The sequence below is a fragment of the Pseudosporangium ferrugineum genome (genome assembly GCF_003002065.1).
Classification (GTDB): Bacteria; Actinomycetota; Actinomycetes; order Mycobacteriales; family Micromonosporaceae; genus Actinoplanes; species Actinoplanes ferrugineus_A.
In genome coordinates this window covers 57,108-287,793 of record NZ_PVZG01000008.1, presented here as the reverse complement: position 1 = coordinate 287,793, position 230,686 = coordinate 57,108, and the positions used below count along the sequence as shown (strand labels likewise).

General features: G+C 72.1%; 203 protein-coding genes, 2 tRNA genes and 2 pseudogenes (2 of these 207 only partly in view). 129 read left to right on the top strand and 78 right to left on the bottom strand.

What is annotated here, in order from left to right; genetic code table 11:
• The 4 genes from CLV70_RS41740 to trxA form a co-directional block, all read right to left on the bottom strand.
• Positions 1–469 carry the 5' portion of a DUF4190 domain-containing protein gene (locus tag CLV70_RS41740; RefSeq protein WP_106127882.1) on the bottom strand. It extends 32 nt beyond the left edge of the window, so the window shows 469 of its 501 coding nt (coding positions 1–469); the start codon lies at positions 467–469; its stop codon lies off the left edge, out of view.
• 497 nt (positions 470–966) lie between these two features.
• A complete protein-coding gene (locus CLV70_RS19170) occupies positions 967–1,374 on the bottom strand; it encodes a CoA-binding protein (protein ID WP_106127881.1) in 408 nt (135 codons plus the stop codon).
• A gap of 193 nt (positions 1,375–1,567) precedes the next feature.
• A complete protein-coding gene (locus CLV70_RS19165) occupies positions 1,568–3,496 on the bottom strand; it encodes an intein-containing Rv2578c family radical SAM protein (protein ID WP_106127880.1) in 1,929 nt (642 codons plus the stop codon).
• Positions 3,497–3,622: 126 nt separating this feature from the next.
• The gene (gene trxA, locus CLV70_RS19160) at positions 3,623–3,985 is read right to left on the bottom strand and encodes a thioredoxin (RefSeq protein WP_106127965.1); all 363 of its coding nucleotides are present in this window, start codon (positions 3,983–3,985) and stop codon (positions 3,623–3,625) included.
• 526 nt (positions 3,986–4,511) lie between these two features.
• Between trxA and CLV70_RS19155 the strand changes: the two genes are divergently transcribed.
• The 7 genes from CLV70_RS19155 to CLV70_RS19130 all read left to right on the top strand — a co-directional run bounded on the left by CLV70_RS19155 (position 4,512) and on the right by CLV70_RS19130 (position 9,608).
• Positions 4,512–5,159, top strand: a complete 648-nt coding sequence (locus tag CLV70_RS19155) for a TrmH family RNA methyltransferase (RefSeq protein WP_425440185.1) — start codon at positions 4,512–4,514, stop codon at positions 5,157–5,159.
• A gap of 96 nt (positions 5,160–5,255) precedes the next feature.
• A complete protein-coding gene (locus CLV70_RS19150; protein WP_342750377.1) occupies positions 5,256–5,930 on the top strand; it encodes a DUF6758 family protein in 675 nt (224 codons plus the stop codon).
• A 130-nt stretch (positions 5,931–6,060) separates the two neighbouring features.
• Positions 6,061–6,219, top strand: coding sequence for a hypothetical protein (locus tag CLV70_RS40145; protein WP_023562582.1), 159 nt, complete (start codon positions 6,061–6,063; stop codon positions 6,217–6,219).
• Positions 6,220–6,228: 9 nt separating this feature from the next.
• A complete protein-coding gene (locus tag CLV70_RS19145; RefSeq protein ID WP_106127879.1) occupies positions 6,229–7,125 on the top strand; it encodes a PH domain-containing protein in 897 nt (298 codons plus the stop codon).
• Positions 7,126–7,168: 43 nt separating this feature from the next.
• On the top strand, positions 7,169–8,020 hold the full coding sequence (locus tag CLV70_RS19140) for a PHP domain-containing protein (protein WP_106127878.1): 852 nt from the start codon (positions 7,169–7,171) through the stop codon (positions 8,018–8,020).
• Positions 8,021–8,071: 51 nt separating this feature from the next.
• A complete protein-coding gene (locus CLV70_RS19135; RefSeq protein ID WP_106127877.1) occupies positions 8,072–8,689 on the top strand; it encodes a MarC family protein in 618 nt (205 codons plus the stop codon).
• Between the two features lie 100 nt (positions 8,690–8,789).
• The gene (locus tag CLV70_RS19130) at positions 8,790–9,608 is read left to right on the top strand and encodes a RecB family exonuclease (protein ID WP_106127962.1); all 819 of its coding nucleotides are present in this window, start codon (positions 8,790–8,792) and stop codon (positions 9,606–9,608) included.
• A 119-nt stretch (positions 9,609–9,727) separates the two neighbouring features.
• Here the strand turns inward: CLV70_RS19130 and CLV70_RS19125 are convergent, their stop codons facing one another.
• Both CLV70_RS19125 and CLV70_RS19120 read right to left on the bottom strand, forming a co-directional pair.
• Entirely contained in the window at positions 9,728–10,588 is an 861-nt protein-coding gene (locus CLV70_RS19125; RefSeq protein ID WP_106127876.1) for an oxygenase MpaB family protein, read from the bottom strand.
• Between the two features lie 81 nt (positions 10,589–10,669).
• Entirely contained in the window at positions 10,670–11,104 is a 435-nt protein-coding gene (locus CLV70_RS19120; protein ID WP_106127875.1) for a Fur family transcriptional regulator, read from the bottom strand.
• Between the two features lie 188 nt (positions 11,105–11,292).
• Here CLV70_RS19120 and CLV70_RS19115 point away from each other — a divergent pair, with 188 nt between their 5' ends.
• Positions 11,293–11,772: a DUF2231 domain-containing protein gene (locus tag CLV70_RS19115; protein ID WP_106127874.1), complete on the top strand. Its 480-nt coding sequence runs from the start codon at positions 11,293–11,295 to the stop codon at positions 11,770–11,772.
• Between the two features lie 287 nt (positions 11,773–12,059).
• On the opposite strand, the gene CLV70_RS19110 is transcribed toward CLV70_RS19115, so the two are convergent.
• A complete protein-coding gene (locus CLV70_RS19110) occupies positions 12,060–12,392 on the bottom strand; it encodes a translation initiation factor 2 (protein WP_106127873.1) in 333 nt (110 codons plus the stop codon).
• Between the two features lie 56 nt (positions 12,393–12,448).
• Between CLV70_RS19110 and CLV70_RS19105 the strand changes: the two genes are divergently transcribed.
• Positions 12,449–12,634 carry a hypothetical protein gene (locus CLV70_RS19105; protein WP_106127872.1) on the top strand — a complete coding sequence of 62 codons (186 nt, stop codon included), beginning with the start codon at positions 12,449–12,451 and terminating at the stop codon, positions 12,632–12,634.
• A 1,375-nt stretch (positions 12,635–14,009) separates the two neighbouring features.
• Here CLV70_RS19105 and CLV70_RS19095 read toward each other — a convergent pair.
• On the bottom strand, positions 14,010–14,351 hold the full coding sequence (locus tag CLV70_RS19095) for an FmdB family zinc ribbon protein (protein WP_106127870.1): 342 nt from the start codon (positions 14,349–14,351) through the stop codon (positions 14,010–14,012).
• A 71-nt stretch (positions 14,352–14,422) separates the two neighbouring features.
• Positions 14,423–15,046, bottom strand: a complete 624-nt coding sequence (locus CLV70_RS19090; protein ID WP_106127869.1) for a 5-formyltetrahydrofolate cyclo-ligase — start codon at positions 15,044–15,046, stop codon at positions 14,423–14,425.
• An 81-nt stretch (positions 15,047–15,127) separates the two neighbouring features.
• Here CLV70_RS19090 and CLV70_RS19085 point away from each other — a divergent pair, with 81 nt between their 5' ends.
• The 8 genes from CLV70_RS19085 (at position 15,128) to CLV70_RS19050 (ending at position 24,474) form a co-directional block, all read left to right on the top strand.
• Positions 15,128–17,350, top strand: coding sequence for a sensor domain-containing diguanylate cyclase (locus CLV70_RS19085; protein WP_211303811.1), 2,223 nt, complete (start codon positions 15,128–15,130; stop codon positions 17,348–17,350).
• A gap of 51 nt (positions 17,351–17,401) precedes the next feature.
• Positions 17,402–18,328: a UTP--glucose-1-phosphate uridylyltransferase gene (locus CLV70_RS19080; protein WP_106127867.1), complete on the top strand. Its 927-nt coding sequence runs from the start codon at positions 17,402–17,404 to the stop codon at positions 18,326–18,328.
• Positions 18,325–19,635, top strand: a complete 1,311-nt coding sequence (locus CLV70_RS19075) for a molybdopterin molybdotransferase MoeA (protein WP_106127866.1) — start codon at positions 18,325–18,327, stop codon at positions 19,633–19,635. Before CLV70_RS19080 ends, CLV70_RS19075 begins: the two co-directional genes overlap by 4 nt.
• Positions 19,632–20,276, top strand: a complete 645-nt coding sequence (locus CLV70_RS19070; protein ID WP_106127865.1) for a GNAT family N-acetyltransferase — start codon at positions 19,632–19,634, stop codon at positions 20,274–20,276. Before CLV70_RS19075 ends, CLV70_RS19070 begins: the two co-directional genes overlap by 4 nt.
• A 128-nt stretch (positions 20,277–20,404) precedes the next feature.
• Positions 20,405–21,235: a divisome protein SepX/GlpR gene (gene sepX, locus CLV70_RS19065; protein ID WP_211303810.1), complete on the top strand. Its 831-nt coding sequence runs from the start codon at positions 20,405–20,407 to the stop codon at positions 21,233–21,235.
• 73 nt (positions 21,236–21,308) lie between these two features.
• A tRNA-Ala gene (locus CLV70_RS19060) sits at positions 21,309–21,382 on the top strand.
• 477 nt (positions 21,383–21,859) lie between these two features.
• The gene (locus CLV70_RS19055) at positions 21,860–23,350 is read left to right on the top strand and encodes a methyl-accepting chemotaxis protein (protein WP_106127863.1); all 1,491 of its coding nucleotides are present in this window, start codon (positions 21,860–21,862) and stop codon (positions 23,348–23,350) included.
• A 50-nt stretch (positions 23,351–23,400) separates the two neighbouring features.
• Positions 23,401–24,474 (top strand): sugar ABC transporter substrate-binding protein, encoded by a 1,074-nt coding sequence (locus CLV70_RS19050; RefSeq protein WP_106127862.1) that lies wholly within the window; start codon positions 23,401–23,403, stop codon positions 24,472–24,474.
• A 28-nt stretch (positions 24,475–24,502) separates the two neighbouring features.
• Here the strand turns inward: CLV70_RS19050 and CLV70_RS19045 are convergent, their stop codons facing one another.
• Entirely contained in the window at positions 24,503–24,895 is a 393-nt protein-coding gene (locus tag CLV70_RS19045) for a response regulator transcription factor (RefSeq protein ID WP_106127861.1), read from the bottom strand.
• A gap of 148 nt (positions 24,896–25,043) precedes the next feature.
• Here CLV70_RS19045 and CLV70_RS19040 point away from each other — a divergent pair, with 148 nt between their 5' ends.
• The 4 genes from CLV70_RS19040 (at position 25,044) to CLV70_RS19025 (ending at position 28,497) form a co-directional block, all read left to right on the top strand.
• Positions 25,044–25,436: a VOC family protein gene (locus CLV70_RS19040; RefSeq protein ID WP_106127860.1), complete on the top strand. Its 393-nt coding sequence runs from the start codon at positions 25,044–25,046 to the stop codon at positions 25,434–25,436.
• A 66-nt stretch (positions 25,437–25,502) separates the two neighbouring features.
• On the top strand, positions 25,503–26,264 hold the full coding sequence (locus tag CLV70_RS19035) for a phosphodiesterase (protein WP_106127859.1): 762 nt from the start codon (positions 25,503–25,505) through the stop codon (positions 26,262–26,264).
• A gap of 77 nt (positions 26,265–26,341) precedes the next feature.
• On the top strand, positions 26,342–26,707 hold the full coding sequence (locus CLV70_RS19030; protein WP_106127858.1) for a VOC family protein: 366 nt from the start codon (positions 26,342–26,344) through the stop codon (positions 26,705–26,707).
• Positions 26,708–27,267: 560 nt separating this feature from the next.
• Positions 27,268–28,497, top strand: coding sequence for a GAF domain-containing sensor histidine kinase (locus CLV70_RS19025; RefSeq protein WP_106127961.1), 1,230 nt, complete (start codon positions 27,268–27,270; stop codon positions 28,495–28,497).
• Between the two features lie 88 nt (positions 28,498–28,585).
• Here the strand turns inward: CLV70_RS19025 and CLV70_RS19020 are convergent, their stop codons facing one another.
• The 3 genes from CLV70_RS19020 to CLV70_RS19010 form a co-directional block, all read right to left on the bottom strand.
• Positions 28,586–31,174, bottom strand: a complete 2,589-nt coding sequence (locus CLV70_RS19020) for a bifunctional polysaccharide deacetylase/glycosyltransferase family 2 protein (protein ID WP_245908317.1) — start codon at positions 31,172–31,174, stop codon at positions 28,586–28,588.
• Positions 31,171–32,169, bottom strand: a complete 999-nt coding sequence (locus tag CLV70_RS19015) for a hypothetical protein (RefSeq protein ID WP_146164096.1) — start codon at positions 32,167–32,169, stop codon at positions 31,171–31,173. The genes CLV70_RS19020 and CLV70_RS19015 overlap by 4 nt, the downstream gene beginning before the upstream one ends.
• Before the next feature lie 740 nt (positions 32,170–32,909).
• Positions 32,910–34,496: a dolichyl-phosphate-mannose--protein mannosyltransferase gene (locus tag CLV70_RS19010; RefSeq protein ID WP_106127856.1), complete on the bottom strand. Its 1,587-nt coding sequence runs from the start codon at positions 34,494–34,496 to the stop codon at positions 32,910–32,912.
• A gap of 346 nt (positions 34,497–34,842) precedes the next feature.
• On the opposite strand from CLV70_RS19010, the gene rsmI reads away from it, so the two are divergent.
• Positions 34,843–35,694: a 16S rRNA (cytidine(1402)-2'-O)-methyltransferase gene (gene rsmI / locus CLV70_RS19005; RefSeq protein WP_106127855.1), complete on the top strand. Its 852-nt coding sequence runs from the start codon at positions 34,843–34,845 to the stop codon at positions 35,692–35,694.
• A 54-nt stretch (positions 35,695–35,748) separates the two neighbouring features.
• Here the strand turns inward: rsmI and CLV70_RS39725 are convergent, their stop codons facing one another.
• On the bottom strand, positions 35,749–36,825 hold the full coding sequence (locus CLV70_RS39725; RefSeq protein ID WP_158277784.1) for a hypothetical protein: 1,077 nt from the start codon (positions 36,823–36,825) through the stop codon (positions 35,749–35,751).
• Positions 36,826–36,945: 120 nt separating this feature from the next.
• Between CLV70_RS39725 and metG the strand changes: the two genes are divergently transcribed.
• Positions 36,946–38,727, top strand: a complete 1,782-nt coding sequence (metG, locus tag CLV70_RS18990) for a methionine--tRNA ligase (protein ID WP_106127852.1) — start codon at positions 36,946–36,948, stop codon at positions 38,725–38,727.
• Between the two features lie 174 nt (positions 38,728–38,901).
• Entirely contained in the window at positions 38,902–40,218 is a 1,317-nt protein-coding gene (locus tag CLV70_RS18985; protein WP_106127851.1) for a PKD domain-containing protein, read from the top strand.
• A gap of 54 nt (positions 40,219–40,272) precedes the next feature.
• On the opposite strand, the gene CLV70_RS18980 is transcribed toward CLV70_RS18985, so the two are convergent.
• Complete coding sequence (locus CLV70_RS18980; protein ID WP_106127850.1) at positions 40,273–41,307, bottom strand: hypothetical protein; 1,035 nt, start codon at positions 41,305–41,307, stop codon at positions 40,273–40,275.
• 104 nt (positions 41,308–41,411) lie between these two features.
• Here CLV70_RS18980 and CLV70_RS18975 point away from each other — a divergent pair, with 104 nt between their 5' ends.
• A complete protein-coding gene (locus tag CLV70_RS18975; protein ID WP_106127849.1) occupies positions 41,412–42,302 on the top strand; it encodes a TatD family hydrolase in 891 nt (296 codons plus the stop codon).
• A 17-nt stretch (positions 42,303–42,319) separates the two neighbouring features.
• Here the strand turns inward: CLV70_RS18975 and CLV70_RS18970 are convergent, their stop codons facing one another.
• Positions 42,320–42,739 (bottom strand): hypothetical protein, encoded by a 420-nt coding sequence (locus CLV70_RS18970; RefSeq protein ID WP_106127848.1) that lies wholly within the window; start codon positions 42,737–42,739, stop codon positions 42,320–42,322.
• Positions 42,740–42,922: 183 nt separating this feature from the next.
• Here CLV70_RS18970 and rsmA point away from each other — a divergent pair, with 183 nt between their 5' ends.
• From rsmA to CLV70_RS18950, 4 genes are all read left to right on the top strand, one after another.
• On the top strand, positions 42,923–43,822 hold the full coding sequence (gene rsmA, locus CLV70_RS18965; RefSeq protein WP_106127847.1) for a 16S rRNA (adenine(1518)-N(6)/adenine(1519)-N(6))-dimethyltransferase RsmA: 900 nt from the start codon (positions 42,923–42,925) through the stop codon (positions 43,820–43,822).
• 16 nt (positions 43,823–43,838) lie between these two features.
• Positions 43,839–44,786 carry a 4-(cytidine 5'-diphospho)-2-C-methyl-D-erythritol kinase gene (locus CLV70_RS18960; RefSeq protein WP_106127846.1) on the top strand — a complete coding sequence of 316 codons (948 nt, stop codon included), beginning with the start codon at positions 43,839–43,841 and terminating at the stop codon, positions 44,784–44,786.
• Between the two features lie 55 nt (positions 44,787–44,841).
• Positions 44,842–46,659, top strand: coding sequence for an ABC-F family ATP-binding cassette domain-containing protein (locus CLV70_RS18955; protein ID WP_106127845.1), 1,818 nt, complete (start codon positions 44,842–44,844; stop codon positions 46,657–46,659).
• 77 nt (positions 46,660–46,736) lie between these two features.
• A complete protein-coding gene (locus CLV70_RS18950) occupies positions 46,737–47,198 on the top strand; it encodes a DUF4383 domain-containing protein (RefSeq protein WP_106127844.1) in 462 nt (153 codons plus the stop codon).
• A 16-nt stretch (positions 47,199–47,214) separates the two neighbouring features.
• Here the strand turns inward: CLV70_RS18950 and CLV70_RS18945 are convergent, their stop codons facing one another.
• Positions 47,215–47,817, bottom strand: a complete 603-nt coding sequence (locus CLV70_RS18945) for a TetR/AcrR family transcriptional regulator (RefSeq protein WP_106127843.1) — start codon at positions 47,815–47,817, stop codon at positions 47,215–47,217.
• Positions 47,818–48,288: 471 nt separating this feature from the next.
• On the opposite strand from CLV70_RS18945, the gene CLV70_RS18935 reads away from it, so the two are divergent.
• The 26 genes from CLV70_RS18935 to CLV70_RS18810 all read left to right on the top strand — a co-directional run bounded on the left by CLV70_RS18935 (position 48,289) and on the right by CLV70_RS18810 (position 87,735).
• On the top strand, positions 48,289–55,431 hold the full coding sequence (locus CLV70_RS18935; protein WP_106127842.1) for a type I polyketide synthase: 7,143 nt from the start codon (positions 48,289–48,291) through the stop codon (positions 55,429–55,431).
• Positions 55,432–55,436: 5 nt separating this feature from the next.
• Positions 55,437–60,014, top strand: coding sequence for a type I polyketide synthase (locus tag CLV70_RS18930; RefSeq protein WP_106127841.1), 4,578 nt, complete (start codon positions 55,437–55,439; stop codon positions 60,012–60,014).
• An 11-nt stretch (positions 60,015–60,025) separates the two neighbouring features.
• Positions 60,026–60,322, top strand: a complete 297-nt coding sequence (locus tag CLV70_RS18925) for an acyl carrier protein (protein ID WP_170148633.1) — start codon at positions 60,026–60,028, stop codon at positions 60,320–60,322.
• Positions 60,319–61,089, top strand: a complete 771-nt coding sequence (locus CLV70_RS18920; RefSeq protein WP_106127840.1) for an alpha/beta fold hydrolase — start codon at positions 60,319–60,321, stop codon at positions 61,087–61,089. Before CLV70_RS18925 ends, CLV70_RS18920 begins: the two co-directional genes overlap by 4 nt.
• Before the next feature lie 8 nt (positions 61,090–61,097).
• Positions 61,098–62,039: a sulfotransferase family protein gene (locus CLV70_RS18915; protein ID WP_106127839.1), complete on the top strand. Its 942-nt coding sequence runs from the start codon at positions 61,098–61,100 to the stop codon at positions 62,037–62,039.
• Positions 62,036–63,655, top strand: coding sequence for a hypothetical protein (locus CLV70_RS18910; RefSeq protein ID WP_146164095.1), 1,620 nt, complete (start codon positions 62,036–62,038; stop codon positions 63,653–63,655). The genes CLV70_RS18915 and CLV70_RS18910 overlap by 4 nt, the downstream gene beginning before the upstream one ends.
• Positions 63,656–63,669: 14 nt before the next feature.
• Positions 63,670–65,367 carry a hypothetical protein gene (locus CLV70_RS18905; protein ID WP_245908316.1) on the top strand — a complete coding sequence of 566 codons (1,698 nt, stop codon included), beginning with the start codon at positions 63,670–63,672 and terminating at the stop codon, positions 65,365–65,367.
• Between the two features lie 115 nt (positions 65,368–65,482).
• Positions 65,483–67,207, top strand: coding sequence for a hypothetical protein (locus CLV70_RS18900; protein WP_106127837.1), 1,725 nt, complete (start codon positions 65,483–65,485; stop codon positions 67,205–67,207).
• Positions 67,208–67,303: 96 nt separating this feature from the next.
• Positions 67,304–68,335 carry an extracellular catalytic domain type 1 short-chain-length polyhydroxyalkanoate depolymerase gene (locus CLV70_RS18895; protein ID WP_158277783.1) on the top strand — a complete coding sequence of 344 codons (1,032 nt, stop codon included), beginning with the start codon at positions 67,304–67,306 and terminating at the stop codon, positions 68,333–68,335.
• 33 nt (positions 68,336–68,368) lie between these two features.
• Entirely contained in the window at positions 68,369–69,244 is an 876-nt protein-coding gene (locus CLV70_RS18890; protein WP_245908315.1) for a helix-turn-helix domain-containing protein, read from the top strand.
• A gap of 37 nt (positions 69,245–69,281) precedes the next feature.
• A tRNA-Gln gene (locus CLV70_RS18885) sits at positions 69,282–69,352 on the top strand.
• A gap of 67 nt (positions 69,353–69,419) precedes the next feature.
• Positions 69,420–70,865 (top strand): bifunctional UDP-N-acetylglucosamine diphosphorylase/glucosamine-1-phosphate N-acetyltransferase GlmU, encoded by a 1,446-nt coding sequence (gene glmU, locus CLV70_RS18880; protein WP_106127957.1) that lies wholly within the window; start codon positions 69,420–69,422, stop codon positions 70,863–70,865.
• A 135-nt stretch (positions 70,866–71,000) separates the two neighbouring features.
• Positions 71,001–71,981 (top strand): ribose-phosphate diphosphokinase, encoded by a 981-nt coding sequence (locus CLV70_RS18875; protein WP_106127835.1) that lies wholly within the window; start codon positions 71,001–71,003, stop codon positions 71,979–71,981.
• A 492-nt stretch (positions 71,982–72,473) separates the two neighbouring features.
• Entirely contained in the window at positions 72,474–73,106 is a 633-nt protein-coding gene (locus CLV70_RS18870) for a 50S ribosomal protein L25/general stress protein Ctc (RefSeq protein ID WP_106127834.1), read from the top strand.
• Positions 73,107–73,171: 65 nt separating this feature from the next.
• Positions 73,172–73,759, top strand: a complete 588-nt coding sequence (gene pth, locus CLV70_RS18865) for an aminoacyl-tRNA hydrolase (RefSeq protein WP_106127833.1) — start codon at positions 73,172–73,174, stop codon at positions 73,757–73,759.
• A gap of 186 nt (positions 73,760–73,945) precedes the next feature.
• The gene (locus CLV70_RS18860) at positions 73,946–75,712 is read left to right on the top strand and encodes a sugar transferase (RefSeq protein WP_106127832.1); all 1,767 of its coding nucleotides are present in this window, start codon (positions 73,946–73,948) and stop codon (positions 75,710–75,712) included.
• A gap of 17 nt (positions 75,713–75,729) precedes the next feature.
• The gene (locus CLV70_RS18855) at positions 75,730–76,620 is read left to right on the top strand and encodes a 3'(2'),5'-bisphosphate nucleotidase CysQ (RefSeq protein ID WP_106127831.1); all 891 of its coding nucleotides are present in this window, start codon (positions 75,730–75,732) and stop codon (positions 76,618–76,620) included.
• Between the two features lie 39 nt (positions 76,621–76,659).
• Positions 76,660–77,571 (top strand): sulfate adenylyltransferase subunit CysD, encoded by a 912-nt coding sequence (cysD, locus tag CLV70_RS18850; protein ID WP_106127830.1) that lies wholly within the window; start codon positions 76,660–76,662, stop codon positions 77,569–77,571.
• Complete coding sequence (gene cysN, locus CLV70_RS18845) at positions 77,571–78,869, top strand: sulfate adenylyltransferase subunit CysN (protein WP_106127829.1); 1,299 nt, start codon at positions 77,571–77,573, stop codon at positions 78,867–78,869. The genes cysD and cysN overlap by 1 nt, the downstream gene beginning before the upstream one ends.
• Before the next feature lie 396 nt (positions 78,870–79,265).
• On the top strand, positions 79,266–80,291 hold the full coding sequence (locus tag CLV70_RS18840) for a LacI family DNA-binding transcriptional regulator (RefSeq protein WP_425440184.1): 1,026 nt from the start codon (positions 79,266–79,268) through the stop codon (positions 80,289–80,291).
• A gap of 265 nt (positions 80,292–80,556) precedes the next feature.
• A complete protein-coding gene (arfA, locus tag CLV70_RS18835; RefSeq protein WP_106127827.1) occupies positions 80,557–82,068 on the top strand; it encodes an arabinosylfuranosidase ArfA in 1,512 nt (503 codons plus the stop codon).
• Positions 82,065–83,396 carry an ABC transporter substrate-binding protein gene (locus CLV70_RS18830; RefSeq protein WP_106127826.1) on the top strand — a complete coding sequence of 444 codons (1,332 nt, stop codon included), beginning with the start codon at positions 82,065–82,067 and terminating at the stop codon, positions 83,394–83,396. The genes arfA and CLV70_RS18830 overlap by 4 nt, the downstream gene beginning before the upstream one ends.
• 4 nt (positions 83,397–83,400) lie before the next feature.
• Positions 83,401–84,303, top strand: a complete 903-nt coding sequence (locus CLV70_RS18825; RefSeq protein WP_106127825.1) for a carbohydrate ABC transporter permease — start codon at positions 83,401–83,403, stop codon at positions 84,301–84,303.
• 3 nt (positions 84,304–84,306) lie between these two features.
• Positions 84,307–85,134 (top strand): carbohydrate ABC transporter permease, encoded by an 828-nt coding sequence (locus CLV70_RS18820; RefSeq protein ID WP_106127824.1) that lies wholly within the window; start codon positions 84,307–84,309, stop codon positions 85,132–85,134.
• A 4-nt stretch (positions 85,135–85,138) separates the two neighbouring features.
• Positions 85,139–86,818, top strand: coding sequence for a glycoside hydrolase family 43 protein (locus tag CLV70_RS18815; protein WP_106127823.1), 1,680 nt, complete (start codon positions 85,139–85,141; stop codon positions 86,816–86,818).
• The gene (locus tag CLV70_RS18810) at positions 86,812–87,735 is read left to right on the top strand and encodes a glycoside hydrolase family 43 protein (RefSeq protein WP_211303808.1); all 924 of its coding nucleotides are present in this window, start codon (positions 86,812–86,814) and stop codon (positions 87,733–87,735) included. Before CLV70_RS18815 ends, CLV70_RS18810 begins: the two co-directional genes overlap by 7 nt.
• On the opposite strand, the gene CLV70_RS18805 is transcribed toward CLV70_RS18810, so the two are convergent.
• Genes CLV70_RS18805 through galE form a run of 3 tightly spaced genes read right to left on the bottom strand, consistent with a single transcriptional unit; the run spans position 87,686 to position 90,052 of the window.
• Positions 87,686–87,880, bottom strand: coding sequence for a hypothetical protein (locus CLV70_RS18805; RefSeq protein ID WP_106127822.1), 195 nt, complete (start codon positions 87,878–87,880; stop codon positions 87,686–87,688). The two genes, CLV70_RS18810 and CLV70_RS18805, sit on opposite strands and share 50 nt — an antisense overlap.
• Positions 87,881–87,918: 38 nt before the next feature.
• Positions 87,919–89,061, bottom strand: a complete 1,143-nt coding sequence (gene galK / locus CLV70_RS18800; protein WP_106127821.1) for a galactokinase — start codon at positions 89,059–89,061, stop codon at positions 87,919–87,921.
• A gap of 13 nt (positions 89,062–89,074) precedes the next feature.
• Entirely contained in the window at positions 89,075–90,052 is a 978-nt protein-coding gene (gene galE / locus CLV70_RS18795; protein WP_106127956.1) for a UDP-glucose 4-epimerase GalE, read from the bottom strand.
• A gap of 136 nt (positions 90,053–90,188) precedes the next feature.
• Between galE and trpS the strand changes: the two genes are divergently transcribed.
• The 12 genes from trpS (at position 90,189) to CLV70_RS18735 (ending at position 101,803) form a co-directional block, all read left to right on the top strand.
• Positions 90,189–91,214: a tryptophan--tRNA ligase gene (gene trpS, locus CLV70_RS18790; protein ID WP_106127955.1), complete on the top strand. Its 1,026-nt coding sequence runs from the start codon at positions 90,189–90,191 to the stop codon at positions 91,212–91,214.
• A gap of 5 nt (positions 91,215–91,219) precedes the next feature.
• Complete coding sequence (locus CLV70_RS18785; protein ID WP_425440183.1) at positions 91,220–91,774, top strand: 2'-5' RNA ligase family protein; 555 nt, start codon at positions 91,220–91,222, stop codon at positions 91,772–91,774.
• 30 nt (positions 91,775–91,804) lie between these two features.
• Complete coding sequence (locus CLV70_RS18780) at positions 91,805–92,725, top strand: YihY/virulence factor BrkB family protein (protein ID WP_211303807.1); 921 nt, start codon at positions 91,805–91,807, stop codon at positions 92,723–92,725.
• Positions 92,726–92,732: 7 nt separating this feature from the next.
• Positions 92,733–93,140, top strand: a complete 408-nt coding sequence (locus CLV70_RS18775) for a hypothetical protein (protein ID WP_106127819.1) — start codon at positions 92,733–92,735, stop codon at positions 93,138–93,140.
• 100 nt (positions 93,141–93,240) lie between these two features.
• The gene (locus CLV70_RS18770; RefSeq protein WP_106127818.1) at positions 93,241–93,522 is read left to right on the top strand and encodes an SCO4848 family membrane protein; all 282 of its coding nucleotides are present in this window, start codon (positions 93,241–93,243) and stop codon (positions 93,520–93,522) included.
• A gap of 194 nt (positions 93,523–93,716) precedes the next feature.
• On the top strand, positions 93,717–94,811 hold the full coding sequence (locus CLV70_RS18765) for a BMP family lipoprotein (protein ID WP_106127953.1): 1,095 nt from the start codon (positions 93,717–93,719) through the stop codon (positions 94,809–94,811).
• 181 nt (positions 94,812–94,992) lie between these two features.
• Entirely contained in the window at positions 94,993–96,495 is a 1,503-nt protein-coding gene (locus tag CLV70_RS18760; RefSeq protein ID WP_342750375.1) for an ABC transporter ATP-binding protein, read from the top strand.
• Positions 96,492–97,799, top strand: coding sequence for an ABC transporter permease (locus CLV70_RS18755; RefSeq protein WP_106127816.1), 1,308 nt, complete (start codon positions 96,492–96,494; stop codon positions 97,797–97,799). The genes CLV70_RS18760 and CLV70_RS18755 overlap by 4 nt, the downstream gene beginning before the upstream one ends.
• A 5-nt stretch (positions 97,800–97,804) precedes the next feature.
• The gene (locus CLV70_RS18750; RefSeq protein ID WP_106127952.1) at positions 97,805–99,073 is read left to right on the top strand and encodes an ABC transporter permease; all 1,269 of its coding nucleotides are present in this window, start codon (positions 97,805–97,807) and stop codon (positions 99,071–99,073) included.
• A 58-nt stretch (positions 99,074–99,131) separates the two neighbouring features.
• Positions 99,132–99,845, top strand: coding sequence for a cytidine deaminase (locus CLV70_RS18745; protein ID WP_106127815.1), 714 nt, complete (start codon positions 99,132–99,134; stop codon positions 99,843–99,845).
• A complete protein-coding gene (locus CLV70_RS18740; RefSeq protein WP_106127814.1) occupies positions 99,842–101,119 on the top strand; it encodes a thymidine phosphorylase in 1,278 nt (425 codons plus the stop codon). Before CLV70_RS18745 ends, CLV70_RS18740 begins: the two co-directional genes overlap by 4 nt.
• A 6-nt stretch (positions 101,120–101,125) precedes the next feature.
• Entirely contained in the window at positions 101,126–101,803 is a 678-nt protein-coding gene (locus CLV70_RS18735) for a DUF4272 domain-containing protein (RefSeq protein WP_106127813.1), read from the top strand.
• On the opposite strand, the gene CLV70_RS18730 is transcribed toward CLV70_RS18735, so the two are convergent.
• Positions 101,800–102,603, bottom strand: a complete 804-nt coding sequence (locus tag CLV70_RS18730) for a putative RNA methyltransferase (RefSeq protein WP_106127812.1) — start codon at positions 102,601–102,603, stop codon at positions 101,800–101,802. The two genes, CLV70_RS18735 and CLV70_RS18730, sit on opposite strands and share 4 nt — an antisense overlap.
• 26 nt (positions 102,604–102,629) lie before the next feature.
• Here CLV70_RS18730 and CLV70_RS18725 point away from each other — a divergent pair, with 26 nt between their 5' ends.
• From CLV70_RS18725 to CLV70_RS18705, 5 genes are all read left to right on the top strand, one after another.
• Positions 102,630–103,697, top strand: coding sequence for an adenosine deaminase (locus CLV70_RS18725; RefSeq protein WP_106127811.1), 1,068 nt, complete (start codon positions 102,630–102,632; stop codon positions 103,695–103,697).
• Positions 103,698–104,145: 448 nt separating this feature from the next.
• Positions 104,146–107,817: a sensor histidine kinase gene (locus CLV70_RS18720; RefSeq protein WP_106127810.1), complete on the top strand. Its 3,672-nt coding sequence runs from the start codon at positions 104,146–104,148 to the stop codon at positions 107,815–107,817.
• Complete coding sequence (locus CLV70_RS18715; RefSeq protein ID WP_014447580.1) at positions 107,814–108,218, top strand: roadblock/LC7 domain-containing protein; 405 nt, start codon at positions 107,814–107,816, stop codon at positions 108,216–108,218. Before CLV70_RS18720 ends, CLV70_RS18715 begins: the two co-directional genes overlap by 4 nt.
• 92 nt (positions 108,219–108,310) lie before the next feature.
• Entirely contained in the window at positions 108,311–108,685 is a 375-nt protein-coding gene (locus tag CLV70_RS18710) for a DUF742 domain-containing protein (protein ID WP_071807367.1), read from the top strand.
• Position 108,686: 1 nt separating this feature from the next.
• Positions 108,687–109,274 carry a GTP-binding protein gene (locus CLV70_RS18705; protein ID WP_071807363.1) on the top strand — a complete coding sequence of 196 codons (588 nt, stop codon included), beginning with the start codon at positions 108,687–108,689 and terminating at the stop codon, positions 109,272–109,274.
• A gap of 865 nt (positions 109,275–110,139) precedes the next feature.
• On the opposite strand, the gene CLV70_RS18700 is transcribed toward CLV70_RS18705, so the two are convergent.
• The 5 genes from CLV70_RS18700 to deoC all read right to left on the bottom strand — a co-directional run bounded on the left by CLV70_RS18700 (position 110,140) and on the right by deoC (position 116,862).
• A complete protein-coding gene (locus CLV70_RS18700; RefSeq protein ID WP_211303806.1) occupies positions 110,140–112,446 on the bottom strand; it encodes a transposase in 2,307 nt (768 codons plus the stop codon).
• Between the two features lie 76 nt (positions 112,447–112,522).
• Positions 112,523–113,428, bottom strand: a complete 906-nt coding sequence (locus tag CLV70_RS18695; protein ID WP_106127808.1) for a DNA primase — start codon at positions 113,426–113,428, stop codon at positions 112,523–112,525.
• 107 nt (positions 113,429–113,535) lie between these two features.
• Positions 113,536–114,309 (bottom strand): aldehyde dehydrogenase family protein, encoded by a 774-nt coding sequence (locus CLV70_RS18690; RefSeq protein ID WP_106127951.1) that lies wholly within the window; start codon positions 114,307–114,309, stop codon positions 113,536–113,538.
• Positions 114,310–114,478: 169 nt separating this feature from the next.
• The gene (locus CLV70_RS18685) at positions 114,479–115,906 is read right to left on the bottom strand and encodes an aldehyde dehydrogenase family protein (protein ID WP_106127807.1); all 1,428 of its coding nucleotides are present in this window, start codon (positions 115,904–115,906) and stop codon (positions 114,479–114,481) included.
• 5 nt (positions 115,907–115,911) lie between these two features.
• Positions 115,912–116,862: a deoxyribose-phosphate aldolase gene (deoC, locus tag CLV70_RS18680; protein ID WP_106127806.1), complete on the bottom strand. Its 951-nt coding sequence runs from the start codon at positions 116,860–116,862 to the stop codon at positions 115,912–115,914.
• Positions 116,863–116,924: 62 nt separating this feature from the next.
• On the opposite strand from deoC, the gene upp reads away from it, so the two are divergent.
• The gene (upp, locus tag CLV70_RS18675; RefSeq protein WP_106127950.1) at positions 116,925–117,557 is read left to right on the top strand and encodes a uracil phosphoribosyltransferase; all 633 of its coding nucleotides are present in this window, start codon (positions 116,925–116,927) and stop codon (positions 117,555–117,557) included.
• Positions 117,558–117,625: 68 nt separating this feature from the next.
• Here the strand turns inward: upp and CLV70_RS18670 are convergent, their stop codons facing one another.
• Entirely contained in the window at positions 117,626–118,114 is a 489-nt protein-coding gene (locus CLV70_RS18670) for an NUDIX hydrolase (protein WP_106127805.1), read from the bottom strand.
• 71 nt (positions 118,115–118,185) lie between these two features.
• Between CLV70_RS18670 and CLV70_RS18665 the strand changes: the two genes are divergently transcribed.
• From CLV70_RS18665 to CLV70_RS18655, 3 genes are read left to right on the top strand one after another with little or no spacing between them, the layout of a single operon-like run.
• Positions 118,186–121,683 carry a bifunctional glycosyltransferase/CDP-glycerol:glycerophosphate glycerophosphotransferase gene (locus CLV70_RS18665; protein ID WP_106127804.1) on the top strand — a complete coding sequence of 1,166 codons (3,498 nt, stop codon included), beginning with the start codon at positions 118,186–118,188 and terminating at the stop codon, positions 121,681–121,683.
• Positions 121,680–122,648, top strand: coding sequence for a GT-D fold domain-containing glycosyltransferase (locus CLV70_RS18660; RefSeq protein ID WP_106127803.1), 969 nt, complete (start codon positions 121,680–121,682; stop codon positions 122,646–122,648). The genes CLV70_RS18665 and CLV70_RS18660 overlap by 4 nt, the downstream gene beginning before the upstream one ends.
• A 58-nt stretch (positions 122,649–122,706) precedes the next feature.
• Positions 122,707–123,390, top strand: coding sequence for a GOLPH3/VPS74 family protein (locus CLV70_RS18655; protein WP_106127802.1), 684 nt, complete (start codon positions 122,707–122,709; stop codon positions 123,388–123,390).
• An 81-nt stretch (positions 123,391–123,471) separates the two neighbouring features.
• Here CLV70_RS18655 and CLV70_RS18650 read toward each other — a convergent pair whose 3' ends face one another.
• Both CLV70_RS18650 and CLV70_RS18645 read right to left on the bottom strand, forming a co-directional pair.
• Positions 123,472–125,118 carry a phospho-sugar mutase gene (locus CLV70_RS18650; RefSeq protein WP_106127801.1) on the bottom strand — a complete coding sequence of 549 codons (1,647 nt, stop codon included), beginning with the start codon at positions 125,116–125,118 and terminating at the stop codon, positions 123,472–123,474.
• Between the two features lie 27 nt (positions 125,119–125,145).
• Positions 125,146–127,131 carry a serine/threonine-protein kinase gene (locus tag CLV70_RS18645; RefSeq protein ID WP_106127800.1) on the bottom strand — a complete coding sequence of 662 codons (1,986 nt, stop codon included), beginning with the start codon at positions 127,129–127,131 and terminating at the stop codon, positions 125,146–125,148.
• 207 nt (positions 127,132–127,338) lie between these two features.
• Here CLV70_RS18645 and CLV70_RS18640 point away from each other — a divergent pair, with 207 nt between their 5' ends.
• Positions 127,339–128,910 (top strand): acyl-CoA mutase large subunit family protein, encoded by a 1,572-nt coding sequence (locus tag CLV70_RS18640; RefSeq protein WP_106127799.1) that lies wholly within the window; start codon positions 127,339–127,341, stop codon positions 128,908–128,910.
• Positions 128,911–129,128: 218 nt separating this feature from the next.
• The gene (locus tag CLV70_RS18635; protein WP_106127798.1) at positions 129,129–130,388 is read left to right on the top strand and encodes an amidohydrolase; all 1,260 of its coding nucleotides are present in this window, start codon (positions 129,129–129,131) and stop codon (positions 130,386–130,388) included.
• Here the strand turns inward: CLV70_RS18635 and CLV70_RS18630 are convergent.
• Positions 130,385–131,389 carry a DUF4349 domain-containing protein gene (locus CLV70_RS18630; protein WP_245908314.1) on the bottom strand — a complete coding sequence of 335 codons (1,005 nt, stop codon included), beginning with the start codon at positions 131,387–131,389 and terminating at the stop codon, positions 130,385–130,387. The two genes, CLV70_RS18635 and CLV70_RS18630, sit on opposite strands and share 4 nt — an antisense overlap.
• 162 nt (positions 131,390–131,551) lie before the next feature.
• Here CLV70_RS18630 and CLV70_RS18625 point away from each other — a divergent pair, with 162 nt between their 5' ends.
• The 4 genes from CLV70_RS18625 to CLV70_RS18610 are packed head-to-tail and all read left to right on the top strand — an operon-like array spanning position 131,552 to position 134,882.
• Positions 131,552–132,181 carry an MBL fold metallo-hydrolase gene (locus tag CLV70_RS18625; RefSeq protein WP_106127796.1) on the top strand — a complete coding sequence of 210 codons (630 nt, stop codon included), beginning with the start codon at positions 131,552–131,554 and terminating at the stop codon, positions 132,179–132,181.
• Between the two features lies 1 nt (position 132,182).
• A complete protein-coding gene (locus CLV70_RS18620; protein ID WP_106127795.1) occupies positions 132,183–133,136 on the top strand; it encodes a hypothetical protein in 954 nt (317 codons plus the stop codon).
• 40 nt (positions 133,137–133,176) lie between these two features.
• Entirely contained in the window at positions 133,177–133,914 is a 738-nt protein-coding gene (locus tag CLV70_RS18615; protein ID WP_106127949.1) for an SCO6745 family protein, read from the top strand.
• 14 nt (positions 133,915–133,928) lie between these two features.
• On the top strand, positions 133,929–134,882 hold the full coding sequence (locus CLV70_RS18610) for a GNAT family N-acetyltransferase (RefSeq protein WP_106127794.1): 954 nt from the start codon (positions 133,929–133,931) through the stop codon (positions 134,880–134,882).
• Here the strand turns inward: CLV70_RS18610 and CLV70_RS18605 are convergent.
• The gene (locus CLV70_RS18605) at positions 134,879–135,340 is read right to left on the bottom strand and encodes a gamma-glutamylcyclotransferase (protein ID WP_106127793.1); all 462 of its coding nucleotides are present in this window, start codon (positions 135,338–135,340) and stop codon (positions 134,879–134,881) included. The genes CLV70_RS18610 and CLV70_RS18605 overlap by 4 nt on opposite strands.
• A 105-nt stretch (positions 135,341–135,445) precedes the next feature.
• On the opposite strand from CLV70_RS18605, the gene CLV70_RS18600 reads away from it, so the two are divergent.
• Positions 135,446–136,846 carry an NAD(P)H-quinone dehydrogenase gene (locus CLV70_RS18600; RefSeq protein WP_106127792.1) on the top strand — a complete coding sequence of 467 codons (1,401 nt, stop codon included), beginning with the start codon at positions 135,446–135,448 and terminating at the stop codon, positions 136,844–136,846.
• A gap of 33 nt (positions 136,847–136,879) precedes the next feature.
• Here the strand turns inward: CLV70_RS18600 and CLV70_RS18595 are convergent, their stop codons facing one another.
• Positions 136,880–137,656, bottom strand: a complete 777-nt coding sequence (locus CLV70_RS18595; protein ID WP_106127948.1) for a DedA family protein — start codon at positions 137,654–137,656, stop codon at positions 136,880–136,882.
• Between the two features lie 456 nt (positions 137,657–138,112).
• Between CLV70_RS18595 and CLV70_RS18590 the strand changes: the two genes are divergently transcribed.
• Positions 138,113–139,057, top strand: coding sequence for an NADP-dependent oxidoreductase (locus CLV70_RS18590; protein ID WP_106127791.1), 945 nt, complete (start codon positions 138,113–138,115; stop codon positions 139,055–139,057).
• A gap of 18 nt (positions 139,058–139,075) precedes the next feature.
• Here CLV70_RS18590 and CLV70_RS18585 read toward each other — a convergent pair whose 3' ends face one another.
• Positions 139,076–140,833: an acetyl/propionyl/methylcrotonyl-CoA carboxylase subunit alpha gene (locus CLV70_RS18585; RefSeq protein WP_106127790.1), complete on the bottom strand. Its 1,758-nt coding sequence runs from the start codon at positions 140,831–140,833 to the stop codon at positions 139,076–139,078.
• A gap of 65 nt (positions 140,834–140,898) precedes the next feature.
• On the opposite strand from CLV70_RS18585, the gene CLV70_RS18580 reads away from it, so the two are divergent.
• The 3 genes from CLV70_RS18580 to CLV70_RS18570 all read left to right on the top strand — a co-directional run bounded on the left by CLV70_RS18580 (position 140,899) and on the right by CLV70_RS18570 (position 143,213).
• Positions 140,899–141,432, top strand: a complete 534-nt coding sequence (locus CLV70_RS18580; RefSeq protein WP_245908313.1) for a PadR family transcriptional regulator — start codon at positions 140,899–140,901, stop codon at positions 141,430–141,432.
• An 83-nt stretch (positions 141,433–141,515) separates the two neighbouring features.
• Entirely contained in the window at positions 141,516–142,454 is a 939-nt protein-coding gene (locus CLV70_RS18575) for an ATP-binding cassette domain-containing protein (protein WP_106127789.1), read from the top strand.
• A gap of 3 nt (positions 142,455–142,457) precedes the next feature.
• Positions 142,458–143,213, top strand: a complete 756-nt coding sequence (locus tag CLV70_RS18570) for an ABC transporter permease (protein ID WP_106127788.1) — start codon at positions 142,458–142,460, stop codon at positions 143,211–143,213.
• 9 nt (positions 143,214–143,222) lie between these two features.
• On the opposite strand, the gene CLV70_RS18565 is transcribed toward CLV70_RS18570, so the two are convergent.
• The 5 genes from CLV70_RS18565 to CLV70_RS18545 all read right to left on the bottom strand — a co-directional run bounded on the left by CLV70_RS18565 (position 143,223) and on the right by CLV70_RS18545 (position 147,346).
• Entirely contained in the window at positions 143,223–143,840 is a 618-nt protein-coding gene (locus CLV70_RS18565; protein WP_106127787.1) for a Maf family protein, read from the bottom strand.
• 268 nt (positions 143,841–144,108) lie between these two features.
• The gene (gene mycP / locus CLV70_RS18560; protein WP_106127786.1) at positions 144,109–145,209 is read right to left on the bottom strand and encodes a type VII secretion-associated serine protease mycosin; all 1,101 of its coding nucleotides are present in this window, start codon (positions 145,207–145,209) and stop codon (positions 144,109–144,111) included.
• Entirely contained in the window at positions 145,206–146,615 is a 1,410-nt protein-coding gene (locus tag CLV70_RS39160) for a hypothetical protein (protein ID WP_146164094.1), read from the bottom strand. Before CLV70_RS39160 ends, mycP begins: the two co-directional genes overlap by 4 nt.
• On the bottom strand, positions 146,615–147,019 hold the full coding sequence (locus CLV70_RS18550) for a hypothetical protein (RefSeq protein ID WP_106127784.1): 405 nt from the start codon (positions 147,017–147,019) through the stop codon (positions 146,615–146,617). Before CLV70_RS18550 ends, CLV70_RS39160 begins: the two co-directional genes overlap by 1 nt.
• Before the next feature lie 129 nt (positions 147,020–147,148).
• Entirely contained in the window at positions 147,149–147,346 is a 198-nt protein-coding gene (locus CLV70_RS18545) for an acyl-CoA carboxylase subunit epsilon (protein ID WP_106127783.1), read from the bottom strand.
• A 102-nt stretch (positions 147,347–147,448) separates the two neighbouring features.
• Between CLV70_RS18545 and CLV70_RS41090 the strand changes: the two are divergent.
• From CLV70_RS41090 to CLV70_RS18525, 4 genes and pseudogenes are all read left to right on the top strand, one after another.
• Positions 147,449–148,744: pseudogene (locus CLV70_RS41090) on the top strand (serine/threonine-protein kinase); the annotation flags it as partial.
• Between the two features lie 2,712 nt (positions 148,745–151,456).
• A complete protein-coding gene (locus CLV70_RS18535) occupies positions 151,457–151,717 on the top strand; it encodes a hypothetical protein (RefSeq protein ID WP_146164093.1) in 261 nt (86 codons plus the stop codon).
• A 221-nt stretch (positions 151,718–151,938) separates the two neighbouring features.
• Positions 151,939–152,679 (top strand): M50 family metallopeptidase, encoded by a 741-nt coding sequence (locus CLV70_RS18530; protein ID WP_106127781.1) that lies wholly within the window; start codon positions 151,939–151,941, stop codon positions 152,677–152,679.
• 75 nt (positions 152,680–152,754) lie between these two features.
• On the top strand, positions 152,755–153,393 hold the full coding sequence (locus tag CLV70_RS18525) for a M50 family metallopeptidase (RefSeq protein ID WP_106127780.1): 639 nt from the start codon (positions 152,755–152,757) through the stop codon (positions 153,391–153,393).
• A gap of 52 nt (positions 153,394–153,445) precedes the next feature.
• Here the strand turns inward: CLV70_RS18525 and CLV70_RS18520 are convergent, their stop codons facing one another.
• A complete protein-coding gene (locus CLV70_RS18520; protein ID WP_106127779.1) occupies positions 153,446–155,029 on the bottom strand; it encodes an acyl-CoA carboxylase subunit beta in 1,584 nt (527 codons plus the stop codon).
• 890 nt (positions 155,030–155,919) lie between these two features.
• Between CLV70_RS18520 and CLV70_RS18515 the strand changes: the two genes are divergently transcribed.
• From CLV70_RS18515 to CLV70_RS18505, 3 genes are all read left to right on the top strand, one after another.
• On the top strand, positions 155,920–157,683 hold the full coding sequence (locus tag CLV70_RS18515; RefSeq protein WP_146164091.1) for a hypothetical protein: 1,764 nt from the start codon (positions 155,920–155,922) through the stop codon (positions 157,681–157,683).
• Positions 157,684–157,854: 171 nt separating this feature from the next.
• Positions 157,855–158,724: a biotin--[acetyl-CoA-carboxylase] ligase gene (locus CLV70_RS18510; RefSeq protein WP_106127777.1), complete on the top strand. Its 870-nt coding sequence runs from the start codon at positions 157,855–157,857 to the stop codon at positions 158,722–158,724.
• 4 nt (positions 158,725–158,728) lie between these two features.
• A complete protein-coding gene (locus CLV70_RS18505; protein WP_106127776.1) occupies positions 158,729–159,340 on the top strand; it encodes a PH domain-containing protein in 612 nt (203 codons plus the stop codon).
• Here CLV70_RS18505 and CLV70_RS18500 read toward each other — a convergent pair.
• From CLV70_RS18500 to CLV70_RS18490, 3 genes are all read right to left on the bottom strand, one after another.
• Positions 159,267–159,830: a GtrA family protein gene (locus CLV70_RS18500; RefSeq protein WP_106127775.1), complete on the bottom strand. Its 564-nt coding sequence runs from the start codon at positions 159,828–159,830 to the stop codon at positions 159,267–159,269. The two genes, CLV70_RS18505 and CLV70_RS18500, sit on opposite strands and share 74 nt — an antisense overlap.
• Before the next feature lie 62 nt (positions 159,831–159,892).
• Positions 159,893–160,552 carry a GtrA family protein gene (locus tag CLV70_RS18495; protein ID WP_106127774.1) on the bottom strand — a complete coding sequence of 220 codons (660 nt, stop codon included), beginning with the start codon at positions 160,550–160,552 and terminating at the stop codon, positions 159,893–159,895.
• On the bottom strand, positions 160,533–161,297 hold the full coding sequence (locus CLV70_RS18490) for a sigma-70 family RNA polymerase sigma factor (RefSeq protein ID WP_106127773.1): 765 nt from the start codon (positions 161,295–161,297) through the stop codon (positions 160,533–160,535). Before CLV70_RS18490 ends, CLV70_RS18495 begins: the two co-directional genes overlap by 20 nt.
• A gap of 309 nt (positions 161,298–161,606) precedes the next feature.
• Here CLV70_RS18490 and CLV70_RS18485 point away from each other — a divergent pair, with 309 nt between their 5' ends.
• From CLV70_RS18485 to CLV70_RS18470, 4 genes are read left to right on the top strand one after another with little or no spacing between them, the layout of a single operon-like run.
• Positions 161,607–163,412 (top strand): phosphoenolpyruvate carboxykinase (GTP), encoded by a 1,806-nt coding sequence (locus CLV70_RS18485; protein ID WP_106127772.1) that lies wholly within the window; start codon positions 161,607–161,609, stop codon positions 163,410–163,412.
• Positions 163,413–163,467: 55 nt separating this feature from the next.
• Entirely contained in the window at positions 163,468–164,316 is an 849-nt protein-coding gene (locus tag CLV70_RS18480; RefSeq protein WP_106127771.1) for a hypothetical protein, read from the top strand.
• Positions 164,271–165,431, top strand: a complete 1,161-nt coding sequence (locus tag CLV70_RS18475; RefSeq protein ID WP_425440182.1) for an NAD(P)/FAD-dependent oxidoreductase — start codon at positions 164,271–164,273, stop codon at positions 165,429–165,431. Before CLV70_RS18480 ends, CLV70_RS18475 begins: the two co-directional genes overlap by 46 nt.
• Positions 165,432–165,463: 32 nt before the next feature.
• Positions 165,464–166,234 carry an isoprenyl transferase gene (locus CLV70_RS18470; RefSeq protein ID WP_106127770.1) on the top strand — a complete coding sequence of 257 codons (771 nt, stop codon included), beginning with the start codon at positions 165,464–165,466 and terminating at the stop codon, positions 166,232–166,234.
• Positions 166,235–166,259: 25 nt separating this feature from the next.
• Here CLV70_RS18470 and CLV70_RS41085 read toward each other — a convergent pair.
• Positions 166,260–166,817 (bottom strand): annotated as a pseudogene (locus CLV70_RS41085) (EamA family transporter); the annotation flags it as partial.
• A gap of 293 nt (positions 166,818–167,110) precedes the next feature.
• On the opposite strand from CLV70_RS41085, the gene CLV70_RS18460 reads away from it, so the two are divergent.
• Positions 167,111–168,016, top strand: coding sequence for a LysR family transcriptional regulator (locus CLV70_RS18460; RefSeq protein WP_106127769.1), 906 nt, complete (start codon positions 167,111–167,113; stop codon positions 168,014–168,016).
• Here CLV70_RS18460 and otsB read toward each other — a convergent pair.
• Positions 167,960–168,808, bottom strand: coding sequence for a trehalose-phosphatase (gene otsB, locus CLV70_RS18455; RefSeq protein ID WP_425440181.1), 849 nt, complete (start codon positions 168,806–168,808; stop codon positions 167,960–167,962). The genes CLV70_RS18460 and otsB overlap by 57 nt on opposite strands.
• Before the next feature lie 260 nt (positions 168,809–169,068).
• On the opposite strand from otsB, the gene phoH2 reads away from it, so the two are divergent.
• The 6 genes from phoH2 (at position 169,069) to CLV70_RS18425 (ending at position 174,927) form a co-directional block, all read left to right on the top strand.
• Positions 169,069–170,484 (top strand): RNA 5'-3' helicase PhoH2, encoded by a 1,416-nt coding sequence (phoH2, locus tag CLV70_RS18450; RefSeq protein WP_106127767.1) that lies wholly within the window; start codon positions 169,069–169,071, stop codon positions 170,482–170,484.
• 383 nt (positions 170,485–170,867) lie between these two features.
• Positions 170,868–171,587, top strand: coding sequence for an aggregation-promoting factor C-terminal-like domain-containing protein (locus CLV70_RS18445; protein ID WP_106127766.1), 720 nt, complete (start codon positions 170,868–170,870; stop codon positions 171,585–171,587).
• Positions 171,588–171,684: 97 nt separating this feature from the next.
• The gene (locus CLV70_RS18440) at positions 171,685–172,284 is read left to right on the top strand and encodes a helix-turn-helix transcriptional regulator (RefSeq protein WP_106127765.1); all 600 of its coding nucleotides are present in this window, start codon (positions 171,685–171,687) and stop codon (positions 172,282–172,284) included.
• A gap of 74 nt (positions 172,285–172,358) precedes the next feature.
• Positions 172,359–173,375: an NADP-dependent oxidoreductase gene (locus CLV70_RS18435; protein WP_106127945.1), complete on the top strand. Its 1,017-nt coding sequence runs from the start codon at positions 172,359–172,361 to the stop codon at positions 173,373–173,375.
• 32 nt (positions 173,376–173,407) lie between these two features.
• Positions 173,408–174,205, top strand: coding sequence for a S1 family peptidase (locus tag CLV70_RS18430; RefSeq protein ID WP_106127764.1), 798 nt, complete (start codon positions 173,408–173,410; stop codon positions 174,203–174,205).
• Between the two features lie 59 nt (positions 174,206–174,264).
• Positions 174,265–174,927 (top strand): rhomboid family intramembrane serine protease, encoded by a 663-nt coding sequence (locus CLV70_RS18425; protein ID WP_106127763.1) that lies wholly within the window; start codon positions 174,265–174,267, stop codon positions 174,925–174,927.
• A gap of 4 nt (positions 174,928–174,931) precedes the next feature.
• On the opposite strand, the gene CLV70_RS18420 is transcribed toward CLV70_RS18425, so the two are convergent.
• A complete protein-coding gene (locus tag CLV70_RS18420; RefSeq protein WP_106127762.1) occupies positions 174,932–175,900 on the bottom strand; it encodes a DMT family transporter in 969 nt (322 codons plus the stop codon).
• Positions 175,897–176,922 (bottom strand): class II fructose-bisphosphatase, encoded by a 1,026-nt coding sequence (gene glpX / locus CLV70_RS18415; protein WP_106127944.1) that lies wholly within the window; start codon positions 176,920–176,922, stop codon positions 175,897–175,899. Before glpX ends, CLV70_RS18420 begins: the two co-directional genes overlap by 4 nt.
• A 102-nt stretch (positions 176,923–177,024) precedes the next feature.
• Here glpX and CLV70_RS18410 point away from each other — a divergent pair, with 102 nt between their 5' ends.
• Both CLV70_RS18410 and CLV70_RS39720 read left to right on the top strand, forming a co-directional pair.
• A complete protein-coding gene (locus CLV70_RS18410; protein ID WP_245908312.1) occupies positions 177,025–177,564 on the top strand; it encodes a DUF4245 domain-containing protein in 540 nt (179 codons plus the stop codon).
• 74 nt (positions 177,565–177,638) lie between these two features.
• The gene (locus CLV70_RS39720; RefSeq protein ID WP_158277782.1) at positions 177,639–178,478 is read left to right on the top strand and encodes a hypothetical protein; all 840 of its coding nucleotides are present in this window, start codon (positions 177,639–177,641) and stop codon (positions 178,476–178,478) included.
• Positions 178,479–178,481: 3 nt separating this feature from the next.
• Here the strand turns inward: CLV70_RS39720 and CLV70_RS18400 are convergent, their stop codons facing one another.
• The 4 genes from CLV70_RS18400 to CLV70_RS18385 form a co-directional block, all read right to left on the bottom strand.
• Positions 178,482–178,682 (bottom strand): exodeoxyribonuclease VII small subunit, encoded by a 201-nt coding sequence (locus CLV70_RS18400; RefSeq protein WP_106127760.1) that lies wholly within the window; start codon positions 178,680–178,682, stop codon positions 178,482–178,484.
• On the bottom strand, positions 178,679–179,905 hold the full coding sequence (xseA, locus tag CLV70_RS18395; RefSeq protein WP_106127759.1) for an exodeoxyribonuclease VII large subunit: 1,227 nt from the start codon (positions 179,903–179,905) through the stop codon (positions 178,679–178,681). Before xseA ends, CLV70_RS18400 begins: the two co-directional genes overlap by 4 nt.
• Positions 179,906–179,914: 9 nt before the next feature.
• Positions 179,915–180,388, bottom strand: coding sequence for a hypothetical protein (locus CLV70_RS18390; RefSeq protein ID WP_106127758.1), 474 nt, complete (start codon positions 180,386–180,388; stop codon positions 179,915–179,917).
• A 141-nt stretch (positions 180,389–180,529) separates the two neighbouring features.
• On the bottom strand, positions 180,530–181,120 hold the full coding sequence (locus tag CLV70_RS18385; RefSeq protein ID WP_158277781.1) for a hypothetical protein: 591 nt from the start codon (positions 181,118–181,120) through the stop codon (positions 180,530–180,532).
• Positions 181,121–181,433: 313 nt separating this feature from the next.
• Here CLV70_RS18385 and CLV70_RS18370 point away from each other — a divergent pair, with 313 nt between their 5' ends.
• Complete coding sequence (locus CLV70_RS18370; RefSeq protein WP_245908325.1) at positions 181,434–182,447, top strand: 4-hydroxy-3-methylbut-2-enyl diphosphate reductase; 1,014 nt, start codon at positions 181,434–181,436, stop codon at positions 182,445–182,447.
• 132 nt (positions 182,448–182,579) lie between these two features.
• Here CLV70_RS18370 and CLV70_RS18365 read toward each other — a convergent pair whose 3' ends face one another.
• On the bottom strand, positions 182,580–183,341 hold the full coding sequence (locus CLV70_RS18365; protein WP_106127756.1) for a hypothetical protein: 762 nt from the start codon (positions 183,339–183,341) through the stop codon (positions 182,580–182,582).
• Positions 183,342–183,395: 54 nt separating this feature from the next.
• Here CLV70_RS18365 and CLV70_RS18360 point away from each other — a divergent pair, with 54 nt between their 5' ends.
• Positions 183,396–184,556 (top strand): DNA recombination protein RmuC, encoded by a 1,161-nt coding sequence (locus CLV70_RS18360; RefSeq protein ID WP_106127755.1) that lies wholly within the window; start codon positions 183,396–183,398, stop codon positions 184,554–184,556.
• A 137-nt stretch (positions 184,557–184,693) separates the two neighbouring features.
• Here the strand turns inward: CLV70_RS18360 and CLV70_RS18355 are convergent, their stop codons facing one another.
• The 7 genes from CLV70_RS18355 to CLV70_RS18325 form a co-directional block, all read right to left on the bottom strand.
• Positions 184,694–185,233: a hypothetical protein gene (locus CLV70_RS18355; RefSeq protein ID WP_106127754.1), complete on the bottom strand. Its 540-nt coding sequence runs from the start codon at positions 185,231–185,233 to the stop codon at positions 184,694–184,696.
• A 110-nt stretch (positions 185,234–185,343) separates the two neighbouring features.
• Complete coding sequence (gene valS, locus CLV70_RS18350; RefSeq protein ID WP_106127753.1) at positions 185,344–187,875, bottom strand: valine--tRNA ligase; 2,532 nt, start codon at positions 187,873–187,875, stop codon at positions 185,344–185,346.
• A gap of 21 nt (positions 187,876–187,896) precedes the next feature.
• Positions 187,897–190,791 carry a caspase, EACC1-associated type gene (locus CLV70_RS18345; protein WP_106127752.1) on the bottom strand — a complete coding sequence of 965 codons (2,895 nt, stop codon included), beginning with the start codon at positions 190,789–190,791 and terminating at the stop codon, positions 187,897–187,899.
• On the bottom strand, positions 190,781–191,122 hold the full coding sequence (locus CLV70_RS18340) for an effector-associated constant component EACC1 (protein ID WP_106127751.1): 342 nt from the start codon (positions 191,120–191,122) through the stop codon (positions 190,781–190,783). Before CLV70_RS18340 ends, CLV70_RS18345 begins: the two co-directional genes overlap by 11 nt.
• Positions 191,123–191,133: 11 nt before the next feature.
• Positions 191,134–192,753: an ABC transporter substrate-binding protein gene (locus CLV70_RS18335; protein ID WP_106127750.1), complete on the bottom strand. Its 1,620-nt coding sequence runs from the start codon at positions 192,751–192,753 to the stop codon at positions 191,134–191,136.
• A 113-nt stretch (positions 192,754–192,866) separates the two neighbouring features.
• On the bottom strand, positions 192,867–193,370 hold the full coding sequence (locus CLV70_RS18330) for a methylated-DNA--[protein]-cysteine S-methyltransferase (RefSeq protein ID WP_106127749.1): 504 nt from the start codon (positions 193,368–193,370) through the stop codon (positions 192,867–192,869).
• On the bottom strand, positions 193,367–194,803 hold the full coding sequence (locus tag CLV70_RS18325; protein ID WP_106127748.1) for an AlkA N-terminal domain-containing protein: 1,437 nt from the start codon (positions 194,801–194,803) through the stop codon (positions 193,367–193,369). Before CLV70_RS18325 ends, CLV70_RS18330 begins: the two co-directional genes overlap by 4 nt.
• A 78-nt stretch (positions 194,804–194,881) precedes the next feature.
• On the opposite strand from CLV70_RS18325, the gene CLV70_RS18320 reads away from it, so the two are divergent.
• The gene (locus CLV70_RS18320; protein WP_106127747.1) at positions 194,882–195,520 is read left to right on the top strand and encodes a hypothetical protein; all 639 of its coding nucleotides are present in this window, start codon (positions 194,882–194,884) and stop codon (positions 195,518–195,520) included.
• Here CLV70_RS18320 and CLV70_RS39715 read toward each other — a convergent pair.
• Positions 195,517–196,014, bottom strand: coding sequence for a GNAT family N-acetyltransferase (locus tag CLV70_RS39715; protein WP_158277780.1), 498 nt, complete (start codon positions 196,012–196,014; stop codon positions 195,517–195,519). The two genes, CLV70_RS18320 and CLV70_RS39715, sit on opposite strands and share 4 nt — an antisense overlap.
• An 86-nt stretch (positions 196,015–196,100) precedes the next feature.
• Entirely contained in the window at positions 196,101–196,337 is a 237-nt protein-coding gene (locus CLV70_RS39710) for a hypothetical protein (RefSeq protein ID WP_158277779.1), read from the bottom strand.
• 421 nt (positions 196,338–196,758) lie between these two features.
• On the opposite strand from CLV70_RS39710, the gene CLV70_RS18310 reads away from it, so the two are divergent.
• Genes CLV70_RS18310 through CLV70_RS18290 form a run of 5 tightly spaced genes read left to right on the top strand, consistent with a single transcriptional unit; the run spans position 196,759 to position 200,688 of the window.
• Positions 196,759–197,793, top strand: a complete 1,035-nt coding sequence (locus CLV70_RS18310) for a helix-turn-helix domain-containing protein (protein WP_158277778.1) — start codon at positions 196,759–196,761, stop codon at positions 197,791–197,793.
• Positions 197,790–198,920, top strand: a complete 1,131-nt coding sequence (locus tag CLV70_RS18305) for a hypothetical protein (RefSeq protein ID WP_106127744.1) — start codon at positions 197,790–197,792, stop codon at positions 198,918–198,920. Before CLV70_RS18310 ends, CLV70_RS18305 begins: the two co-directional genes overlap by 4 nt.
• A gap of 11 nt (positions 198,921–198,931) precedes the next feature.
• Positions 198,932–200,017, top strand: a complete 1,086-nt coding sequence (gene ychF, locus CLV70_RS18300; protein WP_106127743.1) for a redox-regulated ATPase YchF — start codon at positions 198,932–198,934, stop codon at positions 200,015–200,017.
• 39 nt (positions 200,018–200,056) lie between these two features.
• The gene (locus CLV70_RS18295) at positions 200,057–200,296 is read left to right on the top strand and encodes a hypothetical protein (protein ID WP_106127742.1); all 240 of its coding nucleotides are present in this window, start codon (positions 200,057–200,059) and stop codon (positions 200,294–200,296) included.
• Positions 200,293–200,688: a PIN domain-containing protein gene (locus CLV70_RS18290; RefSeq protein WP_106127741.1), complete on the top strand. Its 396-nt coding sequence runs from the start codon at positions 200,293–200,295 to the stop codon at positions 200,686–200,688. The genes CLV70_RS18295 and CLV70_RS18290 overlap by 4 nt, the downstream gene beginning before the upstream one ends.
• 28 nt (positions 200,689–200,716) lie before the next feature.
• Here the strand turns inward: CLV70_RS18290 and CLV70_RS18285 are convergent, their stop codons facing one another.
• A complete protein-coding gene (locus CLV70_RS18285) occupies positions 200,717–201,298 on the bottom strand; it encodes a Uma2 family endonuclease (RefSeq protein ID WP_106127740.1) in 582 nt (193 codons plus the stop codon).
• A gap of 92 nt (positions 201,299–201,390) precedes the next feature.
• Between CLV70_RS18285 and CLV70_RS18280 the strand changes: the two genes are divergently transcribed.
• Positions 201,391–201,945, top strand: coding sequence for a hypothetical protein (locus CLV70_RS18280; protein ID WP_106127739.1), 555 nt, complete (start codon positions 201,391–201,393; stop codon positions 201,943–201,945).
• A gap of 33 nt (positions 201,946–201,978) precedes the next feature.
• On the top strand, positions 201,979–203,337 hold the full coding sequence (locus CLV70_RS18275) for an MFS transporter (protein WP_106127738.1): 1,359 nt from the start codon (positions 201,979–201,981) through the stop codon (positions 203,335–203,337).
• Here the strand turns inward: CLV70_RS18275 and CLV70_RS18270 are convergent.
• Both CLV70_RS18270 and CLV70_RS18265 read right to left on the bottom strand, forming a co-directional pair.
• Positions 203,334–204,755 (bottom strand): aldehyde dehydrogenase family protein, encoded by a 1,422-nt coding sequence (locus CLV70_RS18270; protein ID WP_106127737.1) that lies wholly within the window; start codon positions 204,753–204,755, stop codon positions 203,334–203,336. The genes CLV70_RS18275 and CLV70_RS18270 overlap by 4 nt on opposite strands.
• A gap of 28 nt (positions 204,756–204,783) precedes the next feature.
• Positions 204,784–205,680, bottom strand: coding sequence for an SDR family oxidoreductase (locus CLV70_RS18265; protein WP_106127736.1), 897 nt, complete (start codon positions 205,678–205,680; stop codon positions 204,784–204,786).
• Positions 205,681–205,761: 81 nt separating this feature from the next.
• Between CLV70_RS18265 and CLV70_RS18260 the strand changes: the two genes are divergently transcribed.
• On the top strand, positions 205,762–206,343 hold the full coding sequence (locus tag CLV70_RS18260; protein ID WP_106127735.1) for a TetR/AcrR family transcriptional regulator: 582 nt from the start codon (positions 205,762–205,764) through the stop codon (positions 206,341–206,343).
• Here the strand turns inward: CLV70_RS18260 and CLV70_RS18255 are convergent.
• The 6 genes from CLV70_RS18255 to CLV70_RS18230 form a co-directional block, all read right to left on the bottom strand.
• Positions 206,338–206,910, bottom strand: a complete 573-nt coding sequence (locus tag CLV70_RS18255) for an NYN domain-containing protein (protein WP_106127734.1) — start codon at positions 206,908–206,910, stop codon at positions 206,338–206,340. The genes CLV70_RS18260 and CLV70_RS18255 overlap by 6 nt on opposite strands.
• Positions 206,911–206,974: 64 nt before the next feature.
• Positions 206,975–207,562: a phosphoesterase PA-phosphatase gene (locus tag CLV70_RS39705; protein WP_158277777.1), complete on the bottom strand. Its 588-nt coding sequence runs from the start codon at positions 207,560–207,562 to the stop codon at positions 206,975–206,977.
• 10 nt (positions 207,563–207,572) lie between these two features.
• Positions 207,573–208,064 carry an SRPBCC family protein gene (locus CLV70_RS18245; protein ID WP_106127733.1) on the bottom strand — a complete coding sequence of 164 codons (492 nt, stop codon included), beginning with the start codon at positions 208,062–208,064 and terminating at the stop codon, positions 207,573–207,575.
• The gene (locus tag CLV70_RS18240; RefSeq protein WP_106127732.1) at positions 208,051–208,416 is read right to left on the bottom strand and encodes an ArsR/SmtB family transcription factor; all 366 of its coding nucleotides are present in this window, start codon (positions 208,414–208,416) and stop codon (positions 208,051–208,053) included. Before CLV70_RS18240 ends, CLV70_RS18245 begins: the two co-directional genes overlap by 14 nt.
• A gap of 31 nt (positions 208,417–208,447) precedes the next feature.
• A complete protein-coding gene (locus tag CLV70_RS18235; RefSeq protein ID WP_106127731.1) occupies positions 208,448–209,071 on the bottom strand; it encodes a ribonuclease FAU-1 family protein in 624 nt (207 codons plus the stop codon).
• On the bottom strand, positions 209,061–209,552 hold the full coding sequence (locus CLV70_RS18230; RefSeq protein WP_106127730.1) for a MarR family winged helix-turn-helix transcriptional regulator: 492 nt from the start codon (positions 209,550–209,552) through the stop codon (positions 209,061–209,063). Before CLV70_RS18230 ends, CLV70_RS18235 begins: the two co-directional genes overlap by 11 nt.
• A 93-nt stretch (positions 209,553–209,645) precedes the next feature.
• Between CLV70_RS18230 and CLV70_RS18225 the strand changes: the two genes are divergently transcribed.
• Positions 209,646–210,215 carry an NADPH-dependent FMN reductase gene (locus CLV70_RS18225; RefSeq protein ID WP_106127729.1) on the top strand — a complete coding sequence of 190 codons (570 nt, stop codon included), beginning with the start codon at positions 209,646–209,648 and terminating at the stop codon, positions 210,213–210,215.
• 59 nt (positions 210,216–210,274) lie between these two features.
• Here CLV70_RS18225 and CLV70_RS18220 read toward each other — a convergent pair whose 3' ends face one another.
• Positions 210,275–210,733 (bottom strand): lamin tail domain-containing protein, encoded by a 459-nt coding sequence (locus CLV70_RS18220; protein ID WP_106127728.1) that lies wholly within the window; start codon positions 210,731–210,733, stop codon positions 210,275–210,277.
• Between the two features lie 272 nt (positions 210,734–211,005).
• Between CLV70_RS18220 and CLV70_RS18215 the strand changes: the two genes are divergently transcribed.
• Entirely contained in the window at positions 211,006–211,842 is an 837-nt protein-coding gene (locus CLV70_RS18215) for a G5 domain-containing protein (RefSeq protein WP_106127727.1), read from the top strand.
• Positions 211,843–211,905: 63 nt separating this feature from the next.
• Positions 211,906–212,643 carry a Type 1 glutamine amidotransferase-like domain-containing protein gene (locus tag CLV70_RS18210; RefSeq protein ID WP_106127726.1) on the top strand — a complete coding sequence of 246 codons (738 nt, stop codon included), beginning with the start codon at positions 211,906–211,908 and terminating at the stop codon, positions 212,641–212,643.
• Between the two features lie 3 nt (positions 212,644–212,646).
• Here CLV70_RS18210 and CLV70_RS18205 read toward each other — a convergent pair whose 3' ends face one another.
• The 4 genes from CLV70_RS18205 to CLV70_RS18190 form a co-directional block, all read right to left on the bottom strand.
• Positions 212,647–214,341: a ThuA domain-containing protein gene (locus CLV70_RS18205; protein ID WP_106127725.1), complete on the bottom strand. Its 1,695-nt coding sequence runs from the start codon at positions 214,339–214,341 to the stop codon at positions 212,647–212,649.
• On the bottom strand, positions 214,338–217,172 hold the full coding sequence (locus CLV70_RS18200; RefSeq protein WP_106127724.1) for a PQQ-dependent sugar dehydrogenase: 2,835 nt from the start codon (positions 217,170–217,172) through the stop codon (positions 214,338–214,340). Before CLV70_RS18200 ends, CLV70_RS18205 begins: the two co-directional genes overlap by 4 nt.
• A 217-nt stretch (positions 217,173–217,389) precedes the next feature.
• Positions 217,390–217,752, bottom strand: a complete 363-nt coding sequence (locus CLV70_RS18195; protein ID WP_106127723.1) for a PH domain-containing protein — start codon at positions 217,750–217,752, stop codon at positions 217,390–217,392.
• Positions 217,753–217,761: 9 nt separating this feature from the next.
• On the bottom strand, positions 217,762–218,073 hold the full coding sequence (locus CLV70_RS18190) for a 4a-hydroxytetrahydrobiopterin dehydratase (protein ID WP_106127722.1): 312 nt from the start codon (positions 218,071–218,073) through the stop codon (positions 217,762–217,764).
• Positions 218,074–218,297: 224 nt separating this feature from the next.
• On the opposite strand from CLV70_RS18190, the gene CLV70_RS18185 reads away from it, so the two are divergent.
• Positions 218,298–218,693 carry a (deoxy)nucleoside triphosphate pyrophosphohydrolase gene (locus CLV70_RS18185; protein WP_106127721.1) on the top strand — a complete coding sequence of 132 codons (396 nt, stop codon included), beginning with the start codon at positions 218,298–218,300 and terminating at the stop codon, positions 218,691–218,693.
• On the opposite strand, the gene CLV70_RS18180 is transcribed toward CLV70_RS18185, so the two are convergent.
• Both CLV70_RS18180 and CLV70_RS18175 read right to left on the bottom strand, forming a co-directional pair.
• On the bottom strand, positions 218,667–220,199 hold the full coding sequence (locus tag CLV70_RS18180; protein ID WP_245908324.1) for a long-chain-fatty-acid--CoA ligase: 1,533 nt from the start codon (positions 220,197–220,199) through the stop codon (positions 218,667–218,669). The genes CLV70_RS18185 and CLV70_RS18180 overlap by 27 nt on opposite strands.
• 2 nt (positions 220,200–220,201) lie before the next feature.
• Positions 220,202–221,374 carry an acyl-CoA dehydrogenase family protein gene (locus tag CLV70_RS18175; RefSeq protein ID WP_106127719.1) on the bottom strand — a complete coding sequence of 391 codons (1,173 nt, stop codon included), beginning with the start codon at positions 221,372–221,374 and terminating at the stop codon, positions 220,202–220,204.
• Positions 221,375–221,429: 55 nt separating this feature from the next.
• Between CLV70_RS18175 and CLV70_RS18170 the strand changes: the two genes are divergently transcribed.
• The 3 genes from CLV70_RS18170 to CLV70_RS18160 are packed head-to-tail and all read left to right on the top strand — an operon-like array spanning position 221,430 to position 224,532.
• Positions 221,430–222,059: a TetR/AcrR family transcriptional regulator gene (locus CLV70_RS18170; protein WP_106127718.1), complete on the top strand. Its 630-nt coding sequence runs from the start codon at positions 221,430–221,432 to the stop codon at positions 222,057–222,059.
• Complete coding sequence (locus CLV70_RS18165; protein ID WP_106127717.1) at positions 222,056–223,450, top strand: aldehyde dehydrogenase family protein; 1,395 nt, start codon at positions 222,056–222,058, stop codon at positions 223,448–223,450. Before CLV70_RS18170 ends, CLV70_RS18165 begins: the two co-directional genes overlap by 4 nt.
• Positions 223,447–224,532 carry an alcohol dehydrogenase catalytic domain-containing protein gene (locus CLV70_RS18160; protein WP_211303804.1) on the top strand — a complete coding sequence of 362 codons (1,086 nt, stop codon included), beginning with the start codon at positions 223,447–223,449 and terminating at the stop codon, positions 224,530–224,532. The genes CLV70_RS18165 and CLV70_RS18160 overlap by 4 nt, the downstream gene beginning before the upstream one ends.
• Positions 224,533–224,580: 48 nt before the next feature.
• On the opposite strand, the gene CLV70_RS39700 is transcribed toward CLV70_RS18160, so the two are convergent.
• Positions 224,581–225,363 (bottom strand): C40 family peptidase, encoded by a 783-nt coding sequence (locus CLV70_RS39700; RefSeq protein WP_158277776.1) that lies wholly within the window; start codon positions 225,361–225,363, stop codon positions 224,581–224,583.
• Positions 225,364–225,642: 279 nt separating this feature from the next.
• On the opposite strand from CLV70_RS39700, the gene CLV70_RS18145 reads away from it, so the two are divergent.
• Positions 225,643–226,647 carry a S1 family peptidase gene (locus CLV70_RS18145; protein WP_106127715.1) on the top strand — a complete coding sequence of 335 codons (1,005 nt, stop codon included), beginning with the start codon at positions 225,643–225,645 and terminating at the stop codon, positions 226,645–226,647.
• Positions 226,648–226,650: 3 nt separating this feature from the next.
• Here the strand turns inward: CLV70_RS18145 and CLV70_RS18140 are convergent, their stop codons facing one another.
• Entirely contained in the window at positions 226,651–227,814 is a 1,164-nt protein-coding gene (locus CLV70_RS18140) for an aminotransferase class V-fold PLP-dependent enzyme (RefSeq protein WP_245908310.1), read from the bottom strand.
• A gap of 122 nt (positions 227,815–227,936) precedes the next feature.
• Here CLV70_RS18140 and egtA point away from each other — a divergent pair, with 122 nt between their 5' ends.
• The 3 genes from egtA to egtC form a co-directional block, all read left to right on the top strand.
• Entirely contained in the window at positions 227,937–229,178 is a 1,242-nt protein-coding gene (egtA, locus tag CLV70_RS18135) for an ergothioneine biosynthesis glutamate--cysteine ligase EgtA (protein WP_245908309.1), read from the top strand.
• A gap of 67 nt (positions 229,179–229,245) precedes the next feature.
• Positions 229,246–230,550: an ergothioneine biosynthesis protein EgtB gene (gene egtB, locus CLV70_RS18130; RefSeq protein ID WP_106127713.1), complete on the top strand. Its 1,305-nt coding sequence runs from the start codon at positions 229,246–229,248 to the stop codon at positions 230,548–230,550.
• Positions 230,550–230,686, top strand: the beginning of a protein-coding gene (gene egtC / locus CLV70_RS18125) for an ergothioneine biosynthesis protein EgtC (protein WP_106127712.1). It continues 613 nt past the right edge of the window; only the first 137 of its 750 coding nucleotides appear in the window; the start codon lies at positions 230,550–230,552; its stop codon lies off the right edge, out of view. The genes egtB and egtC overlap by 1 nt, the downstream gene beginning before the upstream one ends.

Below are 230,686 nucleotides of genomic sequence, written 5' to 3'. Positions count from 1 at the left end.
TCGCGAAGATCACGACGACCACGTAGAACGCGCACAACACCAGTCCGATCGCCACGAAGATGTAGCTCAGCCAGAGGCCCGCGGTGGCCAGGCCCTCGCCGCTCTCGCCGGTGTTGCGGATCTGCTTCTTGGCGACGTGGCCCATGATCACGCCGGCCAGCGGGAACACGAAGGCGAACACGAGGCTGAGGATCGCCATCGTGTTGGTGGGTGCGGGCATCGGGGCATAGGGCTGCTGCGCGTACGGCTGACCGTAGCCGGGCTGCGCGTACTGCTGCTGACCGTAGGGCTGCCCGCTGGACGGAGCCCCGTACGGCGACTGCTGCCCGTACGGTTGCCCACTCGACGGCGCGCCGCTGGCCGGAGCCGCGTACGGGTCCTGCGAGTACGGGTCGTACGACGGCTGCTGTCCGTACGGCTGCTGCGGCTGATATGGGTCCGGCGTGCCACCGGGCGGTGGGTAAGTCATCAAGGTCCTCCTAGTTCACCCGGCACCGTACTAGTCGGCGAGAAGATCGGGGCACCCCGATACTGCGTGTTGAGCTGTCCCGCCGCATGTCACGGCTCGTACGCCACCCCCAGCATGCGCCACGGAGTAAAGCCCTGCGGCCCGGGTTCGGCTATTCGAGCGCCCCCGCGAGACCCGGGAGCGGCGCCACGACCGCGTCCAGCCGCCCGACCGCGGCGGGCGGCCCGATTGCGGCGGGCGGCCCGATTGCGGCGGGCGGCCCGATCGCGCCGGGCCGGGCCGATCGCGTCGGGCCGGGCGATCACGCGGATCCGGCCAATCACGCGGATCCGGCCAATCGGGTGGTCTTCCGGTGGTGCTGTCGGGTCTCTGAGGCTGATGGGCCACGTGACCCGATGCTGCTGACTGCTGACTGCTGACTGCTGACTGCTGACTGCTGACTGCTGACTGCCGGCGACCGCCGCCGGCCGCCGGGTGGTGGGGGCGGGCCCGGAGGGTCAGTGGAGCTTTGTCAGGTTTCCGACCGCGCGTTCGACGGCCAGGCAGCGGTCCTCGACGTAGTCCATGCCGGCCTCGGTGGCGATGCGGCGGGCCTCGGCTGAGATGATGCCGGTCTGGAGCCAGACGGCGGGGGCCTTGATCGCTGCGGCCTGGCGGACGATCTCGACGGCGTCGGCGGCCGGGCGGAAGATGTCGACCAGGTCGACGGGCTCGGGCAGGTCGGCCAGCGTCGGGACGGTCTTGACCCCGAACACCTCGTCGACGAACGGGTTGACCGGGATGATCTTCCAGCCGTGCCGCAGCATCTGGAGCGGTACGGAATGCGACGGCTTGCCGGGATCGCGGGACGCCCCGACGACCGCGATGACGTCGGCACTGGCCAGGATCTGCTGCGCACTTCTCATGCCTCGACTCTATCGACGCCGACCCGCACTGCCGGCAAAGAACTCCGGCCGGCGGGAGAGCGCACGGGCAAGCCGCGAACAGGGGCAGAAGCGGCAGGCGACAGGTCGCGGCCCGGCGGTGGAGACAGCAGTGTGAGAGATCGGAGTGGTGGGAGAGAGCGGAAGCGGCACGGGGAGTCGTGCTTGCGCGACGTCACAGAAGCGTGAGCTGTTGGGGCTCGGCGGCCGGCTCCTCCGCGCCCGTTTGCCGGGCTTCTCGGGGTTCGGCTCGGTGGAGGCCGTGACGGCGGGCTGCCAGGCGTACCCGGGCTCCGAGTTCGTTCTGGAAGGACTGGGGGAGGTAGGAGCCGCCGCCGAAGAGTTCTCTGTAGCGGGGGGCGAGTGACGGGTGTTCTCGGGTGAGCCAGGCTGCGTACCACTCGCGCGCGCCCGGGCGGAGGTGGAGGGCGAGGGGGGTCAGGCTGGTGGCGCCGGCGGCGGCGATGGCGGCGACCGTTTCGTCGATGGACTCGTCGGTGTCGGTGAGGCCGGGGAGGATCGGGGCCATCAGGACGCTCACGCGAAAGCCCGCGTTGGTCAGGCGGCGGATCGCGTCGAGGCGGCGGCGAGGGCTGGGGGTGCCGGGCTCCACCGAGCGCCAGGTCGTCTCGTCGAGGAAGCCGACCGAGTAGGACAGTCCCACCCGGGTCACCGCGGCGGCCTGCCGGAGCAGGTCGAGGTCGCGGAGGATCAGGGTGCCCTTGGTGAGGATGGAGAAGGGGTTGGCGAAGTCGCGCAGCGCCGCGAGGATCTGCGGCATCAACCGGTAGCGTCCCTCGGCGCGCTGGTAGACGTCCACGTTGGTGCCCATCGCGATGGGGGCGCCGGACCAGCGGGGGGAGGCCAGCTCGCGGCGGACCAGCTCGCCCGCGTTGACCTTGACGACCACCTTGGAGTCGAAGTCGTGGCCGGCGTCGAGGTCCAGGTAGGTGTGGGTGTTGCGGGCGAAGCAGTTGTGGCTGACCACACCGTCCGCGATGAAGTCGCCGGTGCCGGTGGTGATGTCGAACAGCGGGAGGGTGAGGCCGAGCTCCTCGATGTCGGCGACCGTCAGGTGGGCGTCGCTGCGCACGCCGACCCCGGAGGCGTCCAGGGGCGCGTCGCTGACGCCGGTGAGGTGCCGGAACCGGAGGGCGGCCCACAGGTCGCGGACCACCTCCACCGAGTGGACGCCGCCGAGCTGGGGATGGGGCGGGCGGCGGCTGGGCAGGCCGAGGTGCGTCAGGGCTTGCGTCACGCGGTCGAGGAAGCCCTGGTCGCGGCCGGAGAAGACGATGGCGAGCCGATCGGCGGAGCCGGTCGAGCCGAAGGCGCCGGCGAGGAAGCCGCGGCACCACGCGTCGGACGGCGTCTCCGGCCAGCGCAGCGCCTCGTGCATGGGGATGTCCTCGAGGTAGCCGTCCGCGCGGATCCAGGCGTCGCCCTCGCGCGGGTCGGCCGTGGGAGCGGCGCCCGCATCGCCGCGGATGAGCCCGCACAGGTAGCCGGTCTTGTAGTCGGGGGACTCCTTCGGCGGGTCGGCGAAGTGGCCCACGCCGGCCATGAGGTCGCCGACGGCGAGGGCGGGGAGGTGCGGCTCGGCGGGGCTCACGTGCCGCCAGCCGCGGTCGGTCAGGAAGCGGTGGTCCCCGCTCGACACCAGCCGGGTGCCGTCGGCGAGGGTGACGCGGTAGGCGGGTTTCGACGTCGACCAGTGGTTCAGGACCGTGGTCGGCACGTATCGCCGGTGCGGGCCGGCGCCCATGGTGCCGAGAATCGCGTCGCCGACCTTGAGCTGGGAGAGCGGCCGCGTCGACCCGTCGGCCAGCAGGATCGGGGTGTCGCCGCCGAGACAGTACGAGCAGGCGTGGGAACAGCCGCGGTAGGGGTTGATGGTCCACTGGAACGGCACGCGGGACGCCCCCGGCACCCGGTTGATGATCGACTTCGCCCGGATCTCGTAGAACGTCATGCCGGCGAAGCCCGGGGTGTCGAACGTGCGGACGGTCGCCCCGGGCAGCGCCAGCGGCAGGGGTGAGGCCGCCGGCGCTGCGTCCAGGAGCGCGTCGTCGCCGGCCGGGGCCGACAGGTGAGACCATCGCATGGCGAAGATTCGAACACATGTACGAGTCCGCTGTCCACCCGGTTCACCCGGAGGTCGATCTGCCGGGGCCCGGAACGCCGAAGCGCCGCGGATCGGGTGATCCGCGGCGCTTCGGGCGTCGGTCGGTCAATGGTTGTGGGCGGCGAGCTGCTTGCGCACGTCGTCCATGTCGAGCTTCTCGACCTGCTCGATCAGCGACTCGAGCGCCGACTCCGGCAGGGCGCCGGGCTGCGAGAAGACGATGACGCCGTCGCGGACGGCCATGATCGTCGGGATCGAGCGGATGTCGAACTTCGCGGCCAGCTCCTGCTGGGCCTCGGTGTCGACCTTGCCGAAGGTGATCTCGGTGTGCTTCTCCGAGGAGCGCTCGTACGTCGGGGCGAAGCGCACACACGGCCCGCACCAGCTTGCCCAGAAGTCGACCAGCACGATGCCGTCCTTGCCGGTCACCTCGTCGAAGTTCTCTGCGGTCAGCGTCACGGTCGCCATGATCTCTCCGTCCACGGGAATGGGGATACGTCGCTTGCAACCGATGGTCCACCTCGACAATTCCCCTGCCAAGGCTGCGTGACACGTGGCCTGCCCCACCATCCCGCACCCGGCCGGCGAACGCACGGCGCCTGATCGTAACCCATTGTAGGGAGAGCGCTCTCAGTTGTTACGAGAAGTCGTCGGTCCGCTTTGTGGCGAATCGGCCCTGGTCCTGGCCGCCTCGGCAGCTTGATAACGGTCAGGTAACCGGTTCCGGAAATAGGCAACAAAGTTAAATGTGACCTGGGTCACTTTAGCAATCCCTTCACATGGATACGGACGGTAAGGCAGACTCTTCCCCAACAGAGCGTGGGCGGCGGGTGCCGGGGAGGGCCCCGCCGCTCATTGCGTCTCCTGTCGGATGAGATCCGCGGGCCGTGACCGCAACCGGCCGAGATGCGCCGCGAGACACGCAAACGACGATCTCCGAAGAGGCGCTGCCCGGTCGGCAGCCGGCGAGGCCCGGCGGTTACCGTCCTGCACCATGGCGCCCGATGAACCGGTCACGGTGGATGAGCCGCAGGTCGAGGTGGGCGTGGGTCCCTGGCCCGGCCCGTGGCCCGACGACGAACGCTACGACCCCGAGCTTCTCGAGCGGGGCGACCGCCGCAACGTCGTCGACCGCTACCGCTACTGGCGTCGCGAGGCGGTCGTCGAGGACCTCGACCGGCGGCGGCACGGCTTTCACGTCGCGATCGAGAACTGGCAGCACGACTTCAACATCGGCACCGTCGTCCGCAACGCCAACGCCTTCCTCGCCGCCGAGGTGCACATCGTGGGGCTCCGCCGGTGGAACCGCCGGGGCGCCATGGTCACCGACCGGTACCAGCACGTGCGGCATCACCCGACGATCGAGGAGTTCGCCGGCTGGGCGCGGGGCGCGGGCCTGCCGATCATCGGCATCGACAACCTGCCGGGGTCGCGGCCGATGGAGACGGTCACCCTTCCGCGAGAATGCATTCTGATCTTCGGGCAGGAGGGTCCCGGGCTCTCCGACGCCGCCCGCGCTGCGTGCAGCGAGCTCTTCTCGATCGCCCAGTACGGGTCCACGCGCTCGATCAACGCGGGCGTGGCGAGCGGCATCGCCATGCATTCCTGGGTACGCGCACACGCCGGGCCGCCGCCGGACTGAGTGCAGACGTGCCGGCGCCGCCTCCCGGCGTGCTTCATCCGCGCGGGTTCCGCCGATCCGCTTGACGGGCGCCCCGCCGACCAGCACCTTAAGAGGGTGGGTGTCACGGTGAGTTGCCCCCGTTGTGCTGCGCAGGTCCGGCCGCCGGACCTGATGCACAGCGCATGGCGCTGCGACAACTGTGGCGACGTCCACCCGTTCCACGTGGCGGACCACATCGGGCCGGAGATCCTCGAGAGCGCCCTGCGCCAGCCCGCCCCCTCCGTCGAGCACATGCCCGTCTGGTGCCCCTGGCCGCTTCCGCCCGGGTGGATGGTGACCGGTGTCGGGTGGGCCGGCGACGACCGTTCCGGCGTACGGGCAACGGCTCTTTCGTGCAGTGGCCCGGACCCCCTCGGCGGTGGCCCGGCGGACCTGATTCTCATCGCTGAGCAGCCCGGGGTCGGCCTCGGTACGCGGTTCGCGGGCATCCCGGGCATCGATCCCGGTTACCTGATCGCGGAGGCGCTCGGCGACGGCAGCGGGCGGGCGGGGCCCCACGCGAAGGTCAAGGCGTGCGGGCATCCGACTCCACTGTGGTGCGTCAAGTCCCCGGAGGACCGAAGTGCCTATGTGAGTGAAGCCAAAGGAATGTGGCTCTATGCGGTAGCGTGGCCGGCAAGCGCGGGTTACTTCCTCGCCGAGCATGTCGTGCTGCACGACCTGTCCGACGGGATTCCGCCCGAGCTGATGTACGGAGCGCCGTCGCCCTACCTGCATGGCCGGGTCTGATCACAGCCGGTGGCATCACGCGGGAACGGTATCGGCTTTTCGGACACATTGTTCACACACAGCAGTCGAACTGATACCGTGAGTGTTGCTGCGGCGTCGACCGTACCCGCAACGGAGGAGCAGGCCCGCCATGATCAAGAAGGTACTCACCTGGCTTGGCATCGCATTCTTGATCTTCTTCATTGCGTTCAACCCGAACTCGGCCGCGGCCGTCTTCGAGTCGCTCGGTTCCACGATCGGCGACATTGCCCGCGGTTTCGGAACCTTCTTCACCAACCTCGTCGCTTAACATCGGCGCATGGGTCCTGGTGAGCCGCGGCAACCTGATGGTGAGGGTGCACGTCGCCCTCGGGACGACGACGACACCTTCGGGTACAACGATCCCGCGTTCCGCGACGACGGCCCGGCATATGCCCGCGGCAAGGCGTCGGCGAGCGGTCCCGGGTTCAATCCGGACGCCGGCTACTCGCCCGAGGCCGGCTACTCGGCCAGCGCGGGCTACGGCGACGACTACGACACCCGTGAACAGGAGCGCTACCGCGATCCCGGCGAGTATCAAGCTCCCGTCTTCACCGAGGAGGAGCTCCAGGGGCTCGGCGGCGACGGCGGCGGTGGTGTCCCGGGTGGACCGCGACGGGTGCTCCCGCTCGAGGACGAGCCGACCACACTGGTCTCCCGCTACCTGTTCCCGACCGAGCGCTACCGCGGCGAGTGGAAGCGGCACTGGATCCACCTCTCCACGCCCCTGCTGATCGGCATCGGCGCCACGCTGCTGCTCGGCTACCTCGCGGGCTTCCTCACCCGGCAGAACATCGACGGCCTGGTCACGGCCGCCGTCCTGATCTGGCTCGGCGTGATGGGATGGGTCGCCTGGAAGGTCGGCGACTGGTATTTCGACCGCTTCATCCTGACCAACAAGCGGGTGATGGTCGTCAACGGCATCATCACCCGCAAGGTCGCGATGATGCCCCTGCTCCGGGTCACCGACATGAAGTACGAGCAGACCGCGCTCGGCCGCATGCTGAGCTACGGCACGTTCGTCCTCGAGTCGGCCGGCCAGGACCAGGCGCTGCGCGAGGTCAAGCACCTGCCGAACCCGAACGAGCTCTACCTGCGGGTCGTGGAGGAGATGTACGAGCCGCAGGCGGTCGAGGCGCGGCTGGGCAAGGACGGCGACGCGGGCGACGACGCCTGACGTCCGGATCAACGTCCGGCGCCCACCCGGGTAGCGTCTCCGGGTGACCAGAATCGACCTGCACTGCCACTCGACCGCCAGCGACGGCACCCTGACCCCCGCCGAACTGGTCCGTGCCGGGGCGGCGGCGGGTCTTGACGTGATGGCGATCACAGACCACGACACCACCGGCGGATGGGACGCGGCCGCGGCGGCGCGGCCCGGCAACCTCACTCTGGTACGCGGCGCCGAGCTGTCCTGCCGCTGGTTCGGAGTGGACCCTCCGATCGCGTTGCACCTGCTCGCGTACCTGTTCGATCCGGCGGAGCCGCGTCTCGCCGCCGACCTCGCCCGGCTGCGCAGCGACCGCGAGCAGCGCGCCGAGCGGATCGTCGAGCTGCTGCGCGCGGACGGCGTGGACATCAGCTGGCCCGAGGTCAGCGGCTATGCGGCGGGCGGCTCGGTCGGGCGCCCGCACATCGCCCAGGCGCTGATCAGGGCGGGACTCGTGCGGACGACCGACGAGGCCTTCGCCTCCCGCTGGCTGGGCGCGCGCTACTTCGTACCCAAGGCCGATCTTGATGTTTTCGAAGCGGTGCGGGCGGTGCGCGAAGCCGGCGGCGTCACCGTCTTCGCCCACCCCAACGCCACCGTGCGGGGGCGGATCGTGCCGGACGAGCTGATCGTGGAGCTCGCCGAGGCGGGCCTCTTCGGACTCGAGGCCGACCACGAGGACCACACGCCGCGGCAGCGGGCCCACGTGCGCGCGCTCGCCGAGGAGCTCGGCCTCGTCGTCACGGGATCCTCCGACTTCCACGGCACCCACAAGACCGTCCGGCTCGGTGCTTTCACGACAGACCCTTCCGCGTACGGGAAAATCGTGTCCGCCGCCACCGGAGTGCCCGTCCTGGGGTGACGGTCCTCGCAGTTCAGAGCGCATCACCGGCGCGCGCCCTAAGTTGAGCGCGTGGATCTGAAGCTGTTCGGTGAGGTCTTCGTGACCCTCCTGGTGATCGTCGACCCCCCGGGCATGGTGCCCGTCTTCCTGGCCCTGACCGGCACGCTGCCGACCAGGGAACGGACCCGTGCGGGCACGCAGGCGGTGCTGCTCGCGCTCGGTGTGATCGTCGTGTTCGCGGTGGCCGGGCAGACCCTGCTCGACTATCTGCACGTCCAGCTGCCCGCGCTGCAGGGTGCGGGCGGCCTGCTCCTGGTGCTGGTGGCGTTGCAGCTGCTCACGGGCAAGACGGACGAGCCGTCGGAGCAGGGCGGAACGACCAATGTGGCGCTGGTCCCGATCGGCACCCCGCTGCTCGCCGGTCCCGGCGCGATCGTCGCGACGATGCTGTTCGTGCAGCGTGCCGACGGTGCCACCGATTACACGGTGATCGGCCTGGCGATTCTCGGGGTCATGGCCACGGTGTGGCTGGTGCTGCGGTTCTCCGGCGGGCTCGTCAAGTTGCTCCGGCCGGCCGGCATCGAGGTGCTGACCAGAATCGCCGGCCTGCTGCTCGCGGCCATCGCGGTGCAGCTCATCGCCGATGCGGTGGCCGCCTTCGTCGAGCTGTACGCGGCGGCCGGCTGAACCCGTGACCGATTTTGTCGGGGGGTCCTGGCAGGATTGAGCCGTGCCCAGGACCTCGCCGCGATCCGCCGCCGTACCCGAACAGTTGGGGTTCGCCGGCATGCCCGAGCGCCTCTTCGTCTGCACGCCGAGCAAGCTCGGCACCTACCTCGACTGCCCGCGGCGATATCGCTACAGCTACGTCGACCGGCCCAGCCCCCAGAAGGGCCCGCCCTGGGCGCACAACTCGCTCGGCGCGAGCGTGCACACCGCCCTGAAGAACTGGTACGCCCTGCCGGCCGCCCGCCGCGGCACGGAAGCCCTGCCCACGCTGCTCAAATCGACGTGGGTGCGGGAGGGCTACCGCGACGTCGACCAGGAGCGCGTCACCTACCGCAAGGCGCTCGGCTGGCTCGACACGTATGTGGCCGGCCTCGACCCCGAGCAGGAGCCCCTCGGCGTGGAGCGCGTGGTGGCGACCAAGACGGCCGTGCTCGCGTTCAACGGGCGCGCGGACCGCATCGACGCCCGCGACGGCGAGGCCGTGATCGTCGACTACAAGACCGGACGGACCGGGCTGGACGCGGACGACGCCCGCGGGTCGCAGGCCCTGGCTCTCTATGCGTACGCGGCGGCGCGGGTGTTCCGGCGCCCGTGCCGCCGGGTGGAGCTGCACCACCTGCCCAGCGGCACCGTGGCGGCGCACGAGCACACCGAGGAGTCGCTCGCCCGGCAGGTGACGCGGGCCGAGGACGCCGCCCGCGACATCATGGCGGCGGAGAAGGCGGTGGCCGCCGGAGCGGACGCGGACGAGGAGTTCCCGACCAACCCGGGGTCGCTGTGCGGGTGGTGCGACTTCCGGCGTTCGTGTCCCGCCGGGGCGGAGGTGCATGGTAAGGAGCCGTGGGCGGCGGTCGAGCACCTGGAGCGGGCTGAGTAGCGACCGGGTCTCCCTGCCGGCAGGCCGTCTTGGGTCGGCTGGCCGTCTTGGGTCGGCGGGTCGGCTTGGGCGGGTCGGCTTGTCGGGGCTGGCTTTTGCGTGGCCGGGGGCTTGGAGGGTTATGCGAGGCCGGCGCGTTCGAGGGCTTCGCGGCGCATCGGTGCCACTCGGTAGCGGGCGGGGACGGCGGCGAGGGCGGCCTTGATGAGCAGACGGATGCCGCGTACGGAAAGGTCGGCGGACTTGTCGGTGGTCTGCCAGCCGAGACCGCCGTACATCTTGCGGGCCCACGGCGGGAGCAGCGCGACGGCCGTGGTGGCGATGCCGAAATAGGCCCAGCGCGCCGGGCCGAGGGTCAGGCCGAGGCGCAGCGGGCGGCTGCCCCACGACTCCGGCACCGGCGGCACGGTCAGGAAGAAGGCCGTCTCCGCGCTGTCCCTGGTCAGGCCCAGCCGCGGCCGCATCGCCGCGAAGTAGTCCGCGACCTCGGCGGCCGACGCCGGGACCGTGGCGGGGGCGATCCCGACGAGTTCCGCGGCACGGACCTGCTCCGCGTAGTAGCGGTCGACCTCGTCGTCGGTGAGCTCCAGGCCCGCTCGGCGGGCCGTGGTCAGGAAGGACTCCACCTCCGCCACGTGCACCCAGAGCAGGAGCTCGGGCTCGTCGACGCGGAACGTCTCACCCGTACGCGGATCGGTTGCCGTCATCCGGGCGTGCAGCCGCCGGATCCGGCTCGCCGCCCGCTCGGCCTCGGCCGTGGTGCCGTAGAGGATCGTCCCCACATACTCGGAGGTGCGCTCGAGACGTCCCCACGGGTCGGTGCGGTATCCGGAATTCTGGGCGATCGCCGCGACGGCACGGGGATGCAGCGCCTGGAGGTAGAGCGAGCGCAGGCCGCCCAGCGTGACGATGGGCTCCTTGTGCACTTTCCAGGTGACCGAGTCGGGACCGAACAGGCCGAGGTCGACGGCGGAGGTCATGACCCCAGCCTGCCACGGCGGAGGCGAATTTGAACAGGTTCAGAGTTTGCGGCCGGACTCCGCGCGACCTCGGCGGGCCGATCAGGCGGCGCGGTCGACGCGGCGGGCCTGCTGGCAGGACGAGCACAGCCCCCAGAATGTGACTTCCGCCTCGTCCACCTCGAAGCCGTGGCCGATGCCGGAGTCGAGGCACGGGCGCTCGCCGACCACGCAGTCCACATCCTCGATCGAGCCGCAGCCGCGGCAGACGAGGTGATGATGGTTGTCGCCGACGCGCGCCTCGAAGCGCGCCGGGCTGCCCGCCGGCTCGATGCGCCGGGCCAGGCCCGCGCGGGACAGGGCGCCGAGCACGTCGTACACGGCCTGGGTGGAGACCGAGTCGAGCCGGTCGCGGACCTGCCGGGTGATCTCGTCCACCTCGAGGTGGCCGCCGCGGGTCAGCACGTCGAGCACCGCCAGCCGTGGACGGGTGACGCGCAGGCCCCGGCTGCGCAGCAGCTCCTCGGCGGTCGGCATCTCACCATGACAGCACGCCGGACCGCCCTGCTCAACCTGATGCTTCCCCGGCTGGGGCCCGGGGCCGGGGTGGGCGTAACGGTGAACCGGATCGGTCCGGTGGGCGTAAGCGCGGGCAGGGGATGTTCTTGGCGCGCCGGAGCCTTAGGCTTGCGCCCGAGATTGTTTAACGTTCAAGGAGGCCGACCGTGTTCGACCAGATAAACGGCATGCCCGTCCACGCGCTCGTGCTGCACGCGGCGGTCGTGTTCGTGCCGCTGCTGGCGCTGCTGGCCATCGTGTACGCGGTCGTGCCCCGCTGGCGGCCCAAGGTCGGCTGGGCGGCCGTCCTCATGGCGATCGCGGCCCCGGTCTCGGCGTTCGCGGCCATGGAGTCGGGCGAGAAGCTGCGCGACCGCCTCGTGGCGAGCGGCATGGCCGGCCCGCCGCTCGAGAAGATCAACGACCACCAGGGCTTCGGTACGTTCACCTTCTACTTCTCGCTGGCGCTGGGCATCGTGACCCTGATCGCGGTCTTCCTGACGCTCCGCTCCACGGCCCGCCCTCTGCCGCGGGCGGCCGGCGTGTTGCTCGCCGTACTGATGGTGGCGCTCGCGGCGGTTTCCGGCTATTACGTCTTCAGGACCGGTGACTCGGGCGCCCAGGCGGTGTGGGGCACCACGTCCTGACGAGCAGCCGTTCCGGCCGCCGTGTGGGGTGGCGGCCGGAACGGTGGGTTTTTGGTGCGCCCACCGACCGCAATGGGGGTGAGCTCCTTGCGCGTCGCCCTGGGAGCTTCTCGCGCGTTGCCTTGGGGGTGAGCTTCTTGCGTGCTTCGGCTCGGCTTGCGTCGGCGCCAGCAGGGCGCGGCGGTCTTCGGCTCGGCTCGGCTTGCGCCGGCGCCCCCGGGGCGCGGTGGTCGCCTGCATGGCCTGCGCCCACGCCGGGCACCGGCGAGGTGCCCGAAGGAAGCCGGTCAGAAGAGGGCGCGGGCGCAGAGCAGGCACATGAGGATCAGGGCGATCGCCCCGGCGACCAGGCCCACGCCGTAGGTCATCGTCCGGGCGGTGCCCTCCGACTCGTCCAGCGCGTCGAAGTCCTGGGGTGGCAGGGCGCGCGGTGGCGGTGGCTCCGACACGACCGGCGGACGCCAGAGCGGCGAGGCGGGAGCCATCGGCGGAGGCCCCTCGTATGCCGGCCGGGGGTCGGGGGCCGGCGCGGGACGATCCGCGCCGAACTGCTCGCCCCCCGAATCGGGGCGCTGCCAGTACGCGTCGTCGTCTGATCCGGTCGGGGCGCTCACGTTCATCGACGCTACATCTATCGGGTGCCGACAGCGCGCGCGACGCGGCCTACCCTCATAGCGTGGACATCCTTGACGAACCCGACCGCGACGCCGACGCCGAGCGCACCGTGGACTTCGAGTCCGAGGAGACGCCGCTCCTGCCGGAGCAGACGCGCGACGACACCGAGCGGGGCTGGGGCTACAGCGGACGCGAGGACTCGAACGACGATCGCCTCCTGGAGGACCGTCCGCCGCACTGGGGGTAGTGCGCGGAGCGCTGCCCTCGTTGGGAGGTGCTACCGGGTCTCGCTCGGGGCGTCTTTCGTCCTCAGCGTCAGCCGGCTCCCGGGCGTCTTCCGGGCTCAGCGCCCGCCGGTGCGCGGCGCGTTTCTTCCATCTCTCGGCGGAGCGGGATTGCTCGGTCATGCTCACGGCGGGGCTGGGCTGCTCGGCCATGCTCACGGCGGAGCTGAGCTGCCTGGCCATGCCCGCGGCGGAGCTAAGCTGCCTGGCCAATCTCACGGCGGAGCTGGGCTGCTCGGCCAATCCCACGGCGGGGCTAGGCTGCTTGGCCATGCTCGCGGCGGAGCTGGGCTGCTTGGCCGATCTCACGGCGGGGCTAGGCTCCCTGGCCATTCTCATGGCGGGGCTGGGCTGTCCGGGCGGATGACCACTACGTAGCCGTCCGCGGTGTGCCTGACCGTCTCCTGCGCTGCTGCCGGCGTGAGCGCCAGGAGGAGGCCGCCCGTGAGCGGATCCTCTATGCCTGTCACCTCCAGGACCAGTGCGTCCCGAGCTACCGGCGCTGAATCCGAGCCCGCGCGGAAGAGGTCGACCCGGTTTCCCGCGTGCACCAGGCGTAGGGCTGCGGGCTCGCTCAGTCGTACCGGAACCCCGACCGTGCCCGGCGGGCCGGCCGGCCGCAGAGAGGTGCCGGCAGACGGTTCGGGGTTCTGCGGCGTGGAGGACGACCCGGTGGTCCCGCCCTGGTCGGCGGGGACGCCCGCGGAAGGGCCGATGGCCGGATCTCGCCCGGGGGTGAGGGCGGGGGGCTCGCCGGCAGGCTGGTCTCGCCCGGGGGTGAGGGCCGGGGTCTCGTCGGCGGGCTGGTTGGTTGTGCCTGGACGGGACACGAGGGGTGGTCCGTCGCGCGGTGGTGTGGACTGCGGCGGGGTGCAGGTCGCCGGGCCGGACCACAGGAGCATCGCCGCGGCTGCCAACAGGCCTGCCACCGTCGTCGCGCGTAGGAGCGCCCGGCCACCGGGTCGGCGCCTGCGCACCGGGTCGAGGGTCGTTCGGGTTGTCTTTCGTGCTCGAGTCAGCCGCACGCCGTGAAGCTAGGCGTTCTGCGGTTCGAGGGTGGGGCGGCCTGTGGATAACCGCGCGTTGTGGATAACCCGCGAGAAGCCGGGCCCGCCCGATAGAAAGGACGGGCCCGTTCGGCGTGCTTGATCGAGCGGCCCGGACGGCCGCAGATGCGCTCGGCTCACGCAGAGCTCCGGGGCGGCCAGGTCGGCGCCACGACGGTCGGCCAGGGTTGCCCAGCTGGGCTTACTCGGCCGAGACGGGCGGCCCCGACCCAACTTCGGCCGGTCGGATGGCCGGTCGGCCTGGGAAGCCGGTCGGTCGGGAGGGCAGGGGTCAGGAGGACGTCGTGGCCGTGGTGGAGGACGACGTCGAGGTGGAAGAGGAGGTGGTCGCCGGTGCCGGGGTGCTGGTCGGCTTGGTCGACGAGTCCGACTTGCCGTCCGACGACGAGGTCGTTGTGGCGGGGGTCGTCGCCGGCTTGTCCGTGCTTCCGTTGGCCGGGCGCGAGTCCGTGCGGTAGAAGCCGGAGCCCTTGAAGACGATGCCCACCGAGTTGAAGACCTTGCGGAGCTTGCCGCTGCATGCCGGGCACTCCGTCAGGGCCGGGTCCGAAAAAGACTGCACCCTCTCGAGCTGCTCCCCGCACTCGGTGCATGCGTACTGGTACGTGGGCACTGGTCCTCCGCGTCGATACTCGATGGCTTGGCACTCGAAGTCTACGAGTGCCAATGCTCCGTCATCGGAGTTTATTTCGTCCAGTCGGGTGCCGCGCTGAGGCCCTCGGTAGGTGTGATCGCCGCCCGTACGCGCTGGTCGTGGGGCTCTGCCGGCACCTCGTCCAGAAGTTCGCCGTCGTGGAGCAGGGCGACGGTGAACGCCGCGGGGGAGACGCGCTGGAGGGCGCGGTCGTAGGAGCCGCCGCCCCGGCCCATGCGTACGCCGCGGCGGTCGACGGCCAGTGCCGGGACCACGACGAGGTCGGCTTCTGCGATCGCTGACGTGCCGAGGCGGGGGCCGGCCGGCTCCAGCAACGCGCGTGGGCCGGGGCGCAGGGATTCGGGCCCGTCGTATCGGGACCAGTCGAGGTCGCCGTCGGGGAGGAGGACGGGCAGGAGCAGAGCGGAGGCGGGGGCGGCACGGCGCAGGGCCTCGGGGAGGTTCCGGCCGCCGGGTTCGGCGCCCAGCGGGACATAGGCGGCAATCACTTTCGGTGACTGGAGGCGTACGCGGGTGTTGAGGGTGGATTGGACTGCTTCGGCCGCTTCGGCGAGCGCTCCAGGGGTCAGACATTTACGCGCAGCGAGTAGGCAAGTGCGTAGAGCAACCTTGGCGGCTCGCGAGCTTTCCGCATCACGGGTGAAATCGGGCATGCAACACCCCCTTTGTAAAACCGGCAAACGGTGCGCACTATGTCAGCATCGCTCCAAAGAAGGCCACTTCCAGGAGGACGTGTGACTCTGCGTGGCCGACTCACCACCGCTTTTCTGGCGGTCGTGCTCGGCCCGGTTCTGCTCGGATCCTTCTTCGTCGGGATGACCGTGGCCACGGTGAGCCGGGACCGGACGGTCGAGCGGCTCGATCATGCCGCAGCGACGGTGCGGACCGCGATAGGTGCCCTGTGCGGTCAGCTCCAGGCGGTCGCGGACGCGGTCGCGGTGCTTCCGGCCGGCGAGCGGCGGGCGGCCGCCGACCAGATGGTGTCCCGTGGGCTGGCCGCCGAGGTGCGTATCGCCCAGGAGGGCGCACCCGGCGCACCCGGCGCACTGGGCGCACCCGGCGCACCCGGCGCACTGGGCGCACCCGGCGCACCCGGCGCGCCGGGCGAGGCGGGTAGGGCGGAAGAGCGGGACTGTGCGGCCTCGCCCGGCCAGGGAGCCGGCCCGGCGATCGCACCTGGCCCGGCAAAAGCACCCGGCCCGGCAATCGCACCTGGCCCCACCACTGGCCGGTCGGCGGATGTCGTCCCGGGGGCGGATCGGGACGGCTCGGCGGTTTCGGCTGTGACCGCGAGTGCCCATCAGGCCGACGTTCGGGTCGTCGCCGTCGCGCGGGTCGACGGGGCGTTCGTTCAGCGGCTTGCCGGCACGAGCGGTGCCGACGTCGTGCTCCGGCGTGGGATCCGGGGCCCGTACTCGAAAGCCGTTCCCTCCGGGCCGGGGCAGCCTCTTCCCCTGGTGGTCTCCGTTCCCGGGCGGGAGCCGTTGCCGCTGTACGGGCTGCTGGTCGCCGCAGTGCTGGGCGTCACGGGGGTCGCCGTTCTGGCCGCGCGGTGGCTGGCTCGGTCCACCACCCGGCCGCTGGAGGAGCTGGCGTGGGCCGCCGGGAAGGTCGCCGACGGGGAGTTGGGCGTACGGGTGCCGGTCGGGCGGGGTGATGAGATCGGGCGGCTCGCGGGGACCTTCAACCGGATGACCCGGGAGCTTCAGGCGTACGTGCAGGCTCTGACCGCCAGCCGGGACCAGTTGCGCGGGCATCTGGCGATCCTGGGTGACACCCTCTCCAGCACCCACGATCTGCACCGCATCCTTCAGGTCATCCTCCGCACCGCCCTGTCCGCGAGCGGGGCGCGGGCCGGGATAGTGCTGCTCATCGATTCGTCGGGTGGGCATCTGGTCGCGCGCTGTGCCGAGGGGCTGACCGGGCGGTGGGACCTGCCCGAGTCCGATCTCCCCGCGCTGCGGATACCGGTCGGGCACGGGATTCTCGGGGCGGTCGCCGCCGGTGGGGAGCCTCGACGGGGGGCCTGTGAGCTGGGTGGCGGGTACGACGAGCCGGCCTGCCGGACGTACGTGGCCGTGCCGATCTGTGCGCCGGCGACGGTCGGGGATCCGCTCGTGCCCGGGGAGCGGGACACCGCCGGGGTGCCCGCCACGCTGGGGGTTCTGGCGCTGTACGACCGGCTCGGGTCGGACGAGTTCGACGATGCCGACCTGCTCATGCTGCGGACCTTCGCCGGGCAGGCCGGGGTCGCCGTGCACAACGTGCGGGTGCACGAGGAGGCACAGCGGCTGTCCCTCACGGACCCCCTGACCGGGCTCTGGAACTACCGTTACCTGCGGGAGTCGTTGCGGCGCGAGGTGGAACGGGCCAGCCGGTTCGGGCGGATGCTCACCGTGCTCGTGCTGGATCTCGATCACTTCAAGGAGGTGAACGACACGTACGGGCACGGGGCCGGTGACACCGTGCTGGGTGAGTTCGCCCGGCGGCTGCGGATCGGGTTGCGGGAGGTCGACGTGGCTTTCCGGCAGGGTGGTGAGGAGTTCGTGGTGCTGCTGCCGGAGACCGACGCGTACGGCGGGGTCATCGTGGCGGAGCGGCTCGGGGCGGCGATCCGGGAGATTCCCGTGCCTGTCGACGGGCGGCGGCAGGACAGTGAGGGCGGGTCCGCCGTCGAGCGGGTGCCGATCACCGTGTCCATCGGCATCGCGGTGTATCCCGAGCACGGCAGCACGGCCCAGCAGGTGCTCGATGCCGCGGACGACGCCCTGTACGCGGCGAAGAACGCCGGCCGGGACACGTTCCGGCTGGCCGGGGGCGTCCGGCGATCCCCGGGCGCCGATGTGATCGATCCATCAGTTTCGGCGGGGGTCACGGAGGGGCATTTCGATCATCCGGAATCCGTGACGGGCGCGTCCGGCGGGCCACAACCGCCGCGACAAGGCCGTGGCCGATAGTCTCGCGACATGTCCGGGCACGAACTTAGCGAAGGTGCGGTGACCCCTGAGATGACCACGCAGGCGCAAGCGAGCGGCCGTCGAGCCGTCAAGGCCGTCATTCCGGCGGCCGGGCTCGCCACCCGATTCCTGCCGGCCACCAAGGCTGTACCCAAGGAATTGCTGCCTGTGGTGGACCGCCCGGTCCTGCAGTACATCGTGGAGGAGGCCGCCGCCGCCGGGATCACCGACGTGCTGCTCGTGACCGGCCGCGGCAAGACCTCGATGGTCGACCACTTCGACCGGCGGCCCGACGTGGAGGCGCGGCTCGAGGAGAAGGGTGACACCGAGCGGCTCGCGGCGGTACGCCGTACGAGCGAACTCGCGGACATCTACACCTGCCGCCAGGGTGAGCCCCTCGGTCTCGGCCACGCCGTCGGCGTGGCCGCCTCGCACATCGGGGACAATGCCTTCGCGGTCCTGCTCGGCGACGAGTTCGTCGAGGAGGATCAGCCGCTGCTGCCGGCCATGCTGGAGCTCCAGGCCGAGACCGGCGGCATCGTGCTCGCCTTCATCGAGGTGTCGCCCGAGGAGACCAGCCGCTACGGCATCGCCTCCGTCGAGGCGGAGCCCGGCCGCGGCGACGACATCGTCAAGGTCACCGGCCTGGTCGAGAAGCCCTCGCCCGAGGATGCGCCCAGCAACCTGGCCGTCGTCGGCCGGTACGTGCTCCCCGCGGCGATCTTCGACGCGATCCAGAACACCAAGCCCGGCAGCGGCGGGGAGATCCAGCTGACCGACGCCATGGCGCAGCTGCTCGCGGAGGGCGTACCGGTGCACGGCATCGTCTACCGCGGCCACCGCTACGACACCGGGATGCCGCTGGGCTACCTGCAGGCCGTCGTCCAGCTCGCGGTCAAGCGCCCCGACCTGGGCGCCGAGTTCCGGCAGTGGCTCAGCGAGTTCGTGGCCACGGAAACCGGCGGTGCCCGGGGATGACCGCCACGGCCGATGCCGAGGCGGCCGCCAACGAGCTGATGCCTCTCGCCGAATACCTGGGCAGCGTGCTGCGCAGGTTGCGGGCGCTGCCTCCGCTCGACCTCGACCTCACCCAGGCGCACGGCAACGTCCTCGCCAACGACGTGCTGGCGCCGCACCCGTACCCGGCCTTCGACCAGGCGGCGATCGACGGGTACGCGGCCCGCTGGGAGGACCTCGCCGCGGCCGGGCGGATCGGCTCGCACCCGTCCTTCGGCGCGTTCGAGGGCGGGCTGCGGCCGGTGCGGCTCAACGTCGTCGGCGACCTGGGCGCGGCCAGCTGGCGGCCCGTCCGGCTGACCCCGGGGACGTGCTTCTCCGTGGCGGCCGGCGCGCCGCTGCCGATCGGTGCCGACGTCGTCGTGCCGGTGCACTGGACCGACCAGGGCATGGCAGCCGTGGAGATCATGCACGCCCCCAAGCGCGGATCCGGGGTACGGCGGGCCGGCGACGAACTGCCCGTCGGGCGGGTGCTGGCGTCCGCCGGCTCCTACGTGACGCCGGCCATGGTGGCCGTGTTCGCCGCCTCGGGCATCGGTCACGTCGTCGTCCGCCCCAGCCCGCGGGTCGTCGTGGTGGCCACCGGCGACGAACTGGTCGACGTGGGCCGGCCCAGCCAGCCGGGACAGGTGGTGGACGCGAATTCGCACGCGCTCACCGCGGCGGCGGTCGAGGCGGGTGCTCTCGCGTACCGGATCGGGATCTGCGACGACGACCCGGAAGGACTCCGGGGGTTGCTCGAGGACCAGACGCTGCGGGCCGATCTGATCATCACCACCGGTGGCACGGGTACGGGGCCGGGCGACATGCTGCGCCGCGTGCTGTCCCGGCGCGACCACGGCCGGGGCGCGGTCGAGTTCACCGACGTCGCCCTGTGCCCCGGCGCGACCCTCGGCTTCGGCACGGTCGGCGGCGAGGAGGTGCCGGTCGTGTGCCTGCCCGGCGAGCCCGGCGCCGCCCTCATCGGCTTCGAGGTGCTGGCCCGGCCCGTCATCCAGCTGCTGGCCGGCGCCGAACCGGTCTTCCGGCCCAGCGTCAAGGCGCACCTGCTCGAGACCGTGTCGTCGCCCGGCGGGCTGCGCGAGTTCCGGCCCGCACACGTAGCGGAACGGCGCGGCGGCGGCTACACAGTGCAGCCTCTCGCCGGTGGGCCGTACACTCTGTCCGGCCTCGCCGAAGCCAACGGACTGCTGGTGCTCGGTGAGCGGGTCACCTCGGCCGCCGCCGGGTCGACCGTCGACGTGTTGCTGCTCGACCGGAGGCGATGATGCTGGGGTCCACGCCCGGATGGCCTGCCGTCCTGGCGGACGGACCCGTGCTGCTGCGGCCGTACCGGCGCAGCGATGCGCGTGCCTGGTCCGAGGTCCGGATCGCCAACCAGGCCTGGCTCAGCCCGTGGGAGTCGGCGCCGCCGGGACCGTGGGCGGAGATGAACTCGCCGCGCGCCTACCTCTACGTCTACCGGGACATGAAGCGAGCCGCCCGGCGCGGCGACAGCATGCCGTTCGCCGTCTGCCTCCGGCAGGACGACGGTTCGGAACGGCTGGTCGGCCACCTCAACCTGGGCAGCATCGTGCGGCGGGCGTTCGGTTCCGCGTACGTGGGCTACTGGGTCGATTCCCGCGTCGCCGGACGCGGGGTGATCCCGACGGCCCTCGCGCTCGCCGTGGACCACGCGTTCGGGGCGGGCGGGCTGCACCGCGTCGAGATCAACATCAGGCCGGAGAACGGGCCCAGCCGGCGCGTCGTCGAGAAGCTCGGCTTCCGCGAGGAGGCGTACCACCCGCGCTACATGCACATCGACGGCGCCTGGCGTGACCATCTGGGCTACGCGATGACCAGCGAAGAGGTCGCGCCCGAAGGTGGCCTGCTGGCACGGTGGCGCAGGTTACGTACCACAGCAAAATGATCATCCCGTGCCCGCCGGACCGGCGCGGCGCGGCGATTTACGCAGCTCCCGCCCGTAATCTCGGGGAGATTGCGACTTTTTGGTGACCGGGATCCGACCGCCCGGCACGTTCGAGGCTGACGGGAGGGGTGAGGGTGCCGACCTCGGTGCTCCTCGCTGTCCTCGCCGCAGCCGGGTTGCTCGCCCTCGCACCGGCCCTCGTCCGCCGGTACGACGCCACCGAGCGCCTGGCCGCGGAGCGGGCGTCGTCGACGGCTCGGGTGCTGCAGCGCCGCCGTCGGCTCCGCACCGTGCCCGGACGCCGACCGGTCAACCCCGGCCGCCAGTACATGGTTACGTCGCGGACCCTAACGGGTGATCCTGCGCCGGTATCGGCCGCCCCCGTGTCCGCGGCCCCCGTCTCGCCCGCCCCGGTATCGGCGGTGCCGGCGTCCGGCCCGCCGGCCCGCCGACTGCGCGCGGTGTCGTCCCGCCGCCCGGTCCGGCGCCGTCCCGTACGCCGCCAGACCCCGGCCGTGGTCCGCCGCCGCCGGGTCTTCGCGGCCCTGCTGCTGCTCAACATCATCGAACTGGTCGGCGTCCTCGCGGTCGGTCCCGGCTTCTGGATCAGCTTCGCGGTGACCGGCGCGCTCCTCGGCGTCTACCTCGTGCACCTGCGCAACCGCGCCGTCGCGGACCGCCGCCGGCGCCGGATCGAGGCCCGCGAGGCGGCCTGGCTGGCGGCCCGGCAGGCAGAGGTACGCCGCGAGCAGGCCCGACGCGCGGCTGCCCGCCGGGAGGCGCAACGCCGGCTGGCGGCCCAGCGCGAGGCTGTCCGCCGTACGGCGATGGGCCTCGACCGCGACCCGTCCGACCTCCCGGCGGCGGTCAACGGGGCCTCGGTGTCGTACCGGCGTACGGGCGGACTGCGGGGGCGGGCGTACGAGGCGGGCGGGCGCGGCAACTCCTACCCGGCCTGACGCGCCACGCGGAGGGGTGATTCGCGAGGCGTACGGGAGACCTGTTAGCCTTGCTGCGGTCCTACGGGGCCGGGGGGCTGTGGCGCAGTCTGGTAGCGCACCTCGTTCGCATCGAGGGGGTCTGGGGTTCAAATCCCCACAGCTCCACGAGTACCTGGGTGCCTCCTGTTCACGGAAAGCGTGAACCGGGGGCACTCGTTTTGTCTGCTCCGGGGGCCGAGCCCCCGGAGGCCCCGCGGTGCGGTTGGTTCGGCCTTTGTGCGGGTGCCGGCCATGGGTCGGTCTTTGTGGCTTGGGCTTGGGCTTGGGCTTGGGCTCTTCTGCGGCTCGACTTTTGCTGGTCGGCTCTCTTTGTGATTGACGATACGTGGTCTTTTGGCTTCTCTTGGTAGCGGAATGGTGAGACCAATGGTGTGAGCGCCGATGAATCCTCATGTCGGGGGCCTGCGAGGGGGCCCGGGCGGAGGAGGTTGGTGGGTCGTGCGCGGCGCAGGGAACGGGCGGGACGGGGTTCGGCGGTGGGTGCCTTCGCGGTGGCTTGCTGATCAGCCGGTCAGCCGGAAGTTGCTGCTGCTGGTGGCGGTGTGCTGCTCGGTCGCCGCGGCGGTGCTCGCGGTCGGGTAGGTGGGGCTCGGGCAGGTCAACGGCAGGGCCGACGAACTGTACGTCCGCAACCTGCAGCCGTCGGCGCACCTGGCCGCCATCAACTCCGCGGTGCTCGAGAGCCAGAACGACCTGGCCAACCTGGCACTGTCGAACGGGCCGGTGGCCGCCAAGTCGTTCACCGACGGCATCGCCGGTGCCGACGCGACCCTCGATCGGGAGGTGGCGGCGTACCGGAGCACCGCGACCGCGGCTCAGCACGCCCTGCTCGACAAGTTCGAGATCTGGTGGGGCGCGTACCGCAACGTGCGTGACCACCGCCTGATGCCGCTGATCGACGAGAAGAAGATCGCCGACTTCCAGCAGGCGTACCTCGGGGACGGGCAGATCGTCAGCGGCAACGCCGCGAAGGCACTCGCCGAGTTGCAGGCGTACGAGCAGAGCAGCGGTCAGAAGGCCGCCGCGTCGGCTGCCGACACGTACCACACCGCCCGCAACGTCATGATCGCCGCGCTGGTCGCCGGCCTGATCATCGCCTTCGTGCTCAGCCGCCTCCTGGCCGCGTCCATCGCCAAGCCGATCCAGCGGATCCGGGCCGTGCTCGCCGCGGTCGCCACCGGAGACCTCACCGCGCAGGTGACGATCGACTCCCGCGACGAGGTGGGTCAGATGGCGCGGGACCTGGAGGTCGCGAACGGCCGTACCCGTGAAGCCGTCCAGATGCTCGGCCAGAACGCGTCGTCGCTCGCCGCGGCCACCGAGGAGCTGACCGCCATCGGCGGGCAGATCGGCGACAGCGCAGTCGACGCGAACCGGCGCGCCGGGCAGGTCGCCGGCAGCGCCGAGGAGGTCAGCGCGCACGTGGCAACGGTCGCCGCCGGCGCTGAGGAGATGGGCATCTCCATCGTGGAGATCTCCCGCAGCTCCGAGAAGGCCGCGTTCGTCGCCGCTGAGGCCGCCACCGCCGCCGAGACGGCCACCGCCGCCATCGGCAAGCTCGGCGAATCGTCCGCCCAGATCGGCGCCGTCGTCGATGTGATCACCGCGATCGCGTCGCAGACCAACCTGCTGGCGCTGAACGCCACGATCGAGGCCGCCCGCGCCGGCGAGTACGGCAAGGGCTTCGCGGTCGTGGCCCAGGAGGTGAAGGACCTCGCCCAGGAGACCGCCAAGGCCACCGACGACATCGGTCGCCGGGTCAAGGCGATCCAGGGCGACACCGAGGCCGCGGTCACCAGCATCGAGCGCATCAGCAGCGTCATCGCCGAGGTCAGCGACCTGCAGGGCACGATCGCCACCGCGATCGAGGAGCAGTCCGCCACGACCGGCGAGATGAGCCGCAGCGCCTCCCAGGCGGCCGTCGGGTCCAACGAGATCGCCGCCACCGTGGGCGGTGTCGCCACCGCGACCGAGACCACGCAGGAAGGCGTCAGCGGCACCGTGCAGGCGGTGCAGGAACTCGCGCGCATGGCCGCCGAGATGCACACCGTGGTCTCCCGCTTCAAGCACTGACCGGTCGCGCGGACCACCCCACCAGGATTCGATCGGACTCGGAGTCTTCGATGCGTCTGCTCACCACCACCGCCGTACTCGCCATCAGCCTCGCCGTCTCGGGCTGCGGTCTCGCGGGCGGCGAGGCCGGCTCCGCCCCCGCCGCCGGACCGGCCGCCCGGGTCGCGTTGCTCCTGCCCGAGCTCACCGCCAGCCGCTACGAGGCCACCGACCAGCCCTACTTCGCCCAGCGTCTCAAGGAGCTGTGCCCCGGCTGCACGGTCGACTACCGCAACGCCGCCCAGGACGCGGGCAAGCAGCTCGAGCAGGCGCAGGAGGCCCTCGACCAGGGCGCGAAGGTCCTGGTCCTCACCCCCGTGGACAGCGTCGCCGCCGCGAAGATCGTGACGCTGGCCAAGGACCGCAAAGTGCCGGTGATTTCGTACGACCGGCTCGTGCTCAACGCACCCGTCGACTACTACATCAGCTTCGACAACGCGAAGGTCGGCGACCTCCAGGCCGAGGCGCTGCTCGCCGCCCTCGGCCCGAAGGCGGGCTCGGGCGACATCCTCTGGATCAACGGCTCGCCCACCGACAACAACGCGACCCTCTTCAAGCAGGGCGCCCACGCCGGTCTCGACGGCAAAGTGAAGGTCGCCGCCGAGTACGACACCATCGACTGGGACCCGGAAAACGCTCGAGCCTGGACCGAAGAAACCCTTTCCGAAAACCCCAACCGCAAGATCATCGGTGTGTACGCCGCCAACGACGGCACCGCCGGCGGCGCGATCGCCGCGATGCGCGCCGCAGGCCTGCCCAACGTCCCGGTCACCGGCCAGGACGCGGAAACCACGGCGTTGCAGCGCATCCTCGCGGGCGAGCAGCACATGACGGTCTACAAGGCGGTCCGGCCCGAGGCGGAGAAGGCCGCCGAGCTCGCCTTCGACCTGCTGCGCGGCGAGCGCCCCCAGGCCCCGGCGACGGTCGACAACAAGTCCGGCAAGATCCCCTCCTTCCTGCTCGACCCGGTCGCCGTGACCCGCGACAACATCGCCGGCACGGTGATCAAGGACGGGTTCGTGACACCGAGTTCCCTGTGCGCCGGCGCCTACGCCGAGGCCTGCGAGACCGCCGGCATCGCCTGACCAGCGGCGCTCGTGATCTCCGCGCCGCTCAGGCGTCGGTGAGCCGGCGGCGGTGTTCGATGAGGTGCTGGAGTTCGAGCACCAGGCGCTTCGGGGACAGGGGCTTGGGCAGGTAGGCGTCGGCGCCCGATTCCAGGGCTGCTGCCACGTCGGCTGAGCGGCAGTTCGCCGACACCATGAGGATCGCTGCGTTGTGCATGTGGGGGTCGTTGCGGACGAGGTGGCAGAGGTCCATGCCGCTGAGGGCCGGCATGCGTACGTCTGTCACGATGCCGACCGGGCGGGCGGCCTGGATGATGCGGGCCGCGGTGCTGCCGTCCTTGGCGCCGACCGTGGTGTAGCCGGCGCGTTCGAGGGCGAACGTCAGCATGTCCCGCAGGTCCGGGTCGTCCTCGGCGACGAGGATCAGGTTGTCGTCCATGCGCGGAGAGATCGGCGGGCGGAGGCGATGCGGGAGCAGGATTCGGGTTGCATCGGGGGAGCAGCGCTTCGAACACAGTGAGATATCGATGGTGCCGACTGCCGCGTGCCCCGCTGCGTTGACGGGTGCGGGGGAGCACACTGCACGCATGCTGGGACGAAACTCATCACATTTCTGGGGCGTGGTGCTCGACACCCCCGATCCAATGGCCCTGGCGGAGTTCTACGCCGCACTGATGGACTGGAAGATCGTCAAGGAGGAGCCGGACTTCGTGGCCGTCGCGCCGCTCGGCGACCACGTCGAATATCTCGCCTTCCAGCGTTCGCCCGACTACGAGCAGCCGGCGTGGCCGAACAAGGCCCACAAGCAGCAGATGATGATGCACCTCGACATCGAGGTGCCGGACCTGGAGACCGCGGTCCGCAGCGCCCGGGAAGCCGGCGCCACCGAGGCGGACCATCAACCCCAGGACACCGTACGGGTCATGCTCGATCCGGACGGGCACCCGTTCTGCCTGTACGTGGACACGAGCGTGTCCTGATGACGTCGTTGTAGGAGTTACGACCTTTCGGTTGACCGGAGGATGCATCGCCGGATCATCAGCGATATGACCTCGTTCATCGCTCAGCTCAGCGACTCGCATCTGACCACCGGGCCGTTGGGTGGCGGGCCGGCCGCCGGGCTCCAGCTCGCCCTCGCCCGTGTCATGGCCCTCGATCCCCGGCCCGACTGTGTGGTCGTCACCGGCGACCTCACCGACCACGGCACCGAGGAGGAGTACGCCGCCCTCAAAGAGGTCATCGGCGACTTCCCGCTCCCCCTGCATCTCACCACCGGGAACCACGACGACCGGGACGCGATGGTGAAGGCGTTCGGCGGCGAGCCCTACTACGCCGTCGACTACCCCGGGTTCACCGTCGTGGCGCTCGACTCGCTCATCCCCGGTTCGCCGGCCGGGCGGCTGGGGGCGGAACAGCTGGCGTGGCTCGACACGGTGCTGGGGTCGCGTCCCGGCGTACCGATGATGATCGGTCTGCATCACCCGCCGATGCCGATCGGGATCGCGTTCCTCGACGGGATGCGGCTGCTCGACGGCGAGGAGCTGCGCGAGGTGGTGGCGGGCCACGACAACGTCGCGCGGATCATGGCCGGGCACGTTCACCGGCCGGTCACCGCCGCCTTCGCCGGGACGGTGCTGACGGTGGGGCCGAGCACCTGGCGCCAGGCCGGGCTGCTGCTCAACTCCGACGCGCCGCCCGGGTACGTGGCCGAGCCGACCGGCTTCCTGCTGCACCTGCTCGACGGCGGTGACTGCGTGACCCACACCGTGCAGGTCAGCCACGCGGCGGCTCTGCTCGGCGCATATTGACCACCGCTCGGCGCAGCGATCATCGGTAGTGTCGTACCCCCGCTATACGGTCTATGTCCACGCGGGAAGGGAGACCGATGATCGACCACGTCGTTCTCGGGGTGCACCACCTCGACGAGAGCCGCCACTTCTACGAGAACGCCCTCCGTCCGCTGGGCCTCAAGGTCGTCGCCCAGCGCCCCGAGCTGATCGGCTTCGGGGACGACAGCGGGCGGCCGTTCTTCTGGCTGGGCGTGCGCGAGCCGACGCACCGTGCGCACGTGGCGTTCGCGGCGGCCGACCGCGCGACGGTGGACGCCTTCCACGCCGCGGCGCTGCACGCGGGCGGGGTGGACAACGGCCCGCCGGGGCTACGGCCGCACTACCACGAGAACTATTACGCGGCGTTCGCGTTCGACGCGGACGGGAACAACATCGAGGCGGTCTGCCACCGGCCCGCGTGAGACGGGCGACGGCCCTGGCTGGTGACTACGGCGGGCGGCCCGGCGGCAGGGGTGCCCGGCGGCCCGGCGGCCCGGCGGCCCGGCGGCCCGGCGGCCCGGCGGCCCGGCGGTGCGGGTGCCCGGTGGGCGGCCCGGGGGTGCGGGTGCCCGGTGGGGCGGGTGCCCGGTGGGCGGTGGTTCGCGGGCGGACGGCCGGGCGGGCACGGCGACGCTGGTGGTCCGGCAGCCGGACGGTGGTTGCTTGGCGGCTGATCGGTGGTCCGTGGGCGCGGCGGGTCGGGGGTCAGCGGCGTGGCCGGGTCGGGGCCAGCGGCGTGGCGGGTCGGGGGTCAGCGGCGTGGCGGGTCGCGGGCCGGCGGCGCGGGTGGTCGGTGGTCGGCGGGTGTGGCGGCTGGGTGGGTGGTCTCGCGGTGGGCGGGTGTGGGGCGCTGCGGTGGGCGGGTGGTTCGTCTTCGGCGCGGAGGCTCGGGGAGGTTCCGGACTTGGGAGCAAGATGAGCGATATGTGAATCTCGCTACTTGTTGGTGGTATCTCTGGAGTCAGTCCCGGAGGTGACCGCCATGCCCGCGCCCCTGCCCACGAACGAGTTCGATCGTCTTGCTGCTCTCTACGAGTTGAACATTCTGGACTCCGTGCCCGAGAAGGACTTCGACGACATCGCCGCGCTTGCCTCGTCCGTGTGCGGGGTGCCGATGGCGTTGGTCACGCTCATCGACGCCGATCGGCAGTGGTTCAAGGCCCGGGTCGGCACCGACCTCACGGAGACGTCGCGGGAGTTGTCGTTCTGCTCGCACGCGATCCTCGGCAAGGATCTCATGGTCGTTCCCGACACCGTGGAGGATGCGCGGTTCGCCGAGCATCCTGCCGTGCGGGGTGGGCACGGGGTGCGGTTCTACGCCGGGGCGCCGCTGATCACGACCGACGGGTTCGCCCTGGGGACGCTGTGTGTTCTCGACTCGCAGCCGCGGCGGTTGGAGGCCGAGCAGTTGCAGGCGTTGCGGGCGCTGGCCCGTCAGGTCACGTCGCAGCTCGAACTGCGGCGGTACGCCGTCGCCCTGTCGAACACCACCGCGCGGTTGCAGGAGCTCGAGCGGCGAAAGGATGATCTTGCCGGGCTGGTGGGCGGGAGCCTGCGGGCGCCGCTGCGGTTGATGCGGGCCTACCTGGCAGACCTCGGCGAGCACGGGGTGCACGACCCGGAACTGGCCGACCTCGTCGGCCGGGCCACCGCCGCGCACGCGCGGGGCATGATGGACCTGCTCGACCACCTGACCTCGATGGCCGCCGCCGGGCAGGGGCACGACAGCCTGCACATGCGCCAGATCGACCTGACCCGGCTCACCCAGCGGGCGGTCGAGGCCGTGCGGCCCATCGCCGCCACGAAGAAGATCTGGATGCTGAACCACGCCGGCGGGCCGTCGTTGCCGATCATCGCTGATCCCGTACGCCTGGAGCAGGTTCTCATGCAGTTGCTCTTCGCGGCGGTCAAGTACACGCCGCCCGGTGGGCGCGTGCGCGTCGGCACCGAGATCGAATCGGGGCCGACGGTGCGGCTCGACGACATGGACATGCCGGACGGGATGCGTCCCGACCTCTTCCCGCACCTGTACTACGGCACGATCACGCACCCGTCCGCCGTGCCGGGGCCGGATCAGGGGCTGGCCGTCGCGAAGCGGATCCTCGACGCGCACCACGCCACGGTGGCGCTCTCCGACCGGCCCGGCGACGGTACGTCGTTGCACGTGGTCTTCCCCTTCGCGGAACCGGAACCGGCCCGCGCCGACGGCTGACCGGCCGGGCCCGCTCCCGCCCGGCTGCAGTTCGGGCGGGAGCGGGCCTGGTCAGGGGCGATGCCGCGGATCGGGCCCGGCAGTGGCGCTACTTCGATCCGCGGGATGCCTCCTGAGCCCCGCTGAGGAAGACGGGGCCGGTGCCGCCGCCCGGGGGCGAGCCGGCCGACGGGAGGTCTTCGGGCGGCAGGATGCGATCCTGCGGCCCGGACGACTGGGACGGCACCGCGGGCGCGGGCGACGCCGACGACTGCGACGACACCGAAGGCGCGGGCGACGCCGACGACTGCGACGACACCGAAGGATCGGACGGTGCGGAGGGCTCGGACGGTGCGGAGGGCTCGGACGGGGCTGAGGGCTGGGCCGGGACCGGCGGGCGGGCGGTGGCGCGGCCTGCGGCCGGGTGGGTCGACGGCGGGGCCAGGTCGCGGCTCGGGGGCCAGCTGTCGATCACCGGTGCGATGGTCTGCTGGGGCAGGATCGGCGGGTTCTCCGTCGCCGGCACCGACCGGGTCAGGCCCGCGCGGTGGAGCTTGTGCCAGCGCAGGCGGGCTCCGGTCATCGCGGTCATCGCCGATTGGATCAACACCAGATACATGAGCTGCCGGTACGCGAACTGCTGGAGCGGCAGCCGCCACAGCGGGCGCAGCGACTCGCGGTCGAACCGGAACGCCACCGCCGCCGTGAAGAGTTGCAGGGCCAGCATGGTCGACCACGCCGTGACCGTGGCACCGAGTTCCCAGAAGACCAGGCCGTACAGAAGCATGATGTCCACGACCGGGGCGAGCAGCGGCAGCGCCACCCCGAAGAGCGCGAGGAACGGCAGGCCGACCCGGCCGAAACGGCCGGAGTCGCCGGAATCGGTGAGCGCCTTGCGGTGCTTCCACATCGCCTGCATGGTGCCGTAGCTCCACCGGTAACGCTGCCGGTAGAGCTGCTCGAGCGTTGCCGGTGCCTCCGTCCACGCCTTGGCGCGCTCCTCGTAGACGACCCGCCAGCCGGCCCGGCACAGCGCCATCGTGACGTCGGTGTCCTCGGCGAGGGTCTCGTCGCTGATGCCGCCGACCTCGGCCAGGGCCGTACGGCGGAACGCCCCGATCGCCCCCGGGACGGTGGGCATGCAGTTCAGCACCTCGTAGAGCCGGCGGTCGAGGTTGAAGCCGATCACGTACTCGATGTGCTGCCAGGTCGAGACCAGCTTCTCCCGGTTGCCGACCTTGACGTTCCCGGCCACCGCGCCCACCGCCGGGCTGGCGAACGGCTGCACCAGCATGCGGATCGAGTCCGGCTCGAAGATGGTGTCGCCGTCGACCGTGACGATGAGGTCGTGCCGGGCCAGGGCGACACCCGTGTTCAGCGCGTTCGCCTTGCCGCCGTTCGGCACGCGGATCACCCGCACGTTGGGCAGCCCGAGGCGTTCCACGATCGCGGCGGTGCCGTCCGTCGAACCGTCGTCGACGACCACCACCTCGATGTCCGGGTAGTCGCCGCCGGCCAGCGAACGGACGGCCGCCTCGATGCCCTCCTTCTCGTTGTAGGCGGGCACGATCACCGACACCGGGTCGGTCACCGGCGGGCCCCAGCTGAACGTCTTCTTGCGGCGCTGCCGGGCGTGCCGCGTCGCGAGCACGAGAAGCAGCACGGTACGGCCGACCGTGAGCAGACCGACCACGAGGAAGAGGCCGGCGATGACCCACACCAGGCCGTCGGCGAAACGTACGGTCCACAGCAGCGCCGAGCCCCGCCAGCGGTCCGGGGCCTCGGCCGCCGGATTGACCGGGAGCAGCGGCACGACCTGCGCGGACCTCTTCTCCTCCTGCTGCGCGATGGCGAGGTTCATGCCCTCGGTGACGGTCGTGAACGCGTACCCTCGGGCCTTCATCATGGGTATGAAGGTCTTGAGCGCCGCGAGGGTCTGGGAGCGGTCGCCGCCGGCATCGTGGAAGAGGATCACCGCGCCCTCGTCGCCGGGCGGGGTGGCGTTGCGCAGGATCTGCCCCACGCCCGGGCGCTGCCAGTCCTCGCTGTCCAGGTCGTTGACCACGACCAGGTAGCCCTGCTCGCCGGCCTCCTTGACGATCTTCCAGTTGACCTCGTCGATGGCCTGCGGCTTGGACGAGTACGGGAAACGCACCAGGTTCGTGCGTACGCCGGCGGCGCGCGCGATGGCGACCTGGGTCTGCGACAGCTCCAGCGTGCGCCGCCAGGACGCGAGCCGCTGCAGGTTCGGGTGGGTGAACGTGTGCAGGCCCAGCTCGTTGCCCCGGTCGGTGATCCGCTTGGCGAGGTCGGGGTGGCGCGCGACCTCGGAGCCGACCACGAAGAAGGTGCCGTGCGCGTCGTTCTCGTCGAGCAGGTCGAGGATCTTCGGCGTCCAGGTCGGATCGGGGCCGTCGTCGAAGGTCAGGGCGATCGTACGGGCCGGCATCCGGCTCGAGCTCTCCTGGCCGCCGGTGGTGTTGATGATCGGGCCGCCACCGCGGATCGCGGCCGGTACCCCGGCCTGATCCCCGACCTCCGTCTCGACGTGGTCGCCGGTGAACTCCGCGTTGATGTACGCCTGCACGACGAGGATGCCGACGAACAGGCTGATCAGCAGCACGCCGAGCATGACGCGGGGCCGGGGGAGGATGCGGCGGCGGGAGCGGCTTCGGTTGCGGTTGCGGCCGGTTGTCACGCGGAGGCCTCGGGATCGGGGTCGGGTTTCGGAGCGGGGTCGGTGGGGTCGCGGGGGGACGGGTCGGTGGCGGGCGGGGTGCCGCTGCCGGTGCTGTCGCCGGTTGAGCTGCCTCCGGCGTTGCCGCCCGAGCTGCCTCCGGTGCCTCCGGTGCCTCCGCCGCCCGAGCCGCCTGATCCTCCGGAGCCGCCTGATCCGCCGCTCGTGCCGCCGTCGATCGCGGGGCTGTCGCCGCCGGACCCGCCGGACCCGCCGGACCCGCCGCCTGATCCTCCGGAGCCGCCCGACCCGCCGCCTGAGCCGCCTGAGCCGCCTGAGCTGCCGCCTGAGCTGCCGCCGGAGCCGCCGCCTGAGTCGGTGCCGGTGCCGCCGCCGGTGCCTCCGGTGGTTCCGCCGTCCGTGCCGCCGCCGGTGCCGCCCGTGTCCGGCGGGACCGGGTTGATCGGCGTCGTCGGGGTCTCGACGGGTGGGGTGGAGACGGGGGTGGCGGGCTTCGTCGTACCCGATTCGACGGGTTTCGTGGTGGTCGTCGGGGTGGTCGGCCGCCTGGAGGTCGGTCCCGGCGTCGGCGTGCGCGTCGCGCGGGCCGTCGGTGTGGCCGAGCGGGGCAGCACCCGGGACTCGACCGTGTTGTGGGTGGCCGGCGGATTGCGGCGGGGCAGGACCTCGGTCACCGGGCGGGTGCTCGGCACCGCGGTCACCGGCTCCGGGGTGGGGCTGGGCCGGGCCACGACCACGTCCTCGTCGCCGTCTGCGAGGTCGGGCAGGGGCAGGACGGCGCTCGGGCTGACCGGGCCGCCGGCGAGGCTGACGCTGATGAGTCCCCCGTAGACCATGCAGAGGGCACCGAAGCCGTACGCGACCCGCCGCAGCACCCGCCGTCGGCGTCCGGTCTTGTCCACGAAGACCGGCGAGGGCGGCGCGACGACGATCACCTCGGTATCGGGGACCTCGGCGTCGACGGAAAGCTGATTCTCAGGCACCTGCAATGTCACGCGGCGAGCTTAGGAACATCTACGGCGATCTTGTTCGGGGTCACTCCAACAGCTGACCACCGAATGCGGTAGTCGAATCATCCGAATCGGTGAGCGTCGGCGTTTGACCTGATGGCCGCGGTGTGTGCAGGCATCTGGCGGCGGTCGATGACCTGCGGGAAACGGCGCCGCGTCAAAAGGTTACGCGATTTGGCCGACCAATTTTCTGTCGCATTGACGACTGGACCACGGCCCTTATCCGAATGGCATTCGCCAATGGAAAAGTCGCTTAGAAAACGAATATAACGTATGCACCTTTTGTCGCACGAGGACGCGCCGGGAGGTGTGGTGCGCGTGCCTTCGCCGAGATGCCCGGGGAGTGTCGCGAGTCCCGTTCCCCGATGGGCGTCATTTTCCCCGGAAGTTTTCGCCCGGTGGGCGGACCTCAGCCGTTGTGCTGGTCAGCGCCCCGTGGTTAAGCTTCTTGTGCGCGCCCCTATCGCCCGCTTCCCCCGTGGCAGGCGATCGGGGCGTTGCCTATGCCGCCACTGTGTCGCCGTGGCGGCTCTTCTGTTCTCAGCCCCGGCGCCCCGTCAGAATCCCGCGCCGGATGAGACCGGCCCGGACTGGAAGAGCCCGCGGGTGAACGGCGCCGGACCGGCCGTGAGCGAGCACCCGGCCGTGAGCGAGCACCCGGCCGGGAGGCGTCGGCCGGGAGGCGTCGGCCGGGAGGCGTCGGCCGGGAGGCGTCGGCCGGGAGGCTAGATCCAGCGGCTGCCCAGCCACATGCGGGCCGACCAGTCGTCGTACGGGATGAGTTGGCCCACGAAGATCGGGTGGAAGTAGGCGAAGCAGAGGGCGACCAGGAGCACGTAGACCCCGGCCACGATGGTGCCTATCAGTTGCCGGTCCGTGCGCCGCTCGCCGGCCGCGACGCCCCCGGGTGGGGTCATGATGGCGCCCAGGGTGTAGACCACCGCCAGGATCAGGAACGGCAGCGCCGGCAGCGCGTAGAAGGAGAACATGGTGCGGCCGTCGGCCACCGCGAAGTAGAACCAGGGGAGCAGGCCCGCGACCACGCCCGTACCGATGGCGAGGGCCCGCCAGTCGCGGCGGGCGATGCCGAACCAGACCAGCGCGGCCAGCGCCGGGAGGAACGACCACCAGAGCAGGGGCGTACCCAGGAGCAGGATCTCCGCCGCGCAGCTGGGCGCGCCGCAGTTGCCGTTGCTCTTCCAGGAGAAGGCGACCGGCCGGCCGAGCAGCAACCATTGCCACGGCCAGGACTGGTACGGGTGCCGGTCCGTCAGCCCGCTGTGGAACGTGTACGCCTCGTAGTGGTAGTGCATGAGGTTGAGCAGCGCACCCAGGACCGGTGGCTCGTCCATCCCGTTGGCCTGCCGGTAGTGCCGGAAGTAGCCGGTGTTGGTGACGAACCAGCCGGTCCAGGTGGCCAGGTAGATGACGACCGTGAGGACGAAGCTGAGGATCAGGTAGCCGAGGCCGCCGAAGATGCCCCGGAGCACCGCATGGTCTGCCCCGGCCGAGCGGCGGGCCTGCACCCGCCACACGATCACGAGCAGGGCGAAGAACGGGGCGAAGAACAGGGCGCTCCACTTGACGCCGCAGGCCAGCCCGAAGGTTATGCCGGCGACCATCAGCCACCACGGGAAGATCAGCGGCGGGTTGCGCGGACCCGCGGGGTCGTAGCCGTTCTCCAGGGCACGGAGCCAGCGCCGGCGGTAGTGGTCACGGTCGAGCAGCAGCGACGCGAAGGTCATCAGGATGAACAGGCCGAGGAAGATGTCGAGCAGGGAGGTGCGGGAGAGCACGAGCTGGAAGCCGTCGAGGGTCATCAGCAGGCCCGCCGCGCCGGCCAGCACGATCGAGTGGAACAGCCGGTAGGCGACGCGGATCAGCACCAGGATCATCAGCGTGCCGGCGATCGCGGCGGGGAAGCGCCAGCCCAGCTCGTTGTTACCGAACGCCTTCTCGCCGAGCGCGATCAGCCACTTGCCGAGCGGTGGATGCACCACGTACGCCGGGCCGTTGACCTTCTCGTCCCACTCGACGCCGTGCTGGAGCATGTCCCAGGCGTCGGTCGGGTAGTAGACCTCGTCGAAAATGTACCCCTTCGGGCGGTCGACCCCGACCAGCCGGAGCACCGCCGCGATGCTCACGATGAGCGCCGTGACCAGCCACGAGTACGGGTTGAGCCAGTTGTCGAGCGTCGCCAACCGGCGCCGCACGGCATCGGGAGCGCCGCGTACGCCCTGGTTGGCGCCTTCGCCCGGCTCGTCCGCGGGCGGCGGGCTCGGGGCGTCTGTCTCCGCTGTCGCCGAAGTCACCCCGCGATCGTAGGCTGCCCGTCCAGTACCCAGTGCCTGGAGGCGGTCACGGACGGCACCCGGTGTGGCGGAGGAGCGGACACGACCGGCGACCTGCGGGGTCGCGGCGGGCCGGAGGGTGATGGTGGGCCGGCCCACGACGGGGATCGGCAGGGCTCGCGGATGAGCCCGGACCGCGGTGGACCTGGACCGCGGTGGACCGGAGGTCGGGGTGGGCCTGGACCGCGGGGCCTGGACCGCGGTGGACCGGGGCCGGGGTGGGCCGGGGCCGCGGCGGGCCGGCGGGGTGCGGCGGTGGGTGGTGCCTGGGGGTGGCCGGGCGGGGCGGGTGTGATGGACTCGGGGCGTGGACGAGAACGGGACCGGTCGGGTCGTGCTGGTCGGGGCGCCGCTCGGCAATGTCGGGGACGCCTCCGTGCGGCTGCGGGAGGTCCTGGCCGGTGCCGATGTCGTGGCCGCCGAGGACACGCGGCGGCTCACGCGGCTGGCGCGGGACCTGGGCATCACCGTGGGCGGCCGGATCGTGTCGTACTTCGAGGGCAATGAGGAGCGGCGTACGCCGGATCTGGTAGAGGCCCTGCGCGGCGGTGCGGTGGTCGCGGTTGTGACCGACGGGGGCATGCCCAGCGTGTCCGACCCGGGGTATCGGCTGGTCCGCGCGGCGCTCGACGCCGGCTTTCCGGTGACGGCGGCGCCCGGGCCCAGCGCCGTGACGACCGCGTTGGCCCTCTCCGGGTTGCCCAGCGACCGGTTCTGCTTCGAGGGCTTCCTGCCGCGTTCCGGTTCGGGCCGGCGGTCGCGGCTGCGGGAGCTCGCCGCCGAGCCGCGCACGCTGGTGTTCTTCGAGGCGCCGCACCGGATCACCGGGATGCTCGAGGACCTGGCCGGGGTGTTCGGGACCGAGCGGGACGCCGCGGTGTGCCGGGAGCTGACGAAGACGTACGAGGAGATCCGCCGGGGGCCGCTCGGCGAGCTGGCCGCCTGGTCCGCCGAGGCCGGGCCGCGCGGGGAGATCACCGTCGTGGTCGCCGGTGCGCCGTCCGGGCCGGCCGAGCGGCCCGCCGATGCGGACCTGCGGGCGGCGGTCGCCGAGCGCGAGGCCGCCGGCGTCACGCGGCGGGACGCCATCCAGGCGGTGGCCGACGCGTACGGGCTGCGCAAACGCGAGGTCTACGAGCTCGTGCACGCCACCGGATAGGCCGCCGCGCTCGATGAACGCCGGCCGGCTCGGGCCCGCGGGGTTGCGCGGCGCTCAGTAGGCGGCGGCGAGGAAGCCGGCCAGGAGGGCGAGCGGGCCGGCCAGGCTGATCAGCAGCGCGGTGCGGCGGGCCCGGGGCGTCTCCAGCCGCCTGGCGCCGGTGAGGCCGGCGATGCCCAGCCCGCACAGCGCCACCAGCACGAAGCCGAGTGACCAGCGCAGGTGCACCAGCAGGCCGGTCTCCCCGGCGTACGCCTGCCTGCTGTCCAGGCTCACCATGCGGGCCGCGGCGCTGGAGCCGGGGGCCCGGACGGCCGGGTCGATGCCCATCAGGGCGACCGGGCGCACGATGGCGGCGCCGTCGGCGGTGGCGAACTGGCCGGTGCAGCGCTGGGTGACGCCCGCGCCGGTGCAGCGGGCGACCGTTGCGGTGCCCTCGTGGCCGTGGCCCACCGCGAGCCAGAACGGCTCGGCGCTGACCCAGGAGAAGAACATGGCCACCAGGGCGAGGGCGAGCAGGGCCAGGAGTCCGGTGCCCGGGCGGCGGGGTTCGCGGGTACGGGGCCGCCGCGGCCGGGCGGGGCGGGCCGGGCGTTCCGCGGGCTCGGGGGCGGCAGCGTCGTCCTGCCGCTGCCAGAACGGGGACGTTTCGAGCAGGGCGGACGTTCGCTCCGCGCGTACCCGGTCCTGGATCTGCCGGTCGGCGCGGGCCGGGTCGTGCCGCGGCCGGCCCGCCGGGGCCTGACCCGGCACAGCCGTGCGGTCCAGCGCGACGGTCGGCCGGTTCCGCTCGGCGTCCGCAAAGACCGCGTGGCGCTCGGCCCCCGGAAGGACCGCGGCCTCCGGAAGGGCCGCGGGTCCCGGCAAAGCCGCGGGCTCGGGGAGGGCCGCGGGCTCGGGGAGGGCCGCGGGTTCCGGGAGGGCCGCGGGTTCCGGGAGGGCCGCGGGTTCCGGGAGGACCATGACGTCGGGAGCGGCCGCGGCCGCCGCCTGGATCTCGTCGGCGGGCAGCGCGGCGAGCACGTCCATGATCGTGGCTTCCTCGGTGACGCCGGGGCGTGGCTCGCCCGGGCCGGCCGGCTCCTCCGCGGTGCGCCGTGTTTCCCCAGGCTGCGGCGAGTCTCCGGTCATGGGTCCCATTGGACTACGGCGCTCGCCCTGGTTCCGGGACATGACGGGCGTGTCGGCACAAAAAGGGCTGATGCCCGTCGGCTCGCGGGCCCGGCCCGGCAGTCACTACGCTTGGTCGTCATGAGTCACGTTCTCGCCGCGGTCGCCTGGCCCTACGCCAACGGCCCGCGCCACATCGGTCATGTCTCCGGCTTCGGGGTGCCCTCCGACGTGTTCAGCCGGTACATGCGGATGGCCGGACACGACGTGCTCATGGTCTCGGGCACCGACGAGCACGGCACGCCGATCCAGGTGCAGGCCGACGCCGACGGGGTCACGCCCCGTGAGCTCGCCGACCGCTACAACCGGGTCATCGTCGAGGACCTGCACGGCCTCGGGCTGTCGTACGACCTGTTCACCCGCACGACGACGCGCAACCACTACGCGGTCGTGCAGGAGCTGTTCACGGGCCTGCACGAGAACGGCTACATCGTCGCGAAGACCACGCTGGGCGCGATCTCCCCGTCGACCGGGCGCACCCTGCCCGACCGCTACATCGAGGGCACGTGCCCGATCTGCGGCTACGAGAGCGCCCGCGGCGACCAGTGCGACAACTGCGGCAACCAGCTCGACCCCGAGCAGCTGATCAACCCGCGTTCCCGGATCAACGGGGAGACCCCGGAGTTCGTCGAGACCGAGCACTTCTTCCTCGACCTGCCGGCCTTCGCCGAGGCGCTGGGCAAGTGGCTGGACGCGCGCGAGGGCTGGCGTCCCAACGTGCTCAAGTTCTCCAGGAACCTGCTCGAGGACCTGCAACCCCGGGCGATCACGCGGGATCTGGAGTGGGGCGTACCGATCCCGCTGGACGGCTGGCGCGACCGGTCCGACAAGCGCATCTACGTCTGGTTCGACGCGGTCATCGGCTACCTGTCGGCCTCCATCGAGTGGGCCCGCCGCTCGGGCGACCCGGACGCCTGGCGCCGCTGGTGGCAGGACGAGGCGCTCGGCTACTACTTCATGGGCAAGGACAACATCGTCTTCCACTCGGTGATCTGGCCGTCGCTGCTGCTCGGCTACTCGGGCGAGGGCGACAAGGGCGGCACGCCGGGTTCGCTGGGCGCGCTCAACCTGCCCACCGAGGTCGTCTCGAGCGAGTACCTGACGATGGAGGGCCGCAAGTTCTCGTCGTCGCGCAAGGTCGTCATCTACGTCCGGGACTTCCTCGAGCGCTACGACGCCGACGCCCTGCGCTACTTCATCGCGGCGGCCGGGCCGGAGTCCAACGACACCGACTTCACCTGGGCGGAGTTCGTCCGGCGCAACAACGACGAACTCGTCGCCGGCTGGGGCAACCTGGTCAACCGGTCGATCTCGATGGCGGCCAAGAACTTCGGCGCGATCCCCGAGGCCGGCGAGCTGACCGACGACGACCGGGCGCTGCTGGAGGCGGCCCGCGCGGGCTTCGCCACCGTCGGCGACCTGATCGGCCGGCACCGCCAGAAGGCGGCGATCGGCGAGGCGATGCGAGTGGTCGCCGAGGCGAACAAGTATCTCTCCGACCAGGCGCCCTGGAAGCTGAAGGACGAGGCGTCCAAGCCGCGGATGGGCACGATCCTGCACGTCGCCCTCCAGGTCGTCAGCGACGCCAACACGCTGCTGACCCCCTTCCTGCCGCACTCGGCGCAGAAGGTGCACGAGCTGCTCGGCGGCACCGGGGTGCACGCGCCGATGCCGTCCATCGTGGAGGTCGAGGATCTCGACGGCGGCCCGGCCTATCCGGTGCTGACCGGCGACTATTCGGCCGGAGCCCGGTGGGAGTCGGTGCCGCTGGTGGCCGGGACGCCGCTGGCCGCCCCGAAGCCGGTCTTCCGCAAGCTCGACCCGTCGGTGGTCGAGGAGGAGTTGGAGCGGCTCGGTTCCTGACCGTACGGACGACCTATATGGATTGATCGGCGTAGCTCCCATCGGGTACCTTCAGCGCCGACCACGGGGGAAACGCTTGCGTTTCATCGGTACGGTCCCGTTCCATCGGAACGGGGCCGTGCCGTGTCGTCATGTCTCCTCTCGTCAAGGTCATCCCCTCGAAGAGGAGTTTCCTTGAACGTTCGTCTGTCCCGCCCGCTGCTGGCAGTAGCCGTCAGCGGTGCGCTGCTGGCGGGCGGCGCCCTCGGCGCCTCACCCGCCTTCGCCTCCGACCCGCGTGACTCGACCGCCGCGGCCCACGCCGCGCTCGGCGACGAGCCGGCCGGCGACGACCCGTCCACGCCGCCGGTCGTCGAGCCGACGACGCCGGAACCGTCCGGCGAGCCGTCCGAGCCGCCCGCCTCCGAGGACCCGGCGCCGGACCCGACCGAGCCGACCACGCCGGCCCCGGATCCGACCACGGAACCGACCACCGACCCGTCCGCGCCGACGCCGGACCCCGACCCGACCACGCCGGACCCCGGCCCGGTCTCGCCGTCGCCGTCGCCGGACCCCCTCGACGTGACCGCGCCGGTGGGCCGCTTCTCGCTGAGCGCGACCTCGCTCTGGATCGGCCAGCGGGTCACCCTGACCCAGGGCGCGATCAGCGACGACACCAGCGGCCCCGACCAGATCAGCCGCGTCGTCAGCTGGGGCGACGGCACGTCCAGCACGCTGTACGCGGGCCAGGCGCCGGTCAAGAAGCAGTACACGAGGAACGGCCGCTACACGATCACGGTGACCCTCCGGGACGCGGCCGGCAACACCGGCAAGGCCGCCGCGAGCTCGAACACGGTCAGCGTGACGACTCCCGGCAAGTTCAAGCTGGACAAGTACAGCGTGTGGCCGGGCCAGACGTTCAAGTTCACCATCAGCAACGTCCCGGCCGGCACCACCAAGATCTGGCTGAACACGGGTGACGGCTACAACGGCGCCGTCTCCGGCCGGAACCAGTCGGTCACCGGCGTCTACTACCACCACAAGAACGGTGGGCTGGTCCGGGGCAAGGTCACCATCCGGGCCACCTTCTACAACAAGAACGGTGCCTCGTCCTCGTTCTACGCCGCCCAGCTGACGGTCAAGAAGGACTCCTGGAAGCCGACCCTCAAGGTCAAGAAGCCGAGCAAGGCCAACCGGCTCAAGTCCTGGAAGTACGCCACCGGCACGGTCAAGGACAAGGGCGCGGGCGTGCCGTACGTCTTCGTGTGGGCCACCCGGATCAACGGCAACGCGGTGTACTGCTTCACCCCGCGCAAGACGTGGAAGCGGGTGTACTCCGAGGAGGAGTACAACAACTGCGCGCCCGTCGCGGTGAAGCCGAGCAAGGGCAAGTGGTCGCTGCGGCTGAAGGGCCTCAAGAAGGGCACCCTCTACATCGACGCGAGGGCGTTCGACTGGGGCGACAACGGCAGCAAGTGGGCCTCGGTCTCGTCGAAGATCACCCGTAGCTGACGGAAGCTGTGCGTGACGGGGGCTCGGTGCGATGCGCCGGGCCCCGCGTCGTCGTCAGATCTGGTACCGCAGCTCCGCGATGTGGTGGTCGGTGAGTTCGCGTACGGGCGCCCACACCTCGTACACCCCGCGTTCGTAACAGCGCGCCCCCACGGCGGAGACCGCGTCGGCGTCGGGGCGTACCAGCCGGAGGCGGGCCCAGCTCTCGTCGCGTTGCAGCACCCAGGTCGGGACGTTGCGCCACAGCGCCTGCTCGGCGCGGCGGGACAGGGACTGCACGGCGTAGCGGGCCGCCCGGGTCAGCGCGCGTACCCGGAAATCCTCGGGCGGATCGGCCACCGCCTGGTACTCGTTCTCGTTGATCCGGCCGACCAGGCGCGAGGAGCCGGCGTCGGTGCAGGGCACGTACTCGCGGTCCGGGCTGACCCCCGGCACCCCCTCGAGCAGGTGCCGCCAGCGCGGCCCGGCCAGGCGCAGCCACCCGTGCTGCTCGGGCTGGTACGTGTACAGCACCACCTCGTCGCCGGTGCCGGGATAGGCGAGCAGCTGGGCGTTCGCCGGCATCGGCAGGTCGGCGAAGTCCGCGGTGACGAACTCCGGGATCAGGTCGTCGGTGCTCGGCGTGAAGCCGGTGCCCAGCACCATCGCGCCGATCCGGGAGTGGGCCGGCAGGGCGGACAGTCCGGACTGGACGGCGCCCATCGGGATCTCGAAGTCGAGCGGGTCGGTGGCCCGCCAGCGCAGGGCGTACGCGACCGCGTCGTCCCCGGCGCCGTCGGTGCGCAGCACGGCGAGTTCCGCCGGCGTCCGGAGGTGGGCGATGTCGCAGGCGCGGTAGCAGAAGCCGTACGGAAGCCAGCCGGCCAGATGACCCGCGAGCTGGGCCGCGGAGAGCACCTTGATCATGCGGGTGCCGCGCCGCACGGCGGCCGTGGCCCGGATGCTGTGCAGCGCGGCGTCCTGCCGGTGCCCGGCGGACTGGCTCATCGCCTGGACCTGGGCCCAGGAGAGGTCGCGCCGCAACGGCGCCATCAGCGGCGGCTCGAGGGGGTCGGCGGCGACGGCGGCTTCCTCACCGATCACGGTCACGCGCAGCAACCTAGGCGTCGCAGGTGGATACCGGATGAACGGCGGGTTACCCGGACCTCTGGTGAAAGAAGTCTCACCCCGGCGATGTGTGATGCTGGACGGCGATGAACACGCAACCGTCCGAGTCCCGCAAGCAGCGCTCCGCCCGCCGCGCCGGCGAGTTCCCGCCCGCGCCCGAGCCGCTCGCCGTGCCGGTCTTCGACAGCCACACCCACCTCGACATCACCGTCCACGAGACGGGCGTGCCCGGCGGTGGCACCGGGGATCCGGTCGAGGCGCTGATCGCGGCCGCCGCCAAGTCCGGTGTGGACCGCGTCGTGCAGGTGGGTGTCGACGTGGCGTCCTCCCGCTGGGGTGCCGAGCTGGCCGCGCGACACCCGTCGGTGCTGGCGACGGCGGCGCTGCACCCCAACGAGGCGCCGGTCGTCGCGGATCTCGACGAGGCGCTGCGCGAGATCGAGACTTTGGCCGCCGAGCCGCGGGTGCGCGGCCTGGGCGAGACAGGCCTGGACACCTTCCGTACGGGCGAAGCCGGCCGCCCCGCGCAGGAACGCAGCTTCCGCACGCACATCGCCATCGCCAAGCGGTACGCCAAACCCCTCGTGATCCACGATCGTGACGCGCACAGCGACGTGCTGCGCATCCTCGACGAGGAGGGCGCGCCGGACGTCGTGGTGCTGCACTGCTTCTCGGGGGACGCGGAGTTCGCGGCCGAGTGCGTACGCCGGGGCTATCTGCTCAGCTTCGCGGGCACCGTGACGTTCGCCAACGCCGGGCGGCTGCGGGAGGCCGCCGCGCTCACGCCGGCGGAGCAGATGCTGGTGGAGACGGACGCGCCGTACCTGACGCCGGTGCCGTACCGGGGGCGGCCCAACGCCTCCTATCTGATCCCGGTGACCGTGCGGGCGCTGGCCGAGGTGACGGGCCGGGATCTCGACACGCTGTGCGCGGCCATCTCCGCCAACGGCGACCGCGTGTTCGGTCCCTGGCACTGAGGACGCCGGCGGTCCCGTTAGCCGAGGGGGTACGCGGCGCAGTCCAGGCGTTCGCCGAGGCCGCCGAGGAGCTTGGCGAACGCCGTCGGGGCGGCGTTGAGCGGGCCGCGGGACACGAAGCGGACCGCCCAGCGGTGTCCCGCCGCGATGTTGAAGACGCGGTGGACGACCAGCGATCCGCGCTCGTCGGGCTCGACGCTCGTGACCCCGCGATACCACCACTCGCCCTGCTGGGCGATCGAGCGGGCGAGCCGGTCGATCGTCACGGTGATGGTGCTGCCGTCCTTCGTGACGGTGAACTCGTCGCCCTTCGCCGGCTTGGCCGCGCCGGTCGCCGCGATCGGTGACCGCCCGCCGGGCCGCGCGTCGAGCAGCACCGCGGCCACCTCGTCGGGTGACGCCTCGACCACGCCCCGCAGCTCGAGCAGCTCCGTCATGCCCCTCGTTGTACTCCCTCGGCGCACCTTGCCGCTGCCCCGTCACCGAGCGTCATGCGATCGGCGCTATCCCGGCCGGTCGGCGCGCCTCGTCGCGGCGCCATCACCCACCGTCACGCGATCGACGGGGCAGGTCGCCGTCCAGCGCGGGCGCCCGCGGCAAGCGCCGTAGGCTGTGGCCTCATGGCTGACGCACTGCTCGGCCCGGCGGAGATCCGGGAGCTCGCCGCGCGCCTCGGGGTCGCGCCGACGAAGAAGCTCGGCCAGAACTTCGTGCACGACCCGAACACCGTGCGGCGCATCGTCGCGGCGGCCGGGCTGACCGGCGACGACGTCGTGCTGGAGGTCGGCCCGGGGCTCGGGTCGCTCACGCTGGGCCTGCTCGGTGCCGCCGCCCACGTGCACGCGGTCGAGATCGATCCGGTGCTGGCCGCCGCCCTGCCCACCACCGTCGCGGAGCGGGCCGACGCCGGGAAGCTCACCGTGCACCCCGCCGACGCGTTGCGGGTCACCGCCGGGGCGTTCTCGCCCGCGCCGAGCATGCTGGTGGCGAACCTGCCGTACAACGTCGCCGTGCCGGTCGTGCTGCACCTGCTCGCCGTCCTGCCCACGCTGCGGGGCGGGCTGGTCATGGTGCAGAAGGAGGTGGCGGACCGGCTCGTCGCGGGGCCCGGCTCGAAGGTGTACGGCGTCCCGTCGGTCAAGCTCGCCTGGTACGCGAGCGCTCGCGCCGCTGGTCGCGTACCCCCGGCGGTCTTCTGGCCGGTGCCCAACGTCGACTCGGGCCTGGTCGCGTTCTCCCGCCGGGAGCAGGGGTTCGACGTGCCGCGCGCGGCGGTGTTCGACGTGGTCGACGCCGCGTTCGCGCAGCGGCGCAAGACGTTGCGGGCGGCGCTGGCCGGCTGGGCCGGTGGGGCCGGCCGGGCCGAGGAGGTGCTGGTGGCCGCGGGCGTCAACCCCCAGGCCCGGGGGGAGTCGCTGACGGTGGGCGAGTTCGCCGCGGTCGCGGCTGCCGCGAGCTCGCTGGGGTACGGCGGTAAGCTCAGCGCGACCGGCCGGCGGCACGAGGATGGGAATTCATGACCCGGGACATCGCTCCGTGACGGAGGCGTGGGGGCCGGACGACGACAAGCCGCGCCCCTTCCCCGGCCCGGTGCGCGTGCGCGTGCCCGCCAAGATCAATCTGCATCTCGGCGTGGGTCCGCTGCGCGCCGACGGCTTCCACGAGCTGAGCACCGTCTACCACGCGATCAGCCTGTTCGACGAGCTCACCGCGCGCCGGGGCGACACCCTCGCCCTGACCATGGAGGGTGAGGGCGCCGGCGAGCTGGAGCTGGACGAGAGCAATCTGATCATCCGGGCCGCGCGGGCGCTGGCCCGCCGGGCGCGCGTCCCCGCCCACGCCCGGCTGCACCTGCGCAAGACCATCCCGCTGGCCGGCGGGCTGGCCGGGGGCAGCGCCGACGCCGCGGCCGCCCTGCTCGCCTGCGACCTGCTGTGGGGCACCGGCTTCAGCAAGGACGAGCTCGCCGAGATCGGTGCCGAGCTGGGCTCCGACGTGCCGTTCCTGCTGTACGGCGGCACCGCGCTGGGCACCGGCCACGGCGAGGCGGTCAGCCCGATCCTGGCCCGGCCGACGACCTGGCACTGGGTGGTCGCGATCGCCGACGGCGGCCTGTCCACCCCGGCGGTCTACCGGGAGCTCGACCGGCTGCGGGACGGCCCGTGGCCGCCGGCCGCGCTGGAGAGCCCGGACGAGCTGATGGGCGCGCTGCGCCAGCGCAAGCCCGAGGTGCTGGGCGCGGCCCTCGCCAACGACCTCCAGCCGGCCGCCCTGTCGCTGCGCCCGGCGCTCGCCGACGTGCTCAAGGCGGGCTACGACGCGGGCGCGGTCACGGGCATCGTCTCCGGCTCCGGGCCGACGTGCGTGTTCCTCGCCACCGACGGCCCGCACGCCGAGCAGGTGGCATCCCGCCTGGCCGCGGCCGGTGTGTGCCGGACGGTGGTGGCCGCCCGCGGGCCGATGCCGGGCGCCCGCGCGGTCTGACCCGGGGCCCCTCGCTCCGGCACTTGTCGCGCGTCAAGGTAGGCTTGACGGCATCGTGGCCAACATCGTCAATCTGGACCGGGTCAACAAGGGTTACGGCGCCGCCGGTCAGCTGCTCACCGACGTCTCCCTCGGGCTGGACGACGACGCCCGGGTGGGCATCGTCGGCCTCAACGGCGCCGGGAAGTCGACCCTGTTGCGGATGCTCGCCAAGGTCGAGGAACCCGACTCCGGCCGGGTCACCCACCGCCGTGACCTGCGGGTCGCCGCCCTTCCGCAGAACCTGACCCTCGCCGCCGAGGCGACCGTGCGCGACGTCGTGCTCGGCACCGCCTGGCTGGCCGAGGGCATGGGCGCCGAGCACGAGTGGGCCGGCGACGCCGGGGTCCGCGAGATCCTCGACGGGCTCGGCATGGGCTACCTCGGCCTGGAGACCCCGGTCGGACCGATGTCCGGCGGGGAGCGCCGCCGGGTCGCCCTCGCGGCGCTGCTCGTCCGCGAGTCCGATCTGCTGATCCTCGACGAGCCCACCAACCATCTCGACGTCGCCGGGGTCGACTGGCTCGCCCGCTACCTCCTCGGCCGCCGGGGTGCGCTGGTGGTCGTCACGCACGACCGCTGGTTCCTCGACGCGGTGTGCACCGCGACGTGGGAGGTCGTCGACGAGCAGGTTCAGGCGTACGAGGGCGGTTATGCGGCCTGGACCCTCGCCCGCGCGGAACGTCAGCGCGTCGCGGCGGCCGTCGAGGCCCGCCGGCAGAACCTGCTCCGCAAGGAGATCGCCTGGCTGCGGCGCGGGCCGCCGGCGCGGACGTCGAAGCCGCAGTTCCGCATCGACGCGGCCAACGCCCTCATCGCCGACGTGCCGCCGGTGCGCGACAAGGTGAGCCTCCAGCGCCTGGCCACCACCCGGCTGGGCAAGCAGGTGTACGACCTGGAGGGCGTCCGCCTCCAGGCCGGGCCCAAGACGATCTTCCCGGAGCTGACCTGGCAGGTGGGGCCCGGCGACCGGATCGCGATCCTGGGTGCCAACGGCGCGGGCAAGACCACCCTGCTGCGCCTGCTCGCCGGGGTCACCGAGCCGGACGGCGGGCGCCTGGTGACCGGCTCGACCGTGCGGCCCGCGTTCCTGTCCCAGGAGCTGCGCGAGCTGCCGGGGCACCTGCGCCTGCTGGAGGCCGTCGAGGAGGTGGCCAAGCGGGTCAAGCTCGGCGACCGGGAGCTGTCGGCGGGCCAGCTCGCCGAGGTCTTCGGCTTCACCGACAAGCGCATCTGGACCCCGGTGGGCGACCTCTCCGGTGGTGAGCGGCGCCGGCTGCAGCTGCTGCGCCTGCTCGCGACGGAGCCCAACGTGCTGCTGCTCGACGAGCCGACCAACGACCTGGACACCGACACCCTCGCCTCGCTGGAGGACCTGCTCGACTCCTGGCCGGGGACGATGGTGGTGGCCAGCCACGACCGCTACCTGGTCGAGCGCGTGACCGACACCGCGTACGGGATGTTCGGCGACGGCCGGCTGGTGCACCTGCCGGGCGGCATCGACGAATACCTCGCGCGGCTGGCCGGCAGCCCGGCGAACGTCCCGGTGGCGACCGCGCCGGGCCTGGAGCCGGTGCCGGGCGCCGCGATGCCGGCGGGCGGCGGCATGTCGGCGGCCGAGCTGCGGACCGCGAAGAAGGACCTGAACCGGCTCGAACGGCAGCTCGCCAAGCTGGAGGACCGGATCGCGAAGATCAACGAGGGGCTGGCCGAGCACGGCAGCGACTACGACAAGATCATGGAGCTGGACGCTCAGCTCAAGGCCGCTCAGGCGGAACGGAGCCAGGTCGAGGAGGCCTGGCTGGAGCTCGCGGAGCAGGTCGGAGACGCTTGATCCGGGGGTGCTCCTGCGCCCGCTAGCGTGATGCGCGAGAATCCTCGTGACACATACCGACGTTGGAGACGGACACCATGGCGCACAATCCGGTCAACCACCCGCTGCGGCCGATCTACCGCGCCCTGGGCGCGCTGACCGGGGCCTACTTCGTCGTCTTCGGCATCCTCGGGGTCATCCTCACCTCCGGCGACGGCCTGTTCGGCAACGGCGGCGACCGGGTGCTCGGCCAGGACACCAACCTGTTCTGGTCGATCGTGTCGGTGCTGATCGGCGCCATCGTGCTGCTCGCCACGGTCATCGGGCGCAACTCCGACGTCGAGGTGGACAAGTACTTCGGCTGGGGCCTGCTGGTCGTCGGCAGCTACGAGCTCGCGGTGATCCGCACGGATGCCAACTTCCTGGACTTCAGCATCTCCACCGTCGTGGTCACGTACCTGCTGGGCCTGGTGCTGATCATGGCCGGGCTCTACAGCAAGGTCGCGCCCGAGCCGGAGGCCGGCGAGCCGCGCCAGGCCCGTGAGGCGCAGAACGCCTGATCCCCGTCGAGGTCGGTCAGCGGGTCCTGCGGGTCAGCAGGGCCGGCTTCTTCTCCAGATGGGACAGGCCGTTCCAGGCCAGGTTCACCAGGTGCGCGGCCACCATCTCCTTCTTCGGCTTGCGCGCCTCCGGCCACCACTGGCCGACCAGCGCCACCATGCCCACCAGCGCCTGTGAGTAGAGCTCGGCGAACTTGGGGTCGAGGCCGCGCGTCCTGAACTCGGCGCCGAGGATGTGCTCGACCTGGTGCGCCACGTCGTTCATCACGCTGGAGAAGTTGCCCGCCGGCTGCAGGGCGGGGGACTCGCGGACCAGCACCCGGAAGCCGTGCGGCTCCTCCTCGATGTAGTCGAGCAGGGCGAGCGCCGCCTGTTCGAGCAACTCGCGGGGGTGCCCTGCGGTCAGGGCCGCGGCGATGCGGTCCAGCAGGGCGCGCACCTCCCGGTCGACGACCACCGCGTAGAGGCCCTCCTTGCCGCCGAAGTGCTCGTAGACGACGGGCTTCGAGACCTTCGCGCGGGAGGCGACCTCCTCCACCGAGGTGGCGTCGAAACCGCGCTCCGCGAAGAGCTGCCGGCCGGTGGCGATGAGCTGCTCGCGCCGCTGTGCCGCGGACATGCGGACCCGGGACGAGGCCGGCGCCGCCCCGGCCCGGCCCGGCGCCGCGGCCGTCCGCGGGTGGCGCCCCCGTGGCTCGTTGCTGGTCTCGTTCTGCTCGGTCACCCGGCCATCCTGCCAGCCCGGCCCCCTTGCCCGGGTGCCTTAACGCACACTTCACATCGGACATCGGCCACCGTTACTCCGTAACCGTGTAAAGGCCGCGGAACGGTCCGGTTGCCGTTTGCGCAAAGAACCTGATCGGAATACCCGGAAGTCCTACTGACCTGGCCTGATATACCGGGCGGTCGCGCCGGAAAGGTGCACCGAGGACGAAAAATTCTGCACCTTTTCCATCGAGATGGTGTAACGGCTTTGTAATGAGGGATCGATAACGTCCGCTACGAGCAGCATTCATGTATCGACATTTTTCTCTCCTCCCTTGACTTGCCCGCCTGTGCCACCGTGTCCGTTCCACGAGGCTGGAGTCCGATGAAGACAGTGCGACAGACGACGTCACTGGTGCTCGCCGTCAGCGGCGGTGCCGGGCTGGAAGCAAGCCCCCACCAGGTCGCCGCGGCCGCCCGGGCCGGCGGCGTGGGCGTCCTCGACCTGGGCGCGGGAGACGCGTGGAGCCTGCGGGTGCTGGCCCGCGCCGCCCGCCGCGCCGGCTCCGGACTGGGTGTCCGCGTCACCGCCGCCTGCACCGCCACCCCCGCCGACCTCGAGCGGGTCGCCGGCACGGCGGTCGAGCTCGTGATCGTCACCGCCGACTCGGGCTGGGACGTCGCCGAGCTGGCCGCCCGGCACCGCGTCCTCGTGGAGGTCGCCTCGCTCGCCGAGGCCCACGCGGCCGTGGAAGCCGGCGCGCACGGGCTGGTCGCCCGCGGAATGGAGTCCGGCGGCCGGGTCAGCGAGCTCAGCTCGTTCGTTCTCCTCCAGCAGCTCGTCGGCGTCGGCGTGCCGGTCTGGGCGGCCGGCGGCATCGGCCCGCACACCGCGGCGGCCTGTGTGGTCGGCGGCGCGGCGGGCGTCCTGCTCGACACCCAGCTGCTGCTGCTCTCGGAGTCCACATTGCCCGATCGGGCACAGGCCCTGATCCGCCGGATGGACGGCACCGAGACCGTGCTCCGCGACGGCATGCGGGGCCTCGACTGCGACGGCGTCCTGCTCCCGGTCGGCCAGGACGGCTGGCTGGCGGCCGACTTCGCGAAGCGGTACGCCGACACCGCCACCGCCGTACGCGGCATCCGCGACGCGGTCCTCGACGCCCTCGGGGACCCGGACGCCGGCGAGGCACTGCGGCCGGGTGCGCCGCTGGCCCGTACGCTCGGCGTCGAGCTTCCCGTGGCCCAGGGCCCGATGACCCGGGTGAGCGACGTCGCCGGGTTCGCCGGCTCCGTGGCCGACGGCGGAGCCCTGCCCTTCATCGCGCTCGCCCTCGCCAACGCCGAGCAGACCCGCCGGATGCTCACCGAGGCCGCCGCCACGCTCGGCGACCGGCCCTGGGGCGTCGGCGTGCTGGGCTTCGCCCCGGAACAGCTGCGTGCGGCGCAGATCGAGGTCATCCGGGAGATCCGGCCCGCGGTGGCGATCATCGCCGGCGGCCGTCCCGCCCAGGCCAAGGGGCTCGAGGCCGACGGCATCAGCTCGTTCCTGCACGTGCCGTCGCCCGGGTTGCTGCGGCAGTTCCTCCAGGCCGGCTCCCGCAAGTTCATCTTCGAGGGCGCCGAGTGCGGCGGCCACGTCGGGCCGCGGGCCAGCTTCCCGCTGTGGGAGGCGCAACTCGGCGTGCTGACCGAGTTCCTCGCCGGCCGCCCCGAGGAGACCGCCGCCGAGCTGCAGATCTTCTTCGCCGGCGGCATCCACGACGAGCGGTCGGCGGCGATGGTGGCCGCCATGGCCGGTCCGCTCACCCGCCGCGGTGCCCAGGTCGGGGTGCTGATGGGTACGGCGTACCTGTTCACCGAGGAAGCCGTGACGCACGGCGCGATCCAGCCGCTGTTCCAGCAGCAGGCGATCGACGCGACGGCCACGGCGCTGCTGGAGACCGCGCCCGGCCACGCGACCCGGTGCCTCCAGTCGGGCTTCGTCGACGACTTCCACAGCGTGCGTGAGCAGCTCGAGGACGCGGGCGTGGAGAACCGCGTCGTCTGGGAACAGCTCGAGATGCTCAACGTGGGCCGGCTGCGGATCGCCAGCAAGGGCCTGACCCGCGACGGCGACCAGCTGGTCACCGTCGACGAGGCCACCCAGGCGGCCGAGGGTCTGTTCATGGCCGGCCAGGTCGCCGTGCTGCGCGACGCCGCCACCACGATCGCCGGTCTGCACGAGCAGGTCACCTCCGCGGCCGTCGCCGTCCACGCCGATCGCGTCACCGAGCTGCGCGCCGACCTCGGCCTCGACCCGGTGCTCGAGCCGGAGGCCGCGGACCCGCTGGACATCGCGATCGTCGGCATGGCCTGCGTCTTCCCCGGCTCGCCCGACCTCGCCAGCTTCTGGGAGACCGTGGTCAGCGGCGCCAACCGGGTCGGCGAGGTGCCCGCGGACCGCTGGGACGTCGACACGTACTACGCACCGGAGGTCGGGCCCGGGCAGACCGGCCGGATCACCGTCTCGAAGTGGGGCGGCTTCATCGACCCGGTGCCGTTCGACGCCATCAAGTACGGCATCCCGCCCGCGGCCCTGGCCAGCATCGACCCCACCCAGCTGCTCGCGCTGGAGATCTCGCACCGGGCGCTGGTGGACGCGGGGTACGCGTACGACTCCGGCTTCGACCACGGCAAGACCGGCGTGGTGTTCGGTGCCGAGGCGGGCAGCGACATGAGCCAGACGCAGACCCTGCGTACGCTGCTGCCCGGTTACCTCGGCGAGGTGCCCGAGCAGATGCAGGGGCTGCTGCCGACCGTCACCGAGGACACGTTCCCCGGGGTGCTGGCCAACGTCATCGCCGGCCGGGTCGCCAACCGCCTGGACCTGGGCGGCCCGAACTACACGGTGGACGCCGCCTGCGCCTCCTCGCTGGCCGCCATGGACTCCGCGTGCAAGGAGCTGCGCTCCGGCGACAGCGACCTGATGATCTGCGGCGGCGCGGACCTGCACAACGGCATCAACGACTACCTGATGTTCACCTCGGCGCACGCGCTCTCGCCGACCGGCCGCTGCCGCACCTTCGACAGCACCGGGGACGGCATCGCGCTGGGCGAGGGCGTCGCGGCCGTGGTGCTCAAGCGGCTGGCCGATGCCGAGCGCGACGGCGACCGCGTGTACGCCGTCATCAAGGGCCTCGGCGGCGCCAGCGACGGCCGGGCGCTGGGCCTGACCGCGCCGCGCGCCGAGGGTCAGCGGCGGGCGCTCGACCGGGCGTACGCCGGGGCCGGCATCTCGCCGAGCCAGGTCGGCCTGGTCGAGGCGCACGGCACCGGCACGGTGGTCGGCGACCGTACCGAGCTGGAGACGCTGACCAAGCTCTTCACCGAGAACGGGGCCCGCCCCGGCGGCGCGGTCCTCGGCTCGGTCAAGTCGCAGATCGGCCACACCAAGTGCGCCGCGGGCATGGCCGGCGTGATCAAGGCCGCGCTCGCCGTGCACACCGGGGTCAAGCCGCCGACGATCGGGCTCACCCGGCCCAACCCGGCGTGGAGCCCGGAGGCCAGCCCGTTCGCGTTCCACACCGAGACCCGCCCGTGGGCCGCGCCGCCCGAGGAGCGGATCGCCGGGGTCAGCGCGTTCGGTTTCGGCGGCACCAACTTCCACGTCGTGCTGGAGGCCCACCCGGCGACCGCGGACCCCCGGCACACCCGCCAGGAGTGGCCGGCCGAGCTGTTCCTGTTCCGCGGCACCACGGTGGAGGCCGCCCAGCGCGCCGCCCGCAAGCTGCTCGACAAGCTGCCCGGCACCGGGCTGCTGCGGGAGCTCGCCGCCGCGTCCGCCCGCGAGTCCGACCCGCGGACCGGTCCGGTGCGCATCGCGGTCGTCGCGTCCGACGTGGACGACCTCGCCGGGCTGCTGCGCCGGGCGCTCGACGGCGAGCACGACCCGCGCCTCGGCCTGATCCAGCCGCCGGCCGCGACCGAGCCCGGCAAGGTGGCGTTCCTCTTCCCCGGCCAGGGCAGCCAGAAGCCGGGCGCCCTCGCCGACCTGTTCGTCGCCTTCCCGGAGCTGCGCGAGTACCTCGAACTCGGCCGGGACTGGGCGGACCTGCTCTTCCCGCCGACGGCGTTCGACGAGGACACCGCGAAGGCCCAGCAGGAGCGCGTCCGCGACACCCGCGTCGCCCAGCCGGTCCTGGGCATCGGCGGGCTCGCCGTCGACCACGTGCTGCGCCGCCTCGGCGTACGCCCGGACATGGCCGGCGGTCACAGCTACGGCGAGCTGGTGGCGCTGTGCACCACGGGCGCCTTCGACCCGGCCACGCTGCTCGACCTGAGCCGCGAGCGCGCCGACGCCATCCTCGCCGCCGCGGGCGACGACCCGGGCACGATGGCCGCCGTCAGCGGCACCGCCGACCAGGTGCGGGCCGCTCTCGACGCCGCGGGCCTCGCCGGCGAGGTCGTGCTGGCCAACCACAACGCTCCCACCCAGATCGTGATCTCCGGTCCGACCGCGGCGATCGGCCGGGCCACGGCCGCGCTCAAGGAGGCCGGCCTGCGGGCCCGGGGCATCCCGGTCGCGGCCGCGTTCCACAGCCCGGTGGTGGCCGAGGGGTCGGCCGCCTTCGCCGGGGTGCTCGCCACCCGGGACATCGGCGTCCCGGACGTGCCGGTCTGGTCGAACCGCAGCGCCGAGCCGTACCCGGCCGAGGCCGCCGCCGTGCGCGACGGGCTCGCCGCGCAGATCGGTGCCCCGGTCCGCTTCGTCGAGCAGGTCGAGGCCATGTACGCGGCCGGCGCCCGCATCTTCGTCGAGGCCGGTCCCGGCCAGGTCCTCGCGGGCCTGGTCGGTGCCGTGCTCGGCGACCGCCCGCACACGGTCGTCACCGTCGACGGCCGCCCCGGGCAGGGCCTGCGCGCCCTGCTCACCGCCGCGGCCGAGCTGGCCTGCGCGGGGGTGCCCGTACAGACCGGCTGGCTCTTCGCCGGCCGCGACACCACCGGCCCGGAGATCCCGGCGCCGCACCGTCCGACCTGGACCGTCGACGGTCAGGCCGTACGCGACCGCGACGGACAGTGCCTGCCCGGCGGGATGACCCCCGCCCGGCGCATCGAGATCGAGGAGTTCACGATGACCTCAGTGCAGGGGCCCGAGGGCGCCCGCGACAGCCGCAGCGACCTGGTCAGCGAGTTCCTGCGGACGAGCCGGGACCTGATCGCCACCCAGCGCGACGTGCTGCTCGCGTACCTGGGTGAGGGCTCCGGCGGCCGGATGGTCTGGCAGCCGGGCGAGGCGGTGCCCGCACCGGTGCAGGCGCTGGCCCCCGCGCCGGTGGCCGTGCCCCGGCAGGTCTCGCCGGCCGCTCCGGTGTCGCCGGCCCCGGCCACCGCCTCGGTGGCGGCGGTGCACTACCCGACGGTCGCCGAGACCGAGGCCGTGCTGGCCCCGGCGGCGAGCCCCGGCCTCGACGTGCAGGGTGCCGTGCTCGCGGTGATCAGTGAGCGCACCGGTTACCCGGAGGAGCTGATCGAGCTCGACCTGGACCTGGAAGCGGATCTGAGCGTCGACTCGATCAAGCGTGCGGAGGTGGCCGGCGAGGTCGCCAGCAAGCTGGGTCTGGCGGTCGAGGGTGACGAGTCGGAGCTGGAGGACCTGGTCAAGGCCCGTACCGTCCGCGCGATGGTGAGCTGGCTCGACACCCGAATCAACGTGTCCGCCCCGGCGGCACCCGCCGCCGCTGTCGCGGTCGCGGCGCCGGCCCCGGCGGCCACGCCCGCGATCGACGTGCAGGGTGCCGTGCTCGCGGTGATCAGTGAGCGCACCGGTTACCCGGAGGAGCTGATCGAGCTCGACCTGGACCTGGAAGCGGATCTGAGCGTCGACTCGATCAAGCGTGCGGAGGTGGCCGGCGAGGTCGCCGACAAGCTGGGTCTGGCGGTCGAGGGTGACGAGTCGGAGCTGGAGGACCTGGTCAAGGCCCGTACCGTTCGCGCGATGGTGGCCTGGCTGGACACCCGCATCAACGCCGCGCCCGCCGCGGCCCCGGCGGTCGCCGCGTTAGAGGTCAGGGCCGAGGAGAGCGAGGCCCCGCCCAGGGTGGGCATCGCGCCCCAGCGGCTGATCGCGCGCCTGGAGTCCGTGGCGCCCGCCGAGACGCCCGGGCCGGGTCTCGCCGGGGCCCGCTTCCTCATCACCGGCGGCGGCGCGGCCGGCGCCCGGCTGGCCGAGTTGCTGGCCGAGGCGGGCGCGAGCGGCGTGACCGGCTCCACCGCGGACGACCCGGCCGGCCTGGACGGCGTCATCCTGCTCGACGGCCTGACCGACGGCGGCGCGCCGCTGCTGCCCGACGCCTTCGCGTTCCTGCAGCAGGCGCTGGCCTCCGGGCCGCGCTGGCTGGTGGCGGCGGGATCCGCGGCCGCCGGCACGCGTACGGACGGGCTGACCGGCCTGTTCCGCACCATCGCCCGGGAGTATCCGGAGACGGTCGCCCGCTACGTCGAGGTCGACGCCGAGGCGACCGCCGACGACGTGGCTCAGGGGCTCGTCGAGGAACTGCGCGACGCCACCACGGCTCCGGTCGTGCACCGGCGCACCGGCGGGCGGCTGATCGGCCGGCTCACCGAGTCGGGGCTGGGCATGCTGGCCGACGGCGGCGCCGGACCGGCCGGTGACGGCGTGGCCGAGGCCCGCGCGATCGGGCTCGAGCAGGACTCGGTGGTGGTGCTCATCGGCGGGGCGCGGGGGATCACGCCGTGGTTCGCGCGTACGGTCGCCGCCGCCTCCCGGTGCAGGGTGGAGCTGGTCGGGCGCACGCCGCTGCCGCAGACCGACGAGGACCCCGAGCTGGCCGCCGCCGGTGACAAGGCGGCCCTGCGCAAGGCGCTGGCGGCGCGGGGGATGCGTTCCCCGGCCGACATCGACCGCACCGCGTCGGCGATCCTGGCCGCCCGGGAGGTCAACGCCACCGTCGCGGAGCTGACCGAGCTGGGCGCGCAGGTGCGCTACCACTCGCTGGACGTCCGCGACGACGAGGCCACCCGCCGGCTGGTCAAGCGCATCCACGACGAGTACGGCCGCCTCGACGGCCTGGTCTACGCGGCCGGGATCATCGAGGACAAGCTGATCGGCGACAAGGACCCGGCCTCCTTCGAGCGGGTGTTCCGCACCAAGGTGGACGGCGCCCGGTCGGTGCTCGAGGCCCTGGAGGCCTGCGGCGCCGCGCCGAAGTTCGTCGTGATGTTCGGCAGCATCGCCGCCGCGTACGGCAACCGGGGCCAGAGCGACTACGCCGCCGCCAACGACGCGCTCGACGCGATGGGCGGCCGCTGGTCGCAGGCCACCGGCCACCGCGCGCTCACCGTGCACTGGGGGCCGTGGGCCCCGGTCGGCGCGCACGGCGGCATGGTCACGCCGGAGCTGACGGCCGAGTACGCCCGCCGCGGCATCGGCCTGATCGACCCGGAGGAGGGCGCGCTGAGCCTGCTGCGCGAGCTGGCCTGGGGCGACGCCCCGTCGGTCGTGCTGACCGCCTCGGGCTGGTAAGCGGCATGGAGCAGATCGCGATCGTGGGGATGGCGGCGGTCTTCCCGGGTGCCGCCACCCTCGACCAGTACTGGCAGAACCTGGTCAACGGCAAGGACATGATCAGCGACGTGCCGGAGGACCGGTTCGACGCGTTGTTCTACGACCCGGACAACGCGCACCGGCCCGACCGGCTCTACACCCGCCGCGGCGGCTTCCTCGACCAGGCGATGTTCGAGCCGCTGAAGTTCGGCATCATGCCCAACTCGGTCGGCGACATCGAGCCCGATCAGCTGATCGCGCTCGAGGTGGCCGCCGCCGCCATCGCCGACGCGGGCGGCCCGGCGAAGATGCCGGACGCCGACCGGGTCGGCGTGATCCTGGGCCGCGGCGGCCTGCTCAACCCGGCCGCGTCCCGGTACGCCAACCGCGTGCGCATGGCCAGCCAGGTCATCAGCCTGCTGCGCGAGCTCATGCCCGACCTCGGTGAGGACCGGCTCGGCCTGCTGCGGGACCGGATCGACGAGCGGCTGGGCAAGCACCAGCCCGAGGGCACGATCGGTCTCGTGCCGAACCTGGCCGCGTCCCGGGTGGCGAACCGGCTGAACCTGCGCGGGCCGGCGTACACGATCGACGCGGCGTGCGCGTCCTCGCTGATCGCCGTCGACCAGGGCATGACCGAACTGGCCCAGGGCCGGCTGGACGCGGTGCTGGCGGGCGGCGTGCACCACGTACACGACATCAGTTTCTGGTCGGTGTTCAGCCAGCTCCAGGCGCTCAGCCGCAAGGGCGAGATCCGCCCGTTCGACGCCGACGCCGACGGCGTGCTGATCGGCGAGGGCACCGGCATGGTCGTGCTCAAGCGCCTGGCCGACGCCGAGCGCGACGGCGACCGGGTGTACGCGGTCATCCGCGGCAGCGGCACCTCCAGCGACGGCCGCTCGGCCAGCATGTTCAACCCGGCCAGCTCGGGCCAGACGCTTGCGATCCGGCGCGCGTGGGAGATGGCCGGCCTGGACCCGACCGCCCCGGACGCGCTGGGGCTGCTCGAGGCGCACGGCACGGCCACCCCGACCGGGGACGCCGCCGAGCTGACCACGGTGGCCGAGGTGTTCGGCCCGCACGCCGGCGGCGAGAAGCCGGTCATCGGCTCGGTGAAGTCGATGATCGGCCACGCGATGCCCGCGGCCGGGGTGGCCGGCCTGATCAAGGCCACCCTCGCGGTCTACCACGGGGTGCTCCCGCCGACCCTCAACGTCACCAAGCCGCGGGCCGAGATGGCCCGGACCCGCTTCCAGCCGATCTCGGCCGCCCAGCCGTGGCAGGGCGCCGGGCCGCGCCGGGCCGCGGTGAACGCCTTCGGCTTCGGCGGCATCAACGCCCACGTCATCGTCGAGCAGCACGCCCACGCCGCGCCCGTGGTGGTGGCCGAGCCGGAGCGCATCGTCTGGCTGGCCGCGTCCTCGGTCGAGGAGATGACCGGGCTGCTGGACCGCGGCGACGTGCGTGACCTGCCCCGGAGCACGACGGGCGGGCCGGTGCGGCTCGGTCTCGTCGACCCCACCGATCAGCGGCTGGGCATCGCCCGCAAGATGGTCGCCCGGGGCGAGCCGTGGCGCGGTGGCCGGGACGTCTGGTTCACCCCGCGCCCGCTGCTCGGGCCCGGCGGCGGCAAGCTGGCGTTCGTCTTCCCCGGCGTCGAGGCGGAGTTCGCGCCGCGTACGGCGGACATCGCCGCGCACTTCGGGTGGCCGCATCGGGAGTGGACGGCCGAGGATCTCGGCCATCACGGCACCGGCCTGGTCGAGGTCGGCAAGCTGCTGGACGCGGCGGTGCGGCGGATGGGCGTACGCCCGGACGCCGTCGCCGGCCACAGCATCGGCGAGTGGACCGCGGCGGCGGTGACCGGCCAGATGAGCACCCAGGGCGTCGACGCGTTCCTCGGGCTCTTCGACGCCGACAGCGTCGAGGTGTCGGGCTACGCGTTCGCGGCGGTCAGCGCGCCGATGGAGACGGTGACGCCGCTGCTCGGCGACTATCCGGGCGTGGTGCTGTCACACGACAACGCGCCGAACCAGTGCGTGGTCAACGGCCCGCGGGAGCAGGTCCAGCGCCTGGTCGACGATCTGCGCTCGCGCACGATCCTGTGCCAGCTGCTGCCGTTCCGCTCGGCGTTCCACACGCCCGTCTTCGCCGAGGGGTTGCAGGCGATCGGCGCGGCGCTGGGGCGCTGGGAGGTGCACCCGACCGAGGTGCCGGTCTGGTCCGGCACGATCTCCGCGCCGTTCCCCACCGATCCGGACGAGGTCAACCAGCTCTTCATCCGGCACATGATCGAGCCGGTCTGGTTCCGCCGCACGGTCAACGCCATGTACGACGACGGCGTCCGCGTCTTCCTGCAGATGGGCGCGGGCCAGCTCGCCTCGCTCATCGACGACAACCTGCGCGACCGCGAGCACCTGGCGATGCCGGCCAACGTGTCCCGGCGCGACGGCCTGGCGCAGCTGCGTCGGGTGGCGACCGCGCTCTGGGTCGACGGCGGTGACCCGGACCTGGCGGTGCTGGAGCCCGCGCGGAGCGGGCCGGCCGCCCCGAAGGTGAACACGGTGGCGGAGCCGTCCGCCCGTAAGGGACCGGCCGTCAAGCTGGACCTGGGTGGGCCGCTGGTCAAGCTCGGCGAGGGCGCCGACCAGCTGCTCGGCCTCGGCAACGCCCGGAAGGCGGCTCCCGCCCCGGCGGCGACCGCCCCGGCGGCCCCCGCACCCGCGGCGGCCCCCGCACCGGTCGCGGGCGGGAATGCGGAGGCGCACGCGTCCGCCCTGTCGGCGCTGAGCCGCATGGCGGGCACCTCGAAGGCCGCCGCGGAGCTGGCCGCGCTGCTCCAGGAGACCGCGAGCGACGCGGTCACGGTCATGAGCGCCGCCCGGACCGCACCCGCCGTGCCGCGGCAGCGGCCCGCCGCCCCGGCGGTGCCACCCGCCGTGCCGCGGCAGCGAGCCGCCACCCCGCCGCCGGCGAGTCCCGTAGCGGCACCGCCGCCGGTAACCGCTGGGCACGGATCCGTGGTGCCGCGGGGCCCGGTAGCCGTACAGAGGAAGGCAGCGGAGGAGATCCTCCTCAGAACGACCCTCGACGTCTCCGTGGAGACGATGCCCTACCTGCGGGACCACTGCTTCTTCGTGCAGCCCGACGACTGGCCCCGGGTCGAGGACCGCTGGCCGGTGGTGCCCGCGACGACCGTGGTGCAGCACATGATGGACGCCGCCGAGCAGGCCGTGCCCGGGCTCAAGGCCGTCGCCGTGCGCGACGCGAAGTTCCATCGGTGGCTGATCGCGGCGCCGCCGCAGAAGGTCGAGATCACCGTCAAGCGCGCCGGGCCGAACGTGGTCACCGTCGTCTTCGGCGGGTACGCCAGGTCCACCGTGGAGCTGGCGGCGGCGTATCCGGAGCCGGCCGAGCGTCCCTGGACGCAGGACCCCGCGACGGAGTTCCCGCCGACGACCAGCGCGGAGCAGATGTACGCGGAACGCCTCATGTTCCACGGCCCGCTGTTCCAGGGCGTCACCACCGTGCACGCCCTCGGCGACATGCACGTGCGCGGCGTGGTCACCGCGCCGAAGCCGCCGGGCGCGTTGCTGGACAACGCGTTGCAGCTCATCGGCAACTGGCTGATCACCACGCAGCCGTTCCGCACCGTGGCGCTGCCGGTCGGCCTGCGGCACATCAAGTTCTACGGACCGGCGCCCGCGCCCGGCACCGCGTTCGAGTGTGTCGCCCGGGTCCGCGAGATCACCGACGGCGAGCTGATCGCCGACACCCAGCTATCGGTGAACGGCCGGGTGTGGGCGCAGATCGACGGCGCCACGGACCGGCGGTTCGACAGCCACCCGACCGCCCGCGCCTGCGAGCGGTTCCCGGAGAAGTACCCGATGTCGCAGCTCCGCGAGGGCGGCTGGACGGTCGCCTTCGACGCGTGGACCGACCTGGTCACCCGCGGCATGGCGGCGCGGGGCATCCTCGGCGGCGAGGCCGCGGCCGAGTACGAGCGGATGCCCGCCGCCAAGCGCAACCCGTGGATGCTGGGCCGGATCGCGGCGAAGGACGCCGTCCGGTTCCGGCAGTGGGACGCCGGGCACACGGACGTCTACCCGATCGAGCTGACCGTGCGCAACGAGCCGAGCGGCAGGCCGTACGTCGAGCTGCGCCCGGGCCGCGGCCTGGTGGAATGCGCCGTGTCGATCGCGCACACGGGCGAGACCGGGGTGGCGATCGCCGGCCCGGCCGGCGCCGAGGTGGGCATCGACGTGGTCGAGATCGCACCCCGCGACGAGTCCACCGTCCGGTACGCCCTCACCGAGGCCGAACGGGCCCAGCTCACCGACGACCGCAGCTTCGCCCGGCTCTGGGCCGCCAAGGAGGCCGCGGGCAAGGCACTCGGTACGGGGCTCGACGGCGCGCCCCGCCGGTTCGACGTCTCCCTCGCCGACGGCACCGTCACCGTCGGCGACCGGGTCATCCGGGTCGCCTGGCAGGAGATCGAGAACCCGCCGGAGCTTCCCCCGCGGCGCTACGTCGTCGCCTGGACCACTTCCGCCGACAACTAAGGAGCACCGCCATGCCCTCCGACCAGACCGCCATCCTCGCCGATGTGTCCTCGATGCTGCGTACGGTGCTGGGCGACTTCGGCGACGACGCCGAGGTCACCATGGACACCACCTTCCGCGACGACCTCGGCATGGAGAGCATCGACGTGGTGTCGCTCGCGGGCCGCCTCCAGGCCCGCTACGGCAACGCGGTGAACTTCGCGCTCTTCGCCTCCGGCCTCGACGTCGAGTCGGTGGGGGAGCTGCGCGTCGGCCAGCTCGTCGACTACATCGCGGACTCGCTGGAGAAGGTGCCGGCCGGCTCATGAGCATGGTCCGGGCCAACGGCATCGAGGTGCACGTCGAGGAGGTCGCGCCGGTCGGGGACCGGCGCGGCACCGTCGTGCTCATCCACGGCATGACGTCGGACAGCATGGCCAGCTGGTTCCTGACGCTGGCCCATCCGCTGGCCGAGGCCGGGATGCGGGTGCTGTTGTACGACCTGCGCGGCCACGGCCGTAGCGTCCGCCCGGCCACCGGCTACCGGCTGGACGACTTCGTCGACGACCTGGCGGCGCTGCTCGCGCACTGGGACGTCGACGAGCCGGTGCACCTGTTCGGCAACTCGTTCGGCGGCACGGTCGCGTTCACGTACGCGGCCCGCCACCCGGACCGGGTAGCCGGCATCCTCACCATCGAGTCCGCGCCGCCGACCGCCACCTGGTTCGCCCGGATGGCGCGGCGGCTGGCCACCGCGGCGGAGACGCTCGCCGACGCCGACGCGGTGGTGAACAGCCGCCCGCTGACCGCCCGGCGGTTCCGGGACGCGTCGGCTCTGCTGGCCGAGACCGACCTCCGCGAGCAGCTGCCCGCCAGCGCCCTGCCCGATCCCGCGACGTTCTCGGCGATCACCTGCCCGGTCCTGTGCCTGTACGGCGGCGAGTCGGCGGTCCAGGAGCTCGCCGGCGAGACCGCGCGGCTCGTGCCGCAGTCCCGGCACGTCGTCGTGCCCGGGCAGAAGCACACCCTCCTCATCAAGGCTCCCGCCCAGGTCCGCGCCGAGGTGCTGCCCTGGCTCACCACCCGCGTGCACTAGGAGATCCCATGGACCGCGCCATCATCATCAGCAACGGCCGCTGTGGTTCCACCCTGCTCTCGGACCTCATCCACGAGGAACCGGAGACGCTGTCGGCCCAGGAATTCTTCATGCTGGTCGCCCCGTGGAACCGCAGCAGCGAGATCATCACCGGCCCGCAGTACTGGGACGTGCTGAGCAGCCCGAAGCCGGAGCTGAAGGTGCTGTTCCGCATCGGCCTGCCGCCCAAGGAGGTCCGCTACCCGGAGTCCGGCCGCTACGCCGGCGACCTGGTGAAGCTGCCGCGCATCCTGGCGATCACCCTGGCGAAGCTCACCGACGACCCGGACGCGCTCTTCGACCGGCTCGCGCCGCTGGTGCGGGACTTCCCGACGCAGCCGGTCGGCGCGCATCACCAGGCGTTCCTGGACCTGCTGACCGAGCTGACCGGCAAGAAGCGCTGGGTGGAGCGGTCCGGCGGGTCCAGCCAGGTGACGCCGGCGCTGCTGACGAACTTCCCGACGGCGAAGATCGTGCACCTGACCCGCGATTGGGCGCCGAGCGCCAAGTCGATGAGCAAGCACTCGTTGTTCCAGCTGGTGCAGATGCGGATCGAGTCGATCGGCCGCTACGGCATCGACCCGTTCGGCGTGACGCCGGATCAGGAGGTGCCGGAGGAGCTGCGTCCCCTGCTGCCGGAGAACCTGACCCCCGACGTCCTGCACGAGCGGGGTGGCGACGGTAAGCGGTTCATGGGCCTGTGCGCGTTCATGAGCAGCCAGGCCGAGCAGGCGCTGATCGACCGGCGGCCGGCGCAGCTGCACGAGATGGCGTACGAGGACCTGGTCCGGGAGCCGGTCGCCGAGCTGACCAAGCTCGCCGCGTTCCTCGGCTTCGCCGACCCGGCCGGCTGGGCCGGTTCGGTCGCCCACCGCGTGCGCCGGCCGGAACCCGTCGCGGTGCCGGCATGAGTGCCTTAGCGGGTTTAGCGGCCGCCGCGGTGCTGGCGGCGGGGTCGGCGGTCGCGCCGGTACGCGCGGCGGACACGTACACCTTCGAGCTGCTGGGCAAGGCGGCGCCGGACGAGTGCTTCGCCGGGATCGGCCGGCCGTACCCGGCCGGGCCGCCGTGCGCCCAGGGGCAGGCGAAGGTCAACCAGGCGTACGTCTGGGGCCTGGCCCGGGTCGGCAAGCAGGTCTGGTTCGGCACCGGCGCCAACACGCAGTGCCTGACCAGCGGTTCCAGTCTGGCCGACGCGAACCCGGTGGTGAACGCCGACTACGTCTGCGAATTCGGCGAGAGCCAGGTGGCGCGCGAGCACGCGGCGGTGCCGGATGCGCTGGGTGACGTCCGGCCGCCGCAGGTGTGGCTCTACGACGCGGCCGACGGCAGCCTCACGAACCGGTCCGCCGAGATCACCGGCGCCTCCGAGGCGGACGCCCGCAGGCTGCGCAGCACGCTCGGGCTGCGCTCGGCGGGCACGCTGAACGGCGTGGTCCTGCTCGCCGGGCCGACGCTGACCAGCACCCTCAACGTCTTCGCCTTCGACGCGGTGACCCGCAAGTTCCTCGGCTCCCGGACGCTCGCCCGCTACGGCAACGCCCGCACGTTCCTGGCCGCCGCCGGCGATCTCTACCTCGGCGCCGGCATCGGGCCCGACGGGTCCCTCGGCGGCGCGGTGCTGCGCTGGCGCGGCAACCGGCTCGCCCCGTTCCTCTTCGAGCAGGTCGCCACGCTGCCGGCGCAGGCGGCGGACCTGGCCTATCAGGACGGCCGGATCTACGCGACGACGTGGTCGACGCTGCGGCCCACCACCGACGCCCAGCTCGGCGGCGTGTGGCGCAGCCCGCCGCTGCCGTTGAACGGCGGGGAGTGGACGCAGGTGTGGAACGCCGGCGGCTACGAGCCGGATCCGCTGATCGCCGAGACGTACGGGGTGGGCGGCGTCGCGGCGTACGGCGGCTGGCTCTACTGGGGCACCATGCACGTGCCGCTGAAGGCGACCAAGGTGCACCAGAAGGCGTACCCGCAGTCGACCGACGAGGCGAAGCGCACCCAGATCCGGGCGACGCAGCGCGCCGCGAGCATCTGGCGCGGACGCAACCTCGGCACCCCGGACCAGCAGATCGAGCTGCTGTACGGCGAGTCGGCGCTGCCCGCGTACAACCCGGAGACCGCCACCTGGGCGGCCGTGCCGACCGGCTGGTCCCCGCGGTACGGCAGGTCGGGTTTCGGCAACAGCTTCAACAACTACACGTGGCGGATGGCCGTAGCGGGCGATCGTCTCTATGTAGGGACGATGGACTGGAGCTACATCGTCCAGGACGTCAGCGACCAGGCGCCGCCGACCGACCCCGCCGGCTGGGGTGCCGACCTGTGGACGTTCCCGTCCGCCGACTCGCCCGCCGAAGCCGTCGACACCCGCGGCCTCGGCAACCACCTCAACTACGGGGTCCGCACGATGGTCGCCGACGGTGACGATCTGTACCTCGGCATGGCCAACCCGATGAACCTGCGTACCGACCCGGCCGACTCCGTCCCCGAGGGCGGCTGGGAACTCCTCCGGCTCGACAGATCCGCGTCCTGAGAGGACCCGCGTCCGTGAGACCTTCCCTGCGCAGAATGGGCACGGCCGGCCTGGCCGTCCTGCTCGCCCTGGCCGGCTCTGCCGTCCCCGCCGTGGCCGCCGTGGCCGCCGACGATGCGTACGCCTTCACGCTGCTGGCCAAGGCGGCGCCCGACGAGTGCTTCGACGGCATCGGCCTGCCCTATCCGGCCGGGCCGCCGTGCGCGCAGGGGCAGGAGAAGGTGAGTCAGGCGTACGTGTGGGGTCTGACGAAGGTGGGCACCGACCTCTGGTTCGGCACCGGCGCCAACGTGCACTGCCTGGTCAGCGGCGCCACCCTGGACAGCTTGACCCCGGTGGTCAACAGCGACTACGTCTGCGAGTACGCGGAGAGCCAGATCGTCCGCAGCGACCCCGAGTGGCCCGCGGAGCTCGGCGACCAGCGGCCCCCGGAGGTGTGGCTGTACCACACGAAGACCGGCCGGAAGGTGGACAAGAGCGGGGAGATCCGGGCGAAGAGCCCCGACGACGCCGAGCGGCTGCGGACCACGATCGGCCTGCGCGCGGCCGGCAATCTCGACGGCGTGGTGCTCCTCGGTGGCCCGGCGCTGAACAACTCGCTCAACCTGTTCGCGTTCGACGCTCGCACCGAACGCTTCCTGGGCTCGGTCAACCTGCCCGAGTACGGCAACATCCGCACCTTTCTCGTCGCCGAGGACGCGATGTATCTGGGCGTGGGGATCGGCCCGAACGGCGGCACCGGCGGCGGCGTGCTGCGCTGGATCGGCAGCCGCAAGAACCCGTTCGCCTTCGAGATCGTGGCGAGCCTGCCGGTGCAGGCGGCGGATCTCGCATACCACGACGGGCGGATCGCGGCGACGAGCTGGCCGGCCAGCCAGCCGTCCTCCCCGGCGCAGCTCGCCGGGGTCTGGCTCAGTCCCGCCCTCGCCGACGGGGAGCCGGGCCTCAACCCGGAGGACGCCGCGGGCTGGACCCAGGTGTGGCACGCGCGCCAGTACGAGCCGGACCGGGTGGTCGCCGCGACGTACGGCGGCGGGGGCGTGGCGTCCTTCGGCGGCTGGCTCTACTGGGGCACCATGCACGTGCCGCTCAAGGCCACCAAGGTGCACCAGCAGGTCTATCCGCAGCAGACCGACGAGGCGAAGCAGGCCCAGATCGCCGGCACCCAGCGGGCGGTCAGCGTGTGGCGGGGCCGGGACCTCGGCCTGCCGACGCAGCGCATCGAGCTGCTGTACGGGGCGACGGCGCTGCCCGCGTACGACCCGGCGACAGCGACGTGGGCCTCGGTGCCGACCGGCTGGACCCCGCTGTACGGCAAGTCCGGCTTCGACAACCCGCTCAACAACTACACGTGGCGCATGGCCGTGGCCGGCGGCCGGCTCTACGTGGGCACGATGGACTGGAGCTACATCGTCCAGGACATCGTGGCGCAGGATCCCGGCCTCCGGATCGCCGACCTCGGGTTCGCGCCTATTGATCCCGCTGTATACGGTGGCGACCTGTGGATGTTCCCGTCCATCTCGGACAAGGCTCAGCCGGTCAGCACCACCGGCGTCGGCAACTACCTGAACTACGGGGTCCGCACCATGATCCCGGACGGTCCGGACCTGTACCTCGGCATGGCCAACCCGATGAACCTGCGTACCGATCCCACCGACGACGTCCCCGAGGGCGGCTGGGAGCTGATCAGGCTCACCGCCCCCGGCACGTAACCGCAAGCGTGGGCGGGCGGCGCATCCCACGGCGCCACCCGCCCGCTCCACCCCCTCGCGCGCCCCAGCGGATCCCCGCGGCGGGCGCTCGTTGCGTCTCCGGAAGGAATTCATCATGATCAATATAAGAAGGCTGCTGGCGGCGGGGGCGGTGGCGCTCGTCGCCGCCGGTAGCGCCCTCTCGCCCGCCGCCGCGGCGCCGGCGCGCCCGTCGTACAAGTTCAACCTGCTCGCCAAGGCCAAGCCGGACGAGTGCTTCGTCGCCGTCGGCGAGGCGTACCCGGCCGGCCCGCCGTGCAAGACCGGCAAGCCGAAGGTCAACCAGGCCTACGTCTGGGGCCTCACCCAGGTCGGCAAGACCATCTGGTTCGGCACCGGCGCCAACGTGCACTGCCTCGTCAGCGGCGCCACCCTCGACTACGTCGTGCCGACCGCCAACGACAACTGGACCTGCGAGTACGGCCAGAGCCAGAGCCGCGCCGCCGACGCCGCGATCCCGGACTACCTCGGCGACATGCGCGCGCCCGAGGTGTGGACGTACGACACCGCCACCGGCCGCAAGGTCAACAAGAGCGCCGAGATCCGCGCGAAGTCGCCGGACGACGCCACCCGCCTGGCGCACACCATCGGCCTGCGCGCCGCCGGCACCATGGGCAACGTGGTCCTGCTCGGCGGCCCGGCACTCGAGAACACGCTCAACATGTTCGCGTTCGACGCCACCACCCAGAAGTACCTCGGCTCGATCAACTTCCCGGACTACGGCAACATCCGGACCTTCCTCGTCGCCGACGGTGCCCTCTACCTCGGCGTCGGCATCGGCCGCAACGGCTCCGCCGGCGGCGCGGTCTGGCGCTGGAACGGCGACACCACCCGGCCGTTCGACTTCACCACCGTCGCCAGCCTGCCCGTGCAGGCCGCCGACCTGACCGTCTACGACGGCCGCATCGCCGCCACCAGCTGGCCCGCCGAGCAGCCCACCACCCAGCAGATGCTCGCCGGCCTCTGGATCAGCCCGCCGCTCGCCGACGGCCAGCCCGGCCTCAACGACGAGGACAAGGCCGGCTGGAAGCAGGTCTGGAACGCCCGCCAGTACGAGCCCGACCGGGTCATCTCGGCCACCTACGGCGGCGGCGGCATCGCCGCGTTCGACGGCTACGTCTACTGGGGCACGATGCACGTCCCGATGAAGTCCAGCACGGTGCACGCCACCGTCTACCCGCCCGCGACCGACCAGGCCGCCAAGGACCAGGCCGTCAAGACCCAGCGCGCGATCAGCATCTGGCGCGCCAAGGACCTGGGCCTGCCGACCCAGAAGATCGAGCTCGTGTACGGCGAGAAGACGCTGCCCGCCTGGGACCCGGCCACCTCCACCTGGTCGGACAAGAGCACCAACTTCACGCCCCTGTACGGCAAGTCCGGCTTCGGCTACCTGTTCAACAACTACACGTGGCGCATGACCGTGGTCGACAACAAGCTCTTCGTCGGCACCATGGACTGGAGCTACCTGGTCAAGGACCTGCTCGCCGGCGCGGCCCCGCAGGCGCCCGTGAACAGGCGGGCCAAGAAGGCGCTCGCCGACCCGGACAACTGGCACACGCCGCTGATCGACCCGTCGAAGTTCGGCGGCGACCTCTACATGTTCACCGACTCGAACACGCCGGCCCAGCCCGTCAACGTCCGTGGCCTGGGCAACTACCTCAACTACGGCATCCGCAACATGATCCCGAACGGTAAGGGCGGGCTCTACATCGGCATGGCGAACCCGATGAACCTGCGGACCAACCAGACCGACAACAAGCCCGAGGGCGGTTACGAGCTCCTCGAGATGAACAAGCGCTGACCCTGCTTGCTGAGCGGGCCTCCCGTCCGGGAGGCCCGCTCATTGTTCTGACCCGCCCCATACGTTCCTCGAACATCCTCGATGGATGGTGGTGTCATGAAGCGCCCGATCGCCCTTGCCGCCGTGTCGCTGCTGCTGCTCGCGGGCTGCACCGGACGTGACCGTCCCGCGCCCCGGCCCGAACCCACTCCGGATTCTTCCTCTTCCTCCTCGACCGGTGCCGGCACCGGGACGCCCGGTTCGGCCGGGACGCCCGGAACGACCGGCGAGGCCCCCGCGCCGAACGCCACGCTGCCGGCGGGCAAGTCGAGTGCCTCGCTCACCGTCGACGGCCGCAAACGCACCTATCTGCTGTACCGCCCCGCCTCCGCGAAGGCCGGCGCGCCGCTCGTGGTCGTCCTGCACGGCGCGGTCGGCACCGGCCGGCAGGCCGAGCAGTCGTACGGCTGGGACGCCGAGGCCGACAAGGGCGGCTTCGTGGTCGCGTACCCGGACGGGGTCAACCGCACCTGGAACGCCAGCCGCGACTGCTGCGGCGTGGCGGCCCGCGAGAACGTGAACGACGTGGGCTTCATCACCAAGCTGGTGGCCGCGGTGCCCGGCACCGACCCCCGCCGGATCTACGCGACCGGCATCTCCAACGGCGCGCTGCTCGCCTACCGCCTCGCCTGCGACACCGACATCTTCGCCGCCATCGCCCCGGTGGCCGGCACGATGATCAACGAGTGTGACCGGCCGGCCCCGCTCTCGATCATCCACATCCACGGCGAGAGCGACCCCACCATTCCGTACGCCGGAGGCCCCGGCCGCCGCAGCAACGACGGCAAGGGACGCCTCCCGGTGAAGATCGACGGGCCGTCCGTGCCGTCCCTCATCGACACGTGGCGCCGGACCGACAGATGCGCGCCGCCGACCACCACCAAGTCGGGCCCGGTGACGACCTCGGTGGCGACCTGCCCGGACGGCCGGGCGGTGGAGCTGATCTCCATCGCGGGCGCCGGTCACCAGTGGCCCGGCTCCCGGCAGGCCCCGGTCGCCCAGCGCCTGTTCCACCTCGACCCGCCGTCCACCGCGCTGAACGCGACCGCGACCATCTGGACCTTCCTGAAGGCACACCCCAAGCATTGACATAGTCCTGTACGCACGCAGTAATGTACCTACATGCAGACACCCTTCGAGGGTGATCCGCGTGTGGCGGAAGCTCGCCGGCTGCGCGCGGAAACCCGGATGTCCCTGGCTCAACTTCGCACCCACTTCGGCGTCGGCCGCGACACCATGGCGGCCTGGCTCTGGAACGAACCCACCCCCGAATGGACCCGCCGGCCCAACGCCAAGGACGACCTCCGCGCCGAGGCCGTCGCCCTCCGGCGGGACGGCCACACGGTCCCCGACATCGCCACCAAGCTCGGCGTCGCCAAGTCGACGGCGTACCTCTGGGTCCGGCACCTCCCGCTCGACGAGAGCTCGGAGCGGGCCCGGGAGCGCCGCAGCGAGCACTCCCGCCGCATTTCGGAGACCCGCTGGGAGCCGCTGCGCCAGAAGCGCGACGCCGAGCGGGCCGCCACCAACGCCGCGGAGGCGGCGTGGGTGGGCGAGCTCTCGGACCGCGAGGTCAAGCTCCTCGGCGCCGTCGCCTACTGGTGCGAGGGCGCCAAGGCCAAGCCTTGGCGCCCGAACAACTGCCATGCCATGTTCATCAACAGCGATCCGTGTCTGATCCAGCTGTTCATCCGCTTCGCGGAGCTGATGGGCGTGGACCGCCGGAATCTGAAGTGCCGGGTCAGCATCCACCAGTCGGCCGACGCGGAGGTGGCCGGTCGCTGGTGGGCCGAGGTGGTCGGGGTGCCGTTCGAGCTTTTCCGGCCCCCCACGCTCAAGACGCACAATCCGTCCACGGTCCGCCACCACGTCGGAGATGCTTATCGCGGCTGCCTGATTGTCGAGGTTCCGAAGTCGCGGGAGCTCTACTGGCGCACGGAGGGCATGATGCGAGGCATCGCGTCCGCAACCGGAGGCGAGGGAGACGCTAGTATGTGAGCCGCGAACAGAGCCTAGAGTTTTGTCCGCTTTGCCCTCCCGGGTCGTCTAATGGTAGGACTGTGGCTTTTGGTGCCATCTATAGGGGTTCGAATCCTCTCCCGGGAGCTTCCTGTCTGCGGCTGAGTTGGCGCCGCGTTCACTCACTGCCACACTGCGAACAATGGAGTCCCGCGTGAGCCAGGCCCCGAGTCGTACCGTCGTCGTCCTCGCCGCCGGTGAAGGCAAGCGGATGAAGTCCGCGACGCCCAAGATGCTGCACCCGCTGCTCGGGCGGACGCTGCTCGGCCACGTGCTGCACGCCGCCGAGGCCGCGCGGGCGTCCCGCACCGTCGTGGTCGTCGGGCACAAGGCCGACCAGGTGCGCGCCCACCTGGCCGAGATAGCCCCCGGCGCCACCCCGGTGGTCCAGGCGCAGCAGAACGGGACCGGTCACGCCGTACGCATCGCGCTCGACGCCATTCCGGAGGCGACCGGCACCGTCGTGGTGCTCAACGCCGACGTGCCGCTGCTGCGGCCGGAGACCGTCGAGGCGCTGATCGCCGCGCACGAGTCGGGCCGCAAGGGCGCGACCGTGCTGGCGGCCGAGGTGGCCGACCCCACCGGCCTGGGCCGGATCGTGCGGGGCGCCGACGGCAACCTCGAGCGGATCGTCGAGGAGCGGGACGCCTCCGCCGAGGTCCGGGCGATCCGGGAGATCAACGCCGGCATCTACGTCTTCGACGCCGCCCTGCTGCGGGAGGCGCTCGGGAAGCTGTCCACCGACAACGACCAGGGCGAGGAATACCTCACCGACGTCTTCGGCATCCTCGCGGCGGTCGGGCACCCGGTCGGCGTGCACGTGGCCGCGGACGCGCAGGAGACCCTCGGCTGCAACGACCGGGCCGAGCTGGCGCGGCTGCGCGGCCTGCTGCGGGACCGGGTCAACACGGCGTGGATGCGGGCCGGCGTCTCGATCCTCGACCCGGCGACGACCTGGATCGACGTGACGGTGACGCTCGAGCCGGACGCCGTGATCGACCAGAACTGCCAGCTCCAGGGCGGGACGGCGGTGGCGACCGGCGCGGTGATCGGCCCGGACACCACGCTGGTGGACACCGTGGTCGCGGAGTGTGCCACCGTGCTGCGCTCGCACTCGATCGGGGCGCAGATCGGGCCGGACGCGACCGTGGGCCCCTACTCGTACCTGCGGCCCGGCACCCGGCTCGGCCGCAAGTCGAAGGTCGGCGGGTTCGTCGAGACGAAGAACGCCGAGCTGGGCGCGGGCGCCAAGGTGCCGCACCTGTCGTACGTGGGCGACGCGACGATCGGCCCGAGGTCGAACATCGGCGCCGGCACGATCTTCGCCAACTACGACGGCGTCCGGAAGAGCCACACGACGGTCGGCGAGGCGGCGTTCGTGGGCAGCGACACCGTGCTGATCGCGCCGGTGGAGATCGGCCCGGGCGCGTACGTGGCCGCGGGCAGCGCCGTCGCCAAGGACGTGCCGGCCGGGAACCTGGGCGTCACCCGGGCCCCGCAGCGCAACGTGGAGGGCTGGACGGCCCGGAAGCGGCCGGGCACGGTGTCGGCGGACGCGGCGGAGAAGGCGGCGGGGGCGTCCGGAGGGACCGCGGAGTAGCACCTAGGCAGCGAGTCGCCTGTGGCGCAAGCTGGGGTGAGGCATCCCACGACCCGGATCCGGCACGTGGCCTCCGGCCGGCCTCGGGTGATACTTCAGGTGACTAACCCCTCGATCACGGGAGCGGACGAGCCCATGGGCAGCATCGTCGCGGAGAACCGTAAGAGTTTGATGCTTTTCTCCGGGCGCGGCTTCCCGGAGCTGGCCGAGGAGATCGGGCAGGTGCTGGGCATCGCGCCGACGCCCTCGGATTCGTACGAGTTCGCCAACGGTGAGATCTTCGTCCGGTTCAAGGATTCCGTCCGCGGGTCCGACGCCTTCGTGGTGCAGTCGGTCACCGAGGGCGTGAACCGGTGGGTCATGGAGACGCTGATCATGATCGACGCCCTCAAGCGGGGCTCGGCGAAGCGGATCACCGTCGTGCTGCCGTTCTACCCGTACTCGCGGCAGGACAAGAAGCACCGCGGCCGGGAACCGATCTCCGCCCGGCTGGTCGCCGACCTGCTGAAGACCGCGGGCGCCAACCGGATCCTGACCGTGGACCTGCACACCGCGCAGATCCAGGGCTTCTTCGACGGCCCGGTGGACCACCTGTTCGCGATGGACATCCTCGCCGAGCACGTGCAGCGCAAGTTCGAGGGCCGGCCGATGACGGTGGTCGCCCCCGACTCGGGCCGGGTGCGCGTCGCCGAGCGCTGGACGGACCGGCTGGGCGGCTGCCCGCTGGCGTTCATCCACAAGACCCGGGACCCGCTGAAGCCGAACCAGGTCGTCGCCAACCGGGTGGTCGGCGAGGTCGAGGGCCGGGTCTGCCTGATCGTCGACGACATGATCGACACGGGCGGCACGATCGCCAAGGCCGCGGACATCCTGTTCGACTCGGGCGCCGCGGACGTGATCGTGGCGTCGACCCACGCCCTGCTGTCCGACCCGGCGACCGAGCGGCTCAAGAACAGCCGCATCTCGGAGCTGGTGGTGACGAACACCCTCCCGCTCCCGCCGGAGAAGCGGCTCGACAAGATCACGGTGCTGTCCATCGCCCCGCTGCTGGCCCGCGCGATCCGCGAGGTCTTCGACGACGGCTCGGTGACCACCCTGTTCGGCGGCCTCAGCTGACCCACCGCCGGCGGCAGTGCGCCGGGGCGGCGCCCGGCGGCGGCTCGTCGGGCGGTGGTTGTGGCTGGGCTTGACGCGGCGGCCCGCCTGACTTCGGGCTTCCGCGGCTGCCCAGCCAGGGCGGCGGGGCTGCCCAGGCAGGGCGGCTGGGTCGCCCGGGCAGGGTGGCGGGGCGGCTCCGGGCGGCTCGGTTCGCGCGTGCAAGTTGCATCGACCGGGTGAACTTTTCGCAGGGAGAGTGAGCTGCCGGGACCCGCCGGTTAGGGCGCGGCAAGAGCAGGTAAGCTGGTGCGGTTGCCACGGCGAGGGTGCCACGCGGTCTGCTGCAGGTTTGCGGAGTTCGCTTGAGGCACCGTGATCGACGCGGTGCTCCGGGCCTGTGCCCAGTGCGCCCCTTGCCGAGCACTGAGCACCACCCATGCTCGGCACCGCCGAACAGCCCGCAGCCCGCCGACTTAGACGCAGCCCGATCCAAGTTTCAGGAGTTTCCCCGTGTCCGAGGTAAAGATCAGCGCCGAGCCCCGTACCGAGTTCGGCAAGGGTGGTGCCCGCCGCACGCGCCGGGCCGGCCTGGTGCCTGCCGTGCTGTACGGCCACGGCGAAGCCCCCGTCCACATCGCGCTGCCCGCGCGTGAGTTCGCCGCCGCGATCCGCCACGGTGGCCTCAACCAGGTCTTCACGATCGACGTCGCCGGCGGCACCGGGGCCACGCTGGCCCTGCCGAAGGCGATCCAGCGCGACCCGATCAAGGACACGTACGAGCACGTGGACCTGATCATCGTGAAGCGTGGCGAGAAGGTCCAGGTCGACGTCCCCGTGACGCTGGTCGGCGAGGCCGCCCGCAACACGCTGGTCGTCAGCGAGAGCACGACCCTGTCGATCACCGCCGAGGCGATGCACCTGCCGAACGGCTTCGAGGTCTCCATCGAGGGCCTGGAGGCGGGTTCGCAGGTCACCGCCGGCGACGTGACCCTGCCGCAGGGCACCGAGCTGGCCGTCGAGCCCGACTTCGTCATCGCCGTCATCTCGCAGGCGCAGACCGCCGAGCAGATGGAGGGTGGCGACGCCGAGGGCGAGACCGCCGAGGCCGGTGCCGCCGAGGCCTCCGAGGAAGCCGCCGGCTGATCTGGCAAGCGCCTGACAGGGAAAGTGCCGAGCGGCACTTTCCCTGTTTTCGTTGAGGAGACGTGATGACCGAGGACGCACCCTGGCTGGTGGTCGGCCTGGGCAACCCCGGCCGGGAGTACGCGGCCAACCGGCACAACGTCGGCTTCATGGTGGCCGGCCTGCTGGCGTCCCGGGTCGGCGGCAAGTTCGGCCGGCACAAGCGGGCGGTGGCGGAGGTGGCCGAGGGCCGGCTGGGCTTCGGCGGCCCGAAGCTCATCCTGGCGAAGCCGTTGACGTACATGAACCTGTCGGGCGCGCCCGTCGTCGCCCTGGCGCAGTTCTTCAAGGTGCCGGTCGAGAACATCGTCGCGGTGCACGACGAGCTCGATGTCCCGTACGGGCAGTTGCGGGTGAAGCGCGGCGGCGGCGAGGGCGGCCACAACGGTCTTCGCTCGATGTCGAAGTCGCTGGGCAGCAAGGAGTACGCGCGGGTCCGGTTCGGCATCGGGCGTCCGCCGGGGCGCCAGGATCCCGCCGATTTCGTGCTGTCGGACTTCTCCGGCGCGGAGCGCAAGGAGTTGGAGTTCCTGGTCGACCGGGCCGCGGACGTGGTCGAGGCCGTGGTCGTCGAGGGCGTCGAGTGGGCGCAGAACAAGTATCACGGCGGCTGATCGGATACCACGTCACGGTGCCGGGCGAGGGCGGAATGGATAGATCCTTTAGGCCGTTTTGTCCGTCTATCGGTCCCGTGTCGCTGTCCGCCTTTTCCGCGTTGGGCCTATAGCGCACCACTTCGGTGCCCAGGTATCGACGGCGCGGGGGAGGTTCGGGTGACTCAGGACCTGTCCGGAAGGCCCATGACGGCTCTGGACGAATCGACGGTGATCCTGCCCACGGTGCAGCGGCGGGGCGGCCCGGACTCGCGCGCCGACCATCCGGAGACTCTGGGCCCGGCGAACCACCCGCCGGCCAATCACGGGCCGCGCCCGACGCGCCCGGCGCCGCACCGCGAGCGCGGGCGCAACAGCAAGATCCCCGCACCGCTGCGGGCTCCGGGCGAGGACGACAACGCGCCTCCCCAGGCGGGCGCCGGCGGGCGGCTCCCCGGCGAGCGGGCCCGGAACCAGGCGGCGGAGCGGCACTGGTCGGACCGGCCCAACCGGTCGGCGGCGGCCCGGCCCGCCACCCGGCCCTTCACCCGGGTACGCGGCAAGCACGCGGCGATGTCCCGCCGGCAGCGGTGGGAGCGCCGGTACGTGCGCGCGCTGGTGGTCAGCGACCTGCTGGCCGGGGTGGCCGCGGGCGCGGTGACGTTCGCGCTGCGCTTCGGCGACGAGGTGACCACGTACAACCGGTGGTATCTGCTGCTGTCGGCGTTGCTGCCGGTGGCACTGCTCGCGGTCCTGGTGGTGAGCCGGGCGTACGAGCGCCGCTTCCTGTTCGTCGGCACGGACGAGTACCAGCGCGTGTTCCGCGGCGGCGTGGGCCTGATCGCGGGCGCGGCCGTCACCTCGTACGCGCTGGAACTGGACCTTGCCCGGTCCTACGTCCTGGCCGCGCTGCCGACCGCGATAGTCACTGTCGTGGTTCTCCGGTTCGCGATGCGCAAGCGTCTGCATCTGGAACGGGCGCGCGGCGAGAGCCTGCGGCGCGTGCTGGTGGTCGGGCACGAGCTGTCCGTCATCGGCATCACCCGGCAGTTGCGCCGCGAGCGCTACCACGGCCTCGAGGTGGTCGGCGCCTGCCTGCCGCCCGGCCACGACGGCCTCGTCGACCTGCCGGTGTACGGGACCTTCGACGACGTGGCGAACGCCGTGGACGCCGCCGAGGCGGACACCGTGGTGGTGCTGAGCTGCCCCGAGCTCGACGGCGTCGCGCTGCGCCGGCTCGCGTGGCGGCTGGAACGCGACGAGGTGGACCTGGTGGTGGCGAGCGCGCTGATCGACGTCGCCGGGGCCCGCACCACGATCCGCCCGTTCGACGGCCTGCCGATGCTGCACGTCGAGCATCCGCGGCTGCACGGCGGGGCACGGGTGATCAAGGACCTGTTCGACCGCCTGGGCGCGCTGATCCTGTTGATCGTCTTCGGTCCGGTGCTGCTGACCGTCGCACTGTGCGTCCGGGTGACTTCCCGCGGCCCGGTACTCTTTCGGCAGGTGCGGGTCGGCCGTGACGGGTCCGAGTTCCGCATCTTCAAGTTCCGCAGCATGTACGTCGACGCCGAGGCCCGGCTGGCCGAGCTCCGGCACCTCAACGAGCACGACGGTGTGCTCTTCAAAATGCGCGACGACCCGCGCGTCACCCCGGTCGGACGGTGGCTGCGCCGGCTCTCGCTGGACGAACTCCCGCAGCTGGTCAACGTTCTGCTGGGACAGATGTCGCTGGTCGGGCCGCGTCCCCCGTTGCCGTCGGAGGTCGCCGCCTACGCCGACGACGTGCGGCGCCGGCTGGCGGTCAAACCCGGCATGACGGGCCTGTGGCAGGTTTCCGGTCGTTCGGATCTGCCCTGGGAGGAAGCGGTCAGGCTCGACCTTCGCTATGTGGAGAACTGGTCCTTGAGTTTGGACTTGGTGATCCTTTTGCGGACCATGACCGCGGTGGTGCGGTCGTCGGGAGCGTACTGATCTTCATGAGGAGAACGATGAGCGAGCAGACAGGGACGTCGCCGCGCATAGCGGGACAGCGGGAGCCGGAGTCCGGCGGTACGCCGCCGGTCAACGACTCCGCGTTCGCCCGCTGGCTCGCCGACCGCGCCGGCCAGGTGCTGCTCCAGGTCCGCGAGGACATGGGGTACGCGGACGGCAAGGCGCTGAAGGCGGCCGGCGACAAGGCGGCCCACGACCTGCTGCGTACGGAGCTCGCCCGCTGGCGCCCGGCCGACGCGGTGCTGTCGGAGGAGGACGACCACTCGCGCGTCGCGTGGCAGGACGGCGAGCAGGCGACCGTACGCCCCGACCGGCTCGACGCCTCCCGGGTGTGGATCGTCGACCCGCTCGACGGCACGCGGGAGTTCTCCGAGGAGGGGCGGACCGACTGGGCGGTGCACGTCGCGCTCTGGACCGCCGACTGCTCCAGCCCGAGCTGCCTCGCCGCCGGTGCCGTCGCGATGCCGGCCCAGCACCGTACGCTCGGCACCGATCACACCCCCGCGTACCCGCCGTTGCCGCTGGCCGCGGCCACCGGCGGCCCGATCCGGATCGCCGCGAGCCGGACCCGCCCGCCCGCCTTCGTGACCGCGCTCGCCGAGGACATCGGCGCCGAGCTCGTGCCGATGGGCTCGGCCGGCGTGAAGATCGCCGCGGTGATCAACGGCGACGCCGACGCCTACGTGCACGCGGGCGGCCAGTACGAGTGGGACAGCGCCGCGCCGGTAGCTGTGGCGTCGGCCACTGGACTGCACGCTTCCCGAATCGACGGAAGTGAGTTGAAATACAACCAGGCCGATCCCAAGTTGCCGGATCTCGTGGTTTGCCGTAAAGATCTCGCTCCCCGGTTGCTTGCAGCGCTGCAGCGTCACCTCCCGCTAACCTGACCTCTGCACACCGCACGGAATCGAAAGGCTGGGGACCCTTTGAGCCAGGCGAAGCCCTATCGCGTATCCCATCTCGATGCTCTCGAGGCCGAGAGCATCTTCGTCATGCGCGAGGTCATGGCCGAGTTCGAGCGGCCCGTGCTGCTCTTCTCCGGCGGCAAGGACTCGATCGTGATGCTCCGGCTGGCCGAGAAGGCCTTCGCCCCGGCGCGCATCCCGTTCCCGGTCATGCACGTCGACACCGGCCACAACTTCCCCGAGGTGCTGGAGTATCGCGACGCCCGCGTCTCCGAGCTCGGGCTGAACCTGGTGGTCGCCAGCGTGCAGGAGGCGATCGATTCCGGGCTCGTCCGCGAGCTGCCCGACGGCACCCGCAACCGGATCCAGACGCCGGTGCTGCTCGCCGCCGTGGAGAAGTACCGCTTCGACGCCCTCTTCGGCGGCGCCCGCCGCGACGAGGAGAAGGCGCGCGCCAAGGAGCGGATGTTCAGCTTCCGCGACGAGTTCGGCCAGTGGGACCCGAAGAACCAGCGTCCGGAGCTGTGGTCGCTCTACAACGGCCGGCACCACCCCGGTGAGTCGATCCGCGTCTTCCCGCTCTCCAACTGGACCGAGCTGGACGTGTGGCACTACATCGCCAAGGAGCAGATCGCGCTGCCGAGCATCTACTACGCCCACGACCGCGAGGTCGTCGAGCGTGACGGGATGTTCTACGCGGTCAACGAGTTCATCGTCCCGAGGGACGGCGAGACGGTCGAGACCCGCCAGGTGCGTTACCGCACGGTCGGCGACGCGTCGCAGACCGCCGCGGTGCTCTCCGACGCCGACACCGTCGAGAAGGTCATCGACGAGGTCGCGGCGACCCGGATCACCGAGCGCGGCGCCACCCGGGGCGACGACAAGGTCAGCGAGGCGGCGATGGAAGACCGCAAGCGGGAAGGCTACTTCTGATGAGTCAGGCAGTTCTGGAGACCGAGGCGGCCGCCGCCCGCAACATGGACCTGCTGCGGTTCGCCACCGCCGGCAGCGTCGACGACGGCAAGTCCACCCTCATCGGGCGGCTGCTGTACGACACCAAGTCGCTCTTCTCCGACCAGCTCGAGGCGGTCGAGGCGGTCAGCGCCGCGCGGGGCGACGAGTACACCAACCTCGCGCTGCTCACCGACGGCCTGCGCGCCGAGCGGGAGCAGGGCATCACGATCGACGTGGCGTACCGCTACTTCGCGACGCCGCGGCGCAAGTTCATCATCGCCGACACCCCGGGGCACATCCAGTACACCCGGAACATGGTCACCGGCGCCTCGACGGCCGACCTCGCGCTGATCCTGGTCGACGCCCGCAAGGGCCTGGTCGAGCAGTCCCGCCGGCACGCCTTCCTGACCTCGCTGCTGCGCGTGCCGCACCTGGTCCTGTGTGTCAACAAGATGGACCTCGTCGGCTGGGACAAGGACGTCTACGACAAGATCGCCGACGAGTTCACCTCGTTCGCCGCGAAGCTCGACATCACCGACCTCACGATCATCCCGATCTCGGCGCTCGAGGGCGACAACATCGCCTCGCGCTCCGAGAAGACCCCGTGGTACGAGGGCCCGTCGCTGCTGCACCACCTGGAGCACGTGCACATCGCGTCGGACCGCAACCTGGTCGACGTCCGCTTCCCGGTGCAGTACGTCATCCGTCCCCAGTCCACCGTGGTCACCGACTACCGCGGGTACGCGGGCCAGGTCGCCTCGGGCGTGCTCAAGCCGGGCGACGAGGTGCTGGTGCTCCCGTCCGGCATGACCAGCACCATCTCGGCGATCGACACCGCGGACGGGCCGGTCGACGAGGCCTTCCCGCCGATGTCGGTGACGGTCCGGCTCGCCGACGAGATCGACATCTCCCGTGGCGACATGATCTGCCGCCCGCACAACGCCCCGGCCGTCGCCCAGGACGTCGAGGCGATGATCTGCTGGATGGACGAGACCGCCCCGCTGCGGATCGGCGCCAAATACACCATCAAGCACACCACGCGTACGGCCCGCACGGTCGTCCGCGGCCTCCAGTACCGCCTCGACGTGAACACCCTGCACCGCGACGAGGACGCGCCGCAGCTCGCCCTCAACGAGATCGGCCGGGTACGCCTCCGCACGACGGTGCCCCTGCTCGCCGACGAGTACCGCCGCAACCGCACGACGGGCGGCTTCATCCTGATCGACGAGTCGACCAACCGCACGGTCGGCGCCGGCATGATCATCGAAGCCGCCTGACCTGAGCAGCCGACCCCGCCCGGCCCCCACCGGCCGGGCGGGCAACGGGCCGGCGGCAGCCCACCGGTGAGCGGCATTGCCGGCGGTGGGCCGGTGAGCGGCAGTGCCGGCGGGCGGCATTGTCGGCGGTGGGGGCGGTAGGCCGGTGGGCAGCAGCTCGGCGGTGGGGCGGCAGGCCGGTGGGCAGCAGTTCGGCGGCGGTCCGACGGTTCGGGGGCTGTCCGGCGGCTGACCGGGGTGGCCCGGGGCGGCCGGCGGGTGGCCGGCCGCGGGCGGGCGGTCACTGGTGGCTCGGCGGCCGAACGGACCACGGTGACGGGCGGGCCGACCCGGGCGGCCGGGACCAGCGGTCCGAGCGGGCTCGGTTCGGCGGGCCGGGCGGGCCGGTTGTGACGAATGAGGGGCGGGGCCGTGCCACCGGGCTTGAAGGATGTGGCCGCGCGGGCGGGCGTTTCCATCAAGACCGTGTCCAACGTGGTCAATGGGTATGTGCACGTCTCGCCGGCGACGCGGGCGCGGGTGCAGCAGGCGATCGAGGCGCTGGGTTACATCCCCAACGTGGCAGCTCGGCAGTTGCGCAGCGGGCGGTCCGGGGTGATCGCGCTCGCCGTGCCCGAGTTGCAGTCGCCGTACTTCGCCGAGTTGGCCGGGCTCATCGTGCAGGCCGCGGAGCGCCGGTCGTGGACCGTGCTGATCGATCAGACCGACGGCCAGGCCGAGCGGGAGCGTAACCTCGTCGCGGGGCTGCGGCGGCACGCCATCGACGGTCTCATCTTCAGCCCGCTGGCGCTGGCCGGCGAGGAGCTGACCAGCAGCGGCGACACGCCGATGGTGCTGCTCGGCGAGCGGGTGTGGCACGGGCCGGCCGACCACGTGGCGATCGACAACACCGCAGCCGCCGCCGACGCCACCGGGCATCTCGCGGCGCTGGGGCGTCGGCGGATCGCGGCGATCGGCGCGCAGAGCCCGCCGTCGGCGGTCACCGCGCATCAGCGGCTGGCCGGTTACCGGGCCGCGCTCGCCGAGGCCGGGCTGCCGGAGGACCCGGCGCTGATCGCGGAGGTCGACAGCTTCCACCGGGCGGACGGTGCCGCGGCGATGCGCCGGCTGCTGGACGGGCCCGGGCGGCCCGACGCGGTCTTCGCCTTCAACGACGTGCTCGCCCTCGGCGCGATCCGGGCCCTGCTGGACGCGGGCCGGTCCGTGCCGGGGGATGTGGCGGTGATCGGCTTCGACGATATCGAGGACGGCCGGTTCAGCACGCCGACGCTGAGCACGGTCGCGCCCGACACGGCGGAGATCGCCCGGCTGGTGGTGGAGCTGCTGGCCGAGCGGCTGGGCGAGGAGAAGGCCGGCCCGCCGCGCGAGGTCAGGGTGGCCTACCGCCTGGTGCCTCGAGAGAGCACCCTGGGCCGCGCCTGAGCGGCGCGCCGAGCGCGTGCGGACGCCGGCGGCGAGGTCCGGGATGAGCCGGGCTCCGGGCGCGAGCCCGCTCAGCGGTGCGGGGCGGGCGCGAAGCGCCGCTGAGCGGCGTAACCAGCGCAAAGCGCCAAGTGGGGCACCGGGGTAGAAAACCGCCCGCATTCCGTGTCGTCCGTGTGTCGAGGCCGTGTCGCGATCTTTACAACGATGGTTCCAACGTTGTAAACCAGTGAGACGGCACACACCGGTGCGACGGGAGTGATACGTGACCACGGCCAGACTCACGCTTGACCCGGCCTTCGCCATCGGCGAGGTGGATCCACGGCTGTTCGGTTCCTTCGTGGAACACATGGGCCGCTGCGTCTACACCGGCATCTTCGAGCCCGGCCATCCGCGGGCCGGCGCCGACGGCCTGCGCGCCGACGTGCTCGAGCTGGTCCGGGAGCTGGGGGTGACCCTGGTGCGCTATCCGGGCGGCAACTTCGTCTCGAACTACCGGTGGGAGGACGGGGTCGGACCGGTCGGCAACCGTCCGCGGCGGCTCGATCTGGCGTGGCGGTCGCTGGAGAGCAACACGTTCGGGCTCAACGAGTTCATGAGCTGGGCCGGGCAGGCCGGCGTCGACCCGATGATGGCGGTCAACCTGGGCACCCGGGGCGTCGCCGAGGCCGCCGAGCTGGTCGAGTACTGCAACGTGCGAGAGGGTACGGCCGCCGCCGACCTGCGGCGCAAGCACGGCGTCGCGCAGCCGCACGACATCCGGCTCTGGTGCCTGGGCAACGAGATGGACGGGCCGTGGCAGATCGGCGCCCTGACCGCCCGCGAGTACGGCCGGCTCGCCGCGCGGGCCGGGCATGCGATGCGGCGCGTCGACCCCTCCATCGAGCTGGTGGCCTGCGGAAGCTCCAACGCCGACATGCCGACCTTCGCGGCGTGGGAGGCGACAGTGCTGGAGGAGGCGTACGACCAGGTCGACTACCTGTCCCTGCACCACTACTTCGACCCGGGCAGACAGGACGAAGCGAGCTTCCGGGCGTCCGCCGTACGGCTCGACGGGTTCGTGGAGGACGTCGTGGCCACCGCCGACCACGTGCGCGCCAAGCTGCGCCGGAGCAAGCGGATCAACCTGGCCCTGGACGAGTGGAACGTCTGGTACCAATCGCGGTTCACCGAGCCCGAGGACCGCGGAATCGAGGACCTGCCGCCGCTGATCGAGGACGACTACACGGTGACCGACGCGATGGTGGTCGGCAATCTGCTGATCAGCATGCTGCGGCACGCCGACCGGCTGACCGTCGGCTGCCAGGCGCAGCTGGTGAACGTCATCGCGCCGATCCGTACCGAGGCGAACGGGCCGGCCTGGCGGCAGGCGACCTTCCACCCGTTCGCCCACACCGCGCGGCTGGCCCGCGGCACCGTCCTGCGGGCGGCGGTCAGCTCGCCGTCGATGGCCACCGGCAGCTTCGGGGACGTGCCCGTGGTCGACGCCGTGGCCACCCGCGACGAGCGGACCGGCGAGCTGACGATCTTCGCCGTGAACCGGGGCACCGGGGCCCTTCCGCTGGAGCTGGACCTGCGGGCCTTCCCCGGGTTGCGGGCGGGGGAGCGGATCGAGCTCGCCGACGCCGACCCGTTGATCGTCAATTCCGCCGCTGCGCCTGATCGCGTCCGTGCCCGTACCGAAGAAATGCCTGTCCTCGACGGCGGGCGAGCGACCGTCCTGCTCCCCGCCGTCTCCTGGCACGCGCTCCGCTTCACCCCCGAGGAGAAACCGTGAAACCCCATGTGACCCGCCGCGGCCTGCTCGGGCTCGGCGTCGGCGCCGGCGGCGCCGTCCTGCTCGGCGCCTGCGGCGACGACGGCCCGAACCCGATCGTCGGGGGCGGGCAGAACGCCCAGCCCGCGTCGACCGCCTACACCGGGCCGAACGTCGCGCTGACCTTCTGGAACGGCTTCACCGGCGGCGACGGCCCGGTGATGAAGGCCCTGGTGGACCGGTTCAACAGCGAGAACCCGAACATCAAGGTCACCATGAACGTGTACGAGTGGGCCGACTACTACCAGAAGGTGCCCGCCGCGGTGTCCACCGGCAACGGCCCCGACCTCGGCATCATGCACGTCGAGCAGGTCGCCACGAACGCCGCGCGCGGTGTCGTGCTGCCGCTGGACGACGTGGCCGCGTCGCTGCAGCTCAAGGAGGAGGACTTCTCGCCGCCGGTGTGGCGGGCCGGGGTCTACAACAGCAAGCGGTACGCGATCCCGCTCGACGTGCACCCGCAGGGCATGTTCTACAACAAGGCCGTGCTGGAGCGGGCCGGCCTCGACCCGGAGAACCCGCCGAAGACGAACGACGACTACCTGAAGGCCCTGGACGCGCTCAAGGGCAAGGGTGTCCAGGGGCACTGGGCGACGCCGTTCCCGTTCACCGGCACGCACCAGTTCGAGTCGCTGACCTGGCAGTTCGGCGGGCAGCTCTTCGACGACCAGGCCACGAAGCCGCTGTTCGCCGAGGGGCCGGGGGTGCAGGCGCTGACCTGGCTCGTCGACCTGGTCAAGAACGGCTACAGCCCGAAGAACGTCGCCCAGGACGCGGATCTGATCGCCTTGCAGAACGGCAAGGCCGCCTTCAACTGGAACGGCATCTGGACGATCAACACGCTGCGGGCGGTCAAGGGCCTGAACTGGGGCGTCACCGCCCTGCCCACGATCGGGACGCAGCCCGCCGCCTGGGCCGGCTCGCACAACTTCGTGCAGTTCAAGCAGCGCGCGACCGACCAGAACAAGCTTCAGGCCGGCAAGGTGTTCATCAACTTCATCAGCAAGCAGTCCGTCGAGTGGGCCAAGGGCGGCCAGGTGCCGGCCCGCAAGGAGATCCGCGAGGGCGCCGAGTTCAAGGGGCTCAAGGAGCAGGCGGCGATCGGTGCGCAGATCGACAACCTGCACTTCCCGCCGTCGGTGCCGGGCATCCCGGACGCGATGGTCACCATCGACACCGCCGTGAACGAGGCGATCCTGCTGCGCAAGGAGCCCGGCAAGGCCCTCGCCGACGCGGCCGCCAAGGCGTCCCAGATTCTCGAGCAGAACCGCAAGAAGTACGGCGGCTGAGCCCGTGGTCGCTGTGAAGGCGGCGCCGGGGCGGGGGGCGGGGCTCACGCCGTACCTGTTCCTGGCGCCGTACGCGCTGCTGTTCGTGACGTTCACGCTGGTGCCGGCCGGCTACGGGCTGTGGATCAGCCTGCACGACTGGGACTACCTGCTGCCCGGCAAGCCGTTCGTGGGGCTGGACAACTATCGGGCGCTGTTCAGCAGCAGCTCGCCGGTGTTCGACTTCTTCTGGCAGAGCATGCAGGCCACCGGCATCTTCACGGTGTTCAGCGTGCCGCTGCTGGTGGTCGTCCCGCTCGGCATCGCGTTGATCCTCAACCGCTCGTTCCGCGGCCGTACGGCCTTCCGGGCCGTCTACTTCGCCCCGTACGTGCTGGGCGTGGCGGTCATCGGCGTGCTGTGGCGCTTCCTGCTGGACCCGAACCTCGGCGCGGTCAACGCCCTGCTCGGCGCGGTCGGCCTACCGGACGCCACGGCGTGGACCACGGGCCTGCCGTGGGCGTGGATCTCGCTGGTCGGGGTGACGGTGTGGTGGACGCTCGGCTTCAACGCGGTCATCTACCTGGCCGGGCTGCAGGACATCCCCCGCGAGCTGTACGACGCTGCCCGGGTGGACGGCGCCGGCCGGTGGGCGGAGTTCCGCCAGGTCACCCTGCCGGGGCTGCGCCCGGTGCTGCTCTTCGTGGTGATCAACACGATCCTGGCATCCAGCAACATGTTCGGGCAGGCGTACCTGATCACGCAGGGTGCGCCGGGCGTGGAGACCCGCACGGCGATCATGTACATCGCCGAGGAGGGCCTGCGCAGCTACCGGATGGGCAGCGCGGCGGCGATGAGCTACCTGCTCACCCTCGCCCTGCTGCTGATCAGCATGATCACGTTCCGCCTCTTCCGGACGAAGGACTGAGCCATGGGCCGCGTGAGAGGAATCGCCTGGTACACCATGCTCGGCGGGCTGAGCCTGGTGTTCGTCGCGCCGGTGGTGTGGATGCTCATCACCTCGTTCAAGACCGCGGACGAGGCAACCCGGGTGCCGCCCACGATCGTTCCCCGGGACCCGACCGTGGGCGCGTACGAGACGTTGTTCGGCGGTGATTCGCAGACGCCGGTGCTGCGCTGGTTCCTGAACAGCATGCTGGCGGCGAGCGGGCAGGCGCTGCTCGTGCTCGCCGTCGCGTCGATGGCCGCGTACGCCCTGGCCAGGATGGACTTCCGGGGCAAGAGGATCGTCTTCGCGCTGATCGTGGCGACGATGTTCGTGCCGATCTTCACCCTGATCATCCCGAACTTCCTGATCATCGACCGGCTCGGCTGGCTGGACAGCCTGTGGGCGCTGATCGTGCCGGGGGCGGCCAGCGCGTTCGGCGTCTTCTTCCTCCGGCAGTTCTTCCTCGGGCTGCCCCGGGAGCTGGAGGAGGCCGCCGTCCTCGAGGGCGCCAACTCGTGGCAGATCTTCACGAAGGTGATCCTGCCGCTGTCGAAGCCGGCCCTGGCCACCCTCGCGGTGATCAGCTTCCTGACCAACTGGAACGACTTCATCTGGCCGGTCTACGTGCTGTTCAGCCCGGAGAACTTCACGCTGCCGCCCGGCCTGGGCACGCTGCAGGGCGCGTACAACATCAACTATCCGGTGATCATGGCGGGTGCGACGCTGGCCAGCATCCCGGTGCTGATCCTCTTCGTGATCAGCCAGCGCTACATCATCGAGGGCGTCTCCCGGTCCGGACTGAAGGGCTGAACCCATGCGACGGTTGCTGGCCGCGGTCGCCGCGGCGCTCGTCCTGCTCACCCCCGCCGCCGCGTGGGCGGGCAACGTGTCCGCGAGCTTCGCGGACACGTTCGCCGACCCGATGGTCGTCCGCGGCGACGACGGCTACTGGTACGCGTACGGCACCACGGACCCGCTGCGCGAGGGCGAGAAGATGGTGCACCGGATCCCGATCGCGCGCTCGGCGGACCTGAAGCGCTGGTCGTACGTGGGCGACGCGTTCACCGCCGGCCAGCGCCCCGCCTTCGCCGCCGCGAACACCGCCTACTGGGCTCCGGACGTGCGCCGGGCCGGCCGGCACTGGGTCATGTACGTGACGGTCACCGAGACCACGGTCGCGCCGGGAGCGTCGGCGATCGGCGCGGCGACCGCACCCACCCCGGCCGGGCCGTGGACATTCGTGGACCGTCCGGTGGTCGCCCCGCGCCCGAGCGGCGACGACGGCTGGCTGTGGACGTTCGACCCGGCGCAGCTCACCACGCCCGACGGCCGCAAGTTCCTCTACTACGGCAGCTACTTCGGCGGCATCTGGGTCAGCGAGCTGAGCGCCGACGGCCTGCGTACGGTCGGCACGGCGACGCGGGTCGCGATCGACAACAAGTTCGAGGGCGCGTACGTCGTACGCCGCCACGGCTGGTACTACCTTTTCGCCTCGTCGGCGAACTGCTGTGCCGGCCCGACCACGGGCTACTCGGTCTCCGTGGGCCGCTCCCGGGACCCGCGCGGGCCGTTCGCCGACCGGTCCGGGCAGTCGCTGAACGTCTCGCGGGCCGGCGGCACCCCGGTGATCGCGCCGAACGGCAACCGGTGGGTGGGCACCGGACACAACGGCCTGGTCACCGACGCGCGGGGCCAGGACTGGCTGGTCTACCACGCGATCGACCGCGGGGATCCGTACCTGGACGAGCCGTTCGGCATCAACGAGCGGCCGATGCTGATCGACCGCCTCGACTGGATCGGCGGCTGGCCCACCGTCCGCGCGGGCGCCGGTGCGTCCGACGGGCCCGACTCCGGTTCGGCGTGGGAACCCCGGCCCGGGCGGGCGCTGCCGGCGTACTCCGACGAGTTCCGCGGCACCGGCCTCGGCGGCTCGTGGGCGTTCGTGCGGCCGGACCCGGCGGCGGTCGTCGCGGGCGGCGCGCTGCGGTGGCCCGTGCAGGACGCCGACCTCACCGGGTCGTCGAACGACGCCGGGGTGCTGCTGCGCGACGCGCCCCGTGGCAACTGGATCGCGGAGACCCGGCTGACCCTCGATCTCGGCGAGGACAGCGTGCGCAACTACCAGCAGGCCGGGCTGATCGCGTACGCCGGGGACAACCTGTTCGCCCGGCTCTCGGCGGTGGCCATCTGGAACACCCGCCAGGTCGAGTTCGGCCACGAGATCCCGTACGCGGGCAGCACCTCGTACGGCGGCAACATCGCCGGCACCCCCGGCCGGACCACCACCTGGCTGCGCCTGGCCCACCACGTCGACCCGCGCACCGGCGAGCACGAGTACCGGGCCGGGGTCAGCCGCGACGGGCGCGGCTGGACCTGGGGCGGCGTGTGGACGCTGCCCCCGGACACCACCCCGCGGGTCGGCCTCGTCGCCCACGGCGGCGCCGCGCCCGCGGTCACCGCGTCCTTCGACTACCTGCGGTTCAGCCGGTGGTGAGACCCGCCATCGCCCTGTTGTCCCTGCTCGTCCTGGCCGCTTGCGCCACCCGCGAGAAGCCGGAGCCCGCGATGCCGACGTTCACCAACCCCGTCTTCCTCGAGAACTTCCCCGATCCCGGCGCCGTGCCGGCCGACGGCACCTGGTACGCCTACGGCACCAACAACGCCACCGCGAACGTGCCGATCCTGACCTCGCCGGATCTGGTCACGTGGAACCCGGCCGGGGACGCGCTGCCCGACGTCGGCGGGTGGGCGGAGCGCGGGAACACGTGGGCGCCCGAGGTCATCGCGGGCGACGGCGGCTACCTGCTCTACTACACGGCCCGGAAGGCGGGCGGGCGGCAGTGCATCGGGGTCGCGTACGCCAGGACCCCGGCCGGCCCGTTCACCGACGACCGCACCGGGCCGCTGATCTGCCAGGCGGACGAGGGCGGCTCGATCGACGCCAGTCCGTACCGGGACCCGGACGGCGGTCTGTGGCTCTACTGGAAGAACGACGGCAACGCGATCGGGCGGCCCACCCACCTGTACGGCAGCCGGCTCGCCGCGGACGGCCGCTCGCTGACCGGCGACTCCGTGCGGCTGCTCAGCAACGACGCGGCGTGGGAGAACCATGTCGTCGAGGCGCCGCAGATGGTCCGCCACGACGGCAAGCTGTTCCTCTTCTACTCGGCGAACGCCTTCGACCTTCCTGGTCAGCACGCCCGGCGGCGAGACATGGCTGCTGTACCACGCGTGGCCGCCGGACGCGATCGGCAGCGTGGTGCCCGGCCGGCAGCTCTGGCTGGACCGGGTCGAGTGGCCCGGCGGCCGGCCCGTGGTGAGGGGGCCGTCGCCGGGCCCGCAGCCGATGCCGCGGTAGCGCTCAGCGCTCCTCGTCGTCGCCGGTGGTGGCGTCCTCGATCGCGTGGCTGACCGCGCCGGTGAGGTCGCCGGACGGCACCGCGATGGCCTCGCCGTCGACCTCCTCGCGCTCGGACCCGCGGGCGGGCTCGGGCGCGGTGGCGCCGCCGGAGAAGCCGTAGTCGTTCGGCCGGTGCTCTTCGGATGCGTCTGTCATGCCCTGCGCATACCCGCGAGATCCGGCGGCTATGCCGGTCAGAGGCGGCGGGCGCCCGGCCCCGGGATCGCCGACCAGGTGGTCGGTGCGGTGAAGGACCGTTCCGCGTACGCCTGTTCGACCGCGGCCGTGGTGGCCTCCGCCCGATCCGCGTCGATGAGGGCCAGCACGCACCCGCCGAAGCCGCCGCCGGTCATCCGGGCGCCGTACGCCCCGGCCGCCAGCGCCGCCTCGACCGCCACGTCGACCCGGTCGACGGTGATCTCGAAGTCGTCGCGCATCGAGGCGTGCGAGGCCGTCATCAGCGGCCCGATCTCGCGGATGCGGCCCGAGCGCAGCAGCGCCACCGTGTCGAGCACCCGCTGGTTCTCGGTGACGATGTGGCGCACCCGGCGGCGCATCACCTCGTCGTCGAGCTTGCCGAGCGCCGCCTCCAGGCCGTCGGCGGTCACGTCGCGCAGGGCGGGGACGCCGAGGATGCGCGCCGCCTCCTCGCAGGACTTGCGGCGGGCGCCGTACTCGCCGTCGACGTGCTGGTGCGGGGTGTTGCTGTTGATGATGAGGACGGCGAGGCTCTCGGCGGCGAGGTCGAAGGGGATCTGCTCGACCTCCAGCGACCGGCAGTCGAGGAACAGGGCCCGGCCGGCCTCGCAGCGGATCGACGCCGACTGGTCCATGATCCCGGTGGGGGCGCCCACGTAGACGTTCTCGGCGCGCTGGGCGAGCGCCGGCCGCCGCGCCACGGGCAGGTCCAGCCCGCCGAGGTCGGCGAGGGCGGTGAGCACGGCGGACTCGAGGGCGGCGGAGGACGAGACGCCGGCGCCGACCGGCACGTCCGAGGCGAGGGTGATGCGGGCGGGCGGCACGGTGAAGCCCGCCTCCTCCAGGGCCCACACCACGCCGGCCGCGTACGCCGCCCAGCCCTCGACGTCGCCGGGCGCCGACGACCCGAAGGTCACCGGCTCCTCGGCGAAGTCGGAGCAGATGGTCCAGCCCGGCTCGTCCCGGCCGGCCGCGGCGGCGACGACCTGCTGGGGCAGGGCGAAGGGCAGCACGAAGCCGTCGTTGTAGTCGGTGTGCTCGCCGATCAGGTTGACCCGGCCGGGGGCCGCCCACAGCCCGGCGGGCTCGGTGCCGAAGGTGGAGTGGAAGGCCGCTGCGGCCGACGAAGCGACAGTCATGACGATGATCAGATCACGCGACGTGGGTGCGGTAGAACTCCCAGGCGTCACCGATCATGTCGGGCAGGGTGTGCTTCTCCGGCACCCAGCCGAGCTCGTCGCGGGCCCGCTGCGAGGACGCCACCAGCGTGGCAGGGTCGCCGTCGCGCCGCGGTGCCACCTCGACGGGCAGTTCGGCGCCGGTGACCTCGCGCGCCGCCTCGACGACCTGGCGGTTGGAGAAGCCGTTGCCGTTGCCGAGGTTGTAGATCTTGTGCTCGCCGGGGGCGGCCGCGTCGAGGGCCAGCAGGTGGGCGCGGGCGAGGTCCTGCACGTGGATGTAGTCGCGGACGCAGGTGCCGTCGACCGTGGGGTAGTCGTCGCCGAAGAGCTGGAGCTTCTCGCGCTTGCCCGCGGCCACCTGGAGCGCGATCGGGATCAGGTGGGTCTCCGGGTCGTGCCGCTCGCCGACCGCGGTGCCGTCCTCGCGGATCAGCGCGCCCGCCACGTTGAAGTAGCGCAGCGACACGGCGGCCAGGCGGTGCGCGTACGCCTCGGAGGTCAGCGCGAGGTCGAAGGTCAGCTTCGTGGCGCCGTACGTGTTGGTGGGCGCCTTGGTGGCGGACTCGGTGATCGGCAGCTCGGTGGGGTTGCCGTAGACGGCCGCCGTCGAGGAGAAGACCAGGCGGGGCACGCCGGCGGCGCGGACCGCGTCGAGCAGGGCCAGCGAGCGCCGGACGTTGTGGTCCCAGTAGATTTCCGGCCGGGTCATCGACTCGCCCGCCTGGATCAGCCCGGCGAAGTGCAGCACCGCGTCGAAGCCCGCGTCCGGGGTGAGCACGGAGGCGGCGTCGGCGATGTCGGCCTCCACGAAGGTGGCGCCCGGCGCGACCGCTTCCCGGAACCCGTAGCTGAGGTTGTCCAGGACGACGACCTCGTGGCCGGCATCGAGCAGCAGACGGCTGGTGACGCTGCCGATGTAACCGGCGCCCCCGGTGACCAGAAGTTTCACCACACGACCTTTCGTAGCGGACGTCTCGACGTCCAGAGTCCATCAATAACGCTCATAAGTCAACACGTTCAAACATCGGCCCGGGACCGGACGGGCGTTTGACGGAAAGCCCGGCGAGACTGACACAATGGCGCTCATGTCCGACGCCGACCGCCGCCCACGGGTGCTCTCCGGCATCCAGCCGACCGCCGATTCGTTCCATCTCGGCAATTATCTCGGAGCGGTCCGCAACTGGGTGGCCATGCAGGAGACCGCGGACGCTTTCTACTGCGTCGTCGACCTGCACGCCATCACCGCGGGGCACGACCCGGTGGCGCTGCGGAACAGGACCCGGCTCTCGGTCGCCCAGCTGCTCGCCCTCGGGCTCGACCCGGAGCGCTGCACCCTCTTCGTGCAGTCGCACGTCCCCGAGCACGCCCAGCTCGCCTGGGTGCTCAGCTGCATCACCGGCTTCGGCGAGGCCGGCCGCATGGTCCAGTTCAAGGACAAGTCGGCCAAGCAGGGCTCCGACACCACCAGCGTCGGCCTGTTCACCTACCCGATCCTGCAGGCCGCGGACATCCTGCTCTACCAGGCCGACGCCGTGCCGGTCGGCGAGGACCAGCGCCAGCACCTCGAGCTCACCCGCGATCTGGCGCAGCGGTTCAACAGCCGGTTCGGGCGGACGTTCACGGTGCCGTCGGCGTACATCGTGCGCGACACGGCCAAGATCACCGACCTCCAGGACCCGACCGCCAAGATGTCGAAGTCGGCCTCCTCGCCCAACGGCATCATCGAGCTGCTGGAAGAGCCGTCCCGGTCGGCCAAGAAGATCAAGTCGGCGGTCACCGACACCGGCCGGGAGATCCTCTACGACGAGGAGAACAAGCCTGGCATCAGCAACCTGCTGACCATCTACGCGGCGCTGACCGCGCGGACCATAGACGAGCTGCTCGAGCAGTACGACGGCCGCGGCTACGGCGACCTCAAGAAGGACCTGGCCGAGATCGTCGTGGAGTTCGTCAAGCCGATCCAGGACCGCACCCGCGGCTTCCTCGAGGACCCCGGCTACCTCGACAAGGTGCTCGCGGTCGGCGCGGACAAGGCGCGGGCGGTGTCGGCGGCGACCCTCGCGCAGGCGTACCAGAACATCGGCTTCCTCAGCCCGTCGCGCGGGGCCTGACGCCGGTGGCGGGGACGGACACGCCGACCACCCGGATCGGCGTCGCGATCGACATCCCGGAGCCGTGGGGCGAGCTGCTCACCCGGCGCCGGGCCGAGGCGGGTGACCCGCAGGCCGCGTACACGCCGGCGCACGTCACGCTGCTGGGCCCGACCGAGGTCGCGACCGACGCGCTGCCGGCGATCGAGAAGCACCTCGGCGCCGTCGCCGCCGCGCAGCAGCCGTTCATCGTGCACCTGCGCGGCACCGGCACGTTCCGGCCGGTCACCGAGGTCGTGTTCGTCACCCTGGCCGCTGGCATCAGCGAGTGCGAGCTGCTCGCCGCCGCGATCGCCGCCGTGGACGGCATCCACCGGGACTCCCGCTTCCCGTACCACCCGCACGTCACCGTCGCGCAGGACGTGCCCGCCCCGGCCCTGGACGCCGTGTTCGAGGACCTGGCCGAGTTCGAGGCCCGCTTCGACGTGCCCGGTTTCACCCTCTTCTCGCACGATCTGTCCGCGGGCGGCGAGGGCCCCTGGCAGCGCCGCCGCGAGTATGCCTTGGGCGGGCCGCGCTAGAAGATCTCGGCCGTTGGGTACGGTCTGCGCGTGAACGCCATCGACCGGGCGTACGCGGCGGTCGAAGCGCGGATCATGGCGCTGCGGCACCGCTCCCGCTACTTCGATCACCTGTGCCGCGCGGCGCTGCGCTACGACGAGGTTCTCGGCGGCCGGCTGGCGGCGGCGATCGCGTACTACGGCTTCTTCGCGGTCTTCGCGCTCGCCCTGATCGGCTACTCGATCTTCGGCTTCCTGATCAAGTCCAACGTGGCGCTCTTCGAGGTCGTCCAGCGCTTCCTCGAGGAGAACCTGCCGTTCCTCGACGTCGCCGCGATCCTCGCGAGCGGCAAGACGGTCGGCATCGTCGGCATCGTCGGCCTGATCTTCACCGGCATCGGCTGGGTGGAGGCGATCCGCTCCTCGCAGCGGCTGATCTGGCGGCTCAACGAGCAGCCCGGCTACATCGGCATCCGGCAGGCCGTCGACCTGCTCGTGCTCGTCGGCATCCTGCTGCTGCTCATCGTCTCGGTCGGCGCGGTCTACGGGCTGGAGTCGCTGCTGGAGTGGCTCGCCGACGGGCGGCTCGGCCCGGTGCGGTCGGTCGTCAGCGTGGTGCTCACCATCGCCATCAACATGCTGCTGGCGGCGGCGCTGCTGGCCGCCGTGCCGCGGCTGCGGATGACCGCGCGGCGGATGGCCCCGCCCGTCCTCCAGGTCGGCATCGGCATCTACCTGCTCAACACCGTCGGCAAGTCGCTGGTCGGCGTCATCCAGCGCAATCCCGCGTACGGCCTGGTGGCCAGCGCCGTCGGCATCCTGGTCTACCTGTACGTCTTCAACCAGCTGCTGCTGTTCGGGGCAGCGTGGGCGGCGACCAGCCCGCACGGGCGCGTCGTCGACCTCTCCGCGGACGATAAAACCGCCCCCGTGGGGCAAAATACCTGGATTCGCCACCAGGGGCCGCGATGATGGGCCGGTGGGCACTCTCGTGACGCTGCACCTGCCGCCGGGTTCGCCCGTGGCCGACCTGCCGTGGATCATCACCATCGGCGCCCTCGACGACGAGGAGGAGTGGGAGCCGCTGGTCTGCGGCCCGTACGAGCGACCGCACGCGCTGGCGCTCGCCCAGGCGGTCGTCGCCGACGAGGAGCTGATGGCGGTGGTCGAGCCGCTGCTGCCGCTCGCCGACGCGGACGCCATCCGGGCCGAGGTCGCGCTGGCCAAGTCGGGCGCCGGCCACGACGCCACCACCGACGACCTCACGGCCGAGACCTTCGACCGGGACGAGCCGCGCCGCACCACCCCGGGCCGGCCACCGACCCGCGCGGAGGTCCGGGCCGGCTTCGCCCGGATCGCCGCGAAGCTGACCTCGGCGGACCAGTAGCCCGCGCGGCCCGGGGGTGTCCGCGGGCCGGCGCCGGACGGCTGAGGGCGGCCGAGGGGCGGTCCGATCGGGCCGTCCTCGCCGCGCGCATACTGGGCCCGTGGTGCTCTCCCGCAAGTGGTCCGCGTTCCTCGTCGGGGTCGGCGTCTGGACCTGGCTCATCTGGCCGCGGTTCGGCGTGGCGATCTGGAAGGACGACCGGGCCTTCGCCGACGGCGCGCCGACGTCCTTCCTCTGGGTGCACGCGCTGTTGATCACGGCCTCGCTGGCCATCGGCACGGTGGTCGGCGTGCTCGGGATCCGCGCCTGGCGGGCCGCGGGACCGAGGGCATCGATCGCCGAAGATTCGATGGCGACAAGGGCGGGATCGCCGAAAGATTAACGGCCGGTAACGCGAGGAACGGGCAAATCCCTACCTACGCCGCCTGAAGGCGCGTTCACCTCCGCCCGCGGTCGCGTCCAGGTAACGGTGCGCCAACAGTACGGGCGGAATTCCCGCCGTTGCCGTGGCCTGCGGCTACGCTCCCGACCTGAGACGCACCGCGCAGTGTCGGTGCGCTGTGGAAGGAGGGCGTGTTGCGCCCAGTACGTGGGAAGCGAATCGTTGCGATTCTCGCGGCCGGTGGGCTGACGCTCGCCGCCGCGGCCTGTGGCGACGCCCCTGACGAGACCCCCAGCGGTTCCGGCGCCAGCGCCGCCGCGACATACAAGGCCTGCATGGTCACCGACACCGGTGGCATCGACGACCGCTCGTTCAACGCCTCCGCGTGGGCCGGCCTCCAGGCCGCCAAGGAGGCCCAGAGCAACGTCGAGCCGAAGTACGCGCCGTCGTCCGCCGAGGCCGACTACGAGCCCAACCTGCGGGCGTACGTGACGCAGAAGTGCAACTTCGTCCTCGCGGTCGGCGGCCTGATGGGCGACGCCACCAAGAAGGTCGCGGCGGAGAACACCAAGCAGCAGTTCGGCATCGTGGACAGCAGCGTCCAGGGCGCGACGAACGTGTACCCGATGCAGTTCGCCACCGACGAGGCCGCCTTCCTCGCCGGCTACCTGGCCGCGGGCTACAGCAAGTCCGGCAAGGTGGCGACGTACGGCGGCCTGAAGATCCCGCCGGTCACCGTCTTCATGGACGGCTTCGCCGACGGCGTCGCGCACTACAACAAGACCAAGGGCAAGAACGTCGCCGTGCTCGGCTGGGACAAGGCCAAGCAGAACGGCACGTTCGCGGAGAACTTCGGCGACCAGAACAAGGGCAAGACGATCACCAACACGTTCGTCTCGCAGGGCGCCGACGTGGTCATGCCGGTCGCCGGCGGCACCGGTCTGGGCACCGCCGACGTCGCCAAGGCCTCCAACGGCAAGGTCTCGGTCATCTGGGTCGACCAGGACGGCTGCAAGAGCGCGGAGCAGTACTGCGACGTCTTCCTGACCACGGTCGTGAAGAACATCAAGGACGCGGTGAAGCAGGCCGTGGCCGACGGCGCCGCGGGCAAGCCCCTCAACGCCACCCCGGGCTACCTGGGCACGCTGGAGAACGACGGCGTCTCGCTGGCGCCGTACAACAAGTTCGACAGCAAGGTCGACTCCGGCCTCAAGGGCGAGATCGACAAGCTGAAGCAGGACATCATCGCGGGCACGGTCAAGGTCGAGTCGGCCAACGCGCCGAAGTGACCCCACGCTGAATCCGGCGATTCCGGCCGCCGCGCAGGCCACGGGGGCAAAACCCGTGGCCTGCGCGGCGGCTCTGCTCGCGCTGTTATAACGTCCCTCGCGTTGTGCACCAGTCCCTCGTCTGCAGGAGATTCCGCTGAGACTCGAGCTGCGCGGCATCACCAAGCGCTTCGGCGACCTGGTGGCCAACGATCACATCGACCTGACCGTCGAGCCCGGCGAGGTCCACGCCCTGCTCGGCGAGAACGGTGCCGGCAAGTCCACCCTGATGAACCAGCTCTACGGCCTGCTCCAGCCGGACGAGGGCGAGATCGTCGTGGACGGGCAGGTGCGGACCTTCCGCAGCCCCCGCGACGCCATCGCCGCCGGCATCGGCATGGTCCACCAGCACTTCATGCTCGTGCCCGTCTTCACCGTCGCGGAGAACATCGCGCTCGGCGCGGAGAAGGTCCGGGCCGGCTTCCTCGACCGCCGCCGCGCCCGCCGCGAGGTGCTCGAGGTCTCCGAGCGGTACGGCCTCCCGGTCGACCCCGACGCGCTGATCGAGAACCTGCCCGTCGGCGCCCAGCAGCGCGTGGAGATCATCAAGGCCCTGACCCGCGACGTCGACCTGCTCATCCTGGACGAGCCGACCGCGGTGCTGACCCCGCAGGAGACCGAGGAACTGCTCGGCGTCATGCGCGGGCTCTCCGACGCCGGCAAGTCGATCGTCTTCATCACCCACAAGCTCAAAGAGGTCAAGGCCATCGCCGACCGGATCACGGTCATCCGGCGGGGCCGTACCGTCGCCACCGCCTCGCCCGACACCGCCGAGGAGGAGCTGGCCGCGCTCATGGTCGGCCGCGCGGTGAGCCTGGAGGTCGACAAGGCGCCGGCCGAGCCGGGCCGCGAGGTGCTCACCGTCTCCGGCCTCATGGTCGACGACGACCGTGGCGTCCGCGCCGTCGACAACGTCGACCTGACCGTGCACGCGGGCGAGGTGCTCGGCATCGCGGGCGTGCAGGGCAACGGGCAGACCGAGCTCGTCGAGGCGATCATGGGTCTGCGCCGCCCGGCGGCCGGGTCGATCAGGGTCGACAACGAGGACCTGACCGGCATGAGCACCAAGCAGATCCTGCGCTCCGGAATCGGGTACGTGCCCGAGGACCGCAGCCTCGACGGCGTGGTCAAGGAGTTCACCGTCGCCGAGAACCTGGTGCTCGACCAGTACGACCGGCCGCCGTACGGCAACGCCTTCCAGCTCGACCCCGGCGCGGTCGCCGCCTCGGCGCGCGAGCGGGTCGAGCAGTTCGACATCCGTACGTCGTCCCCGGACGCCACCGTGAGCACCCTCTCCGGCGGCAACCAGCAGAAGGTGGTGGTGGCCCGGGAGCTGTCCCGGCCGCTGCGGTTGTTCGTCGCGGCGCAGCCGACCCGCGGCGTGGACGTCGGCTCGATCGAGTTCATCCACCGCCGGATCATCCACGAGCGCGAGGTCGGCACGGCGGTGCTCGTGGTCTCCAGCGAGCTGGACGAGGTCGTCGGGCTCGCCGACCGGATCGCGGTGATGTACCGCGGCCGGATCCTCGCGATCGTCCCGCCGGACACCCCGCGCGAGGAACTGGGCCTGCTGATGGCCGGCATCACGGAGTCGCGGCCCGGAGCGGGCGCCACCGAGCCGGCGACCGAGGAGGGTACGAAGTGACAACCGACGGACCGGTCGGCGCGCCGCAGAAGGAGGCCGACGAGACGGCCGCCGAGACCGCGCCCGCCGAGAAGCCCGAGGAGCGCGGCGAGGACTCCTTCCTGAGCCACTTCCTCCAGAACCTGTGGGCCGCCAACACGGTGACGGTCACGGTGCTGTCGGTCGTCCTCGCCCTGGTCATCGGCGCGGTCCTGATCATCGTCTCGGACCCGGCGGTGCTCAAGACGTTCGAGTACCTCACCGCCCGGCCCAGCGACGCGCTGACCGCGAGCTGGGACCTGGTCAGCACCGCGTACGGCGACCTGTTCAAGGGCGCGATCGTCGACCCGGCCACCGTCACCGCCTGGGCGAACGGCACCGGCGGGTGGCGCCCGGTGTTCGCACCGATCTCCGAGACGCTCACGTACGCGGCGCCGCTCGTCTTCACCGGCCTCTCCGTGGCGCTGGCGTTCCGCGGCGGCCTGTTCAACATCGGCGGCCAGGGCCAGGCGGTGGTCGGCACGATCACCGCCGCGATGGCCGGCTTCCTGCTGCCGCTGCCGCCGGTCATCCACCTGATCGCGGCGCTGCTGGCCGGCCTGCTCGGCGGCGCGCTGTGGGGCTTCGTGCCGGGCATCCTCAAGGCCCGGACCGGCGCCCACGAGGTGATCGTGACGATCATGCTGAACTACACGGCCAACCTCTTCCTGAGCTGGCTGATCCTGCAGAAGGGCATCCAGCAGCCCGGCCGCAGCGACGCGATCAGCAAGACCGTGGACTCCTCCGCGCAGCTGCCGTCGTTCGGCGGGGAGGTACGCGCCAACCTCGGCATCATCCTCGCCGTGCTGGCCACCGCCGGGGTCGCGTGGCTGCTCAACCGCTCCGCCTTCGGCTTCGAGCTGCGGGCCGTCGGCCACAACCCGGCGGCGTCGCGGACCGCGGGCATCAGCGTGGCCAGGACGTACACGATGCTCATGGTCGTGGCCGGCGGCCTCGCCGGGCTCGGCGGCGCCACCCAGGTCCTCGGCACCGCGCACGCGCTGACCACCCAGGTGGCCGGCAACATCGGCTTCGACGGCCTGCTGGTCGCGCTGCTCGGGCGCAACCGGCCGTGGGGCACGCTGCTCGCGGCGATCCTCTTCGGTGCGCTGCGCGCCGGCGGTAACCGCATGCAGTCGTTCTCCGGCATCTCCCTGGAACTGGTGACGGTCCTCCAGGCACTGATCGTCATCTTCATCGCCGCCCCGGCGCTGGTGAAGGCGACCTTCCACCTCCGCGCCGCCCGCTCCGCGCGGCTCGGTGCCTCCATGGCGAAGGGCTGGTGACCGGCGTGTCGACGGCGACAGCGGAACAGAGCGCCCCGACCGCGGCGCCCGTACGGTTCTGGGACCGGCAGCGGCGCCTCGGCGTCGGCCTCGTCCTGATCGGCCTGGTGGCGACGATCCTGTTCGGTGCCCTGGCCGCCGCCGAGACGGCCCGCTTCACGCTCAGCGAGGACGCCGAGGGCGCCGCGCTCTCCATCAACGGTCAGCTCGGCGCGATCCTGTTCGGCGTCGTGGCGCTCGCCGCCGGCGGGCTGCTGCTGGCCGGGCTGCTGCGGGCGTACCAGACGCTGGTGCTCAGCCTCGGCATCCTCGCGTTCGTGCTGTCCTTCCTCTGCTGGCAGGTCGCGGGCAAGTTCCTGCCGCTGGTGGACACCGCCAGCGGCACGCTCGAGCTGGCCGTACCCCTGATCCTGGGTGCCCTCGCCGGCGTCCTGGGCGAGCGGTCCGGCGTGGTCAACGTGGCCATCGAGGGCCAGTTCCTGATGGGCGCCTTCGGCGCCGCGCTGGTCGGCACGATGGCCACCAGCGTGTGGGCCGGCGTGATCAGCGCGGCGGTGGGCGGCGTGCTGATCGCGGCGATCCTGGCCGTGCTCGCCATCCGTTACCTGGTCGACCAGGTCGTCGTCGGCATCGTGCTCAACCTGCTGGCACTGGGCGTGACCGGCTTCCTCTACGAGCGGCTCATGCAGCCCGACGCGCAGGCGTACAACCAGCCGCCGAAGATGCCCGAGTGGCGCATCCCGGGGCTGGCCGACATCCCGGTCGTCGGGCCGGTGCTGTTCCACACCAACGGGCTGGTCTGGCTCGCGCTGATCCTCGTCTTCGTCGTGCACTTCGGGCTGACCCGGACCCGGTGGGGGCTGCGGACCCGGGCGGTCGGCGAGCACCCGACCGCGGCGGACACGGTCGGCGTCCGGGTGCGCGGGCTGCGCTACCTGAACGTGCTGCTCGGCGGCGTGATCGCGGGCGCGGGCGGGGCGTACTTCACGCTGGTGGCGACCGGCAGCTTCAACAAGAACATGACCTCCGGCGCCGGGTTCATCGCGCTGGCGGCGCTGATCTTCGGCCGGTGGACGCCGTTCGGCGCGCTGGGGGCGGCGCTGTTCTTCGGCTTCGCGCAGAAGCTCGCCACGTACCTGAGCGCGGTCGGCAGCCCGGTGCCGAGCCAGTTCCTGAACATGCTGCCGTACCTCGCGACGATCGTGGCCGTGGCCGGCCTGGTGGGACGGGTGCGGGCGCCCGCCGCGGACGGGCAGCCGTACATCAAGAGCTGATCGTCCGTTCGCCGGGAGCCGGTCCGGGCCGGAACGGTGGTGGGGCAGAATCGGCGGCATGGAGATCGACTGGGGGTCGCTGCGAGCCGCGGCCATCGAGGCCATGCGGCACGCGTACGCGCCCTACTCCGACTTCCCGGTCGGCGTCGCCGGGCTGGTGAACGACGGCCGGGTGGTGGTCGGCTGCAACGTCGAGAACGCGTCGTACGGCGTCACCCTGTGCGCGGAGTGCGGGCTGGTCAGCTCGCTGCACGCGACCGGCGGCGGCCGGCTGGTCGCGGTCTCCTGCGTCGACGCCACCGGTCAGCCGTGCATGCCGTGCGGACGGTGCCGTCAGCTGCTCTACGAGCACGGCGGGCCGGAATGCCTGGTGGAGGCGCTGCCCCGGCCACTGACGGTGGCCGAGCTGCTGCCGCACGCGTTCGGGCCGATGGACCTCGAGAAGGTGACCGGGGCGGCGGCGGTCCTGGAGGTGCCGACCCAGCTCGCCCGCTGGCGGGGCCGCGGCACCGTCTTCCTGCACCCGGATCTCTCGGGCGGCGAGCAGGTCTGGACCGGATACTGGGAACGCTCCGGGGGCAGCCCCGAGGAGACCGACGCGGACAAGGGCATCCTCGAGGAGGGGCCCCTCTTCCCGACCGCCGCCGCGGCGGTGACCTGGGGACGCACCCGTACGTCCCGGGTCGTCGTGGTGGACGCGGACGGCAAGCTCTCCTGGGCCGGGGAGGGCGAACCGCCGGAAGGCATCGGCACGAGGTGGGAGCAGGCATGAGCGAGTTCGCGGCCGTCGACGTCATCCGGGCGAAGCGGGACGGGCACACGCTGTCCGACGCGCAGATCGACTGGGTGCTGGACGCGTACACGAAGGGGGTCGTCGCCGACGAGCAGATGTCCGCCCTCGCGATGGCGATCCTGCTGCGCGGCATGACGCCCGGCGAGATCGCGCGCTGGACCGCCGCGATGATCGCCAGCGGGGAGCGGCTGGACCTGTCCGCGGTGACCCGCCCGACGGTGGACAAGCACTCCACCGGCGGCGTCGGCGACAAGATCACCCTGCCGCTCACCCCGCTCGTCGCCGCCTGCGGCGCCGCCGTGCCGCAGCTCTCCGGCCGCGGCCTCGGCCACACCGGCGGCACCCTGGACAAGCTGGAGTCCATCCCCGGCTGGCGGGCCCGGCTCGGCAACGACGAGTTCGTCAGCCAGCTCCGGGACGTCGGCGCGGTCATCTGCGCCGCCGGCGAGGGACTCGCCCCCGCCGACCGCAAGCTGTACGCCCTGCGCGACGTCACCGGCACCGTCGAGGCCATCCCGCTGATCGCCAGCTCGATCATGAGCAAGAAGATCGCCGAGGGAACCGGCGCGCTGGTCCTCGACGTCAAGGTCGGCACCGGCGCGTTCATGAAGGACCTGGCCGCCGCCCGCGAGCTGGCGAGCACCATGGTCGAGCTGGGCAAGGCGCACGGCGTGAACACGGTCGCGCTGCTCACCGACATGAACACCCCGCTCGGCCGTACGGTCGGCAACGCCGTCGAGGTCGAGGAGTCGCTGGAGGTCCTGGCCGGCGGCGGCCCGGCCGACGTGGTCGAGCTGACCCTGGCGCTGGCCCGGGAGATGCTCGCCGCGGCCGGTATCGACGCCGACCCGGCCCGGGTGCTCGCGTCCGGCGCCGCGATGGACTCGTGGAAGGCGATGATCCGCGCCCAGGGCGGCGACCCGGACGCGCCGCTGCCCACCGCCCGCGAGACCGAGGTGCTGCGGGCCGCGGAGGACGGCGTGGTCGAGGCGGTGGACGCGCTCGAGATCGGGCTGGCCGCCTGGCGGCTCGGTGCCGGCCGGGCCCGCAAGGAGGATCCGGTCAGCTTCGGCGCCGGCGTCGTGCTCAAGGTGCGGCCCGGTGATTCCGTACGCGCCGGGGACGTGCTGCTCGAGCTGCGTACCGATGACCCCGGCCGGATCCCCGCCGCGCGCGACACCGCGGCGGGAGCGATCCGGATCGGGGAGTCCGCGCCCACCCATGGGCGATTGCTGATCGACCGCATAGCCTGAGCCGTCATGAAGGCCGCCCCCGATCCCCGAGCGGTACGCGAGGCCAGCCTGGACGAGCTCGAACGGCTCGCCCTGCCGCTGCCGCCTCCGTCGTTCCCGCTTGTCTGGGAGCCGGGCGACCGGGTGGAGCTGCGGGCCACCGCCGAGCTGGAGGCCCGCGCGGCGGTGCTGCACGTGGTCGTGGCCCGGTGCTTCGGCATGCCCACCGAGGCCGCCATGAGCTGGCTGCTCAACTCCAAGCTGGTGGACTTCGTCACACCGCCGGAGTGGCAGTTCGTGGCCGGTGCCCGGGGCGACCACCGCTCGTTCGTGCTGCACCACGACGCGGTGTTCGCGCTGGCGTGGCTGCTCGGGCTGAGCCGGCACCTCGACCCGACCGCGCCGCCGGAGGACCGGCTGATGCGGCAGATGCCGGACCTGCCCGGCAACGAGCTCTTCAACGCCTGGCGGTCCCGGTCGCTGGTGGCGCCGCGGGACGCGATCGAGGCCGCCGTGCTGCTCGACCTCTACTACTGCCTCGACTGGGCGTTCCAGGAGGCGGAGAAGAACGGCGTACGGCTGCCCGGCGAGGTGGACAGCAACGCGATCGGGCAGCGCCGGTGGGCGCTGGAGTGGGCGGTGCTCTTCTCCGGCCCCTTCCACGAGGACCCGCCCGAGTGGGAGGAAGTGGACCTCTCGGTCTAGCCCGGCCGGTGGACCGCCACCTCGACGGCGGCGGTGACCCGGTGCTCGCCGTCGGCGCGGGGGACCAGGTGGCGGGCGCTCGGCGTCATCCCGATCAGGGTGCGGGTCTCCTCGGCGGTCAGCCGCAGCGTGCGGCGCACGGTCGTCACCGACACCGGCGAGAACCCCGGACCCAGGGCGCCGGCGACCCGGTCACCCTTGTCCGGATCCACCCTGAGCAGCCCGTACGCCTCGACGAGCTCGGTCAGGTGGTCCGGCGCGGGCGTGACCACCACCAGCACGCCGTCCGGGCGCAGGACGCGGTGGAACTCCGGCCCGTTGCGGGGCGCGAAGACGTTCAGGATCGTGCGCGCCGAGCCGTCGGCCACCGGCAGCGGGCGCCACAGATCGGCGAGGGCGGCCCCGGCGCGGGGGTGGGCCCGGGCCGCGCGGCGCAGGGCCGGCTTGGAGACGTCGAGGCCGAGGCCCACGGCCCGCGGATGGGCGTCGAGGACGGCGGCGAGGTAGCGGGCGGTGCCCGTACCGGCGTCGAGGACCAGGCCGTCGCCGGGCCGGGCGGCCGCCGCCAGCGCCTCGGCGATGAAGTCGTAGTGACCCGCCGCGAGGAAGGCCTCCCGGTCCTCGATCATCGCGGCGGTGTCACCCGGATGGACCGAACGTCCCGCCGTGAGGTTCACATATCCCTGCCGGGCGATGTCGAAGGAGTGCCCGAGGGCGCACCGGAGTGCCTGTTCACCGGCCCGGGCGAGTGTTCCGGCGCACACCGGGCACCGCAGGTACGGCAATGCTCCGTCGATCATCCGTTGCTTCCCTCTAGCATCTGCTGATGGCTGCCATCTCCCACGCCGACATCGTGAACGCCCCGAAGGCCCTCCTCCACGACCACCTCGACGGCGGGTTGCGTCCCGCGACGGTCGTCGAGCTGGCCGAGGCCGTCGGGCACGAGCTGCCGGAGACCGACCCGGCGCGGCTGGGGGAGTGGTTCGTCGCCGCGGCCGACTCCGGGTCGCTGGAACGCTACCTGGAGACGTTCGCGCACACGGTGGCGGTGATGCAGACCGAGGAAGGGCTGCGCCGGGTCGCCCGGGAGTGCGCGCTGGACCTGGCCGCCGACGGCGTCGTGTACGCCGAGATCCGCTACGCGCCCGAGCAGCACCTGGAGCGCGGGCTCAGCCTCGACCAGGTGGTCGACGCGGTGCACGCCGGCTTCGAGGAGGGGTGCGCCGAGGCGGCGGCGGCCGGCAAGCGGATCCGGATCGGCACGCTGCTGACCGCCATGCGGCATGCCGCCCGCTCGCAGGAGATCGCCGAGCTGGCCGTGCGCTACCGCGACGCCGGCGTGGTGGGCTTCGACATCGCCGGTGCCGAGGCCGGCTTCCCGCCCACCCGGCACCTGGACGCGTTCGAGTACCTCCAGCGGGAGAATTTCCACTTCACGATCCACGCGGGCGAGGCGTTCGGGCTGCCGTCGATCTGGCAGGCGATCCAGTGGTGCGGCGCGGACCGGCTCGGGCACGGCGTGCGCATCGTCGACGACATCACCGGCGGGAGCCTGGGGCGGCTGGCGTCGTACGTCCGCGACAAGCGCATCCCGCTGGAGCTGTGCCCGTCCTCCAACGTGCAGACCGGCGCCGCCGACTCCATCGCCGAGCACCCCATCGGGCTGCTGCACGACCTCCGCTTCCGGGTCACGGTCAACACCGACAACCGGCTCATGAGCGGCACGTCGATGTCGCGCGAGATGGCGTTGCTGGCCGAGGCGTTCGGCTGGGGCTGGAGTGAGCTGCAGTGGCTCACGATCAACGCGATGAAGAGCGCGTTCATCCCGTACGACGAGCGGCTGGCCATCATCACCGATGTGATCAAGCCGGCGTACGCGAAGTTGCTGGCGTGAAGTCCGCTTTTAACCGGCATGGGCGACACGGGCGTACTTTCGTCGCGTGAAACTGCCGATTCGGCGAGGTGGGTCGGCCGTTCGGCCAGATTGCTGTCTACAAACACTGCACAATCCGGCATCTTGCCTTGCCGTACGGTCTCGTGCGAGCAATCGTCTGTGCTGCCGCGATCGAAGGTGGATCGGGGCGGGTCGGCGCAAGCGAGCCCCCCGGCGCGCCGACCGGATCAAGTGACAGTGAGAGAAGTACCCCTATACGAGCAGTGATGGCTGGCCGGTGTTGTCGCCGTCTTCGGACGCGACTTCGCATCACACAAACGGTCCGGGTCAGGCTGCTCTTTCTCTTTGACACTCGTCGTGATGGAATCTCGGGGGCCCGACCCGGTGAGTCGGCCGTGTGCGGTGCCCGGTGATCCGAAGGCCGGGTCCGAATCAGGAGGACGGTGACGTGAGCAAGCGCCCCAAGACGGCGAACGGCGTCATGTCGCGTCTCCGCCGACCGGCCGGTCGGCTGCGGGATCTCCCGATCTGGTCCAAGCTCGGGCTGATCATGCTCGTGCCCACCCTGGCGACGCTCATCGTCGGCACCCAGGGCCTCATGGACCACATCAAAGAGGCGAGCAACGCCGAGCGCGCACGCACGTTGTCCGTGCTGTCGCAGACCGCCGGTGAGCTCGTCGACCACCTGCAGAACGAACGCGCCTTCGGTGTGATGATCGCGACGACGAAGGCGAACACGCCCGACCGGGCCGCCGCGGTGAAGTCGTACACCGGCGAGCACGCGAAGGTGGACGCGGCCAAGCTGCCCTACTCGCAGCAGGAAGCCGCGCTGGACGACGTGCCGTACCAGGTCAACACCCTGCTCGTGCGGCTCGACCGGAACCTCAAGGAGCTCCCGTCCTACCGGAGCCAGACGACGAACAACCAGTTCGACGCCGACGAGGTCGAGACCAACTACAGCAACCTCATCGAGGACCTGCTGAACGTGCGTGACGCCTCCGCGCAGCTGGCGCAGGACGTCGGCCTGAGCAACCGGCTCCGCGTGGTCGCCGGCGTCGCCCGGGCCAAGGACTACGTGTCCCGCCAGCGCGACGTCGGCCACGAGGTCCTCGGCGTCGGCGACTTCAAGCCCGACCTGCGGCGCGAGTTCCTGCTCACCGAGACCGGCTTCACGATCTCGGACGCGGCCGTCCGGCAGGTCGCCTCCAACGAGGACAAGGCGCTGATCGACCGGGTCATCCAGGGACCCGCCGAGCGCGCCGCCACGAACCTCACCGGCCCGCTGCAGAACCTCGCCACCAACCGGTCCACCCAGATCCCGTTCAACCGGGCGCAGTGGGAGACCGCGATGGTCGGCTACAACGGCCTCTTCCGCGACGTGGAGAACAAGCTCGACTCGGAGATCGTGACCCAGGCCACGGACATCCGCGACACGGTGCAGCGACGGGTCTTCATCGAGACCAGCGTCCTGCTCGGCCTGCTCCTGCTCGCCATCGTGTTCGCGTGGCTGGTCGCCCGGTCGATGGCCCGATCGCTGCGGGAGCTGCGGCAGGGCGCCCTGAACGTGGCCCAGTTCGGCCTGCCCCAGGCGGTCGAGCGGCTGCGGGACCCGGCGCTGACCGGCTCGCTGACCCCGGCCCAGGTCGCCGACCAGGTCGCCGAGCCGCTGCCGGTGCGCAGCCGGGACGAGTTCGGGCAGGTGACCGAGGCGTTCAACGCGGTCCACCTGGAAGCCGTGCGTACGGCGGCCGAGCAGGCCGCGCTCCGCTCCTCCGTCGCGACGATGTTCGTCAACCTCGCCCGCCGCTCGCAGATCCTGGTCGACCGGCTCATCGGTCACCTGGACCGCCTCGAGCGCGGCGAGGAGGACCCGGACCGCCTGGCCGAGCTCTTCCAGCTCGACCACCTGGCCACCCGAATGCGCCGCAACGACGAGAACCTCCTGGTCCTCGCCGGCGCGGACTCCACCCGGGTGCAGCGCGAGCCCGCCGCCCTGATCGACGTGCTCCGCGCCGCGCAGTCCGAGGTCGAGCACTACACGCGCATCGAGTTCGGCATGATCGACCGGGACATCGAGGTGGCCGCGCACGCGGTCAACGACATGGTCCACCTGGTCGCCGAGCTGTTCGACAACGCGACCGCCTTCTCCCCGCCGAACTCCAACATCGTGGTCGAGGCCCGGCGCCTCGGCGACGGTGCGGTGCTGTCCGTCGAGGACCGCGGCATCGGCATCAGCCGCGAGCAGCTGCGTGAGCTGAACGAGCGGCTGGCCAACCCGCCGATGGTGGACGTGGCGGTCTCCCGGATGATGGGCCTCGTCGTGGTCGCCCGCCTGGCCAACAGGCACGGCGTCAAGGTCGAGCTGCGTCCCGCGGACACCGAGCGGGGCACCGTCGCCGACGTCGGCCTGCCGATCGGCGTGCTCACCTCGCCGCAGTCGGCCGGTCGGCTCCCGGCCAGTGCCTCGGGTGGCTACCCGGGCGCCGAGCAGCCCTCCCGCCCCGCGTTCGCCGAGCCGCCGCTGGCGCTCGAGAGCGGCAACGGGCGCGGCGGCTACCCCGGCGGCCGTCCGTTCGACCCGAACCCGCCGATGCCCTCGGGCGGCATGCTCGGTACGGGCGCCGGCCGGTCCGCACCGGCCTGGTCCGACCTGACCGGTGCGCCCACCAACGGCTTCGAGCCGTCGAACGGCTTCGGTGGCGGCAACGGAAACGGCTTCGGCGGCGGTAACGGCTTCGGTGGCGGCGGTGGCAACGGCTACGGCGCCTCCAACGGCTTCGCCAACGGTGGTGGCGGCGGCGCCAACGGCTTCCACGGCCCGCGCAGCAACGAGCCCATCCCGCCGATCCCGCAGCGTAGCCCGAACGGCTTCGCGGGCGACGACGGCCTGCCGCACCGCCGCAACGGCGAGGGACAGCGCCCCGAGGACACCGGTTCCTTCGGGCACACCATCCCGCGTCAGCTGCCGCCGAGCCCCGAGACGCAGGGCCGGCCGCCGATGGTGCCGCCCGTGTCGGCGCCCCCGGTGCCGCCCGTCTCCGCGCCGCCCGTGCCGTCCGCCCCGCCGTACGGTGGTGGCCGCCCGGTGTCGTCGCCGCCCGTGTCCGGCTCGCCGGCCTCGGCGCCGCCGCACACCAACCGGCCGCACTCGGCCCCGCCGGCCGCCAACCCGCCGGCCTGGCCGCCGGTGTCGGCGGATCGCGAGCAGGCCACCCCGCACGTGCCGGAGAGCCTGTCCGCGGCCCTGGACCTGACCGCCGAGATCCCGCGATATCGCGGGGAGCGCAACGGCACCGGACCGCAGCCGCAGGTGGCCCGCCCGACCAACCCGCAGAACGCGACGCCGCGGAGCGAGGCCGAGCGGTCCGCCGCTGCCGCCGCCGCGGCGCACGAGGCGGCCACCCAGCAGGCCGCGGCCGCCCAGGCGACCGCCGCCGCGCAGATCGCCGCCGCGCAGGCCGCTGCCCGTCAGCGGGCCGCGGGCGACGGCCAGTCGCAGTTCGCGGACGAGACGATGGAGCTGCCGATCTTCCGGGAGCTCGAGTCGGCGTGGTTCACCACCGCGCGGCCCAGCGAGCCCCGGACGACGGAGCCCAAGCCGGCCTCGGCCGACGCCAACGGCGACGTGGTCACCACGCAGCGCTTCTCGACCGGTGAACCCGCCCGCTCGGCCGCCGTGCCGCAGCAGGCACCGCCGCCGGAAGTCCGCACCCCCGACCGCGACCCGGCACCCGTCGGCGCCCCGGCCACGGTGGGTGCACCGGCCGCCGGCGGCGCGGCCACCACGAACGGCACCAGCGTCAACGGCGGTCCGGTCGGCCCCTGGCAGACCGCGGCCGACGAGGGCTGGCAGGCTGCCCGCAAGGCGGCCGAGGCGCCGGTGGAGACCACGACGACGGCCGGTCTGCCGCGTCGTACTCCGATGGCGCAGCTCGTCCCGGGTGGTGTCGACCGGGCCGAGACCTCTGTTCAACGCCGCACACCCGAGGCGGTCCGTGGGCTACTGTCCGCGTATCACCGAGGCGTGCAGCGGGGCCGTACGAAGGAACAATCGACCAACCCGGAGGAGACTCCGGGAGGGCAGCAGTCCTCGCAGGCTGGCAAGGAGCATGGAGCATGACAAGTACGCAGGATCTGGGTTGGCTTCTCGCCAACTTTGCCGACCGCGTTCCCGGGGTGGCGCACGCGATCGCGGTCTCCGCCGACGGTCTGCTGCTCGCGGCCTCGCGGGACCTTCCCCGGGACCGTGCCGACCAGCTGGCGGCCATCGCCTCCGGCCTGGTCAGCCTGACCCAGGGCGCCGCGCGATGCTTCGAGGGCGGTGCGGTGCTCCAGACGGTCGTCGAGATGGACAACGGATTCCTCTTCCTGATGTCGATCTCGGACGGCTCCTCCTTCGCCGTGCTCGCGGCTCGCAGCTGCGACGTCGGCCAGGTGGGATACGAGATGGCGCTGCTGGTCGACCGCGTGGGTGAGGCTCTGACGCCGGCTCCGCGCTCGGCGGCCGGAGTGCTCGGCTGAACGGATGGCCGACCGGATCCGTCCGGTATCTGTCCAAAACCTTGACAACACGAGACACTTCTATGGGCCGAGGGATGGGGTGAGCGGTGACGATGCCCGAACGCGATGAGCCGACCGGAGCACTGGTCAGACCGTACGCCGTGACCCGTGGCCGAACCCGGCCCAAGCTCGAGATCGCGCTGGAAGCGCTCGTCGAGACCACCGTCCGCGGCCGTTCCACCGGTACGGGCCGGGGCGGGAGCGAACACCAGTACATCGCGGCGATGTGCGATGGCGGCAGAGTCCAGTCGCTGGCCGAGATCGCCGCACGCATGCAACTGCCGCTCGGGGTGGCCCGAGTGATCGTCGCCGACATGGCCCACGACGGCCTGGTGGCGGTCTACGAGCCGACATCGCTGGAGGATGAGACCGATGCGGTGGGTACGGAACTGCTGGAAAGGGTGCTGAGTGGACTTCGCAGGCTCTGACATGGCGCGCCGGCCGACCGCCGGACGTGTGACATCGGCGAAGATTGTGATCGCCGGTGGATTCGGCGTCGGTAAAACGACGTTGGTGGGGTCGGTCTCGGAGATCACCCCGCTGACCACTGAGGCGATCATGACCTCCGCCGGTGTGGGCGTCGACGACAACCGGCAGGTGCCGGGGAAGACGACGACCACCGTGGCGATGGACTTCGGCCGCATCAGCATCGACCGCGACCTGATCTTGTATCTGTTCGGCACGCCGGGCCAGACGCGTTTCTGGTTCATGTGGGACGAGCTGGTACGGGGCGCCATCGGTGCGGTGGTCATGGTGGACACGCGTCGGCTCGCCGACTGCTTCGCCGCCATCGACTTCTTCGAGCACAGGCGGCTGCCGTACCTGGTGGCCATAAACTGCTTCGACGGCATGCAGTACCACAACGCCCAGGACGTTCGCGACGCGCTCGCGATCTCCAGCGACGTCCCCGTGGTCAGCTGCGACGCGCGAAACCGCGAGTCGACGAAGAACGTCCTGATCTCGCTCGTCGAGTACGTGCTCACCATGCGCCGTTCGCGCGCGGTAGCACCCGCCTGACAGCCGGTCGAAAGTCCCGCTCTGCCCGCCAGAGCGGGACTTTTGCATGCCCAGAACCCCGCCAAGTCGCTCTCCGGGGAAGTCCCGCCCGGCCGGTCCCTGCTTGGCCTGGCAGTCCCCACTTGGCCTGGCGGGTCCGGGTCGGCCAGTCTGGTCCTTGCTGGGCCCGCCCCGGTCCCCGCTGGGCGCGGCGGGTCCGGCTCGGGCCGGAGGTCCCGCTCGGCGTTCCCCCGCCGTCCCGGCCGGTTCCTCGCCGTCCGGCTCGCGTCGACATTGGGCATGACTGACCGGCGCGCGGGTCCGGGTCATCGCTGTCTGTCTCATCCGGTCACTGGCCGTCGGCCGCTGCCGGGTCTGCCTGACGGTCCGATACGACTCAGGCGTGGACGGTCCGTTGCGGACAGGCGTCGTTGCGACGGCTGAGACGGTCGCTGAGCGCCGAAACGACCGCGAATGCCGCCGAGTCCAGGCCTTGGGGTACAGGACTTCTCAGCGCCGCTCAGCGCCGACCGTAAGTCCGTGACGGCCTGGTTGTAGAACCGGGCAGCGTCGCGCGGTCCGCACGCAACCCAGACTCATCACCGCACCCAGCCGCCGTTGCTCCAGCGGAGCCGGCGCCCTGGAGCTCGCAGAGCGGGACCACCGGGCGGACCGGGCGGACGCGGCTGTACCGGACGGACCGAGGACTCGGCGGGGCCAGGGGGACCAGGGGACCCGGCGGACCGGAGGGCCCCGGACTGACACGGCGGATATGGGCGGAACCGACGGACCGTGCGGACACGAACGGAACCGACGGGCCGTGCGGACGCGGCGGACCCGGGCGGGCCGAGGGCTCGGCGGACCCGGGCGGATCGGCGGTGGGCGGTTAGCGGCTGGGGTAGCCCGCGTTGCGATAGTCCTCGGATTCCTGGCCGTCGCGGCTGAAGTCCCAGCCGCCTGCTGCTTCGCGGCCCGGGCGGCCGCCGATGGCGTAGCCGCCGATTTCTTGGCCTCGGCGCCAGCCTCGGAAGTAGCCGGTGGTGTGGGCTGCGATGCTGGCCGCGTCGCGGACGATGCGGAGGGGGCGTTCCTCGCGGAGGGGGGAGCCGGGGACGAGGTTGGCCTGGGGGACGCGCTTGGGCAGGCCCGCGGACGTTTCCGTGGTGATGGAGGGGGCCGCTGCCTTCTCCGCCGCGCGCCAGCCCGTGTCCATCGGGCTGGTCCAGTCCATCTCGGCGGGCGAGACCGACTCGTCGTGGCCGGTGAACCAGGCGGAGCGGGCCGCCGCGAAGATCAGGAGGTCGCCGTCGCCCTCGGCCGGGACCGGGGGTGTGGTGCTGCGGTCCAGGGCGGTCAGGGTCGGCGCCGTGCGGCGGGCGGTGACGCGGCCGGAGCGGTTGCCGCGGTCGTCCACCAGGCGCAGCGGCGGGGGCTCGGAGGCCGGCGGGGCCGGTTCGAGGCCGCCGAGGCCAGATTCGACGAGGCGCAGGGCCGGCGGCTCCTTGGGCATGTCCTGCCACGGCGGCTTGACCCGGCCGTCGGTGGGCGGGCTGCTCACCGCGGCGGCGGGCGGGATCGTGGGCGGCGCGGCGTCGTCGCTGGTGTTGAGCAGCGGCCAGTTGGCGCGGGAGCCGGGCTCCGGCGTCTCGGCGGACGTGCGCTGGATGGGCATCGGCAGCGAGTAGTCCGTGGCGCCGTTGGAGGCGGGCGTGCGGCTGCTCGGCGGGATGACCGTGCGTTGGCGTTCGGCGCGGGCGTTGCTCATGGCCGCGTTGGTCAGGGTGGGGCGGAACGGCTGACCGGCGTCGGCGGGCGGCACCGAGGACGGGCGCGAGCCCGGCGTGATCGGCGTCATGCCCGGCGGGGGCGGCGGCACGGAGACCGGGCGGCTGGCCGGTCCGGGGTTCGGGGTACGCGTCGGCAGGCTCGCGGCCGGCGCGACGGGCGGCGGCGTCACCGGGCGCGGAGCCAGCGGCGGCGGCATGATCGGGTCGGGTGCGACCGGCGGGGTGGTCAGCGGGCGCGGCGTCACCGGGCCGTTGCCCGCGGCGGCCGGTTCGGGCCGGGTGCGCCGGCCCAGCCGGGTGCCGGTGTCACCGGGACGACCGAGCCGGGTGCCGGTGTCACCGGGACGACCGAGCCGGGTGCCGGTGTCACCGGGACGCATCGGGGAGCCGGGCCGCGTCGGGGAGCCGGAACGCGCCGCGGAGTCCTGACGTGTCGCAGAATCCGGACGCGTCGGGGAGGCGGGGGTGTTCTCCGGCTCGGCGGCGCGGCGGGAACCCGCCTGACGGCGGCCGGGGGCGCCGGCCTGCTGACTGACCCGGGCGGCAAGGGTGCCGACCAGGGCCTCGCAGGCGGAGTCGCAGGAGCGCACCGCGGCCACGGCGTGACGCACGGTGTCGGCCGCGGCCGGGGCGAGGGCCTTGTTGACGCCGCCGCGGCGGGGCGATTCGCTGATGGCCACCAGCAGCGCGGTGACGGCGGAGACGACCTGGTCCTCGGTGCCGGCGCCGGCGCGGGTCAGCTCGGCGGCGACCTCCTCGGCGACCTGCTGGGAGTCCCTTCCCCGGCCGCTGAGGCGGCCGGGCTCGGGGAGCGCGTCCAGCACGGCGAGGGCCAGCGGGTGAGCGGGGTCCGGATACGCCCGCAGCGCCGCCGGATACAGCTCGCGCAGCACCTCGCGCAGGGCGATCGAGGCGGAGTAGCGGCCGTTGAGCATGGCGACGTGCGCGGCGAGCACCGGCTTGTAGCTGACCAGCTCGCGGGGCGCCGGGAGGGCGACGGCGGTGATGGCTCCGGCCTGGAGCGCCCGGGCGAGGCCGGCGGCGCGGCGGGCGGCCGGCGGCGCGGCGATCTCGTCCGGCGACTCGTCGTCGGCGAACCGCTCGGCGAAGTCGTCGGTGGAGTCGTCGTCGGCGACCACGAGCGGACGGCCGGCGGCGGTCAGCAGCGATGTGACCATGTGGTCGTCGCTGTCGGCGGCCACCGCGGCCTCGGCGAAGCCGCTGGTCCGCTCGACGAGCAGCATCCCGAGCTGGGCGTAGCCGGCCGGGTCGTCGCTGATCTCATGGACTCCGAGCAGCCGCCCCGCGTCGTCGACCACGGCGATGGTCAGTGCCGATCCGGCCGGAGCCGTTCGCACCGTCTCATCAGCCGACGCCAGACCGCAGTACACGCGCACGAGCGCCACGGCGTCGTCCTCCTCCCCGGGTGAGGGTTGTTCGCGACCTGTCTTCGGCCAAGGACTGATGGTCCCTGGTGAGGGGTCAGTCGCGCCAGTCCACAGCGGCAGAGATCTTGCCGATTACCGAGCGCCACCCCAGACTCGCCTGCTGAGCGCCGATTTTACGGAGCTTGCGACGACCGAAGAAACCGCCCATTCCGCCACTTTCCGCGGACCGCAGGGACTCGTCCAGGTCGTCGAGCGGCGAACCCGGCGCCAGTGCCAGGATCACGGACTTGAGCCGCAACGCGTGGCCCAGGTCGCGGGCCACCTCGCCGGCGGCGATGAGCAGCGGCAGATCCCATGTGTCGTGGCCGCCCCGCAGGTTCTCCACCACCAGGTCGAGTTCGTAGCGGTCCTCCGGGAGCGGGTCTACGTCGGACGACTGTACCCGCTCGGCCAAAACGGCCCAGGTGTCCAATTGTGCGAGGTCGTGCGGAGCACCCGATTGAATGAAGGAGACCAGCGACTCGGGGGTCTTGAAGGCCAGCAGTTTGCCGCGGTTGCTCAGGAAGACGGGCACCTCCTCGTCCTCCTCCTGCTCCGCGGCCTCCTCCGCCTTGTCGTCCTTGAAGTCCTCGGGGTCGGGCTCGTCGACGATCTCGCCGTCCTCGTTGCGCAGCACGCCGCCCGATTTGCGGTCCTTCGGGTCGGCTTCGCCCTCGGCGACCAGCGCGGCGAACTCGTCGTCGACGATCACTTCCTCGTCGGCGGCGGCCCGCGCGGCGGCCGCGCGCTCGCGCGCCTCGAACGGGTCGTCCTCGTCCGTCTCGATCTCGGTGGGGGTGAGCTCCGAGGCCTTCCGGTACGCCCGCAGCGTCAGCGCCACCCCACCGGGCATGGCGATCTCCACCGGCGAGACGCGGACCTCGTCCCAGAGCTCACGGCCGCTGAGGCCGTCCCTGGCCGACGAGGTTTCTGCGGCCTCTTCGGGCGACTGGCTGGCCACGCTGACCTCCGGGTTGGTTCTCGCAAGCTGTTCGGACGGGGTGAGTCAGGGCACACCTTAGTGGTCGCACCTGGACGCGGGCCGACCGCGTCCCGGCTCGCCGCGGCTCAGAAGCCCTTCGGGTGCCAGACGGTCTTGGTCTCCAGCAGGGATGTCATGGGCGTCAGGCCCGGATCCGCGGTGAAGTCCGGGTCGCCGGCCGGGCGTACGACCCGCTTGAGGCTGCCGGCGGCGGTGCGCTCGAGGTCGGCGGCGAGCGCCGGGTCGGTGACGCCGGTCAGGTCGAGCGCGTTGACGTCGTCGTGGGACGCGAGCCAGGGCGCGGTCTCCGCGGGGTGCCCGGTGAGGATGTTCACCACGCCGCCCGGCATGTCCGAGGTCGCCAGCACCTCGGCGAGGATGATCGCCGCCTGCGGGGCCGGCGCGAGCACCACCACGGTGTTGCCGGTGACGATCGCCGGGGCGATGACGCTGACCAGGCCCAGGAAGGACGCCGGGGCGACGACGCCGACGACGCCCGTGGGCTCGGGCGCGGAGATGTTGAAGAACGGGCCGGCGACCGGGTTGGCGCCGCCGTGCACCTGGGCGATCTTGTCGGCCCAGCCGGCGTACCAGACCCAGCGGTCGACGGCGGCGTCCACCTCGGCGGCGGGGACGCCGCAGGCCACGAACTCGGCGTGCCGGGCCTCGAGCATCTCGGCGACCCGGTAGAGCACCTGGCCGCGGTTGTACGCGGTGGCGCCGGCCCACTTGGGCTGGGCCTTGCGGGCCGCGACGACGGCGTCCCGCGCGTCCTTGCGGGAGGCGAGCGCCGCGTTGTCGCCGTCCACGAGATAGGTCCGTCCCGATTCGCTGCGGGGGAAGGCCCCGCCGATGAACAGCTTGTAGGTCTTGCGTACGGCGAGCCGGCCGGGCGGGCCGGGCGGGGTGACGGGCGCGACGGCGGGAACTCCGGCGGTGGTGCCCGCCCGGACCGCCGACGACCGCCGGACGGCGACGGCCTTGCCGGCCGACGTGGGGGCGCTCTTGCGGGAGCGGGAAGAAGAGGACTCAGGCAAGGTACGCCTCCAGGCCGTGCCGGCCGCCCTCACGGCCGTATCCGGACTCCTTGTAGCCGCCGAAGGGCGACGTGGGATCGAACTTGTTGAACGTGTTGGCCCAGACGACACCGGCGCGCAGCTTGTCGGCGACCGCCAGGATCCGCGAGCCCTTCTCGGACCAGACACCGGCCGACAGCCCGTACGGGGTGTTGTTGGCCTTCTCGATCGCCTCGGCGGGGGTGCGGAAGGTGAGCACCGACAGCACCGGGCCGAAGATCTCCTCGCGGGCGATCCGGTGTGCCTGGGTGACCCCGGTGAAGATCGTCGGGGCGAACCAGAAGCCCTGCGCGGGCAGCGTGCACGGCGGCGACCAGCGCTCGGCGCCCTCCTCGGCGCCGATGTCGGAGAGCGTACGGATGCGCTCCAGCTGCTCCGCCGAGTTGATCGCGCCGACGTCGGTGTTCTTGTCCAGCGGGTCGCCCACGCGCAGGGTGGCCATCCGGCGCTTGAGCGATTCCAGCACCTCGTCGTAGACCGACTCCTGGATGAGCAGCCGGGAGCCCGCGCAGCACACGTGCCCCTGGTTGAAGAAGATGCCGTTGACGATCCCCTCGACGGCCTGGTCGATCGGGGCGTCGTCGAAGACGATGTTGGCCGCCTTGCCACCGAGCTCCAGCGTCAGCCGCTTGCGGGTGCCGGCCACCGACCGGGCGATCTGCCGGCCGACCTCGGTCGATCCGGTGAACGCCACCTTGTCGACGCCGGGGTGTTCGACCAGCGTGCGGCCGGTCTCGCCGGCGCCGGTGACGATGTTGACCACGCCGGGCGGCAGGTCGGCCTGGCGGCAGACGTCGGCGAAGAACAGCGCCGACAGCGGGGTGGTCTCGGCCGGCTTGAGCACGACCGTGTTGCCGGTGGCCAGCGCCGGGGCGATCTTCCACGCGAGCATCAGCAGCGGGAAGTTCCACGGGATCACCTGTGCGGCGACGCCCAGCGGCCGTGGGTCGGCGCCGAAGCCGGCGTACCGGAGCTTGTCGGCCCAGCCCGCGTAGTAGAAGAAGTGGGCGGCGACCAGCGGGAGGTCGATGTCGCGGGACTCGCGGATCGGCTTGCCGTTGTCGAGCGACTCGAGCACCGCCAGCTCGCGGGAGCGCTCCTGGATGATGCGGGCGATGCGGAACAGGTACTTGGCGCGTTCCGCACCGGGCAGGGCCGACCAGGGCCCGGCGGCGCGCCGGGCGGCCGTGACCGCGCGGTCGACGTCTTCCGGGCCGGCCGTGGAGACCTCGGCGAGGACCTCCTCGGTGGCCGGGTTGACGGTCTTGAAGACCCCGCCGGACGAGGCCGGGGGGACGAACTCACCGTCGATGAAGAGCCCGTACGAGGGTGCGATGTCGACGACCGAGCGGGACTCGGGCGCGGGAGCGTATTCGAACATCCCCATCAATCCAGCGTGAAGTAGTCGGGGCCGGCGTAGTGGCCGGTCGTCAGCTTGGTGCGCTGCATGAGCAGGTCGTTGAGCAGCGACGACGCCCCGAAGCGGAACCAGTCGGGGTCGAGCCAGTCGTCGCCGACCGTCTCGTTGATCAGCACCAGGTATTTGATCGCGTCCTTGGTGGTGCGGATGCCGCCGGCCGGCTTGACCCCGACCTGGCGGCCGGTGCGGGCCCGGAAGTCGCGGACCGCCTCCAGCATGACCAGCGTCACCGGCAGCGTGGCCGCGACCGGCACCTTGCCGGTGGACGTCTTGATGAAGTCGGCGCCGGCCAGCATCGCCAGCCACGAGGCCCGCCGGACGTTGTCGTACGTCTCCAGCTCGCCCGTCTCCAGGATGACCTTGAGGTGGGCCGAGCCGCACGCCTCCTTGACCGCGACGATCTCCTCGTACACGTGGTCGTAGCGACCGGCGAGGAAGGCGCCCCGGCTGATCACCATGTCGATCTCGTCGGCGCCGGCGGCGACGGCGTCGCGGGTGTCGGCGAGCTTGACGTCGAGCGGCGCCTGGCCGGAGGGGAACGCCGTCGCCACGCTGGCCAGGTGGACGCCGGTGCCGCGGAGCACCTCGGCGGCGACCGGGACCATCGCGGGGTAGACGCACACCGCGGCCACCGGGGGGCAGGTGGGGTCGGCGGGGTCGGGGCGCAGCGCCTTGGCGGAGAGCGCGCGGACCTTGCCCGGGGTGTCGGCGCCCTCGAGCGTGGTCAGGTCGACCATCCGGATGGCGAGGTCGATGGCGGCCGCCTTGGCGCTGGTCTTCACCGACCGGGTGCCGAGCGCCGCCGCCCGTGCCTCGACCCCGACCTTGTCGACCCCGGGCAGTCCGTGCAGGAAAGACCGGAGGTTGAAGGCGGAACCGGACAGGTCGGGCAGCCTCGACGTCGTCGTCGCAGTCATGAGAGGGATTCTACGCGGCCCACCAGCAGTTGATCTTGGACAACCCCGGTAGGTTGATCGGCGTGGACGTACTTGTCGTTGATCATCCGCTGGCTCAGACCCGACTCACCGTCATGCGCGACGCGAGGACGGACTCCGGCGTGTTCCGCGCCGCCCTGCACGAGCTCACCACCATGGTCGTGTACGAGGCCGCACGCGCCTTCGCCGTGGAGCAGTTCCCGATCGAGACCCCGGTCGCGCCGACCCAGGGCACCCGGCTGGCGAACCCGCCGCTGATCGTCCCCGTCCTGCGGGCCGGCCTGGGCATGGCGGACTCGGCGCTGGCGCTGCTGCCCGAGTCGTCGATGGGCTTCGTCGGCCTGGCCCGCGACGAGGACACGTACGAGCCGCGGGCGTACATGGAGTCGCTGCCCGGCGACCTCTCCGGCCTGCCGGTGCTGGTCCTGGACCCGATGCTGGCGACCGGCGGCTCGCTCGTGCACTGCTGCCGGCTGCTGGTCGACCGCGGCTGCACGGACGTCACCGTCTGCTGCGTCCTCGCCGCGCCGGAGGGCATCCAGCGGCTGAAGGACTCGGGTCTCCCGTTGCGCCTGGTGACCGCCTCGATCGACGAGGGGCTGAACGAGAAGATGTACATCGTCCCGGGCCTCGGCGACGCCGGCGACCGTCAGTTCGGCGGCATGCCCCGCTTCTGACGTTGCGCGCGCTCAGTCCGTGGTGAAGGACCGAACGCGCTCAGCCCGTGGTCAAGGACCGAGCGCGCTCAGCCCGTGGTGAAGGACCAGGACTGGGCGCGGCCGTCGCGGAAGGGCATCACGCCGTGGAAGGGCCGGGGCTTCTCGGCGAACACGAGCGGGAGGAAGTGGCGGTCCGACTCCCACATGGGGACCCGGCCCGCGAGGAGGTCGGCCTTGGGCACCCAGTGCAGGCTGCCCTCGTCGTTGCCGGAGAACGGGGTGCCGGTCCATTCGGGGATGCGGAAGAGGAAGCCGAACCAGTTCTCGCCATTGCGGCCGAAACCGGGCCACGAGATCGTCCCCGCGAGATCCACGGAAATGCATTCGAGGCCGGCTTCCTCGCGAATCTCCCTGCGTATGCCCGAGGTCACATCCTCGTGACCCTCCAGCTTGCCCCCGAGGCCGTTGTAATAGCCAAAATGGAGGTCGTCCGGCCGCTTGTCGCGCCGGATCATCAAGATCCGATCACCGTCCGGGTCGGCCACGTAGCCCAGGGTCGCCAGGATGAATTGCACGGCGCTACCCTAACGGTGCGGATTGACGGGTGTGCGCGCGACGCCTTGAGGCGCTGGCTTATTCTGCCCGAATGGCAAGCCCTGTGTTGAGTATCGTCGTGCCCATTTACAACGTCGCCCCGTACCTCGAGGAGTGCCTGGAGTCGATCGCCGGGCAGTACCGGGACGCGCTTGAAGTGATCATGGTCGACGACGGCTCCACGGACGCCAGTGGTGCCATCGCTGCGGAGTTCGCCGCGCGGGACCCCCGGTTCAAGCTGGTCAGCAAGGCGAACGCCGGCCTGGGCGCGGCCCGCAACACCGGCCTGGAGCACGTCACCGGCGACTACCTGATGTTCATGGACAGCGACGATGCGATCCCGGCGTACACGGCGGAGCTGCTCATCGGGATGCTGGAGAAGACCGGGTCGGACTTCGCCTGCGGCAACGTCATGCGGCTCAGCAGCAAGGGCCTGATCCAGTCCACCATGCACCGGGACATCTTCCAGAGCACCAAGCTGCGGACGCACGTCGACCGGCAGCCGGCCCTGCTCGGCGACCGTACGGCCTGGAACAAGGTCTACCGCAAGTCGTTCTGGGACTCGCAGGGGCTGCGCTTCCCGGAGGGCGTCCTGTACGAGGACACGCCGGTCACGGTCCCGCTGCACGTGCTCGCGAAGAGTGTCGACGTCATCGAGGTGCCGATCTACTACTGGCGGGAACGCGAGGGCGACGACAAGTCGATCACCCAGCGGCGGGAGGAGCTGAAGGCCTTCACCGACCGCCTGGAGAACTGCTGGCAGGTCAGCCGGCTGCTCGGCGACTCGGGTCACCACGCCACCAAGCGCCTCTACGACGAGTCGGTGCTGACCGCCGACCTCAACCTCTTCGTCAAGGTGCTGCCGAACGTCGACGACGAGTACCGCCGCGTGTTCATGGAGCGGACCAACGCGTACCTGGACACGATCGACCCGGAAGCGATCCTGGAGCTGCCGGCGCACCAGCGCGTGCAGTGGACCCTGATCCGCAACCGGATGCTGCCCGAGCTGCTGGAGCTGATCCCGGTCCTGCGCAAGCAGCGCCGGATCGCCCGCAAGGGCCTGCGCCGCTACCACGACATGGACCTGTACCACGAGAAGCTGCCGCAGCTCCCGCCCGAGCTGTTCGCGGCCGGCACGCCGCGGCCCCGCACCAAGGTCCACGACGTCTCGTGGCGCGACGGGAAGCTGCACATCCGCGGGCACGCGTTCATCCCCGGTCAGGCCTCCGGGCGGCCGTGGAGCACCTCCCGGCTGATCTGGCTGAAGGAGGGGTCGGGCCGGCGGACCAAGCGCACGCTGCTCATCAACCGGCGCTGCATCGACGCCACCGCCGACCACGGCTCGCCGCAGAACAACTACGACTGGTCCGGCTTCGACGCCGTGATCGACCCGCAGACCCTGCGTACGCCCGAGGGGACCTGGGCCAACGGCACCTGGACCGCGGTGATGGGGGTCGTCGGCCTGGGCCAGATGAGCAAGGGCTCCCTCGAGATGGGCCAGCCCGCCAACCCGGTCAAGCTGACCGGCCTGGACGTCGGCGACGACGTCCGGCTCACCCCGTTCGTCAAGCGCGGGCGGCTGCGGATCCGGGTGGAGCGCGTGCCGGCGCGCCTGACCGGCGGCCGGCTGACCGGGGACGTCGTGGAGCTCGAGGGGCGGCTGCACGGCGACGCGCCGGTCACCAGCGTGACGCTGTCGCGGGTCGACGGCCTGACCTGGCGGCGGTACCCGGTCGAGCTCGACGGCGAGTTCTTCCGCTTCCGCATCCCCGTACGCGACCTCCAGGGTGAGGGACGCACCTACCGGCCGCTGCGGATCGCCGAGCCCACCGACCGGTTCCGAATCGATCTCGCCGTCGGCACGAAGCGCAGTGGGGTGGTGGCCTGCGGCATCGCCGACGACTTCAGCTGGGATCCGATCGACCTCGGCGCTGTCAGCGTGCACGTGCACCCCGCGCTCTCCGGTGAGGCGCAGCTGGTCACCATGCCGACCGGCCCGCTGCTGACCGGCGTGACCACCGCCGGCGGCAAGTTCCGGTTCACCGGGCGGATCCACGGTCCGGTCGAGGACTTCAGGCTGGTGCTGCGGCCGTTCAACGCCCGCGAGACCTGGACCTTCCCGGTCGAGCGCCACGCCGACGACACCTGGTCCGCCGAGGTCGACCCGCTCGCGGTGCCGAACTTCGATGCCCATGTGCGCATCCGTACGGGCATGTGGAACGTCCTGTACCGCGACGGCAACGGACCGGTGCAGCCGCTGCCCGCCGTCGCCGGTGCCATGGCGTCGCTGCCGTTGCCGCTGGACGGCGACTCGCCCCGCGTCTCGGTCGAGTGGCTGACCGACGAGCGGGTGGTGCTGCGGGTGCGTAACGCGCTCAGCGACGAGGACCGGGGCCGGGCCAACCAGGCGCGGCTGCGCGAGAAGGACTACCCGGCGCTGCGCGAGCAGCCGCTGCGCGACGTCGTGCTCTACAACAGCTTCACCGGCCGGCAGTATTCGGACAGCCCGCGCGCCGTCCACGAGGAGTTGGTCGCGCGCGGCGCCGAGCTGGAGCACCGGTGGGTCAGCGCCGACGGCCAGGCGCCGTTGCCGTCCACGGCCGAGCCCGTGGCACTGTGGAGCCGTCGCTGGTACGAGTCGCTCGCGACCTCCCGCTACATCGTCACCAACCAGCACCTGCCGGAGTGGTTCGTCCGCCGTCCGGGGCAGGTCGTCGTGCAGACCTGGCACGGCACGCCGCTCAAGCGGATCGGCTTCGACATCGCCGACGTGCAGTTCACCGACCGGCGCTACCTGGAGAAGCTGGCACTGGAGGCGCCGAACTGGAGCTTCCTGGTCTCCCCGAACACGTTCAGCACGCCGATCCTGCGCCGCGCCTTCCGCTACGACGGCGAGATCATGGAGATCGGCTACCCCCGCAACGACCTGCTGTTCAAGGACCGGGCGGAGATCAAGGAACGGGTCCGCCGCGCGGCCGGGGTGCCGGCCGGGAAGAAGCTCGTCCTGTACGCGCCCACCTGGCGCGACGACGAGTACAGCGGCGGCAGCTACCAAATTTCGATGAAGATCGATGTCCTTGACGCGGCGAATAAACTCGGTGAGGACCATGCGCTGCTCGTACGCCGGCACCCGAACGTCATCGACGAGATCCCGGGCAACGGCGACGGCTTCGTCTACGACATGTCCACCTACCCCGACATGGCGGAACTGCTCGCCGCGGCGGACGTCCTGATCACCGACTACTCATCGGTGATGTTCGACTTCGCCAACACCGGCCGGCCGATGGTGTTCTTCACGTACGACCTCGAGCACTACCGCGACGAGCTGCGCGGGTTCTACTTCGACTTCGAGAAGGAGGCCCCCGGGCCGCTGCTCTCGACCTCGGAGGAGGTGGTGGCGGCGATCCGTGACATCGACGCCGTCGCCGCCCGCTACACCGACCGCTACCGGGACTTCGCCGCCAAGGGCTGCGACCTGGACGACGGCGCCGCCACCGGCCGTCTGATCGACGGCATGCTGGCCGCCGGAAAGCAGGAGAACAAACGATGAGTGAGCCGACGAGGACGTCATTCCTCCACCGGGCCCGGCGCCGGCTGGCCGGGCTCCCGGCAGTCGAGGGACCCTCGCCGAGGGAGATCGAGAGGCGCAAGGCCGAGAAGAAGCGGGCCGAGGATCTCCGTAAGCACCAGCAGTCGACCACCAAGCTGCTCAGCGACATCCGGTGGGAGCTGCGCGAGCAGCGCAAGTACATGGAGGGCTTCCGGTCCCTGGCGTCGCGGGACACGTACGCCGAGATCCGCGAGTTCACCGACGCCTGCCAGCTCGGCTTCGAGGAGACCGTGCGCCGGGTCGGGCAGGAGCGGATCAGCCTCGCGCGGTTCGGCGACGGCGAGCTCAAGACCATGCTGCGGCCCGAGTTCAACCTGCGCTTCCAGCCGTGGTCGGCGGGGCTGGCCGGGGACCTGCGCCAGGTGCTGCGGATGGACGGGTACGACCGGGACAAGCTGATGATCGCTTTCCCGTACACGTTCCGGAACGTGCACTGGACCGGGGTGTGGCTGGACATCTGGCCCGAGCTGGAGCCGCTGCTCGACAGGTCGCTCACGTGGGGGATGGCGCACGTCTCGCGCCCGCAGTATTTCCACCACACCGGCCGCCACGGCGTGCAGCTGTGGCGCGACGTGTGGGAGGCGAAGGAAGTGGTGATCGTCACCGGCGAGAACTCCCGCTTCGTCCTCGAGCCGGCCCTGTTCGACAACGTGAAGTCGGTCGATTTCATCTACTCCACACCGATCGACGCGTACTCGGATCTGCCCAGGCTGATGCCGCTGCTGGAGGCGGTCGACCCGGACAAGCTGTTCCTGATCGCGCTCGGACCCGCGGGCACGCTGGTGGCGGCGAAGCTCGCGCAGGCGGGCCGCTGGGCGATCGACATCGGCCACATCAGCGAGAGCTACGCCAACGTGTTCGAGGGCGGCGCGTGGCCCGAGGACACGGCCGTCGTCTCGAAGTAGCGGTTCATCCGGACGGCTGGTCGTTGCGGAGGTGACACCGGCCACTATCGTTCCGGACATGACCTCCATCGCGCTCGCTGAGGAACTCCTCCTCCTCGCGTATGACGATCAGACCGGCAAGGCGACCGGTTCCCGCATCGGACTCGACCTCGGCATGGCCGCGGCCGTGCTGGTCGACCTCGCGCTGGCCGGCCGGATCGCCTACGTCGGCGGGAACCTCGTCGTCAACGACCCCACCCCGACGGGCGAGCCGATCGCCGACCTGGTGCTCGCCAAGGCCGCCGCGGACGACCCGCACACCCCCGCGCAGTGGGTCCAGCGCCTGCGCCACCGGCTCCGCGAGCGGGTCCTCGAGGACCTCGTCGCCCGCGGGGTGGTGCAGGACGTGGACGAGACCCAGCTCGGGGCGATCCACGTGCACCGCTACCCGACGACCGACCCGGCGTTCGAGGCGGAGATCCGCAAGCGGCTGGCCGACGCGCTGATCACGGACGCCGTCCCGGACGAGCGGACCGCCGCCCTGGCGACGCTGCTCGTGGCCACCCGGATGGAGCCCGCGCTGCGGCTGCCCCCGGAGGAGGCGGCCCGCGCCCACGAGCGGCTCGAGCAGATCGCGAGCGGCGCCGGCTTCTCGGGCGGCGCCGACCTCGAGGACTCGATCGTGCGTCCCAGCGTGGCCCTGGTGGTGGCCACCCTGAGCCGCGCGATCTCGGCCGCCCTGGGCGCTCCCAAGGTTCTGTAGCGACCGTGCTGTAGCGACCGTGCGGCAGCGACCGGCTCGCCCGCCCTCGGTAGCACAGGCCGAGGGCGGGGCCGCGGTCGTTCACAGGCCGAGGGCGGCGGACACCTCCTTGCGGAGCTGCGCCATGGCGGCGCCGGAGCGGAACTGGGCGTTGACCAGCTTGCCCGTGCCGACCGGCTCGACCACCTCGAGGTACGCCTTCAGCTTCGGCTCGGTGCCGGACGGCCGGATCACCACCCGGACGCCCTCGGCGCGCAGCGTCAGCACGTCCGCCGTCGGCGCGCGGTCCTCCACGGTGACGGGGCGGCCGAGCAGCGTCGCCGGCGGTTCCGCGCGGACGTGGGCCATCGCGCGGGTGATCTCGGCGAGGTCGTCGACGCGGACCGAGACCTGGTCGGTGCGGTGCACGCCCAGCTCGGTGCTGAGCTCGTCCAGCCGGTCCCGCAGCGTCCGTCCCTCGGCCCGGAGGGTGGCGGCCAGCTCGGCGACGGTCAGCGCGGCCGTGATGCCGTCCTTGTCGCGCACCAGGTCGGGCGCCACGCAGTAGCCCAGCGCCTCCTCGTAGCCGTACGCCAGCTCGCCGGCGCCGCGGACGATCCACTTGAAGCCGGTGAGGGTCTCCGCGTACGGCACGCCGCGGGCCTCGCACAGGGCCTTGAGCTGGGTGGAGGAGACGATCGTGGTCGCGTACGTGCCCGGGGTGCCGCGGCGGATGAGGTGGTCGGCGAGGAGCACACCGAGCTCGTCGCCGCGCAGGGGCCGCCAGCCCGCGTCCTCGCCGGCCGGGATCGCCACCGCGCACCGGTCCGCGTCCGGGTCGTTGGCGATGGCGAGGTCGGCGCCCTCCGCCGTGGCGAGGGCCAGCAGCAGGTCCATCGCGCCCGGCTCCTCCGGGTTGGGGAACGCGACCGTGGGGAAGTCCGGGTCCGGCTCGGCCTGCTCGGCAACCACCGACGGCGCGGCGAACCCGGCGGCGGCGAACGCGGCGACCAGCACCTTGCCGCCGACCCCGTGCAGCGGCGTGTACGCGACCTTCAGCTCGCGGGGCCCGGCACCGGCGACGGCCGCGGCGCTGTCCACGTACCCCTGGACGATCTCCTCGCCGAGGACCGTGCCCGGGTCGCCCAGCGGGACCTCCGACAGCGTCCCGACGGCCTGGATGGCCGCTTCGATGCCCGCGTCGGCGGGCGGGACGATCTGCGCGCCGGCGCCGGCGCCGGCCGGGCCGCCGAGCCGAGCGCCCAGGTAAACCTTGTAGCCGTTGTCCTGCGGCGGGTTGTGGCTGGCGGTGACCATGACGCCGGCGACCGCGTCGAGCTTGCGCACCGCGTACGCCAGTACCGGCGTCGGCAGCGGGCGGGGCAGCAGCAGCGCCTCGCGCCCGGCGGCGGTGGCGACCCGCGCGGTCCGCTCGGCGAAGTCCCGCGACCCGTGCCGGGCGTCGTACCCGATGACCAGCGGTCCCTCGCCGGCCTGGGCCGCGAGCCAGGCGATCAGGCCGGCGGCGGCGCGGGTGACCACGGCGAGGTTCATGCCGTTCGGCCCGGCCCGTAGCCGGCCGCGGAGCCCGGCGGTGCCGAAGGTCAGCGGGCCGGCGAACCGGTCGGCGAGTTCGGCGGCGCTGGCCGGGAGCCGGTCGAGCAGCGCGCGGATCTCGTCGCGGCCGGCCGGGTCGGGATCGTCGGCCAGCCAGGTCTCGGCCAGCGTGCGGAGGTCGTCAGTTGCCATGCTCAGTGGATAGCACGGCCGGACTCATCAACCAGCGTTGAGGGCGAAGGTCCGCACCAGTTCCTCGAAGATCGGCTTGCTGTCGGCGAACTGCTCCTCGGTGCTCGTCATGTAGAACGAATACGCCTTGCCGTCGTGGATCACCGCGCCCCAGAGCCCGTGCCGGGTGCCCGCGCACGTGTACTCGAGGACCGCACCGGGCTTGCCGGCGATGGTCCGGTCGGTGAGGCCGACCTGCGCGTACGGCTTGGGGCAGCTCGAACCCTTCTTCTTCAGGTTGCCCTCGGCGATCTTGAGGAAGCCCTGCGGGGTGCCGCGGCCGGACTCGACCAGCAGCCGCACCTTGCGGTCGGCGCCGGTGTCCACGTAGTCGACCCAGCTGCCGCCGCTCTTCTTCGTCCAGCCCTTGGGCACCGACACGCTCGTGCCGCGGCCCTTGTAGGCGACGGTGGGGAAGTCCGCAGGGCCGGGCTGGCCGTTCTGCCCCGCCCCGGCCGCGGTCGGCGGCGCCTGGGGATCCTCGCCGCCGCCGGAGAAGGCCAGCACCACGACGAGGATGAGCAGCAGCGCCACCCCGCCGGCCGCGGCGAGCTGGATGTTGCGCGGCCAGCCCTTGACCGTGGTGACGGCCTTGCCGGTCGCGTCCCGTACCGTCGCCACGGTCTTGTCGATCATGGCCTTGCGCTTCGCCGCGGGGCTCACCACGACGGTGCCGCCGCCGGGCAGCGGGTCGCGGGCCGCGCGGGCGCCGTCCCACTGCCGGCGGGGCGGGATCACGCTCGTGGTGTCGTCACCGCCGCCGGAGGGCGGGATCACGCTGGTGCGGTCGCCGCCGCCGGCGGGCGGGATCACGCTGGTGCGGTCGCCGTTCAGGCTGGGCGGGGGAGGGTACGCGCCGGTGGGCTGGCCCGCGGACGACGCCGCGGGGGTGGTCTCCTCGGCGCGGCGCTTGCCGCCCTGCTTGACCTTGGCCAGGTGACCGGAGAGCGACTCGCCCGGCGCGAGCATGGCGCGCCCGCCGATCTGCCCGCTGGGCTTGGGCTGCGGCGGCGGGATCGGCTGGGTCTCGGCGGCGGGCGGCCGCTGCGACGGGACCACCGAGTAGGGGTCCGTCATCATGTGCGGCGGTGCCTTGCTGGCCAGCGGGCCGGCGAGCTGCTGGCGGAGCATGGTGCGGGCGGTCTGCACGTCGAAGCGGCGGGCCGGGTCCTTCTCGAGCAGGCCCATCAGCACCGGGGTGAGCGAGCCGGCGCGCACGGCCGGGGTGGGCGGGTCCTCGACCACCGCGTGCATCGTCTCGATCGGGTCGCCCTTGTCGAACGGCGGGCGGCCCTCGATCGCGGTGTAGAGCGTCACGCCGAGCGAGAACAGGTCGCTGGGCGGGCCGAAGTCGCTGCCCATGGCCCGCTCGGGCGAGATGAAGTGCGGCGAGCCGAGCACCATGCCGGGGGTGGTGAGCTGGACGTCGGTGGGCATCCGGGCGACGCCGAAGTCGGTGAGCACGCAGCGGCCGTCGGTGCAGATCAGCACGTTGGCCGGCTTGACGTCGCGGTGCAGCACGCCGTGCGCGTGGGCCACCTCGAGGGCGCCGAGCAGGGCGATGCCGATCTTCGCGACCACGCGCGACGGGACCGGGCCGTCCTCGATCACCATGTCGGCGAGGCTGCGGGCCTCCAGCAGCTCCATGACGATCCAGGGGCGGCCGTTCTCGTGCACGACGTCGTAGACCTGGACGACCGCCGGGTGCTGCAGGGCCGCCGCCGCACGCGCCTCGCGCATGGTGCGTTCGTACATCGAGTCGCGGTCGCTGGGGGCGAGGCCGGGCGGGAGGATGACCTCCTTGATGGCCACGTCACGCCGCAGCAGGGTGTCGGCGGCACGCCAGACCGTGCCCATGCCGCCGTGACCGACCGCGGCACGTAGCGTGTAACGCCCGCCGATGAGCGTGCCCGGGGCTGCGCGTCCGCTGGTCGGAGCGGTGTTGCCACTGCTCCACGTCGGAATCTGAGTCACGTGAGATGCCACCGAAGGGATGAGGGTGCGGTCGGCCAACCCCGCTATCTTGCCGGTTCGCACCCCCATTCGGAAAGCCGGTCGCCCGCTGTTCTGCAGATCTCGACGGTGTGTCATCACGACGTAGCGCAGAGTGGAACTTATCGGACGCTGAGTGCAAAATCCCTCACACCTGACGGCGACTGAACGACGCCTTAGGATTTCGGTGTGAACGCAGAATCCGGGTTCGAGATCAAGCCGGTCTACGACAGCGGCGACCTGTCCGCGGACGCCGAGGAACGGCTCGGCCGGCCCGGTGAGTTCCCCTACACCCGCGGGGTGTACCCGACGATGTACACCGAGCGGCCGTGGACCATGCGGCAGTACGCGGGCTTCGGCACCGCGGCCGAGTCCAACGCCCGCTACCACCAGCTGCTCAAGGCCGGGACCATGGGCCTGTCGGTGGCGTTCGACCTGCCCACCCAGATGGGGTACGACTCCGACGAGCCGATCGCGCACGGCGAGGTCGGCAAGGTGGGCGTCGCCATCGACTCCCTCGACGACATGCGGCGGCTCTTCCGCGACATCCCGCTGGACAGGGTGTCCACGTCGATGACGATCAACGCGCCGGGCTCGGTGCTGCTGCTGCTCTACCAGCTCGTGGCCGAGGAGCAAGGGGTCCCGGGGGCTGCCCTTCAGGGCACGATCCAGAACGACATCCTCAAGGAGTACATCGCCCGGGGAACCTACATCTTCCCGCCCAAGCCGTCGCTGCGGCTGGTCGCGGACACGTTCGCCTACTGCCAGGCCGAGATCCCGCGATGGAACACCATCTCGATCTCCGGCTACCACATGGCCGAGGCCGGCGCGTCGCCCGCGCAGGAGATCGCGTTCACCCTGGCCAACGGCATCGAGTACGTCCGCACCGCGATCGCCGCCGGCCTCGCGGTCGACGACTTCGCCCCCCGTCTGTCGTTCTTCTTCGTCGCCCGCACCACGCTGCTGGAGGAGATCGCCAAGTTCCGGGCCGCCCGGCGGATGTGGGCGCGGATCATGCGCGACGAGTTCGGCGCGAAGAATCCGAAGTCGCAGATGCTGCGGTTCCACACCCAGACCGCCGGGGTCCAGCTCACCGCGCAGCAGCCTGAGGTGAACCTGGTACGCGTCGCCGTCCAGGCGCTCGGTGCGGTCGCGGGCGGCACCCAGTCGCTGCACACGAACGCGTACGACGAGGCGATCGCGCTGCCCACCGAGAAGTCGGCGCGGCTGGCGCTGCGGACCCAGCAGGTGCTCGCGTACGAGACCGGGATGGTCGACACCGTGGACCCGTTCGCCGGCTCGTACGTCATCGAGGCCATGACCGACGAGGTGGAGGCGACGGCCACCGCGCTGATCGAGCGGGTCTTCGGGTACGGCTCCGCGGTCGACGCGATCGAGCAGGGCTTCCAGAAGCAGGAGATCGAGGCGTCGGCGTACCGGATCTCGCAGCAGATCGACGCCGGCGAGCGGGTCGTGGTGGGCGTCAACCGTTTCGGCGCCGACGAGGAGGAGAAGTACGAACCGTTGCGGGTCGACCCGGCGATCGAGGCCGAGCAGGTCGCCCGGCTCGGCGCCCTGCGCGCCGAGCGCGACGGCACGGCGGTCGAGGCCGCCCTGGCCGACCTGCGCAAGGCCGCCGAGGGTACGGACAACGTCCTGCCCCCGATGCGGGAGGCCTTGCGGCGCCGTGCCACGGTGGGGGAGGTCTGCCACACGTTGCGCGGCGTCTGGGGGGTCCACCAACCGGTGGAACACTTCTGACCGCAGGCAGGACTGAACCGCGTCACCTCCGCGATTCGTAACCCGTTGTAGGAGGTGGTTGACGGATGCCGCCCGGAGATCGCTCTTATCAGGGCTTTCGTGACAGTCCGCTGTCCCGCCAGCACGCGAATGACGTTGCACAGCGTCACGGCAATGGGTCTAGGCTGTCGCGCGTTGCGGAAACCGGACCACACCCCGAGAGCGATAGAGAATTCGACGTGACGACTGCGATGACGGCGCCCGAGGGCGCCGAGACGGCATCATTCCCGGCACCACCCCCCGGAGCCGAACCGCTCCCCGGCCAGCTCGACCGCTGGCTCGCCTCCCGGGGCGCCGAGCTGGTAGCCATCCGCCGTCACATCCACGCGCACCCCGAACCCTCCAACGCGGAGTTCGAGACCGCCGCGCTGGTCGCCCGGGAGCTGGCCGTGGCCGGGCTGAGCCCGCAGCTGCTGCCCAGGGGCAACGGTGTGATCTGCGACATCGGCCAGGGCGACCGGGTGGTCGCGTTCCGCGCCGACCTCGACGCGCTGCCGCTGCACGACACCAAGGACGTGCCGTACCGCTCGACGGTCGAGAAGGTGGCGCACGCCTGCGGCCACGACGTGCACACCACCGTGCTGCTCGGGCTCGGCCTGGCCCTGGCGCAGCTCAACGAGCGGGGAGAGCTCCCCGGCCGGGTGCGGCTGATCTTCCAGCCCGCCGAGGAGTACGTGCCGTCCGGCGCCCCCGAGGTGATCGCCGCCGGCGCCCTCAAGGACGTCGTCGCCATCTACGCGCTGCACTGCTACCCGCAGCTCCCCGCCGGCCTGGTCGGCGTACGCTCCGGCCCGTTCACCGCCGCCGCCGACACGATCCGGGTGCGGCTCACCGGCCCCGGCGGTCACACCGCGCGCCCGCACCTGACCGCCGACCTGGTGCACGCCCTCGGCCGGGTGATCGTGGACGTCCCCGCCCTGCTCGACCGCCGGGTCGACCCCCGCGCCGGGGTGTCCATGGTCTGGGGCGCGGTGAAGGCCGGCGAGGCGTTCAACGCCATCCCGGGCGAGGGCGAGGTGCTGGGCACCGTCCGCATCCTCAACCGGGACGCGTGGCGGTCGGCCCCCGAGCTGATCACCCGGCTGATCCGGGACGTCGTCGCGGCGACCGGCGCCGAGGCCGAGGTGCAGTACAACCGCGGCGTCCCGCCGGTCATCAACGACCGGATGGCCTCGGCCGTCATCGCCGGTGCCGCCGGTGCCGCGCTCGGCGCCGACCGGGTGGTCGAGGCGGAGATCAGCATGGGCGGCGAGGACTTCGCCTTCTACCTCGAGCAGGTCCCGGGCGCGATGATCCGGCTCGGCACCGGCACGCCCGGCGCCGAGACGAAGTTCGACCTGCACCAGAGCAACTTCGACGTGGACGAGCGCTGCATCGGCTACGGCGTGCGCGTCATGGTGCACACCGCCCTGGCAGCGCTCGCCACGGGTTCCTTCTAGGCCGAGGGCTGCTGCTCGGCCGGCTGCGGCTGCGGCGCCGGGTGCGCCCTGCGCCGGCGCAGGAACCAGAGGGCGGCCCAGGCGGGCAGGCCGAGCAGGAGCAGCCACGGCAGCAGCCAGCCGAGCACGGTCGCCACGACCCCCAGCGAGGTGAGCAGGCCGGTCCAGCCGTCCCGCAGCCCGGCGAGGAAGCCGGCCGGGTCGTCGTTCACCGGCAGGGCCGTCTCGGCCTGCGGGTCGAGCAGCACCAGGGTGATGGTCGACAGCGCGGTCAGGTCGGCCAGCCGCCGCTTCTTGGCCTCCAGCGAGGCGAGGTCGGACTCCCGGGTGGCGACCTCGCGCTCCAGCATCACCAGGTCCTCGAGGTCCTTCGCCTGGGCCAGCAGCTTGCGGCCGCTGGCGACCCGGGCCTGCTGCGTGGCGATCCGGGCGTCGAGGTCCACGGTCTCCTCGGTGACGTCCTCGGTGCTGATCCCGCGCTGCTCCTCCTTGCCGAGCTTGGCGAGCTGATCGACGACGGACGAGAACTTGTCGGCGGGCACCCGCAGCTTGAGCGTGGCGTCGGCCGGGCTGTGCTCGCCGGAGGTGCTGCGCTTGTCCTCGCCGATGAAGCCGCCGGCCCCGGCCGCGATGCCGGTGGCCTGCGCGGCGGCGATGTTCACGTCGTCCACGCGTACGGTGATCGAGCCGGTGTAGATGATCGACCGCTGGTCGATGCCGAGGTCCGGGGCCTGCGCGGGGGTGTTCTTCCCGGGCTGCTGCCGCTGGCCCTGAGGCTGTCCCTGAGCCTGCGCCCGGTCCTGCGCCGGGGCGGCCTTGTCGGCAGCCCCGCCCGCGTTCGCCGGGGCCTTGTCGGCGGCGCCGCCCGCGTTCTCCGGGGCGGCCGGTTCGGCGATCCCCTGCCCACCGCCGGCCGTCGAGGCCGAGTCGCTGCTGTCGCCGCTGCACCCGGCGAGGGCCAGCGTGGCGGCCAGGCCGGCGGCGCAGAACACGGCGGTCACCCGATGCCGGGGCCGCCGTGCCGGACGAGAAGTCGTAGCCGCAAAATCCATGATGATTCTCCTGTCCCCGTGAAGGTCTGCACCCTGGGACGTGCGGCACGCGTGCGCCGGTTCCGGCAGACTGCGAGGTGGGCGGTCACGATTCGGCAGCGGAGGAGTCCCGTGCGCGTCACGAAGTTCACGCATTCCTGCCTACGGCTCGAGGGCGACGGCGTTCTGGTCGTCGACCCCGGCGCGTTCAGCGAGCGGTCCGCGCTGGACGGGGCCGACGCGGTGCTCGTCACCCACGAGCACGTCGACCACCTCGACGTGGACGCGCTCGCCGAGGCCGCCGAGCGGCGGCCGGGGCTGGCGATCTTCGCGCACGCCGACGTGCTGCCGCGGCTCGGCGCCCTCGGGGACGCCGTGACAGCGGTCGCGCCGGGTGACGAATTCAGCGCGGCGGGGCTGACGGTCCGGGCGTACGGGGGCCGGCACGCGGTGATCCACGAGGACATCCCGCGGATCGCGAACCTGGGCTACCTGATCTCGGACGGCGGCCACTCGGTCTACACGCCCGGTGACTCGTACGCCGTGCCGGAGGCGGAGGTGGACACGCTGTTCGTGCCGCTGAACGCGCCCTGGATGAAGCTCAGCGAGGCGATCGACTTCGTGCGGGCGGTGCGGCCGGGGCGGGCGTACGCGCTGCACGACGCGCTGCTGACCCCGACCGGCGCGCAGATCTCCAACGGGCACCTGGAACGGCTCGGCGGGACCACGTACGCGCAGGTCGCCCCGGGCACCACCGTTTGACGTGGCCCGGCACCAGGACACCGACGACCTCGTCCGGCAGCTGTACGAGGCGTCGCCGGACGGCTTCGTCGCGGGCCGGGCCGCCGCCGTCGCCGCCGCGCGGAAGGCGGGTGACAAGGAGGCGGCCAAGCGGCTGGCCGCCCTGCGCAAACCCACCGTGGCGGCGTGGCTGGTCAACCTGCTGGCCCTGCGCCGGCCCGAGCTGATCGAGGACCTGGCCGGCCTGGCCACGGCCCTGCGCCAGGCCCAGCGCAGCCTGCGCGGCGAGGAGCTGCGCGAGCTGTCCACCCAGCGCCGCCAGGTCGTCTCCGCGCTGGTACGGGCCGCGCAGCAGCTCGCCGTCGAGGACGATCCGTCGCTGCGGACGACGAAGCTGCCGATGGCCGAGGTCGAGGCGACGCTGAGCGCGGCCCTCGCCGAGCCCGAGATCGCCGAGCAGGTCCGCAGCGGCCGCCTGGTGAAGGCGGCGACCTACGCGGGCTTCGGCGAGGTTCCGCGGCCGCGGCTGCGCCTGGTCACCGCGGACGACGACGCGGCCGCGCCCGAGGCCGAGCCGGAGCCGGAGGCCGAGGAAGACCCCGCGGACGTGCGGCCGAAGAAGTTGTCGGCGCTGGAGGAGCGGCGGCGCCGGGCCGAGGAGAAGGCCCGGGCCGAACGCGCGGCCAAGCGACGCGAGCTGCAGCGGCAGTTGACGGCGGCGCGGGCGGCGGACCGCAAGGCGAAGACGGCCCTGGAAGACGCCGAGGCGGCCGAGCGGGCCGCCGGGCACGCCGTCGACGAGCTCGAGGAGCAGATCGCCGAGCTGGAGCGGCAGCGGATCGTGGCGCAGGCCGAGGTCTCCCGCCGCAAGCTGGCCCGGCGCTCCGCCGAGCGGGACGCCTCCTCCGCACGGCGGCAGGTCGGCGACGTGGAGGCGGCGCTGGAGGACCTCGACGCCGACGAACCGGATAGGTAGCCGGTTTTCCTGAACCGGTCAGGGAGAGCAGAATCGGGTGGTGACCCCCGAACAGGCAGCCGCCAATGCCCGGGCGGGACTCGCGTCCCTCGTCGGGACGTTCGCCGAGTCCCCGCAGACGCTGCGCCGTGCCCGGCTGATGGGGCTGTCCGGATGGGCGTACCACGTGGCGGCCCGGGCCGGGGCGCTCGGTGACGTGCGGCCCGAGACTGTCGCCGCGGCCGTCGGGTTCATCGCCCCGGACGCGGTCACCGACGGCTGGGAGGCGGCGGCGAAGACCACCCCGCCGGTCGAGGTCGCCACCTGGCACCTGCACGAGCTGTGCCGGTGGGGAGCGGACGAGCTGGGCGGCTTCCCCCGGCTGGCGCGCCTGCTGGAGCTGGCCGGGCCGGTGGTGTCCGCGGTGGACTGCGCCGGCCTGCCGCTGTTCGCCGCGTGGCGGGCGATGCCGGTGCCGGACGCCTCCCCGGGCGCGCAGGCCGCCGTCGCGCTGAACCTCCTGCACGAACATTGGCTCGGCGTGCACCTCGTGGCGGTGCGCGCCAGCGGCCTCACCCCGCTCCAGGCGATCATCGCGGGGCCGGAGGGCGAGACCGGCGCGGTGGCGTTCGGGTGGCAGCCGCCGTACCCGCAGGCCGGGCCGATCGTGCGGCGTCTCATGTGGGCCGAGTCGGTCGCCGGGTCGCTGGCCGGGCAGGCGTACGCGGCCCTGGGCCGGGCCGAGCGCATCGAGCTGATCGGCCTGCTCAAATCTCTGTCGCACCACCTTGCCCGTTAGGGCACTCTTTACCGGTGACCGAGCTTCCTCCGGGCTGGCGTACCCGCCGGCCGACCCTCGACGACGTGCCGGAGATCCTGGCCCTGGCGCAGGCGAGCGACATCGCGGCGATGGGCGAGCCCGACTTCACCGCCGAGGACGTCCGCGAGGGGCTGACCTGCCCCCACACCGACATGACCCGGGACTGCTGGGTGGCGCTCGACCCGGACGGCGCGATCCGGGGCTGGGCGTACCCGCACAACGCTGACCGGGGGCCGCGGGACTTCCTCGAGGTCTACGTGTGGCCCGAGCTCGGCGTGCCGGCGCTGCGGCCGCTGCTGGCGCTGATGCTCGGCCGGGCCGCCGAGCGCGGCGCCGAGTTCGGGCACGAGACCTACACGGTACGGGCGGGAGCCGTGCCCACCGAGAAGCCGTGGATCGAGGCGCTGACCGACGCCGGCTTCGCGTTCAGCAAGCAGCACGCCCGGATGACGATGTCGCTCGACGGCGTGTCGCCGGTTCCGCCCGAGCCGCCCGCCGGGATCACCGTGCGCCCGGTACGCCCGGACGACGAGGACGAGATGCGCCGCTTCCACGCGACGATCGAGGAGGCGTTCCGGGACAGCGACCACCACGCGACCGACTACGCGACGTGGCGGGCGCAGGTGGACGCCGAGGCGAGTGTCTCCTACGACGAGTGGTTCGTGGGGGAGGCCGGCGGGGAGTGGGCCGGGGTGCTCCAGTCCTCCGACTCGAACGCCGAGGATGGCACGGGCTGGGTGCGGGCGCTCGCGGTGCTGCGGGCGTACCGGAGAAAGGGTGTGGGTGAGGCCCTTCTGCGCCGGGCCTTCGCGACGTATGCCGGCAAGGGGCGCACGTCGGCGGGCCTCGGCGTCGACCTGGCGAATCCCACCCGGGCGGCGCGCCTCTACCGCGCCGTCGGCATGCACCCCATGTACGAGGCGAACATCTACGAGCGGACGGTCTAGATCTCCGGCGAGGACGTACGGGTGGGGCGCTGCCGCAGGTCGCTGACGTAGTCGTCGGGCGCGCCCGCCTTCTCGGCGGCGTTGGCGATCTCCGAGAGATACCAGGCCGTCGGCATGCCGCCCTCGTAGCCGTCGAAGACGTAGACCCAGGCGCTGAGGTCGCCCTCCAGCGTCGAGACGCGCACGGTGAGCTTCTGGTACGCCCCCGCGGTCACGCCCTCGACCTCGTCGAGCTGGGCGGCGTCCCAGGGGTGCACGTCGTAGAGCGAGACGAAGACGCGGTCGCCGGGGGACTCGACGATCGTGGTGACCGCGCCCTCCCAGCCCATGTCGCCCTCGCCGGCGAAGGTCAGGCGCCAACCCTCGACCCACCCCACGCCCACCATCGGGGAGTGCGGACAATAGGCCCGCATCCGGGCCGGATCAAGGTTGGAACCGTACGCGGCGTAATGACCCACGGCGATGACGATAGCCCGGGACGCGGTTGAGGGAGAATACGAGGTGTGCGTGTCGGCACATCTCAGTCACGTAAGTGACGAAACGGAACAATGGGGGTTGAACGCGTGAGTCGGATCGTGATCATCGGCGGTGGGCCGGGCGGGTACGAGGCGGCGCTGGTCGCCGCGCAGCTCGACGCGGACGTCACCCTCGTCGAGGCCGACGGCGCCGGCGGCGCGTGCGTGCTCTCGGACTGCGTGCCCTCCAAGACGTTCATCGCCAGCTCGGAGGTGGTGACCGGCTACCGGCACAACGAGCGGTTCGGCGTCCGCTCGCCCGGTCTCGAGGGCGTCACCGTCGACGCGAAGGCCGTCAACGACCGGGTCAAGAAGCTCGCCCTCGCCCAGTCCGGCGACATCCAGGCCAAGCTGGTCAAGGCCGGCGTGGACGTGGTGCAGGGGCGGGCGCGGCTGGGCGAGGACACGCTCGGTCACACCCACCAGGTGCTGATCACCCCGCACGGCGGCGAGCGGTACGCGGTGGACGCCTCGACCGTGCTGATCGCCACCGGCGCGACGCCGCGGGTGCTCGACAGCGCCCGGCCGGACGGCGAACGCGTCCTCGACTGGCGCCAGGTGTACGACCTCACCGAGCTGCCCGAGCACCTGATCGTCGTCGGCTCGGGTGTGACCGGTGCGGAGTTCGCCAGCGCGTACCTCGCGATGGGCGTGAAAGTGACTTTGGTCTCCAGCCGCGAGCGGGTCATGCCGCACGAGGACGCCGACGCCGCGATGGCGATCGAACGGGTCTTCCGCGAGCGCGGCATGACGATCCTCAACCAGTCCCGCGCCGACTCCGTGGTCAACACCGGCGACGGCGTGCAGGTGACCCTCTCCGACGGCCGCGTGGTGACCGGTTCCCACGCGCTGATGGCCGTCGGCGCCGTGCCGAACACCGCGGATCTGGGCCTGCGCGAGTACGGCGTCGACGTCGCCCAGGGCGGCTACGTGACCGTCGACCGGGTCTCCCGTACCAACGTCCCCGGCATCTACGCGGCCGGCGACTGCACCGGCGTCCTGCCCCTGGCCAGCGTCGCCGCCATGCAGGGCCGGATCGCGATCTGGCACGCCATGGGCGAGGCGGTCGCGCCGCTGCGGCTGCGTACGGTCTCCGCCAACGTCTTCACCGACCCGGAGCTGGCCACCGTCGGCGTCTCGCAGAACGACGTGGACCTCGGCAAGGTGCCGGCCCGCCAGGTCATGCTCCCGCTCACCGGCAACGCCCGGGCCAAGATGGCCGGGCTGCGCGACGGCTTCGTGAAGCTCTTCTGCCGCCCGGCGACCGGCCAGATCGTCGGCGGCGTGGTGGTGGCCCCGAAGGCCAGCGAGCTGATCCTGCCGATCACGATGGCGATCGAGAACAACCTGACGGTGGACCAGCTCGCCCACACCATCACGATCTATCCGTCGCTGTCGGGGTCGATCGCCGAGGCCGCCCGCCAGCTCATGCTGCACGAGCTTCAGTAGCCGCCCGGCGGCGTCAGCGTCCGGGCCGCGTGCTCACCGGTGGGCGTGCTTGCCGGCGGTCGCATCGCCGGCGGCCGGCTCCTCCGGCTCGGAGATCGGCCCGGACGCGAAACCGGCCTCGACCGGGAAGGCCTCGGTGGCCGCCTCTTCACCGCTCTCTTCGGCGACCTCCTTGCGGCCGCCGAAGAGGGCGAGAATCCAGCCGGCCGTGCCGAAGATGACCGCGGCCGTCGCGGCGATCGCGAACAGGCGCCAGGCCGACTGGGTCACCGCCGTGCCGCCGATGTGGCCGACCAGCCCGCCGTACGTCGCCCAGGCCACCGCCGCGCCGCCGTCGTACAGCAGGAAGAGCTTGATGGGGTAGCCGGTGCGGCCCGCGTGGTAGCCGGCCGCCATCCGCCCGCCGGGGACGAAGCGGCAGAGCAGCAGCACCAGCGGGCCGGGCCGGCGCAGGCCCCGGGTGAAGCGCTCGGCGGCGCGCTTGGTGCGGGAGTCGCCCTTGGGGTCGCCGCCCTTGGGCCCGAACCGGTGGCGCAGGGCGGAGAGGCGCCCGCTGCCCGGATGGCCGTTCGCGTGGCCGGCCGCCGTACGGCCCAGCACGAACGCGAGGGAGTCGCCGGCGAGCATGCCGAGCGCGCCGACGGTGATGACCAGGGCGAGGTTGAGGTTGCCGTACACGGTGAGCGCGCCGGAGGTGATCATGATGGCCTGGATGGGCACCACCGGCACCATCGCGTCGACGGCGAGGAAGCCGAAGAGAGCCAGATATGCCCACGCCGGTGTTGCCATGACGGTCAACAGTTCGGTCATCGGCTCGGCCACCTCACGGCTCCAGGATCCACGGCATTCTCCGTGGGCGCACCTGAGAATGGGCTGAGTTCAGCATGCGCCTCGATCAGGCCCGGCTCACGGTGATGCCGGACACGCTACGTCCTTCACCGTGCACCCGTGGGTCATGACGCGGGCGGTTTCTGCCGATCTCGGGCGGTCCGGGCGGTGATCGTCCGCTACTGGTGCGGGTCCGGCGCGCGTACCGTGGGGGCAAGTTCCGGGCACGCCGGGTCCCCCGTTCCTGGCGTTCCGGGCTTGCGGCGCCCGCCCGGCCGGCGTGATCGGTGTGCCGGGTGTGACAGCGCCGAGGGCCGTCGGTAGGTCCCGTACCGGCGGCCCCACCCTGAGCGTGGGCCGGGACATACGGGCAGGAGTATTACTCGGACGTCCCCGGCCGGTAGGCCGCGGCGGAGTCTTGCCGCAGGGTGATCAACTATGCGTGCGATCCGATACGACAGCTACGGTCCGGCCGAGGTGCTCCACGTCGCCGAGGTGCCCGACCCGCAGGCCGGCCCGGGCGAGGTGCTGGTCCGCGTTCATGCCGCCGGAGTGCACCCGGTCGAACTCGCGGTGAGGGAAGGCAAGCTGCGCCGATTCCTCCGGCAGCCGCTGCCTCGGGGGCTGGGTGCCGATTTCGCGGGCGTCGTCGCCGCGGCCGGCGCGGGCGTGAGCACAGTCCGGGCCGGTGACCGGGTCTGGGGCGTCCTTCCCCACCTCAAGCTGGGCAGTACCGCCGAGTTCGTGGTGGTGCCGGAAAAGCTGGTGTCCCCCGCGCCGGCCGATCTCACGCTGATCGAGGCGGCCGCGCTGCCGGCCGCCGGTACGACCGTCATCCGGGCGCTGACCCGGGCGGTGCGGCTGACCGGCGGGCAGCGACTGCTGGTACGCGGCGCGTCCGGGGGCGCCGGCGTGCTCGCCGTCCAGCTGGGCCGGTCGCTCGGCGCGCACGTCACGGCGCTGGCCGGCGCCGGTGCCCGGGAACTGGTCGAGTCGCTGGGTGCGGACGAGGTGGTCGACTACCGTACGGCGGATCCGGCGTCGCTCGGCCGGTTCCACGTCATCCTGGACCTGGTCGGGACCGACGTGGGCACGTTCCGGAAGCTGCTGGCACCGAAGGGCCGCCTGATCGCGCTGGCGATGGACGCCGATCATCCGCTCCGCTGGATGAGCTCGCTGCTCCTGCCGGGCGTGGTCGGCTTCTCCAACAACCCGTCCGCCGGCGAACTGGCCGCCCTGGCCCGGGCCGTCGAGAAGGGCGAGCTCCGCCCGGTGGTCGGCGGCGTGCTGCCGATGGAGCAGGTGGTGGAGGCGCACCACCGCCTGGCGCGGGGCGGCGTCCACGGCCGGCTGATCCTCACCACGGGGGACCACCCGGAGTAGCCAGCCCCGGTCGCGCGCTCAGTCTTCGATGATGCAGATCGTCGTGCCGGCCGTGATGGTGCTGCCGACCTCCGCGGTCAGGCCGTTCACCGTGCCCGTCCGGTGGGCCTGCAGCGGCTGCTCCATCTTCATCGCCTCGACGACCACGATCACGTCGCCCTCGGTCACGGTGTCACCGTTCGCGACGGCGACCTTGACGATGGTGCCCTGCATCGGGGCCGTCAGCGCGGCGGCGCCGGCGGTGGGGGTGGACGCCGTTCGTGCTCCTGACCGACGGGGGGTGGTGCTGCGGTGGGGTGCGGGTGCGGCCGTACCCACATGGGCCGGAAGACGCACCTCCAGGCGCTTGCCGCCGACCTCGACCACGACGGTGCGGCGCTCTTCGGGCTCGGGCTCGGGCGCCGGGACGGCGACCGGCGTGAACGCGGGCACGCCGCCGGACCACTCGGTCTCGATCCACCGGGTGTGCACGGTGAACGGCTCGGCCGTGAACGCGGGATCGCGCACGACCAGGCGGTGGAACGGCAGCACGGTCGCGATGCCCTCGATCACGGTCTCGTCCAGCGCGCGCCGGGCCCGTTCGAGCGCCTCCGCCCGGGTCGCGCCGGTCACGATGATCTTCGCGAGCATGGAGTCGAAGTTGCCGCCGATGACGCTGCCCGCCTCGACGCCCGCGTCCACCCGGACGCCCGGCCCGGACGGCCACGTCAGGGCGGTGACCGTGCCGGGCGCGGGCAGGAAGTTGCGGCCCGCGTCCTCGCCGTTGATCCGGAACTCGATGGCGTGGCCGCGCGGCTCCGGGTCCTCGGTGTGCGCCAGCGGCTCGCCGTCGGCGATGCGGAACTGCTCGCGCACCAGGTCGATGCCGGCGGTCTCCTCGCTGACCGGGTGCTCGACCTGCAACCGCGTGTTCACCTCGAGGAACGAGATGGTGCCGTCCTGGCCGACGAGATACTCGACCGTGCCGGCGCCGTGATAGCCGGCCTCCCGGCAGATGGCCTTGGCGCTGGAGTGGATGCGCTCGCGCTGCTCCGCGGTGAGGAACGGGGCCGGCGCCTCCTCGACCAGCTTCTGGTGTCGGCGCTGCAGCGAGCAGTCGCGCGTGCCGACGACGATGACGGTGCCGTGCGTGTCGGCCAGGACCTGCGCCTCCACGTGCCGCGGCCGGTCCAGGTAGCGCTCGACGAAGCACTCGCCGCGGCCGAACGCCGCGACCGCCTCGCGGGTCGCCGACTCGAAGAGCGCGGGAATCTCCTCCAGCGTGCGGGCCACCTTCAGGCCGCGCCCGCCGCCGCCGAAGGCCGCCTTGATCGCGACGGGCAGGCCGTGCTCGCGCGCGAACGCGACGATCTCGTCGGCGCCGGCCACCGGCTCGGCCGTGCCCGGCACGAGCGGCGCGCCGGCCCGCTGCGCGATGTGCCGCGCGGTGACCTTGTCGCCGAGGTCGCGGATCGCCGCCGGGGTGGGACCGATCCAGGTCAGACCCGCATCCAGTACGGCCTGAGCGAACTCGGCGTTCTCGCTGAGGAAGCCGTAGCCGGGGTGCACCGCGTCGGCGCCGCTGCGGGCGGCGACGTCCAGGAGTTTGTCGATGCGCAGATAGGTGTCGGCGGCGGTCTCGCCGTCGAGGGCCCAGGCCTCGTCGGCGAGTCGTGCGGGCGGCGCGTCCCGGTCGCCGTCGGCATAGGCGGCGACGCTGGTCAGGCCGGCGTCGCGGCAGGCCCGGATGACACGGACGGCGATCTCGCCCCGATTGGCGATCAATACCTTCTGCACGGGCCTGAGCCTATCCTCAGGCGTCCGCGCCGCGCTCAGTCAAGTTTGCCTATTACGCTGAGCGCATGTCCGTCACCCGCATGATGATCCTCGGCGTCGTCCAGTGGATGCAGCCGGTTCACGGCTACGACGTCCGTCGCGAGTTGCTCAGCTGGGGCGCCGACAAGTGGGCCAACGTGCAGCCCGGCTCGATCTACCACGGCCTGCGCAAGCTCGCCGAGGAGGAGCTGCTGCGGGCGGTGGCGACGGAGCAGGTGGGCGCGCGGCCGGCCCGGACCACGTACGAGATCACGGAGAAGGGCGCGGGCGAGTTCCAGGCGCTGCTGCGCAACTACTGGTGGAACCTCGCGCCCGCGCCGGACCCCTTCGTCGCCGCCTTCTCGCTCCTTCCGGCGCTGCCCCGGGACGAGGCCGCCGCCGCCCTGCGCAACCGCGCCGAGCAGCTCGCGGTCGGGAACAAGCAGCTCGAGGCGGCGATGGGCGCGGACTGGTCGCGGCAGAAGCCGGAGTACGTGAGCTGGATGTGGGAGCTGGTCATCGCCCGCGCCGAGGCGGAGATCCAATGGTGCCGGCGCGTCGCCGACCGCCTGCTTGAGTAATCAACTTTGACTAAATGCCCGCGCCGGACCTAGGCTGCCCGGGACGGTGGCGGGCACCGGTCCGCCCACGGCTGGGGGCCGACATGATCGAAACGCGGGGGCTGCGCAAGTCCTTCACGACCAGGCAGGGCGCCGTCGAGGCCGTACGCGGCGTCGACCTCACCATCGACGAGGGCGAGATCTTCGGCTTCCTCGGCCCGAACGGCGCCGGCAAGACCACCACGCTGCGCATGCTGGCGACGCTGATCGAACCCGACGGCGGCAGCGCCGTCATCGCGGGAGCCGACCTGCGCACCAGCCCCGGGGAGGTGCGCCGCCGCATCGGCTACGTCGCCCAGGGCGGCGCCACCTGGGACGACTCCACCGCCCGCGAGGAACTCGTGCTCCAGGCCCGCCTCTACGGCATCTCCAAGGCCGAGGCGCGGACCCGTGCCGCCCGCGTCCTCGACGGCTTCCAGCTCGCCGGGTACGCCGACCGCAAATGCAAGACGTACTCGGGCGGCCAGCGGCGCCGGGTCGACATCGCCCTCGGGATCATCCACGACCCCCGCGTCGTCTTCCTCGACGAACCGACCACCGGCCTCGACCCGCAGAGCCGCGCCCACATGTGGGACGAGATCCGCCGCCTGCGCGCCGAGGGCATCACCATCTTCATCACCACGCACTACCTCGACGAGGCGGATGCGCTCTGCGACCGGGTCTCCATCATGGACAACGGCGAGATCGTCGCCTCCGGCACCCCGGCGGCTCTGAAACGGGAGATCTCCGGCGATGTCGTACGGGTGGGAGTCGCCTCCCCGGCCCTCGCGGCGGAGGCCCTGGGCTCGGCGCCGTTCGTCAACAAGCTGGAGACCCACGAGGACAGCATCCGCCTCTACGTCGACGACGGCGCCTCGGCGATCCCGCTGGTGCTCCGCGCCCTCGACGCCGCCGCGGTGCCGCTGGGCACGATCGAACTGCACCGCCCCAGCCTCGACGACGTCTTCCTGACCAGGACCGGCCGATCCCTGCGGGAGAGCTGACCCATGAAGCTGCTGCGCGACACCTGGCTGATCTTCCAGCGGCAGGCCCTGCTGCTGCTCCGCAACCCGGTCTGGATCCTGGTAGGAGTGTTCCAGCCGGTCATGTACCTGCTGTTGTTCGCGCCGCTGCTCAAGCCGGCCCTCGGGGTGCGGACGAACGCGGAGGCGTACGAGATCTTCGTCCCCGGCCTGCTCGTCCTCCTGGCCATCTTCGGCGGCCTGTTCCAGGGCTTCGGCCTGATCGCCGAACTGCGCGCGGGAGTGATCGAACGGTCCCGCGTGACCCCGGTCAGCCGCCTCGCCCTGCTCCTGGGCCGCTCCCTGCGCGACACGGTGTCCCTGCTGTCCCAGGCGGTGATCATCACCCTGCTGGCGCTGGCGTTCGACCTCCGCGTGGTGCTGGGCAACCTGCTGCTCGCCTACCTGATGCTGGCCCTGATCTCCCTGATGACCTCGGCGATGTCGTACGGCGTGGCCCTGGCGGTCAAGAGCGAGGACGTGCTGGCCCCACTGATGAACACGGTGGCGCAGCCGGTGCTGCTGCTCTCCGGCATCCTGCTGCCCCTGACGTTCGCGCCGGGCTGGCTGCAGGGGGTCGCGGACTGGAACCCGTTCTCCTGGGCGGTGGACGGAACCCGCGCCCTGTTCCGCGGCGACCTGGGAGCGCCGGCCGTGTGGCAGGGACTGGTGATCATGGCCGTGCTGGCGGTCGCGGCGGTGACCTGGGCGGCTCGGCTGTTCGCCCGCAGCGTGCGGTGAGGCTGTGTCCTAGGCTTTTCTCCACAGTGTCGGAACGCTGGCGCCGAAGCTGGAAAGCAGGCGTCGCAGCAGCGGAAGCGACAACCCCACAACGTTGCCGTGATCCCCTTCGATCCGCTCGACGAAAGAAGCCCCCAGCCCGTCGATGGTGAAGGCCCCGGCAACATGAAGAGGCTCGCCGGTGGCAACGTAGGCATCGATCTCGGCGTCGCTGACATCAGCGAAGTGAACAACGGTCGCGCCGACGTCCTCGGCCTGCTTGCCACTGGTGAGATCGGTCAGATGATGCCCGGTGTGCAGCACCCCGGACCGCCCCCGCATGGCCCGCCACCGCCGAACGGCCTCATCGGCGTCGGTGGGCTTGCCGAGAATCTGCCCGTCGAACGCCAGCACGGAATCACACCCGAGCACCAGCACCCCCTGCTCAGCAGGCAACGAGGCAGCCACGGCGCGAGCCTTCAACCGAGCAAGCTCAAGACAAAGCTCACCAGCATCCGCACTGTCGACAACAGACTCGTCAACCCCACTAACCCGAACCGAAGGATCAAAGCCGGCAGCCCTCAAGAGAGCGAGGCGCGCGGGACTGGCAGAGGCAAGCACCAGCCGGTATTCATCGTGAGTCTGCACGGAGGTTTACGCTACAAGCCCTGATGGTGCGGGTCGTGCAGCGGGCCTGGGAGAGGGTGGGGCCGCTTCGCTGGGGGCGGCTCGGGGTCCGTGAGAGCGGGTCGGGCGCTGCGGGTCGGGCGCTGCGGGTCGGGCGCTGCGGGTCGGGCGCTGCGGGTCGGGCGCTGCGGGTCGGGCGCCGTCGCGGCGGCGGCACTGACCGCTGGCGTAGGGCGGCTCGGGGCGCTGCCGCAGCGGCGGCTGAGGGCACTGAAGGGTCGGACGCTGCTTAGCGCGCGGACCGCCGACGGACCCACAGGATCCCAACCAGCCCGGCGAGGAGCACAACAATCGCCCCTCCGGCGATGAGGGGGGTGTTGTTGCCAGCGGGCTCAGTCTTGTCTTCGCCCTTAGGTGAAGCGTCGGCTGTTGGTGCAGGTGGTGAACTGCTCGGAGCGGCGGAGGCGGGGGTGGTGTTGTAGCTCAGAGCGGCGACGATGTTGACAATGCCGTGCCCGTATTCGTCGTCAACGCCCGGAGGACCTTTGTCGGTTGCTGTGCTCTCAAGCCTCGCAACCACCTCTTCAGCACTCATCTCAGGAAACTTGCTTCGGATCAAAGCTGCAGCGCCCGAGACCATTGCTGCGGCGTCTGAGGTGCCTTTTTGCTCGACTGCATATTCGTTTTTGTTGGCCGTCGTCGTGATGTCTTCACCCGGAGCGGCGAGGTCGATAGCTGGGCCCGTCACGGAAATCTTGGCAATAGTCCCAGACCTGTCCACGGCTGCCACTGCCACAACATCATCCAATATTGCAGGAGATGTTACCCCGGCATCCTCGGGTCTATTGCCGGCTGCGGCGACTACGACAACGTTAGCCTCAGTTGCGGCGCGCACAGCATTGATTGTTACTGCATCTAGCCCGCCACTGATGGAAATGTTGATAACCTTCGCGCCGTGGGCCACAGCGTAATCGATCGCGGGGCCAATCTCGGCATTTCTGGGCCCATCTTTCAGGACTCGAATCGGTAGAATTTTCGCATCGGGGGCGATGCCGAGCGTACCGGCGCCATCTGCGCCATGTGCTGCAATCAGGCCAGCCATGCTGGTGCCGTGCCCGTCTGCGTCTGTTCGGCCGCTGCCTCCAGGATCGACGAAATCCTTCCCGTGGAGGATGCTTCCGGCTAGATCTGGATGCTCGCTTACCCCTGAATCGATGACTGCGACGGTCACGCCTTTTCCGGTGCTCAACCGATGGGCCTCAGATACTCTCAAATACTTAAGATGCCATTGCCCCTTGCGGACGTCATCGGCCAGGGCGGGAGAATCGCCTATGCCCGCAAATCCCAGGATCAATGCCACGGCCAAAGAGGCGGCGAGTCGCTGTCTCATCTTGCGAGGCCAATAGCGGGCCCCGGATTGATAGGGGGTGCTTCAGGCTGCGGCATAAGTACTGGATCCACGCCTTCTTCTGTAGCCCAGGGGTTGTCTGGATCCCAAAACCTCGATTGAGTGCTGTCCGTGCCTCTCTCATGGCTGCGCGACGAATGGGGGGCGAGGCTGGCCGTCGTCGGTGACGTTGAGGTTCGGCTGGTTCCGGTGCGTCCAGGCAGTGTGCCGTTCTGTCCAATGATGCCCCCAACCGGATTGACTCGGGTTGTCCGTGCGGAGCGTGAGCCAGCTGTGTTGCTCGGCGTTTGTCCGACGATGCCATTTCCGGGATTGGCCCCGATGATCCCACCCGGTGGATTGATCGATCGTGATCCGGGGCCCGAACCGATGTTCGGGTGAGGCAGAAGCGCGTTGGGTGGACGACCGGTAATAGGTGCCGCCGGGGCGGATGGCAACTTTCCGCCGCTGGAGCCCGGCGTCATGAGCCCGGGGATCAGGCCCGTTTGTGAAGGCTGCGATACGCCTGGCAACAGAGACTGTGGGGGAGGACCTGGCAGAGGAGGCGGGGCGACGGTCGAAGGTCCAGCTCCTCCGAGGACTGGCCCGCTGCCGGTCTGCCCTAGCGTTGGGCCGCCGGCAGTCGGGTAGCCCGTTGAGGTTTGAACATGGCCTGCCTGGGTTGCCGTCGATACGTTGCTTGATGATGGCGCCAAAGTTGCGGTTGATCCGCCGCCTCCAGGTGGCGGAATTACCGGCGGGAGTGCAAATCCAGAACCCTCGTCTGACTTTTCTCGCTTTTCCCCACCGGAACTTCCCGCATCGATGGGGTCGTATGGTTTGGGTTTTTGGAGGGCGCTTTGGCCGCTTATTACCGTGCTGCTCAGGTCGTACATGATGATGCGGGCCTGGTTGTTCAGGGCTTCTTGCTGGGCAGTGGAGACCGGCGGCGCGGAGATTTTTGGGGCTTCGTTCGGGTCTGGGAGTTGGGCGTCCTGTTTTGTTTTCCAGGTTAGGTTGGCTTTTTCGTTGGCTTCGAACTGGTCCAGGAGGGGCTTGAGTTTGTGGCGGGCCTGGCTCAGGGTGAGGGTGACCGTGGCGAAGACGGTGTAGTTGGCTGAGGCCGCCTCGTGGGTTGCTTGGAGGTCGGCGATCAGGCTGTCCAGGCGTTGGAGGTAGGCGGCTGCCGCGGGGCTTTTTGAGGGGGGCCAGACCGAGGCTAGGTTGTCGCGGTACATCTGGACCTGGCCGAGGTGGGTCAGGGTCAGGTCGGCGGTTTGGCGCCAGCCGGCCACCACGTCGTAGTGCTTGTCGGTCTCCTGGTCGGCGATTGCTGACCACATGTAGCGGACGTCCGTGGAGTTCCAGTCGGTGCCGCCGTAGCCGCCGCCTCCGTCTGCGATCAGCATCAGGATGTCCTCGTTCCCGGGTCCGGGTCGGTGTTGGTGGCTTCGTCGAAGGCCTTTTCGACGTCGGTCACCTTGGCGTGGGCGTACGCGTCGGAGTCGCCGTACTCCTTGCTGATCGACTGGGCCGCTGTGGCGAAGACGTGCGTACCGTCGCGGAAGTTGAAGGTGTTGGCGAACGTCTGGTTCTGGACCTCGTTGTGGGCCGTGAGGAAGCTTCGCAGCTCGGGGAACAGGGCGCTGGCCTCGGGGAGTTGGGTGAGCATCGACGTCGTCACCCGTTGGAGGTTGGGTTCGTAGCCGGCCTGGACCTCGTGGGCGAGGGTCTTGGCGAACTCTTCCATCGCCTGGATGTCGGTTTCGATCGAGGCGAAGCTCGTGATGGAGCTGTCCGGCAAGTCGTGCACTGCTGTGCCCTCCCCCGAGAGTGCGAAATCCTCCGCGAGACTAGTCGGTGGCCGTGGGGGTTTCGACCCCGTGCTTGCGGTTGTGGACAGTGGCCGCCGTACTGAACACGGTCTATCCGCCGGGGTGGTTCAGCGGGGTAGGCCCGAGTCTCGCCAGGAGCAGTGGGCTGCGGCGGGGCGGGCGCTGCGGGTCCAGGGGGTCGTCGATGCGTCCGGCGTTGCTCCATCCGTACGCGTAGATGTCGTGATCAGGGCTCCCACCAGGGCAGCCAGCTCTTCCGCGGTCGGCGCGCCGCGGACCACCTTGACCAGCGGTTCCTCATCCATTGATCAAGGGTACGGTCCCCGCCCGCGGCGCGCGGTGACACGCGTCCCACACTCGGCTGATCGATTCGCTGCGGCTCGACATGACCGGGTATTTTCTGCGTGATGTCTACTTCCCCCCCGCTCGTTGTCGCTGACCGCTACCGGCTTGTCGCGCCGCTCGGTCAGGGCGGGATGGGTCGTGTCTGGCGGGCGACCGATGTCGTCCTGCACCGTGATGTCGCCATCAAGGAGCTGGTGCCGCCTCCCGGGTTGACGCCCGACGAACGCCAGGAGATGCGTGAGCGGTCGCTCCGCGAGGCCCGGGCGATCGCGCGGCTCAACAACATCAATGTGGTGCGCGTCTTCGACGTGCTGCGTACCGACGCCGATCCGTGGATCGTCATGGAGTACGTGCCTTCCCGCTCCCTGCAGGACATCCTCGCCGGCGACGGGCCTTTCAACCCGGTGCGCGCCGCCGAGATCGGCCTCGGCGTCCTCAATGCGTTGCGTGCCGCGCATCGGGCCGGGGTGGTGCACCGCGACGTCAAGCCCGGCAACGTGCTGATCGGTGAGGACGGCCGTGTCGTGCTCACCGACTTCGGCCTCGCCACGGTGCCCGGCGACCCGAACGTGACCCGCACCGGGCTGGTGCTGGGCTCCCCGGCGTACATCGCTCCGGAGCGCGCCCGGGACGGGACCGCCGGACCCGGCGCCGACCTGTGGTCCCTCGGCGCCACGCTCTACGCCGCGGTCGAGGGCGCCTCGCCCTTTGCGCGTCCCTCGGCCATCGCCACGCTGGCCGCGCTCGCCACCGAGAACCCGCCGCCGGCCCGCAACGCCGGACCGCTCAAGCCGGTCCTCAACGGGCTGCTGCGCAAGGATCCCGCGCACCGGATCAACGCCGACGAGGCCGAACGGTTGCTGCTGCGCGCCACCGGGCGCCGCTCGAAGCTGAGCTTCCCGATGAGCCCGACGATGCGCCGCCCGGGCATCGGCCGGGAACGCCCCCCGATCGTGCCGGGCGTGTCGGCCAGCGCGCCGGTCGTGCCGGGACCGCGCCCGCCGATCGCCACGGGCCGCAGCGGGCCGACTCCGCCGCCGGTTCCGGGCCGCAGCGGGCCGACTCCGCCGCCGGTTCCGGGCCGCAGCGGGCCGACGCCGGTGCCGGGTCACCCCGGTGCCACTCCGGGCCGTCCGGACGCTACGCCGCCGGGGTCGCCCGGCCGGGGTGCCGTGCCGGGCCGTGCCGCCGCGCCGGGTCAGCCCGCGGGAACGCCGCCTGGGTCGCCGGGCCGGGCCGCTGCGACGGCGCCTGTCTCGCCCGGCCGGGCCACGCCGCCGGTAGCCCCCGGGCGCGCCGGTGTGCCGCCCGCGGGACGGCCACCGGTCACGTCCGCGCGCGCGTCCGCACCGCCCCCGGTGTCTCCCGCGCGTCCGCCGGTCGACCCCGCCGGGCAGCGCCCGCCGTCGGGTCCCGGGCCCCTGTTCGCCCCGGGCAAGGCCACCGTGGGTCGCGCACCGCGCCCGGCCGACGCCCCGACGCGGGTCGACGCCCCGAAAACCCCCGTCGACCCGACCAGGGTGGACACGCCTCCGGTTCGTGAAACCCTTTCCCGTACGGGCACAGCAAAGCCGGCGCCCCCACAAGCGGAAGCAGGGGCGGAAGGGCCCCCCGCCCTCGACGCGACGATGCGCGGCGCGGGCTCCGCCCTGGGGTCGTTCACGGTCGAGGAGGTCGCCGCAGCCCGCAAGCGCCGCGCGGCCCAGCACCCGGAGTCCAGCCCAGCCCCGGCAGCCGCAGCCCCCACGGCCGAACCCCAAGCACCCCCGGCCGAACCGCAAGCTCCCACGGCGGAGCCCCAGGCGTCCCCTGCTGAGCCCCAAGCGTCCGCGGTCGAGTCGCAGGTGTTGCCGGCTGAGCCCCAAGCGTCCGTGGCTGAGCCTCAAGCGTCCGCGGTTGAGTCGCAGGTATCGCCGGCGGAGGTGCAGGCGTCCGCGGTTGAGTCGGAGGCGTCGCCGGCGGAGGTGCAGGCGTCCGTGGCCGAGCAGCAGGCGCCGCCGGCGGCTGCCGCCGAGTCGTCCGTGGAGCAGCCCAGCGACGCCGCAACTCAGGTCGCCGAGCCGTCGACAGCCGAAGAAGAAGCGGTACCGGCAACGCCGGAGGACGTGGCGCCGGCTTCGTCCGAAGAGGCGCTGGCGACGCCTGAGGACTCGGCGCCGGCTAACGCTGATGCGTCGGTAGAGGACGCTGAGCCCTCGGTCGGAAATCCTGAGAATGCAGCGCCGTCGGTTGCTGAGCCCGAGTCTCAGCCGTCCGCCGATTCGCCGGAGGACGCGGCGCCGGAGGACGCGGCGGCCAAGAAGGACGCGCCGTCGGTCGACGCGGCAGAGGCGATCGATGCCGCAGAGGCGGTCGACGGAGCAGAGGCGGTCGGTGCGGTAGGGGCCGTCGATGCGGCCAAGGGGGACGCGCCCGCTGCGGTCGAGGTCGAGGCGGCCTCGAGGCCTGACGTGGATGCGGCGGCTGGGGAGGATCAGCCCGGCGGGTCGTCGGATGGCGGTGCGGTGCCGGTCGAGCCGGTGGCAGAGGCCAGGGCGGGGTCCGGTGCCACCACGAAGGCGGGACGGAAGAAGGGCCGCGGGCGTCAGGCGGCTGCGTCCGCCGCCAAGATGGCCAAGGCAGCGCCCGCCGCGACTGCGGCACCGGCCGAGGAGACCAAGCCGGCCGAGGTAGCAACACCGGCCGAGGAGACGAAGCCGGCCGAGGAGACGAAGCCGGCCGAAGTAGCAACGTCGACCGAGGAAACGAAGCCAGCCGAAGCGGCCAAGTCGGCCGAGGCGGCAAAGCTGGCCGAGGCGGCAAAACCGGCCGAGGAGACGGAGCCGGCCGGGGGAGCGAAGCCGGATCAGGGCGGGAAGCCGGATCAGGGCGGACGGATCGACGGCGCGCCGGTGACTGAGGCTGCGGCGCCGGTGAGTGAGGAGGCTGCGGCGAGCACCGCGCCTGAGACCAGTGACGCGGAAGCCGGCGGGTCGAGCGAGGTCGCGGCGGCTGCTCCGGCGGAAGTCACCGGGTCGGCGGCGGTCGAGACGAGTCCTCGGGCGGAGAAGGCTGAAGCGGAGCCGGCCGAAGTGAACCCGGTCAAGCCGGCTACCCAGGCTACTTCGGCTGCGGCTGCCGAGAGGGCTTCGGCTGACGGGGAGGGGGCGCGGAAGGCTGGGGATGTCACGGTTGTGGCGGCGCCTTCCATGCCTCCGCGGCGGGCCGGCAAGGTGCCGAGTCTTGAGGCCGATGATGGTCCTGGGCGTACTCGGGTGATCGGGGCTGGGGCGCCGGGGCTTGCTCCTGCGAATCGGCCCGCGTGGCAGCCTATGAATTTGCGGGCTCCTTCCGGGGGGCGGCGGGGGGTGACCGTTTTCGGGGTCACGCTCACTCGGCAGCAGACCGTTGTCGGGGTGGCGATTCTGGTCGCCGTACTGTTGCTGCTCGGGCTTGTTGTTCCTTTGCTGTTCGCGGGGGGCGATGACGACAAGGGCGCGGCCGGGCCGACGGCGACCGCCGGTAAGCCGGCGCAGACGGGGGGTGTTCAGCCGCCGCCCAAGCAGGGCAAGACGACTCCGCCGAGTGTTGCGCCGTCGTCGGCTCCGCGGACCACTGCAGCGAGTTCCGCGCCTGGGGCGAAGGCGCTGCCGAAGGGGTGGCGGACGTACGGGAATGCCTCGACCGGGTTCACCGTGCCCATTCCCGAGAATGCCTCGATCGACGCGCGGAACCCGAACGAGATCGAGTTCCGGTGGAACAACCGGCTGCTCCTGCTCGCGCAGACGAACAGTCCGGCGGATCCGCTGGAGGACTGGAAGAACCAGGAGCGGACGCGGTCCGGGGGCAAGTATCGCGATTATCAGCGGATCAAAATGGTGCCCGTGGACTACTTCCAGGAGTCCATCGACTGGGAGTTCTTCTACACGACCGTGGACGGGAACCGGCAGCACGCCATGAAGCGGAACATCGTGGTCAGTTCGAAGCGGGCGTTCAGCATCAACTGGTATACGACGCCGGAGGACTGGGACGCGGCGAAGAAGGACCTTCAGGTGCTGTACGACGGTTTCAAGCCGATGTAGCGGGCGCCCGTGCATGAGGTGATCGATGGCGGGGTATGGATCGATCATCGAAGCTGGAGGTGCACGATGTTCCGCCGACACGGCAGCAAGCCCACCCTCGCCCTGTGGATGCTGGTCGCGCTCGCCGACATCGCCATTCTGGTGGCGGCCGTGGGATTCGTGACCGTGCTGCTTACCGCCGCCGGAGCGATGATCGTGGCGGGGGCGGCCGCGGGTGTCTGGCAGTTGCAGCGCCGCACAGGCTCCCAAGCCCTGCGCCGACGCGCCTGACCGGGCGCGAGCGGACCTGCGCCGCGACCGGTGGCGCCGTGAGCCCGGCCGGCGCGGCCTGAGCGGGCGCGGCCTGAGCGGGCGCGGCCGGTGTGGCCTGAGCGGGCGCGGCCGGTGTGGCCTGAGCGGGCGCGGCCGGTGCGGCCCGAGCGGGCCGGCGTCGTGAGTCGGAGCGGGCTGAGCGGGGTGGTGGCTGCGGGGATCGGCTACGCTCCCGGGCTGTGTCGATCGACTCGGTGAGTGATATCTGGGAGACGCTGGTCAGCGCCCAGCCGGACCCTCCCGGCGCCCTCGTTCTGGTCACTGCGGTGATCGCGCTTCTCGTGATCGGGTTCCGCCCGCTGTGGCGGATCGCCCGGAATGCGATCACCATCGCGCACGAGGGCGGCCATGCGCTCGTCGCGCTGCTGACCGGGCGCAAGCTGCGGGGCATCCGGCTGGAGTTCGACACGTCCGGGCTCACGCTCTCGGCCGGGCGGCCGACCGGGCCCGGGATGATGTTCACGCTGCTGGCCGGGTACGTGGCGCCGTCGCTGATCGGGCTCGCCGGGGCGTGGCTGCTCGGCGGGAACCGGATCACGATGCTGCTGTGGCTCGCCGTCCTGTTGCTGCTGCTCATGCTGATCAACATCCGGAACGTGTTCGGCGCGGTGTCGGTGATCGTCACCGGGGCGATCGTGCTCGCAGTTTCCTGGTACGCGTCCGCGCAGGTCCAGGCGGCTTTCGCGTACGCGGGGGTGTGGTTCCTGCTGTTCGGCGGGATCCGGCCCGTGTTCGAGCTGCAGACGTTGCGGAGCCGGGGGCGGATGCCCGAGTCCGACGCCGATCAGCTTGCCGGCATCACCCACGTACCCGCGCTGTTCTGGGTCGGTCTGTTCCTCGCCGTCGACGTTGCCGCGCTGGTGATCGGCGGGTTCATGCTCGCCGGCCAGTGGCTTCCGGAGGTAGGCGCGACGCCCTGACCGGGGAAGCGAACGGCCCCGGTTAAGTATTCAGTAGTGATGCGCGTCACCCAGAGCGGCCGATAGTTTCGGGGCATGGGCATGGCCTGGAGCACGGCGGTGGTGGCGTTCGTCGGAGCGGTGCCGCTGTGGCGCTACACGACCAACGTGATCACCGTCGCGCACGAGGGCGGGCACGCGGTGTTCGGCTGGCTGTTCGGGTCGGTCGTCAAGCACGTCAAGATCTTCCACGCGGGCTCCGGCGAGATGCTGTCCGGCAGGGAGAACTGGTTCTCCGCCTTCGTGTCCCTGGTCGCCGGCTACCTCGGCCCGTCCCTTTTCGGGTACGCGGGCGTCCAGCTGCTGATCCACGACTTCGACCCGCGCTCCGTGCTGTTCCTCAGCCTCGTGTTCCTCGCCGGGGTGCTGATCATGGTCCGTACCCTGTTCGGCGTCTTCGTCATCCTCGCCACCGGCGCGGTCCTGTGGGTGGTGGCGATGCGGTCGACGGAGGCGGTGCAGCTGGCTTTCGCGTACGTGTGGGTCTGGTTCCTGCTCATGGGCGGCGTCCGTCAGGTGCCGGAGCTCTTCCGGGCCATGCGGGCGGACGAGGTGACCGACGCCGGCCTGCTGCAACGGCACACCCTCGTCGGCGACGTCGTCTGGCTCTTCCTCTTCTGGCTGCTGTCCCTCGCCGCCCTCGTCTACGGCGGAGCGCTGCTGCTGCGTCACTAGAGCGCGTCTTCGCTGAAGCGCTGGCGCTCCCGCGTCGCTGAAGGCCGGGCGCTCAGAGCGGGATGTTGCCGTGCTTCTTCGGGGGGAGCGTCTCGCGCTTGGTGCGCAGCGTACGCAGAGCGCGAGTGACCTGGATCCGGGTCTGCGACGGCGCGATCACCGCATCGACATAGCCCCGCTCCGCCGCGATGTACGGGTTCGCGAGCGTGTCCTCGTACTCCTTGATCAGCTCGGTGCGCAGGGCCGCGGGGTCGTCGGACGCCGCCAGTTCGCCCCGGTAGAGGATGTTCACGGCGCCCTGCGCGCCCATCACGGCGATCTGCGCGGTGGGCCAGGCGAAGTTCAGGTCGGCGCCGAGGTGCTTCGAGCCCATGACGTCGTAGGCGCCCCCGTACGCCTTGCGCGTGATCACCGTGACCTTGGGAACCGTGGCTTCGGCGTACGCATAGATCAGCTTGGCCCCCCGCCTGATGATGCCGTCCCACTCCTGGCCGGTGCCGGGCAGGAAGCCCGGGACGTCGACGAACGTGACCACCGGGACATTGAAGGCATCGCACGTACGCACGAAGCGCGCGGCCTTCTCCGACGCGGCGATGTCCAGGGTGCCCGCGAAATGCATCGGCTGGTTGGCGACGACGCCGACCGGGCGCCCCTCGACGCGCCCGAAACCGACCACGATGTTCTGCGCGTACAGGGGCTGGACCTCGAGGAAGTCCTCCACGACGGCCTCGACCACGGCGCGGATGTCGTAGGGCTGATTCGCCGAGTCCGGGATCAGCGTGTCCAGGGCAAGATCCGCTTCGCTCGGGCTGAGCTCCGCGGGAGCGTCGAAGGTGGTCGGTTCGTCCAGGTTGTTGCTCGGAAGGTACGACAGAAGCGCGCGCACGTAGTCGATCGCGTCGTCCTCGTCGGCCGCCAGGTAGTGTGCGTTCCCGCTGCGCGTGTTGTGCGTACGCGCGCCGCCCAGCTCCTCCATGCCGACGTCCTCGCCGGTCACCGTGCGGATCACGTCCGGTCCCGTGATGAACATGTGCGACGTCTGGTCCACCATGACCGTGAAGTCCGTGATCGCCGGCGAGTACACCGCCCCGCCCGCGCAGGGACCCATGATCAACGAGATCTGCGGGATGACGCCGCTCGCCCGTACGTTCCGGAAGAAGATGTCGGCGTACAGGCCGAGCGCGACCACGCCCTCCTGGATGCGCGCGCCGCCGGAGTCGTTGATGCCGATGATCGGGCAGCCGATCTTCATGGCCAGGTCCAGCACCTTGACGATCTTCTCGCCAAAGACCTCGCCGAGGGAGCCGCCGAAGACGGTGAAGTCCTGGGAGAAGACGCAGACCTGCCGGCCGTCGATCGTGCCGTGGCCGGTGACGACGCCGTCGCCGTACGGCCGGTTCTTCTCCAGCCCGAAGGCGGTCGACCGGTGTCGGGCCAGCTCGTCGAGCTCCACGAACGAACCCTCGTCGAGCAGCAGCTCGATCCGCTCGCGAGCGGTCTTCTTGCCCCTGGCGTGCTGCTTCTCGACGGCCCTCGCCGAACCGGCGTGCACCGCCTCGTCGGTCCGCCGGGCCAGGTCGGCGAGCTTGCCGGCCGTGGTGTGGATGTCGGACTCCGCGTCCTGCTGGGTCGTCACTGTCCTGTGCCTCCACTCACCGGCTCGGCACGGTCCGCATCCGTGCCGCTGGTGATCGTATCCAGCGTTCGACGACGGCGGGCGGCGGCCGGTGGCCGACTGCGACGTCGAGTCGGGGTCGTTTCGTTCCTAATGCACCATTCGTTACATCCCGCGTGACGACATGGATGACCCCCGTCGGCGTGGTGTTGATCGTCGGTGGCATCGCGACCCTGATCGTGTTCCGGAAGGCGCTGTTCGGCGCCACCTCGGGAACCAACGGCGCACGCGGCCACGGCCCGGCTCGGCGCGGCGCCGGCCGGCGCGGTTTCGGGCTTGAGCGGCGCGGTGACGGCGCTGACCGGCGCGATGCCGGGCCTGAGCGCGGTGCGGACCGGAGGATCAGCCGTCGCGAGCGCAATGCTGGTCGGCGCGCCGCCGAAAGGGCCGAGCGCGGTGCGTCGGGCCGGCGCGGCGGCAGGGTGGAGAGCGACGAGCCGGTGGAGCGCGATGGTGGTGCCGGCAGGCGGGGGAGTTCCCGGCGTGCCGGCATGCCGGGGCGGCGCCGGGACCGGGCCGCCGGGCCCGCCGTGGAACCGGCCGGCGCGTTCGACGAGCGGCCCGGCGACGCCGCGGGTGTCCGCCGTCCGGTGGCGCCCGAGCCGGTCGTGATTCCGGGACGTCGCACGCCCTCCCACCTCGATGACGGCCCGGCGATCGGCCGTGGCGACGGCGCTGCATCCGGCATCGTGAGCGGGAACCGGGCAGCTCCCGCCCCGCGCGACGGCGCCGGACGCAGGCCCGCCGGGGTCGTTCCCCGGGACGGTGCCGGCAGTGGTCGGCCTGCTGGGCAGGGCGCCGTCGGCGGCCGGGGCGGGCGTCGGTTCGCGGTCGAGCCGGATGCCGTTCCGGTGCCCGAGCCGCGTGGCTCCCGTCGGTTCTGGCCCATCACCCCCGTCGCCGATCCCGAGCCGGTAGCGGCGAGGCCCGAGCCGCCCGCGACGCTTCCCCCGGTCTCGATCGTCCCCGCCGACGACGAGCCGGCCGGCCCCACCGAGGTGCGCCTGGTCAGCCTCCCACCGACGCCTGACCTGGAGGTGACCCCGGGGCTCGACCACAACAGCGACGCCGAGGACGCCGAGCAGGGCGTGGCGGCCCGCCCGTACCTCGACGAGCGGACGGACCGCAGGACCTGGGCGGCCGGCGAGGACCGGCTCCCCGATGACGAGGTACGGCTCGCCGATCTGCCGTTCGCCGCAGTGCCGTCCGGGCGGGAGGAGCGCGAACCCGAGGAGCCGGAACCCTCCGGTGACTTCGAGGCCGTCCACGACACCGACGCCTCCGGCAGCTTCCCGGCGACCCTCGACCCGTTCGCCGCCGGCGGCTACGACGTGGATCCGTTCGAGGACCAGGCCCTGCCCGCGGCCGTGGACCCCTTCGACAACCCTGCTTCCGTACGCCGCCAGTGGCCCGACCCTCGCTACGGCGACCGGGTCGAGGGCTGGGTACGCCCCCAGTACCGCGACGAGCCGGTGTCCGGCGACTACTGGACCCCGGTCCCCGACGCCGGGTACGGCTGGCCGGTGCCGGTCGAGCGCATCCCGGAGGTGCCGCCGTACGCGTCGGCCGAGGGGTTCGATCCGGCCCCGGAATCCGAACCGACGGCGGTGGTCCCGCAGTGGCCCCCGGCCCGCCCGGACGCCCGCATCGGCACGCCCCGCGCCGGTTCCCCCGACAACGACCACCCGGATGCCGGGACCCGCCGGGACGACGAGGCTCGCCGGGGCGATGTGGCCCGGCGGGGTCACGCGGCAGGGCGTCGAGATGACGTGGCCCGCTCGGTGGACATGGCGGGCCGCGGTGAGGTGGCACACCGGGGCGACGTGAACCGCTCGCTCGACGTTGCCGGCGGCGACCAGTCGCGCCGGGATGGCGTGGTCGGCGGCGGCGACATGGCCCGTCGGGATGGCGTGCCCGGCGGCGGTGAGGTGGCGCGCCGGGATGGTGTGGCGGGCCGAGACGAGGTGGCGCGTCGGGATGTGGCGGCGCTCCGGGATGAGGTCGCGCGGCGGATGGATGCGGTTCGGGCGGGAGGGGCGGGGAGCTCGCGTGCCGAGCCGCCGGCTGTGGCCGTTCCGAGCATCGAGCTGCCCGCGCCGGTCGCTCCGTCCACCGAGCCGCCCGTGGTCGCGTTCGATGGCCGGCCCCGGGCCGGCGGGGCCGACGAACGGGAGTTGCCTCGCCGGACCCGCGCTCGCCGTTCCGATCGCGATGCCGGCGCCGTCGAGCCGGTTGCGCGGCCGGGGGAGGCGGGCTCCTCCGGGCGTGAGGATGCCGGTCGGCGGGAAGGTACCCGGTTCGCCGGGCGGCCCGAGAGTGCGGAGGGCCCGATCTGGACCGTTCCGGACCTGCCCGACGCCGGGATGCCCGAGCTCGACTGGACCGCGAGCCCCGGCCGGGAGGACCCGCGCGCGTTCCGGCGCGCCCCGAACGTGGTGCGACGCCGGCGTGGCGGCACGAGCGACCCGACGCAGAACCTGCCCGCGGTCGACCTCGGCGACAAGACGCCCCCGCTGGCCCGGCCCCGCCCGCGGCCCCGTCCCCGCCCGGGCGCCGGCCAGCCGGAGCCCCGAAGCACGGTCTACGTGAGCAAGCACGCCGCGGAACCGAGCTGACGGTGCCCGTATGCGGCGGGCGGATGCCGAGCCGATGGCGGCAGCGGGGGAGCGGCGGGCAGGCCGAGCCGGGTGGGCCGAGCGGGCGGGCTGAGCAAGCAGCAAGCAGCGGGCGGAGGGCGGCAATCGGCAGGCGACAGTGGGTGGGGGGCCGGGCGCTAGGCTGGGGCGATGGCCTCCTCGCCGTACACGGATCTTGATCGGCCGCCGCTGGCTGCGCGGGCTTTGCAGCGGGCGCTGGTCACTCCCGGGGGGATGTGGCGGCGGGTCGATGTGGTTGCCGAGACCGGTTCGACGAATGCCGATGTTGCTCAGGCTGCCCGGGACGGGTCCGGGGAGGGGCTTGTCGTCGTCGCCGAGCAGCAGGTTGCCGGGCGGGGGCGGCGGGATCGGCAGTGGGTGTCGCCGGCGCGGGCCGGGTTGACCGTGAGTGTGCTGTTGCGGCCCGGGGCCGCCGATCCGGATCAGGGGTGGGCAGCGGCGCCGCAGCGGACGTGGGGGTGGCTGCCGCTGCTGGCCGGGGTCGCGCTGCGGGAGGCCGTGCAGCGGATCGCCGAGGTCGATGCCGCGTTGAAGTGGCCGAACGATCTGCTGGTCATGGGTCCGGACGGGGTGCAGGGCAAGGCCGCCGGGATTCTCGCCGAGGTCGCGGGGGACGCCGTCGTCGTCGGGGTGGGGCTCAACGTGAGCACCCGGGCCGAGGAGTTGCCCGTCACGAACGGGCTGCCGGCGACGTCGTTGCGGGTGGCCGGGTCGAAGACCACGGATCGCGACCCGCTGTTGCGGGCGCTGCTGCGCGGGCTGGCCCGATGGTACGGCGGGTGGCGCGAGACCGGCGGCGACGCGGAGCTGTGCGGGTTGCTGGGGGCGTACCGGCGGGGGTGCGCGACGATCGGGCGGGACGTGCGGGTGCTGCTGCCCGACGGCGGGGAGCTCGGCGGCGCGGCGACCACGGTGGACGCCGAGGGACAGCTCGTCGTCCGTACGGCGGACGGGAGCGAGCGTCGCGTCTCGGCGGGTGACGTGGTGCACGTACGCTGAGCGCGTGGCCTTTCCGGACGACGTCCTGACCGACGAGGAGGAGGTCGTCCTTCACCTGCATCCGCACGCCAAGGCGGCCGTACGCCCGATTCTGGTCCTGCTGTTCTGCCTCGCCGCCGTGATCCTGGTGTGGGTGATGCTTCCGCCGAACACCGGCGGCCTGATCGGCGTGTGCGTGGTCGGTGCGGTGGCCCTCTTTTTCGGCAGCACGCGTGGGGTCTGGCCGCTGCTGGTGTGGCGCAACACCCACTACGTCTTCACCGACGAGCGGATTCTGCTGCAGGACGGCGTCGTCGCCCGGCAGCGGCGGGACCTGCCGTTGAACCGGGTCAACGACCATGTCACCCGGCAGTCGCTGGTCGAGCGGATGCTCGGGTGCGGCACGCTCACCGTCGACTCGATCGGGGAGCAGTCCGCGGTGATGGTCGCGGTGCCGCACGTGCAGCAGGTGCAGACGACCCTGTACGAGCTCATCGAGACCGACCGGGAGCTGCGGCCGGACGACGAGGACGAGGACGACGAGGAGCCGGAGCCGCCCGTCCTCAGACAGCGCGGCGCTGGGCGTCGATCTCCTTGGCGATCTCCTCGTCCAAGCGGCCCTCCGCCTCGGCGCTGAGCTCGGCGAGGCCGGCGGCGACGTCGAGCTCGGCGATGGTCGCCTCGTGGCCGTCCACCGCGGGCTTCAGGAAGACGAAGGTCCGGTACGCCCAGAAGCGGAAGATCGTCGCGATCACGATGCCGAACAGGGTGACGCCCATGAACAGCACGGCGTCGTCCTTCTCGGTGAGGCCGAAGCCGTACTTGCCGATGGCCAGCGAGCCCGACTGGATCACCATGCCGACGAGGTTGAACCCGAAGAACAGGGTGTACTCCCGGCGGAGGGCGGTGCGGGTGTGATGCCTGTACGTCCAGTAGCGGTTGGCGACGTACGCCAGCGTGGTCGTGACGACTGTGGCGACGACACTCGCTTTGACGGCGCCGATGGGCAGCAGCGCCCACGTGATCGCCATGTAGAGCAGGGTGTTCGCTGCGCCGATGACGCCGAACGCCAGGGCCTCGGGGGCGAGGTGGCGCAGACGTTCCGTCAGCGGGCGGGCTGAAGGCATTCGACAACCTTACGGGGGGAAGGGCGAGGGACGACGGGCACAGCCGGTGGCCGGAGCCCTCGTCACATCCGCGGGACGGTGCGCGGCGCCGCCGGCTCGGCCGACTGCGGTGCGCTTGCGCCGGCCTGCGGGGCCGGGGCCTCCGGGGTTGCCGGGGGAGCCGGTTCGGGCACGACGGCGTCGCCGAACACGAAGCGGCGGTAGGACCAGAACCGGAAGAGGGTGCCCACCGCGGTGCCGACCAGCTGACCGGAGATGTTGTCCGCGAGCGGGGTCTGGAACTCGGGCCAGATCGCGCCGAGCCCGTAGTGGCTGAGCGCCAGGCAGGACAGGCCGATGGCCAGGCCGACGCCGTTGAGCAGGAAGAACATCGTGTACTGCTTGGCCATGTGGCTGTGCTCGCGGTGCCGCCACGTCCAGAAGCGGTTGCCGATGAAGGCGACCGTGGTGGCCACGACGGTGGAACCGGTCTTGGCGAGCAGCGACTCGGCGCCGGTGTGCAGCAGCACGTTGAAGATGATCAGGTCGATGGCGAAGGCGATGGTGCCGACGACGCCGAACTTGCTCAGCTCGCGCACGAGGGCCCCGAAGCGTGCCCGCAGGGCGGGCAGGAGGGCGGCGGCAGGCACGGACCCGAGAGTACCGGCGACAGTCACGCCCCGCTGTTCCCGCGACCTTTCGCGGTGGTTTCGTGAGCGACTCTTAATCCTTCGGCCCCGCATGGTTCCGTTGCCGGTACGGGCGGTAATGGCGCTGGTTGACTTCGGTCACCTCGGCGAGCCGGCCGCGGCAGTCTCCGCACCAGGCGAGGTGGTTCCGGAGGCGTACGCCCTCCCGCGGCGCGAGCCGTCCGCGGACGTGGCCGGCCAGCCGTTCCCCGGCCCACCGGCACTCGGGCGGATCGGCGACCGCGACGTGCTGCTGAAGGTAGAGGCAGCGCAGCCCCTCCCGCGCGCGGTGGGCGAGCACGGCCACGGCGTTCGGGGTGAGGCCGAGCTGCGGTGCCACCTCGGCCGGGCTGGCGCCTTCCACCTCGGTGCGCCACAGCACGTCCCGCCAGCGGTCGGGCAGCGCGCGGAAGGCCCGGGCGGCGAAGGTGCGTTCCAGCCTGTCGAGCGCCGGGTCGAGGAAGGGTTCGCCCTCGTCGTACCGGGTGAGGTCGTCGGTGAACTCGAGCCGGCGGTCGCGCCGCGCCCGGTGGTAGCAGACGTGCCGCAGGGTGGTGTGCAGGTACGCCCGGAACGCGACGATCGGCCCGCGCCCGGCCCGCAGGGTCGCGAACACCTTGGCGAACGTCTCGGCCACCAGGTCGTCGGCGTCGGCGTGGTCGGTGACGAGCCGGTACGCGAGGGCCCGGGCCGCGGACCGGTGGCGCTGGTAGAGCACGCCGTACGCGGCGGCGTCGCCGGCCCGTACGGCGGCCAGCAGCTCCGAGTCGGCGTCGGTCCCGCCGGCCGGGATCGCCATTCCTGCCTCCTGTAGCCGGGAGTGGGAGGAAAGCCCGATTACGGCCAAGCTTATGGCCTTTTGTCCAATTTGCGAAAGCGGGCCGGAGGCGTGCGCGGCGTACCCGAGAGAACGCTCTCTGCTCACAAGTGCGTCGTTTGTCGAAGGATCGATCGTCAACGAGCATCGGCGCCGAACATTGTGCGGTTGTCCACAGGATTCACCGATGAACTGAACGTTTCCTCGGCTTAGGCTGACGTGACTCCCGTGACCAGGGCCGGCCCGGCCGGCCTGGTTCGTCACAGGTCAGTGCCGACCGAAGGGATTCACATGTCCGTACCCCCCACCTCCCACGCACGCCTGCTGAGCTGGGTCGATGAAGTCGCCGCGCTCACCACGCCCGACCGGATCGTCTGGTGCGACGGGTCCGACGAGGAATGGACCCGGCTGACCGACACGCTGGTCGACGCCGGCTCGCTCGTCCGCCTCGATCCCGCTCGCCGGCCGAACTCGTTCTGGGCCCGTACCGATCCCGGGGACGTCGCCCGCGTCGAGGAACGCACCTTCATCTGCTCCGCCGACCCGGCCGACGCGGGGCCCACCAACAACTGGATGGCGCCGGCCGAGATGAAGGCGACCATGACGCAGCTGTACCGGGGCTGCATGCGGGGCCGCACCATGTACGTCGTCCCGTTCTGCATGGGGCCGCTCGACGCGCCGAACCCGATGTTCGGGGTCGAGCTGACCGACAGCGCGTACGTCGTCACGTCCATGAGGATCATGACCAGGATGGGCACGAAGGTGCTCGAGGCGATGGGCGCCGACGCCGACTTCGTGCCCGCCCTGCACTCGGTCGGTGCGCCGCTCGAGCCGGGACAGGAGGACGTCGCCTGGCCCTGCAACGAGACCAAGTACATCTCGCACTTCCCGGAGACCCGGGAGATCTGGTCGTTCGGCTCGGGGTACGGCGGCAACTCGCTGCTCGGCAAGAAGTGCTTCGCCCTGCGGATCGCCAGCGTCGCCGCCCGGGACGAGGGCTGGCTCGCCGAGCACATGCTGATCATGAAGCTGACCTCGCCGGAGGGGCAGGTCCGCTACCTCGCGGGCGCGTTCCCGTCGGCGTGCGGCAAGACCAACCTGGCCATGCTCCAGCCGACGCTGCCGGGCTGGAAGGTGGAGACGGTCGGCGACGACATCGCCTGGATGCGCTTCGGCGAGGACGGGCGGCTCTGGGCCACGAACCCGGAATACGGCCTCTTCGGCGTCGCCCCCGGCACCGACCAGCACACCAACCCCAATGCGATGCGTACGCTCGCCCGCGGCAATTCGGTCTTCACCAACGTGGCCCTCACCGACGACGGCGACATCTGGTGGGAGGGCATGGGCGAGCCGCCGGCGCACCTCACCGACTGGCGGGGCAACGACTGGACGCCGGACTCGGACACCCCGTCGAGCCACCCCAACAGCCGCTTCTGTACGCCCATCAGCCAGTGCCCGATCCTCGCGCCCGAGTACGACGACCCGCGCGGCGTACCGATCGACGCGATCCTGTTCGGCGGTCGCCGCAAGACGACCGTGCCTCTGGTGACCGAGGCCCGCGACTGGGTGCACGGCGTCTACTTCGGCGCGACGCTCTCCTCGGAGACCACCGCCGCGGCGGTCGGGCAGGTCGGCGTCGTCCGGCGCGATCCGATGGCGATGCTGCCGTTCATCGGTTACCACGCCGGCGACTACTTCCACCACTGGATCGAGATGGGCAAGGCCGCGTCCGGCGACGCGGAGAAGCTGCCGAAGGTCTTCTACGTCAACTGGTTCCGCCGCGGCGACGACGGCCGGTTCCTGTGGCCGGGCTTCGGCGAGAACTCGCGCGTGCTCAAGTGGATCGTCGAGCGGCTGGACGGCAAGGGAGAGGCCGTCGAGACGCCGATCGGGCACGTGCCGACCGCGGACGCGCTGGACCTGAGCGGCCTGGAACTGGACAGGGCCGACGTCGAGGCCGTGCTGGCCGTCGACACCGACGAGTGGCTGGCCGAGATTCCGCAGGTCGAGGAGTGGTTCGCCAAGTTCGGTGACAAGCTGCCGGCCGTGCTCTGGGCGGAGCTCGACGCGCTCAAGTCCCGCCTCAACGCCGCATGACGCCCCGCGCCCGCCTCGCGTTCGAGGCGGGCGCGGCCTGGGTACTTCCGGGCTCGTGACCGTCGACTACGGGCCGCCCCGGGTGGTCCACGCGCTGCGCCGGCTGCTGGTCGCGACGGCGGCGGCCACCGCCGGGGTCGAGCTGCTCAACTACTGGTACGCGCCCGAGCACGGTTTCGGGCTCGCCGTCCGGACCGGCTGGGCGCTGCTGCGTACCCTCGGCTGGTTGATCCTGATCTGGCACGTGCGCCGCGGCCGCGCCGGCGCCCGGCCGCTGGGCCTGATCCTCGCCGTCACCACCGTCTTCGCCGTGGGCCGGCTCGTCGTGCCGCGCACCGGCGCCCCGCCCGCCGCCGGCGTCATCGGGTTCGCCGCGCTGACCGTGCTCTGCGTGACCGTCGTCGTGCTGCTCTACCAGCATCCCGGCGTGCAGGGGCACCTGGTCCGCCATCCGAAGAAGGTCGTCCTCACCCGGGAGGGCATCGAGGTCCGCGAGGCGGTGCCGAAGCGGCCGCCGCTGGCCGCCTGGGCGATCACCGCCCGGGTCGCGGCCTTCACCTACAGCCCGCTGATGCTGGTCCCGGCCCTGATCTCGGTGGCCGAGCTGGGCCGCCGGCCCGAGTGGATCCTGGCCGTCGGCTTCTGGTTCGTGGCGGGGATCGGCGCGAGCTACGCCGTGCTGCTCAGCACGTTCTTCCTGATGCGCGGGAAGTCGTGGGCGCCGAAGCTGGTCCTGTGGGTGACTGTCGGCGTGCTCGTCGTCGACCTGCCCCTCTGCTATCTGCTGCTGGGCGTGGACGGCGTGATCCGCGACGGCGCCCCGCTGGTCGCCGCCGCGGGGCTGGTCTGTTACTCGCTGTGGCGGGTGGCCCGCCTGCCGGACCCGGCGGCGGCCCCCGCGTGAGATACGACGTCGCGGTCGTCGGTGCCGGTCCCGCCGGTGCCGCCGCGGCGCTCGCCGCCCGCCGGGCCGGCGCCTCGGTGGTGCTGCTCGACCGGGCCGCCTTCCCCCGGGACAAGCCGTGCGGCGACGGCATCGCCGCCGAGACCCTCGACGTCCTCGCCGGGCTGGGCGTCACCGGGGCGACCGACGGATATCCCCCGGTCGAGCGCCTGCGGCTGATCGCGCCGGGCGGCACCGAGGTGGACCGGCCGCTGCCCCGGCCCGCGCACACCGTGCCGCGCAGGGTCTTCGACGCCCGGCTCGTCGAGGCCGCCGTCCGCTCCGGCGCCGAGCTGCGGCGCCACACCGTCCGATCCGTCCGGTACGCGCCCGGTGGCGTGATCGTCGACGGCCGGATCGAGGCGGGCGTGCTGATCGGCGCGGACGGCGCGGGATCCGTGGTGCGGCGCGCCCTCGGCCACCCCGCCAACCCCGGCGGCCACCTGGCCATCGCCCTCCGCGGGTACGCCCCGGCCGCCGGCGCCGAGCAGCTCATCCGGACCACGAGCGCGCGCTGGCCCGCGTACGCCTGGTCGTTCCCGCTGGGTGACGGCACCGCCAACGTGGGGTACGGCGAGGTTCTGCGCGGGACTCCGCTCACGAAGGCGTACCTGATCGGGCGGCTGGGTGAGCTCCTGCCCGGCACCGAGGCGACCGGCCTGCGCGCCCACCACCTGCCCCTGTCCACCCGCCGCCCGGCGCCCGCCCGCGGCCCGGTGCTGCTCGCCGGCGACGCGCTGTCGCTGATCAACCCGTTCACCGGGGAGGGAATCTTCTACGCCGTGCTCTCCGGCGAGCTGGCCGGCACGGCCGCCGCGGCCGGCCCCGGGGAGGCCGCGAAGCGTTACACCCGCGCGCTGCGGGCCCGGCTCGGCCGGCACCTGCGACACTCCGGCTTCGCCACGCTGCTCACCCGGCAGCCGCGCGTCGTCGACGCCGCGGTCCGGGCGGCCCGGCGGAATCAGGCGGTTTTCCACCGGATGGTGGACCTCGGGCTCGCTGACGGGGTTTTCGACCTTCGCACGATCGGACGGATCGGGGCCGAGATGTTCCGTTCGGCGGCGCCGCCCTCTTGAGCCCCGGCGCCGTCTCGATAGGCTGGGACGCGATGACTCTGCGGTCCCTGGTCTATTCGGTGTACGAACGGCGGCTCGCCGGCAAACTGGCCGGCAAGCCGGTGCCGCAGCACGTCGGCGTCATGTGCGACGGCAACCGGCGGTGGGCCCGCGAGATGGGTTACGTCGACCCCAACGACGGCCACCGGGTCGGCGCGGTCCGCATCAAGGAGCTGCTCGGCTGGTGCGACCAGGCGGGCATCAAGCACGTCACGCTCTACCTGCTGGCGACCGACAACCTGCGCCGCCCGGCCGCCGAGCTCGACCCGCTGCTGACCATCATCGAGGACCTCGCCACCGAGCTGGCCGAGGACGGCAACCCGTGGCGGCTGCGCATCGTCGGCGCCCTCGACCTGCTGCCGGCCGCGACCGCCACCACGCTGAAGGCCGCCCAGGAGAAGACCCGCGAGCGCTCCGGCGGCGTCGAGGTCAACATGGCGGTCGGCTACGGCGGGCGCCGCGAGATCACCGACGCCGTCCGCTCCCTGCTGCACGAGCACGCCGCCGCCGGCCGCACGCTCGAGGAGCTCGCCGAGATCCTGGACGTCGAGCACATCGCCGAGCACCTCTACACCCGCGGTCAGCCCGATCCCGACCTGGTCATCCGGACCAGCGGGGAGCAGCGGCTGTCGGGCTTCCTGCTGTGGCAGTCGGCGCACTCGGAGTTCTACTTCCACGACGCCAACTGGCCCGACTTCCGCCGGACGGATTTCCTGCGGGCGCTGCGGTCGTACGCGGGCCGTCAGCGCCGCTACGGCGCCTGAGGCTGCTCGCCGCCAGGACGGTCATCACCACCGCGATGCCCGCCCACTCGTGCGCGTGCAGCCCCTGCCCGAGCAGCACCATCCCGCTGAGCGCCGCCAGCACGGGATGGACGCTCATGAAGATGCCGAAGATCCGCGGCGGGACGGTGCGAAGGGCGATCAGGTCTCCCGCGTACGGGACGGCGCTCAGCACCCCCGCGACGGCCGCGTAGCCCAGCGCCGCCCCGTCCAGCCGCCCCTGGACCAGCAGCGTCACCGTGACCGGCAGATACGCCAGCGCGGAGACCGACGTGGCCACGGCCAGCCCCTGCACGCCTGGCAGCCGCGCCCCCACGATCCGGTTCAGCAGGATGTACGACGCCCAGCACCCGGCCGCCACCAGGGCGAGGGCCACTCCGGCGTAGTCGCTGGACGGGCCGGGGAGGACCAGCACGTACACGCCCGCGCCGGCCGCCGCCGCGCACAGCAGGTCGAAGCGGGTACGCGAGGCCAGCAGCGCCACCGACAGCGGCCCGAGGACCTCGAGGGTCACCGCCAGGCCGAGCCCGATCCGGTCGATCGCCGTGTAGAGGCTGAGGCCCATCGTCGCGAACACCGCGCCCAGCAGCAGGACCGGCCACCACTGGGCGCGCGTGAACCGGCGCGGATCCGGGCGGGCGGCCGGCAGCAGGAGCGCCGCGGCCACCAGCTGCCGTACGGCCATCGCCCCGGCCGGCCCCAGGGCACCGAACGCGTGGGCGCCGGCGGCGGCGCCGACCTGGTTGGCGGCGGCGCTGCCGAGCATCGTGGCGAGTCCGGTGAGTCTCATGCCGCCAGGCTCGCCCGGGACCGCCGCCGGGAGAAATGCACGGGTCGGCGCACTTATACGCTCGGCGCATGGATGTGCGGTTCCACCAGCTCAGGGCCCTGGTCGCGGTGGCCGGCGCCGGGTCCTTCACGGATGCCGCGGCGCAGCTCGGCGTCTCGCAGGCGGCCGTCTCCCGGGCGGTCGCGGCCCTGGAGAAGGAGCTGGGTGCCCGGATCGTCGAGCGCACCACCCGGCACGTGACGCTGACCCCGCTCGGCGTCCGGATCGTCGCGCAGGCCCAGCGCGTTCTCGCCGAGGTCGCCCTGCTCACCCGGATGGCGACCGAGCGGCGGGAGTTGCGGGTGGGCTACGCGTGGGCGGCGCTGGGCAGGCACACCCGGCGGTTGCAGAAACAGTGGGCCGCGGCCCGTCCCGACCTGCCGTTGATCTTCGTCCAGGCGATCGACCCGACGGGTGGGCTGGCGGACGGCAGCTCCGACGTCGCCGTCATCCGCTGGGCGCTGGACGATCCCCGTTTCGCCACCGCCGGGATCGGCTACGAGTCGCGCTACGCGGCGGTCGCGACGGACAGCGCCCTCGCGCGGCGGCGATCGCTGCGGATCGCCGACCTGGCCCGCTACACGGTGGCGATCGACTCGCGGACCGGCAGCACCACCCTGGACCTGTTCCCGCCGGACGCGCCGCCGCGCGCCCTGCGGGAGACGGGTGCCGTGGACGAGTGGCTGACCCTCATCGCCGCGGGGCAGGCCGTCGGGATCACCGCCGAGGCGACGGCGCACCAGTATCCGCGGCCGGGGGTGGCCTACCGGGTGCTGCGGCACGCGCCGCGGATCGCCGTGCGGCTGGCGTGGTGGCGCGAGGATCCGCCGCGCCACCTGGAGGAGCTGGTGGCGGCGGCGCGGACGCTGTGGGGCGGGTCAGCGGCCGAAGGCGGGAAGGGCCCCGGCGAGGAAACCGGCGACGGCCTCCGGTGACTCCAGCGTCAGGTCGGCGGCGCTGGAGACCTCGGCGCCGGTCTCCGGGTTGGCGACCGCCACGCACATGCCGAAGAAGTCCGGGTCGACCGCCTCGCGGGCGCGCAGCGCGTCGAACGCCTTGATGTCGGACATGTCGTCGCCGAAATACCAGGCGCAGCCGGCGTTGAGCACGCCCTCGCTGATCACCATGCCCTTGTCCTGGTCGACCGGGGGCTTCAGCTCGACCACCATGCGGCCGCCCTGCACCCGCAGGCCCAGCCGCTCGGCCTGCTCGTGTCCCCAGCGCTCCACCTGGGCCGCGAGCTGCGGCGCCGTGCGGTAGTGCAGGGCCACCGAGAGTCGCTTGTACTCCACCAGGATCGGCTCGGGCAGCTCCGCCCTGGCGCGCTCGGCCAGCTCGGCCATGGGTGGCACCCAGGGCAGGGCCGCCGGCTCGGTCACGACGTCGCCGTCGTGCCACACCTCCAGGCCGTACAGCCCGTAGAGGTCGACGTGCTCGAGCGACTGGAACCGAGAGCGCAGGAAGCTCACCGGGCGCGCCGACACGATGGCCACCCGGGCCACCCTGGCGGCGAGCTGCTCGAGGACCCCGAGGACGGACGGGACCGGCTGGGAGGCGTCCGGGTCGTCCGTGACGGGGGAGAGCACACCGTCGAAGTCGAAGAAGAAGGTGGTGTCCTTGGCCCGCGAGGCGGTGAACTGCCAGGCCTCCGCGGCGCTGAGAGGGTGCGAGGGGCGCGCGTTGTTCAGCGGTGCTTCACTGCTGGATTCAGGCGGTGTCTCAGGCACAATTCCCAGCCTACCCGCCGTTCGGCTCATTGCACGGCGGCGGAACGTCGACAAATTGGCGTATCTCGCGGGTACTACCGAAGGTGGCTCTTGACCGCTAGCGTTCTAGTCATGGCACGGGGTTTTCCCGGGCCATCCGGTCGGCCCGGACCTGCGACGTAGTGCGCCACGGGGCCCGCATCCCGACCCCGTGCAAGTGAGGGGCGCCGGTAGAGGCGGACCGCGGGCGGACCGGGTTGCACGCCCGCTGGAGCAGGCCTGTGACATCTCGCCGTACTGACGCCGGGGCCGCACACACCGACCCGGCCGCCAAAGTCTCCAGCAGCCGCGCCTCCTCGGGACGCCGGGCGTCCCGGGACCGGCACGCAGACGCGGAGCCCGCCCCAGCCGGCCGGGTCTTCGTGCTGGACACCTCGGTCCTGCTGTCCGATCCGGCGGCGTTCCGCCGGTTCACCGACCACGAGGTGATCATTCCGCTGGTGGTGATCTCCGAGCTGGAGGGCAAGCGGCACCATCCGGAGCTGGGGTGGTTCGCCCGCCAGGCGTTGCGCATGCTCGACGAACTGCGGATCAAGCACGGGCGGCTGGACCATCCGGTGCTCTGCAACGACGAGGGCGGCACCGTGCGGGTGGAGCTCAACCACGCCGACCAGAGCGTGCTGCCGCTGGGCTTCCGCAACGACTCCAACGACACCCGGATCCTGTCCGTGGCGCTGGGGCTCACCGCCGAGGGCCGCGACGTCACGCTGGTCAGCAAGGACATGCCGCTGCGGGTCAAGGCCGCCTCCGTCGGCCTCACCGCCGACGAGTACCTGCACGGCCAGGCCAGCGATCCGACCTGGACCGGCATGGCGGAGCTCGAGCTCAACGACGACGACGTCAATCGCCTGTACGCCGGCGACGAGCTCCAGCTGGAGGAGACCGGGCACCTGCCCTGCCACACCGGCCTGGTCGTGCACTCCTCGCGGGGTTCGGCCCTGGCCCGGGTGAACCCCGACCAGACGGTCAAGCTGGTGCGCGGCGACCGGGAGGCGTTCGGCCTGCGCGGACGCTCGGCGGAGCAGCGGGTGGCGCTCGACATCCTGCTCGACGAGTCGATCGGCATCGTGTCGCTCGGCGGCCGGGCCGGCACCGGCAAGTCGGCGCTGGCGCTCTGCGCGGGCCTCGAGGCCACGATGGAGCGCAACCGCCACAAGAAGGTCGTCGTCTTCCGGCCCCTGTACGCCGTCGGCGGCCAGGAGCTGGGCTACCTGCCGGGCAGCGAGTCCGAGAAGATGTCGCCGTGGGCGCAGGCGGTGTTCGACACGCTCGGCGCGGTGGTCCACGCGAACGTCATGGAGGAGGTCCTGGCCCGCGGGATGCTCGAGGTGCTGCCGCTGACCCACATCCGGGGCCGCAGCCTGCACGACGCCTTCGTGATCGTGGACGAGGCGCAGTCGCTGGAACGCAACGTGCTGCTCACCGTGCTGTCCCGGATCGGTCAGGGCTCCCGGGTGGTGCTCACGCACGACGTCGCCCAGCGCGACAACCTGCGGGTGGGCCGGCACGACGGGGTCACCGCGGTGATCGAGGCGCTCAAGGGGCACCCGATCTTCGCGCACGTCACCCTGACGAGGTCTGAGCGGTCGCCCATCGCCGAGGTCGTCACCGACCTGTTGGAGGAGATCCCGCTCTGAGGTGTGTCACCGTGAGGCGGGTTCCGGCCGGAACCCGCCTCACTCCATGTCCGGGCTCGATTACACGCTGTGACAGTGCTTATATCGTACGGGTGATGCGATGTGGCCCGTTTCGTGGGCTCTCAGACCCGAACGTCCTGTGATTCATTTCACTCATAGGCCTCGTTGTTTCACATCCACTTCACGGTGCGCGATGGTGGCTGGCGAGCATCATTCGCGTGGCCGCGCCGGTCGGAGCTCGATCGGCGGCCATCGGGACCGGTGAGCGAGTGCCGGTCCGCGCGGCCCGAGGGGCCGAGGATGCTCGCGGTGCGAGCCGCTGCCGGCCCCGGGGGGCCGGCGGTTTTGCGCCGCGTCCTTGCCCCCTACGAAGGGAAATCTTCGTGAATCGGCTCTGGAGCCGGGTCGGAATCCGTTCGGCCTCCGTAGGTCTGCTCGTCCTGGGCGTGATCGGCGGGGTCTATCTCGGACAGGGCCGGGAAGTCCAGGCGCGGAGCGCCGGCACTCAGCTCGCGGTCCAGGCGGACACCGACGAGATGCAGCTGCTCAAGGATCGGCACAACCAGCACGCCGCGGTGCGTGCGTACCAGCGCGAAGCCGAGGGCGAAGCCGCCTCGAAGGCCGCGACCGAGGCGAAGGCGGCGGCCGGCAAGGCCCGCACCCTCGAGAAGAAGGCGATCGAGAGGAAGGCCGCCGAGGAGGCCGCGAAGAAGGCTGCCGACGAGAAGAAGGCCGCCGAGTCCGGCGGCTCCGGCTCGACGGTGGAGTACACCGGCGACATCCCCTCCTCCTGCGACGAGTTCAGCGGCAACCGGGCGACCGGCTGCGCGCTCATGCTGGAGGCGGGTTTCAAGATCAGTCAGTTCTCCTGCCTGAACAAGCTGTGGAAGAAGGAGAGCGGCTGGAACCACCGCGCCTCCAACCCCAGCTCCGGCGCGTACGGCATCCCGCAGGCCCTGCCCGGCAACAAGATGGGCACGGTGGCCTCGGACTGGAAGACCAACCCGGCCACCCAGATCAAGTGGGGCCTCGGCTACATCGAGGGCCGGTACAACACGCCGTGCAACGCGTGGGCGCACTCGCAGGACACCGGCTGGTACTGAGCCCTGCCGCGGCCGGACTGCCCTGGGCGGTGCGGCCGGCGGCCGGAGGTCCGGGCTCGGCGCGCCATCACCGTCTCGACGACGTGGTGGTCTCCGAATGGGAGGCGCCGCCGTTCGAGGCGAGCCGGTCGCGCTGGTCATGCTCCTGATGCCGCGCCGGCCCCTCGAGGCGGCGAACTGCCCGCTGCGGATCGGCGACGTCGTTCCCGGCGACCTGTCGGCCTCGCGGCTGCTGCACGGTTATCTCGACGCGCTCTGCCCGATCCTGCCGGCGCTGCCCGGCGTTGCCGCCCTCGCCGCCCGCAACGCCCTGTTCGAGCTGGCCTGGGGCGCGCTCCAGCCGGAGGAGGCGGCCGGTCCGCGGGCGCTGCTGCTCGCGCGGCGCGCTGCGGTGGAGCGCTACCTGGACACCCGGCTCGGCCACGCCGGCCTCACCCGGGAGGAGGTCGCGGCGGCGCACAACATCTCCCTGCGGACGCTGGCGAGGCTCTTCGCCGAGACCGGGGAGACGTTCTCCGGGGTGGTCCGCGCCAAGCGCGTCGCCCGGGTCCGCGAGGAGCTGCTGACCAGCGACGTCTCCGTGGCCGCGCTGGCCCATCGGTGGGGCTTCTTCGACACGAGCCACCTGAACCGGCGGTTCCGGGCGGTGCACCGCATGTCGCCGAAGGAGTACCGCGCCCGCCACCGCGACGCGTAGGACGGCTCCGGCGTACCTGGCGACGGCGCGTGGGTACACGACCGCGCTCCTGTCGCCCGGGAAGAGTCGTGGTCATGGCAATCGCACTCACCAACCGGGCGTTCCTGCTGCGTGGCCGCCCGGCGAAGCTGACCGATCCGGCGCCGCTGGAACTCGTGGAGCGGCCGGTCGGCGCGCTCGCCGACGGGCAGGCGCTCGTCCGGACGCTCCTGCTGTCCGTCGACCCGTCCAGCCGCATCTTCATGAGCGACATCCGCAGCGACCAGCCGCCGGTCGCCGTCGGCGCGGTGATGCGCGGGCTCGCCCTCGGCCGGGTGGCGGCGTCCCGCCGGGCCGATCTGCCGGTCGGCACGCACGTGCTGGGTCTCACCGGCTGGCAGGACTTCGCGGTGGTCGACGCCGGGACGATGCTCATGCCACTGCCCGGACCGCTGCCGGCCGAGCCGGAACTCCTGCTCGGTGTGCTCGGCATGACCGGGGTCACGGCGTGGGTGGCGGTCGAGCTCGCGGACCCGCGGCCGGGCGAGACGGTGGTGGTCCCGGCGGCGGCCGGGGCGGTGGGCTCGATCGCCGGGCAGCTCGCCGCCGAGCGTGGCGCCCGGGTGGTGGGCCTGGCCGGCGGTCCCGGCAAATGCCGGTACGTCGTCGAGGAGCTGGGCTTCGACGCGTGCGTGGACCGGCATGCCCCGGACTGGCGCGACCGGCTGGACGCGGCCACCCGGGACGGCATCGACGTCGACGTCGAACTCGCCGGCGGCGAGATCTTCGACCACGTGCTGGGGCGCCTGAACCGGCACGCCCGGGTCGTGCTGGGCGGGATGATCGCCGACTACAGCGCCGATCCGGCGCACCGGCACGGCGTACGCAATCTGGTGCAGGTGGTCGAGCAGGGCGCGACCGTCCGTGGGCTGCTGCTCGGTGACCACCTCGACCGCTTCGAGCAGATCGTGGGTGAGCTGGCCACCCGGGTCGCCGACGGCCGGCTGCGGCACGCGCAGGAGGTCGTGGACGGTCTGGAGAACGCGCCGGCCGCGCTGGATCGCCTTGTCCGCGGCGACAACCGGGGCAAGGTCGTGGTGCGCGTCGCCTGACACGACGGCCGCTCTAGTGATCAAATGTCCATATGGTCCGGAAAGTCGCTTCGCTGCTCGCCCTCGGTGTACTCGCCTCCGTGCTGGCGGTCAGCCAGCTGGCAGCTCAGGCCGGGGACAGCTCGCCCGGGGCGCAGCCGATCCGGGAGGTCGTCGGCGGTGACCTGGCGCCGGACGGGCGTTTCCCCTGGATGGTGCGGCTCTCGATGGGCTGCGGCGGGGCGCTGACGGCGCCCCGGGTCGTGCTCACGGCCGGGCACTGCGTGGGAGGCTCCGGGCCCGACGACTCGATCGGCGTGGTCGCCGGCGTGACCAACCTGAAGTCCCCCGACGCGGTCAGGGCGCAGTCCGTGTCGGTCGTCCGGGCCTCGGGCTTCCACGGCGAGACCAGCGGGGACGACTGGGCGCTCGTACGGCTCGACCACGCCCTCGACCTGCCGACCCTCGACCTGAGCCGCGGCGGTGCCGACGAGACGGGCACGCTGACCGTCCTCGGCTGGGGGCAGACCAGCGAGCACTCGCTGCGTCAGGAGAAGCGGCTGCGGTACGCGTCCGTACCCGTGGTCTCCGACGAGGTGTGCGCCAAGGCGTACCGGAAGGTCGGGGTGGATCTTGTCAAGAAGGAGTCGATCTGCGCCGGCCGGAAGGGCGTGGACACCTGTCAGGGCGACTCCGGCGGTCCCATGGTGCGGCAGGTCGGCGCGCGATGGGTGCAGGTCGGCATCGTGAGCTGGGGGCTCGGCTGCGCGCGCAAGGGATACCCGGGCGTCTACACGCAGGTCTCGGCGTTCCGCGCGGACATCCGGGCGGCCACCCGGGAACTCAGCTGACCGTGCCCGATCCGACACATCGGGTTGGCGAAGTGGCAGCGATCGGTAACCATCGGGGGATGGGTTACCCGGGGGCGCAGGACGAGGCAGCGGCTAAGGTGGGCACCGAGGCGTTCTTCGCCTCGATCGGGCGTGCCTTCGTGGCGATGTGCGCGGTGGTCCCCGTGCTGTTCCTCATCGAGGCGATCGACATCGGCCTCGGCGCCGGGCGGCTCGACGTGGCCGGCGGCATCATCCCCCGGCGCCTCGACGGCCTCGACGGCGTCCTCTTCAGCCCGTTCCTGCACGCCGGCTGGGACCACCTGTACGGCAACAGCGTCCCGCTGATCCTGGTCGGCACGTTCGCGCTGGCCGGCGGCACCCGGCGCTTCCTCTGGTCCACCCTGGTGATCGTGCTGGTCAGCGGCTTCGGGGTGTGGCTGGTGGGCGACCCGAGCAGCGTCGTCGTGGGGGCGAGCGGGGTGGTCTTCGGCTACCTCGGCCTGCTGTTCGCCCGCGGCTTCGTCGAGCGCAGCTGGTGGAACCTCGGCGTCGCCGCGTTCATCGGGCTGCTGTACTGGTATCAGATCTACAACATCCTCCCCACCGACCAGCCGGTCTCCTGGCAGGGGCACCTGCTCGGCCTGCTCGGCGGGGTGGTCGCCGCGATCGCGTTCCGGCGCCGGCGCCCCCGCCCGGCCGCCAGCCTCTACGATCCGGACGCGACCCTCACCGACATCTGAGGCGTCAGCGGCCGCGCCGCGCCGGCAGCACGGCCACGGCCACCGCGACCAGGGTCAGCGCCGCGCCCACGACGGTGTTCCAGCCGGGCCGGCCCGCGTCGGACGGGACGACGGCGTCGATCAGCAGCGCGCCGGTGACCTGGCCCGCGATCATGCCGAGGCCGAGCAGCAGCACGCCGGTCCAGCGGACCACGGCGGCGCCCACGGCGATGAAGACGATGCCGACCATGCCGCCCGAGTACAGCCACCAGGGGCCGGACGGCAGCGTGGACGGGACGCCGCGCAGCAGGGCCGAGACGGCATAGGCCAGGACCAGGACGGCCGTACCCGTGATGAAGTTGATCAGGCTGGCCACCAGGGCACTGCCGGACACCGTACGGACGTGCCCGTTGACCGCCTGCTGCCAGGCGATGCCCAGGCCGGCGAGCAGCGGCAGGACGGCCAGCGCCAGCGCGCTCGGATGGCCGATGCGGTCGGCCACCGAGACCAGCACCGCACCGACCGTGAGCACCGCCCCGGCCAGCCGCGGGACCGTCACCGGCTGCGGGCCGGCCGGACCCGCGCCGGCCCGGTCCACCAGCAGACTGCTCGACGACTGGCCGGCGACCAGGGCCACGATGAAGACGGCCACCCCGAGGGTCGGCACGGTCAGGCCCTGGGTGGCGACCAGGAAGCCGCCGCACATGCCGCCGACGCACTGCCACGGGCGGATCCGGCGGTCGCGCAGCCCCTCGCGCAGGCTGCGGAGCCCGGCCCGGCCCGCCGGCAGCAGTGGCACCAGCAGCGTGAGCACCAGCAGGCCCGAGCCGAACGAGATGATCGCGGCGCCGATCGGGTCGTCGAGGCGTACGGCCAGCTCGCCGTTGATCCGCGACTGGACGGCCAGCGCGCCGCCCGCGGTCACCGCGAGCAGCACGCCGAAGGCGCGCCGCCCCGCGCTCACCGCGGGCGGCGCCGGTGCCGTCTGGGTCACTCGCGCACCGTGGGCAGATGCCCGTCGAAGTCGACCGCCGAGTAGAGCTTGAGCTTCTCCAGCCGGTGGTACGAGTCGATCACCCGGATCGTGCCGCTCTTGGACCGCATGACGATCGACTGGGTGTGCGCCCCGCCGGACCGGTAGCGGACGCCCTTGAGCAGGTCGCCCGAGGTGACCCCGGTGGCCACGAAGAAGCAGTTGTCGCCGGTGACCAGGTCGTCGGTGGTCAGGACCCGGTCGAGGTCGTGCCCGCCGCCGATCGCCTTCTCCCGCTCCGAGTCGTCGAGCGGCCACAGCTTGGCCTGGATCTCGCCGCCGAGGCACTTGAGCGCGCACGCCGCCGTGATGCCCTCCGGGGTGCCGCCGATGCCCATCAGCACGTCGACGTCCGACTCGCTGCGGGCCGCCGAGATGGCGCCCGCGATGTCGCCGTCGGAGATGAACTTGATGTTGGCGCCGGCCGCGCGTACCTCCTCGACGAGCTTCTGGTGGCGGGGCCGGTCGAGGATGCAGACGGTGACGTCGGACACCGACGAGTGCTTCGCCTTCGCGATGCGGCGCAGGTTCTCGGTCGCGCCCGCGTTGATGTCGATCACACCGGCGCAGTCCGGCCCGACCGCGATCTTCTCCATGTAGAACACGGCGCTCGGGTCGAACATCGCGCCGCGCTCGGCGACCGCGAGGACGGCGACGGCGCCCGGCATGCCCTTGCTCATCAGCGTGGTGCCGTCGACGGGGTCGACCGCCACGTCCACCTCGGGGCCCGTCCCGTCGCCCACCTGCTCGCCGTTGAAGAGCATCGGCGCCTCGTCCTTCTCGCCCTCGCCGATCACCACGACCCCGCGCATCTGGATCGAGTTGATGAGCTTGCGCATGGCGTCGACGGCCGCGCCGTCGCCGCCGTTCTTGTCGCCCCGGCCCACCCAGCGGCCGGCGGCCATCGCGGCGGCTTCGGTGACCCGGACGAGATCGAGGGCGATGTTGCGGTCGAGGTCCTGGGGGTTGGCGGAAACGGGCATGGCGGAGGCCTCCTCGCGACGGTGCGGGGTGTGGTCGTTCCCGATCCTCACACGGCGACCTGCGCGAAGTCCCGCGTCCGCGACATGGTTAACAATGGTGGGGTGTCCAGCCCCGAGACCCCCACCGTCGGCAAGCGCGCTGAGCGCCGGCCGCGGGATATGGTGATGTCGCTCGCCGTCCTGCTCGTGCCGATCGCGCTGCTGCTGCTCTTCTACCGGCTCGTGCTCGACGGGGACAAGCCGATCAGCGTGGATCCCGAACCGGCCCTGCAGCAGGCCCGGTCGGCGGCCGTGTTCCCGGTCAGCGCGCCGCAGGGCCTGGGCGACGACTGGCACGTGCAGAGCGCCACCTTCAAGCGCGAGTCCGGCGGCGCCACCCTGCGCCTCGGCTACGCCGACCCGGACGGCAAGCCGCTCCAGCTGATCGAGAGCAGCGTCGCGACCAGCACGCTGATCCCGGCCGAGCTGGGCAAGGACCCCGAGGCGGTGGGCTCGTTCCGCAACGGCGTACGGACCTGGCAGCGCTACGACGCGCGGGCGGGCGAGGACGCGCTGGTGCTGCTGGAGAAGGGCCGCACGCTGATCGTGGTGGGCCCGGCGGACGCCGCGAGCCTCGAACACCTGGCCGGGGCCCTGCCGTAAAACGGGGCAGCGCGGGCGGACCGGCATCCTCTACGCTCCCGCAGTCCATTCGTACTGCCCTGGAGTGACCCTTCATGAATCGCCGGCTCGCCGCCGTTCTCGTACCCCTCCTCGCCTTCTCGCTCGCCGCCTGTTCCGGCGACGACGAGCAGCCGGCCGACCCCAAGGCCGCGCTCGCCGCCTCCACCTCGGGCATCAAGGCCGGCAACTACAGCTTCACCGCCGCCATGCCGGGCGGCTCGACCGGCAAGGGCGTGGTGCACGTGCCCTCGCGCAGCGCCTCGCTCGACCTGGACATGGTCGACGAGGAGAACAAGGGCAAGGTCCAGTTCCGGATCGCCGACGCCGACCGCTTCGTGAAGCTGACGATGGACATGGGCCAGAGCAAGGAACAGCTGGAGAGCCTGTCGGCGCTCGGCGACGACCCGCAGAACGCCAAGCTGGTCGAGGGCATGCGGGCGATGATCGACCTGTTCAGCGGCAAGCACTGGCTCCGGACCGACATGTCGAAGCTGAAGTCAAAGGACTTGCAGTTCAGCATCGACAACCCCGACATCTCCGGCGTCGGCACGCTGTTCGACGGGGTCGTCACCGCGCAGCGCAGCGGCTCGGTCATCACCGGCACGCTCGACGTGACCAAGGTCGGCGACGACACCCAACTCTTCAGCAAGTCGACGTTCGAGGGCGCGGACGCCACCCAGGCCAAGGCGGTGCCGTACGAGGCCACGCTCGACGGCGAGGGCCGGCTCACCAAGCTGGTGCTCGACCTGCCCAAGACCAAGGACGCGCCGGCCGGCAAGGGCACCGTCGAGATCAGCGGCTACGGCGCCGCCACGAAGCAGGAGCCGCCGGCCGCCGCGGAGGTCAAGGAAATGCCGGAATCCGCGTACGAGATGCTCAACAGCGAGGACTGAGCCTCACTCGGAGCGGGCCGCCCGGGACGCCTCGATGCGCTCCCGGGCCCCGTCCAGCCAGCGCTGGCAGACGTCGGCGAGCTTCTCACCGCGCTCCCACAGCGCCAGCGACTCCTCCAGCGAGGCGCCGCCCTGCTCCAGCTTCTCCACGACCGACGCGAGCTCGCCGCGGGCCTGCTCGTAGCTGAGTTTCTCGTCGGTCATGGGCTGCTCTCCTGTACCTCCGTGCGCAGCTCGCCGTCGGCCAGCCGTACGCGCAGAACATCTCCGGTCGTCACCTCGCCCGCCGCCCGGACCACGTGGCCGTCGGCGCGCTGCACGATCGCGTACCCGCGCTCCAGCGTGGCGGCCGGCGACAGGGCCCGCAGCCGCGCCAAGGTATGCCGCAGCTCGTCGTCCGCGCGGCGGAGCCGGTGCTCGAGGCTGCGGGTGCCCCGGTCACGCAGGCCGGCGACGTCGCCCGCCCGCTGCTCGACCAGGGTCTCCGGGCGCGCCAGCGACGGCCGCGAACGCCACGCCTCCAGCCGGTGCGCCTCGCGGTCGATCAGGGTCAGCACCGCCCGGTCCAGGCGCCGCCGGGCCTGCTCGACGATCAGGCTCTCCTCGGCGAGGTCCGGCACGATCCGCTTGGCGGCGTCGGTCGGGGTGGAGGCGCGCAGATCCGCCACGTAGTCCAGCAGGGGCGCGTCGGTCTCGTGGCCGATCGCGCTGACCACCGGCGTACGGCAGCCGAAGACGGCCCGGCACAGCGCCTCGTCGGAGAAGGGCAGCAGGTCCTCGACGCTACCCCCGCCGCGCGCGATCACGATGACGTCGACGGTGTCGTCGTTCTCCAGCACCTTGAGCGCGTCGATGATCTGCGGCACCGCCGTCGGGCCCTGCACCGGCACGTTGATCACCCGGAAGTCCACCCCCGGCCAGCGGCGCCGGGTGTTCATCAGCACGTCCCGCTCGGCCGCCGAGGCGCGCCCGGTGATCAGGCCGATGCGCTGCGGCAGGAACGGCAGTCGGCGCTTGCGATCCCGGGCGAACAGACCCTCGGCGGCGAGCAGCTTCTTGAGCCGTTCCAGCCGGGCCAGCAGCTCGCCGAGCCCCACCTGGCGGATCTCGTCGGCGCGCAGGCTCAGCGAACCGCGCGCGGGATAGAACTCCGGCTTGGCGTGCAGGGTCACCCGGGCGCCCTCGGCCAGCTCCGGCGCGCCGGCGTCGAGCACGTCCCGGTGCGCGGTCACGGTGAGGCTCAGGTCCGCCGACGGGTCGCGCAGGGTCAGGAAGACCACCGCGGCGCCGGGGCGGCGGCTGATCTGGGCCACCTGACCGTCGACCCACACCCAGCCGAGCTTGGCCACCCAGGCGCCGAGCTTCTGGCTGACGACGCGTACGGGCCACGGCTCGTCGGCGGTCGACCTGGGTTCCGGCTGAGTCACCCGGCCAGCCTACGGCCCGCCCTTTCCCGCCCGCCGCACCAGCACGACCAGCATCAGCGCGAACAGGCCCGCATAACCCCAGAACAGCAGATCGGCGAGGAGGCGGGCGCCGTCGACCTGCCAGGCCCGGCCGGCGTCGCGCGCGACGACCGAGAAGGGGTAGCCGTGCCGCTCCGCGAACGACGTGAGGCAGCACGCCGGGCGGCTGGCGGGCAGCGCGGCCAGCACCATCCCGGCGACCGCCGCTCCCGCCGCCGCGAGACAGCCGGTCGGGCGCACCCAGCCCGGCAGGCCGATCAGCAGCGCCCCGCCGGCCACCAGCACGCCGTGGAACAGCAGATATCCGGCCTCCGGCGGGCTGTCCAGCTCGGCCAGGAGGTTCAGCACGCCGATCACCACGGAGAACCAGCCGGCGATCAGCCGCAGGCCGGTGCCGAGGGACGCCAGGACACCGGGCGGATCCGCGGCGCCGGCGGTGCTCATGACTCGAGTATCCCGCCGGGCCGGGCCGCTACGGGCGGGAACGCGGCTTCCGGAGGGCCGCCGGGCCGGGCCGCTGCATGCGGGAACGCATCCGCCGGGCCGGGTCGTTACGGGCGGGGACGCGCCCGTCGGGTCGGGTCGTTACGGGCGGGGACGCGGCTTCCGGAGGGCCGCGGCGAGCAGCAGCCCGAGCAGGCCCCAGAAGACCAGGTTGGCCGCGACGTTCACCGCGTCGACCTGCCAGCCGGCCTGCTCCGCCAGCGCCCGGGCGGTCCGCGGGTCGTCGGCGGTGGCGCCCCTCGCCAGCCACTCGTAAGGCCACCCCCGCGCCTCCACGTACCCGAACATCCCGCCCTCCTGGCCCCGCCGCGCCACCAGCCCGGCCGCCGCGCCGAGCACGGCCGTCGTCCCCGCGGTGAGCGCGGTGAACCGGGCGGGCAGCGGCACCCGGTGCGGCATGAGCAGCACGAGGCCGCCCGCCGTCAGCACCAGCCCCACCGCCATGTCGCAGACCAGAGCCGGCGCGTGCAGGTTGAGCAGGATCCAGGTCAGCCCGCCGACCAGCGCGACCGCACCGGCGAGGCCCCGCAGCGCGGCGCCGAACACCCGCCCGGTGCCGGTGCCGGTGCCGCGGCCGGTGCTGGCGCGGCCGGTGGCGGTGCCGCGGCCTGTGGCGGTCCGGCCGGTGGCGGTGGCGCGGCCGGACTCACCGGGCTCAACTGTGTCGGTCACGGCGCCGAGTATGCCTCGCCGCGCGCCGGCCCGCCCTGGACCGCCCCCGGGCCGGGCGGCTGTGCTGCCCCACCGGGCGGCTGGGCTGCCCCGCCAGGCCGGCTGCCATGCCCCGTCGGGCTGACTGCCACCCCGCCGGGCTGGCTGCTCCGCCGGGAGGGCGTGCTGCCCTGCCGCTCGCTGCCCTGCCGCCCGCTGCCCTGCCGCCCGCTGCCCTGCCGCCCGCTGCCCTGCCGCCCGCCGCCCTGCCGCCCCGCCTCGGATCGACCGGGGGTGAGGTGGTCCGGCTGTGGTGCGCATCGCAGCGGACGAGATCCCGGGCCGGGGCACGTACCATGGCCGGGTGACCTCCGAAGCCCGTACCCCCGTCCGCAAGCGTGTGCTCCTCGCCAAGCCGCGGGGTTACTGCGCCGGTGTCGACCGCGCGGTGCAGACCGTGGAGGAGGCGCTCAAGCTCTACGGCGCCCCGGTGTATGTGCGCAAGCAGATCGTGCACAACAAGCACGTGGTGAGCACCCTCGAGGCTCGCGGCGCGATCTTCGTCGAGGAGAACGAGGAGGTCCCGGAGGGCTCGACCGTCGTCTTCTCGGCGCACGGCGTCGCCCCCGAGGTGCACGAGCAGGCCCGCGAGCGCAACCTCAAGGCCATCGACGCGACCTGTCCGCTGGTCACGAAGGTGCACCACGAGGCGAAGCGGTTCGCGGCTCAGGACTACGACATCCTGCTCATCGGCCACGAGGGCCACGAGGAGGTCATCGGCACCTCCGGCGAGGCGCCGGCGCACATCCAGCTGGTCGACGGGCCCGACGACGTCGAGAACGTGGTGGTCCGCGACCCGTCGAAGGTGGTCTGGCTCTCCCAGACGACCCTCTCCGTCGACGAGACCATGGAGACGGTGGCCCGGCTCAAGACCCGGCTCCCGCTGCTGCAGTCGCCGCCGAGCGACGACATCTGCTACGCGACCTCCAACCGCCAGCACGTGGTCAAGGAGATCGCCCCGGACTGCGACGTGGTCATCGTGGTCGGCTCGGCCAACTCCTCCAATTCCGTACGCCTGGTCGAGGTCGCCCTCGGTGCCGGCGCGAGGGCCGGCCACCTGGTCGACTACGCCTCCGAGATCCGCGACGAATGGCTCGAGGGCGCGACCACCGTGGGTGTCAGCTCCGGCGCCAGCGTCCCGGAAGACCTGGTCATGGAGGTGCTCGCGCACCTGGCGGAGCGCGGCTTCGGCGAGGTCACCGAATACACGACGGCCGAGGAGCGCCTGACGTTCTCGCTGCCCCAGGAGCTGCGCCGAGACATGAAGGCCGCAGCCGCCCGCTCCTAGCGCGGCCGCCCGCACTCAGAAGCCGCCGCCTGCACCTTAATAGGCCGCCCGCGCTCAGAGGGCCGCCTGCGCGTGACGTGGGCCGCCTGCGCGTGACGTGGGCCGCCTGCGCGTGACGTGGGCCGCCCGCGCTCAGAAGTCGCCGCCGAAGTCGCCGCCGCCGAAGTCTCCGCCGCCCCAGTCGCCGCCGCCGCCGAAGTCGCTGCCCTGGTCGGCGGCGCCCTGGTCGGCGCCGAAGTCGCCCGCGGCGTCCTGGAAGCCGTCCTGGTAGCCGTCGCCGTAGCCCATGTCGCCGAAGCCCGGTGAGAGCAGCGCGTCGAAGATGAGCATGCCGCCCAGTACGCCCGCGCCGGCGCCCAGGGCCGTCTTCCAGACCGGCGTCGAATACCAGCCGGCCGGGACGGGACGGCCCTGCACCCGGCCGCCCGGGTAGTAGTAGGGGGTCTCCGCGCCCGGCTGCGGGCCCGCCTTGTAGTGCTGGCCCTGCACGGTCACCTCGCGCTCGCGGGTCAGCTGCCCCGCGCCGTGCGAGCTCATCAGCGGCGGCAGCTCCGGGCCCGGGTCGATGCCCATGGCCGTCCGGGCCGCGCGCACATAGGCGAGACCCTCCAGCGCCGACTCGCGGGCCAGCTCGTACTGCCGGACGGTTCTGGCCTGCTGGAGCTGGCCGCCCGCGGCGTTGTAGCGTTCGCCGGCGTCGGCCAGGGCCTGGCGGGCCGCCGGGTCGTCGCCGTGCAGGTTCATCACCTGGCCGCCGAGCCGCTCGTACCAGCGCTGCGCCTCGGCCCGGGCGTCGTCGAGGTGCCGCTGCTCGCGCGCCACGCTGCCCCGGCGCCAGGCCACGACCACCGCCACCACGATCAGGACCAGGAAGAGCAGCAGAAACACCTTCATGTCATCGACGGTACCCGCGCCGACAACGTCGTACCCCTCTGGCAAGCTCGCAGGGTGAGCTTCTCGACGCTGGCCGTGGTGATCATCTGCCTGGCGGCCGGGGCCGCCCTCGGCTGGCTGGCCGCCCGGCTGCGTGCCGCCGCCGACATCGCCCGGCTGGAGGCGACGCTGCAGGCCGGCCGCGACGGGGAGGAGCGGCTCGAGCAGTCCCTGCGGGCGCTTTCGTACGAGTCCACCGCGCAGTCCCAGGAGGCCGTCGCCCGGGCGGTGGCGCCCCTGCACGAGACGTTGCGCCGCTACGAGCAGCGGGTGGCCGAGCTCGAACGCGACCGCGTCGACGCGTACGCGGAGCTCCGCGAGCAGGTGCGGGCCATGGGCCTGGTCTCGGGCGAGCTGCGGACCGAGACGAAGCAGCTGGTCGCCGCGTTGCGTGCCCCGCAGGTCCGGGGCCGCTGGGGCGAGCACCAGCTGCGGCGCATCGTCGAGGCGGCCGGGCTGCTGGAGCACTGCGACTTCGCCGAGCAGGTCACGTCCACCACGGACCGCCAGGGCGTACGGCCGGACCTGGTGGTGCGCCTGCACGGCGGCCGGTCGGTGGTGGTGGACGCGAAGGCGCCGTTCGACGCGTACCTGTCCGCTATGGAGGCCCGCGACGAGCGCACCCGCGACTCCCACCTGGACCAGCACGCCAAGGTGCTGCGGGGGCACGTGGACGCGCTGGCCGCCAAGGCGTACTGGACGGCGTTCGACCAGAGCCCCGACTTCGTCGTGCTGTTCGTGCCCGCCGACCCGTTCCTCGACGCCGCCCTGCAACGCGACGCGACCCTGATGGAGCACGCCTTCGCCCGCAACGTCGTGCTGGCCACGCCGGCGACGCTGGTGGCGCTGCTGCGTACGGTCGCCTACTCGTGGCGCCAGGAGGCCCTGGCCCGCAACGCCCTGGCGGTCCACGCCCTGGCCCGCGAGCTGTACGGCCGCCTCGCCACCCTCGGCGACCACGTCGGCAAGCTCGGCGCGTCGCTGGGCGGGGCGGTGACGGCGTACAACCGCGCGGTCGGCTCGCTGGAGTCCCGGGTGCTGGTCAGCGCCCGCAAACTCGCCGAGATGGGCGTCTCCGACGAGGAACTCGCGGTGCCGGCCCAGGTCGAGTTGACCCCCCGCCAGCCGCAGGCCCCCGAGCTGCTCGAAACCCCGGACCCGACGAGAGTCCGGTGATGCGAATCCGGTCCCTGAGTTCGGGCAATGGTTTGGCGGTTCCTCCACAGTGTCGGTGCCGCCGAACCGCGCCACCGATGACGACGGCGCTCGACAAGGTTTCGCTGACGCGGTGAGCGGGAGCTCCGGGCCGCGGCTCAGCGGAGGTGGCGGTCCAGTTCGCGGCGGAGGGCGCGGGGGCCGGGCCAGACCTGGGTGAGGTCGGCGGTGAAGGCCGGGGCGCCGTTCTCCTCGTCGTGCAGGGCCGGCCAGCCCTCGTCGCCCTGGGAGACCGGGTGGACGCGGTCGAGGTCGACCGGGGTGACGTCGAGGAGCATGCGCAGGCCGCTGCGGCGTACCGCCACGTGTTCGATGTCGGGCCAGGCGAGGAGGACCGGGTCGCTGCCCTCGGCGGCGACCTCGAGGCCGCCTGAGGATGACCGTACCCAGGTGCGCAGGGCGGAGCGGGACGACAGGGCGTAGCCGCCCGCCGTGAGGGTGGCGATCACCGCGCCCTGGGCCGCGGTCGACCACCAGGGGTCGTGCGGGGCGCCGAGCAGGAGCGCGACCAGCGGCGAGACGGCCACGTACGCGACCAGTAGCACCGCGAACAGGGCCGCGAACGTCCGGCCCGGGGACGAGCGGAACAGGACGGCGTCGGCGGCGGGCGGCTCGACCTCCTCGGGCGGGATCGACATACCGTCCATGCTGCCGTCTCGGAGCGGTCCCCGGGTCCGGGTTGGGGAAGTCCCGGCGTCCCGGAGCGGTCCCCGGTCCGGGTGGGGGAAGTCCCGGACCGGGGGGATGCTCAGAACGCGCAGGCGATGACCAGCTCGGGCGTCCGGTCCGGCAGCATGTCGAGCTTGCCGATCCGGCCCGCCGCCTTCACGTCGTCCTCCACCAGCGCGAGCCGTTCCAGCAGTGCGGCCGGGCCGAGCGCCTCGGCGAGCGGGACCTCCGCCTTCATCGACAGCTTCCGGTCCGACTTGGCGCGCCGGACCTGCCGCAGGGCCGCCCCCGCCAGGTCGAGCAGGTCGGCGTCGCCGCCGGGGGCGACGCGCAGCAGCTCGTACTTCGTCGGCCAGGTCGCGCGGTGCACCGAGCCGTAGCGCCACCACGACCAGATCTCCTCGGTCGCGTACGGCAGGAACGGCGCGAACAACCGCAGCAGCACCGACAACCCGGCCGCGAGGGCCGCCCGCGCCGAGTCGCCGGCAGGGCCCTGCGCGTACGCCCGGTCCTTGACGAGCTCGATGTAGTCGTCGCAGAACGTCCAGAAGTACGCCTCGGTGGCGGCGAGCGCGGTCGTGTGGTCGTACCCGTCGAAGGCGGTCGTGGCCTGCTCCACCACCTCGGCGAGCCGGGTCAGTGCGGCCCGGTCGAGGTCCGCCGTGACCGGTTGCCGCAGGGCGTCCGCGGCGCCCAGGCCGAGGGCGAAACGCGAAGCGTTGAGCAGCTTCGTCGCCAGCCGCCGGCCCACCTTGATCTGCGCCGGGTCGAACGCGAGGTCGGCGCCGGGCCGGCCGTTCGCGGCCCAGTAGCGGACGGCGTCGGAGCCGCTCTGCTCGAGCAGGTCCATCGGGGTGACGACGTTGCCCTTGGATTTCGACATCTTCTTGCGGTCCGGGTCGAGGATCCAGCCGGACTGCACCGTCGTGTGCCAGGGCAGCGTGCCGTGTTCGGCGTCCGAGCGGACGACCGAGTAGAACAGCCAGGTCCGGATGATCTCCTGGCCCTGGGGGCGCAGGTCCATCGGGAACACCTTCGAGAACAGGTCCTCGTCGGTGCCCCAGCCGCCGACGATCTGCGGGGTCAGCGACGAGGTGGCCCAGGTGTCCATGACGTCCGGGTCGGCCGTGAAACCGCCCGGGACGTCGCGCTGGGATTCGTCGAAGCCGGGCGGACACTCCGAGGAAGGGTCGACCGGCAGCGCCGAAACGTCCGGTATGAGAAGCTGGCCGTGGTCCGGCTCGCCAGCGTCGTCGAGCCGGTACCACACCGGGATGGGCACGCCGAAGAACCGCTGGCGGCTGATCAGCCAGTCGCCGGTGAGGCCGCCGACCCAGTGCTCGTAGCGGTGCCGCATGTGCTCCGGGATCCAGCGCAGCTCCCGGCCCCGGTCGAGCAGCTTCTCCCGCAGGTCCGCGTCGCGGCCGCCGTTGCGGATGAACCACTGCCGGCTGGTGACGATCTCCAGCGGCGAGTCGCCCCGCTCGTAGAACTTGACCGGGTGCGTGATCGGCCGCGGCTCGCCCAGCAGGTCGCCGGTCTCGGTGAGGATGCGGACGATCTCGCGCCGGGCGGCGTTGGCGGTCAGGCCGGCGAACTGGGCGTACGCCGCCTCGGGCACGCCGGCCGGGCGGTCCGGCAGGAACCGGCCGTCGCGGCCCAGCACCACCCGGGTGTCCAGCTGCAGATCCCGCCACCAGATGACGTCGGTGAGGTCGCCGAAGGTGCAGACCATCGCGACGCCGGTGCCCTTGTCGGGGTCGGCGAGCGGGTGGCCGTACACGGGAACCTCGACGTCGAAGAACGGCGTGCGGACGGCCGTGCCCACCAGCGGGTGTTCCGGGTGGCAGACCAGCGCGACGCAGGCCGGCAGCAGCTCCGGCCGGGTGGTGTCGACCTCGACCGGCCCGTCCGGGCCGTGGAACCGCAGCCGGTGGTACGCCCCGGGCCGTTCCCGGTCCTCGATCTCGGCCTGCGCGACCGCCGTGCGGAACCCGACGTCCCACAGCGTCGGCGCCTCCGACGTGTACGCCTCCCCGCGCGCGAGGTTGTCGAGGAACGCCCGCTGCGACACCGCCTGCGACTTCGGCCCGATCGTCGTGTATGTCAGCCCCCAGTCGACGGACAGCCCGAGCCGCCGCCACAGCGCCTCGAACACCTTCTCGTCCTCGACGGTCAGCCGGTTGCACAACTCGACGAAGTTGCGCCGCGACACCGCGGCGGCCGGCTTCGGCGGCTTCGCGGGCGGCTGCCACTGCGGGTCGTACGGCAGCGAGGGATCGCAGTAGACGCCGTAGACGTTCTGGACCCGGCGCTCGGTCGGCAGCCCGTTGTCGTCCCATCCCATCGGGTAGAAAACGGTCTTGCCCCGCATCCGCTGGAACCGGGCGACCGTGTCGGTGTGCGTGTACGAGAACACGTGCCCCATGTGCAGCTCGCCCGATACGGTCGGCGGAGGCGTGTCGATCGCGTATACGTCGGCCCGCTCCTTCGAGCGGTCGAACGCATACGTGCCCTCCTCCTGCCAGCGGCGCGCCCACTTCTCCTCGAGCCCGTCCAGGGACGGTCGCTCGGGCAGACCGGCGCGCGCGGTCTTTCCCGTATCAGTCATGCCGCGATGCTACGGCCCCGGTCACGCGCGGGCAGCATCGATTCCACCCGGAGGGCGGAGCCGGGCACGTAACGCGTCGAAAGAGGCGACCGCCTCCTGGATCCGCACCAGGAGGGCGTACAGGGCGGCGTTGCGGATCTCGATGCTCTGCAGCCGGCCGCCGGCCCGGAGCTGGATGGTGGAGCGGTGGTCGCGCAGGACCGTCACCGCGCCGAACCGCCGGTACGCGATGGTGACGAGCTGTCCCCGGCGCAGCCGGCAGGTCAGCGTGGTGTCGGTGAACACGACGACGGTGCCGCGGCCGAGGCCGGTGCCGGTCACCACGTGCCGCACCGGGGTCCGCGGGTCGAGGCGGGCCCGGTCGCGGACCTGCGTGGCGGTCCACCTCGCCGGCTCGCCCGTGACGTCCTGGAGCAGCCCGGTGACGATGAGGTCGGCGGGTTCGGCGGCGGCCTCCGGGGGCAGCCCCAGCAGCGCGTTGGCCCGTGGCCGCAGGGTCGCATCACCGAGCGCCGCGGCCAGTGCGCAGAGATCTGCGAGGGGCAGGTGCGCGCGAAGCGCCGCGCACAGGCGGTCGGCGTCGGGCCGGCGACCGGCCGTCTCGAGGAGGATCAGCAGTTCCAGCTGGGTGGCGGCGGTGCCGAGGACCGCGATCGCCGGCATCAACCGCGGCGCCACCTCCAGGATCCGCGCGACGTCCGGGGCCGGGCGGCCGGCGAGGGCCTCGTACACCCGCTGCTCGGATGCCGGTTCGGCCAGGCGGAGCAGGCTCTCGACGCAGGCGGCGGGTTCACCGTACGCGCCGGAGAAGGCGGCGTCGACCAGCGAGGGCGGAACCGGCAGCGACCCGTACAGGGGCCGTACGGCGGCTTCGGGGAGGGCTCGCAGGCCGAGCGCGATGGCCGGTACGCGCAGCACCCCAGGGTCCACGCCGGACGGCAGTGCGCCGAGAACCCAGAGCATCGCCTCGGCCGGCAGAGCGGCGGCCAGCGCCACGATCTGGTCGGCCGGGAGCTGGGCGAGCGCGGGCCGGGCGTAGCGGCGCAGCTCGGCCGGGAGTGCCGCCAGGACGTCCGCGGACAGGCTCCGCTCGAGCACGAGGCGGGCGTACGAGTCGTTGCCGGTGCCGGCGAATCCCGTCACGACCGCGACCACGTCCGCCGGTGGGCGGGCCGCCGCGTGTTCGAGCAGGCTGCGCGCCTCCATCGGCAGGCCGGCGTCGTGCAGGGCGATGACCGTACGGACGGTGCTGCCCGGTGGCCGCCGTCCGAGGGTGGCCAGCATCAACCGGCGTACCGCCGCCTGGTGCGACAGGGTGTAGAGGTGCAGGGTCGCGTCCAGCAGGTCCCGGTCGTCGAGGTGGTCCAGGCGCTCGGCGGTGCCGGCCGGCGCCCCCGCGGTCCACAGGGCGTCGAGCAGGCCCACCCGCTCCCGCCGGGTGTGGTGCCCGGCCGCCATCAGCTCGACGAGGTCGCTCGCCTGACGCTCGCGCCCGGCCCGGTGCATCGCCGCGGCCAGCTGCGCCGCCACGCCGAGCGGACGCACGGCGACCAGCCCGGCCACTGCCTCGTAGAGCGAGAAGGCGGCCTGTTCCTGACCCGCGTCCCGGAGCGCGTCGGCGATCTCCACCGTCTGCGCCGCGGGCAACCGTGAGCCGAGCCCGGCGAGGACCGCTCCCACCCGGTCGTGCAGCCCGGCCGCCAGCAGCGCCACGAGCAGCGAGATCCTGGGCCGGTCCGGCCGGGCCCCGATGGCCGCGTCGAGGAGCACGTCCAGCGCGTCGGAGTCGTCCGCCTCGAGCAACTGCGCGGCCAGGGCGGTGACCCGGTCCGCCGGCTGTTCCGCGCAGGCCGCCAGCAGCCGGGTCACCTGCTCGTCCTGCCCGGTCTCGCGGAGAGCCTCGATCAGCGCGAGCAGGGAGGCGGGCCGCCGCCGGGCCGCGCCCGCCAGTACGGCCCCGGCCTGCCCGGCGCCGCCCGCCTTGGCGACCTCGTGGACGACGGCCGCCACGCCCTGCTCGGTCCGCATCGAGCCGACCGCCCGCAGCAGGCGCTCGGCGGCGTCGTCGTCCCGCACGCTCAGCTCCGCGAGCAGGTCCCGCAGCCGGGCCGGCGGCAGGTGCAGCGAGCGTCGTTCCTGCTCGGTGAGCGAGGCCTGCTCGCGGACCGCGGCACGGCTGCTCTCGTGCAGGGCGACGTTGCGGACCAGCGCGATCCGGCCGCCCTCCTTGCCGGCGCGCTGCTGCGGGGTCGGACGCCCCACCGCCTCCAGCGCGCTCTTGGTACGCAGGTAGAGCGTGTGGAAGTCCAGCACGTCCGGCCCGTCGGGCACCCCCTCGCGGACGACCTGCACGAACGCGCCGGTGAAGGCGGTGAGCGGCTCGGTGCGCGGGGCGAGCGCCACGGCCGTCTCCGCCACCGCGGTCATCAGGTACGTGCCCTCGATGCGTACCCGGTCACCGATCTCGGCGCCCGCGCCCATGCCCGGCATCATCGCCATGCCCGCGAAGCAGCAGTCGAGCAGCACGACCTTCGCCGTCGCCTTCGCCTGGTCCGTCATGATGCGGCGGATGTCGTCGTAGCGCACCGCGTGCCACCACCGCTCCAGCGCGCCCTCCTCCAGCGCCAGGTAGAGGTCGTAGGCGTCCGGGCGCAGCACCCCGTGGCCCGCGAAGTAGAACACCAGCGCGTCCGACGCCTCCTCGGCGGCCCTGGCCAGCGCGTCGAGGACGGCGGCCGGGCGGTCCGGGTCGAGCAGGCGTACGCAGTTCTCCTCCGGCAGGCCCCAGAACAGCTCGTCGGTGAAGAGCTTTCCCATCTCGCCGACGTTGGCCGCCACCGTGGGCAGCGGGTCGAGGTGCCGGTAGCGCGACGAGCCCACGATGACCACGCGGGACCTGGTTCCGTCAGGCAGCATGTCCGCCGGACAACGCCCTGGTCAGCTTCTCCAGCGCCTCGGGGTCCTCGACGGTCACGGTCACGGACCCCAGCGTCACGGTCACGGCCGGGGCCTTGGGGCGGGTGCGGCGCCAGTTCCCGTACGCGATGAGCACGTTGGCGATGCCGGTCGCGCTGCTGATCACGACGCCGATGGTGGCCACCGCGTTCATCGTGACGCCGTCGCGAGCCGGCATCGCCCGGATCCGGCCGTGCCGGGCCACCTCGGGCGTGCGTTGCAGCCAGGAACAGAACGAGGCCAGCGCGGGCCCGTCGGCGCCGGCCGAGATGGTGAGCAGGGTGTCGTCCATCAGCGGTGTCCTCACGAGCCGTTGGGGAGAAGCGGGGTGGTCCACGGGGTTCCGGCCGGCCAGCCCTTCGTCGCCGCGCCGATCCGGATCACCGGTACGGGCTTGCCCACCGGCCACAGGTCGTTGCCCGGCTGCTCCTGGAAGTACAACGCCCCGGACGCCGCGGGGATCCGGTCGGTGCTCGAGCCGAAGAGCGCGTTGCGCACGTCCTCGGCGGTCGGCGTCTCCGCCACCGCGGGTTCGCCGCCCCGGGTGGCGTTCCGGTGCGCCTTGGCCGCCGCGTCCCGCCGGGCGGCCCACACGGCGGCCACCACCGCGTCCCGGTGCATGATCGCGTAGCCGCTGCCGAGATCCGCATCGGTGAAGCCGAGACCGGCCGGCTCCGGGGAGGTGAACAGGCGCGCGAAGGCGGCGTAGTGCGCCGGGGTCCCGGGGCCGCCCGCGCCCCAGCTCACCGGGTCGGTCGACGAGGCGTCCAGCACGCCGACGCGGGCGTCGTCGAGCCGGTCCCGGGCGATGGTGAGGCCCGTCGCCCCGGTGGCGATCAGGATCGGCCGTACCCGCTTCTGGCACTGGCCCCTCGTGCCGAGGGCGTCGACGAACGCGGGCAGGTCGCGGTCGCGCCCGCTGTAGAAGACGAGCTCGGGGTCGACCGCGCAGATGTTCCGCACGATGTCCGAGAACAGCCGCGGCGTACCGGGCACCGGCGGCTTGCTGCCGTTGAAGGCGTGGTTGTGGTCGCCGAGGTGGAACTCGGCGCCGAACGTCGCGATGAAGTTCGTCCTGAGCTTCTGCACGTAGTTGTCGGGGTTGCGGTCCCAGACGAGGTAGCCGCCGCGGATCTCCGGGCGCCGGCTCAGGTAGGCGCTCAGGGCGGCCGTGTACTGCTGGTTCGGCGGGGAGATCTTGAAGAGCCACGGCGCGACCATGTCGTCCGCGGTGATGACCGCGCCGATGGCCGGGATCCGCAGCTCGCTGAGCCGCTCCCCGGCCAGCCGGGTCTGCGGCACGCTGATGCTCAGGCCGGTGACCGCGACGAGCGGATGGGCGCCCTCCTTGAGCCCGCCCAGCGCGTCGACCACCGTCGCCCAGGCGCTCTGGTCGGTGCCCTCGTTCGTCAGCACCAGCTGGAACAGCGGCGTGGGATCGCCCAGTTCGGACGCCTTACCGGCGTTCGCCTGGCGCTGCGCCGCGTACGCGCCCTGCAACGAGTGCAGGATCTCGGCGTCCGACATCGCGCCGCCGGGCGCCGAGGTCATCGGCATCAGGACCGCGATGCGCACGTACGGGACGTCCGCCTGGTCGCGTACCCGGACGTTCTCCGCGACGATCCGGGAGATGACGGCGTTCACGGCCGCGTCCCCGGAACCGAAGGGATGGTCCCGTTCGACGATCCAGCCGACGCACTCCGGCCCGGCCGCGGTGTCGGCCCTCGCCAGCGCGAAGCCCGAACCGGACGGCGTTTCCAGCCCCGGGCAGGGTGCGGCCGTAACCGGGCTGCGGTCGTCCCGGTGCAGCAGCGCGTACCCGCCGGCCGCCACGGCGACGACCAGCAGGGCGATCGCGACGTAGACGAGGATCCGCCGCCCGCTTCCGGTGGCAGGCCCGTCCTGCACGCTGATGACGTCCACTCTCGCTCCTCGGCAACCCGGCAATCGGCACCGGAGTCAAGCAGCGTTCCGGCTGGTCACGTCGCACACGTCGGTTACGTGACACCGCGAGGATGAAATGCCGCCCGCGGGCGTCACCGACCGTCGTGCCGCTCGTGGGCCAGCAGCCACGTCTTGACGTCGAGGCCCCAGCGGTAGCCGCGCAACGTCCCGTCCGTGCCCAGCACCCGGTGGCACGGCACGAACAGCGCCGCCGCGTTGCGGGCGCAGGCCGCCGCCGCCGCGCGGATCGCGGCCGGGCGGCCGGCCAGCCCCGCGAAGCCCGTGTAGGTCACCGGCAGGCCCGGCTTGATGTCGCGCATGACCCGCCAGGCGTGGGCCATGAACGGTCCGCCGGTGTGCTGGTCGATCACCACGTCGTCGATCGCCGTCAGGTCGCCGTCGAGGTAGGAACGGACCGCGTCGCCCACCGGCCCGGGGGCCGCCGCCGGCCGCGTCTCCTCCCTCAGACTCGGGTGTACGAGCGGGAGCAGCTCACCGAGCTCGGCGGTGAAACCGGAGGCGCGCACCGCTCCGGCTTCGCTCACGACGTACGTGAAAGGGCCGGCCGGGGTGTCGAGGGTCGTGTATTCCATCATGCCGATCTCCAGAGTCGCATCAGGGCGTAGGAGCGCCAGGGCCGCCAGCGTTCGGCGTGGGTCTCCAGCGCATGGGGGGTGTGGGGGAGGCCGAGCGCTCTCGCGCCGCGCTGGACCGCCACGTCGGTGGGGAGGAGGACGTCCGGGTCGCCGATCGCGCGCATCGCCACGTAGCCGGCGGTCCAGGCGCCGATGCCGGGGAGCTCGAGGAGCCGGGCGACGGCTTCCTCGCGGTCGGCGCCGGGTTCGAGGTCGAGCTTGCCGTCCGCGACGGTCTCCGCCAGCGCGCGGATGGTGGCGCGCCGGGCGGCCGGCATCCGGAACGCCTCGTCGGGCAGGGCGGCCACCGCTTCGGCCGTCGGGAACCCGCGCAGCTCCGGCCCGGTGTCCGGCCGGCGGTCCGGCGGGGCCGCGGCGAGCAGGCGGCTCAGGGTGGTGCGGGCGCCGGACACCGTGACCTGCTGCCCGGCGATCGCCCGGACCGCCATCTCGAAGCCGTCCACCGCACGGGGCACGCGTACCCCCGGCTCGGTGGTGATCCGCGCGGCCAGCGCGGGATCGGCGGCCAGCGTGCCGTCGACGGCGACCGGATCCGCGTCGAGGTCGAACAGGCGGCGGCAGCGGGCCACCGCGGGCGCCAGGTCCCGGACGTCGGTGAGGCGCAGCGTCGCCGAGACGAAGCGGTCGGCCGGCGTCAGCGCGACGGTCCCGCTTCCGTGCGGCAGGTTCAAGCCCCTCCGGTACGTGTCCCCGTCGCGTTCCTCGACTCCCGGCAGCGTCCGCGCACCCAGGAAGTCCAGCAGCGCCGCGTCGTGCAGCGGTGCCCGGTACGCGAGCCGCAACGAGATCGTTCCCGCCTCCGTGTGCCGCGCCGACCGGCGTTCCCGCAGCCCGCTGGGGGAGCGGGCGTACACCTCCTGGATCGTGTCGTTGAACTGCCGCACGCTGCCGAACCCCGCCGCGAACGCGATCTCGGCGAGGCCGAGGTCGGTCGTCTCGATGAGGATGCGCGCGGTCTGCGCGCGCTGGGCCCGGGCCAGGGCGAGCGGCCCCGCGCCCAGCTCGGCCGTGAGCATGCGGTGGAGGTGCCGCTCGGTGTAGCCGAGGCGGCCGGCCAGCCCCGGTACGCCCTCCCGGTCGACGACGCCGTCGCCGATGAGCCGCATCGCCCGCCCCACCACGTCGGCGCGGACGTCCCACTCGGGGGAGCCGGGGGCCGCGTCGGGCCGGCACCGGCGGCAGGCCCGGTACCCGCCGCGCTGGGCGGCCGCCGCGCTGGGGTGGAACGTGACGTTCTCGCGTTTCGGCGTGACGGCCGGGCAGGACGGGCGGCAGTAGATGCCGGTGGTCCGTACGGCCGTGTAGAACCAGCCGTCGAAGCGCTGGTCACGGCTGTCGACGGCCCGGTAGCACCGCTCGAAGTCCAGTTCCATGCCGACGAGTCTGCCTTCCGTACGATCCCGCGGCTGGCGGGATTCGGACACGACCGTCAGGCTGTCTATGCTGCCGCGGTGAAGGTCTCCATCGGCGCGCCCCGGGCCGCCAAGGCGTTCGGGGTCGCGTTCGGCCTGGTGTTCGCCGCCGCCGGGGCCGCGTTCGTGCTGCTGCCGCTCGTGTTCGACGGCTGGCTGCAGCGCGCCCTCGACGGCGGCGAGCCGTGCCCGTCGCGCGACGCGATCTCCGGCATCCCGCCGTCGATGCTGCCGCCCGAGTTCCGCGACTGCCTGTCCGGCAGCGCCCGGCTCGCCCTGGACGAGGGCTTCGGGTCGATGCGGCTGCTCGGCTTCTTCGGCGTGCCGGTGTTCCTGCTCGGCCTCTACCTCGCGCTGCGCACCTGGCGTACGGCGGCCTGGCTGGACGGCACGACGGTGGCGGTGCGGGGCGCTCTGCGTACGAAAAAGATCGACCTTGCCACCGCGGACGTCACGGCCGGCTCCTACACCCTGCGCCGGTACGCCGGCACCACGAGGGCCTCGATCGAACAGGTGCCGCAGCTCGTCGCGCGCGACCCGGGCAGCGGCCGCAGCGTGACCATCCCCCTGCGCGGGATCGGCACGGGTCAGCTCCCGGCCGCGGAACTGCGCGCACTGGCCGACGCCCTCCGCCCCGGGTCGCCGGTCGCGGCGCAGCTGCGCGAGCTGGCCGGCTAGAGATTCTTCACGAAGACCCGGCACACGTCCGGCACGACGATGACCTTGCCGGCCTCGTCGGCGTGCTCGCGGACCGTGTCGAGCAGTCCCCACGCCCATTCGCGGTAGCCGAGCCGCAGGTACAGCCGCACGGCGCCGGCGTTGCCGAGGTCGACGCCGACCGCCACGCGCCGCCGGCCCTGCCGGCGCAGCACGATCTCGGCCGCGCGCACGATCCGGGTGCCGACCCGCCGGCCGCGCACGGTCTCGTCGACCATCAGCTTGTGCAGCATCGGTACGGGCCCGAGCCGGCGCACGATCTCCGGCTCGACGGCGGGCCGGGTGGACACGTAGGCGGCGCCGAGCGGACGCCTGCCGACGCGGGCGACCAGCAGAATCCCGGCCTGCCGCGCCCGATCGCGGTAATACCCGGCGAGTTCCGGGAAGAGCCGCCCGAGGGCGTCGAGGTCGGACGGTACGGCGGGGGAGATCCGCAGACCGTCGAGTCCCCCCACACGGCCATGGTGCCCAATGGACGCACGTCCGTCGATCCGGGACCGGCGTACCGGGAGGGCCGGCCCCGGCGCGGGGCGTCCGGTCACTACGCGGACATCACGAGGGCGACGACGAGCATGACCAGGACGGCCGCCGCGAGCCCGAACGCGACGAGTCCCTGAAGGACGGCCTTGACGACGTCCAGCACGGGCGCGATGGCCGCCCGCAGCAACCCGAGCATGATCATCGTGACCGCGACCATGAGGACGATGAGGACGCTCAGCGTGCCGTCCGGGTCGTCCTGGGGGGAGGCGATCAGGAGAAAGGTCGACTTTTCCAGCACTGGTGCAGCGGCTAGGGTAATCACTGGTGACTTCTTTCTGCCGGTAAGCGGAAGGGTTGCTGATCAGACACACCTCCGGCGGCCACCGGGGGTGTGTTGCTGTTCGGGGGAAAGCTGCCCTGATCGCATCCGCGGCGGGTGGGGCGCGCTGGCTCGGCCGGCGCCCGGGAAAGTCGGTCATCGAGGGACCTCCTTGGCTGCTGAAAATCACAGTTCAGTCAACCTTCTGCCCTGACGCTAAACTTCAGCCCTCAACTGAAGCAAGCTACCCTCCTGCGTTCAGTAGCCCCTGCTGAGCTGAATAAGTAGTTTCATCCCGCTCCGAACCGCGGTTTTCCCAGCTTCTGCAACGGGCGGCCAGGGCGTGTGTTCAGAGCGTAAACTGAACCGCTACTGAAGGGCTGAGGCGATGGCTGGTGGCATGGCTGCCCGACTGCGCGGGCTGCGGACCGAGGGCCTCGACGGCACCCCGGTCTCGCAGAAGGCGGTCGCCGGGGCGCTCGGCGTCAGCGTGCCGAGCGTCTCCTCCTGGGAGAACGGCAACGCGGTGCCGCCGGACGAACGCCTTCAGGCCTACGCCCGCTTCTTCGCCTCCCCGCGGTCGTTGAGCGAGGGGCACCCCCGCCTGCTCGACGAGCCGGACCTCACCGACGACGAGCGGGGGCGCTACGAGGACCTGCTGGCCGAGTTGATGGCGCTCAAGCCGGGCCGCTCGTCGCCGTACGACCTGGAGACCAGGCGCCCGTGGGAGGGAATGTGGCACTTCGAGGACGGCTCGCCGATAACGCTCGTGTGCGCACGGCTTCCGCCGGAGGCCCGGGCGAGCGAGGCGTACACGTCGCCCGACAGCCCTGACTACGTCGAGCTCTACTCCTACAGTGACCTCGACGCGCTCATGGAGCTCTACGGCCACGTCTACGCGGCGAATCCCGGTGTCACGGTGACCCGCAGACTCGCCGACACCCTCACCCAGGACGACGTCACGAGCCATCTGGTGCTGCTCGGCGGCGTCGACTGGAATCCGATGACGCGCGAGGTGATGGCGGCGCTGGATCTGCCGGTGAGCCAGGCGGAACGGCTGGGCGGTGATCCGGACGTCGGCTCGTTCCGTACCTCCGGCGGAGACGGGCAGGAACCCGAGGTGTTCCGGTCGAAGCTCGACGGTGCCCGGCTCGTGGAGGACGTGGCGCAGTTCTGCCGCGGGCCCAATCCGTTCAACCGCAAGAGGACGGTCACCATCTGCAACGGCAACTACGGGCGAGGCACGTACGCGGCGGTGCGCGTGCTCACCGATCCGCGCTTCCGTGACCGCAACCGGGCGTACCTCGAGGAGCGGTGGACCCGGGACGACACCTACAGCATCCTGGCCCGCGTGGCCATCGTGGCCGGTAAGGTGATCACTCCGGACTGGACCCAGGACGGCACGGTCCTGCACGAATGGTCGAAGGCCTCATGACCGACACCCTTGACCGGGCCGCGCCGCCCGCCGCGCCGCCGACCGCGCACCAGCCCTCCCACCGGCACCTGCTGGTCCGGCCCGGCGAGGTGCCGTCCGGCGACGTGGCCGCGATCGTCGTCCCCACCATCCGCAATCCCGTCACGATGCGTGACGCCCTGCGCCTCGGCCGGTCGCTGGAGCGGCCGGTGATCGCGCTCTCCAGCGGCAAGTGGTCGTCCGCCGACATCGTCCGCAAGGAGGCCGAGGCGCTGGCCGCGGAGGTCGTGGCGGTCGACGTGACCCCGGCGGTACGCCTCCCCCGGTTCCGCTCCGACGCCGCCCTCCCGCGGTTCCGGCGCCGCAACGACGTCAGCGTCAAGCGGAACCTCGGGCTGGCCGTCGCGGTCATGGCCGGCTGGCAGCGGCTCATCTTCATCGACGACGACATCACCCACCTGCGGCCGGAGGCCGTCAAGGCGGCCGGTGGCCTGCTCGCCCAGCACCACGTCGCCGCCCTGGAGAACATCGGCTACCCCGACAACTCGGTCGTCTGTCACGCCCGCCGGCTGGTCGGGCTGCCGCAGGACACGTTCGTCGGGGGCGGGGCGATGGCCGTACGCGCGAGCCTCGACGTGCCGTTCTTCCCGTCGATCTACAACGAGGACTGGTTCTTCCTCGCCGGTGGGACGGCCGTCGAACGGGTCGCGCTCTGCGGCACCGTCACCCAGCGCGAGTACGACCCGTTCATGCTGCCCGAACGCGCCCGGTCCGAGGAGTTCGGCGACTGCCTCGCCGAGGGCCTGTTCGCCCTGCGGGACGACGAGCGCGCCGCCCGCGCGGTCGACGTCGAGCACTGGCGGGCGGTCCTGAGGGCGCGGGTCGAGATGATCGACGAGATCCTCGGCCGGCTACCGGGATCCCCGGTCACCGGCGACCTGCGCGTCCGGGTCGAGCAGGCGTTGAAGGCGGCCCGCGGCCGGTGCCTGATCATCAAGCCCGACGACTGCGTCGAGTATTTCGCCGCCTGGCACGCCGACCTCGTCACCTGGCGCGAGTTCCTGGCGGGGCTGCCGTCGCACGACGATCCGGTGGCGGCGTTCGGGCACCTCGGGCTCACGGCGTACGTGCATCGGCCCGCACCGTAGACTGGCCTGTCGTGAGCCTTACCATCGGGATCGTCGGCCTGCCCAACGTCGGCAAGAGCACCCTCTTCAACGCCCTGACCAAGAACGACGTGCTCGCCGCGAACTACCCGTTCGCGACGATCGAGCCGAACGTCGGCGTCGTGGGCCTGCCCGACGAGCGGCTCACCAAGCTGGCCGAGCTGTTCGGCAGCGAGAAGATCCTGCCCGCGCCGGTGTCGTTCGTCGACATCGCCGGCCTCGTCCGGGGCGCGTCGAAGGGCCAGGGCCGCGGCAACGCGTTCCTCGCCAACATCCGCGACGCCTCGGCCATCTGCCAGGTCGTCCGCGCCTTCTCCGACCCGAACGTCCTCCACGTCGACGGCAAGGTCTCCCCGGCCGACGACATCGAGACGATCAACACCGAGCTGATCCTGGCCGACCTGCAGACGGTGGAGAAGGCCCTGCCCCGCCTCCAGAAGGAAGCCAAGCTCAAGAAGGACCGCGCCCCCGCGGTGGCCGCGGCCGAGGCGGCGTTCAAGCTCCTCAACGACGGCACCACCCTGTACGCGGGCGCCAAGGCGGCCGGCATCGACCTCGACCAGCTCGCCGAACTCCACCTGCTGACCGTGAAGCCGTTCCTGTACGTCTTCAACGTCGACGAGGCCGAGCTGGGCAACGCGGCGTTCCTCGACGAGCTGCGCGCCCTGGTCGCTCCGGCCGAGGCCATCTTCATGGACGCCAAAATCGAGTCGGAGCTCATCGACCTCCCCGAGGACGAGGCGATGGAGCTCCTCGAATCCACCGGCCAGACCGAGCCGGGCCTCAACCAGCTCATCCGCGTCGGCTTCCAGACCCTCGGCCTCCAGACCTACCTGACGGCCGGCCCCAAGGAAGCCCGCGCCTGGGTCATCCCCACCGGCGCGACGGCCCCCGAAGCGGCCGGCGTCATCCACTCGGACTTCCAGCGAGGCTTCATCAAGGCCGAAATCGTCAGCTACGACGACCTGCTCGCGGCCGGCTCGATGTCCGCGGCCAAGGCGGCGGGCAAGGTCCGCATGGAAGGCAAGGACTACATCATGAAGGACGGCGACGTGGTGGAGTTCCGCTTCAACGTCTGACGCTCTCGAGCTTCGGTAACACCATGGTATGGTCGCGGCATGGCTCGGACGAAGAAGGTCACCATCACGCTGCCGGTGGAGCTGCTGGAAAGCATGAAGACGCACACCGACAACGTCTCCGGCTACCTCACCGAGTTGGCCGAGCGGGCCGAGCGGCGCAGGCTTCTCCGAGCGGAGTTGGATCGCTACCAGGGCGAGTCCGGGGCGTTCACTGACGAGGAGATGGCCGAGGCTCGGTCGCTCCTGCATGGGGCCGAGGAGACCGGGCGCGCGGCGTGAACCTCGAGTCGCTGGTGCTCGGCTCGCAGGGCTTCTCCGGATGGATCGACCGGGACCGCAAGGTGATGCGACTGCTGGAGCAGGCGGAACGCGACGGGACCGACCTGGCCATGTCGGCCGCCACGATCATCGAGGTCCCCCACTCCGGTGTGGACATCGCGCGGCTGAACTGGCTGCTGTCCCAGGCCCGAGTGGAGGCGGTGACGAAGGAAAGCGCCCGCCGCGGTGCGGCGCTGTTGAAGGCGGCCGGGCTGCATGGGCACAAGTACGCCCTCGACGCCATGGTCGCCGAGGTGGCGCTACGACTGCCTGCGCCGGTGGCGGTTCTGACCTCCGATGTCGATGACATGGTCAAGCTGTGCGGACAGCAGGTCCGCATCATCGGCCTGTAGCGATATCAACGGGTAGCGGCCGCTCGGATCAGTCCCTGCGGCCGGGCACCAGCCCGTCCAGGTCGAGCTTGATCGTGAAGGGTGTCGTGGTGCGCAGTTCGTGACGGTGGATCCCGGTCGGCACGTACGAACGGGTGGGTGCGTCGAGTTCGTAGGCGTGGACGACCGGAGATCCGTTCTCGTCCTCGACGCGCCAGTAGTTCGCGATGCCGGCCTCCGCGTACTTGCGCAGCTTGACGTTACGGTCACGGTGCGCCGACTCCGGCGAGACCACCTCCACGACCAAGAGCACCTGATCGGGCGTGTAAAACGTGCGATCGGGATCGTAGGGTGCGGTTGCGACGAGGGCATCTGGCTCGGGGCGATTCCGGTCGTCGAGCCGGATCGTCATTTCCCGCTCCACCTCGATCTTCGCCGGCGCCTGTTCCGACAGGGCAACCACCAACGCTGTGACGGTCCGCGCGTGCCAGGATCGCTGGGGGGACATCATGAAGACGAGTGCTCCATCGATCAGCTCGGTGTGACGGGGGGCATCGGGGAGATGGTCGAGGTCCTCGGCAAACCAGCCTTCAAGGCGGGGTGGCCGCATCCACTCGGGCACCGCAGTCATGCCGTCACGGTAGCACTCGGTGACGGCGGCTCCGGTCTGTCGCGTTCCGCTGGGTGGCGGGTGGGTAGATCGCTTTTCGTACGGTCGGGGGCATGAATTCCTATGCGCGAGCGGTCGGGGCGGCGGCACTGCAGGGGTTGTTGACCGGGGTGTGGGTGGCGGCGGGGGAGTTGCCGCCGGCCAAGCGGAGGTTGAGCCGGGCCGGGGCGGTCGTCACGCTCTCCGGGATCGCGTCGATCCGGGATTGGGCCTTTCCCGAGGAACCCGCACGTCGTCCGGCTCTCACGGCCGCGCCCGGCGTCGAGGCCGGGCCGGGTGCCAAGGGTGGGTCCGGCGCCGGGGCCGGGCCGGATGCCAAGACCCAGGCCGGGAACGGCGTCGAGGTGGAAGACGGCGCCGGCGAGGGGCAGGGGGAGGTGCGGCCCGTCAGCAGGGGGCGGCTCATCGCCGGCGGGGTGGGGGTGGCCGTCTCCGTGGTGACCATGATCGGGGCTCGGCGGCTGGAGAAGCGGTGGCTGGGCTCGCTGGAACGGGCCGGGCATCCGCATCCGCATCGGGCTCTGGGCGTACGGATGGGGCTGATCTCGTTTGCGGCGGCCGCGCCTCGGGGGCTGATCCGTGCGTACGATGCGGGCCGGCGTCTTTGACTTGAAGCGGGGTTGACGTTCTAGGTTGCGGCGGTGAGCGGAATTCTGCGGCGGCCCTACGCGCTGACCACCGTCGGCGCGTGGAGTTCCGTCTTCCTCGCCGCCTTCGAGTCGTTGGCGGTCACCACGATCATGCCGGCGGTGACTGCCGACCTGGACGGGCGCGAGTTGTACGCCCTCGCCTTCTCGTCGGCGCTGGCCGCCGGTGTCGTCGGGATGGTGGCGTTCGGGTCGTGGTCCGATCGGCGCGGACCGGCCGTACCCCTGCTCGTCGCGATCTTGATCTTCAGTGCCGGCCTGGTCCTCGCCGGTACGGCCACCTCGATGCCGGTCTTCGTCGCCGGCCGCCTGTTGCAGGGGCTGGGCGGTGGCGGCGAGACGGTCGCCCTGTACGTGCTGGTCGCGGCGGTCTACCCGGCCGACCTGCACATCAAGATCTTCAGTGCGTTCGCGACGGCGTGGGTCGTACCGTCGATGGTCGGGCCGTTCGTCGCGGGCCTGGTGGCCGACGCGTTCAGCTGGCACTGGGTCTTCCTCGGGGTCCTCGCCCTGGTCGCGGCGGCGACCGCGCTGATGCTCCCGGCCCTGCGCGGGCGCGATCATCCCGGCGCCGGGGAGCCGCTCCCCGGGGACCTGCGCCGCATCGCTCAGGCCGCGGTCGTCGCCATCAGCGCGGTCGTGCTCAGCTCCCTCGGCGACGTCGACCCCGCCCGGGCGTGGCTGCTGGCGCCGGTCGCCCTCGCCGTGATCGCGGTGGCCCTGCGCCGCCTGGTGCCGCCCGGCACGTACCGGCTGCGGCCCGGCCTGCCGGCGGCGGTCGCGGTCTGCGGCACCGCCGGGGGTGTGTTCATCGGTACGGAGGTCTACCTCCCCCTCCTGCTGCACGACCGCTACGGCCTGCCCACCTGGCTCTCCGGCATCACCCTGACCGCGGGCGCGCTCGCCTGGGCGCTCGGCTCCGCGGTCCAGGCCCGGCTGGGTGACCGGGCCGACCCGGGCGTCTGGCTGCGCGTCGGCGCGACGCTGCTGACCGGCGGCGCCGCGGTGGAACTCGGGACGGCGTGGCTGCGCCTGCACCCCGCGGTGGCCGCCGCCGGCTGGTTCGCGGCCGGCGCCGGGATGGGCACGCTGTATCCACTGATCAGCACGCTGGTCCTGGCCTACTCGGCCCCGGGCACGGAAGGCTTCAACACGGCGGCGAAGAGCATCACGGACGCGGTGGGCGGAAGCGGCTCGCTGGCGGTCGCGGGCCTGCTGTTCGGCATGGCACCGTTCCTGGGCCCGTTCACCTTCACCACCCTCCTCGGGGTCGTCACCGTGCTGATCGCCGCGCGGGTCGCGCCCCGCCGCGCCCGGGACGCGAGCGTCGTGCGGACCGGACAGCCCGCCTAGGCCGGCCGCGGTGCCATGCTGCCGTACGTCTTGAGGTACTGAAACTCGCTCATGGCGGACGGCCCGCACAGGGTGCCGTAGCCGCTCTGCTTCATGCCGCCCTGCTCGAAATGCTCGGACATCGAGCCCCAGGTGTTGAACCAGACGCCGCCGAAGCGCAGCTCGCGGGCGACGCGGCGGGCCCGCAGGTCGTCGCGCGTGAACACGGAGGCGGCCAGGCCGAACTCGGTGGCGTTCGCCCGCCGGATCGCCTCGGTGTCGTCGGCGAAGACCTCGAAGGTCTGGACCGGCCCGAAGATCTCCTCCTGGACGAGGGGGACGTCGACCCGGTCCACCTCGATCAGGGCGGGCCGGAAGAACGCGCCGCCGGCCAGGTCGGGGTCGGTGACCGGGCCTCCCCGGACGATGATCTCGCCGTACGCCGCGGCCTCCTCGACGAGGCGGTCGACCCTGGCGACGCCGGCCTTGTCGATGAGCGGGCCCAGGTCGCTGGTGGGGTCGAGGGCGGGACCGACCTTGACCTTCTCCAGCGCCGCCGCGAGCCGGCCGCGGAGTTCGCCGGCGATGCCGCGCTGGGCGAGGATCCGCGAGCCGGTGCAGCAGAACTCGCCGTTCATCAGGATGCTGCTCGCCACGAGCGTGGGGACCACGGTGTCCAGGTCGGCGTCGTCGAAGACGATCAGCGGGGTCTTGCCGCCGAGTTCGAGGCCGAGCCGTTTGAGCGTCGGGGCGGCCTCGGCGGCGATGGCCCGCCCGACGCGGGTGCTGCCGGTGTAGCTGATCACGTCGACGTCGGGGGAGGTGACCAGCAGCGGGGCCACCTCGTTGCCGGCCTCGGTGAGGATGGTGACGACGCCGGCCGGCAGCGACGGCGTGGCGGCCACGGCCTCGGCGAAGAGCGCGTTGGTCAGCGCGGTCTGGCCGGGCATCTTGACCACGGTGGTGCAGCCGGCGCCGAGGGCCGGGCCCAGGGCGCGGACGAGCAGCACCACCGGGGAGTTCCACGGGACGATGATGCCGGCGACGCCGGCCGCCTCGGGCGCCGAGTGGTAGTAGGAGCCGGGCGCGGGTTCGGCGGCGCGCCCGGCGATGTGCACGAGGGCCGACGCGGCGCTGTAGCGCAGCCATTCCACGGCGGTGTGCAGTTCCCACATCGTCTGGGCGAGGAGCTTGCCGTTCTCCCGGGCCAGCATCCGGGCGATGGCGGGTGTCCGCTCCGCCAGCCGGTCGGCCAGTTCGTGCAGTGCCCGCGAGCGCCGGGACGGATCGCGTGACCAGCCGGTGGTGTCGAACGCGGTGCGGGCCGCGGCGATCGCGGCCTCCGCCTCGGCACGGCCGGCCGAGACGTAGGACCCGATGACCTCGCCGGTGGACGGGTCGATCGACTCGTGGAGCCGGGTGGGGGTGAGGGTCGACATCTTTACTCCTGATTCGTCGTGGACGGGGTCAGCCGGTGTGGGCCGCGGTCGTACGCCCCCGGGCGCCGGCCGGGTAGTGCTTGCGGAGATCGGAGGTCGTCATCCGGTCGAAGACCCGGTCGGGCAGGACGCGCGAGGCCCGGATGAGGAAGGCGGCCGTCGCCCCGATGACGTAGCGGGTGCGCGGCCGGCCGTCGGTGACCGCCCTGGCGATCTTCTTCGCGGCGACCTCGGCGGTCACGCCGGCCTTGGTGAACGCCGCCACGTGCGACGGGATGGCGGACATCAGGTCGCCGTAGCGGGCGTTCAGCTCGGGGGTCATCGCCGCGTCGAGACGGCTGAGGGCGGTGAGGCCGGTGCGGGACATCTCGGTCCGGACGCCGCCGGGCTCGACGACCACCACCCGTACGCCGTGGGGCGCCAGCTCGTTGCGCAGCGCGTCGCTCATCGCCTCGAGCGCGAACTTGCTGGCGGCGTACGGCCCGTAGCCGGCCATGGAGACCTTGCCGTTGAGCGAGCTGATGTTGACGACGCGGCCCTTGCTGCGGACGAGCGCGGGCAGCAGCGCCTGGGTGACGGCGACGTGGCCGAAGAGGTTCACCTCGAAGATGTGCCGCCAGGCGCTGAGCGGGGTCGCCTCGATCGGGCCGGCGCCCGCGACGCCGGCGTTGTTGACCAGCGCCCGCAGCGGCCGGGGGTCCCGGGTGACCCGGGCGGCGAGCGCGGCGACGTGGTCCGGGTCGGTGATGTCGAGGATGACCGGCTCGATGTGCGCGGACCGCAGCGCGGCGCCGTCGGAGTCGCGCCGTACGCCGGCGAGGACGTGGAACCCCCGATGGGCCAGCTCCCGCGCGGTGGCCGCGCCCATGCCGGTGGAGGCTCCGGTGACGACCACGAGGTCGCGAGTTTCAGATGACGTTGTCATCTCTCGAGTGTGCGCCGTTGAGATGACGCTGTCAACTGTTCCGAGTGACTTAGTCATCGCAAGCGGGCTAGGATGGGACCCGTGATCAGCCGCGTCGAATCAGCCGCCGCCACGCGTCGCGCCCTGCTCGCCGCGGCGGCCGACCTGCTCGATTCCGGCGGCCTCGACGCCGTGACCCTGCGCGCCGTGGGGGCGCGCGCGGGGGTGACCCGGGGAGCGCCCTACCGGCACTTCCCCGACAAGGAAAGCCTGCTCATCGCCGTCGGCACCCAGGCGTGGGAGATGCTCGGACAGCGGATGCAGGCCCTGCGCGCGGACTCCGGGCTGTCACCGGCCGAGAAGGTACGCGGCGGACTCAGCACGCTCATCGACATCGGCCGCCGGCAGCCGCACCTCTACAAGCTCATGTTCAGCAACCCGCCCGGCGACCCCACGGCGCTCGCCCGCGCCGCCCAGCGCAGCCAGACCGAGTTCCTCGCCGTCGTCGCCGACCTGGTCGGCGAGCAGGAGGCCCGGCGCTACGCGGCCCTGCTGATCAGCAGCGCGAACGGGATCGCCGGCATGGAGGCGAGCGGCCTGCTCGCCGACCCCAAATGGGGCGGCGTGACCGCCGCGGACCTCACCGACACCCTGGTCGGCATGATCCGTGCGACGTTCCTATAGGAACGCTTCCGGATCAAAAGAATCGACCGGCATGATCCGTACGCGCGGAAGCACGCTCGTGAAACAGTGCGCGTCGGTTTCCAGGTCGAAGAGCTCCAGCCCGTCCTCGGCCATGGCGGCGAACCCGGCGTTGAAGAACTCGGGAAACCCGACCACCCCCACCCGCCGGTCGTCGTCCTCCAGCAGCCGGGAGAGGTGCGGCAGAAAATCGCCGTCGTGGCTGGCCAGCAGCACATCCCCACGCCGCCGCCCGATGGCGTCCAGGGTGCGCTGGATGCCGATGTCGACCACCTTCTGGCCGGGCGTGCCGGACAGCGGGATCGGCCGGTAGTCCATGGACTGCAACGCCCGGATGAACGGCGTCGGCAACTGCCCCGACGACGCGTTCAGAAAGAACAGCGCCTTCACGGGCTGCGACCACTCCTCGGCGGCGAACGACCGCAGCCGCTCCCACCGCGGCCGCTCGTCCGAGTTGGGCCGCCGCTCGAGAATCTGCTGCCCGAGCGTCGAGTCGATGTTCTCGCCGTCGATGAGCAGGTAGGTGATGGCGCCGCTCGGCTCGCTCATGGTCGTACCAGCCCTTCAGCCGTCGGAGCACGGCCAGACTAGTGCAGCCGGGCTGCTCGGGTGGTCAGCGGAGGGCGGGGAAGACCGTTGCGGCGATCAGGGCGCCGACCGTTGCGCCGGTGAGGACCTGGGCGGGGGTGTGGGCGGAGAGGCGGACCCGGGCCCAGCAGGCCAGCAGGACCAGGGGGATGCCGAGGAGGGCGACCGGGCCGTAGAGGGCGGTCAGGGTCGCTGTGGTGCCCGCCGCGACTCCGGCGTGGATGGACATTTTCCACCAGTGGGTGACCGCGGTGAAGATGATCAGGCCAACGCCGCCCGCGGCGAGGAGGGCGAGGATGTCGCGGGGAGCGCCCAGGGCGAGCAGGGCCAGCAGGCCGGCCGTCACCGAGGCGATGCCGAAGAGCAGGGGTACGCGGCGGTGTTCGCGTTCCGGGATGTGGTGGCTGGTCAGGCGGCCGGTGCGGACGCCGCGGAGGACGTACGCGAGGGGGATGCCGGCGGCGAACAACGCGCCCGGCAGTCCCCACCAGCGGGAGACTCCGGGCGTGTCGCCGGCGTGCCAGCCGACCACGAGCATGAGGCCGGCCACCAGCACCGCGGGGGCGAGGAGCTCGGAGGTCAGGTGGGCGGCGCGGTCCCCGAAGCGTGTCACCCCATGATGATCACATCAGGGCGGCGGCCACCTGCTCGAGCGCGTCCATCGACTCCTGCATGCCGCCCTCCATGCCCGATTCGATGACCGAGTCGCGGCCGGCGCGGTCGCGGTGCTCGCTGAGCATCTCCATGGTGGTGCGTCCGTCCTGCTCGGTCAGGGTGAGCGTGACCAGGGCGGCGTTGCCGTCGGGGTCCGGAATGCCCTCGTACGCCTCCGTGTTGACCAGCCGCCGCGGCTCGTCGATCTCCCGGTATTCGCCGTGGAAGGCGACCTCGAAGCCGCCGTTGGCCTCCATCACGTAGCGCCAGCCGCCGCCGACGCGGAGGTCGACTTCGACGCTGGTGACCGTGCCCTTTTCGCCCGCCCACCAGCGCTTGATCAGCTCCGGTTCGGTGTACGCGCGCCACACCAGCCGGGCGGGTGCGTCGAACTCGCGGGTGATGAGGATCTGGGTGTCGGTGGGGAGGGTGACCTTCGCCGTGCCCTTAGTCGTCGCCATCGGGTGTCTCCGCTTCCTTGAGGTCGTCCTTCTTGAGGTCGTCGAGTACGTCGTCGAGCAGGTCGAACCGTGCGTTCCAGGTCTGCTCGTACTTGCGGAGCCAGTCGTGGATGGATCGCAGCGGTTCGGCGTTGAGGCGGTACATCCGCCGGCGTCCGTCGTCGCGGACGTGCACCAGGTCGACCTCGCGCAGGACGCGCAGGTGCTTGCTGACCTGGGGCTGGGCCAGGCCGAGCAGCTCGACGAGGTCGTTGACGGGCCGTTCGCCCGCCGCGAGAAGGTCGAGGATCTGCCGCCGCCGGGGCTCGGCCACCGCGTTGAACGCGTCCGTCGTGGTTGCCGCTCGTGCCATGGCGGCAATCGTATACCCATAAGGGCATACGTCAAGCCGGTACGTCCCACGTCGCCGGGAGGGCGGCCGGTCCCCAGTCGCGGGTGAAGTCGAGCCAGGAGCCGTCGAACGGGAACTCCGCGGCGTCGGCGAGCTTCGCGACCCGCTCGCCCTCGGCCCGGATGTCGTGCGCGGTGGCCCCGGCGTACGCGGTGGCGAAGTCGTCCTCGTCCTTCCAGAGCCGCCGGCGGTCGGCGGTCACGAGCAGGTCGAGGGTGTGGTCGTGGGAGTCGACGCCGCCGCTCCAGCGCCGGGCGGGGGATTCGAGGTTCACGTACCAGCCCGCGAAGGTGCCGTCGGCGAGCCAGCTCCACGAGACCGCGTGGCCCGCCTCCGGGGGCAGGAGCGTCAGGGACCGGAAGTTCTCGCGTACGGAAGGAGCCAGCATCGTGGGCATCGCCAGCTCGCGGGCCACCGGGAGGTCTCGGGTGGGCGTACCCGAAAGGTCCGTGCGCCGCATCGTGGCCGAGCCGATGTCGCACCACAGGAGCAGGCCGCGCTCGTCGTCGGCGACGACGTGGGCGGCCTGGGCGGAGGCTATCCGGCGGTCGGGGTGCAGGAAGCGGCGGACGACGGTGCTGCCGGGCGCGAAGGCGGGGAAACGGTCATGCGTCACATCCCGCACTGTCGCACGCGGGGCCGACGGGAGCCGTCATCGCGGTGAGCACGGCCGCGAACTGCGGAAGGTCGACGTCGCCGAGGTGGTCGAAGATGCGCCGGCGGACGCTGGCGAGGTGACTCGGCCAGGCCTCCTGGAGGCGGGCCAGGCCGGCGTCGGTGAGCACCGCGTTGAAGCCGCGGCCGTCGCTCTCGCACGGCAGGCGCGCCAGGTAGCCGACGGATTCGAGCTTGGCGGCGAGCCGGGTCATCCCGCTCAGGGACATGAAGCAGGCGGTGGCGAGCTCGCTCATCCGCATGATCCGGCCCGGTGCCTCGGACAGGGTGCGGAGCGTGGCGTACTCGCTCATCGGCATCCGCTGGTCGTGCACGAGGTCGGCGTCGAGCATGCGGGGCAGGACGAGCATCAGCCGGGCGATGGCGCGCATGACCGCCTCCTCGTCCCGGCTCAGCGGCACGGGCGGTGGTGTGGCGGACATGACTTTGATCGTACGGCCTTGACACCCGACCGGCGACAGGTATTTGCTTGACGAAGCAAAAATGCTGACCACCACACATCGGAGCCTCTCACCATGACCAAGATCGGCATCATCCTCGGCAGCACGCGCCCCGGCCGCAACGGCGAGGCCGTCGCGAAGTGGGTCCTGGAGCAGGCGTCGCAGCGCACCGACGCGGAGTTCGAGCTGGTGGATCTGCTCGACTACAAGCTTCCGCACCTCGACGAGGCCATCCCGCCGTCGATGGCGCAGTACACCCAGCCGCACACGCTCGAGTGGGCCGCCAAGATCGCGTCCTTCGACGGGTTCGTGATGGTCACCCCGGAGTACAACCACTCGACCTCGGGCGCGCTGAAGAACGCGATCGACTTCCTCTTCGCCGAGTGGAACAACAAGGCGGTCGGCTTCGTGGGCTACGGCTCGGTCGGCGGCGCGCGGGCCATCGAGTCCCTGCGCCTCGTCGTCGGCGAGCTCATGATGGCGGACGTCCGTGCCGCGGTGACGCTCTCGCTGGCCACCGACTTCGTCAACTACAGCCAGTTCACCCCGGGCGCCCACCAGGCCGGCGCGCTCAGCACGACGCTGGACCAGGTCGTCGCGTGGAGCACCGCGCTGGCCTCGGTGCGCGCCGTGGCTGCCGCCTGATCCTCCCCGGATCCGGCGGGTGGCTGCCGGGGGCTCGGACGCCCCCGGCAGCCGTGCCGTCAGCAGCCGATCCAGGTACGGCCGCTCTTGTAACCCCACGAGCAGGTGTCGAGCTGCGTACCGGACGCGTTGCGCAGGTACGCGGTGTCCCCGTCGTTGTTCCAGATGTAGTTGCCGCTGCCCCAGTAGCGGTCCTTGGTGCCGTTCGTGCCCTTGCCGGTGTGCAGCCAGAGCCGCCCGCCGTTCGCCGCGATCGTCACGTTGCCGAACTTGTACGTGTGGTTCGCCTTGTCGCGGATCGTGTAGCCGTTGAGGTTCACCGCGCGGCTGCCGCTGTTGACCAGCGAGACCCACTCGTTGTTGAGGCTGGTGTTACTGCGGTTGTCGGATCCGGGCGAGTCGTACTGGGCGCCGTGGAACCGCAGCGGGGGTGTCGCCGCCGAGGCCGGACCGCCGGCCATCAGCGAGCCGGCGAGAGCCACCGTTGCCGCCGCGATGATGCTGACCGTTCTGCGCATCTTGCCTCCAATGTCGAGCCAAGCACCCGAATAGATGTCGGTGGGGTGCCCGCACCATTCTCGATCCGTTACGGGTTGCGGTCTCGTCACACAGTGCAGCGGGTCGGACCGTGTCACATACCCGTCGGTCGGGCCACGGTCATCCTTTCGGGTGCGGCGGTGACGCTGGCGCCGCGCGCGGATACCCGCACAATGCTGGGGTGCTAAACCAGACATCTAGTGATTCCTGGCAGCATCTACTCGAAATGCCGCGAAAGTCATTCTGGGCGCGCTTGCCGTTCGGCGTCCGGATGACCACGGCCGGTCTCGGCGTCCTCGCCCTGGTCGCCGGCACCGCGGGCGGAGTGGCAGCCATGACCCGCGACGAGCCGGTCCGCCCGGTCGTCGAGCGGGAGGCCGTGGTGGCCGCTCCCCTGGACATGCCGGCCCGCCCGCCGGCCGCTCGCCCGAAGCAGCTCGCGGGCGAGGTCCGGGACCGGAGGATGACGGTGGCCGAGGACCGGTCCGGGCCGGGCGAAGCCGACCGTACGGCCACCCGCGCCCCGCGGCGCAGCGAACCGTCCGCCGCGCCGGCCGCCCGGGTCGCCGCCGCCGCGCCCGTCGCGCCGAGGCCGGCCGTGCGGACGGAACGGGTCTCGGAGACGCAGACCATCCCGTTCCGCACCCTGCTCGTCCGCGACCCGTCGCTCCCGCCGGGCACCAAGCAGGTGCGGACCCGAGGCGTTCCCGGCGAGCGGGTGCTGCACTACGAGGTGACGTACACCGGGAGCCAGGAGTCCGCGCGCCGGCTCCTCGACTCGACGGTCACCCGGGAGCCGACGAACCGGGTCATCGCGTTCGGCCCCCGGCGCGGCGGCGGCGGACACCACGGCGGCGGCCCCGACCGCGACGGCCGCGGCGACGGGTGCGGGCGCGACGGCTGGGAGTGCGCGCCCGCCCCGCGCGGCGCGAGGTGCAGCGACGAGACCGCGCCCGAGGAGGAGGACCTGCTGGACCAGCACCTGGGCCTGCTCAGCTCGGACGACCTGGACGCGCTCGACCTCACCCTGCCGTGCGAACCCGGGCCCGAGCCGGAGCCCACCGCCTCGAAGCCGCCGGCGAAGAAGTAGGCCCTGCCGTACGGGGCGCGACCTCGTTCCGGGGGGTGGGGGGTCGTGCGCCATGATGGCGCGATGACCGCCGATGAACCCATCATTCTCGCGACCAGCGCCGGCTACGAGCGCGGCCGGTACGGCATCTTCGACCTGCGTCCCGGGCCGATCCACCACTTCGCCGCCGAGCTGGCGAACGCGGGGCCGACGGCCAAGTTCTGCTTCCTGCACCAGGCGGTGGGGGACCCCGAGAACTGGATCGGCGCGACGTACGCGGCCTTTGCCAAGACCGATTACCGGGCGTCGCACCTGCAACTGTTCCCGATGCCGAACCACGACGACATCCGCGCGCACCTGCTCGATCAGGACGTCATCTGGGTCAACGGCGGCAGCGTCGCGAACCTCTGCGCGGTGTGGCGGGTGCACGGGCTCGAGGAGATCCTGCACGAGGCGTGGCAGGCCGGCGTGGTGCTCGGCGGCGTCTCGGCCGGTTCGATCTGCTGGCACGCCGGGGGCAGCACCGACAGTTACGGGCTGGAGCTGCGGGCGTTCACCGACGGGCTGGGCTGGTTGCCGTACAGCAACGGGGTGCACTACGACGCCGAGGAGCAGCGCCGGCCGATGATGCACAAGCTGATCGGCGACGGGACGCTGCCCGACGGGTACGCGACCGACGACGGCGCCGGGCTCGTCTACCGCGGCACCCGGCTGGCCGAGGTCGTGGCCGACAAGGAGGGCCCGCGGGGGTACGAACTGAAGCGGGCAGCGGACGGCTCGGTGACCGAGACGCCGCTGCCCACCCGCGTGCTGTCCTACTGAGAGTTACGGGAGAACCCACTTCTGGTTGGCCGCGCCGGCGATGCAGTCCCAGATGTGGATCTGCTGGCCGTCGGCGGAGCTGTTCTGCGAGACGTCGAGGCAGCGCCCCGACTGCGGGTTGCGGATCGTGCCGTCGGCCTGCGCCGCCCAGGTCTGGGCGCCGCTGCCGTTGCACGTCCAGAGCTGCACCTTGGTGCCGTTGGTCCGGCCGCCGCCCGAGACGTCGAGGCACTTGCCGAGCGCCTTGATCGTGGTGGCCGGGCTGACCGTCCAGTTCTGCGCGGCGCTGCCGTTGCAGGTCCACAGCTGGACCTTGGTGCCGTCGGCGGTGCCGGCGTTGCTGACGTCGAGGCACTTGCCGGCGAGGCCGCGTACCGGGCCGGTGCGGTCGGTCGGCTGGTTGCCGCCGAGCTCCTTGATCCGCACGTTGCGGAACGCCGCGTCGTCGCCGTCGCCGTGGTTCTGCAGGCCGATGTGGCCGGCGAGAGACCGGGCCGGGTTGGTGTTGGTGAAGTCGTTGATCTTCCGGCCGTTCAGGAACACCTGGAGGCGCTCACCCTCGACGAGCAGCTCGTACGTGTTCCACTCGCCGGGCGGGTTCAGCGCGGCGTCCCGGGCGGCCAGGTCCGCCGACTTGAACGTGTAGACCGCGCCGGTGGTGCGGTCCGCCGCGTCGGTGGCGTCGATCTGGATCTCGTAGCCGTTGTCCACCGCGGACCACGGGTCGGTCGACGGCGGGAAGCCGATGAAGACGCCCGAGTTGTCGTCGCCGGCCAGCTTCCAGTCCAGCTTGAGCGAGTAGTTCGTGAACTGCTTGGCGCTGTACCAGAACAGGCCCATGCCGCCGGTCGAGGTGAGGGTCGCGTCGGAGTTGGTGAAGGACCCGGGTCCGGCCTGGGACCAGCCGGTGGTGCTGCCGCTGTAGAGCGCGGTGTATCCCACCTCGGGACGGCAGTCGGCGTTGGCCTGGCCGGCCGCGTACCGGATGCCGCCGAGCAGGTGGGCGCGGAACGCGGGGTCGGCGTACGACTCCTGGGTGTGCCCGCCCCCGGTGTAGAACGAGCGGCCCGAGGAGAGCGTCTTGCACCACGCGTGCGGGTGGTCGGCGCCCATCCCGCCGCCGGAGTACGAGCTCTCGTCCAGGCTGGCGAGCACGTGCGCGGTCGAGCGGGGGTTGGTGCGGTAGTTGTACCACTCGTCCGTACGGTTCCACCGCTGCGGCAGGTGCGCGGTCGACGCCTGCCCGCGGTCCTCGACCACGACGGTGGCCGGCTGGATCGCCGGGTGCGACGCGAAGTAGGCGCCGACCAGCTCGCCGTAGAACGGCCAGTCGTACTCGGTGTCGGCGGCGGCGTGCACGCCCGCGTACCCGCCGCCACCGCGGATGTAGCTCTCGAACGCGGTCTGCTGCGCCGCGTTGAGCACGTCACCGGTGGTGTTGAGGAAGACCACCGCCTCGTAGGAGGACAGCCCGGCCGTGGTGAACACCGCCGGGTCCTCGGTCGCGGTGACCGAGAAGCCGTTCTGCGCGCCCAGGTCCCGGATGGCCTGGGTGCCGGCGGCGATCGAGTCGTGCCGGAAGCCGGCCGTGCGGGAGAAGACCAGCACGTCGTACGGGTCGTCGGCGACGGCCGCCGCGGGGGCGGCGCCCGCCGGGGCGGGTATCAGGAGCAGAGCCGCGAGCAGTTTGCCGATCATGGGAGCACCCACTTCTGGTTGGCCGCGCCGGCGATGCAGTCCCAGATGTGGATCTGCTGGCCGTCGGCGGAACTGTTCTGCGAGACGTCGAGGCAGCGCCCCGACCGCGGGTTGCGGATCGTGCCGTCCGCCTGCGCCGACCACACCTGCGCCGCGGAGTTGTTGCAGGTGTAGAGCTGTGCCTTGGTGCCGTTGGCGGTGGCGCCGCCAGCCACGTCCAGGCACTTGCCGAGCGCCTTGATGGTGGCGCCCGGGGTCACCGTCCAGGTCTGCGCCGCGGAGTTGTTACAGGTGTAGAGCTGGACCTTGGTGCCGTCGGCGGTGGCGCCGCCGGCGACGTCGAGGCACTTGGCGGCCAGGCCGCGGATCGGGCCCGCGCCGCCGGAGGCCGTGCTGTTCAGCGTGAAGGCGTCCACGTCGAACAACGCGCCGCCGCCGGTGCCGCCGGAGAACGTCAGATACAGCGTGCCGGTGGTGGCCGGGGCGCCGCTGATCGTCCCGGTCACGTCCCGGAACGTCTCCCAGCCGCCGGTCACCGGCACGGTGGCCGAGCCGAGGACCGTACCGGTCGGGGAGCCCATGCGGAGTTGCAGCGTGCCGCCGGCGCCGCCGGAGGAGACCCGGGCGGTGAACGAGGTGGCCCGGTCCAGCCGGTACGGCTCGAACGACACCCAGTCCCCGTTGTCGATGTTGCCGACGGTCCTGCCGCCCTCGGCCTGCGTCTTGGTGATCTGGTCGACGCCCGACGAGGCCCTGTAGTGCTCGGCCTGGCGGTGCCGGGGTTGCAGGGTGTGCTGGGTGTGCGTGGTGAGGCCGCCGGCGTCGGTGTACTCGGCGTCGAAGACCGCGAAGATGTTCGCCGCCGAGTCGTGCTCACCGTCGACCGGGATGGTGATCGAGCCGGTGCACCCGTTCTGCGACGTGATCTGGTGGCCGTGGCTGTCGTGGCCCAGGACGTACGTCATCTTGACCTTGGTGCAGTCGATGGACGCGTCCTCCGGGTCGGTGACCGTGATGGAGAACGGGACCGTGTCGCCGTACGCGAAGAGCGATCCGTTGGCCGGGCTGTTGATCTGGACCGTCGGCGCGGTGTTGCCCACCGTGATGGCGACGCTCGCCGTGCCGGTCAGTCCCTCGGCGTCCCGCACGGTGAGGGTCGCCGTGTACCTGCCGTTGGTCGTGTACGTCTTCGTCGGGTTGGCCGCCGTCGAGGTCGTGCCGTCGCCGAAGTTCCACGAGTACGTGAGCGCCCCGTTCTCCGGGTCGGACGAGCCCGCCGAGGAGAACGTGACCGCGAGCGGCGCCTGACCCGACGTACGGTTGGCGCTCGCCACCGCGGTCGGTGCCCGGTTGGAGCCGGCCAGGTAGTCGAAGCGGTAGAGCGCCGAGTTGACGTCGCCGTTGAAGTAGCCGGTGCCGTAGTCGAGCACGTAGAGCGCGCCGTCCGGGCCGAACGCCATGTCCATGACCTGCTTGCCGGCCCAGGGGAACGCGGAGATCTCGCCGACCGAGCCGTCGGCGCCGACGTGGATCGGCTTGATCCAGCCGCGGCCGAGCTCGCCGGCGAAGAAGTGCCCGTCGAGGTCGGCCGGGAACTTGGTCGGCGAGTTGAGGTTCGCGTCGAAGCGGTAGACCGGGCCGCCCATCGGCGACTCGGAGCCGCCGCCGAACTCGGGCGGGGTGCCGCTGTCGCCGCCGTACTTGATCCAGGCCGGCCGCGCCGGGGGCAGCTTGGTCAGGCCGGTGTTGCGGAACGAGTTGTTCGTCGGCCCGCCGGCGCAGTCGTACTTGGGCCCGGTGCTGTTGGCGGCGAAGTTCCACTCGTTGTACGTCTCGGTGGTGGTGTTGGTGCCCGTGCAGTACGGCCACCCGTAGTTGCCCGCGCTGGTGATCCGGTTGAACTCGACCTGCCCGCCGGGGCCGCGGTTGGGGTCGGTGGCGCCCGCGTCGGGACCGTAGTCGCCGAGGTAGACGGTGCCGGTCGCCTTGTCGACGCTCATCCGGAACGGGTTGCGGAAGCCCATGGCGTAGATCTCGGGGCGGGTCTTCGCGGTGCCCGGGGCGAACAGGTTGCCGGCCGGGATCGAGTACGTCCCGTTGGCGTTCACCTTGATCCGCAGCACCTTGCCGCGAAGGTCGTTGGTGTTGCCGGCGCTGCGCTGCGCGTCGTACCCGGGGTTGCGGTCGGTGCGCTCGTCGATCGGCGCGTACCCGGCCGAGTCGAACGGGTTCGAGTCGTCGCCGGTGGAGAGGTAGAGGTTGCCCGCCGCGTCGAAGTCGATGTCGCCGCCGACGTGGCAGCAGAGCCCGCGGTCGGCCGGCACGTCGAGCACGTCGACCTTGCTGCCGGTGTTGAGGCTGAAGTCGGCGTTGAGCGTGTACCGGGAGAGCCGGTTGACGCCCTGCCAGGCGGTCCAGGTGGAGCCGGTGGCCGGGGCGTCACCGGACGGGGTGGACAGCGGCGGCGCGTAATAGAGGTAGATCTGCCGGTTGGTGCTGAACCCGGGGTCGACGCCGACGCCCTGGAGTCCCTCCTCGTCGTGGCCGTAGACGGGGATCGTCCCGACGACGGTGGTGGTGCCGTTGGCGTCGGTACGCCGCAGCGTGCCGTTGCGCGCGGTGTGCAGGACGGACCGGTCGGGCAGGACGGCGAGGGCCATCGGCTCGCCGACCTCGTCGACGCCCTTGGCGAGGGTCACCTGCTGGTAGTCGTCGGGGTCGATGGCATGGGCCCGCGCGGGTGCGGCGACGGCGACGAGCACGCCCGTGGCCAACAGCGCCACCGCGGCTATAGATCGGTATCTGGGCATACGTCGATGTCTGCGAGACATGGAGGTCCGTCCCTTTCCTGACGTTCGGGGGTTGCCAGGCGGGCGACGCGACCCCGGGGATGATCGCGCCGCGGGTAATGAGGGTGTAACGGTCAGGAAACACTAAGCACTTCTGACGCGGGCTGTCCATACTTTCCGACGTGTCGTATGGACTTTCGTCTATGCCGACAAAAAGGTGCGCCGCCCGGCGGGGCGGCGCACCGTGGAAAGCGGGGCGTCAGGACGCGTAGTGCAGGATCACGTTGTGCACGTGGTGGGTCTTCTCGGAGCCGCGGAACTCGACCTCGTAGACGTGCTGGCCGACGGTGATGGCGATGGTGCCGGTGGAGAAGTACTGCCCGGCCCAGCTCTTGTTGCTGACCACGCTCACGCTGCTCACCTTCGAGTACGGAATGCTGGTGATCGCGAAGCGTTTGCCGACGAACGACTTGTCCTGGATGATCACCCGGCGGTCGGTGAGCCCGATGAACCCGGTGCCGACGCCGACCGCGTCGTACACCGCGATGATCTGCTCACCCTCGAGGAGGCCGGAGGCGATCTGCTGGTACTGACCCTTGTTGTCGTACACCGGAGCCGTCATGGATCAAGATTACTGAGGGCCGACCACCGTACGGTACGCATCCTCGATTCGGGCCGCGAGCGTGACCTCACCGTCGGTGATGGCGCCGCCGTCCGCGGCGCCGAGCAGGATCTGCGTGTGACCGTTCGCGCGCTGGATCAGCGGCCGGAGCCGCAACGTGTCGGCCGCGACCTTGATGCGCTCGGTCAGGGCGGCGTGCTGGCTGTCGTCGCACGTGAGGACGCGCTTGAGCTGGACACCGTCCTGGGTCCACCCGCCGAGCACCGCGAGCGCGTCGCTCAAGTAGTCGGAGCGGGTACCCCGTAGTTTCCTGCCCCGCATCGCCGCACCTCCCTGGCGTCGTTGCCGGCTTGTGGCCAAACTGTCGCCGTGTCGTCATGGTCGGTGCCCACAGTCTTGTCTGCGGCGTCAACGATGTCCACGCCCACATATCCGTGTTCTCCCGACGATCGGGACGCATCACTCAACCTGATCGGTTAAGTTTTGTGGCACGCTCTTGGTTCATGCCCCTTGAACAGCACGTCAGCGGCCATTTGTCACGGAGAGTGATTGTTGCCGCCGTGATCGTCATGGACGGCCGGGTGCTGGCCTGCGAGCGTTCCGCCCCGCCCGAGGTCGCCGGGCGCTGGGAATTCCCCGGCGGCAAGGTCGAGCCGGGCGAGACCGACGCCGAGGCGCTGGCTCGCGAGTGCGCGGAGGAATTGGGCGTCCGCGTGGAGGTGGGTGCCCGGGTCGGCCCCGACGTGCCGCTGGCGCACGGCCGCGCCGTCCTGCGCGTCTTCGCCGTGACGCTGCGGGACGGCGACGTGCCGCGGGCCCTGGAACATGCGGACATGCGCTGGCTCGCCGTCGACGAGCTGAACAGCGTGCCCTGGCTGCCCGCCGACGAGCCGATCGTGGCCGAACTGCCGGCGCTACTGGCCGCCGATCGTCCGGCGTAGCTCCCGCTTGAGGACCTTGAAGCTGGGTCCCATCGGCAGCGACTCGGCGAACCGCACCTGCCGCGGATATTTGTGCCGGCCCAGCCGCTCCTTCGACCACTCGATGAGCTCCTCGGCGGTCACGCCGCCGGGGTCGGGCACCACGACCGCGCAGATCTCCTCGCCGTGCACGTCGTCCGGCACGCCGATCACCGCCACCTGCACCACCGCGGGGTGGCGGGCCAGGGCCTCCTCGACCTCGCGGGGATAGACGTTGAAGCCGCCGCGGATGATCAGATCCTTCTTGCGGTCGACGATCGTGATGAAGCCGTCGGCGTCCTTGGTGCCCAGGTCGCCGCTGCGGAACCAGCCGTCGACCACCGCCAGCGCGGTCTCCTCCGGCCGGTTGAGGTAGCCGGCGAAGACGTTGTGCCCGCGGATCACGATCTCGCCCAGCTCGCCGACCGGCAGCAGCTCGATCCGCTCGTCCACCTCGGCGCGGGCGATCTCCACCTCCACGCCCCAGATCGGGTGGCCGATCGTGCCCGCCCGGGTGCCGAAGGCCGGCTGGTTCGTGGTGGCCGTCGGCGACGTCTCGGAGAGGCCGTACCCCTCGAAGATCGTGGCGTGGAAGGTGTCGCTGAACCGCTCGAGCACCGCGACCGGCAGCGACGCCCCGCCGGAGGAACAGATGCGCAGCTCGGGAAGCTTGTCGGCCTTGGCGGCTGCCTCCAGCAGGGCGATGTACATCGTCGGTACGCCGTGGAAGACCGTCACGCCCTCCCGGACCATGAGGTCCACCGCCGCCTCGCCGGAGAACCGCGCCAGCAGCACCAGCGTCCCGCCGGCCCGGAAGGTGCCGTTCATGCCGACCGTCTGGCCGTACGTGTGGAAGAGCGGCAGGCAGCCCAGGACCACGTCGTCGCTGCGGATGTCGTTGCAGTCGAACACGTTCACGGCCGCGTTCAGCACCAGGTTGAGGTGGGTGAGCAGGGCGCCCTTCGGCTCGCCCGTGGTGCCGCTGGTGTAGAAGACGATCGCCACGTCCTCGGCCTCGCGGGACACGTACGTCGGCAGCGGCGCCACCGCGGCGGCCGCGTCCTCCAGCCGTTGCGGCGCCCCGGGCAGCTCCGCCGGCAGCGGCCCTACGCTGACCAGCCGCACGCCGGCCAGCTGCGCCGCGGCGCCCGCGGTCGTGAGCTGGCTGGAGTGCGCGACGAGCACGCTCGCGCCGCTGTCGCGCAGGACGTACGCCATCTCGTCGGGGGTGAGCAGCAGGTGCACCGGGACGACGCGGGCGCCGGCGGCCAGCGCGCCGAAATACACCCGGGGGAAGTCGGTGACGTTCGGGATCAGCACGGCGACGGTGTCGTCCGGGCCGACGCCCAGGTCCTGGAGCCCGGCCGCGTACGCGCGGGCCTGCGCCCAGAGATCCCGGTACGTGGTCCGCAGCGGGCCGTCGACCACCGCGATCTTGTCCGGGTAACGGCGGGCGCCCTCGGCGAGGACGGCGGCCAGCGACAGCATGGTCACGAGAGGTGGCCTCCGATCTTGGTGTAACCCCTGAGCAGGTCGCGCGAGATGATGAGGCGCTGCATCTCGTCGGTGCCCTCGTAGATGCGCATCAGCCGGACCTGCCTGTACCAGCGCTCGATCGGCAGCTCCCGGGTGTAGCCCATGCCGCCGTGCACCTGCATGACCCGGTCCACCACATTGTTCACCATGGCGGCGCCGTACAGCTTGGCCATCGAGGAGGCGTGTCTCGGGTCGGCACCCTGGTCCACGGTCCAGGCGGCGCGCAGGATGAGCCAGCGGGCCGCCTCCAGCTCCACCTCGGAGTCGGCGATCATCCACTGGATCGCCTGGTTCTCGCCGATCCTGCGGCCGAAGGTCTCGCGGGTGTTGGCGTACTCGATCGCCATGCCGAGGGCCCGCTCCGCGATGCCGAGGGCGGTCGACGGGATCAGGTAGCGGCCCTTGCCGATCCACTGCATGCCCAGCTCGAAGCCCTGGCCGATCTCGCCGAGGATGTTGCGCGACGGCACCCGTACGTCCTCGAAGATCAGCGACGCCGGCCCGCCCTCGCCCATGGTCTGGATGAACTCGGAGCGCCAGCCCATCTCCCGGTCGACCAGGAACGCGGTCGTGCCGCCGCCGCGGACGCCCTTTTCCCGGTCGGTCACCGCGACCACGATGACGAAGTCGGCGTCGTTGCCGTTGGTGATGAACGTCTTCTCGCCGTTGAGGACCCAGTCGTCGCCGTCGCGGCGGGCGCTCAGCTTGATGTTCGCCGCGTCCGAGCCGGCGCCGGGCTCGGTGATCGCGAAGCAGGAGATCCGGTCGCCCTCGATCGTGGGCACCAGGTATTCGCGCTTCTGCTCGTCGTTGGCGTAGAAGAGGATGTTGTCCGCCTCGCCGCCGAAGCGGAACTGGACGAACGTGCGCCCGACCTCGGTCCAGATCAGCGACTGCATGACCGCCGGCAGGTTCATGCCGCCGTACTCCTCGGGCGTGGCCAGGCCCCAGAAGCCGAACTTCTTCGCCTTGAGCTGAAGCTCGCGCAGCTCGCTGTGGTCGAGCCCGGGCCGGTGGGCCCGCTCCCGGCGCAGCGCCTCCTGCTCGAGCGGCACGACCTCGCGGGTGATGAACTGCCGGGCGGTGTCGCGGATCGCACGCTCTTCGTCGCTGAGTGAAAAGTCCACGTGCTAAAACTAGCGGTGTAAGTTTTCCGGAGTCCAGGGTTACAGGAGTGTCACATTGGCCCGCCCCCGGCATGCGGTGCTCACCCGGCAGCGGATCGTCGAGGTGGCCGGCGCCCTCGTGGACGCCGAGGGGCTGGAGGCGCTCTCCGTGCGCCGGCTCGCCACCGAGCTCGGGGTCGCCGGGCCGTCGCTCTACAACCACTTCCCGACCAAGAACGAGATCCTGGACGCCGTCGCCGACGCGGTCATCGCCCGGGTGGACGTGTCGTACTTCGGCACCCACGAGTGGCCGGACGCGCTGCGGCTGTGGGCGTACTCGTACCACGCGGCGCTCAGCGCGCACCCGAACATCGTGCCGGTGCTCGCGCAGGGCCCGGGCCGGCGTCCGGCCGCGCTGGCCATGGCGGACACCGTCTACGGCGGCCTGATCGCCGCGGGCTGGCCGCCCGCGCGGGCCACCCACATCGGCGCGGTCCTGCGCTACCTGGTCACCGGCTCGGCGCTCGGCTCGTTCGCGCTGGGCTTCGACGAGGACCCGCAGGTGTACGCCGAACGCTACCCCCACCTGCGCGACGCGCACCTGCTCGCCGAGCACCGCCGCAGCGTGGACGAGGGCGCCTTCGCGCTCGGACTGGAAACCGTGATCACCGGCCTCGAGGCCCTGAAGAACGGAGTGCTGCGATGAACCGGGACACGCTCTACATCGGCGGCCGGTGGGTCGCCCCGGCGTCGGCGGAGACGATCGCGGTCGAGAATCCCGCGACCGAGGAAATCCTGGCGCACGTGCCGGCGGGCACCGGCGAGGACGTGGACCGGGCCGTCGCCGCCGCCCGGGCCGCCTTCGACGGCTGGGCGGCCACCCCGATGGCCGAGCGCGGCGCCGCCCTGGGCAAGGTGCACGAAGCGCTGTCGGCCCGCGCCGCCGACATCGCCCGCACGGTCGGGCTCGAGCTGGGCACGCCGCTCAAGGTCGCCCGGTCGGTCCAGGCGGGACTGCCGCTCACCGTTCTGCGGGGGTACGCCGACCTGGCCGCGCAGCCCGTGCCCGAGGAGACGATCGGCAACTCGCTGATCGTCCGCGAGCCGGTGGGCGTGGTCGGGGCGATCACGCCGTGGAACTACCCCCTGCACCAGGTCGTCGCCAAGGTGGCCGCCGCCCTCGCCGCCGGCTGCACGGTGGTGCTCAAGCCGAGCGAGCTGACGCCGCTGACCGCGTACCTGCTCTTCGACGCGGCCGAGGAGGCCGGGCTGCCGGACGGGGTGCTCAACCTGGTCACCGGCACCGGGCCGGCGGTCGGCGCGGCGCTCGCCGGTCACCCGGACGTCGACATGGTGTCCTTCACCGGTTCCACGGCGACGGGCCGGGCGATCGCGCACGCGGCGGCCGACCGGGTCGCCCGGGTCGCGCTCGAGCTCGGCGGCAAGTCCGCCAACGTCATCCTCGAGGACGCGGACCTGGTCAAGGCGGTGAAGGTCGGCGTCGGCACGGCGTTCCTCAACTCCGGTCAGACGTGTACTGCGTGGACCCGCATGCTCGTGCACCGCAGCCACTACGACGCGGCGGTCGAGCTGGCCGCCGCCACCGCGCAGGGCTACCGCACCGGCGACCCGTTCGACGAGGGGACGCGGCTCGGGCCCCTGGTGTCGGCGGCGCAGCGGGAGCGGGTGCGCGGCTTCATCGAGCGGGCCGGCGCGCGGATGGTCGCGGGTGCTCAGGGCGTACCCGGGAAGGGGTATTTCGTCGCACCCACCGTGTTCGCGGACGTCGACCCGGACAGCGAGCTGGCGCAGGAGGAGATCTTCGGGCCGGTGCTGTCGATCATTCCGTTCGACGACGACGACCACGCCGTGCGGATCGCCAACAACTCCCGCTACGGCCTGGCCGGCGGCGTGTGGGGCAGCCAGGACCGGGCGCTCGCGGTGGCCCGGCGGCTGCGCACCGGGGCGGTCGACGTCAACGGCGGCGCGTTCAACCCGCTCGCCCCGTTCGGCGGCTACAAGCAGTCGGGCATCGGCCGCGAGCTCGGCGTGCACGGGCTCGCGGAATTCCAGGAGACGAAGGCGATCCAGCAGTGACGGCCTACATCCGCGCCCTGGTGGTGCGCCACCCCGGCACGCCCCCCGCGGTCGAGGAGGTGCACCTGCCCGAGATCGGCCCCGGCCAGGTGCGGGTACGCATCCGCGCGGCCGGCGTGTGCCACTCCGACCTGTCCATGGTCAACGGCACGCTGAGCCCGCCGTATCCGCTGATCCTGGGCCACGAGGCGGCCGGCGAGGTGGTCGAGGCGGGCGCGGGCGTCACCCGCGTCTCCCCGGGCACGCCCGTGGCCCTCAACTGGGCGCCGCCCTGCCGCACCTGCTGGTTCTGCACGCGCGGCGAGCCCTGGCTGTGCCCGTCGGCGAACGTGGCGGCGCTGGAGAACGGCAGCACCCTCGACGGCGAGCCGGTGCACGTGACGCTGGGGCTGGGCGCCTTCGCGGAGCAGGTCGTCGTGCCGGAACGCGCGGTCATCCCGGTGCCGCCCGAGCTGCCGTGGGAGAGCGCGGCGCTGCTCGGTTGTGCGGTGCTGACCGGCACCGGCGCGGTCCGCAACACCGCCGCGGTGGCCCCGGGCGACTCGGTGGTGGTGATCGGGCTCGGCGGGGTCGGCCTGTCGGTGGTGGCGGCGGCCCGCGCGGCCGGCGCCGGCCCGGTAATCGCGGTCGACGTGTCCGAGGGCAAGAAGGCGCTGGCCGAGGCGGCGGGGGCGACGGACTTCGTGGTCGCGGGGGATTCGCTCTCCAAGGACGTCCGGACCCGCACGTCCGGCCGGGGCGCGGACCACGCGTTCGAGTGCGTGGGCCGCGCGGCGACGATCCGCGCGGCCTGGCGCGCCGCCCGGCGCGGCGGCCGGGTGACGGTCGTGGGCATGGGCCGCGGCGACGACATGGTCCAGCTCAGCGCCCTCGACATCTTCTCGTCGGCACGCACGCTGCGATCCTCCGTGTACGGGTCGGCGGACCCCGACGTGGAGGTGCCGCAGCTGGCGCGGGACGTGCTCTCGGGAGCACTGAGGCTGGACCACCTGGTGACGGACCGGATCGGGCTGGCGGACGTCCCGGCGGCCTTCGACCGGATGTCGCGCGGCGAAGGAGCCCGCTCGGTCGTCCTGCTGTAGCCGGCCGCCGGTGGTCCGCCGGCTTCGGGTGGGCCGGCTTACGGGTGATCAGCCGATGAGGCGGCGGAACTGCAGGGTGGACGTGCGGTAGATGAAGCGTTCCGTGACGCGGCGGCCGGTGCCGGGCGCGTCGACCATGCGCCACCGGCCGACGAGGATGCCGACGTGGCCGCGCATCGCGACCAGGTCGCCGACCCGGGCCGTGCGGGGGGTGACCCGCCGACCGTGGCGGGCCTGGGCCGCCGAGGAGTGCGGGAGCCGGATGCCCACGACCCGGTAGGTGCCGCGGGTCAGGCCCGAGCAGTCCCAGCTCGACGGGCCCGACGCGCCGTAGGCGTACCGGTCGCCGCGCTGGGCGCGGGCGAACGCTACGACCCTGACCCGGGCCCGGGCGTGTCGCAGGGCGAGCTGGCGGGGTGTGAGCCGCGGCGTCCTGCGGGGCATCAGCTTGCCGGCGAGGCCGACCGCGGCCGGCGCGGCCAGCGCCGCGTCCAAGGAGGCCGGCTGGAGAGCCGAGGCCGCCGGGTTAAGGGCGAGGGCTGCCGGATCGGGTGCGAGGGCTGCCGGTCTGAGGGCGAGGGTTTCTTTCGCGGCGGGGAGCAGCGCGGGGAGCAATGCGGGGTGGAGAGCGCGGGCCGGGATCAGGTCGCGGGCCGGGATCAGGTCGGGGGTCGGGTTCAGGTCGGGGGACGGGTTCAGGGCCGGGGCCGGGTTCAGGGCGGGTGCTGCCTCGGCGGAGGAGGGCAGCAGCAGGACGGCGAAGGCGCCGGCGCAGACGGCCAGGCGCAGCGGGCTAGCGGACAGCGTGGCTCCTCGGTCGGCCCGGGACACGCGAGTGCTTTCCTGTGCCGGCTGACGCCGGTGCCGTGCGCAGCGTTGCGTACGGCGAGGACCCGAGCGGCGAAATGTCTGACGTCGGCGACCGTAACCGAGGCCTGTCTTAGCAGGTCAATCCGCACAAGGCGGGCCCGGCGTCAAGGTGCCGCGCAGGCCGGGAAACCGGGCCGGCGGCTCGCTCGTTGATACTGTCCGTGAGCGTCCGATTACGACGTTTTCGAGCAGGAAGTGGTCTTCCAACCGATCACCGTTCTGGGTGATCTTTGGCGGACGATGGACACGAAATCGACGAAGCTTCTGCTGGCGATCCTCGTGCTCTGCGGTCTGGTGATTCTGCCCGGCACCGCGGCGCACGCCGTCGCCAACGGGGAGACCGTGGCCGACGGCGAGTACCGGTTCGCCGTCAAGCTGACGATGACCGGGATCCCGACCGCCGGCGGCGGACGCCGCAACAGCTCGTGCTCCGGCGGGCTCATCTCGCCGCGCTGGGTGCTCACCGCCGGTCACTGCTTCCGGGACACGAGGGACCGGCACGTCTCCCGGCCGGTCGCGCGCAAGACCACGGTCACCGTCGGTCGTGCCGACCTGGACAGCGACGACGGTCAGGTGGCCACCGTGGTCGCGGTGCGGCAGAGCAAGACCGCCGACATCGCGCTCGCCAAGCTCGACCGGCCCATCACCGGCATCACCCCGCTGAAGCTGAGCCGCAGCCGGCCCCAGACCGGGGACAAGGTGCGGCTGACCGGCTTCGGGCTGCTCGACGGCGACGACACCGAGGAGCCCCGGCGGATGCAGACCGGCCGGTTCAAGGTGACGTCGGTGGACGACACCCTGATCGGGCTCGCCGGGACGTCGCCCCGCAAGGACACCAGCCCGTGCAAGCACGACTCGGGCGGGCCGTACTTCACCGAGAAGGCGGACGGGACGGCGGTCGTGGTCGCGGTGGTCAGCACCGGGCCGACCTGCCCGCATCGCGGCGCGGACCTCGGCAGCCGGATCGACACCGCGGCGCAGTGGATCACCTCGATCGTCGGCAAGGACCTGGTCGTCCCGCCCCGCCCCAAGCCGTCGAGCTCCCGCGGGCCGTCGGCCGGCGGCGGCGGGAACGCCGCGGCGCCCAAGGCCCCACCCGCGACCGACCTGGCCGGCTTCTCCACGCAGGAGGTGGGCGTCTCGGCGGGCGTGGTGCTGGCGGCCGGGTTGATCGGGGTGCTGGCGCTGCGACGGCGCAAGCGCGCTCCCCGCGGCGGTAGCCACCGGTCGCGCGCCCTGCGCTGACGCTCAGCGAGGGGAGGGCAGGTGCCGGCAGAGCAGGTCCAGCTCCTCCTCGGTGTTGTAGTAGTGGGTCGAGGCGCGGACCACGTCCGGCAGGCCGCGTCCCTTGAGGTGCCACTGGGCGTAGTCGGCGGGGCTCACGCTGGTGTTGACGCCTGCGGCGGAGAGCGTGTCCCGTACCTCCGTGGAGTCCACCCCGGCGACGGTGAACGTGACGATGCCGCCGAGGCGGGCGCCGCGGTCGTGGACGGTGACGCCGGGGCGCTCGCGGAGCCGGTCGCGCAGGCCGGCGGCGAGGGCGGTGAGACGCTCGGTGGTCGCCGCCAGATCCCACGACAGCGCGTAGTCGGCGGCGGCGCCCAGGCCCAGCTTCGCCGCGTAGTTCGTCTCCCAGTTCTCGAAGCGCCGCGCGTCGGGGCGTACCTCGTAGCGGTCCGGCGCCGGCCAGGTCGCCGCGTGCAGGTCCAGCAGCGGTGGTTCGAGCCGTTGGGCGAGGTCGCGGCGGGCGTACAGGAAACCGGTGCCGCGCGGAGCGCGCAGGAACTTGCGCCCGGTCGCCGACAGCAGGTCGCAGCCGAGTTCCGCCACGTCGATCGGCAGCTGGCCGACCGACTGGCAGGCGTCGAGCAGGAACGGGACCCCGGCGGCGCGGGTCAGCCGGCCCACCTCGGCCGCCGGGTTCACCAGGCCGCCGGAGGTCGGTACGTGCGTGAGCATGACCAGCTTGACCGTGTCGTCCAGGCGCCGGGCGAGGTCGGCCACGTCGATGCCGCCGTGCTCGTCGTCGTCGACCAGTTCGACCACCGCCCCGGTGCGGCGGGCGACCTGGAGCAGCGCGATGACGTTGCTCGCGTACTCGGCGCGGGTGGTGAGGATGCGGTCGCCGGGGCCGAACGTGAAGCCGTAGAACGCCATGTCCCAGGCGCGGGTGGCGTTCTCGACCACGGCGAGCTCGTCGGGGGCGCAGTTGATCAGCCGGGCCAGCGAGCGGTAGACGTCCTCGACCCGCTCGGCCGCCTCGGCCGCGGCCTCGTAGCCGCCGATCTCGGACTCGCGGCGCAGGTGGGCGATCGCTGTGTCGGTGACCACAGCCGGCGGCAGCGCGGCGCCGGCGTTGTTGAGGTGGGTGACAAAGGCGCAGCCTGGGGTTTCCCTGCGCGCGCGGTCCACATCGACGGTACTGATGGTTCCTCCCTCGTCATCGGTACGCCTTCCGAACCTAACGCCAAGGACTGCACGAGATCGAAACATCTGTGTATGGTCGCCGAGGGATCAACACTCTAAGGAGAGCCGTGACTACCAAAAGTAGTGACGAGGATCCGGCCGGACGGATCCTGCGGCACGCCTCCGAGGCAGCCGAGCACGTCTCCGGCATCTGTTTCAAGACCGGCCCACCCGGCCGCGTCGGTGTGGAACTGGAATGGACCACCCATCGCGCCGGCGAACCCGCGGCGCACCTGCGGCCCACCGCCCTGAGACGGGCGCTCGGACCGCACGCACCCACCGCCCTCGGCAACCGCGACCCCGTCCCGCTACCGGGCGGCGGCACGGTCACCCTCGAACCCGGCGGCCAGGTCGAGATCTCCTCCGCACCGGCGGACTCCCTGGTCACCCTGTACGCGGCGGTCACCGCCGACCACGCCCGGCTGGCCGACCTCCTCGCCCGCTCCGGCCTCGGCCTCGGCGAGCACGGGCTCGACGCGCACCGGCCGCCCGTACGCATCCTCGACACCCCCCGCTACGCGGCGATGGAGTCCGCCTTCGCGCGGGCCGGCGAACCGTCCGGCCGCACCATGATGTGCAGCACCGCCGGGCTCCAGATCTGCCTCGACGCGGGCACCGAGGCGCGGGCTCCGGCCCGCTGGGCGGCGGTGCACGAGCTCGGCCCGCCGCTGCTGGCCCTGTTCGCCAATTCGAGCCGTCACGCGGGGCGGGACACCGGCTGGGCCAGCGGGCGGATGGCGGCCTGGCACGGCATCGACCCCCGGCGCAGCGGCCCGGTGGCCGCCGGCCCCGATCCGGCCGAAAGCTGGGCGCGTTATGTGCTGACGGCGCCGCTGTTGTGCGTACGGCGCGGCGACGGCCGGTGGGACGCGCCGGAGGGGGTGACGTTCGCCGACTGGATCGGCGGCGCGTTACCGGTGCCGCCGACCGTGGACGACCTCGAATACCACATCAGCACGCTGTTCCCGCCCGTACGCCCGCGCGGCTACCTCGAGGTGCGCTACCTCGACGCGCAGCCGGGCGGCGAGTGGATAGCGCCGGTGGCGGTGCTGTGCACGCTGCTCGCCGACGACGCCCTGACCGACGCCGCCCGTGACCTCGTCGCCCCCGCCGCCGGACGCTGGCAGCAGGCGGCCCGCGACGGCCTGGCCGACCCCGTGGTGGCCGCCTGCGCCGCCGACGTCGCCGACCTGGCCTGCCGCCACCTGGACCGGACCGGCCTGCCGGGCCGGGTCCGCGCGCTGGTGGCCGGCATCGTCGACCGGCGACTGCGGCACGCCGACCTCCGCAGCGAAGACCTCATCCGTTGACCGCAGGCCCGCGCGCCGGCCGATGCCGGTGCGCGGGGCCGTGCCGCCTTGTGGAAGGACCGCTCCGATGACCCAGGACCTGCGGCTCACCGTGGCCGCCGAACTCGACCGCGCCCGCGCGCGGACCACCCTGCTCACCGACGCCGTCGACGACTCCGACCTCGTCCGCCAGCATTCGCCGCTGATGTCGCCGCTGGTGTGGGACCTCGCGCACGTCGGCAACCAGGAGGAGCTCTGGCTGGTCCGCGACGTGGGCGGGCGCGAACCCGTACGCCGCGACATCGACGAGCTCTATGACGCGTTCAAGCACCCCCGCCGGAACCGTCCGGCCCTGCCGCTGCTCAACCCCGCCGAGGCCCGCGCGTACGTCGGGCAGGTGCGGGACAAGGCCCTGGACGTGCTCGACCGGGTACGGCTGACCGACCGGCCCCTGGTCGCCGACGGGTTCGCGTTCGGCATGATCGTGCAGCACGAGCAGCAGCACGACGAGACGATGCTCGCCACGCACCAGCTGAGGGCCGGCGCCCCGGTGCTGGAGGCGCCCGCGCCGCCGGCCGCGCGCGTACCCGTGTCGGGGGAGGTGTTGATCCCGGGCGGGCCCTTCACGATGGGCACCGACACCGAGCCGTGGGCGCTGGACAACGAACGACCCGCGCACCGGGTCGACGTCCCGGCGTTCTTCATCGACGCCGCCCCGGTCACCAACGCCGAGTACGCCGCGTTCATCGCGGACGGCGGCTACGACGAACCGCGCTGGTGGAGCGAGCGCGGCTGGGCGCACCGGCGGGAGGCCGGGCTGACCGCGCCGATGCACTGGAAGCGGGACGGGGACGGGTGGGCGTACACGCGGTTCGGGCGTACCGGAAGGGTCGTGCCGGACGAGCCGGTGGTGCACGTCTGCTTCTTCGAGGCGGAGGCGTACGCGACCTGGGCGGGCCGCCGGCTGCCCACCGAGGCCGAGTGGGAGAAGGCGGCCCGGCACGACCCGGCCACCGGCCGCTCGCGGCGCTTCCCGTGGGGCGACGACCCGCCCGGCCCGGAGCACGCCAACCTCGGACAGCGGCATCTCGCGCCCGCACCGGCCGGCGCCTACCCGCGGGGCGCGTCGCCGCTCGGCGTGCACCAGCTCATCGGCGACGTCTGGGAGTGGACCAGCTCCGGCTTCCACGGCTACCCCGGCTTCCGGGTGTTCCCGTACGCGGAGTATTCGCAGGTCTTCTTCGGCGGTGACTACCGGGTGCTGCGCGGCGGCTCGTTCGGCACCGACGCCGCCGCCTGCCGCGGGACGTTCCGCAACTGGGACCACCCGATCCGGCGGCAGATCTTCAGCGGCTTCCGCTGCGCCCGCGACGCCGGAACGGACGTCGGCTGATGTGCCGCCACCTGGCCTACCTGGGACCGCCGGCCCCGCTCGCCACCCTGCTCTCCGACCCGCCGCACGGGCTGCTGCGCCAGGCCTGGGCACCGCGGGACATGCGCGGCGGCGGCACCATCAACGCCGACGGGTT

Coding starts and splice junctions, on each gene's coding strand:
- CLV70_RS18840 (WP_425440184.1), top strand. CDS start 79,266: ATGAGGGGCGGGGCCGTGCCACCGGGCTTGAAGGATGTGGCCGCGCGG.
- CLV70_RS18425 (WP_106127763.1), top strand. CDS start 174,265: ATGGGTTACCCGGGGGCGCAGGACGAGGCAGCGGCTAAGGTGGGCACC.
- CLV70_RS39725 (WP_158277784.1), bottom strand. CDS start 36,825: ATGACCGGAGACTCGCCGCAGCCTGGGGAAACACGGCGCACCGCGGAG.
- CLV70_RS18725 (WP_106127811.1), top strand. CDS start 102,630: ATGGCTGCCATCTCCCACGCCGACATCGTGAACGCCCCGAAGGCCCTC.
- CLV70_RS18230 (WP_106127730.1), bottom strand. CDS start 209,552: ATGTCCGCCACACCACCGCCCGTGCCGCTGAGCCGGGACGAGGAGGCG.
- CLV70_RS18895 (WP_158277783.1), top strand. CDS start 67,304: ATGAAGCGCCCGATCGCCCTTGCCGCCGTGTCGCTGCTGCTGCTCGCG.
- CLV70_RS40145 (WP_023562582.1), top strand. CDS start 6,061: ATGATCAAGAAGGTACTCACCTGGCTTGGCATCGCATTCTTGATCTTC.
- CLV70_RS18310 (WP_158277778.1), top strand. CDS start 196,759: ATGGCTGCCCGACTGCGCGGGCTGCGGACCGAGGGCCTCGACGGCACC.
- CLV70_RS18855 (WP_106127831.1), top strand. CDS start 75,730: ATGAGCGAGCAGACAGGGACGTCGCCGCGCATAGCGGGACAGCGGGAG.
- CLV70_RS18915 (WP_106127839.1), top strand. CDS start 61,098: ATGGACCGCGCCATCATCATCAGCAACGGCCGCTGTGGTTCCACCCTG.
- metG (WP_106127852.1), top strand. CDS start 36,946: ATGAGTCACGTTCTCGCCGCGGTCGCCTGGCCCTACGCCAACGGCCCG.
- CLV70_RS19025 (WP_106127961.1), top strand. CDS start 27,268: ATGCCCGCGCCCCTGCCCACGAACGAGTTCGATCGTCTTGCTGCTCTC.
- CLV70_RS18525 (WP_106127780.1), top strand. CDS start 152,755: ATGGGCATGGCCTGGAGCACGGCGGTGGTGGCGTTCGTCGGAGCGGTG.
- CLV70_RS18660 (WP_106127803.1), top strand. CDS start 121,680: ATGAGTGAGCCGACGAGGACGTCATTCCTCCACCGGGCCCGGCGCCGG.
- CLV70_RS18705 (WP_071807363.1), top strand. CDS start 108,687: ATGGCGCGCCGGCCGACCGCCGGACGTGTGACATCGGCGAAGATTGTG.
- CLV70_RS18685 (WP_106127807.1), bottom strand. CDS start 115,906: ATGTTCGAATACGCTCCCGCGCCCGAGTCCCGCTCGGTCGTCGACATC.
- CLV70_RS19040 (WP_106127860.1), top strand. CDS start 25,044: ATGCTGGGACGAAACTCATCACATTTCTGGGGCGTGGTGCTCGACACC.
- CLV70_RS19045 (WP_106127861.1), bottom strand. CDS start 24,895: ATGGACGACAACCTGATCCTCGTCGCCGAGGACGACCCGGACCTGCGG.
- CLV70_RS19030 (WP_106127858.1), top strand. CDS start 26,342: ATGATCGACCACGTCGTTCTCGGGGTGCACCACCTCGACGAGAGCCGC.
- CLV70_RS18925 (WP_170148633.1), top strand. CDS start 60,026: ATGCCCTCCGACCAGACCGCCATCCTCGCCGATGTGTCCTCGATGCTG.
- CLV70_RS18220 (WP_106127728.1), bottom strand. CDS start 210,733: ATGCGCAGAACGGTCAGCATCATCGCGGCGGCAACGGTGGCTCTCGCC.
- CLV70_RS18820 (WP_106127824.1), top strand. CDS start 84,307: ATGGGCCGCGTGAGAGGAATCGCCTGGTACACCATGCTCGGCGGGCTG.
- CLV70_RS18240 (WP_106127732.1), bottom strand. CDS start 208,416: ATGGCACGAGCGGCAACCACGACGGACGCGTTCAACGCGGTGGCCGAG.
- CLV70_RS18715 (WP_014447580.1), top strand. CDS start 107,814: ATGACAAGTACGCAGGATCTGGGTTGGCTTCTCGCCAACTTTGCCGAC.
- CLV70_RS18190 (WP_106127722.1), bottom strand. CDS start 218,073: ATGCGGGGCAGGAAACTACGGGGTACCCGCTCCGACTACTTGAGCGAC.
- deoC (WP_106127806.1), bottom strand. CDS start 116,862: ATGACTGCGACGACGACGTCGAGGCTGCCCGACCTGTCCGGTTCCGCC.
- CLV70_RS18440 (WP_106127765.1), top strand. CDS start 171,685: ATGGGAGGCGCCGCCGTTCGAGGCGAGCCGGTCGCGCTGGTCATGCTC.
- CLV70_RS18910 (WP_146164095.1), top strand. CDS start 62,036: ATGAGTGCCTTAGCGGGTTTAGCGGCCGCCGCGGTGCTGGCGGCGGGG.
- CLV70_RS19170 (WP_106127881.1), bottom strand. CDS start 1,374: ATGAGAAGTGCGCAGCAGATCCTGGCCAGTGCCGACGTCATCGCGGTC.
- CLV70_RS18570 (WP_106127788.1), top strand. CDS start 142,458: ATGAAGCTGCTGCGCGACACCTGGCTGATCTTCCAGCGGCAGGCCCTG.
- CLV70_RS18435 (WP_106127945.1), top strand. CDS start 172,359: ATGGCAATCGCACTCACCAACCGGGCGTTCCTGCTGCGTGGCCGCCCG.
- CLV70_RS18325 (WP_106127748.1), bottom strand. CDS start 194,803: ATGGAACTGGACTTCGAGCGGTGCTACCGGGCCGTCGACAGCCGTGAC.
- CLV70_RS18740 (WP_106127814.1), top strand. CDS start 99,842: ATGAGCGAGTTCGCGGCCGTCGACGTCATCCGGGCGAAGCGGGACGGG.
- CLV70_RS18650 (WP_106127801.1), bottom strand. CDS start 125,118: ATGGCAACTGACGACCTCCGCACGCTGGCCGAGACCTGGCTGGCCGAC.
- CLV70_RS19110 (WP_106127873.1), bottom strand. CDS start 12,392: ATGAACGTGAGCGCCCCGACCGGATCAGACGACGACGCGTACTGGCAG.
- CLV70_RS18805 (WP_106127822.1), bottom strand. CDS start 87,880: ATGACAGACGCATCCGAAGAGCACCGGCCGAACGACTACGGCTTCTCC.
- CLV70_RS19125 (WP_106127876.1), bottom strand. CDS start 10,588: ATGACCTCCGCCGTCGACCTCGGCCTGTTCGGTCCCGACTCGGTCACC.
- CLV70_RS19080 (WP_106127867.1), top strand. CDS start 17,402: ATGACCACGCAGGCGCAAGCGAGCGGCCGTCGAGCCGTCAAGGCCGTC.
- CLV70_RS18580 (WP_245908313.1), top strand. CDS start 140,899: ATGTCCGTCACCCGCATGATGATCCTCGGCGTCGTCCAGTGGATGCAG.
- CLV70_RS18165 (WP_106127717.1), top strand. CDS start 222,056: ATGAACCGGGACACGCTCTACATCGGCGGCCGGTGGGTCGCCCCGGCG.
- CLV70_RS19120 (WP_106127875.1), bottom strand. CDS start 11,104: ATGCCGACCGCCGAGGAGCTGCTGCGCAGCCGGGGCCTGCGCGTCACC.
- CLV70_RS18890 (WP_245908315.1), top strand. CDS start 68,369: ATGCAGACACCCTTCGAGGGTGATCCGCGTGTGGCGGAAGCTCGCCGG.
- pth (WP_106127833.1), top strand. CDS start 73,172: ATGACCGAGGACGCACCCTGGCTGGTGGTCGGCCTGGGCAACCCCGGC.
- CLV70_RS18860 (WP_106127832.1), top strand. CDS start 73,946: ATGACGGCTCTGGACGAATCGACGGTGATCCTGCCCACGGTGCAGCGG.
- CLV70_RS18745 (WP_106127815.1), top strand. CDS start 99,132: ATGGAGATCGACTGGGGGTCGCTGCGAGCCGCGGCCATCGAGGCCATG.
- CLV70_RS18285 (WP_106127740.1), bottom strand. CDS start 201,298: ATGACTGCGGTGCCCGAGTGGATGCGGCCACCCCGCCTTGAAGGCTGG.
- CLV70_RS18195 (WP_106127723.1), bottom strand. CDS start 217,752: ATGACGGCTCCGGTGTACGACAACAAGGGTCAGTACCAGCAGATCGCC.
- CLV70_RS18270 (WP_106127737.1), bottom strand. CDS start 204,755: ATGTCGACCCTCACCCCCACCCGGCTCCACGAGTCGATCGACCCGTCC.
- CLV70_RS18875 (WP_106127835.1), top strand. CDS start 71,001: ATGGGCAGCATCGTCGCGGAGAACCGTAAGAGTTTGATGCTTTTCTCC.
- CLV70_RS18390 (WP_106127758.1), bottom strand. CDS start 180,388: ATGAGCACCGCCGGCGCCGCGGATCCGCCCGGTGTCCTGGCGTCCCTC.
- egtB (WP_106127713.1), top strand. CDS start 229,246: ATGACCCAGGACCTGCGGCTCACCGTGGCCGCCGAACTCGACCGCGCC.
- CLV70_RS18255 (WP_106127734.1), bottom strand. CDS start 206,910: ATGAGCGAGCCGAGCGGCGCCATCACCTACCTGCTCATCGACGGCGAG.
- CLV70_RS19050 (WP_106127862.1), top strand. CDS start 23,401: ATGCGTCTGCTCACCACCACCGCCGTACTCGCCATCAGCCTCGCCGTC.
- CLV70_RS18430 (WP_106127764.1), top strand. CDS start 173,408: ATGGTCCGGAAAGTCGCTTCGCTGCTCGCCCTCGGTGTACTCGCCTCC.
- CLV70_RS18200 (WP_106127724.1), bottom strand. CDS start 217,172: ATGTCTCGCAGACATCGACGTATGCCCAGATACCGATCTATAGCCGCG.
- CLV70_RS18280 (WP_106127739.1), top strand. CDS start 201,391: ATGAATTCCTATGCGCGAGCGGTCGGGGCGGCGGCACTGCAGGGGTTG.
- CLV70_RS18595 (WP_106127948.1), bottom strand. CDS start 137,656: ATGACCGAACTGTTGACCGTCATGGCAACACCGGCGTGGGCATATCTG.
- CLV70_RS18815 (WP_106127823.1), top strand. CDS start 85,139: ATGCGACGGTTGCTGGCCGCGGTCGCCGCGGCGCTCGTCCTGCTCACC.
- CLV70_RS18950 (WP_106127844.1), top strand. CDS start 46,737: ATGGCGCACAATCCGGTCAACCACCCGCTGCGGCCGATCTACCGCGCC.
- CLV70_RS18575 (WP_106127789.1), top strand. CDS start 141,516: ATGATCGAAACGCGGGGGCTGCGCAAGTCCTTCACGACCAGGCAGGGC.
- CLV70_RS18935 (WP_106127842.1), top strand. CDS start 48,289: ATGAAGACAGTGCGACAGACGACGTCACTGGTGCTCGCCGTCAGCGGC.
- CLV70_RS19035 (WP_106127859.1), top strand. CDS start 25,503: ATGACCTCGTTCATCGCTCAGCTCAGCGACTCGCATCTGACCACCGGG.
- CLV70_RS18205 (WP_106127725.1), bottom strand. CDS start 214,341: ATGATCGGCAAACTGCTCGCGGCTCTGCTCCTGATACCCGCCCCGGCG.
- CLV70_RS18225 (WP_106127729.1), top strand. CDS start 209,646: ATGACCAAGATCGGCATCATCCTCGGCAGCACGCGCCCCGGCCGCAAC.
- CLV70_RS18930 (WP_106127841.1), top strand. CDS start 55,437: ATGGAGCAGATCGCGATCGTGGGGATGGCGGCGGTCTTCCCGGGTGCC.
- CLV70_RS18655 (WP_106127802.1), top strand. CDS start 122,707: ATGACCTCCATCGCGCTCGCTGAGGAACTCCTCCTCCTCGCGTATGAC.
- CLV70_RS19090 (WP_106127869.1), bottom strand. CDS start 15,046: ATGCCCGATTTCACCCGTGATGCGGAAAGCTCGCGAGCCGCCAAGGTT.
- CLV70_RS18245 (WP_106127733.1), bottom strand. CDS start 208,064: ATGGCGACGACTAAGGGCACGGCGAAGGTCACCCTCCCCACCGACACC.
- glpX (WP_106127944.1), bottom strand. CDS start 176,922: ATGCCCGTTTCCGCCAACCCCCAGGACCTCGACCGCAACATCGCCCTC.
- rsmA (WP_106127847.1), top strand. CDS start 42,923: ATGGCTGACGCACTGCTCGGCCCGGCGGAGATCCGGGAGCTCGCCGCG.
- CLV70_RS18730 (WP_106127812.1), bottom strand. CDS start 102,603: ATGATCGACGGAGCATTGCCGTACCTGCGGTGCCCGGTGTGCGCCGGA.
- CLV70_RS18210 (WP_106127726.1), top strand. CDS start 211,906: ATGACCGCCGATGAACCCATCATTCTCGCGACCAGCGCCGGCTACGAG.
- CLV70_RS18330 (WP_106127749.1), bottom strand. CDS start 193,370: ATGATGGAATACACGACCCTCGACACCCCGGCCGGCCCTTTCACGTAC.
- valS (WP_106127753.1), bottom strand. CDS start 187,875: ATGACTGATACGGGAAAGACCGCGCGCGCCGGTCTGCCCGAGCGACCG.
- CLV70_RS18500 (WP_106127775.1), bottom strand. CDS start 159,830: ATGCCTTCAGCCCGCCCGCTGACGGAACGTCTGCGCCACCTCGCCCCC.
- CLV70_RS18485 (WP_106127772.1), top strand. CDS start 161,607: ATGTCCGTACCCCCCACCTCCCACGCACGCCTGCTGAGCTGGGTCGAT.
- CLV70_RS18920 (WP_106127840.1), top strand. CDS start 60,319: ATGAGCATGGTCCGGGCCAACGGCATCGAGGTGCACGTCGAGGAGGTC.
- CLV70_RS18355 (WP_106127754.1), bottom strand. CDS start 185,233: ATGTCGATCCCGCCCGAGGAGGTCGAGCCGCCCGCCGCCGACGCCGTC.
- mycP (WP_106127786.1), bottom strand. CDS start 145,209: ATGAGACAGCGACTCGCCGCCTCTTTGGCCGTGGCATTGATCCTGGGA.
- CLV70_RS18490 (WP_106127773.1), bottom strand. CDS start 161,297: ATGGCGATCCCGGCCGGCGGGACCGACGCCGACTCGGAGCTGCTGGCC.
- CLV70_RS18180 (WP_245908324.1), bottom strand. CDS start 220,199: ATGCTGTCGCTGGCCGCCGTCCTCGCCGAGGGCGCCCGCCGTTACCCG.
- CLV70_RS19145 (WP_106127879.1), top strand. CDS start 6,229: ATGGGTCCTGGTGAGCCGCGGCAACCTGATGGTGAGGGTGCACGTCGC.
- CLV70_RS18365 (WP_106127756.1), bottom strand. CDS start 183,341: ATGAAGGTGTTTCTGCTGCTCTTCCTGGTCCTGATCGTGGTGGCGGTG.
- CLV70_RS18265 (WP_106127736.1), bottom strand. CDS start 205,680: ATGACAACGTCATCTGAAACTCGCGACCTCGTGGTCGTCACCGGAGCC.
- CLV70_RS18735 (WP_106127813.1), top strand. CDS start 101,126: ATGAAGGCCGCCCCCGATCCCCGAGCGGTACGCGAGGCCAGCCTGGAC.
- CLV70_RS18510 (WP_106127777.1), top strand. CDS start 157,855: ATGGCCTCCTCGCCGTACACGGATCTTGATCGGCCGCCGCTGGCTGCG.
- CLV70_RS18665 (WP_106127804.1), top strand. CDS start 118,186: ATGGCAAGCCCTGTGTTGAGTATCGTCGTGCCCATTTACAACGTCGCC.
- CLV70_RS19070 (WP_106127865.1), top strand. CDS start 19,632: ATGATGCTGGGGTCCACGCCCGGATGGCCTGCCGTCCTGGCGGACGGA.
- trxA (WP_106127965.1), bottom strand. CDS start 3,985: ATGGCGACCGTGACGCTGACCGCAGAGAACTTCGACGAGGTGACCGGC.
- CLV70_RS18945 (WP_106127843.1), bottom strand. CDS start 47,817: ATGTCCGCGGCACAGCGGCGCGAGCAGCTCATCGCCACCGGCCGGCAG.
- CLV70_RS18295 (WP_106127742.1), top strand. CDS start 200,057: ATGGCTCGGACGAAGAAGGTCACCATCACGCTGCCGGTGGAGCTGCTG.
- CLV70_RS18495 (WP_106127774.1), bottom strand. CDS start 160,552: ATGCGGGGCCGAAGGATTAAGAGTCGCTCACGAAACCACCGCGAAAGG.
- CLV70_RS39160 (WP_146164094.1), bottom strand. CDS start 146,615: ATGCTGATCGCAGACGGAGGCGGCGGCTACGGCGGCACCGACTGGAAC.
- CLV70_RS19075 (WP_106127866.1), top strand. CDS start 18,325: ATGACCGCCACGGCCGATGCCGAGGCGGCCGCCAACGAGCTGATGCCT.
- CLV70_RS18900 (WP_106127837.1), top strand. CDS start 65,483: ATGATCAATATAAGAAGGCTGCTGGCGGCGGGGGCGGTGGCGCTCGTC.
- CLV70_RS18710 (WP_071807367.1), top strand. CDS start 108,311: ATGCCCGAACGCGATGAGCCGACCGGAGCACTGGTCAGACCGTACGCC.
- CLV70_RS18545 (WP_106127783.1), bottom strand. CDS start 147,346: ATGGATGAGGAACCGCTGGTCAAGGTGGTCCGCGGCGCGCCGACCGCG.
- CLV70_RS19155 (WP_425440185.1), top strand. CDS start 4,512: ATGGCGCCCGATGAACCGGTCACGGTGGATGAGCCGCAGGTCGAGGTG.
- CLV70_RS18470 (WP_106127770.1), top strand. CDS start 165,464: ATGACTCTGCGGTCCCTGGTCTATTCGGTGTACGAACGGCGGCTCGCC.
- CLV70_RS18400 (WP_106127760.1), bottom strand. CDS start 178,682: ATGACCGACGAGAAACTCAGCTACGAGCAGGCCCGCGGCGAGCTCGCG.
- CLV70_RS19165 (WP_106127880.1), bottom strand. CDS start 3,496: ATGCGATGGTCTCACCTGTCGGCCCCGGCCGGCGACGACGCGCTCCTG.
- trpS (WP_106127955.1), top strand. CDS start 90,189: ATGTCCGACGCCGACCGCCGCCCACGGGTGCTCTCCGGCATCCAGCCG.
- CLV70_RS18460 (WP_106127769.1), top strand. CDS start 167,111: ATGGATGTGCGGTTCCACCAGCTCAGGGCCCTGGTCGCGGTGGCCGGC.
- CLV70_RS18975 (WP_106127849.1), top strand. CDS start 41,412: ATGAACACGCAACCGTCCGAGTCCCGCAAGCAGCGCTCCGCCCGCCGC.
- CLV70_RS39720 (WP_158277782.1), top strand. CDS start 177,639: ATGAATCGCCGGCTCGCCGCCGTTCTCGTACCCCTCCTCGCCTTCTCG.
- cysN (WP_106127829.1), top strand. CDS start 77,571: ATGAGTCAGGCAGTTCTGGAGACCGAGGCGGCCGCCGCCCGCAACATG.
- CLV70_RS18345 (WP_106127752.1), bottom strand. CDS start 190,791: ATGCTGCCTGACGGAACCAGGTCCCGCGTGGTCATCGTGGGCTCGTCG.
- CLV70_RS18340 (WP_106127751.1), bottom strand. CDS start 191,122: ATGGACGACACCCTGCTCACCATCTCGGCCGGCGCCGACGGGCCCGCG.
- CLV70_RS18145 (WP_106127715.1), top strand. CDS start 225,643: ATGGACACGAAATCGACGAAGCTTCTGCTGGCGATCCTCGTGCTCTGC.
- CLV70_RS18590 (WP_106127791.1), top strand. CDS start 138,113: ATGCGTGCGATCCGATACGACAGCTACGGTCCGGCCGAGGTGCTCCAC.
- CLV70_RS18970 (WP_106127848.1), bottom strand. CDS start 42,739: ATGACGGAGCTGCTCGAGCTGCGGGGCGTGGTCGAGGCGTCACCCGAC.
- galK (WP_106127821.1), bottom strand. CDS start 89,061: ATGACTGTCGCTTCGTCGGCCGCAGCGGCCTTCCACTCCACCTTCGGC.
- CLV70_RS19130 (WP_106127962.1), top strand. CDS start 8,790: ATGCCCGAGCGCCTCTTCGTCTGCACGCCGAGCAAGCTCGGCACCTAC.
- CLV70_RS18305 (WP_106127744.1), top strand. CDS start 197,790: ATGACCGACACCCTTGACCGGGCCGCGCCGCCCGCCGCGCCGCCGACC.